At 33.6% G+C, this 230,686-nt stretch carries 214 protein-coding genes, 6 tRNA genes and 1 pseudogene; 105 read left to right on the forward strand and 116 right to left on the reverse strand.

The features are described from left to right. Window positions 1-178: 178 nt before the first annotated feature. The 9 genes from BM238_RS10250 to BM238_RS10295 all read right to left on the reverse strand — a co-directional run bounded on the left by BM238_RS10250 (window position 179) and on the right by BM238_RS10295 (window position 10,131). The gene (locus BM238_RS10250) at window positions 179-1,006 is read right to left on the reverse strand and encodes a DUF1963 domain-containing protein (protein WP_090080507.1); all 828 of its coding nucleotides are present in this window, start codon (window positions 1,004-1,006) and stop codon (window positions 179-181) included. 3 nt (window positions 1,007-1,009) lie between these two features. Beyond that, a complete protein-coding gene (locus BM238_RS10255) occupies window positions 1,010-2,869 on the reverse strand; it encodes an AHH domain-containing protein (RefSeq protein ID WP_143093377.1) in 1,860 nt (619 codons plus the stop codon). Window positions 2,870-3,081: 212 nt separating this feature from the next. Beyond that, window positions 3,082-4,020, reverse strand: coding sequence for a CBASS system CD-NTase-associated NAD(+) hydrolase Cap12 (gene cap12, locus BM238_RS10260; protein ID WP_090080510.1), 939 nt, complete (start codon window positions 4,018-4,020; stop codon window positions 3,082-3,084). Continuing rightward, a complete protein-coding gene (locus tag BM238_RS10265; RefSeq protein ID WP_090081540.1) occupies window positions 4,017-5,072 on the reverse strand; it encodes a nucleotidyltransferase-like protein in 1,056 nt (351 codons plus the stop codon). Before BM238_RS10265 ends, cap12 begins: the two co-directional genes overlap by 4 nt. Before the next feature lie 487 nt (window positions 5,073-5,559). Continuing rightward, complete coding sequence (locus BM238_RS10275) at window positions 5,560-5,919, reverse strand: DoxX family protein (RefSeq protein ID WP_090080514.1); 360 nt, start codon at window positions 5,917-5,919, stop codon at window positions 5,560-5,562. Between the two features lies 1 nt (window position 5,920). Next, window positions 5,921-6,265, reverse strand: a complete 345-nt coding sequence (locus tag BM238_RS10280; protein WP_090080516.1) for a DoxX family protein — start codon at window positions 6,263-6,265, stop codon at window positions 5,921-5,923. A 254-nt stretch (window positions 6,266-6,519) separates the two neighbouring features. Further along, the gene (gene gdhA / locus BM238_RS10285; protein ID WP_090080518.1) at window positions 6,520-7,878 is read right to left on the reverse strand and encodes an NADP-specific glutamate dehydrogenase; all 1,359 of its coding nucleotides are present in this window, start codon (window positions 7,876-7,878) and stop codon (window positions 6,520-6,522) included. 185 nt (window positions 7,879-8,063) lie between these two features. Further along, window positions 8,064-9,173, reverse strand: a complete 1,110-nt coding sequence (gene dprA / locus BM238_RS10290) for a DNA-processing protein DprA (RefSeq protein WP_090080520.1) — start codon at window positions 9,171-9,173, stop codon at window positions 8,064-8,066. A gap of 175 nt (window positions 9,174-9,348) precedes the next feature. Continuing rightward, window positions 9,349-10,131, reverse strand: a complete 783-nt coding sequence (locus BM238_RS10295; protein WP_090080522.1) for a rhomboid family intramembrane serine protease — start codon at window positions 10,129-10,131, stop codon at window positions 9,349-9,351. Window positions 10,132-10,299: 168 nt separating this feature from the next. Here BM238_RS10295 and BM238_RS10300 point away from each other — a divergent pair, with 168 nt between their 5' ends. Further along, window positions 10,300-11,406 (forward strand): DUF3078 domain-containing protein, encoded by a 1,107-nt coding sequence (locus BM238_RS10300; protein WP_090080524.1) that lies wholly within the window; start codon window positions 10,300-10,302, stop codon window positions 11,404-11,406. 4 nt (window positions 11,407-11,410) lie between these two features. Here the strand turns inward: BM238_RS10300 and BM238_RS14665 are convergent, their stop codons facing one another. The 9 genes from BM238_RS14665 to BM238_RS10345 form a co-directional block, all read right to left on the reverse strand. Further along, complete coding sequence (locus tag BM238_RS14665; protein ID WP_317040690.1) at window positions 11,411-11,485, reverse strand: hypothetical protein; 75 nt, start codon at window positions 11,483-11,485, stop codon at window positions 11,411-11,413. 4 nt (window positions 11,486-11,489) lie between these two features. Further along, the gene (locus BM238_RS14670) at window positions 11,490-11,648 is read right to left on the reverse strand and encodes a DUF6804 family protein (RefSeq protein WP_317040686.1); all 159 of its coding nucleotides are present in this window, start codon (window positions 11,646-11,648) and stop codon (window positions 11,490-11,492) included. A gap of 2 nt (window positions 11,649-11,650) precedes the next feature. Continuing rightward, entirely contained in the window at window positions 11,651-12,145 is a 495-nt protein-coding gene (locus tag BM238_RS10310) for a thermonuclease family protein (RefSeq protein ID WP_090080526.1), read from the reverse strand. A gap of 13 nt (window positions 12,146-12,158) precedes the next feature. Next, the gene (locus tag BM238_RS10315) at window positions 12,159-12,656 is read right to left on the reverse strand and encodes a hypothetical protein (protein ID WP_090080527.1); all 498 of its coding nucleotides are present in this window, start codon (window positions 12,654-12,656) and stop codon (window positions 12,159-12,161) included. Beyond that, window positions 12,643-13,404: a hypothetical protein gene (locus tag BM238_RS10320; protein WP_143093378.1), complete on the reverse strand. Its 762-nt coding sequence runs from the start codon at window positions 13,402-13,404 to the stop codon at window positions 12,643-12,645. Before BM238_RS10320 ends, BM238_RS10315 begins: the two co-directional genes overlap by 14 nt. A 235-nt stretch (window positions 13,405-13,639) precedes the next feature. After that, a complete protein-coding gene (locus BM238_RS10325) occupies window positions 13,640-14,374 on the reverse strand; it encodes a hypothetical protein (RefSeq protein ID WP_177205459.1) in 735 nt (244 codons plus the stop codon). A gap of 54 nt (window positions 14,375-14,428) precedes the next feature. Then, the gene (locus BM238_RS10330) at window positions 14,429-15,802 is read right to left on the reverse strand and encodes a DUF4407 domain-containing protein (protein WP_090080534.1); all 1,374 of its coding nucleotides are present in this window, start codon (window positions 15,800-15,802) and stop codon (window positions 14,429-14,431) included. A 2-nt stretch (window positions 15,803-15,804) separates the two neighbouring features. After that, entirely contained in the window at window positions 15,805-17,040 is a 1,236-nt protein-coding gene (locus BM238_RS10335; RefSeq protein ID WP_090080536.1) for a DUF4407 domain-containing protein, read from the reverse strand. Window positions 17,041-17,629: 589 nt separating this feature from the next. Next, entirely contained in the window at window positions 17,630-17,869 is a 240-nt protein-coding gene (locus tag BM238_RS10345; protein WP_090080540.1) for a hypothetical protein, read from the reverse strand. Between the two features lie 633 nt (window positions 17,870-18,502). Between BM238_RS10345 and BM238_RS10360 the strand changes: the two genes are divergently transcribed. The 3 genes from BM238_RS10360 to BM238_RS10370 are packed head-to-tail and all read left to right on the forward strand — an operon-like array spanning window position 18,503 to window position 20,714. Then, complete coding sequence (locus BM238_RS10360; protein WP_090080543.1) at window positions 18,503-19,081, forward strand: DUF421 domain-containing protein; 579 nt, start codon at window positions 18,503-18,505, stop codon at window positions 19,079-19,081. Next, entirely contained in the window at window positions 19,078-19,443 is a 366-nt protein-coding gene (locus tag BM238_RS10365; protein ID WP_090080545.1) for a S24/S26 family peptidase, read from the forward strand. The genes BM238_RS10360 and BM238_RS10365 overlap by 4 nt, the downstream gene beginning before the upstream one ends. After that, window positions 19,440-20,714: a Y-family DNA polymerase gene (locus BM238_RS10370; RefSeq protein ID WP_090080547.1), complete on the forward strand. Its 1,275-nt coding sequence runs from the start codon at window positions 19,440-19,442 to the stop codon at window positions 20,712-20,714. The genes BM238_RS10365 and BM238_RS10370 overlap by 4 nt, the downstream gene beginning before the upstream one ends. Window positions 20,715-20,738: 24 nt before the next feature. Here BM238_RS10370 and BM238_RS10375 read toward each other — a convergent pair whose 3' ends face one another. From BM238_RS10375 to BM238_RS10405, 7 genes are all read right to left on the reverse strand, one after another. Beyond that, entirely contained in the window at window positions 20,739-21,347 is a 609-nt protein-coding gene (locus BM238_RS10375) for an alpha-ketoglutarate-dependent dioxygenase AlkB family protein (protein ID WP_090080548.1), read from the reverse strand. 137 nt (window positions 21,348-21,484) lie between these two features. Next, window positions 21,485-23,017, reverse strand: coding sequence for a YifB family Mg chelatase-like AAA ATPase (locus BM238_RS10380; protein ID WP_090080550.1), 1,533 nt, complete (start codon window positions 23,015-23,017; stop codon window positions 21,485-21,487). Window positions 23,018-23,131: 114 nt separating this feature from the next. After that, window positions 23,132-24,214, reverse strand: coding sequence for a mannose-1-phosphate guanylyltransferase (locus BM238_RS10385; protein ID WP_090080552.1), 1,083 nt, complete (start codon window positions 24,212-24,214; stop codon window positions 23,132-23,134). 1 nt (window position 24,215) lies between these two features. After that, window positions 24,216-24,812 carry a SprT-like domain-containing protein gene (locus BM238_RS10390; protein ID WP_090080554.1) on the reverse strand — a complete coding sequence of 199 codons (597 nt, stop codon included), beginning with the start codon at window positions 24,810-24,812 and terminating at the stop codon, window positions 24,216-24,218. Beyond that, on the reverse strand, window positions 24,813-26,150 hold the full coding sequence (locus BM238_RS10395) for a TolC family protein (protein ID WP_090080556.1): 1,338 nt from the start codon (window positions 26,148-26,150) through the stop codon (window positions 24,813-24,815). A gap of 70 nt (window positions 26,151-26,220) precedes the next feature. Further along, the gene (locus BM238_RS10400; protein ID WP_090080559.1) at window positions 26,221-28,011 is read right to left on the reverse strand and encodes a MutS-related protein; all 1,791 of its coding nucleotides are present in this window, start codon (window positions 28,009-28,011) and stop codon (window positions 26,221-26,223) included. Window positions 28,012-28,015: 4 nt separating this feature from the next. Then, window positions 28,016-28,402 carry a hypothetical protein gene (locus tag BM238_RS10405; protein WP_090080562.1) on the reverse strand — a complete coding sequence of 129 codons (387 nt, stop codon included), beginning with the start codon at window positions 28,400-28,402 and terminating at the stop codon, window positions 28,016-28,018. A gap of 202 nt (window positions 28,403-28,604) precedes the next feature. On the opposite strand from BM238_RS10405, the gene BM238_RS10410 reads away from it, so the two are divergent. Beyond that, on the forward strand, window positions 28,605-29,060 hold the full coding sequence (locus tag BM238_RS10410; RefSeq protein ID WP_090080564.1) for an SMI1/KNR4 family protein: 456 nt from the start codon (window positions 28,605-28,607) through the stop codon (window positions 29,058-29,060). Window positions 29,061-29,097: 37 nt separating this feature from the next. Here BM238_RS10410 and BM238_RS10415 read toward each other — a convergent pair whose 3' ends face one another. The 5 genes from BM238_RS10415 to fbaA form a co-directional block, all read right to left on the reverse strand. Beyond that, window positions 29,098-30,501 (reverse strand): nucleoside recognition domain-containing protein, encoded by a 1,404-nt coding sequence (locus BM238_RS10415; protein ID WP_090080566.1) that lies wholly within the window; start codon window positions 30,499-30,501, stop codon window positions 29,098-29,100. A 46-nt stretch (window positions 30,502-30,547) separates the two neighbouring features. Then, complete coding sequence (locus tag BM238_RS10420; protein WP_090080568.1) at window positions 30,548-32,263, reverse strand: M14 family metallopeptidase; 1,716 nt, start codon at window positions 32,261-32,263, stop codon at window positions 30,548-30,550. A gap of 49 nt (window positions 32,264-32,312) precedes the next feature. Beyond that, on the reverse strand, window positions 32,313-32,822 hold the full coding sequence (locus BM238_RS10425; protein ID WP_090080571.1) for a DUF6973 domain-containing protein: 510 nt from the start codon (window positions 32,820-32,822) through the stop codon (window positions 32,313-32,315). Window positions 32,823-32,879: 57 nt separating this feature from the next. Next, entirely contained in the window at window positions 32,880-33,731 is an 852-nt protein-coding gene (accD, locus tag BM238_RS10430) for an acetyl-CoA carboxylase, carboxyltransferase subunit beta (protein WP_090080573.1), read from the reverse strand. A 78-nt stretch (window positions 33,732-33,809) separates the two neighbouring features. Further along, complete coding sequence (gene fbaA, locus BM238_RS10435) at window positions 33,810-34,877, reverse strand: class II fructose-bisphosphate aldolase (protein ID WP_090080576.1); 1,068 nt, start codon at window positions 34,875-34,877, stop codon at window positions 33,810-33,812. A gap of 257 nt (window positions 34,878-35,134) precedes the next feature. On the opposite strand from fbaA, the gene BM238_RS10440 reads away from it, so the two are divergent. Continuing rightward, on the forward strand, window positions 35,135-36,589 hold the full coding sequence (locus tag BM238_RS10440) for a glucosamine inositolphosphorylceramide transferase family protein (protein WP_090080578.1): 1,455 nt from the start codon (window positions 35,135-35,137) through the stop codon (window positions 36,587-36,589). 15 nt (window positions 36,590-36,604) lie between these two features. On the opposite strand, the gene BM238_RS10445 is transcribed toward BM238_RS10440, so the two are convergent. From BM238_RS10445 to BM238_RS10465, 5 genes are all read right to left on the reverse strand, one after another. Continuing rightward, window positions 36,605-37,471 carry an NAD kinase gene (locus tag BM238_RS10445; protein ID WP_090080580.1) on the reverse strand — a complete coding sequence of 289 codons (867 nt, stop codon included), beginning with the start codon at window positions 37,469-37,471 and terminating at the stop codon, window positions 36,605-36,607. A gap of 4 nt (window positions 37,472-37,475) precedes the next feature. Then, window positions 37,476-38,129 carry a CBS domain-containing protein gene (locus BM238_RS10450; RefSeq protein ID WP_090080582.1) on the reverse strand — a complete coding sequence of 218 codons (654 nt, stop codon included), beginning with the start codon at window positions 38,127-38,129 and terminating at the stop codon, window positions 37,476-37,478. Between the two features lie 84 nt (window positions 38,130-38,213). After that, entirely contained in the window at window positions 38,214-39,113 is a 900-nt protein-coding gene (locus tag BM238_RS10455) for a DMT family transporter (protein ID WP_090080584.1), read from the reverse strand. After that, window positions 39,103-39,753, reverse strand: a complete 651-nt coding sequence (gene aat, locus BM238_RS10460) for a leucyl/phenylalanyl-tRNA--protein transferase (RefSeq protein WP_090081546.1) — start codon at window positions 39,751-39,753, stop codon at window positions 39,103-39,105. Before aat ends, BM238_RS10455 begins: the two co-directional genes overlap by 11 nt. Window positions 39,754-39,818: 65 nt before the next feature. Further along, a complete protein-coding gene (locus BM238_RS10465; RefSeq protein ID WP_090080586.1) occupies window positions 39,819-40,205 on the reverse strand; it encodes a DUF3127 domain-containing protein in 387 nt (128 codons plus the stop codon). 159 nt (window positions 40,206-40,364) lie between these two features. Between BM238_RS10465 and BM238_RS10470 the strand changes: the two genes are divergently transcribed. From BM238_RS10470 to BM238_RS10545, 16 genes are all read left to right on the forward strand, one after another. Next, window positions 40,365-40,446, forward strand: a tRNA-Leu gene (locus BM238_RS10470). A 33-nt stretch (window positions 40,447-40,479) separates the two neighbouring features. Next, window positions 40,480-40,555, forward strand: a tRNA-Gly gene (locus tag BM238_RS10475). 6 nt (window positions 40,556-40,561) lie between these two features. Then, window positions 40,562-40,645: transfer RNA gene (locus BM238_RS10480), tRNA-Leu, on the forward strand. A 160-nt stretch (window positions 40,646-40,805) separates the two neighbouring features. After that, window positions 40,806-40,985, forward strand: a complete 180-nt coding sequence (locus tag BM238_RS10485) for a histone H1 (RefSeq protein WP_090080588.1) — start codon at window positions 40,806-40,808, stop codon at window positions 40,983-40,985. A 130-nt stretch (window positions 40,986-41,115) separates the two neighbouring features. After that, window positions 41,116-42,345, forward strand: coding sequence for an MFS transporter (locus tag BM238_RS10490; RefSeq protein ID WP_177205460.1), 1,230 nt, complete (start codon window positions 41,116-41,118; stop codon window positions 42,343-42,345). 255 nt (window positions 42,346-42,600) lie between these two features. Next, complete coding sequence (dnaB, locus tag BM238_RS10495; RefSeq protein WP_090080590.1) at window positions 42,601-44,181, forward strand: replicative DNA helicase; 1,581 nt, start codon at window positions 42,601-42,603, stop codon at window positions 44,179-44,181. Window positions 44,182-44,344: 163 nt separating this feature from the next. Next, a complete protein-coding gene (gene rnhA, locus BM238_RS10500) occupies window positions 44,345-44,821 on the forward strand; it encodes a ribonuclease HI (RefSeq protein WP_090080593.1) in 477 nt (158 codons plus the stop codon). Window positions 44,822-44,854: 33 nt separating this feature from the next. Next, the gene (locus tag BM238_RS10505; protein WP_090080595.1) at window positions 44,855-45,421 is read left to right on the forward strand and encodes a hypothetical protein; all 567 of its coding nucleotides are present in this window, start codon (window positions 44,855-44,857) and stop codon (window positions 45,419-45,421) included. 80 nt (window positions 45,422-45,501) lie between these two features. Further along, window positions 45,502-47,073 carry an L-aspartate oxidase gene (gene nadB / locus BM238_RS10510; protein WP_090080597.1) on the forward strand — a complete coding sequence of 524 codons (1,572 nt, stop codon included), beginning with the start codon at window positions 45,502-45,504 and terminating at the stop codon, window positions 47,071-47,073. A 161-nt stretch (window positions 47,074-47,234) separates the two neighbouring features. Further along, on the forward strand, window positions 47,235-47,792 hold the full coding sequence (locus BM238_RS10515; RefSeq protein ID WP_090080599.1) for a hypothetical protein: 558 nt from the start codon (window positions 47,235-47,237) through the stop codon (window positions 47,790-47,792). 1 nt (window position 47,793) lies between these two features. Then, complete coding sequence (locus BM238_RS10520; protein ID WP_090080601.1) at window positions 47,794-48,642, forward strand: sulfurtransferase; 849 nt, start codon at window positions 47,794-47,796, stop codon at window positions 48,640-48,642. A 112-nt stretch (window positions 48,643-48,754) separates the two neighbouring features. After that, a complete protein-coding gene (gene nadC, locus BM238_RS10525) occupies window positions 48,755-49,618 on the forward strand; it encodes a carboxylating nicotinate-nucleotide diphosphorylase (RefSeq protein ID WP_090081551.1) in 864 nt (287 codons plus the stop codon). A 179-nt stretch (window positions 49,619-49,797) separates the two neighbouring features. Next, on the forward strand, window positions 49,798-52,449 hold the full coding sequence (locus tag BM238_RS10530) for a TonB-dependent receptor (RefSeq protein ID WP_090080603.1): 2,652 nt from the start codon (window positions 49,798-49,800) through the stop codon (window positions 52,447-52,449). Between the two features lie 88 nt (window positions 52,450-52,537). Next, window positions 52,538-52,978: a hypothetical protein gene (locus BM238_RS10535; RefSeq protein ID WP_090080605.1), complete on the forward strand. Its 441-nt coding sequence runs from the start codon at window positions 52,538-52,540 to the stop codon at window positions 52,976-52,978. A gap of 183 nt (window positions 52,979-53,161) precedes the next feature. Next, window positions 53,162-54,151, forward strand: a complete 990-nt coding sequence (locus tag BM238_RS10540; protein WP_090080607.1) for an aspartate-semialdehyde dehydrogenase — start codon at window positions 53,162-53,164, stop codon at window positions 54,149-54,151. A 31-nt stretch (window positions 54,152-54,182) separates the two neighbouring features. Beyond that, window positions 54,183-55,184, forward strand: coding sequence for a cation diffusion facilitator family transporter (locus tag BM238_RS10545; RefSeq protein WP_090080609.1), 1,002 nt, complete (start codon window positions 54,183-54,185; stop codon window positions 55,182-55,184). Window positions 55,185-55,189: 5 nt separating this feature from the next. Here the strand turns inward: BM238_RS10545 and BM238_RS10550 are convergent, their stop codons facing one another. Together BM238_RS10550 and xrtF are read right to left on the reverse strand one after the other, a co-directional pair. Beyond that, complete coding sequence (locus BM238_RS10550) at window positions 55,190-55,633, reverse strand: exosortase F system-associated membrane protein (RefSeq protein WP_090080611.1); 444 nt, start codon at window positions 55,631-55,633, stop codon at window positions 55,190-55,192. Beyond that, on the reverse strand, window positions 55,620-56,168 hold the full coding sequence (xrtF, locus tag BM238_RS10555) for an exosortase family protein XrtF (RefSeq protein ID WP_090080613.1): 549 nt from the start codon (window positions 56,166-56,168) through the stop codon (window positions 55,620-55,622). Before xrtF ends, BM238_RS10550 begins: the two co-directional genes overlap by 14 nt. A 47-nt stretch (window positions 56,169-56,215) precedes the next feature. On the opposite strand from xrtF, the gene BM238_RS10560 reads away from it, so the two are divergent. The 5 genes from BM238_RS10560 (at window position 56,216) to BM238_RS10580 (ending at window position 59,640) form a co-directional block, all read left to right on the forward strand. Next, window positions 56,216-57,199 carry an aminoglycoside phosphotransferase family protein gene (locus BM238_RS10560; RefSeq protein ID WP_090080615.1) on the forward strand — a complete coding sequence of 328 codons (984 nt, stop codon included), beginning with the start codon at window positions 56,216-56,218 and terminating at the stop codon, window positions 57,197-57,199. 15 nt (window positions 57,200-57,214) lie between these two features. Next, window positions 57,215-57,634 (forward strand): RapZ C-terminal domain-containing protein, encoded by a 420-nt coding sequence (locus BM238_RS10565; protein WP_090080618.1) that lies wholly within the window; start codon window positions 57,215-57,217, stop codon window positions 57,632-57,634. Window positions 57,635-57,698: 64 nt separating this feature from the next. Then, window positions 57,699-58,412, forward strand: coding sequence for a nucleotidyltransferase family protein (locus BM238_RS10570; RefSeq protein WP_090080620.1), 714 nt, complete (start codon window positions 57,699-57,701; stop codon window positions 58,410-58,412). Then, on the forward strand, window positions 58,409-59,128 hold the full coding sequence (locus tag BM238_RS10575; protein WP_090080622.1) for an LOG family protein: 720 nt from the start codon (window positions 58,409-58,411) through the stop codon (window positions 59,126-59,128). The genes BM238_RS10570 and BM238_RS10575 overlap by 4 nt, the downstream gene beginning before the upstream one ends. 41 nt (window positions 59,129-59,169) lie before the next feature. Then, window positions 59,170-59,640: a DUF6702 family protein gene (locus tag BM238_RS10580; protein WP_090080624.1), complete on the forward strand. Its 471-nt coding sequence runs from the start codon at window positions 59,170-59,172 to the stop codon at window positions 59,638-59,640. Window positions 59,641-59,714: 74 nt separating this feature from the next. Here BM238_RS10580 and BM238_RS10585 read toward each other — a convergent pair whose 3' ends face one another. Together BM238_RS10585 and BM238_RS10590 are read right to left on the reverse strand one after the other, a co-directional pair. Beyond that, the gene (locus BM238_RS10585) at window positions 59,715-60,557 is read right to left on the reverse strand and encodes a DUF5689 domain-containing protein (protein WP_143093379.1); all 843 of its coding nucleotides are present in this window, start codon (window positions 60,555-60,557) and stop codon (window positions 59,715-59,717) included. 24 nt (window positions 60,558-60,581) lie between these two features. Then, window positions 60,582-63,443, reverse strand: coding sequence for a carboxypeptidase-like regulatory domain-containing protein (locus BM238_RS10590; RefSeq protein ID WP_090080628.1), 2,862 nt, complete (start codon window positions 63,441-63,443; stop codon window positions 60,582-60,584). Window positions 63,444-63,629: 186 nt separating this feature from the next. Here BM238_RS10590 and BM238_RS10595 point away from each other — a divergent pair, with 186 nt between their 5' ends. After that, the gene (locus BM238_RS10595) at window positions 63,630-64,826 is read left to right on the forward strand and encodes an endonuclease/exonuclease/phosphatase family protein (RefSeq protein WP_090080630.1); all 1,197 of its coding nucleotides are present in this window, start codon (window positions 63,630-63,632) and stop codon (window positions 64,824-64,826) included. Window positions 64,827-64,882: 56 nt separating this feature from the next. Further along, entirely contained in the window at window positions 64,883-65,296 is a 414-nt protein-coding gene (locus BM238_RS10600; RefSeq protein ID WP_221404933.1) for a DUF6146 family protein, read from the forward strand. Between the two features lie 69 nt (window positions 65,297-65,365). On the opposite strand, the gene BM238_RS10605 is transcribed toward BM238_RS10600, so the two are convergent. Further along, the gene (locus BM238_RS10605) at window positions 65,366-65,962 is read right to left on the reverse strand and encodes a superoxide dismutase (RefSeq protein ID WP_090080632.1); all 597 of its coding nucleotides are present in this window, start codon (window positions 65,960-65,962) and stop codon (window positions 65,366-65,368) included. Between the two features lie 250 nt (window positions 65,963-66,212). Here BM238_RS10605 and BM238_RS10610 point away from each other — a divergent pair, with 250 nt between their 5' ends. Further along, window positions 66,213-67,016 carry a hypothetical protein gene (locus BM238_RS10610; protein WP_090080634.1) on the forward strand — a complete coding sequence of 268 codons (804 nt, stop codon included), beginning with the start codon at window positions 66,213-66,215 and terminating at the stop codon, window positions 67,014-67,016. Between the two features lie 70 nt (window positions 67,017-67,086). On the opposite strand, the gene rho is transcribed toward BM238_RS10610, so the two are convergent. Continuing rightward, a complete protein-coding gene (rho, locus tag BM238_RS10615; protein WP_090080635.1) occupies window positions 67,087-69,051 on the reverse strand; it encodes a transcription termination factor Rho in 1,965 nt (654 codons plus the stop codon). A 162-nt stretch (window positions 69,052-69,213) separates the two neighbouring features. On the opposite strand from rho, the gene BM238_RS10620 reads away from it, so the two are divergent. The 3 genes from BM238_RS10620 (at window position 69,214) to BM238_RS10630 (ending at window position 72,746) form a co-directional block, all read left to right on the forward strand. Beyond that, a complete protein-coding gene (locus BM238_RS10620; RefSeq protein WP_090080636.1) occupies window positions 69,214-69,603 on the forward strand; it encodes a DUF4293 family protein in 390 nt (129 codons plus the stop codon). A 328-nt stretch (window positions 69,604-69,931) separates the two neighbouring features. After that, window positions 69,932-70,852, forward strand: a complete 921-nt coding sequence (locus tag BM238_RS10625) for a M28 family peptidase (RefSeq protein ID WP_090081554.1) — start codon at window positions 69,932-69,934, stop codon at window positions 70,850-70,852. Window positions 70,853-70,907: 55 nt separating this feature from the next. After that, window positions 70,908-72,746, forward strand: coding sequence for an ABC transporter ATP-binding protein (locus BM238_RS10630; protein WP_090080638.1), 1,839 nt, complete (start codon window positions 70,908-70,910; stop codon window positions 72,744-72,746). A gap of 70 nt (window positions 72,747-72,816) precedes the next feature. Here BM238_RS10630 and BM238_RS14425 read toward each other — a convergent pair whose 3' ends face one another. Together BM238_RS14425 and ruvC are read right to left on the reverse strand one after the other, a co-directional pair. After that, entirely contained in the window at window positions 72,817-73,242 is a 426-nt protein-coding gene (locus tag BM238_RS14425) for a DUF6799 domain-containing protein (RefSeq protein ID WP_090080640.1), read from the reverse strand. Window positions 73,243-73,338: 96 nt separating this feature from the next. After that, entirely contained in the window at window positions 73,339-73,893 is a 555-nt protein-coding gene (gene ruvC / locus BM238_RS10640) for a crossover junction endodeoxyribonuclease RuvC (RefSeq protein ID WP_090080642.1), read from the reverse strand. 189 nt (window positions 73,894-74,082) lie between these two features. Here ruvC and BM238_RS10645 point away from each other — a divergent pair, with 189 nt between their 5' ends. The 3 genes from BM238_RS10645 to BM238_RS10655 are packed head-to-tail and all read left to right on the forward strand — an operon-like array spanning window position 74,083 to window position 75,847. Next, window positions 74,083-74,409 (forward strand): PadR family transcriptional regulator, encoded by a 327-nt coding sequence (locus tag BM238_RS10645; protein WP_090081556.1) that lies wholly within the window; start codon window positions 74,083-74,085, stop codon window positions 74,407-74,409. Next, complete coding sequence (locus BM238_RS10650; protein WP_090080644.1) at window positions 74,406-75,125, forward strand: hypothetical protein; 720 nt, start codon at window positions 74,406-74,408, stop codon at window positions 75,123-75,125. The genes BM238_RS10645 and BM238_RS10650 overlap by 4 nt, the downstream gene beginning before the upstream one ends. Continuing rightward, window positions 75,122-75,847 (forward strand): hypothetical protein, encoded by a 726-nt coding sequence (locus tag BM238_RS10655; protein ID WP_090080646.1) that lies wholly within the window; start codon window positions 75,122-75,124, stop codon window positions 75,845-75,847. The genes BM238_RS10650 and BM238_RS10655 overlap by 4 nt, the downstream gene beginning before the upstream one ends. Before the next feature lie 42 nt (window positions 75,848-75,889). On the opposite strand, the gene BM238_RS10660 is transcribed toward BM238_RS10655, so the two are convergent. The 6 genes from BM238_RS10660 to BM238_RS10685 form a co-directional block, all read right to left on the reverse strand. Further along, a complete protein-coding gene (locus tag BM238_RS10660) occupies window positions 75,890-77,107 on the reverse strand; it encodes a hypothetical protein (RefSeq protein ID WP_090080648.1) in 1,218 nt (405 codons plus the stop codon). Continuing rightward, a complete protein-coding gene (locus BM238_RS10665; RefSeq protein WP_090080651.1) occupies window positions 77,108-79,135 on the reverse strand; it encodes a hypothetical protein in 2,028 nt (675 codons plus the stop codon). It abuts the gene before it with no gap. 8 nt (window positions 79,136-79,143) lie between these two features. Beyond that, complete coding sequence (locus BM238_RS10670) at window positions 79,144-79,812, reverse strand: hypothetical protein (RefSeq protein ID WP_090080653.1); 669 nt, start codon at window positions 79,810-79,812, stop codon at window positions 79,144-79,146. Window positions 79,813-79,917: 105 nt separating this feature from the next. After that, the gene (gene uvrB / locus BM238_RS10675) at window positions 79,918-81,909 is read right to left on the reverse strand and encodes an excinuclease ABC subunit UvrB (protein ID WP_090080656.1); all 1,992 of its coding nucleotides are present in this window, start codon (window positions 81,907-81,909) and stop codon (window positions 79,918-79,920) included. A gap of 128 nt (window positions 81,910-82,037) precedes the next feature. After that, the gene (locus BM238_RS10680; RefSeq protein ID WP_090080658.1) at window positions 82,038-83,411 is read right to left on the reverse strand and encodes a M56 family metallopeptidase; all 1,374 of its coding nucleotides are present in this window, start codon (window positions 83,409-83,411) and stop codon (window positions 82,038-82,040) included. Between the two features lie 2 nt (window positions 83,412-83,413). Beyond that, window positions 83,414-83,782 carry a BlaI/MecI/CopY family transcriptional regulator gene (locus BM238_RS10685; RefSeq protein ID WP_090080659.1) on the reverse strand — a complete coding sequence of 123 codons (369 nt, stop codon included), beginning with the start codon at window positions 83,780-83,782 and terminating at the stop codon, window positions 83,414-83,416. Between the two features lie 134 nt (window positions 83,783-83,916). On the opposite strand from BM238_RS10685, the gene BM238_RS10690 reads away from it, so the two are divergent. Together BM238_RS10690 and BM238_RS10695 are read left to right on the forward strand one after the other, a co-directional pair. Continuing rightward, window positions 83,917-85,158, forward strand: coding sequence for a PQQ-dependent sugar dehydrogenase (locus tag BM238_RS10690; RefSeq protein ID WP_090080661.1), 1,242 nt, complete (start codon window positions 83,917-83,919; stop codon window positions 85,156-85,158). 154 nt (window positions 85,159-85,312) lie between these two features. Then, window positions 85,313-85,831: a DUF6646 family protein gene (locus BM238_RS10695; protein ID WP_090080663.1), complete on the forward strand. Its 519-nt coding sequence runs from the start codon at window positions 85,313-85,315 to the stop codon at window positions 85,829-85,831. Between the two features lie 24 nt (window positions 85,832-85,855). On the opposite strand, the gene BM238_RS10700 is transcribed toward BM238_RS10695, so the two are convergent. Together BM238_RS10700 and BM238_RS10710 are read right to left on the reverse strand one after the other, a co-directional pair. Then, entirely contained in the window at window positions 85,856-87,232 is a 1,377-nt protein-coding gene (locus BM238_RS10700) for a tryptophanase TnaA (protein ID WP_090081561.1), read from the reverse strand. Window positions 87,233-87,436: 204 nt separating this feature from the next. Further along, window positions 87,437-88,051: a DUF502 domain-containing protein gene (locus BM238_RS10710; protein WP_090080668.1), complete on the reverse strand. Its 615-nt coding sequence runs from the start codon at window positions 88,049-88,051 to the stop codon at window positions 87,437-87,439. Window positions 88,052-88,195: 144 nt separating this feature from the next. On the opposite strand from BM238_RS10710, the gene BM238_RS10715 reads away from it, so the two are divergent. Next, window positions 88,196-88,420: a hypothetical protein gene (locus BM238_RS10715; RefSeq protein WP_143093380.1), complete on the forward strand. Its 225-nt coding sequence runs from the start codon at window positions 88,196-88,198 to the stop codon at window positions 88,418-88,420. A 19-nt stretch (window positions 88,421-88,439) separates the two neighbouring features. Here BM238_RS10715 and BM238_RS10720 read toward each other — a convergent pair whose 3' ends face one another. Further along, window positions 88,440-89,543, reverse strand: a complete 1,104-nt coding sequence (locus BM238_RS10720) for an acyltransferase family protein (protein ID WP_090080671.1) — start codon at window positions 89,541-89,543, stop codon at window positions 88,440-88,442. Window positions 89,544-89,650: 107 nt separating this feature from the next. Next, window positions 89,651-90,538, reverse strand: a complete 888-nt coding sequence (locus BM238_RS10725) for a neutral zinc metallopeptidase (RefSeq protein ID WP_090080673.1) — start codon at window positions 90,536-90,538, stop codon at window positions 89,651-89,653. Between the two features lie 173 nt (window positions 90,539-90,711). Between BM238_RS10725 and rplU the strand changes: the two genes are divergently transcribed. The 4 genes from rplU to BM238_RS10745 all read left to right on the forward strand — a co-directional run bounded on the left by rplU (window position 90,712) and on the right by BM238_RS10745 (window position 93,910). After that, window positions 90,712-91,140: a 50S ribosomal protein L21 gene (rplU, locus tag BM238_RS10730; protein ID WP_090080675.1), complete on the forward strand. Its 429-nt coding sequence runs from the start codon at window positions 90,712-90,714 to the stop codon at window positions 91,138-91,140. A gap of 26 nt (window positions 91,141-91,166) precedes the next feature. Then, the gene (gene rpmA, locus BM238_RS10735; protein WP_090080677.1) at window positions 91,167-91,424 is read left to right on the forward strand and encodes a 50S ribosomal protein L27; all 258 of its coding nucleotides are present in this window, start codon (window positions 91,167-91,169) and stop codon (window positions 91,422-91,424) included. Window positions 91,425-91,705: 281 nt separating this feature from the next. After that, window positions 91,706-93,502, forward strand: coding sequence for a translation elongation factor 4 (gene lepA, locus BM238_RS10740; RefSeq protein ID WP_090080679.1), 1,797 nt, complete (start codon window positions 91,706-91,708; stop codon window positions 93,500-93,502). A gap of 18 nt (window positions 93,503-93,520) precedes the next feature. Continuing rightward, window positions 93,521-93,910: a DoxX family protein gene (locus BM238_RS10745; RefSeq protein ID WP_090080681.1), complete on the forward strand. Its 390-nt coding sequence runs from the start codon at window positions 93,521-93,523 to the stop codon at window positions 93,908-93,910. Here BM238_RS10745 and BM238_RS10750 read toward each other — a convergent pair whose 3' ends face one another. The 7 genes from BM238_RS10750 to BM238_RS10780 all read right to left on the reverse strand — a co-directional run bounded on the left by BM238_RS10750 (window position 93,911) and on the right by BM238_RS10780 (window position 101,132). After that, window positions 93,911-95,281: a tetratricopeptide repeat protein gene (locus tag BM238_RS10750; protein ID WP_090080682.1), complete on the reverse strand. Its 1,371-nt coding sequence runs from the start codon at window positions 95,279-95,281 to the stop codon at window positions 93,911-93,913. Window positions 95,282-95,451: 170 nt separating this feature from the next. Further along, window positions 95,452-96,834 carry a phosphoglucosamine mutase gene (gene glmM / locus BM238_RS10755; RefSeq protein ID WP_090080684.1) on the reverse strand — a complete coding sequence of 461 codons (1,383 nt, stop codon included), beginning with the start codon at window positions 96,832-96,834 and terminating at the stop codon, window positions 95,452-95,454. Window positions 96,835-96,935: 101 nt separating this feature from the next. After that, a complete protein-coding gene (locus BM238_RS10760; protein ID WP_090081564.1) occupies window positions 96,936-97,517 on the reverse strand; it encodes a Uma2 family endonuclease in 582 nt (193 codons plus the stop codon). 49 nt (window positions 97,518-97,566) lie between these two features. Further along, the gene (locus BM238_RS14430; protein WP_177205461.1) at window positions 97,567-97,716 is read right to left on the reverse strand and encodes a hypothetical protein; all 150 of its coding nucleotides are present in this window, start codon (window positions 97,714-97,716) and stop codon (window positions 97,567-97,569) included. A gap of 28 nt (window positions 97,717-97,744) precedes the next feature. Further along, a complete protein-coding gene (feoB, locus tag BM238_RS10770; protein ID WP_090080687.1) occupies window positions 97,745-99,775 on the reverse strand; it encodes a ferrous iron transport protein B in 2,031 nt (676 codons plus the stop codon). An 84-nt stretch (window positions 99,776-99,859) separates the two neighbouring features. Continuing rightward, on the reverse strand, window positions 99,860-100,114 hold the full coding sequence (locus BM238_RS10775; protein ID WP_090080689.1) for a FeoA family protein: 255 nt from the start codon (window positions 100,112-100,114) through the stop codon (window positions 99,860-99,862). 133 nt (window positions 100,115-100,247) lie between these two features. Next, the gene (locus BM238_RS10780; protein WP_090080690.1) at window positions 100,248-101,132 is read right to left on the reverse strand and encodes a GLPGLI family protein; all 885 of its coding nucleotides are present in this window, start codon (window positions 101,130-101,132) and stop codon (window positions 100,248-100,250) included. Between the two features lie 164 nt (window positions 101,133-101,296). Here BM238_RS10780 and BM238_RS10785 point away from each other — a divergent pair, with 164 nt between their 5' ends. The 5 genes from BM238_RS10785 (at window position 101,297) to BM238_RS10805 (ending at window position 106,957) form a co-directional block, all read left to right on the forward strand. Beyond that, on the forward strand, window positions 101,297-101,977 hold the full coding sequence (locus BM238_RS10785) for a TetR/AcrR family transcriptional regulator (RefSeq protein WP_177205462.1): 681 nt from the start codon (window positions 101,297-101,299) through the stop codon (window positions 101,975-101,977). A gap of 2 nt (window positions 101,978-101,979) precedes the next feature. Further along, a complete protein-coding gene (locus BM238_RS10790) occupies window positions 101,980-103,647 on the forward strand; it encodes a peptidase domain-containing ABC transporter (RefSeq protein WP_090080694.1) in 1,668 nt (555 codons plus the stop codon). 7 nt (window positions 103,648-103,654) lie between these two features. Then, complete coding sequence (locus BM238_RS10795; RefSeq protein ID WP_090080695.1) at window positions 103,655-104,959, forward strand: HlyD family secretion protein; 1,305 nt, start codon at window positions 103,655-103,657, stop codon at window positions 104,957-104,959. Further along, complete coding sequence (locus BM238_RS10800) at window positions 104,943-106,340, forward strand: TolC family protein (RefSeq protein ID WP_090080697.1); 1,398 nt, start codon at window positions 104,943-104,945, stop codon at window positions 106,338-106,340. The genes BM238_RS10795 and BM238_RS10800 overlap by 17 nt, the downstream gene beginning before the upstream one ends. A gap of 122 nt (window positions 106,341-106,462) precedes the next feature. Beyond that, entirely contained in the window at window positions 106,463-106,957 is a 495-nt protein-coding gene (locus tag BM238_RS10805) for a DinB family protein (protein ID WP_090080698.1), read from the forward strand. A gap of 65 nt (window positions 106,958-107,022) precedes the next feature. Here the strand turns inward: BM238_RS10805 and BM238_RS14545 are convergent, their stop codons facing one another. From BM238_RS14545 to BM238_RS10815, 3 genes are read right to left on the reverse strand one after another with little or no spacing between them, the layout of a single operon-like run. Next, window positions 107,023-107,304 carry a hypothetical protein gene (locus BM238_RS14545; RefSeq protein ID WP_233741951.1) on the reverse strand — a complete coding sequence of 94 codons (282 nt, stop codon included), beginning with the start codon at window positions 107,302-107,304 and terminating at the stop codon, window positions 107,023-107,025. A gap of 10 nt (window positions 107,305-107,314) precedes the next feature. Continuing rightward, complete coding sequence (locus tag BM238_RS10810) at window positions 107,315-107,896, reverse strand: GLPGLI family protein (RefSeq protein WP_233741952.1); 582 nt, start codon at window positions 107,894-107,896, stop codon at window positions 107,315-107,317. 1 nt (window position 107,897) lies between these two features. Continuing rightward, window positions 107,898-110,561, reverse strand: coding sequence for a TonB-dependent receptor (locus BM238_RS10815; protein WP_090080700.1), 2,664 nt, complete (start codon window positions 110,559-110,561; stop codon window positions 107,898-107,900). Window positions 110,562-110,743: 182 nt separating this feature from the next. Between BM238_RS10815 and BM238_RS10820 the strand changes: the two genes are divergently transcribed. Further along, a complete protein-coding gene (locus tag BM238_RS10820; protein ID WP_090080701.1) occupies window positions 110,744-111,625 on the forward strand; it encodes a cupin-like domain-containing protein in 882 nt (293 codons plus the stop codon). Between the two features lie 35 nt (window positions 111,626-111,660). Here the strand turns inward: BM238_RS10820 and BM238_RS10825 are convergent, their stop codons facing one another. The 5 genes from BM238_RS10825 to BM238_RS10845 all read right to left on the reverse strand — a co-directional run bounded on the left by BM238_RS10825 (window position 111,661) and on the right by BM238_RS10845 (window position 118,749). Beyond that, complete coding sequence (locus BM238_RS10825; protein WP_090080703.1) at window positions 111,661-112,935, reverse strand: DUF6080 domain-containing protein; 1,275 nt, start codon at window positions 112,933-112,935, stop codon at window positions 111,661-111,663. Window positions 112,936-112,967: 32 nt separating this feature from the next. After that, window positions 112,968-114,506, reverse strand: coding sequence for a protein adenylyltransferase SelO (locus tag BM238_RS10830; protein ID WP_090080704.1), 1,539 nt, complete (start codon window positions 114,504-114,506; stop codon window positions 112,968-112,970). 87 nt (window positions 114,507-114,593) lie between these two features. After that, on the reverse strand, window positions 114,594-116,972 hold the full coding sequence (locus BM238_RS10835; RefSeq protein WP_090080706.1) for a transglycosylase domain-containing protein: 2,379 nt from the start codon (window positions 116,970-116,972) through the stop codon (window positions 114,594-114,596). A 3-nt stretch (window positions 116,973-116,975) separates the two neighbouring features. Next, complete coding sequence (locus BM238_RS10840) at window positions 116,976-117,437, reverse strand: gliding motility lipoprotein GldH (protein ID WP_090080707.1); 462 nt, start codon at window positions 117,435-117,437, stop codon at window positions 116,976-116,978. After that, on the reverse strand, window positions 117,424-118,749 hold the full coding sequence (locus tag BM238_RS10845; RefSeq protein ID WP_090080710.1) for a PSP1 domain-containing protein: 1,326 nt from the start codon (window positions 118,747-118,749) through the stop codon (window positions 117,424-117,426). The genes BM238_RS10840 and BM238_RS10845 overlap by 14 nt, the downstream gene beginning before the upstream one ends. Window positions 118,750-119,084: 335 nt before the next feature. Between BM238_RS10845 and BM238_RS10850 the strand changes: the two genes are divergently transcribed. The 6 genes from BM238_RS10850 (at window position 119,085) to BM238_RS10875 (ending at window position 124,956) form a co-directional block, all read left to right on the forward strand. Next, complete coding sequence (locus BM238_RS10850; protein ID WP_090080712.1) at window positions 119,085-120,326, forward strand: OmpP1/FadL family transporter; 1,242 nt, start codon at window positions 119,085-119,087, stop codon at window positions 120,324-120,326. A 13-nt stretch (window positions 120,327-120,339) separates the two neighbouring features. After that, entirely contained in the window at window positions 120,340-121,782 is a 1,443-nt protein-coding gene (locus tag BM238_RS10855; protein WP_090080714.1) for an SGNH/GDSL hydrolase family protein, read from the forward strand. Between the two features lie 97 nt (window positions 121,783-121,879). Further along, a complete protein-coding gene (locus BM238_RS10860; RefSeq protein WP_090080716.1) occupies window positions 121,880-122,824 on the forward strand; it encodes a ribose-phosphate pyrophosphokinase in 945 nt (314 codons plus the stop codon). Between the two features lie 144 nt (window positions 122,825-122,968). Further along, window positions 122,969-123,619 carry a 50S ribosomal protein L25/general stress protein Ctc gene (locus tag BM238_RS10865; protein WP_090080717.1) on the forward strand — a complete coding sequence of 217 codons (651 nt, stop codon included), beginning with the start codon at window positions 122,969-122,971 and terminating at the stop codon, window positions 123,617-123,619. Between the two features lie 361 nt (window positions 123,620-123,980). Next, window positions 123,981-124,448: a DUF3575 domain-containing protein gene (locus BM238_RS10870; protein WP_177205463.1), complete on the forward strand. Its 468-nt coding sequence runs from the start codon at window positions 123,981-123,983 to the stop codon at window positions 124,446-124,448. 76 nt (window positions 124,449-124,524) lie between these two features. Continuing rightward, entirely contained in the window at window positions 124,525-124,956 is a 432-nt protein-coding gene (locus tag BM238_RS10875) for a nucleoside deaminase (RefSeq protein ID WP_090080721.1), read from the forward strand. Window positions 124,957-124,960: 4 nt separating this feature from the next. Here BM238_RS10875 and BM238_RS10880 read toward each other — a convergent pair whose 3' ends face one another. Beyond that, complete coding sequence (locus tag BM238_RS10880) at window positions 124,961-125,719, reverse strand: type III pantothenate kinase (protein WP_090080722.1); 759 nt, start codon at window positions 125,717-125,719, stop codon at window positions 124,961-124,963. A gap of 104 nt (window positions 125,720-125,823) precedes the next feature. Next, window positions 125,824-127,668: a M1 family metallopeptidase gene (locus tag BM238_RS10885; RefSeq protein ID WP_090080725.1), complete on the reverse strand. Its 1,845-nt coding sequence runs from the start codon at window positions 127,666-127,668 to the stop codon at window positions 125,824-125,826. 68 nt (window positions 127,669-127,736) lie between these two features. Between BM238_RS10885 and BM238_RS10890 the strand changes: the two genes are divergently transcribed. The 3 genes from BM238_RS10890 (at window position 127,737) to BM238_RS10900 (ending at window position 128,811) form a co-directional block, all read left to right on the forward strand. Beyond that, window positions 127,737-127,982 carry an addiction module protein gene (locus BM238_RS10890; RefSeq protein ID WP_090080728.1) on the forward strand — a complete coding sequence of 82 codons (246 nt, stop codon included), beginning with the start codon at window positions 127,737-127,739 and terminating at the stop codon, window positions 127,980-127,982. Next, window positions 127,979-128,272 carry a type II toxin-antitoxin system RelE/ParE family toxin gene (locus BM238_RS10895; protein WP_090080731.1) on the forward strand — a complete coding sequence of 98 codons (294 nt, stop codon included), beginning with the start codon at window positions 127,979-127,981 and terminating at the stop codon, window positions 128,270-128,272. The genes BM238_RS10890 and BM238_RS10895 overlap by 4 nt, the downstream gene beginning before the upstream one ends. A 62-nt stretch (window positions 128,273-128,334) precedes the next feature. Then, the gene (locus BM238_RS10900) at window positions 128,335-128,811 is read left to right on the forward strand and encodes a hypothetical protein (protein WP_090080734.1); all 477 of its coding nucleotides are present in this window, start codon (window positions 128,335-128,337) and stop codon (window positions 128,809-128,811) included. Window positions 128,812-128,859: 48 nt separating this feature from the next. On the opposite strand, the gene BM238_RS10905 is transcribed toward BM238_RS10900, so the two are convergent. The 12 genes from BM238_RS10905 to BM238_RS10955 form a co-directional block, all read right to left on the reverse strand. Beyond that, a complete protein-coding gene (locus tag BM238_RS10905) occupies window positions 128,860-130,527 on the reverse strand; it encodes a DUF6909 family protein (RefSeq protein WP_090080737.1) in 1,668 nt (555 codons plus the stop codon). A 109-nt stretch (window positions 130,528-130,636) separates the two neighbouring features. Beyond that, a complete protein-coding gene (locus tag BM238_RS10910) occupies window positions 130,637-131,749 on the reverse strand; it encodes a hypothetical protein (protein ID WP_090080738.1) in 1,113 nt (370 codons plus the stop codon). A gap of 287 nt (window positions 131,750-132,036) precedes the next feature. After that, window positions 132,037-133,080, reverse strand: coding sequence for a toxin-antitoxin system YwqK family antitoxin (locus BM238_RS10915; protein ID WP_090080741.1), 1,044 nt, complete (start codon window positions 133,078-133,080; stop codon window positions 132,037-132,039). A 102-nt stretch (window positions 133,081-133,182) separates the two neighbouring features. Further along, window positions 133,183-134,916 carry a HAMP domain-containing sensor histidine kinase gene (locus BM238_RS10920; RefSeq protein WP_090080744.1) on the reverse strand — a complete coding sequence of 578 codons (1,734 nt, stop codon included), beginning with the start codon at window positions 134,914-134,916 and terminating at the stop codon, window positions 133,183-133,185. A gap of 136 nt (window positions 134,917-135,052) precedes the next feature. Further along, entirely contained in the window at window positions 135,053-136,165 is a 1,113-nt protein-coding gene (locus tag BM238_RS10925; protein WP_090080747.1) for a histidine kinase, read from the reverse strand. Window positions 136,166-136,322: 157 nt separating this feature from the next. After that, on the reverse strand, window positions 136,323-137,405 hold the full coding sequence (locus BM238_RS10930; protein WP_090080750.1) for a porin: 1,083 nt from the start codon (window positions 137,403-137,405) through the stop codon (window positions 136,323-136,325). 60 nt (window positions 137,406-137,465) lie between these two features. After that, the gene (kdpC, locus tag BM238_RS10935) at window positions 137,466-138,023 is read right to left on the reverse strand and encodes a K(+)-transporting ATPase subunit C (protein WP_090080753.1); all 558 of its coding nucleotides are present in this window, start codon (window positions 138,021-138,023) and stop codon (window positions 137,466-137,468) included. Between the two features lie 21 nt (window positions 138,024-138,044). Continuing rightward, on the reverse strand, window positions 138,045-140,087 hold the full coding sequence (gene kdpB / locus BM238_RS10940; protein ID WP_090080756.1) for a potassium-transporting ATPase subunit KdpB: 2,043 nt from the start codon (window positions 140,085-140,087) through the stop codon (window positions 138,045-138,047). 18 nt (window positions 140,088-140,105) lie between these two features. Beyond that, window positions 140,106-141,800 (reverse strand): potassium-transporting ATPase subunit KdpA, encoded by a 1,695-nt coding sequence (kdpA, locus tag BM238_RS10945; protein WP_090080759.1) that lies wholly within the window; start codon window positions 141,798-141,800, stop codon window positions 140,106-140,108. A gap of 12 nt (window positions 141,801-141,812) precedes the next feature. After that, on the reverse strand, window positions 141,813-141,890 hold the full coding sequence (locus tag BM238_RS14690) for a potassium-transporting ATPase subunit F (RefSeq protein WP_126340520.1): 78 nt from the start codon (window positions 141,888-141,890) through the stop codon (window positions 141,813-141,815). Between the two features lie 374 nt (window positions 141,891-142,264). Next, window positions 142,265-143,605, reverse strand: coding sequence for a sigma-54-dependent transcriptional regulator (locus BM238_RS10950; RefSeq protein ID WP_221404937.1), 1,341 nt, complete (start codon window positions 143,603-143,605; stop codon window positions 142,265-142,267). A 42-nt stretch (window positions 143,606-143,647) separates the two neighbouring features. Next, window positions 143,648-145,075 (reverse strand): mercuric reductase, encoded by a 1,428-nt coding sequence (locus BM238_RS10955; RefSeq protein ID WP_090080763.1) that lies wholly within the window; start codon window positions 145,073-145,075, stop codon window positions 143,648-143,650. A 227-nt stretch (window positions 145,076-145,302) separates the two neighbouring features. On the opposite strand from BM238_RS10955, the gene BM238_RS10960 reads away from it, so the two are divergent. After that, window positions 145,303-147,498, forward strand: a complete 2,196-nt coding sequence (locus tag BM238_RS10960) for a glutamine synthetase III family protein (RefSeq protein ID WP_090080766.1) — start codon at window positions 145,303-145,305, stop codon at window positions 147,496-147,498. Window positions 147,499-147,716: 218 nt separating this feature from the next. On the opposite strand, the gene BM238_RS10965 is transcribed toward BM238_RS10960, so the two are convergent. Further along, entirely contained in the window at window positions 147,717-150,239 is a 2,523-nt protein-coding gene (locus BM238_RS10965; protein ID WP_221404934.1) for a DUF5686 family protein, read from the reverse strand. Between the two features lie 924 nt (window positions 150,240-151,163). Here BM238_RS10965 and BM238_RS10975 point away from each other — a divergent pair. The 4 genes and pseudogenes from BM238_RS10975 to BM238_RS14675 all read left to right on the forward strand — a co-directional run bounded on the left by BM238_RS10975 (window position 151,164) and on the right by BM238_RS14675 (window position 153,986). After that, complete coding sequence (locus tag BM238_RS10975) at window positions 151,164-151,604, forward strand: thioredoxin family protein (protein WP_090080771.1); 441 nt, start codon at window positions 151,164-151,166, stop codon at window positions 151,602-151,604. Between the two features lie 7 nt (window positions 151,605-151,611). Then, window positions 151,612-152,538 (forward strand): FAD:protein FMN transferase, encoded by a 927-nt coding sequence (locus tag BM238_RS10980; protein ID WP_090080774.1) that lies wholly within the window; start codon window positions 151,612-151,614, stop codon window positions 152,536-152,538. Beyond that, window positions 152,535-152,765, forward strand: coding sequence for a DUF4266 domain-containing protein (locus tag BM238_RS10985; RefSeq protein ID WP_090080777.1), 231 nt, complete (start codon window positions 152,535-152,537; stop codon window positions 152,763-152,765). The genes BM238_RS10980 and BM238_RS10985 overlap by 4 nt, the downstream gene beginning before the upstream one ends. A 30-nt stretch (window positions 152,766-152,795) precedes the next feature. Next, window positions 152,796-153,986, forward strand: a pseudogene (locus BM238_RS14675) (DUF3570 domain-containing protein). Between the two features lie 353 nt (window positions 153,987-154,339). Here the strand turns inward: BM238_RS14675 and BM238_RS10995 are convergent. The 3 genes from BM238_RS10995 to BM238_RS11005 all read right to left on the reverse strand — a co-directional run bounded on the left by BM238_RS10995 (window position 154,340) and on the right by BM238_RS11005 (window position 156,351). After that, window positions 154,340-154,413: transfer RNA gene (locus BM238_RS10995), tRNA-Asn, on the reverse strand. A gap of 73 nt (window positions 154,414-154,486) precedes the next feature. Further along, window positions 154,487-155,806: an RIP metalloprotease RseP gene (gene rseP, locus BM238_RS11000; RefSeq protein ID WP_090080780.1), complete on the reverse strand. Its 1,320-nt coding sequence runs from the start codon at window positions 155,804-155,806 to the stop codon at window positions 154,487-154,489. Window positions 155,807-155,907: 101 nt separating this feature from the next. Further along, window positions 155,908-156,351: a DUF6646 family protein gene (locus tag BM238_RS11005; RefSeq protein ID WP_090080783.1), complete on the reverse strand. Its 444-nt coding sequence runs from the start codon at window positions 156,349-156,351 to the stop codon at window positions 155,908-155,910. 111 nt (window positions 156,352-156,462) lie between these two features. Here BM238_RS11005 and BM238_RS11010 point away from each other — a divergent pair, with 111 nt between their 5' ends. Continuing rightward, window positions 156,463-157,227, forward strand: coding sequence for an amidohydrolase (locus BM238_RS11010; RefSeq protein WP_090080786.1), 765 nt, complete (start codon window positions 156,463-156,465; stop codon window positions 157,225-157,227). 156 nt (window positions 157,228-157,383) lie between these two features. On the opposite strand, the gene guaB is transcribed toward BM238_RS11010, so the two are convergent. Beyond that, on the reverse strand, window positions 157,384-158,844 hold the full coding sequence (gene guaB, locus BM238_RS11015; RefSeq protein WP_090080789.1) for an IMP dehydrogenase: 1,461 nt from the start codon (window positions 158,842-158,844) through the stop codon (window positions 157,384-157,386). 121 nt (window positions 158,845-158,965) lie between these two features. After that, entirely contained in the window at window positions 158,966-159,367 is a 402-nt protein-coding gene (locus BM238_RS11020) for a hypothetical protein (protein ID WP_143093381.1), read from the reverse strand. 333 nt (window positions 159,368-159,700) lie between these two features. Between BM238_RS11020 and BM238_RS11025 the strand changes: the two genes are divergently transcribed. Further along, window positions 159,701-160,048 carry a hypothetical protein gene (locus tag BM238_RS11025; RefSeq protein ID WP_090080794.1) on the forward strand — a complete coding sequence of 116 codons (348 nt, stop codon included), beginning with the start codon at window positions 159,701-159,703 and terminating at the stop codon, window positions 160,046-160,048. 58 nt (window positions 160,049-160,106) lie between these two features. On the opposite strand, the gene msrA is transcribed toward BM238_RS11025, so the two are convergent. From msrA to BM238_RS11070, 9 genes are all read right to left on the reverse strand, one after another. Further along, window positions 160,107-160,757, reverse strand: coding sequence for a peptide-methionine (S)-S-oxide reductase MsrA (gene msrA, locus BM238_RS11030; protein ID WP_090080796.1), 651 nt, complete (start codon window positions 160,755-160,757; stop codon window positions 160,107-160,109). Between the two features lie 106 nt (window positions 160,758-160,863). Continuing rightward, the gene (locus BM238_RS11035; protein WP_090080799.1) at window positions 160,864-161,862 is read right to left on the reverse strand and encodes an ROK family protein; all 999 of its coding nucleotides are present in this window, start codon (window positions 161,860-161,862) and stop codon (window positions 160,864-160,866) included. Window positions 161,863-161,946: 84 nt separating this feature from the next. After that, window positions 161,947-163,194: a PepSY-associated TM helix domain-containing protein gene (locus BM238_RS11040; RefSeq protein WP_090080801.1), complete on the reverse strand. Its 1,248-nt coding sequence runs from the start codon at window positions 163,192-163,194 to the stop codon at window positions 161,947-161,949. 309 nt (window positions 163,195-163,503) lie between these two features. After that, a complete protein-coding gene (locus tag BM238_RS11045; protein ID WP_090080804.1) occupies window positions 163,504-165,660 on the reverse strand; it encodes a TonB-dependent siderophore receptor in 2,157 nt (718 codons plus the stop codon). A 137-nt stretch (window positions 165,661-165,797) separates the two neighbouring features. After that, a complete protein-coding gene (gene secA, locus BM238_RS11050; protein ID WP_090080807.1) occupies window positions 165,798-168,869 on the reverse strand; it encodes a preprotein translocase subunit SecA in 3,072 nt (1,023 codons plus the stop codon). Between the two features lie 102 nt (window positions 168,870-168,971). Beyond that, complete coding sequence (locus tag BM238_RS11055; protein ID WP_090080809.1) at window positions 168,972-169,193, reverse strand: DUF2795 domain-containing protein; 222 nt, start codon at window positions 169,191-169,193, stop codon at window positions 168,972-168,974. A 106-nt stretch (window positions 169,194-169,299) separates the two neighbouring features. After that, on the reverse strand, window positions 169,300-170,328 hold the full coding sequence (locus BM238_RS11060) for a GDP-mannose 4,6-dehydratase (protein ID WP_090080812.1): 1,029 nt from the start codon (window positions 170,326-170,328) through the stop codon (window positions 169,300-169,302). Further along, window positions 170,329-170,703 (reverse strand): type II toxin-antitoxin system VapC family toxin, encoded by a 375-nt coding sequence (locus BM238_RS11065; protein ID WP_090080815.1) that lies wholly within the window; start codon window positions 170,701-170,703, stop codon window positions 170,329-170,331. Further along, a complete protein-coding gene (locus BM238_RS11070) occupies window positions 170,700-170,903 on the reverse strand; it encodes a hypothetical protein (RefSeq protein ID WP_090080819.1) in 204 nt (67 codons plus the stop codon). The genes BM238_RS11065 and BM238_RS11070 overlap by 4 nt, the downstream gene beginning before the upstream one ends. A 106-nt stretch (window positions 170,904-171,009) precedes the next feature. Between BM238_RS11070 and BM238_RS11075 the strand changes: the two genes are divergently transcribed. Further along, window positions 171,010-171,804, forward strand: a complete 795-nt coding sequence (locus BM238_RS11075) for a DUF2797 domain-containing protein (protein WP_090080821.1) — start codon at window positions 171,010-171,012, stop codon at window positions 171,802-171,804. A gap of 19 nt (window positions 171,805-171,823) precedes the next feature. Here the strand turns inward: BM238_RS11075 and BM238_RS11080 are convergent, their stop codons facing one another. From BM238_RS11080 to BM238_RS11110, 7 genes are all read right to left on the reverse strand, one after another. Then, window positions 171,824-172,123, reverse strand: coding sequence for a thioredoxin family protein (locus BM238_RS11080; protein ID WP_090080825.1), 300 nt, complete (start codon window positions 172,121-172,123; stop codon window positions 171,824-171,826). Between the two features lie 54 nt (window positions 172,124-172,177). After that, complete coding sequence (locus BM238_RS11085) at window positions 172,178-172,372, reverse strand: hypothetical protein (protein ID WP_090080828.1); 195 nt, start codon at window positions 172,370-172,372, stop codon at window positions 172,178-172,180. A 4-nt stretch (window positions 172,373-172,376) separates the two neighbouring features. Then, window positions 172,377-172,691: a rhodanese-like domain-containing protein gene (locus tag BM238_RS11090; RefSeq protein WP_090080830.1), complete on the reverse strand. Its 315-nt coding sequence runs from the start codon at window positions 172,689-172,691 to the stop codon at window positions 172,377-172,379. 6 nt (window positions 172,692-172,697) lie between these two features. Continuing rightward, window positions 172,698-174,107: an MBL fold metallo-hydrolase gene (locus BM238_RS11095; RefSeq protein WP_090080833.1), complete on the reverse strand. Its 1,410-nt coding sequence runs from the start codon at window positions 174,105-174,107 to the stop codon at window positions 172,698-172,700. A 35-nt stretch (window positions 174,108-174,142) separates the two neighbouring features. After that, window positions 174,143-174,586, reverse strand: coding sequence for a hypothetical protein (locus tag BM238_RS11100; RefSeq protein WP_090080835.1), 444 nt, complete (start codon window positions 174,584-174,586; stop codon window positions 174,143-174,145). Window positions 174,587-174,634: 48 nt separating this feature from the next. Beyond that, entirely contained in the window at window positions 174,635-176,662 is a 2,028-nt protein-coding gene (locus BM238_RS11105) for a TonB-dependent receptor domain-containing protein (RefSeq protein ID WP_090080837.1), read from the reverse strand. 63 nt (window positions 176,663-176,725) lie between these two features. Further along, the gene (locus tag BM238_RS11110) at window positions 176,726-177,085 is read right to left on the reverse strand and encodes a hypothetical protein (protein WP_143093382.1); all 360 of its coding nucleotides are present in this window, start codon (window positions 177,083-177,085) and stop codon (window positions 176,726-176,728) included. Window positions 177,086-177,207: 122 nt separating this feature from the next. Here BM238_RS11110 and BM238_RS11115 point away from each other — a divergent pair, with 122 nt between their 5' ends. From BM238_RS11115 to BM238_RS11160, 10 genes are all read left to right on the forward strand, one after another. Continuing rightward, window positions 177,208-178,743, forward strand: a complete 1,536-nt coding sequence (locus BM238_RS11115; RefSeq protein WP_090080842.1) for a helicase HerA-like domain-containing protein — start codon at window positions 177,208-177,210, stop codon at window positions 178,741-178,743. A gap of 66 nt (window positions 178,744-178,809) precedes the next feature. Then, the gene (locus BM238_RS11120) at window positions 178,810-180,024 is read left to right on the forward strand and encodes a 3'-5' exonuclease (protein WP_090080844.1); all 1,215 of its coding nucleotides are present in this window, start codon (window positions 178,810-178,812) and stop codon (window positions 180,022-180,024) included. A 275-nt stretch (window positions 180,025-180,299) separates the two neighbouring features. Then, complete coding sequence (gene lysA, locus BM238_RS11125; protein WP_090080846.1) at window positions 180,300-181,499, forward strand: diaminopimelate decarboxylase; 1,200 nt, start codon at window positions 180,300-180,302, stop codon at window positions 181,497-181,499. Window positions 181,500-181,535: 36 nt separating this feature from the next. Next, window positions 181,536-181,961, forward strand: coding sequence for an energy transducer TonB (locus BM238_RS11130; RefSeq protein ID WP_090080848.1), 426 nt, complete (start codon window positions 181,536-181,538; stop codon window positions 181,959-181,961). Window positions 181,962-182,003: 42 nt separating this feature from the next. Then, complete coding sequence (locus tag BM238_RS11135; RefSeq protein WP_090080850.1) at window positions 182,004-182,753, forward strand: energy transducer TonB; 750 nt, start codon at window positions 182,004-182,006, stop codon at window positions 182,751-182,753. Between the two features lie 92 nt (window positions 182,754-182,845). Then, window positions 182,846-184,279 (forward strand): tRNA (N6-isopentenyl adenosine(37)-C2)-methylthiotransferase MiaB, encoded by a 1,434-nt coding sequence (miaB, locus tag BM238_RS11140; protein WP_090080853.1) that lies wholly within the window; start codon window positions 182,846-182,848, stop codon window positions 184,277-184,279. Between the two features lie 269 nt (window positions 184,280-184,548). After that, a complete protein-coding gene (locus BM238_RS11145) occupies window positions 184,549-185,754 on the forward strand; it encodes a PDDEXK nuclease domain-containing protein (RefSeq protein ID WP_090080855.1) in 1,206 nt (401 codons plus the stop codon). 39 nt (window positions 185,755-185,793) lie between these two features. Beyond that, complete coding sequence (locus tag BM238_RS11150; RefSeq protein WP_090080858.1) at window positions 185,794-187,077, forward strand: sigma-54 interaction domain-containing protein; 1,284 nt, start codon at window positions 185,794-185,796, stop codon at window positions 187,075-187,077. Beyond that, on the forward strand, window positions 187,074-187,628 hold the full coding sequence (locus BM238_RS11155; RefSeq protein ID WP_090080861.1) for an LptE family protein: 555 nt from the start codon (window positions 187,074-187,076) through the stop codon (window positions 187,626-187,628). Before BM238_RS11150 ends, BM238_RS11155 begins: the two co-directional genes overlap by 4 nt. Beyond that, window positions 187,628-189,307 (forward strand): hypothetical protein, encoded by a 1,680-nt coding sequence (locus tag BM238_RS11160; protein WP_090080865.1) that lies wholly within the window; start codon window positions 187,628-187,630, stop codon window positions 189,305-189,307. The genes BM238_RS11155 and BM238_RS11160 overlap by 1 nt, the downstream gene beginning before the upstream one ends. Here the strand turns inward: BM238_RS11160 and BM238_RS11165 are convergent, their stop codons facing one another. The 4 genes from BM238_RS11165 to BM238_RS11180 are packed head-to-tail and all read right to left on the reverse strand — an operon-like array spanning window position 189,308 to window position 191,686. Beyond that, window positions 189,308-189,916, reverse strand: a complete 609-nt coding sequence (locus BM238_RS11165) for a DUF4126 domain-containing protein (RefSeq protein ID WP_090080868.1) — start codon at window positions 189,914-189,916, stop codon at window positions 189,308-189,310. 38 nt (window positions 189,917-189,954) lie between these two features. After that, window positions 189,955-190,329 carry a ribonuclease P protein component gene (rnpA, locus tag BM238_RS11170; RefSeq protein ID WP_394333978.1) on the reverse strand — a complete coding sequence of 125 codons (375 nt, stop codon included), beginning with the start codon at window positions 190,327-190,329 and terminating at the stop codon, window positions 189,955-189,957. After that, complete coding sequence (locus tag BM238_RS11175) at window positions 190,326-191,054, reverse strand: tRNA threonylcarbamoyladenosine dehydratase (protein ID WP_090080870.1); 729 nt, start codon at window positions 191,052-191,054, stop codon at window positions 190,326-190,328. Before BM238_RS11175 ends, rnpA begins: the two co-directional genes overlap by 4 nt. Window positions 191,055-191,059: 5 nt before the next feature. Next, window positions 191,060-191,686, reverse strand: a complete 627-nt coding sequence (locus tag BM238_RS11180) for a TatD family hydrolase (protein WP_090080873.1) — start codon at window positions 191,684-191,686, stop codon at window positions 191,060-191,062. A gap of 79 nt (window positions 191,687-191,765) precedes the next feature. Here BM238_RS11180 and BM238_RS11185 point away from each other — a divergent pair, with 79 nt between their 5' ends. The 9 genes from BM238_RS11185 to BM238_RS11225 all read left to right on the forward strand — a co-directional run bounded on the left by BM238_RS11185 (window position 191,766) and on the right by BM238_RS11225 (window position 200,775). Further along, window positions 191,766-192,392, forward strand: coding sequence for a TetR/AcrR family transcriptional regulator (locus BM238_RS11185; protein ID WP_090080877.1), 627 nt, complete (start codon window positions 191,766-191,768; stop codon window positions 192,390-192,392). Between the two features lie 101 nt (window positions 192,393-192,493). Continuing rightward, on the forward strand, window positions 192,494-193,489 hold the full coding sequence (locus BM238_RS11190) for an outer membrane protein assembly factor BamD (protein ID WP_090080880.1): 996 nt from the start codon (window positions 192,494-192,496) through the stop codon (window positions 193,487-193,489). 41 nt (window positions 193,490-193,530) lie between these two features. Then, window positions 193,531-193,854: a DNA-directed RNA polymerase subunit omega gene (locus tag BM238_RS11195; RefSeq protein WP_090080882.1), complete on the forward strand. Its 324-nt coding sequence runs from the start codon at window positions 193,531-193,533 to the stop codon at window positions 193,852-193,854. Between the two features lie 112 nt (window positions 193,855-193,966). Beyond that, the gene (gene coaBC / locus BM238_RS11200; RefSeq protein ID WP_090080885.1) at window positions 193,967-195,166 is read left to right on the forward strand and encodes a bifunctional phosphopantothenoylcysteine decarboxylase/phosphopantothenate--cysteine ligase CoaBC; all 1,200 of its coding nucleotides are present in this window, start codon (window positions 193,967-193,969) and stop codon (window positions 195,164-195,166) included. A gap of 37 nt (window positions 195,167-195,203) precedes the next feature. Continuing rightward, the gene (gene porD, locus BM238_RS11205; protein ID WP_090080904.1) at window positions 195,204-196,109 is read left to right on the forward strand and encodes a type IX secretion system protein PorD; all 906 of its coding nucleotides are present in this window, start codon (window positions 195,204-195,206) and stop codon (window positions 196,107-196,109) included. Between the two features lie 45 nt (window positions 196,110-196,154). After that, a complete protein-coding gene (locus tag BM238_RS11210; RefSeq protein WP_090080907.1) occupies window positions 196,155-197,804 on the forward strand; it encodes a DNA repair protein RecN in 1,650 nt (549 codons plus the stop codon). A gap of 49 nt (window positions 197,805-197,853) precedes the next feature. Next, the gene (locus BM238_RS11215; RefSeq protein WP_090080910.1) at window positions 197,854-199,320 is read left to right on the forward strand and encodes a DUF5687 family protein; all 1,467 of its coding nucleotides are present in this window, start codon (window positions 197,854-197,856) and stop codon (window positions 199,318-199,320) included. Window positions 199,321-199,458: 138 nt separating this feature from the next. Beyond that, a complete protein-coding gene (locus tag BM238_RS11220; protein ID WP_090080913.1) occupies window positions 199,459-200,172 on the forward strand; it encodes an ABC transporter ATP-binding protein in 714 nt (237 codons plus the stop codon). A gap of 24 nt (window positions 200,173-200,196) precedes the next feature. Beyond that, complete coding sequence (locus BM238_RS11225; RefSeq protein ID WP_090080916.1) at window positions 200,197-200,775, forward strand: DUF1572 family protein; 579 nt, start codon at window positions 200,197-200,199, stop codon at window positions 200,773-200,775. Window positions 200,776-200,892: 117 nt separating this feature from the next. Here the strand turns inward: BM238_RS11225 and fumC are convergent, their stop codons facing one another. Further along, window positions 200,893-202,287: a class II fumarate hydratase gene (gene fumC, locus BM238_RS11235; protein WP_090080922.1), complete on the reverse strand. Its 1,395-nt coding sequence runs from the start codon at window positions 202,285-202,287 to the stop codon at window positions 200,893-200,895. A 211-nt stretch (window positions 202,288-202,498) separates the two neighbouring features. On the opposite strand from fumC, the gene BM238_RS11240 reads away from it, so the two are divergent. From BM238_RS11240 to BM238_RS11260, 5 genes are all read left to right on the forward strand, one after another. After that, on the forward strand, window positions 202,499-203,644 hold the full coding sequence (locus tag BM238_RS11240; RefSeq protein ID WP_090080925.1) for a helix-turn-helix transcriptional regulator: 1,146 nt from the start codon (window positions 202,499-202,501) through the stop codon (window positions 203,642-203,644). A gap of 237 nt (window positions 203,645-203,881) precedes the next feature. After that, window positions 203,882-204,172: a hypothetical protein gene (locus BM238_RS11245; protein WP_090080928.1), complete on the forward strand. Its 291-nt coding sequence runs from the start codon at window positions 203,882-203,884 to the stop codon at window positions 204,170-204,172. Between the two features lie 129 nt (window positions 204,173-204,301). Next, on the forward strand, window positions 204,302-204,871 hold the full coding sequence (locus BM238_RS11250) for a hypothetical protein (RefSeq protein ID WP_090080932.1): 570 nt from the start codon (window positions 204,302-204,304) through the stop codon (window positions 204,869-204,871). Window positions 204,872-205,573: 702 nt separating this feature from the next. Beyond that, the gene (gene bshB1 / locus BM238_RS11255) at window positions 205,574-206,293 is read left to right on the forward strand and encodes a bacillithiol biosynthesis deacetylase BshB1 (protein WP_090080935.1); all 720 of its coding nucleotides are present in this window, start codon (window positions 205,574-205,576) and stop codon (window positions 206,291-206,293) included. 38 nt (window positions 206,294-206,331) lie between these two features. After that, window positions 206,332-206,405: transfer RNA gene (locus BM238_RS11260), tRNA-His, on the forward strand. Between the two features lie 95 nt (window positions 206,406-206,500). Here the strand turns inward: BM238_RS11260 and BM238_RS11265 are convergent. The 3 genes from BM238_RS11265 to BM238_RS11280 all read right to left on the reverse strand — a co-directional run bounded on the left by BM238_RS11265 (window position 206,501) and on the right by BM238_RS11280 (window position 209,490). Continuing rightward, on the reverse strand, window positions 206,501-207,169 hold the full coding sequence (locus tag BM238_RS11265) for a DUF4919 domain-containing protein (protein ID WP_143093383.1): 669 nt from the start codon (window positions 207,167-207,169) through the stop codon (window positions 206,501-206,503). 222 nt (window positions 207,170-207,391) lie between these two features. Then, window positions 207,392-207,727, reverse strand: a complete 336-nt coding sequence (locus BM238_RS11275) for a DUF3276 family protein (protein ID WP_090080943.1) — start codon at window positions 207,725-207,727, stop codon at window positions 207,392-207,394. Between the two features lie 98 nt (window positions 207,728-207,825). After that, complete coding sequence (locus tag BM238_RS11280; RefSeq protein ID WP_090080947.1) at window positions 207,826-209,490, reverse strand: ABC transporter ATP-binding protein; 1,665 nt, start codon at window positions 209,488-209,490, stop codon at window positions 207,826-207,828. Between the two features lie 57 nt (window positions 209,491-209,547). Between BM238_RS11280 and nusB the strand changes: the two genes are divergently transcribed. From nusB to yajC, 3 genes are all read left to right on the forward strand, one after another. After that, window positions 209,548-210,456 carry a transcription antitermination factor NusB gene (gene nusB / locus BM238_RS11285; protein ID WP_090080950.1) on the forward strand — a complete coding sequence of 303 codons (909 nt, stop codon included), beginning with the start codon at window positions 209,548-209,550 and terminating at the stop codon, window positions 210,454-210,456. An 80-nt stretch (window positions 210,457-210,536) separates the two neighbouring features. Further along, a complete protein-coding gene (locus BM238_RS11290) occupies window positions 210,537-211,010 on the forward strand; it encodes a DUF1573 domain-containing protein (RefSeq protein WP_090080952.1) in 474 nt (157 codons plus the stop codon). A 12-nt stretch (window positions 211,011-211,022) separates the two neighbouring features. After that, window positions 211,023-211,349, forward strand: a complete 327-nt coding sequence (gene yajC / locus BM238_RS11295) for a preprotein translocase subunit YajC (protein ID WP_090080956.1) — start codon at window positions 211,023-211,025, stop codon at window positions 211,347-211,349. Window positions 211,350-211,508: 159 nt separating this feature from the next. Here yajC and BM238_RS11300 read toward each other — a convergent pair whose 3' ends face one another. The 3 genes from BM238_RS11300 to BM238_RS11315 form a co-directional block, all read right to left on the reverse strand. Further along, window positions 211,509-213,785: a GH92 family glycosyl hydrolase gene (locus BM238_RS11300; RefSeq protein ID WP_090080960.1), complete on the reverse strand. Its 2,277-nt coding sequence runs from the start codon at window positions 213,783-213,785 to the stop codon at window positions 211,509-211,511. Between the two features lie 179 nt (window positions 213,786-213,964). Beyond that, window positions 213,965-214,414 (reverse strand): D-aminoacyl-tRNA deacylase, encoded by a 450-nt coding sequence (gene dtd, locus BM238_RS11310; protein WP_090080966.1) that lies wholly within the window; start codon window positions 214,412-214,414, stop codon window positions 213,965-213,967. Window positions 214,415-214,423: 9 nt separating this feature from the next. Then, on the reverse strand, window positions 214,424-214,876 hold the full coding sequence (locus tag BM238_RS11315) for a Rieske (2Fe-2S) protein (protein ID WP_090080969.1): 453 nt from the start codon (window positions 214,874-214,876) through the stop codon (window positions 214,424-214,426). 173 nt (window positions 214,877-215,049) lie between these two features. On the opposite strand from BM238_RS11315, the gene greA reads away from it, so the two are divergent. The 12 genes from greA to BM238_RS11375 all read left to right on the forward strand — a co-directional run bounded on the left by greA (window position 215,050) and on the right by BM238_RS11375 (window position 229,513). Beyond that, window positions 215,050-215,520: a transcription elongation factor GreA gene (greA, locus tag BM238_RS11320; protein WP_090080971.1), complete on the forward strand. Its 471-nt coding sequence runs from the start codon at window positions 215,050-215,052 to the stop codon at window positions 215,518-215,520. Window positions 215,521-215,528: 8 nt separating this feature from the next. Continuing rightward, window positions 215,529-215,918 carry an HIT family protein gene (locus BM238_RS11325; RefSeq protein WP_090080972.1) on the forward strand — a complete coding sequence of 130 codons (390 nt, stop codon included), beginning with the start codon at window positions 215,529-215,531 and terminating at the stop codon, window positions 215,916-215,918. A 40-nt stretch (window positions 215,919-215,958) separates the two neighbouring features. Beyond that, window positions 215,959-217,122: an ATP-dependent Clp protease ATP-binding subunit ClpX gene (clpX, locus tag BM238_RS11330; RefSeq protein WP_090080974.1), complete on the forward strand. Its 1,164-nt coding sequence runs from the start codon at window positions 215,959-215,961 to the stop codon at window positions 217,120-217,122. A 234-nt stretch (window positions 217,123-217,356) separates the two neighbouring features. Further along, window positions 217,357-219,144 carry a T9SS type A sorting domain-containing protein gene (locus BM238_RS11335; protein WP_090080977.1) on the forward strand — a complete coding sequence of 596 codons (1,788 nt, stop codon included), beginning with the start codon at window positions 217,357-217,359 and terminating at the stop codon, window positions 219,142-219,144. A 32-nt stretch (window positions 219,145-219,176) separates the two neighbouring features. After that, entirely contained in the window at window positions 219,177-219,404 is a 228-nt protein-coding gene (locus tag BM238_RS11340) for a hypothetical protein (protein WP_090080980.1), read from the forward strand. Window positions 219,405-219,468: 64 nt separating this feature from the next. After that, window positions 219,469-220,755, forward strand: a complete 1,287-nt coding sequence (locus BM238_RS11345) for a TlpA family protein disulfide reductase (protein WP_090080982.1) — start codon at window positions 219,469-219,471, stop codon at window positions 220,753-220,755. Window positions 220,756-220,806: 51 nt separating this feature from the next. Beyond that, window positions 220,807-220,880 (forward strand) — tRNA-Met (locus tag BM238_RS11350). A gap of 296 nt (window positions 220,881-221,176) precedes the next feature. Beyond that, window positions 221,177-224,260, forward strand: coding sequence for a SusC/RagA family TonB-linked outer membrane protein (locus BM238_RS11355; protein WP_090080987.1), 3,084 nt, complete (start codon window positions 221,177-221,179; stop codon window positions 224,258-224,260). Between the two features lie 9 nt (window positions 224,261-224,269). Continuing rightward, window positions 224,270-225,700, forward strand: coding sequence for a SusD/RagB family nutrient-binding outer membrane lipoprotein (locus BM238_RS11360; protein ID WP_090080989.1), 1,431 nt, complete (start codon window positions 224,270-224,272; stop codon window positions 225,698-225,700). A gap of 17 nt (window positions 225,701-225,717) precedes the next feature. Beyond that, window positions 225,718-227,046: an MFS transporter gene (locus tag BM238_RS11365; protein WP_221404935.1), complete on the forward strand. Its 1,329-nt coding sequence runs from the start codon at window positions 225,718-225,720 to the stop codon at window positions 227,044-227,046. Window positions 227,047-227,368: 322 nt separating this feature from the next. Continuing rightward, on the forward strand, window positions 227,369-228,373 hold the full coding sequence (locus BM238_RS11370) for an aldo/keto reductase (protein ID WP_090080995.1): 1,005 nt from the start codon (window positions 227,369-227,371) through the stop codon (window positions 228,371-228,373). Between the two features lie 6 nt (window positions 228,374-228,379). Further along, window positions 228,380-229,513 (forward strand): L-dopachrome tautomerase-related protein, encoded by a 1,134-nt coding sequence (locus BM238_RS11375; RefSeq protein ID WP_090080997.1) that lies wholly within the window; start codon window positions 228,380-228,382, stop codon window positions 229,511-229,513. An 87-nt stretch (window positions 229,514-229,600) separates the two neighbouring features. Here BM238_RS11375 and BM238_RS11380 read toward each other — a convergent pair whose 3' ends face one another. Next, entirely contained in the window at window positions 229,601-230,635 is a 1,035-nt protein-coding gene (locus BM238_RS11380; RefSeq protein WP_090081001.1) for a hypothetical protein, read from the reverse strand. Window positions 230,636-230,686 lie beyond the last annotated feature (51 nt).

A 230,686-nucleotide genomic window follows, 5' to 3' on the forward strand; every position in this document is an offset into this window, starting at 1 on the left:
TCAACGCAGTTTCTAAGTGAGATTTTTTTTTAATTCCAAATAGTTTATCTAAAATCTTCATTTTGTGCGATTGTCTTGTAGTATTACTGCTAACGGTTGGGTATTTGTGAAGAAAGCCCCTGTTCATCAAGTGATTTCGGGGCTTTTTTTACAAATACCATGTTGGCAGACGGTGTTTTTATGTATTTTGCAATACTAAAATTGCATTCTTAAAATTTAAACTTTGTAAATCTTCTTTATGTATACCGAAATATAAAATACTATCTCCAAAACAATCTATTTTTATCTGAGGATTACCAAAATTTAATTGCATCAATAAAACAAAATCTTCCTGAATTTTATTTATTTCTGACATTTCTGATTCTAATATTTTTTTATTAACATTTATATTTAGATATTTTGCCGCCCACCAAAACTTCACTGTTCCTTGTAAAGCATTTGGATGTCCTAAAATATGATTAGGAATTTCAAAATTTTTACTCACAGAATAAAAGATGTTTTCTTCAATCTCGCTTATAATATTCAATTCTTCATCAGTAACATTATAGTTGCTAATAATTGCGTCCTGATATGAAGGAAGTGTAAAGTACTCAAAAAAAGAAATAGGAAGTTCTTCCAGTGAATTATAATTGTATTCAAAATTTTCATTTATTGAAGGTTTATCTTTTACATAAAGCACCTTAAACTCATCATTTTTATCAGGAATTCTGTTATTTAAATCTAAAGTGTTAACAAAAAAATATAGAATACCATTTTTAGGAAATAAATTATTCATGTCACTAATTTCACTTAAATCTATTTGGGCAATGAAAGTAAGTGGGGATTCTCTAAAAAATGGAATTATGTTCTTTTCAATTGTTGGAATACCTCCAATTTTTGAAGTGTAAAAACTTGCCTTTTTTATACCTAATTTAAAACCAATACTTGGAATTAATAAAGACTTTATTAATGCCTTATTTTCACTATCACTTTCGTCGATTAATTTTAAAATATTATTTTTTAGCATTATTTAAAAAACTAAGTTATTAAGATGTGTATTTGGGTTGTTTATTACTGCTTGTTTTGCTTGTGTAATGATTTCCATCAACTTAATATATGCTTGGTCAGCAGTTAAATTACTTGGTAAAGCGTTTAATTTATTTAATATTCTACTATTATAAATATTATGGTTTGGCTGATTTCTCCAAGAGGTAACTGCAATTCCATTTAAAGCCTCATTTAGATGAAATGCATTTGCAGATTTGGATGCTTTTTGAATTATACTATTATTTGCCAAAGCCCATGGAATAAGGTGATGTGCTTGTTTAGCAGCATCGGTGAGTTGTAAAACTTTCGTTAATTGACTGCTATACCCAAATTTAACAACTCCATCAGTTCCAACAATCCATTTAAGTAATTGACGAGAAGCAATATTAGAAGCAGTTTTATTAACTACTTTTATACCTAATTTAGATCCTGCAGCAAACCATCCCGCAATTGGTATTGCTGATGCATAACTTAAACTGGCATTTATACCATCACCTTGAATTGTATAAATTACACCATTCGTAATATCACAAACTTCACCTATAACTGGAACTAAGCCACCTAAATCAAGCATTAATTGTATTGTCTCTCTAGATGACTCCCATAAACATTTGGATTTACTCCATTCTGGGTAAAATTTTCTATTAAATAAATAATTTCTTACAATAAGTTTTGTCTTTTCAACTGCAAATTGAGTTGCAAAAAGTCCTGCGCAACAATTAAGATTTAAAACATTTGTTATCTGTGCATCTGTAAGATTTTCAATATCTGCATTTGCCCCAAAAGCAACAAACGCTTCATTCGTTTCACTTATATATTCTTCATTGAAAAGAGACTTATTGATTTCATTATTTATTGAAAAATAATTTTGAATTTCACTGTAATCTAAATTTGAAAAATTATTTCTAAAATTAATATCAGAAGATAATTTTAATAAAGTCCAATTAGCGAATTCAAGATTTTTAGAATTGCTTGGAACAGTATAATTATCAAGATAATTTTCTAAAAGATTGATATAAATGCTAGGATTTTCAGAAGCCCACTGTTGTTCGTTTAATTGTATCCAAAAAGAGTACGCTCGGCTTGCTCTAACGTAGGCTGGATCTATACTTGGTTGTATGTTTGGATCAAAAACATAACCACTTGGGTCAGAGAGATTGTAGTTGCCAGAACCATCACCAGTCTCATCACCTGTATTTGGAAAACCATCTCCGTCTCCATCGCTTCCACCGCACTCAACAAAAACATGGCTCGTATTTTCATCAACGCAAAGATTGCAACCGTCGCAAATACCACTTGCACAAGAACCTGTTTGTGTACAATGATAAGTGTACGAGGTATATGCAACCTCACACATCCTGCTGGTTGATCTATTTTCAACTAACTTTAAAATTCCAGATCTAGAATCATAAATTGGCTTTGTTTTGCTGTTTTCCAGCAATTCTAAAATGGAAAAATTCCATCTGTCATTTCTATAAAAATAAACTAAATTATATTTTCTGTCAGGATTTTCAAATAAATTATATACTCTAAATGCATAACTATTTAGTTTATTAAAATTTAGTTTATTAATATTTATAGTATCAATTCTAAAAGTATTTAAAAAATCAGTATCAATTTGTGCATTTTTACTTTTAGATGAAATACTTTGCGATAAAAAATTTTTATCAGAATTATTTATTTTGGTTTCGCTTTTAAAAGTTTTAAAAGAGATTTTGTTTTGAAATTGTTTCGTACTCTGCATATTTTCAGATTCAATAAATCCAATTTCATTTCTGCAGGAAATTGCCGAAATTGACATAAGAAAAAGGAAGCACCCATAAAAAAAGAAATTTTTAATCATAATTTTAATTTTAAAGTTAATTATTATTTTTTAACGTCAGATATGCGCAATATTTATTACACTGTCTGCCAACGTTTGGCGGCTTTGCGAGGTTGCGAACTTCGTAACCGAGATCTTTCGGCTAAGATAAAATTTCTTGCGAAAGATAAACTTGAATTTTGCACTTATTTCGCAATCTCGCAAAACCGCTGTTAGTGGCTGGGCTTTGTTTTTTAAAGTTCACTTTCTCTTTTTACATTTACCATTTCATCAAAACCTCCTTTAATAAGAAGCAATTTAAGTGTCGTTATAAATCTACGTAATTCTCTATCTAGTATTGTATTATAGTCTGGACTTTGTCTATTAAAATCGTTTGGTAGTAAATTAGAGATTGCGTGATTTATTCCAGTAATAATGGTTGGAAATTCAATAAATTCCAATGTTTCATTTTTAATTTGAGTATCAATACTTATTTGTCTTGGTCTACCTGAATATTTGAAAGACACATTTTCAGTTGTAAAAGTTGCTTTTAGTTTTTCAAACTGTAAGTTTACATCTTGATTTATTCTGTCAGGAATAATTATGTTTATACGGCATTTTTTATAATGTTTTCCATCTTTTGTATATCCATCATTTTCAATTATATATCGACAAATAGGTATTATTAGGTTTTCATAATAAACAGATGCAAGAGTTGCTGATGGGAAAAAATTAATTTCATCATCAGAACTGTTTTTAAATAAATCACTAATTTGATTAACAGCACTTATTAAAGTAGTTGGATCCTTTTTATCAAATCTAGCTAAAGTTAATCCGATAAAGTCGGATGGAAGTTTAATTTCTTTATCAATTAAGAATGCACATTTTGAAGTTCCCAAACGTCCTGTAAATAAACCAAGCTCAAAAAGTACATTGTCTCGTGGTTGCAACATTTCTTCTCCTCTAAACATTACCTTATCATCGATTGTTCCTAACAATATACCAAAATCAAATTGTAAAGATGCTTTTAATAAGTCCGCTAAAAAGTTTTGATTAATTTTGAATATTGCTGTATCCCAAACATTATCATTCCAAATTGTAATTTCAAAATCATTTTCTAATATTTTTTTAACTTGCTCTGCAAGTTTCAATTCCTCTGACGAGGAACCAATAAAAAGTTTTTTCTTTATCATATTCTTAAAATACTTTTTAAATCAATAAATATGCCTTCAACTTCAGCTAAAAGGTTTTTTAAATTTTCTTTTTTCGCACTGTTGTTTTTAAAAATGTATTCTCTTCCATCAACTGAAACTAAATTATCTGCTTTAAATTCATCTGTCGTAATTTTCTTTAATTGATTATAAATAATGGGAACTAATTCATAAAAGGATAAAGTTTGATATTCATTTACGTTTATATCGTAGCAAATTGCATTAATATCAAAACTACTTAAATCAATATTATGATCTGAATTTGCTTTATTATTTTTAAGAAATCTAATCATTTTTTTTAACCTTCCATTTGTAAGTGAACTTCTTTCATTTATTCTTTTAATGCTCAAAAATGGGTAGTCAGCTTCTTCTCTTGAATTTGTATCTTTATTGTAAACTTGGATTCCTCGATAATCTCCTTTATCGTTAATTACTGATGTAATATCATCATACCAATTTGCAATAACAACATCAACTTCTCTATTTAAACTCAAATTTTTTATTTTTATAGATTTAGGTTTTGTTGTTTCACATATTGAATATATTCCTTTCAAAATATTTTCACTATCAATTCTCAAATTCCTTAAATCTTCCAAAGATTTTCCTTGATATGTCGTTCCTGTAACTTCTTTTTCAAGTTTAGGTATTGAAGAAAAAAACTTTACTCTTTGTTCAGAATTTTCTAATAGTTTTTTAATATTATAACTATCAGGTTGATAGAATTTTTCACAGATTGTTAATAAATCAATATCGCTATATCCTTTAATGTGTGTATCTGTCATAACTGAACCTTGATACTTAAAACTAACATCAGAAAGCCCTTTTAGTAAATGTTCTTTTACTCTTTCTCCTGCATCTTTGCTTTTTTGAGTATATTCTGGTTCTACACCTTTCATCGATAATCTTATATAAGTTAAAACTTCACTATATGAGATTGTTGATAATTCATCTGAAAATGTTTTTTTTAAAGCGAAATGCTCAGGATTTATTCGCCCTTTTACACTTTCAATAAGTTGTCTGTAACTTTTTGCCATCTCTAAAATTTCTAGTTTTAAGTTGTTTTTGTGCGGTTTTTCGGTAGCCTTGCCACTAACTCTCAAATATACGCAAGTTTTATAAATCCTCAAAAAAACCGTTTTTTTGTTAAATACACATTATCAGTCTATTATTTTAGATGTTTTGCGAAACATCTAAAATGCGCAAGTTTATCTATTTAAAATGCGCAAGGTTAATTATACAAAATACGCGCTCGAATTGCACAAACATTTTTCACTTTTTACTTCCCGTAAAACAAAAAAATGCTCTTCAATTTTAGCCGCGGGTGAAGTGGCATCCTTTTTCTTTTTTTTGCAAAAAAAAAGAAAAAGATATAACGGAACACGGGAAGATATTTCAAAAAGAAGCAAACTTGTCTTGCTCCTTGTTCTAAAACAATTGGATTGACCAAAAATCAATTTCTAATCTGGTCGATAATTATTTTAGAAGTTGCGGCGATTTTTTACGAAAGCGGATAAATGATATTTAAAATGCTAAGCCAGATTCATTGATGGCTAAATAAAAAATGTAAGCATTTAAAAGCATGTAAAAAGTGGCGGGTAGAGAAATGAGAAGTCCGTCTTTGGTTTTGATCCTTATGACCAGACCAAGGAACATGAGAAGGGCAAGTCCGCCAGAGGAGAGAAGCAAAATGGGTTTGTAATAGAGGCCAACGAGTAAACCCAATGCGCCTAAGATCTCCAGAATAATGACCAGAAAGCCGGATCTTTCGACATTTAAACGTTTAAATTCGTTTTTCATATTCGGTGAAATAAAATATGAAACTGAATAGCCCAAAAAAGAAAAACTGGAAATCAGGATACAGATAATAAATATATAATTCATTTTAAATGATCTCTAATGATGCTAAAGCTATAAAAGCGCATAAAATTAACAGCACCAAAGAAGGCAAATGTTTGAAGAAGGGATTTTTTATTTTAAAATGAAAATATTGCGCAGCGACCATTAACAATCCCATCAAAATAGCTGGAACGGCAACTAGCGGGGAAAACCAGATTCCGGCGACCAATAAAGTAGCCAGTGCGATTTTTGTAACGCCAACAAAGGTTCTGGTCAAATCGCTCAGTCCAAACTGGCGAAATTCTTTGATAATTACGTCATATCTGAAGATCCAGACGTAAGCGACAGAAGCGGCGACAATGATTTGTGCAATGAGTTGTAAGTTTGACATGGTATTTATTTTAAAGGAAGTTTTTTATTTTGCTTAAAATCTGATCTTAATTTTAAGTGATGTAAATATAGAGCTTTACGGTTTATATTTTGTTTAATTCTGTCTATATTGCCGATTTTTTTGGGAGATTTTTAATTTTACAAAGAGGAGGAAATTCATCGTTTAGAAATCAAAGAATCATTCACAATTTAAAACAAAAAAAGCCCGAAATTTCTTTCGGGCTTTTATATAAGAATCAATTATTTTTTAAAATTCTAAACAACGCCTTGCGCCAACATTGCTTCTGCAACTTTCACGAAACCTGCGATATTCGCACCTTTCACGTAATTAACGTAGCCGTCTTCTTCTTTTCCGTAGTTTCTACAAGCGGTATGTATGCCGATCATAATTTCTTTTAAACGGGCATCAACTTCTTCAGAAGACCAGTTTAAACGGATCGAGTTTTGTGTCATTTCTAAGCCGGAAGTGGCAACACCACCAGCATTTGAGGCTTTCCCTGGAGAAAATAATACTTTTTTATCCACAAAATAATTAATGGCTTCTAAATCACAAGGCATATTTGCAGCCTCAGTAACGCATAAAACACCATTTTCAACGAGTTTTTTAGCATCTTCTACATTCAGTTCGTTTTGCGTGGCTGAAGGAATAGCGACATCACATTTTACTTCCCAAGGATGTTTACCCGCGTGGAATTCTGCGTGAGGATATTTAATTAAATAATCTTCTGCGCGGTTATTTCCCATCGCACGAAGTTCTAATAAATAGTCAATTTTTTCGCCGGAAATTCCGTCTTTATCATAAATATAACCATCCGGACCAGAGATCGTAACCACTTTTCCACCAAGTTCATCTACTTTTTTAATAACACCCCAGGCAACATTTCCGAAACCTGAAACTGCGAAAATTTTGTCTTTAATTGTTTCATTAATGGTTTTTAGCATTTGCTCACAAAAATAAACAACGCCATAACCCGTAGCTTCAGGACGAATTAATGAACCGCCATAAGCAATTCCTTTTCCGGTAAGTACGCCGGTAAATTCATTTCTGATTTTTTTATACTGGCCAAATAAATAACCAATTTCACGTGCTCCAACGCCGATATCTCCCGCAGGAACGTCGGTTTGTGGACCAATATGTTTGCACATTTCCGTCATGAAAGCCTGGCAAAAACGCATAACTTCCATATCAGATTTACCTTGTGGGTCAAAATCTGAACCTCCTTTTCCACCGCCCATTGGCAAAGTAGTTAAAGAGTTTTTGAAAACCTGCTCAAAAGCAAGAAATTTAAGAACTGACAAATTTACGGTTGGGTGAAACCTGATTCCACCTTTATACGGTCCAATGGCAGAATTCATCTGAATTCTAAAACCACGGTTTACCTGAATGATTCCTTTATCATCAACCCATGGAACGCGAAAAATAATGGCACGCTCTGGTTCTGCCATTCTTTCAAGAAGTTTCATGCCCAAATACTCTTTTTTCGTCACAATAAAAGGAATTACAGTGATAGCAACTTCCCGTACAGCCTGTAAAAACTCAGGTTCGTTAGGGTTTTTTGCCTCGATCATTGCGATAAATTCCTCAATTTTTTGATCTAAATCATCATTTTCCATATAGTAGGATTAATTATTGACAACAAATTTAATTTTTTTTTATAATCTTGCAAACCATTTTATTATTTTAGTTAAAATTTGTCTTTATGTAAGTATTATTTTATTAATCTTATAAAATTAAACTTTACGGTGGCAATTTTTAACGATAATATAAATTTCAATAACTTATTAATAAAATAAGAATATCAAATAACAGAAAATTGTTTCCCTGAAAAGGATTTCAAAACTCCTAAAAGTTCTAATTCTAAAATTATACCCGAGATTTTATAAGAAGGCAATTCCATTTTTTGCGCAAGATCATCTAAAGTAATTTTAGGACTGTCTGCGATTATATTGTAAATATTTTGCTGCGATTCTGTCAGCATTTTTTTGATCTCGGAAGTGGGAAAAAGTTCGGCAGTTTTTTCTTTTGGCTCCGTAAAACGCAGTTGTTCTAAAAGAGAATCTATCGTAGATATAATTTGTGCTTTATTGTTTAAAATCAAGTGGTTGCAACCCTGACTGTATTTGTCAGAAATTTTTCCGGGTAAGGCAAAAACATCACGGTTGTAGGAATTTGCAAAAGTTGCTGTGCTTATAGAACCACCACCAAAAGCGGATTCTACTACAATTGTTGCAGGGGAAAGCCCGGCAATTAAACGGTTTCTTTGTATGAAATTTTCACGGTCGGGTTTTTGTGAGGAATTAAATTCAGTAAAAAGACAGCCGCCAAGATCGATCATTTCGGTCGATAATTTTTTATTTTTTGAAGGGTAAAAGGTGTGAAAACCATGTGCTAAAACACCAGCCGTTTCTATTTTATTTTTTAGGGAAAACTGATGAACTTCTGTGTCGGCGCCCAAAGCCAGACCACTTATCGTGATGCAGTTTTGATTTTTTAAAGCGTCGGTAAAATCTTCTATGAATTGTTTGCCATAAGCTGTGATATTTCTTGTCCCAACAATACTAACTTTCTTTTTTAATTCATTGAAAATCCCTTTTTTGTAGAGAATTGCCGGTGCGTCTTCACATTCATTTAATAATGCAGGCAATTGATTTTTGTGACGAAGCAGAATATCGATGTTATTTTTTTCACAGAATTTAAGCTCATTTTCTGCAAACTTTAAGCTTTCAGAATTTCCTATTTCTTTTGAAATTTTAGAACCGATGCCCGTTATTTCCTTTAAACCAGATTTTGATATTTCCCAGACTTCTTTAGCAGAACCAACGGCTTCAACTAATTTTTGAAAATTGATATCACCGATTAGATTTGTACGTCTGAGCGCAATGGAATAAAGATGTTCTTCTGAAAACATAAAAAATTACTTAAAATCAAAACTACGTAATTTTAGTTGTTTTTTACTTATTGTTTTTGCTAAAGTATTGAAAATCATTTACCACGCATCCACGAAAAGTATCAAATATATTTTTAAAAAATCATTTAATTTGATATTATTTCAAAACAGGGAAATCGAACATTAGTGGCAAATTTTAATCTGATGTTTGTCCATTTTTCCTGATATCATCTAATCTTTCCCATACGTCATCTTTCTTTTTAAAAGGTAATTCGTTAAAATGTTCCGGATTTTGTTCTTTATAGATCTGCCAAAGTTTGTCGTCTTTTTCGCTATAATAATTGGGAAACTGCCAAATAAATATTTTCTTTTTCTCGCCGACCTTTTTTAGCATATAAGCCATAATACTTCCGACCAAAGCTCCGGCAAGATGCGTTTGCCAGGAAATTTTGCTCGGCTCAGAAAGTTGAGAAAAAAGCTCTTCGGGTAACATTCCCCAGATTAAACCACCGTAATATAAAGCCACAACCATGGAAATGGCCAAAAGTTTCATATCCCAGCGAAAAAGTCCACTAAAAAACAGAAAAAATGCCATTAAATATACCAATCCGCTTGCCCCGATAACACAGGTGTAAGAATATTGTCCGCTAAAAATATCAACGGGAGGAAGCATCCACACCAGTAAACCTGTTAAGATCCAGCCAAAAAAGAAAACAATATTCGCCACTTTTGGATAAAACTGATAAAGAAGAAACATCAAAATGGCAATGGGAAAAGAATTCCCGATTATATGCTCGAAGCCACCGTGTAATAAAGGCGCAAAAAAAATACCTTTTAAACCTTCCGGAGTTAAAGGAATAATCGCTCCGCTGCAATTTTCAAACAAACCGTGCACCTGTAATGTGAAGATAAACCACATGGCAACCAACATTAAAAATGGGTACAGAATTGCACGAAAGGATATAAATTTTTTGAACATTGTGATTTTTTGGGCTCAAAACTAAAGCCATCGAAATTTGTAAGTAAATTTGGCAAAAAAATTTAAAAAAACTGATTTTTTCAGCCACTTTGGTATTTTTTCGCTGTTGTCTTTTAGGTAAAATTGTATTTAATTAATACTTTTGCACTTATTTAAAAAAGAAAATTAATGAAGTGGATATTAGCATTTACCGTTTTTTTTGGTTTATTAAAGGCGCAGCAAACGCCCTATCTAAAGACAATTGATTCTATAAACCAATTAAGTTGGGAGAAGAATTCTATACAGTTAGACAGTCTTTCTAATGTTAAGATTGCAAGGATATTTTTAAAACCAGTTGATACATTGGCTATAAATCTGGATCTTCTCACAGGTCGTTTTGCTCAAGAAGTGCCATTAACGCCATATAATCTTTTAAGAACAAAGGATCCAAAAAGATGGTTTTACTTTGGACAAAATACTTTAATTTTTAACCAGTCTTCTTTCTCTAACTGGAATTCTGGCGGTAATAATAATATTGGCATTATCGGAAAAGTAAACTATCAGATCAATTATAAAAAAAACCGTCATTTTTTAGATTATAATGTAAAAATGGGATATGGTTTGGTTTCTGCGGCGGGACAATCTACCAGAAAAACCGATGATTACATCGATCTAAGCAGCAATTATGGCTATGATTTAGGTAAAAATTATTACCTCTCAACAGGTTTTCAGTTTTTGTCGCAGTTTACACCAGGTTATAATTACAGCGCTACGCCAAACCCAACTAATAATGATAAAATTTCAGATTTTCTTGCGCCAGCTTACGTTAACGTTGGTTTAGGAGTTTCATATAATCCCAAGGAAAATTTTCAAATTGTTTTCAGGCCAATAAATGGAAAATTCACTATCGTGGGTGATTCTCTCTTGCAAAAAGCCGGAAACTTTGGTTTGGAACGCGATGGGCAAAGTTTAAGAAGCGAGTTGGGAGCGATGCTGAATGTTCAGTACAGATTGAATATTTATAAAGATATTACGTACACAAACAGCCTGAATTTATTTACAAACTATCTTTTCCATTCTGAGCGTGTAGATATTGGTTACAGCGGCGCGCTGAGTTTAAAATTTAATAAATTTATTACTACTACTGTAAATGTAGATTTGTTATACGATCATGACCAGGTGCAGAAATTGCAGATCAAACAGACATTGGGTCTGGGCGTTTCGTATAGTTTTGGTTTTGTTGATGACGATAATATTTACAAAAAAAGAGGCGCAAAACCATTTATCGGCTTATAACTTCTTACCTGGAATTCTTAAATTTAAAAAGAGAAATCAGTAAAAAAAGCGCTGCGAAAACGTCAATGATATTCCACAAAGTTCTACCTAAAGCAATTTTTAAAAAAAGGCTGAAAAAGTAATGCTAATGGGATAAAGACAAACACCAACGTTTCTTTTTTTGCTTTATTTGCCTCAAAAGCGAGGTAGGCAAAACCGATAAAACTTATAAAACGCACCAGTTGGTAAAAACCGTAAGGCATTTTTAAAAGGCAGCCGAGAAGGAGTGCTGCGAGCGCAATTTTCGTAATTTCCGCCATTCCCAAGGTGCTATCGGGTTTTTGCCTATCCATAATCCTGATTTTTTTCTTCTTGCATAAATTTCCAAAGCCGCATAATTTTGGTCTTTAGAATATTTTTTAAAATGCCAGGCTAGACCATTTTTCAAGAGTTCTTTGTTAACATTGGTTCCGTTTTGCAGGATAACTTCCGCAAGAATTCTTTTATACCGATCTTTTTTTCCATCCCATTTGATATTCACAAACTGTCCAAAACAAAGATCAGAAACAAAAATTTTAGCATTATTTCCAAAAGGCTGTTTTTTCTCCGGGCAGTCGATGTGTGATAATCTTACGGTTTCGGGTTTACCATCTATGAGCAAAACTACGGTGTCGCCGTCTTTTACACCGATGACTTTGTAGGTTTGGGCGGAAATTACATTTAAAAAGATGAAAAATATTACAGTTAAAAAGAGTCTCATGAGTGACAATGATTTAATTATACAACCCAACTTCTAATTTTGGTGAAAATAATATAAGAAACTCATGGTAAAGTGGAATACTTATTAAACTTAGCATTATTATTAAAAAAGTAAAAACCAAAAAATAACCAAACTGGTCTGAAGCATATTGATTCTTAATTTTTACTTTTTCAAATATAATTTTCAATAAGATAAAAGACAGATAATAAGCGATAGAATTCATTATAATTCCTGAAATCGCAAATACTGATGCGGTTCTATAAAAATCTGATAGTCCCGAATTATTTTTCTGAATTATTGAAAATGTATCATTTAAAACACCGAACAATTCTTTACCAAATAAACCCGAACTTAAGATGAGTCCAGACAAAATTATAGCGTAATAATTATAATTATCATCTTGAAATGCAGATTTTCTAAAATGTTTTGTGATCGTTTTTATCACAAATATTGACAGTAAAGCGTATATCACTACACTCACTGTTATAAATAAAATTTTATTGGTTTCCATTATTGTTAGATTTTAAAGTAATTTTCCATTTATTTTGATCTGATATTTCTACAGGTATTATTCCTGGTGGCAAAAAACTTGTGGTTTCCCAAACAGTATAATTTACGCCAAAAAAGTTGAATTTTTGTCCATTTACCGGAAGATTTACTGCTAATATAGAATGACTGTAAAATTGGCTCGTAAGAAGTAAGACATCATATCCGTAGTGATCCAAAATTGTATAAAGCAACAGCGTTCTAGTATCACAATCTCCTTTTAAATTTCCTAAAAATTCGACAGGCGAATTGATACCGTACCGTTGATAAGGATCACAACTTGCATTTTTAGTTTTAAAATAATCTTTTATGTAATTTTCCTGATAAAGATCTGGGTTACAGGATTTATCTAAAACAATAGAATAAGGAATATCCTGCGCAAAACTTACGATCATTTCAGAAAACTTAACGGGATTAAGCTTCTTTTCGTTTTTAATATGATCAAAAAGATAATAGACTCCGGATAAAGTATTTTTATCATTTTCTTTCAGCTCGTGTACAAAATAATTGTAATCACTTTGTTCAGGTAATTGGTTTTTAAAATTATGCGCTTTTCTGATATCGCACGCCTTTATACTATAACTTCCCTGATAATTATTTTGGGAATAATCTTTCCATTTTCTAAAATGTGTCACTACAGAATCTTTAATTTGAGGGTTTTCTTCGTTATCAACATTTTGAATGGTTCGGGTTTCTGCAGGTTCGTCCTTCATCTCTGGAATTTTAACCGTCGACCTCGAAGTGTTGAAAGAACTGAAAAGGCCTGAAATAAAATTAATTAAAAATAGAATACCGACAATCCAGATGAAATATTTTAGAATTGGACGGCAAAAATGGATAAGCAAACCTATAATTAAAAAGGGCAAAAAATAGATGAGGTACGGAAAAAAAGCAATCAGCAAAATTGCCCAAATTAAAAAACTGAAAATACTGCCACATCCTATATTTTCATGGGTATTCGTGTCCCGGTATTTCCAGTCGCCCCAATAAGTTTTTTCCTTTGCACCAATATTCTTCTCTAAACCATTTTTCTCGATATTCTTTTTTCCCTGTTCTTACATTTGACTGAATACAATCATTGATATTTGTTTTAGATTTTACTTCATTGATATTTGATTTAGGATTCCCACTTAATGTTTTACTAATATCAGATGAAATAAAAGTTAGATTATGAACATCAGGTTCTGGTAAATAAACTTTTTCCTCCTTTTCAACATCTACTTCATCTTTTATATAGCCGAAAATTTCACCCTCGATAACCCCAAAAGATTTGTCGCCATCAGTTTGCTGTAATTTTTGAGAAATATTTCTACTATCTGTAAATTGTGGATGAAAAATATTAATGTGGTAAAAGTCTGAACCTTTTTTAATACAGGTAGAGATTTTTTCCGGCAAACTTTCTTTCGGGAATTTTTTTATTTCGTCGTAAGGTGGAACTTCGTCAAGTTTCTCTACTTTTAGAAGTTCGGATTCATAAATGTTAATATTATAAAATTTTCCGCTGCCGTCCTCCCAATTAAAAGTTCCGCGGTATTTTCCTTTTAAAACACCTTTTATGTGCGTTTTTCGCTCTTCTTTGCCCCAATATTTTATAATTTTATATTTTCCTGTTTCGTCTTCTAAAACTTCTGAAACATAATGTGGCTCAGTAGATTTTTTAACTTCTTCTGAAATGATTTCCACGTCGGAAATATTAGCCTTATTTTTATTAAAAAAATTAAACAAATTCTTTAATCTTTAGGATTCTGAATGGTGAATAAAATCTAAAAAGTCTTTCTCAGATTTATGAACAATAATACTTTCTGTTTTTTTCGTGCGAAAAGGTGGGTTTTTCCAAAACTGGTATTTTTCCGCAAAAATATCGGCTACTTCTTTTTCATTTTCCGTTCGAACCCTTTCATATTTTAAAACATCATATTTTTCTAACTTTTTCATTTCTTCAGAAAGATTATTTACTAAATCCTGGTTAAGTTTTTCAAGTCTTTTTTGTAGAGTAATACCGTATTTTTTAACGTGTTCATTGTAATTATTCTGCACAAAATTCATTTCAATTTCCTGTTTCATTTTAAAGAAACTTTTCTTTTTCCCAACGCTGTATTTCTGGTAAACAGGAAATATAAATGTAAAAACAGCAAACGAAATAACCGCCCAAGACAAAGGATTTTCTTTTAAAATAATGCGCATCGTGGTAATATAAAAATTACTTTTATCAACCAGTTTTGCTAATTTTTCGTAATGCTCTTTTTTTTCCTGAATTACCGAAACTACATTATTCTTATATTCTTGAAAATCTTTTTCTAAATATTGATTATTGAATTTAATTTCTTTAATGTTTTCCAAAAATTTTTGATCTTCAGTCGTTTCGTCGAAAAGCAAATTCTCAATATTAGAATAGATATCATCAAATTTTTGCTGATTTTTTCCGCTAAAGGGGAGTCTTTTTAATTTTTCAAGATCTTTTTTGAAAAAAAGTCCATTAATTAAAGAAATATTATCGTTTTCAATTTTCTGACTAATAACGCTGTAAGATTTTTTTAAATTGACGGAATCTTGTAAACTCAAAATCTTAAACCTTTCCTCAAATTTACTTCGGTATTCCATTTCTTTTTTCACGAAAGATGAATCTGCAGAGAGAACTTCATTCAGTTTATACTCTATTTTATAGCGGTCAACGGATCTTTGTGAAGAATTTTTTAGTAACAAAACATTTAAAGGTTGTGATACAATTACTGCAAGAAAAATAATAAAACCTAACCTAAAAAAAAACGAGATGTTGTAATTAAAAACCAGCATTTTTACTTCTCCAATAATCTTATTGTTTTTTTTAATAGGTGTGGGTAAAAGTGTCGGTGTAATGGTGTAATTGAGAAAAACATAAATGACTGCGACTAATAATCCCCAAAAAATCCCAATGGGAACAGACAAAAAAATATTTCCCTGAAATGCATTATATAAAAATGAAAATCCACTCACGCAACACAAAATGAAAATCATAAATACAAATACGCCAATTCCTACAAAAACATTAGATGTTCCGCTTCTATTAATTATCTGAAAATCTTCACCGGAAAATTTCAGGAAAAAATTTCGCAAGGAATTCTTTTCTTTCATTTTTATGCTTCCTGAATGTACATTTCCGGGTCTTCGTCTATTTTCTGCTTTTCTCTTTCTTTGTATTTTTCTACTGCATAATACGTAAGTTCTTTTTGGATTTCAGCAATTTTCACTTTTTCAAACTTTAGTTTATCCGCTTCGTGATTGATGATTAAATGTTTTTCTACACCTTCTTTATCTTTATAAAAATCATAGCGAACTTCAATTCCATTTTCCGCCAGTTTCATTTCGTTTCTGTTTTCGTAGAGATAATCATACGGCGATTTTATAAGCATCATTTTGAAAAAAATCGGAGTCAATTCTATCGCCAAAAATAAAAGGGTAATAAAAATTGAAATAGTACTTCCTGCAACTTCATGGGCTTTTTTTAAACGTATTAATAAACCGTCTAAACTTGCGGCTTTTCTTCCGGCGTCATCTATTGTTTTTTTCTTTTTTTCTTGTAATTCTGCTTTATCGTTTTCTGCTTTTATAAAATTTGGCGACTTTTTGAGTACATCAACCTGTGCTTGTAATTCGCCTATTATTGTTTTCATTGCTTCGGCTCTTGGTTCATAACCAGGTCTTTTTCCAGTAATTTCTGTAACTAAAATTTGTTTATTTGCAATAATTGATTTTTCCTTTTCATCAATTTCACTTTGTATTTTTCCTAAATTTTGTTCAGTTTCCGAAATTGATTTTTTAAAATTAATTTCAGCAAGATTAATAAGATTTGTTTTTTCTTTTTCCTGCTCTTTCTGGATTTCTAAATCAATCTCAGTTTTAAACATCCTGATTTCTACAGGTTTAGAAATTGAGATTGCAATAATACATCCCATAATCAATCTCGGTAACGCACTTTTTAATTCATTTAAAGTAATTGCTTCCGTACCATCGCCTTTTCCGGTACTTGTAACAATAAACCGGTCTATATTATAAATCATCAATCCCCAGATAATTCCAAAAATTACTGAAAAAATTACCGTCGGAGTATCGATCGGAATTTCTGTAGCACTTTTGGCAACCTGCATTTTATCCAAAACATTTGCAGTTTTTGGTGAAAAAATGGTATAAAATGCATAACCGCCAGAAAGTGATGCCATTACGCCAGTTGCAAGAACAATTCCGCCCATGCAGAAATATTTTACCTGATCAGAATAAGTTGCTCTTTCCAATAGGAATGCGTCGCCACCTGCACAGTTCCACATCATTTTCATTATTGAGCTGGGTTTCGGGGTTGTGTAGTTTTCCATCATATAAAATCTTTTGAGTTAAAAGGAGTTGGGTTATATTTTAAGTTTTTTGTTTTTATTGAAATTTGAGGTATAGAAGTCTGAATTGGAACTTTTATAAAATTGAAATGATTATTTTTAGTAACTAATTTCAGATTAATTTTTTCAATGTTAAAAGATTTCAAAAATTTAGCCTCAAACTTTTCAGAGTGAATGATTTCAGTGATTTTATGATTAAAAATAAAAGTTTCTTTTTTTCTAAAACCATGAACAATAAATTCTAACTTTTTTGGCAGTTGATTGTTATAAATTTCAATTGATTGTCCGTTTAGTGATTTATGGAATCCTTTAAGATCGTATTATAGCGCATTTTCAAAATCGTAAGTCAACGTAAAAATGGACTTGTCAAAAACAATTTTATCGGAAAAATAAAGTGTATTTTTTTTAAGTTTTCTATTTTTTTTAAATAAAATTTTAACAAACCTCCACAGAATCTTTCCGCGAAAAATTATTTTCTGCTGACATACCCTAATTTGTTTAGTGTAAGTAAAATATTTCAAAAAGAAATTCATTTTAATAAAATTTTAGTGTTATTTCAATGTCTATAAAATTTTTAGATGTAAGTTTTATTTCCATTTCTATTAATGTAATATCTTCCGCCCCTTGGACCGGTATGAATGGTGCGCCCATTATAAGTATCACTGCTTGTAGAAGTTGCGCGAGATTTTACTTTTTTATGGACTTTGTGGGTTTTTGCCTTCTTCCTTGATTTTGTCTGCGCAAATAATGGCGTAGTTCCAATTGTTGCGAATATTACTATTAAAAGTAGAATTCTGTTTAAGTTTTTTTTCATATTTATTACATTTAAATGTTAAAAAAATAATATTATTAAAAGTGTAAATAAAAACAGGATTGGGGTAAAATATAAAAGACATCCGCGAGAAGTTTTGTTATACACTTTGTTATAGGCATACTTTTTAGGATTTGTAATCCAGCCATAACCTTTGGGTGCTTTAAATCCAAGATTATGACTTATAAATCTTTTAGGCGATGTTCTTGCAGAAATTCTCTTTTTCAGCGAAGGCTTTCTATATCCAAATTTCATTTTTAATATTTGTTGCAATTAGAGGAACAATAATAACATCCATCAGATTTAGAATATTTCTTTTTTGCTGCATCTACTGCATCTTTACAATTGTAAAAAGTTCCCAAGTATTCTCGGTTATTTACATCCGGAAGACGGGTGCAGGTTTCCTCATGAACTTCATGATACCCATTACTTTGTGCATTTTTGTTTACATAATAATTTTTCATCATTTTATTTTATAATCATTAATTATCAAAACTACAACGTCCATCCCAAACTTCCTTACGGTTTCCCGTAAAGCAAATTAATTTTTAAAATTAAACACATGAAATTTTAGAAATTGTTTGATATTATTTACATTTGATAGTATAAAATCAGTAATTTAAAAGAAAAAAAATAATGGTAGACGCAAGTGAGTATTCATTCGATTTTCTAAAAATGCTGTTCGGCGATTTTGGTCCGCTTATTTATCTTGAAATTTTTATCCGTGTTTTTATCATTATGGCTTATACTATATTAATAATCAGATGGATAGGGAAGCGCGCTGTTGGCGGTTTGGGAAGTGCTGATATTTTGATTATCGTTGCAATGGGAAGCGCCGTTGGAGATGCTACTTTTTACCCTTCTGTGCCACTTTCAGTAGCATTATTAGTTATTACGCTGATTGCTGCCTTTCAGAAATTATATATTTACATCGGTATCAGACATGAAAAAGTAAGAAAAATAACCCATCCAAAAGTGCTGAAACTTGTAGAAAACGGAAAGCTTTTAAATGAAAACTTTACGATTGACGAGATTGATAAAAATGAAGTCTATATGCTTCTTCGGGAAGCCGGGATCAAATATTTATCTGAAGTCGAACATGCTTATTATGAGCAATCCGGGCAGTTGAGCGTTTTTAAATATGAAAATCCAATGAAAGAACATTCTATTTTACCGGAACATTTGGATCAACTTAAAGAAAAATCTGAGAAATGAGTTTTGAAGATCCACAACAAATAAAAAAGTCTGAGGAAAACCACAGAGTGGCGAGACCGACACAGACTGGATTTTCCAGTCCGGCAACTCATTACAATGAACCGAGAATTGATCTAAACAATGTTTTAGCACAGAATTCTGAATCTACTTTTTACATTCGTGTGATTGATGAAGCTTCATCTGAATTAAATATCAATATAAACGATGTTTTAATTGTTGATAAATCTTTGACTCCAAAACAAAATCAGTTGGCAGTTGTAATTAAAGAAGGAAATTTTGAAATTTTGAGAATGGGGGAGATTTTAATGGAAGAAATTAAAATTTGGGGCGTCATTACTTATATCATAAAATCAACTTTATGATCGCGTTGGTCGATTGCAATAGTTTTTACGCTTCCTGTGAACAGGTTTTCCGGCCGGATCTCCAAAACCGTCCGGTGATTGTGTTGAGTAATAATGATGGTTGTGTGATCGCGGCCAACAAACACGCAAAAGCATTAACGGAAATCCCGATGTTTCAGCCTATTTTTAAAATTAAAAAATTGCTGGATGATAATAATGTCGCTTATTTTTCTTCTAATTACACGCTTTACAGCGATATGTCGCGCCGCGTGATGGATACTTTAAAAGAATTTTCACCCTTGGTAGAAGAATACAGTATCGATGAAAGTTTCGTGGATCTTTCATATTCTCGGGACGAAGATTATGAAAATCTTGGAAGAATTATAAAAAATACGGTTCAGAAAAACACCGGTATTCCGGTTGGTGTTGGAATTGCAAAAACAAAATCTCTATCAAAATTAGCCAATAAATTCGCAAAAAAAATTCCTGAAAATAATGATGTCTTTGTTGTGGATTCTGAAGAGAAACGACAGCTTTTACTTCGAAGCTTGACGGTAAAAGATGTCTGGGGAATTGGTAGAAAAAATGCCGAAAAACTGACCAAAAACAACATCAATACTGCTTTGGAATTTGCAGAAATGCCAATGGCTTGGGTGCGGAAAGAAATGACGGTGATCGGCGAAAGGCTTTATCGCGAACTAAATAATGAACCTTGTCTCGAGTTGAACGCTTTACCTGAGGCAAAACAAGGCATCGGAACAGCAAAATCTTTTGGCAAAAAACTGACGGATTACGGTTTGATAGAAGAAGCCTGCAGTTATTATGTTTCGGAAGTTGCGGATCTTCTGCGCCAGCAAAAAAGTTCTGCAACACAAATCGAAGTGTCTTTGCAGACCAACGCTAACAGCGCGACAGACATGCAGTATAAAAATAAGATTACTATAACCTTAGAAAGTCCGACGAACAGTACTGTGAAATTAACCAAAGAAGCCTTAAAAGGTTTACGGCAAATTTTCAAACCCGGTTATCGCTATAAAAAAGTAGCAGTTAATTTATTGCATTTCGTTCCTGATGATCAGATTCAGTTGGGTTTATTTGAGGAAAAAACTAAAATTGAAAGTGCTGAAATCACTGAAGTAATGGATGCTTTAAATAATAAATTTGGGAAAAATAAAGTTAAATTAGGCAGTGTAGGTGTGAGGGAAAAAGAATGGGCATTGATAAAAGAACACCGAAGTCCGAGATATACAACGCAGTGGGATGAATTATTGACAATCGGTAAGAAAGAGTGAAATTAGTAAAAAGATTGATTTTTCTTAAATTTCAATCGTCCGGAAAGTCAAATTAATTCTTGGTGTAAAAACTTTTTTTGTCGGCGGCAATCTGTGAAGCCAGTTTTTTTGCGTCTCGCCTTTCATGACTAGTAAACTTCCGGGCTGCAGCTGAAAATCGACGCGTTCTTTGGTAGTTTTATGTTTAAACGAAAACTTTCGTTCTGCGCCAAAACTTAAAGATGCAATTGCGCCGTTCATTTTAAGATCTTTTTCGCCGTCGCTGTGATAAGCCATGCCTTCTTCGCCGGAATGGTAAAGATTTAAAAGACAGGAATTAAAAGTTTCACCGGTTTTTTCTTCCACCAATTTTTTGAGTTTTAAAAGATCTTCGGTAAATTTTAAGGCTTTTTTTGTTCGGTTAGAATAAGTGTATTCAAAAGCATCTTCTGCATACCAGGCGACTTTTCTTTTGGTGTAAATGAGTTTCCCGAAAATTACAGCTTCGTCATTTTTCCATTCTATGTCGTTTAATAGATTAAAATAAAATTTTTCTGCGTCAATTTCTGCTACTACTTTGCCATAATAATTGACTGTTCCGTCATAAGGCAAATAATTTTTTTCTGAGGTAAATTCCGGGGGAAATAATTCCATTTTTAAATTATAATTAACATTTTATTCTATTCGAAAATCTGCAGCCCGACTTGAACGGAGCTCTTTTTGAGAAACGAAGTGGAGCAAAAAAGCGGGAGTGGAAGGCGGATAAAGCTGCCCAAAAAATCATTTTAAATTTAAGCATTCCAAAATTCACGATCCAGACTTCTGTATTGAATGGCTTCGCCAATGTGAGAGGAATTGATGGTTTCACTTTGCTCAATATCTGCGATGGTTCTCGCCACTTTTAAAATTCTATCGTAAGCGCGGGCAGATAAACCCAGTTTTTCCATAGCCACTTTGATGAGGTTCTGAGAAACTTCATCCAACTGACAATATTTCTCAATTTCTTTCGGTCCCATTTGTGCGTTATAATTGATTTCCAGATCTTTATAGCGTTCGGTTTGTGCTTCGCGTGCTTTTAAAACGCGTTCCCGAATCGTTAAACTTGTCTCGCCTTTTCGCTTGTCAGTTAACAGATCAAATTCTACTTTTTGAACTTCAACATGAATATCAATACGGTCTAAAAGAGGCCCTGAAAGTTTATTCATGTAACGCTGCATTTCAAAAACCGACGACGTATTATTGGGATCATCGGGAAAATAACCGCTCGGACTTGGGTTCATAGAAGCCACCAACATAAAACTTGCGGGATAATTGACGGAAAATCTGGCGCGGGAAATTGTGACTTCGCGGTCTTCCAGAGGTTGACGCATCACTTCTAAAACGGTTCTTTTGAATTCCGGCATTTCGTCTAAAAATAAAACGCCATTATGTGCCAAAGAAATTTCTCCGGGTTGCGGATAACTTCCTCCGCCAACCAAAGCGACATCCGAAATCGTGTGATGTGGCGCGCGAAATGGGCGAACTGTTAATAAACTGGTATTTGTTCCCATTTTTCCGGCAACAGAATGAATTTTTGTGGTTTCTAAAGCTTCCTTTAAAGTCAAGGGTGGCAAAATACTTGGAAGTCTTTTCGCGAGCATCGTTTTCCCACTTCCGGGTGGTCCGATAATGATGATATTATGTCCGCCTGCTGCGGCGACTTCCATAGCGCGTTTTGCGTTTTCCTGACCTTTTACCTCAGAAAAATCAAAAGGGAAAAAATTAATCTTATCCTGAAATTCTTTTCTGGTATCAATTACAGTTCGCTCCAGAGGTTTTCCTTCATTAAAAAAATCGATAACTTCTTTAATATTATCAACACCATAAACTTCCAAACTATCAACAATTGCCGCTTCTTTGGTGTTTTGTTTTGGTAAAATAATGCCTTTAAAACCTTCTTCCCGGGCTTTTATTGCAATTGGTAAAATTCCTTTCAACGGTTGCAATCCGCCATCAAGAGAAAGTTCTCCCATAATAATATAGTCTCCAAGATTTTCTGCTTTAATCTGATCCGATGCAGCGAGAATTCCGATAGCGATACTTAAATCGTAAGCTGAACCTTCTTTTCGAAGATCAGCAGGCGCCATATTAATGGTGATTTTCTTGCCCGGAAGTTTATATCCAACATTTTTTAAAGCTGCAGATATTCTAAAACTACTTTCTTTAATGGCAATATCAGCCAAGCCAACCAAATGATAACCAACGCCTTGGTCAACATTAACTTCTATCGTGATGGTTTGTGCAGAAACTCCATGAATAGCGCTACCAAAAATTTTTACAAGCATTTAAAATATTTAATTATTAAAATTAGGTAAAAATTACGGTTTAAAATATAAAACCCTCATCTTTAAAATAAGGGTTTTATAGAATTTATAAGAAAAAGATCTGAATTTAAAAAATTACATAAATTTTTCACCTTTTTTAAAGTTTTTTAACTCTAAAACGTAATCTTTTATAAGTTGGTCATTATCTTTTGGACATATTAAAAGTGCCTTTTCGGTATCGATCACGATATAATCTTCCAAACCGTCGATAATTGCAGCTTTATTATTATTTTTCAATTTAATGATTGTGCCAGTAGAATTGTAAGTTAGAATATGTTTAGATTTAAATGCGTTTTGATTATCATCTTTTGCTGCATTTTCATAAACGGAAGTCCAGGTTCCAAGATCGCTCCATCCAAGATCGGCGGGAATTACATAAACATTTTTTGCTTTCTCTAAAATACCATTGTCAATGGAAATTTTATTTACTTTAGGATATATTTTTTCAATGCATTCATTCTCAGCATCACTGTTGTATTCACATTCAGAAAACTGCTGTGTCATTTCAGGTAATAATTCTTCAAAAGCTTTTTTTATACTTTTCACATTCCAGATAAAAATACCGGCGTTCCAAAGAAAATCTCCTGATTCTAAAAAGGTTTTTGCAATTTCAAGATCGGGTTTTTCGGTAAATGTTTTTACTTTAAAATAAGTTTCATTTTTTTTATCCATAAACTGGATGTAGCCGTAGCCAGTATCCGGACGCGTTGGCTTAATACCCAAAGTGATCAAATAATCATTTTCTTTGGTGATTTCAAAAGCGCTCTCTACCTTTTTTAGAAAAATATCTTCCTTTAAAATAAGATGATCTGCAGGTAAAATAATAATATTGGCAGCAGGATTTTTTTGCTCAATTTTATTTAACATATAAAGATTACACGCAGCTGTGTTTTTCATTACAGGTTCACCAACAATGTTTTCTAAAGGAACCTGAGGTAATTGCTGATGAGAAATATCAATATATTCTTTATTAGTAATCACGAAAATATTTTCTGCAGGAATAAGTTTACTGATCCTGTCAAACGTTTGCTGAATCATCGTTCTTCCTGTTCCCAAAATATCCTGAAATTGCTTTGGATTTTTCTGTGTGCTCATCGGCCAAAAACGACTTCCGATTCCACCAGCCATTATCACACAATATTGATTTTTATTCTCCATGTTAATTTTTAAGTTGTTCTACTTTTGCCAAAGGTTTAAAAATATATTTCTTGCCGTTTTGTAGATTTTCACAAAGATAATTCTTTTTAAGTTTCTCTAAAATTTTATAGTTTTGTTTTTTATAAAGAAAAATTTCTTCCTTCGACAGATACTCTATAAAAACTTCATTATCAGATAGATCGTCTTTATAAAAAAATTTTACGATTGGACCACTTGCCATAAAATTGGCTTTTGGGTTTCTGGAAAAACGAAAAATTTCTGGTTTCAATTCTTCAGAATAAACAGCTAGACTTTCATGAAGCATCTCACGAAATGTCTGTTTCCATTCCAAACCGTGAGGCGAAATTCTTTTATTTTTAAAATTATGAAAAGCTATCAAATGCGCAAGCTCATGCGTTAAAACAAAGAAAAATAATTCTGGCTGTAAATTGTGGTTGATCGTGATTTTATGCGAACCATCCCTTAATCTTTGATAATCTCCCAGTTTGCTGTTTCTCGCACGTGATATATGCAAATGAATTTGGTGAGAAGAAAACCAGATTTTTAAATAACCAAAAGCGGTTTCCGGCAAATATTTTTGAAGAATTTCGGTGGACATTTATAAGCTTAAAGGAATGCCTGCGTAGAAATTTAGCAATTTTAAACTAAAAAGGTAGTTGTATTTAGCTTGTGCAACAGAACCTTGCGCATTCGCAAGATTATTTCTTGCTACGCTGATGTCATAAATTGTAGTTCTTCCGGCATTATAACTTTTTTCTGCAAAATCAAGAGCCAAAGCGGTGCTTTTTTCTGCTTGAATAGACGAGATATAAATTTCATAATTACTTTCAGCGTCAAACTGTGCTTTTTGAACGTTCTCTTTTACGCTTTGCTTTTGAATCTGTAAGTTATTATTGGCAATATCTTCATTTATCTTAGATTGTTCTACCTGAAGACGCGTAATTCCTTTGTTAAAAATTGGAATATTTGCTGAAATACCAACTTGCTGTCCGAAATTATCTTTGCCCTGATTGAAGAAATTCACTTGCGGAATTTGATTTCCGTTTATAGATCTTGTACTCAATAATCTGAAATAAGACGTTCCAAATCCTGCATTAGCCGAAATTGTTGGCCAAAATGAAGTTCTGACTATTTCTGTTTGTGCAGCTGCAGCTAAAATTCTGCTTTCCGCTGCTTTCACGACAGGCTGATTTTGAGTAGCTTTTTCCAAAACACTTTCCGCTGAATATAAAGGTGCATCCAATTTATCATCAACAGAAACATTGACTACCTCAAAATTTTTGTAATCCGGCAGTTGCAAAAGTTGTGCAAGTGCAAATAAACTTCTACTAACATTGATTTCAGAAGTTTTTACGTTCTGCTTTTCTCTCGCCAAAGATGCGTCTGCTTCGGCAAAAATTGTCTTTGCGGTTGTTCCCACATCAGTTGTGATCTTTGCACGGTCATAAACTTTTTGAGCATTTTCTAAACTGCTTTGAGAAATTTTTACAATTTCCTTGTTCAGTAGAATAGTTAAATATTGCTGCGCAATTTGTAGAGAAATATCGTTTTTAGTGCTTTCGGTATCGAACATACTTGCTTCAACATCATAATTGGATTTTCGGATTTGTTTTGCAAGTCTGCTGTGATTAAAAAGCAAAAGATCTGCACCTACATTGACGCTATTATTGAAATTGTCATTTCTATTTGTAACCCCAAAAATATCTCTTCCTTGACCGAAACTTGAACCAATTGCTGCAGTTCCTGAAACTGAAGGCAGATATTGGCGTTTTGCAATTGTTAGATTAACATTTTCATTTTTACTGTTGAGATCACGTTGTAAAACCTGCAGATTATTTTGCATAGCATAATTTACACATTCCTGCAAAGTCCACTGTTTTTGCGCAAATGCAAAAGCAGAGGAACAAATTAAAGAAAATATAATTATTTTTTTCATGGTTGGTTTTAGAGAATAAGTTGAGTTTTTTAACGAAATGTTACATTTAAAATAAAATTTCGATTTTATCTCAAACGTCGATAATCCCAAACTTCTTCATCAAGTAAATAGCGTTCATGCTTTTTGTAACGCCATTGTTGAGTTTGTAATCCGTTAACAATTCACCGTTTTCATTTTGAAGTTCGAAGCAGTAATTTTTAATTTTTAATGGAAATTTCTCTTCAATTTTTGTTAATTCTAAATCGTGAGTGGCAATTAAGCAGGAAAAAAGAGTAGAAGATTTCATTAATTTTTCTAAAAATAATTCTGAACCCGTCAATTTATCCTGAGAATTTGTTCCCTTTAAAATCTCATCTAAAATGATAAATTGTGGCGTACCTTTTTCTAAATTTTCTACCAAACTTCTCAATCTTAAAATTTCTGCATTAAAATAAGAAGTGCCGTCATTTAAAGAATCGCTTGTTCGCATCGAAGTAAATAAATTCATCGGAATAAATGAAAATTCTTCCGCAGCAACCGGACAACCGTTCATTGCTAGAACCAAATTAATGCCGACAGTTCGTAAAAAGGTACTTTTCCCCGTCATATTTGCGCCGGTAATAATTGAAATTTCAGTTTCAGAATTAATTCTAAAATCATTAGAAACTACATTTTCATTAAATAAAAGCGGATGAACTAATTTTTCTGCTTTCAATTTTTCACCGGAAATTTCAACTTCTGGAAAAATATAACGTGGATTTTTATATCTAAAAATTCCCAAAGAAATTAAGGCTTCAAATTCTGAAAAAGCATCAAACCATTGCGGTAAATACTGCTCGATATTTTTAATTTGCTTCTCAATTTTCATGGCGAAATTGAGTTTCCACAAGAAAAAGTTATTTAAAATTAAACCAATATTGCTGTGCGCGCTTTCGTAATTTCTTAAAAGTCTTCCGAGTTTTTCAATTTCTTTTCGGGAAGATTTACTTTTACCAGAAATAAATTTACTTTGAAGTTGAACGTTTAATTTCTGCTCAAAATTTTCATTTTCAATATGTGAAAAAATAGATAGAAACTGTTCATATTGCGAAGAATTAAATTCTAATGTGGAAGAAATATTGTCGATTTTTTTGCCATAATGATTTAAAGTAAATCTTGAAATTACTAAAATTCCAGCAAAGATCAGACTTAAATAAAGTCCGGAAATAGTGATAAATATTAACGAAATCAAAACGCCAATAGTAAGAATCGGAACAAGAATTACCGCAACATCTGCAAGTGGTTCTTTTTCAAATTCCTGTTGAATGGTTTCCGGATGATCTATTCTTCCATTAATTTCAAGTGATTTTGCTAAAGTCAAAAAATGAATATTCCATTTTATTTTTTTGGAAAGTTCCTGAATGGATTTCTGTTTTTGAATGATTTTTTCTTTTTCTAAACTTAAGTTTAGAAGAAAACTTCTCAATTTATTTTTGCCTAAAACCGTTTCGCAATAATTGAGATAACTAAAAAGAGAGTTTTTCCCTAAGACGTCCAGATCTTTTGCAAAGGAATGATCATCAACGTTTTCTTCGAAATTTAAACCTGTTTCGAATTCAGTTTTTGTAATTATTTGATTTCCGACATGCAGATAATTTTTGATGAATAATAACTGCTGCTTAACATTAACCAAGAAAAAACCCAAAATGAAAAATAAAACAACGAAGAAAATCCCAAGATATAAATGGATTTTTAAAGCACTTTCAAAAATGTAATATTGAAGTAAAAAGTAAGTTAACGCAAGGAAAATTGCAACTCTAAACCAACCTAAAATACTTTGTTTTTTCTTTATTTTTTGTAATTCAATTTTCTTCTCAGAAAGCAATAAATTTAAATCTTCCATTAAATTATACTTTCTTTAATTCACCGATTCTGGTAATTATTGGCAAAGCAAAAACGCCGCTTTTCTGCAAATAATTTTCATAACCCGTAATTGCTTTTTGCTGGAAATTTTCATTTTTGTCGGTTTTCCAATGGAAATAAAATAGATTTCCAATCAATAGAAAATAATCAACGTGATTGCGATCTTCAAGATCTAAAACCATTTGTTTCATTTCATCTGTAGAGATTTCTGCATAAGTTTTGAAATCCATTTTGAAAATATCGCGAAGTGCAACGTCAAAATCAAGGTCTTTTTCCATTAAACTTTCCTCCGGTTTTCCCAAAAGTAATTTTTCCAAAGAAGCGGAAAGTTGGCGCACCAAACGAAGTGTAAAGTCTTTATCTTGAATCATAAATGTAATTTAAATGTAATTGCAAATGTAAAATTTTGAGATTTAATATTGGATTCTATTATTTAAAATTTTAAACACAGAGGTCGCGAAGTTTTTTTAACATTATTGAATTCATTTTAAGGTCGCAGAGGCGTTTCACTTACCAGAGTAAAAAACCGTATATTTAAAATCTAAATATTTTTAGAAATAGTATTGTATTGAAATGAATGCCTACGAGGAACTCTTTAAAAAAGAAATTCATAAAGTTAAAAACTTAGGAATTAAATTTAACAATCCTTTAAATTTAGCGGAAATTAATGCGCTTGAACTAAAGTCAAACTGTAAGTTTCCTTCCGATCTCATTGATTTTTACCAATATTGTGATGGTTTTGAAACCGATGATTATTTATTTAGAATATTACCTTTAAAAGAATTGATTGAATGTAAGGAAGAATTTTCAGAATGCATTTTTCATTTTGCAGAATACATAATAAGAAGTGATGTTTGGCTATTAAATTTAGAAAATTTTAAAAAATATGAAATTTTAAATAACGACCACAATAGTAAAGAATTAACAAAACATAGTAATTCAATTTTAGAATTCGTTAAATCATATTTAAATGGTGGACTTTTTGGTGAAAATGAAATTAATAATTTTTGGAATAGAAAAAAAAATTAGTCTTTTAAAGAAATCCAAAAATATCCATTTCAATTTTTTAAGCAAAAAACAAATATGCCAAAATCACAGAAGTAATCACGCCAACCAAATCTGCCAAAAGCATTGCAGTAACTGCATATCTTGTGTTTTTAATTCCAACTGCGCCAAAATAAACGGCAATTACGTAAAATGTAGTATCTGAACTTCCCTGTAAAATGGCGGATAATTTTCCTTGAAAACTGTCTGGGCCGAAAGTCGTCATTGTATCGACCATCATTCCGCGCGCGCCAGAACCGGAAAGTGGTTTTATTAAAGCAGTTGGAAGTCCGTCAACAAAACGTGTGTCAAGATTTGCCAAATTTGCTAAATATTTCATGCCGTCAATTATTACGTCAAAAACGCCTGAAGTTCTTAACAAAGAAATAGCGATCAACATTCCCACCAAATAAGGAATGATTTTTACCGAAACCCAAAAACCTTCTTTTGCGCCGTCGATAAAAGCATCAAAGACATTAATTTTTTTGTAAAGTGCGCCCAAAACTATTGCGATAAAAATGAGCAAAATAATTCCGCTGCTTAAAACTTTGCTGAAATTATCTAAATCTTCTTTGTTTAATCTTACCAAATAAACGACCAATAGTGCAATTATTGCAGAAATCCCACCGACATAAGCAATCACGACAGGCTGAAATAAATTGATTTTTTGATGAATTGAAACAACAATCATTGCTGCTAAAGTCGCCGCAAAAGTCGCCATCATGCATGGTAGAAAAATATCAGTTGGCGTCACGGAATGCATTGAAGCACGGATTGCGATAATTGAAACCGGAATTAAAGTCATTCCGCCTGCGTGCAAACAGAGAAACATAATTTGCGAATTGCTCGCGCGTTCTTTGTCGGGATTTAAAGTTTGCAAACTTTCCATGGCTTTTAAACCAAAAGGCGTCGCAGCATTATCTAAACCTAATAAATTAGCGGAAAAGTTTAAAAGCATGTGTCCAAAAGCAGGATGGTTTTTAGGTATTTCAGGAAATAATTTTGAGAAAAATGGCTGAATCATTCGGCTTAAAAGGCTGATTCCGCCGGCTCTTTCTGCAATTGCCATGAAACCCATAAACAAGGTCATTATTCCGATTAAACCGATACAAATATTGACGGCAGTTTGGCTCGTTCCAATCACACCGTCGGTTTCCTGAATTCTGTAAACTGTTGCTTCGGTTTTATCTTTATTTAATTTATACTGAATTCTGCCGTCTGCAAAATTTGGATTTTTGTTTAAATTATTTAAAATTATTGGCGAAAGTTGGGTAGATTTTTTAGTGGCAATTTGAATGGTATCGCCACCTTTTCCTACGACCATATCGTTGAAAATAGTGCCGTAATTATTGGATGAAATATATTTTATTCCCGCAATCGAAATTGCAATAATGATAAATGCTGACCAAATTCTGCTTAAAACCATTCAATAAAATTTAGGTAAAAATAAGTTATTTTTTTAAGTAAATAAATTAGGGAATTCTATAAATCGGATATTGATTCAATGATTTTTCAAAATATTTTGAATTGCGGTAAATCCAATCCAATTGTGCGCTTCCGTTTTTTGCAAAGGCGGAATCTTCGGTTTTTTTCTTTTCGAAATTTTGCTTTAAAGTTGGGTTTTCCTTTAAAAGTTTTTCTGCGGTATCTTCAAAAACATAAGCCGAAAAGTATTCTTTTTGACCTAAAAATGAATCAAAATAATTCCAATTGAAGAAAGAATCTACTGCTGCTGGTTCCAATGTTTCGAGCAAATATTTCACGCCATTTTGTTTTAAAGGAATTAAATAATCTCCTTTTTTAAATTGAACTTTTTCGTTGGTTGTTGAAACATCAGTATTAGAATGCAAATAATGACCTTCGTAAGGTTTCGAAACTGTTTTAAAATCTTTAATTTTATAAGATTGAACGGTAATTAAACTGTCACTTTTTAAAACTGAAAATTGAATATTATTTCTTTTTAAATTATTTAAAACCTGCCATTCAGATTGCGGAACAATGTAATAACTTGGAATTATAATTTCTTTCGTCGATTTGTACGTATCGTAATATTTAATTTTTTTCGTGTAAGGTTTTGTGCGATCGTAGAATAATCTTGGGAATCCAGAAATTGCGCTTGGCCTCATACCATCTTCAAAACCTTTAAAATCAATTGTTTTAAATTTTGTAGAATCTATTGCAAACTGAATTGAATAAGATTTTTCTGGCAAATATTGTTCTAAGTTTTTTTGCCTTAGTTCTTTGATTTTTAAATAGTTGTGATCAGTATAATTGATGTAACTTAACATGTTTTCATAAGTTACTTTCACGCGATCCTTGTAGGGTTTCAGCATGTGTGTTTCGGGAATTGTTCCGATCGTATTAAACAAAGATGTGTAACCTGTGGAATATCTCGGTGAATCCATAAACTGCGTGAAACCTTTTAGCGGCGATTCGCCTTCAACTTCAACATAAGGAATTGGGTCAATATTTTTCTTTCTTAAATCTTTTACGATCCAATCAGTCATTTCGCCGTGGTAAAAATTTCCAAGAATATTTCCCAAACGTTCTTTATTAGTCAAAATATAGGTTAAAGTATATTGATAATCAGCACCATCGCTTACATGATTATCAATAAGAACGTCAGGATTTAAGATGTGAAATATCTCTTGAAAACTCGCAGAATTTTTAGAATCAGTTTTAATAAAATCTCTATTTAAATCTAAATTTCTTGCATTCCCACGGAAACCATATTCTTCTGGCCCATTTTGATTGGCTCTGGAAAAACTGCCACGGTTCAACATTCCGCCAATATTGTAAACTTCTATGGCTGCAATAATTGTATTTTTTGGCGCTTTCAGTTTTCCTGTGGCGTAATCGCGCATCATCATCATTGTGGCGTCAATTCCGTCTGGTTCGCCCGGATGAATGCCATTATTAATTAATATTACTGCTTTGTTTTTAAAATCTGTTGGATTGAAGTTTTTATCTGGATTAAAAATGACCAATCTTAAAGGTTCATTAGAATCAGTTAAACCAAATTGCAAAACTTTAATTTTATCAAAATTCTGGGCTAAATTATCATAATAATTGACCGTTTCCTGATAAGTCGCAGATTGATTGCCGTTGCCTTTTTCAAACAGTGTAAGGTATTGGTTTTGAAAAAACAAACCGATTGAAAGAAATAGAAATAAGTATTTTAATTTCATGGAATTATATTTTTTTTAATAAATTTTAGGATAATTTATTGGTGATAATTTAATTTTCTAAATAAACCAAACTTCCCTCAAAATTATCATTTACATCTTTTAAAACTTTAGCATCTTTTGTCTTCTCTTTTAATTTTCCAATAAAAAAAGAAGTTTCAAAAAACTGACGGTGAATTCCCGGCAGCATCACCATGAAAAAATCCATCCCAAATTTATTGTTATGAAGATCCATTTTCTTTTGCAAAGGCTTATTTGGAAAGAGTTCTTCGTGAAGATCGGTCATTTTTTTTGTGAAATTTAATGACTTTTCTGGCGAAGAAATTTTGCAGCAATACATCATAATTAAGCAACACCAAAGCGCGTGGCGAAAAGCATTGCCATCACCGTCGTTCGAGTTTGTTTTTGGATATTCTTTCTTTGCAATATTAAAAGTTTTAATAGTTGCATAAAAAGAAATTAAAGTAAACAAAGGATGTTTTAAAAACAAAAGAATGAGTTTCCACAGTTTTTCAAAAGTGAGTGAGCGTAATGAATTATATATTATTTTAAAAATTTTCATAAAAGAAATCTCTCCGGTAAAAGAGAGATTGTCAATAAGTTAAGTAATAAATTTGCTTTATGCGTTCGTTAAAAGTCTCACAGTTTGCGACACTTTTTCTTTAATTTCTGTTCGCTTAACAATAAAATCTACAAAGCCTTTTTCCTGTAAAAATTCCGAGGTTTGAAAGCCTTCGGGCAAGTCTTTACCAATTGTTTCACGAATTACACGTGGACCAGCAAATCCGATCAAAGCGCCTGGTTCAGCCATTATAATATCGGCTGTCATCGCGAAAGAAGCGGTAATTCCACCAAATGTTGGATCACACAAATAAGCGATATAAAGTATACCTTCTTCTGATAACTGCGCTAGTTTTGACTGAACTTTTGCGAGCTGCATTAATGAATATGTCGCTTCCTGCATTCTTGCGCCACCGGATTGAGAAATGATCATGTAAGGCAATTTCTTGTCAATACAGTAATCAACTGCTCTTCGAATTTTTTCACCCATAACAGAACCTAAAGATCCGCCGATAAATGAAAAATCCATACAGGAAATTACCATTTTAACGCCATTTACTTCACCAACTGCATTTCTTATTGAATCTGTCAGTTTTGTTTTGGCTTTTACTTCCTTTAAACGGTCTGTGTAAGATTTTGTGTCTACAAATTTCAACATATCAATACTTTCAACATCAGCATTTAATTCTTTGAATTTTGCGCCGTCGAAAAGCATATCAAAATATTCACGGCTTCCAATTCTCACATGAAAATCATCTTCCGGGGAAACATAATTATTTCTTTTAAGTTCCTCGTATTCAATCGTTTTGCCGGTTGGTGTTTTATGCCACAAACCTTTCGGAACGTCCTTTTTATCTTCCGTAGAAGTGGTGATATTTTTCGTCTTTCTCTTGAACCAGTCGAATGCCATCTTTTAAATTTTAGATTTTAGATTTTGAATTTTAGATTTTAAATAATTTAAAATTTACAATCCATAATTTATAATTTCTTAAAGTGTGTCTATATTATTTAAATCCTGAAATGCTTCAGTTAATCTTGTGATGAAGGTTTCTTCGCCTTTTCTTACCCAAACTCTTGGATCGTAATATTTTTTATTAGGAACATCTGCACCATCCGGATTTCCGATCTGCGTTTTTAAATAATCCTGTTTTCCAATCATATAATCTCTTATTCCTTCAGTATAACCAAATTGAAGATCCGTATCAATGTTCATTTTAATAACACCATATCCAATTGCTTCTTTAATTTCTTCTTGTGTAGAACCAGAACCGCCGTGGAAAACAAAATTGATTGGATTATGTTCTGTTCCAAATTTTTCCTGAACGTATTTCTGAGAATTATCTAAAATTTTAGGTGTTAATTTTACATTTCCTGGTTTGTAAACGCCGTGAACATTTCCAAAAGCCGCGGCAATTGTAAAGTTTGGTGAAACCTGTTTTAGTCTTTCGTAGCAATAAGAAACTTCATCAGGCTGGGTGTAAAGTTTAGAAGAATCAACGTCAGAATTATCTACGCCGTCTTCTTCACCGCCGGTAATTCCCAATTCTATTTCTAAAGTCATCCCGATTTTAGCCATTTTCTCGAAATATTTCACTGAAATATCCATGTTTTCTTCCAAAGATTCTTCAGAAAGATCCAGCATGTGAGAAGAATAAAGCGATTTTCCGTATTGTTTGAAATAAGTTTCATTCGCATCCATCAAACCATCAATCCATGGCAATAATTTTTTTGCACAATGATCTGTATGTAAAATAACGGTTGCGCCATAAGCTTCCGCTAAAGTATGAATGTGTTTTGCGCCAGCAACTGCGCCCAAAACTGCGGCCTTTTGATTATCATTATTTAAACCTTTTCCGGCATTAAAAACAGATCCGCCGTTTGAAAATTGAATGATCAAAGGTGCGTTTAATTTTGCTGCGGTTTCCATTGCCGCATTTATATTACTGGATCCGATGACGTTACACGCGGGTAAAGCAAATTTATTTTCTTTTGCGTATTGAAAAATGTCTGAAACTAATTCACCTGTGGCAACTCCGGCCGGAAACTTTCTGCTCATATTTAGGTTTTTAAAATTTTTGTTTAAAAAGTGTGGTAAAGTTAATGATTTATTTAAACTTACTGTAATTGAGATTCATTTTTAAAGGATAAAAATTTGGAACTGAATTATAAAATTAAATTAATGTAAATCTGGACATAATTTTAAATAGTATGTTCCAAATAATAATTTATTATTGCTGTTTATAATTTATATTCGCTTTATCTTAATGAGCGTTTGTTTTTAACAAAAAAATTGAAAATTTTCTATTCTTCAGAATGAATAAAATTATTTGGGTCGTAAAAAGTAATAAGATTGAAAACTATTTATTTCAGTCGATAATAAATATTTGCGAGCAGTTTCCAAACGAAATTTTTGAAATTTTTATTGATAGTAATTTAAAAGATAGCAATATAGATTATTTTAAAATTTTTAAAAGGGTTGATGTTCATTTTAAATCTTTTAAAGATGATCCTTTTTCTTTAAAAAATCTTTCCCAACTCAATTTTCCTGGTTTAAAAATTATCGATAAAACTGTTGATCTTTCGGTTTCAGAATGGGTGATTTTTGAAAATGAATTGAATTCAGATTATTCAGATTATACCAAATTGTCACAAAAAGGTTTGATCATTTTTAATCATGATTCAAATGAGATTAAACCTTCGATTTTAAATAAAAATAAGAAATTAACGGTTGATTTTAAAATAAAAAGATCTGGTAAAAATGTGTGGAAGAATATTTCTAATATGTCTTTTATACCGGAAAAAGGTCTTTTAAATTCACTCGAGAAGAAATATTGGCTTTTAAATCTTTCTTTAGCGAAGTTTTTAAAAAATGAAAATGATTTTACCGAAATCTTTAGAGGTAAATCTGTAAAAATTTCGAAGTTTAAAATTGGAACTTATTATTTTAACCTTATTTCCTCAATTTTACAGAGGAAAATCAGCAAAAAAGAATACAACTGGAAAATTGGTTTTAAGCAAAACGGCGGAAAGACAATCATGTTGAAACAACCGCAGGGAACTTTTTGGGCAGATCCGTTTTTAGTTAAAGAAAATGATGAACTTTATCTTTTTATTGAAGAATTAAATTTAAATAAGATTGGAGAAATCGCTTGTTTAAAATTAGATCAGAATTTTGAAATTGTTGAAAAAAGAACGGTTTTAAGTGATCAAAGCCATTTTTCTTTTCCAAATGTTTTCTATAAAAATGGGAATTATTATATGTTGCCTGAAAATTCAGAGAAAGATAATCTCACACTTTATAAAGCAACCAGTTTTCCTTTTGAATGGACGTTTGAGAGAAATTTAATGGAAAATATTAAATTGCTTGATGCGGTTTGGATCTTTCATAACAATTTGTACTGGCTATTTGCCAATAAAATAAACGATCACGAATTTGATAATAATGATAATCTTTACCTTTATTATTCTGATGATTTATTAAATGGCGAGTGGAAATTTCACGCACAAAACCCGATAATAACAGACTCTGGAAAAGCAAGAAACGCAGGGCAAATTTTTGTTAAAAACGGTAAAATGTTTCGTCCGTCGCAAAACTGCTCGGAAACTTACGGCGCGAATCTCGTGATGAATGAAATTTTAGAATTAACAACAACAAATTACTCTGAAACTATATCAGAAGAAATTTTTCCACCGAAACCTTTCGTTGGACTTCACACTTTTAATTCAGTGGAAGGAATTGAAGTTTATGATTTTCTGAAAGAAGAGTGATTTTTAGATCAAATTTTAGTTTCTTTTATCATTTCCCCAAAGTAATTTTTGACGAATTGTTTCATAAAAACTGATATTGTTTGGCTGTACCAAAGCAATCTGAAATCGTGCTTTTCGCAAAATAATCTCAATATTTGTACTCATATGGCATAATCTGGAATCCATGGAAAGCGTGTATTGAGGAACGCGGCTTTCAATTTTTAGCTTAATTTCCACATTATCATTCACAACCAAAGGTCTTACATTTAAATTATGCGGGGCAATTGGCGTGATCACAAAAACATTATTTTCGGGCGAAATTATTGGTCCGCCGCAACTCAAATTGTACGCCGTAGAGCCGGTTGGTGTAGAAATTATTAGACCATCGCCCCAAAAAACATTAAGAAATTCATCATTTAAATAAGATTCTACAGTGATCATCGCCGTAGTTTCTTTCCGCGAAATACTGATATCATTAATGGCGTAAGGGAAAAATATACCGGAGTTTGGCGCGACAATTTCGATGACAGATCTTCTGCTGATGACATATTTTTGTGCTAAAATAGAATCCAGTTCGTTGAAAACTTCTTCTTTTGTAAAGCTTGAAAGAAAACCAAGTCTGCCAGTATTTACGCCAACAATTGGAATCTCAAGATCTTCAATGAAAATTAAAGCATTTAAGATCGTTCCGTCTCCACCAAAACTGAAAAAAAGGTCAACATCTTGGTCGCTGAGATTTTTTTTATTTGAATAAGTCTGAAAATCACGCGAAAAATTGAGATTTTCCACCATTACGTCGTGAAGTGTGACAGCGACGTTTTTCTTTGTAAGTTCTGATATAAATTTACTTAAGTAAAGAAAAGTATCAAGGTCTCTTTTTTGGGAATAAATGGCTGCCTTCATCTTTTTAAATTTCTAAATATTTTTGAAAAAAGCCAAATCGATTTTTTAATAATTCTTCTTTTTCATCATCATAATGTTTTATAATGACTTCGTAACCGTATCTTTCAAAGGTTTCGTCTATTGAGCTCAGGTTTTCACTTCTGATTTTCAAAGTGATCTGAACGTCATCGCCGTTAATTTCGTTGATAAAACTGCCAAAAATTTTAGCATTATTTTCTTCAACGATTTTTGAAATTTCGGTGAAAGAATAATCTCTTGCATTTTTTTGAACAATAATTACCGCGCCGTTTTCTGAAAATAATGGATATTTTGAAAATTCACTAAAGACATCTTCACATGAAATGTAGCCTAAATAACGCTCTTCTCTGTCTATCACCGGAACGAGATTAGAATTAAAAATATGAAAAAGTTTTATGGTATCTAAAATATGCCCATCTTCCAAAACGCCAAATCTTTCAAAATGAATTTCTAAGGTTTGTAAACTGCCTTCCGGACTTTCATCTAAAAAAGCCTGACTTACTGCGCCTAAAAAAACATTATTTCTAGTGACAAATACATGAGAATAAGAAAATTCCCTCGCTATTTCTGCAGCTTCTTCAATAGAATCATTAATGTCAAACGCCGGAAAATCTTTAGAAATGTAATCGTGTATAAACATGATGCTAATTTATGAAATAATTATACAGTACAAAGTAAGGTTTTGGACAATATTTCCACTTTAAAAATGGCTGATTTAAATAATCTACTGATTTTTAACCGGTCCAGTTTTTATTTTTTTTGCCCGTAAAAATATCAAACCGCTGATTATAATGAGACCTCCAAAAAATTGAAATCCTGTCAGTTTTTCACCGTCTAAAATGCCCCACATTACTGCAACGATCGGCATTAGCAAAGTAACTGTTGAAGCAAATAATGGTGTGGAAATATTCATCAAACGGTAATTGAGCATCATTGCCAAACCTGTACCAAATATCGACAAAAGTGAAACATAACCTAAACCTTCAAAATGGCTTTTATCAAAGGAAAAGTCTTTAAAAAATCCTGCGAAAATTAATGCGATAAATGAAGGTAAAATCAGAACAATTGAAAAGACAAAAGCTGACAAAACCTTTGCAGGAATAATCTGAAGTTTTGCTTTCACTGTTGTTAAACTTATAGCGTAGCACAAAGTCGCGATTAGTAGAAGTAAAATAGGCCATAATTTAAAACCGCCGGTTTCGCCCGTTGCAAAAGTCAAAATGCAGGTTCCGGTGAAACTTATGGCAACGCCAATTAATTGTCTTTTTGTAGTTTCAAATTTCCAGATCAAACCGCCAATTATGATGATAAAAATGGGCATCATAGAATTTATAATACCTGCAATACTGCTTGACACTTTTGTTTCGGCAATTGGAAAAAGAAACATTGGGATAAAATTTCCCGTAACAGCTGCTAAAATCAGCCACTTTAATAATTTTTTTGGAAAAAGTTTTAATTTGGAAATGGCGTAAGGTAAAAGTACAATTCCGGCTATTAAAACCCGCAAAGCACCGACTTCGAAAGGATTGTAGTGTTCTAAAGATTTTTTAATTAAAATAAAAGATGAACCCCAAATTAAAGAAAGCACAACCAGTAAAATCCATTTTTCTTTCTCAGGCTTCATTTTGTTTATTTAAAATTTTTAAATACGCTTTCTTTGAGATCATTTCTGCGCCCAGACTTTCGAGATGTTCAGAATGGATCTGGCAATCGATCAAATCAAAATTATTTTTATTATTTGAAACAAAATTTATGAAACCCGCTTTTGAAGCATTTGAAACTTCAGAAAACATACTTTCGCCACAAAAAACTTTGCCGATTTGTAATCCATAAAAACCACCAACCAGTTTTTCATCTTGCCAGACTTCAATACTTTGTGCGATATTTTGCTGATTTAATTTTTCTAAAGAATCTATCAATTCATCTGAAAGCCAGGTTCCGTCTTGTCCAGTTCTTTCAATTTTCTGACATTTGGTTAAAACTTCCCGGAAGCATTTATTTTCTGTAAATTGAAAATCTTCTTTATTTAAAACTCTGCGCATTGATTTTGAAATTTTCAACTTATCTGGAAATAAAACAAATCTCGGATCCGGACACCACCAAAGAATTTCTTCACCTTCATTAAACCAGGGGAAAAGTCCGATTTCATAGGCATGCTGTAATCTTTCTGGCGAAAGATCGCCACCAATGGCAAATAACCCATCTTCAGAATCATAAAATTCTGGATTAGGAAAAGAAATTTCTTTGGAATTTAGTAGAAACATAAGGCTGTAAAAATTAAATCCTGCACCGAAAGCACAGGATTTAAAAATCAATTATTTAAAAATTTTTAGAAAGGCAGATCATCTTCATCTTCCGCAAAAACATCCGTAGCATTCGATGCAGAAGGTGTTGATGAAGTGTTTTGTGGCGCAGAAGTTGGCTCTGCAGAAGCAACATTACCATCTAATTTTTCCACTCTCCAACCGGTTATAGAATTGAAATATTTAACTTCTCCTTGTGGTGAAGTCCATTCTCTACCACCAATATTGATTGAGACTTTTACTCTGTCACCTTCGTTAAACGAATTTAATAAATCGCCTTTATCTTTCAAAAATTCGATATTTATCGGCTGTGGATATTGCTCTTCAGTAACAATTACCAGTTCTCTTTTCGTAAAACCGCTCGCAAACGTCTGTACCTCACCTAGTTTTTTTACACTTCCTTGTAATTCCATTTTCTTATATTATATGTTGTAAAAGTAATAAAAATGATTTTAAATAAATAAAATTGCCGGCAGAAATTATTTTTTTATTTTTTCTTTAAAAAAGCTTGGTGCGAAAAATAAAACGCTTTATATTTGCACTCACAAAAAAAGAAGAGAAGTTCATTTTTAGCGGATGTGGTGGAATTGGTAGACACGCCAGACTTAGGATCTGGTGCCGTGAGGTGTGTGGGTTCGAGTCCCTTCATCCGCACAATTTTCTGAGATATTTTTTTGAAAATAAAACGCGAAAATAGCTCAGCTGGTAGAGCACGACCTTGCCAAGGTCGGGGTCGCGGGTTCGAGTCCCGTTTTTCGCTCCACTTTTTGCCTTGGTGGTGGAATTGGTAGACACGCAGGACTTAAAATCCTGTGTCCGTAAGGATGTACGGGTTCAAGTCCCGTCCGAGGTACTTTAAACGCTGTTAATCGTGAGATTAGCAGCGTTTTTGTTTTTAAAAACACTCTGCACCTTAACTTTAGGCAAAAAAAAACAAAAAAAAATTGTTTTCTTTATAGTAAATCCCACTAAAATCTTATATTTGCTTCTATATATAACAATTAAAATTTATTATGAAAGATCTTATCGAAAAAATCAACGCAGAATTTGAAGCTTTTACAAGCGAATCTTCTCAACAATCTGAAAAAGGAAATAAAGCAGCTGGTACAAGAGCTAGAAAATCTGCTTTAGAATTAAGCAAAATGTTTAAAGAATTCAGAAAAGTATCTGTTGAAGCTTCTAAAGCTAAATAATATTTTCACTTTGAAAAATAGGAACCACACTGTTACAGTGTGGTTTTTTTATTTTTACAACTGTCATTTATATGTTTAAATAAATATAAAAAAGTTCAGTTTTTTTTACCATTAAGTTTATTTTTGCAAAATGATTTCACTGGAACCACTTCGCATCCTCAAGAATATTGAATTTAGAAACCTGCTTTCAGGTCGATTTGTGCTTATTTTCGCTTTCAGAATGCTGGCAACATTGTTAGGTTGGTGGGTTTATCAGTTGACAAAAGATCCGCTTTCGATCGGTTTGATCGGACTTTCAGAGGTTATTCCTGCGGTTTCAACAGCACTTTACGCCGGACACGTGATCGATATGAATGAGAAAAAAAGACTGTTGCTTATTTGCAATTATCTCTATGTTATCTTGATTGCGTTGCTTTTGATTCCGGCCTTCATGAATTTAGGATTTACTGGGCACCAAACAACTTATTATATTTACGGCGTTATTTTTTTCACGGGTATTGCGCGCGCTTTTATTGGTCCAATAGTGCCTTCCATGATTCCGACGATCGTAAAAAAAGAAAATCTTCCAAGCGCAATTACTTTAAACCAGGCCACATTTCTTACCGCTTCAGTTTGCGGACACGCCGTTGGTGGACTTTTGATCAGTGTTATTACAATAAAATGGACCATTGTTGTAATTGTTGCGCTCGTTACTTTCGCCAGTTTTTTCTTCTGGAAAGTGAAACCTCAAGAATCCGAACACAACAAAAGTGAGGTAAAAGTTTGGGAAAGTATGCGCGAAGGCATCAGTTATATTTTTAAAACAAAAGAAATTCTGGGCGCCATTTCTCTCGATATGTTTGCCGTTTTATTTGGCGGCGCCGTCGCGATGATCCCAGTTTTTGCCAGCGATATTTTAAAAGTCGGTGCAGAAGGTTTTGGTTTGTTGAATGCCGCTTCCGACATTGGTTCCATGTGCATCATCGTCTTTTTGGCGCTCGTTCCTTTACGCAAAAATCAGGGCAAAATATTGTTGGTTGCCGTTGCCGCTTTCGGTTTGTGTATCATTGGTTTCGGACTTTCAACCTGGTATTTTTTATCGTTTGCTTTTTTAATGTTAAGTGGAATGGTCGATGGAATTTCCGTCGTTATCCGTGGCACAATTGTACAGTTAAAAACACCGGATCATATTCGTGGCCGCGTTTTAAGCGTCAATTCAATTTTCATTATGTCATCCAACGAGATGGGTCAATTTGAAAGTGGTGTCGCCGCAAAACTGCTCGGCGTCGTGCGTTCCGTAGTTTTCGGTGGTATTATGACGGTCGCAATTTCACTTTTCGTCGCCGGCACTATTCCAAAACTTCGCAAAATGGAATATTAAATTTTTAGGAACAGGAAGGTTTTTGCTTCTTTCGAAAACGCGTCCCGCTTTCCACTATATCTTTTTTAGCGCTCGCTTCGCTCGTGCCAAAAAAGGATGCCGTTCCAATCGGGGCTAAAAATTTTAAGTTTGCTTTTTTTCAACTTACTAACATTTAGATATTTTACAAAAATCTAATAATCAATATTTTAAAAAAAAATCACTTCTTTTTACACAATATGATTATAATTTTTTAGGAAAATTTACCTTTGTACTATGGCTCAGAAAGAAACTTTATCATCCTTAATTCATGGCAATTTCGCAAAAGAACTCTCAATATCAGACGGCAAAATGCCGCCAAACGCCGTAGAATTTGAAAAATTAGTTCTCGGTTCTTTTTTAATAGACAGAAAAGGTCTCGATTATGGAATCGACCTTTTAAAAGCCGATATTTTCTACGATCCGCGCCACCAGGAAATTTTCACCGTCATTACATCTTTATTTGAAGCCAATGCGCCGGTAGATTTAATGACCGTAATCCAGGAATTAAAAAAAACTGAACGCTTAAGTTCCGCCGGCGGCGATAACTATATTATTGACTTGACATTATCCGTAAGTTCTTCTGCGCATATTGAATACCACATCAGGATCGTTTTAGAAAAATACATTTTGCGTTCATTAATAAATGTGTCCGCAAATGTGATCGATTCTTCCTACAAAGAAACCACCGACGTTTTTGAACTTTTAGACAACGCTGAAAAATCTTTCTTCGATATCACAAACGGAACCATTAAAAAAGGTTTTGACACCGCAAATTCTTTGGTAAAAGAAGCGATAGAAAAAATAAAATCATTAAAAGACAAAGAAGGAATTTCCGGAATTCCCTCAGGTTTTTCGGGAATTGACAAGGAAACCGGCGGCTGGCAAAATTCAGATTTAATAATTATTGCCGCGCGTCCCGCAATGGGAAAAACTGCTTTTTTATTGTCAATGGCAAGAAATATTGCGGTTGAACATAAAGTTCCATTGGCTTTATTTTCTTTGGAAATGGCATCAGTTCAGTTAATTACCAGAATGATCGCCTCTGAAACTGGAATTTCTTCAGAAAAATTAAGAAAAGGTCAAATGTCTGACGAAGAATGGGAAATTCTCTTTAGAAATGTTTCCGAGTTAGAAAACGCACCACTTTTCATCGATGAAACACCTTCACTTTCTGTCTTTGATTTTCGCGCGAAATGCCGAAGATTAGTCATGCAACACGGCGTAAAAATTATCATGGTCGATTATTTACAATTAATGACCGCCAATTCCGGAAAAGGCGGTGGCGGCGGAAACCGTGAACAGGAAATTGCCTTGATTTCACGTTCTTTAAAAGCCATTGCAAAAGAATTAAATGTTCCGGTAATTGCACTTTCGCAACTTTCCCGAAGTGTGGAAACGCGTCCGGGAAAAAGACCACAATTGTCCGATCTTCGGGAATCCGGTGCAATTGAACAGGATGCAGATATTGTTTCTTTTATTTTTCGCCCGGAATATTATAAAATTGGCGTTTGGGATAATGATCCTGAAGGCGAGCAGGGAAGTACGGATAATCAGGCAGAATTAATTATCGCAAAACACAGAAATGGTGCAACGGCAGACGTCCGAATGTCATTTTATAAAAATATCGCCAAGTTTGCTGATCTCAATTTATACGGCGGCGCAAATGATTATCAAACTCCGGATAAAAATAAAGAAATGTCTGGTTTTGAAAAATTGAGAACAACGATCGATCCGGGCGCAGCGTTTGATTTACCTAAAAAACCAAATGTTTCTGGTTCTGCGATGAATTCTGAAGATGATGGGATGCCGTTTTAAAAGTCCTTGAAAATAACTTGATTTTTAACTCTCGCAGATTTTTCAGATGCCGCAGATTTAATGCAAAAATTTTCTTTCTAAAATAATGCTGGTTTTTCAATTGTTTTAAAAAAAATCTGCGTCATGTGCAAAATCTGCGAGACAAAACATTTAAATTAAAAACTTGACAATCAACATTTACACAGACGGCGCATGCAGTGGAAATCCCGGAAAAGGCGGTTTTGGCATTGTGATGGAAGTTCCCGAAAAAAATTATGCTAAAAATTTTGCGCAGGGTTTTCGTTTAACGACTAACAACCGGATGGAACTTTTGGCGGTAATTGTTGGTTTAGAACAATTAAAAAACGCCGAAGATGACGTTCATATTTTCACAGACAGCAAATATGTTTCAGAAGCAATCAATAAAAAATGGCTTCAAAACTGGGTTAAAATTGGTTTTAAAAACAAAAAAAATCCAGATTTGTGGCAAAGATTATTACCTTTAATAAAAAAACACACCGTTACATTTCACTGGATAAAAGGCCACGCGGGACATCCACAAAACGAAATTTGCGATCAAATCGCCGTAAAAGCCTCAAAATCTGAAAATCTTGAAACCGATGATTATTTTGAAAAACAAAAAGATGGTGGATTATTTTAGTGGAAAATTTATTTAAATAAGTTTTAAAATAAAATGAGCCGAAAAAGTATCTTTCTTTTCTCAATATTAATTTTCTTTATTAATTGCAAAACAAACCATTTTAAGAAATTAGGTTTAGTAAAACCGGCAATAGATATTTCTTATTTGCCACCCGAATTTGAGGAATCTGATTTATTTTCGTACAATTTATTTGAATTAAATGAACCTAAAATATTTGGAATAAAGAATAAGGATCTTGAAATTTATAGACTTTCAAGCATTGCTTTTGGAGGAGGTAATTCATTTATAACATTAATAAAAAATAATGATGAAAATTCAATATTTAAATATGAAATAGGGTATAAAAAAAGAAGACTTTTCATAAAGAATATTAAAATAAGCGAGGTAGATTTCAAAAGATTTACAACAAGTGTAAATTCATTTGACCTTCATAATTTCCCCAAAAACAATTCCAATAATGTTGATGACGGCATTCAACATCTATTAGAAGTTTACAAAAATGGACAATATTCTGCATTTGTCAGAAATAATCCTCAAACTGGAAGAAGCCCGGATTTAAAGTTTTTAGAATTAACAAAATTATTCTACGATCTGAAGTAAATCAATTTCAGAGTCATTTTTTTAAAGTCAATTTTCTTTAAAATAAGCAAAAATCATTACTTTTATACTTTAATAAAATTATGATCAAAGCAGACGTCCTCGTAATTGGTTCCGGAATTTCCGGGCTTTCTTACGCTATAAAAATTTCCGAAAAAATGCCCGAAGCAAAAATCATCATCGTCACAAAAGCCGATGAAGATGAAAGCAACACCAAATATGCGCAAGGCGGTTTGGCGGTAGTCACGGATCTGGATCACGACACTTTTCAAAGTCATATTGATGACACGATGCGCGCCGGCGATGGAGAAAATAATCTTGCTGTCGTAAAAATGGTCGTTGAAGAAGGTCCAAAACGTTTTAAAGAACTGGTTGATTGGGGAACAAGATTCGACGAGAAAGACGGTGAATTGATGCTCGGCAGAGAAGGTGGACATACCATAAACCGCATCGTGCATCACAAAGATATCACAGGCGCTGAAATCGAACGCGCACTTTTGGAAACCGTCAATAATTCGCAAAATATCGAAATGTTGCCGTATCATTATGTGATTGATTTAATTACGCAACACCACGTTCCTGGAAAAGAATTAAACGAAGACAACATCAGTTGTTACGGCGCCTATATTTTAGATGAAAAATCTAAGAAAATCAAAAAAATAACCGCGAAAATCACTTTGGTTGCGACCGGCGGCGCAGGTCATGTTTATAAAAATACGACAAACCCAATTATTGCAACGGGCGATGGAATTGCTTTTGTGGCGCGTGCGAAAGGTAAGGTTTCAAATATGCAGTATTATCAGTTTCATCCGACGGCGCTTTACAGCAAGATCGACGGTATGTTATTTTTAATTTCTGAAGCACTTCGTGGTGATGGCGCAAAATTACGCACCAAAAACGGCGAGCCTTTTATGGCAAAATATGATGAGCGCGAAGAATTAGCCTCGCGTGATATTGTTGCAAGAGCGATTGACAATGAAATGAAAATCACTGGCGACGAATTTGTCGGTTTGGATTGCCGGAAAATGAATAAAGAAAAATTTCTGGAACATTTCCCGAATATTTATCAAAAATGTTTGGACGAAGGCGTTGATCCTTTCAAAGATCTTATTCCGGTCGTTCCCGCGTGTCATTATCTTTGCGGAGGTATTGAAACCGATATGGACGGACAGTCTTCCATACAAAATTTATTTGCGGTGGGTGAATGTACCAATTCCGGATTGCACGGCGCAAATCGTCTGGCTTCAAATTCTTTGCTGGAAGGTTTGGTTTTTGGGCATAACGCAGCGGTGAAAACCATCGAACTTTTAGATAAAAACCAGTTTAATTTTGAAGATCTAAAAGCAATTCCGGAATGGAATGAAGAAGGCATGAAACTGCTTGATGAAATGGTTTTGGTAAGTTATCTGCGCAAACAATTGCAGGAAATGATGAGCGATCTGGTAAGTATTGTTCGCAGCAATGAACGGTTGGAAATGGCTTTAAAAAAACAAAAAGAAATTTCTGATGCCGTTCAGGAACTTTATAATTACGCTTTGCTTTCGCCGAAATTATCAGAATTAAGAAATTTAGTTAATATCGCAGAATTGATTATCGTTCAGTCTATTGCGATGAAGGTCAATAAAGGGGCGTTTTATAATAAGGATTTGGTTTAAATTATTAATTGTGATTTTTTGGGCAGCAATTTCCGCCTTCCGTTCCCAATCTTTTTTTCAAATGCAAAAAAAGGATTTCCACTCAAGTCGGGCTGCAAGAGATTCTATAAAAACAAAATTTTTAATGATAATAAATAGAGAATGCTTCTAAAGAAATTTATATGGTGAAGAGAAATTTACTTTTTTTAGGAATACTTTTATGTGTGAATTGTTGCTCTTCAAAACAATATTTTGAAGTTCGGCAACCATTTAAAAATTACACGTATAATCAAAGTTATCTTTTGCCTTTAAATACAATAAAATCAGATTATATTTTTAGAATTTGGTTTTTCGACTCAACATCAGTTGATAAAGTTTTAGTTGTTTTTAAAAATGAAAAAAATGAGTTTGAGTCTCAATTAATTAGTTTTGGAAAAGTTCACGATGGCAAAAAATTCAAAGAAGTTTATACTGTTGTAGATGTAAAGCCGAAAAATGGTTTTGGAAATTTAATTGAACATTTACAAAACGATTCTCTCGCAAAATATGAAGACAGGACTGATAATGAATTGGTTAATGACGAGTCAGTTTATCAGTATTTTTTTGAACTAAAATTCCCAAATGAGCAGAATTCTTTTAAATATGTGACTTCTAAATCGCAATTTGGAAATGAAAACAAATATTCCTATTTAATTAAATATTTAAAGTCTGAATTTAATTTAAATTTTACTAAAAAATAAAATGAAACTTCCACCAATAATTTCCGCTAAAGAATTACAAAAAATTTTATACAAAGAAAATTTAATAATTGTCGATGCTGGTAGTGGCGGAAATTCTTACGACGATTATTTAGAGAAACATTTAGAAAACGCACTTTACGTTGATTTAAATAAAGATTTAGCAGAAGTTTCTGATGATGCAAAAAACGGCGGAAGACATCCTTTGCCGAGTTTAGAAAAATTTGCTGAGGTTCTGCAAAACATAGGAATTGACGAAAATTCTCACGTAATAATTTACGATAATAAAAATTCTACCAACGCTACGCCACGGTTTTGGTGGATGTTAAATAGTGTCGGATTCACTAAAATTCAGGTTTTGGACGGTGGTTTACAGATTGCTGAAAAAGAAGGTTTAAAAATTACGAATATTGTAACTGAACCAAAAAGCAGCAGAGAAAAATTAGAATTTAAAAACTGGCAATTGCCTTTGGTTGAAATTGATTTTATAGAAAAAAATTCAGAAAATCCTGATTTTAAGATAATTGATGTTCGCTCCGAGGAAAGATATGATGGGAAAGAAGAACCGATCGATCTGATTGCGGGTCATATTCCGGGTGCGATAAATATTCCTTTTACAGAAAACATGAATGAAGATGGCACTTTAAAGAATGCGGAAATTTTAAAAGAAAAATACCAAGAATTGTTTAAAAATATTCAGGAAGAGAACATAGCAATTCACTGCGGATCAGGCGTTACAGCGTGTAATACTTTACTCGCATTAGATTATGCAGGCCTGGAAATTCCAAATCTTTACGTTGGTTCCTGGAGCGAATGGAGTAGAAATGATAAAAAAATAGCGACAAATATTTAAGTAAACATTCAAAATATTTTTCTTTCCCCAATCCTAAAGGGTGGAAAAATGTTTAGGAGAATTAATTTCTTATAAAATAATAAAGATTCTTGAATTCAAATAAAAAAAGATGATAAAAAAACCAAAATACCTCACCGATAAAAATTTAAAAACATTCATTAAAAATTCCTTAGAAGAAGACATTCAGGGTGGAGATCATTCCACTTTATCGACCATCCCAAAGGAATTGATTCAAAGCGCCAAACTTTTAGTCAAGGAAAACTGCATTTTGGCGGGTGTCGAAATGGCGCAGATTATTTTTAAAACATTTGACAAAAATTTAGAAATCGAAACTTTTATCAATGATGGCGAAACTGCAAAAGTTGGTGACATTGCTTTTATTGTGAAAGGAAGCGCACGTTCCATACTTTCTACGGAACGTTTGGTTTTAAATTGTATGCAAAGAATGAGCGGCATTGCGACTTTAACTCATGATTGGGATTCAAGATTAATAGGCACAAAAACAAAACTTTTAGACACAAGAAAAACGACGCCAAATTTCAGGATTTGCGAAAAATGGGCCGTTGCAATTGGTGGTGGAACCAATCACAGATACGGACTTTATGATATGATCATGCTGAAAGACAACCACATCGATTATAACGGAAGCATTACAAAGGCCGTAAAAATGGCGAAAGATTATGTTCAGGAAAAGAAATTAAAATTGAAAATTGAGGTTGAAAGCAGAAATCTGGAGGAAGTTGAGGAAGCCATAAAATCTGGTGCAGATAGAATTATGCTTGATAACATGAATGTGGAAATGATGACCAAGGCAGTAAAAATGGTCAATGGTAAATGCGAGACCGAAGCGTCCGGCGGAATTTTGCGAGAAGACTTAAAAGATATTGCAAAAACGGGTGTCACTTACATTTCTGCCGGAGCGCTCACCCATTCGGCAAAAAATATTGATTTAAGTTTAAAAGCGGTAAAAAAATAAAAATATCGCATTGTAAAAAAAAGTGATATTTATCAGAAGCACTCTCATAACTGACTGACAGCCAATTTTATAATAAATAAGTTAAGGAAATACTAAAATTTAACATTTCGTTAATGATAGTTCCAAAAAAAAAAGCGATTTTTGCACAAAACTTAAAGATACTAATAAACAATTTAATTATGAATTTAGTTCAAAAATCAATGTTTACGGCATTAATAACGCTTTCTACGGCAAGTGTTTATTATGCGCAAAGTGTGAAAGATACACTAAGCAATGAAAAATCTATTGATGAGGTGGTGATCAGCGGTGTTGCAGATATCGCAAAGGACAGAAAAACGCCGGTTGCTGTTTCTACTATTAAGGAAGCACAAATTATTGAAAAATTAGGAAATCAGGAATTTCCTGAGATCTTAAACAGTACACCATCTGTATACGCTACTAAAGGTGGCGGTGGATTTGGTGATGCAAAATTAAACATTAGAGGTTTTGCTCAGGAAAATATTGCTGTTTTAATTAATGGGGTTCCTGTTAATGATATGGAAAACGGTGCTGTGTTCTGGAGTAACTGGGCTGGTTTGTCTGATGTAACTACTGCAATGCAGGTTCAAAGAGGTTTAGGTTCATCTAAATTAGCAATTGCATCAGTTGGTGGAACTGTTAATATTTTAACTAGAGCAGCAGACAGAAAAGAAGGCGGAAAGTTTTCGTTTGGATTTGGAAATGACGGTTATAACAAACAATTGTTTGCCTACAATACAGGAAAAAGTGCTAAAGGATGGTCTTCTTCTTTTTTATTAAGCCGTACTGGTGGTTCTACTTATGCTAGCGGAACTAACTTTGAAGGTTATAACTACTACTTTGCTTTAGGTTATCAACCAAATGCAAAACATGATCTACAGTTCACAATTACAGGAGCACCACAGTATCATAATCAGCGTGCTTTTGAAATAACTTTGCAAAAATTAATTGACAAAGGTTCTTACGAAAATCCAGATAGAAAATATAACGAACAAGAAGGTGTTTTAAACGGACAGGAATATACATTTAGAAGAAATTATTACCACAAGCCAGTTATCTCTTTAAACTGGGACTGGAAAATGTCTGATAAATCAAAACTTGCGACTGTAGCTTACGCTTCTTTTGGTAGAGGTGCAGGAACAAGCAATACAGGGACTTCAAACGGTAAATCTGTAAGCGCATTTCAGCCAGTTGGTGGTTTGGTAAATTTTGATGCTATAATTGCTTCAAATGCAGCTTCTACACCGGATAAAGGTGTTTTAATTAGAAACGCGTCAGTTAACTCTCATAACTGGTTTGGTTTAATTTCTACATTTAATCATAAAATAAATGACAATATTAATTTCTCTGTAGGTTTTGATGGTAGATATTATTATGGTTTCCATTATCAGGTCGTAAGTGATCTTTTAGGAGCTTCTGCATACAGAGATGGTGGAGGTGTTGGCAGTAATAAAAATCTTTATGTGCCAAATGCACAGAATGTTTTTGTACCAGGATACAACTACGTTTCCAATTCTTTCAGAGCGAATCCAAGTTTTAACCCTTTTGGCGCTAAAATAAATGACATAAAAGACAGAATAGGTTTCAGTAATGATGGTGAGGTTCTTTACTATGGTGGTTTTGCACAGGCAGAATATACCAATGAAAATCTATCAGCATTTGTACAGGGTTCTGTTTCACAACAAGGTTACCAAAGAATTGATAATTTTCTTCTTGATGGAAAATCTTTATTAAATGGTCAGGTAGCGGGTTATGCAATCTCAGCAACAAACCCAACACTTATTCAGGCAACTGCAGCAAATCCAGCTTTAAACACTAAAACAGGATTTAAAAATATCATTGGATATAACGCAAAAGCTGGTGCTAATTACAATATTGATGAAAGAAACAATGTTTTTGTAAATGCAGGTTATTATTCTAAACAACCATTTTTAAATGCAGTTTATCCTAATAATAAAAATTTCCAAAATCCAAATTTAACTAATGAAAAAATATTTGGTTTAGAAGCTGGTTACGGTTTCAGAGCTTCTTGGTTAAATGCAAACATCAATGCTTACAGAACTAACTGGAAAGATAGATTTTTAAGAAAAACGCAGCAAATAAACCCAGGAGGTGGAGCACCGATTATCAATGCTTACGCAAATATTCAGGGAATCACGGAAATTCACCAGGGTATAGAATTTGAAGCTTTTTCAAAAATCAGTCAATTAATTACTGTTAACGCAATGCTATCTGTTGCAGACTGGCATTATGAAGGTAACGCATCTGGTAACTTGTTTAATGAAACGAATGATCCAATTGACAACTTAGGTAATATTAACTCAAATGGTGTGTCAACGCCTCAAACGTTATTTTTAGATAAAGTAAAAGTTGGTAATGCAGCTCAGACAACGGCATCTTTAGGTTTCACATTATCTCCAACCAGAGATTTTAAATTAGATGCAGCTTATAGATATGTTGACAGATTATACGGAAATTTAAATGTTATCGATTTTTCTACACAAGCGAAAGCAGACAGTGGCGCGCTACAATTACCGGCTTACGGTACAGTAGAAGCGGGTGCTTCATATAAATTTCATTTAGCAAAAGCAAAACAGGATTTAACGGTAAGATTAAATGTTTATAATTTATTAGACACCATCTTCATCCAAAATTCATTTACTAATGTTTTGGCAACTGATAAAGTAAGTGCAGCAGCAAATGCTCAGACTTTTGAAGAAGCAGGTAGAACTTATCACGGTGTAGCAACTACAAACCAGGTATTCTTTGGTTTCGGTAGAACTTATTCAGCTACAATTTCTTACAATTTCTAAAAAATTAAGTTTTTTATAAATATTAAATCCCGGTCTTATCACCGGGATTTTTTATATTTGTAATTCTCAAAAAATAAAAAAATAAAATATGGACTTTTACAACGTTTTTCTCAATGCACACAAAGGTATTGGCTATTTAGTATTGCTTTTAGTAGCAGTTTTTACCATCTCACTATTAGTTTGCATGTTCGGTTACTCCGGTAAAATTTCAAAATTACTGAAGAAATCAACGCTTTTCACCATGATCGCTTTTCACACGCAGGTTTTGGTAGGGATTCCCTTACTGTTTATATTTTCTCCGGGTTTTAAAGCAGCATTAGACGGCGGTATTTTAATGAAAGACGCATACAGCAGACACACTTTCGTAGAACATCCGGTATCAATGTTGATCGCGGCAATTTTATTGACCATTATTTACAGATACATGAAAACTCACGACAGAATAGCCATGAAGATCGTTATATTTGGCGTGATCGCAGTGGCACTTTTCGCTTATGTGTTTCCGTGGATGCGGGTTTTTGGTGCTTAGTGAAAAAGTAATCCAATAATTAAATATTTTTTTTGGGCAGCTTTATCCGCCTTCCGTTCCCGCTCTTTTATCTGGCTGGCGCCAGACAAAAGGAGCTCCACTCAAGTCGGGCTGCAAGTTTTGTGATCAATAAAATGTCACATAATAAGATCATTCAATCACATAAAATAACATTAAAATACAATGAAAGTAGCCGTAGTTGGCGCCACCGGAATGGTTGGTCAGGTCATGTTAAAAGTTCTTGAAGAAAGAAATTTCCCCGTTACAGCATTATTTCCTGTAGCTTCAGAAAAATCTGTCGGAAATATTGTTAATTTTAAAGGAAAGGAATTCACCATTCTTTCTATGGAAGACGCCATTTCCAAAAAGCCGGATATCGCACTTTTTTCTGCTGGTGGAGACATTTCTTTAAAATTTGCCCCAAAATTTGCCGCTGTCGGAACAACCGTCATAGACAACTCCTCAGCATTCAGAATGAACCCTGAAAATCAGTTGATCGTCCCGGAAATTAATGCAGGAATTTTAACAAAAGAAGATAAAGTAATAGCCAATCCAAACTGTTCTACAATTCAGTTGGTGATGGTTCTTCATCCTTTAAATCAAAAATATGGCTTAAAAAGGGTCGTAGTTTCCACCTATCAATCAGTAACCGGAACCGGAAAAAATGCTGTAGATCAATTAAATGCCGAAATTTCTGGTGATAAATCGGAGAAAGTTTATCCGTACGAGATTTTTAAAAATGCCTTGCCGCAATGTGATGTTTTTTCCGAAGATGATTACACCAAAGAAGAAATAAAACTGATGACAGAACCTAAGAAAATTTTAGGTGATGATTCTTTTAATTTAACGGCGACTGCTGTTCGTGTTCCTGTACAAGGCGGTCATTCGGAAAGTGTAAATATTGAGTTTGAGAACGAATATGACATTGAAGAAGTAAAAACCCTACTTTCTAATACGCCGGGAATAATACTGCAGGATGACGTAAAAAATAATATTTACCCAATGCCTCTTTATTCTGAAGGTAAGGATGAGGTTTTTGTAGGAAGAATTCGCCGTGACAGATCGCAGATAAATACGCTTAATATGTGGATCGTTGCAGATAATCTGAGAAAAGGTGCCGCGACTAATGCGGTGCAGATCGCAGAATATTTAGTTCAGAATAATTTAGTTTAAAAAAATCAACGCTCAAAATGGGCGTTTTTTTATGGATAAAACGAAAGAAATATCAAAAAATAATTTCGCCTTTCAAAGAAATGTGGCTATCATCGGCGTTGTGCTTTTTATTGGAAAACTGATTGCCTGGCGACTGACAAATTCGGATGCTATATTTTCTGAAGCAATGGAAAGTATCGTGAATATTGTAGCCGCATTTTTAGGTTTATATTCACTTTATTTAGCCTCAAAACCGCGAGATGAAGATCATCCTTACGGTCATGGAAAAGTAGAATTTATCACTTCCGGCATAGAAGGTGCGCTGATTATTTTTGCAGGTTTTATGATAATAGGGCAGGCAATTGCTTCGTTATTAAATAAAAACACACTTGATAAAGTTGATTTCGGTATTTACATTATCGCCGCGACGGCAATTGTAAATTACCTTATCGGTTACATTAGTTTAGAAAAAGGAAAAAAAGAAAATTCTTTCGTTCTTCAAAGTTCAGGTAAACATTTGATGGCAGATACGATCACTACGGTGGGCGTAATCGCCAGTTTGATCGTCGTTTACATCACCAAAATATTTTGGATCGATGCAGTTGTGGCATTGCTTTTTGGCGGTTATATTATTTCGGTAGGTTATAAAATTGCGCGCAAATCTTTAAGCGGAATTATGGATGCTGCCGATCCTGAAATGCTGCAGAAACTTTCTTCTTTTTTAAATGGAAACAGAAAGAAAACGTGGATAGATGTTCACAACATGAAGATACAACAACACGGAAGCCGTCTTCATATTGATGCTCATCTCACTTTGCCTTGGTATTTTGAGTTGCGCGATGCGCATAATGAAATGGAAGAACTGGTTGTTTTAATTGCTAAAAATTCTGACCGAAAAATTGAATTTAATTTCCATATGGATGATTGCAAAGAGTTCAGCTGCAAAATTTGTCAGATTGAAAACTGTCCTGTCCGTCAACACGCATTTGAAAAACTGGTGATTTGGGATGAAAAAAATATTTCTCAGATCCAGAAACATTTTGTAGAAAATTAATTTTTTTAGATTTCTAAACCTTTCTCAAGTTGCGCTTTTCGGTAATAAAACAAAGGCACGATTAGAAGTAGTATTAAAGGCTGAATGACAAATCTTCGCATGTAAAAGGAAAATAGATAACCAATTTCAAATTTTGTGGAAATACAGATCAGATAAAGAGAAAATGTAATAGAAAATACGATAGAAATCAACACAAGAGCCTGCAAAGTCCATTTCTTATTTTGAAATAAAGCCTGAATAATCACCAAAGAAAATACAAGATTAAGCCCAAATCTGAAAAGATAGTTCAAAACTAAAGGCCACCAATTGAAAGCAGGAAATTTTGCATTAACGTCTGCGCTTTTAAAAAAATCTAAAAAAGGATCATAAAACAGGCGGTCTTCCACAGTTCGCACAGCAATTAATCCTGCTAAAGCTAAAAGCACAAAAATCCACTTAAAACTTTTCATTAGTTAACTTTTTTTCCGGTTTTAAAACAAAATACTTTACCCAAACCAACCACAAAACTACAATGGTTCCATAAATAATGGCCGGGAAAAGATAGTCGTGAGCCATATGATCATATTCCGGAAATTTCACCAGAATGATATTGAGTAAAGCAATCCTGAAAACATTCATAAGATGAATAATTACTAAACCAATACCCGTGAAAATAAAAGTTTTAGTGCCTTTATAAAAAACAAAAATAAAAGCAACAAAAAGAATCATGATCGAAATGCCGTTACAGCCTTCCACCATTCGGGAAATGTAATTTTCATTAACATAAAACCATGTGGTATGGAATTTAGCCTGATCCACCAGTTCAGTTTTGAAGCCCAATATATTTTGGCAATAACTGCTTTGCGAAGCGACCCATTTTGAAAACGGATCAATCGGAGAATTCTCAAAATAATTCAAATAAAATTGATACGCGAAAAGTAAAAAAAGGTAAATAAAGATAAACCTTAAAATTACTTTTAAAATGGGTAAAAAATCTTTGAACATAAAGCAAATATACTAAAATCTTCAATTTTCACTATATTTGTTTTCTAATGACAGAAGCAGATATTATTACATTCTTCAATGATTTTTTTCCAGAAAAAGCGCAAAAATCTGTGGCTTTACCTCAAAGTGGTTCATCTCGCAAAAATTTTATAGTAGAAAATTCTGAGGGTAAATTTGTTATCACCAGCAACAATAATTTAGCGGAAAATCAGGCGTTTTTTTACTTCAGTAAAATTTTTTCTGATTTAAATTTAAATACACCGACTATTTTTACGATCAACGCAGAAGAAAATTTATATATTCAAACTTTTTTAGGTGGCGAAACATTATCAGAAATCATTGCGAAAGAAGGAGAGTCTGAAAATGTAACAGATCTTGTCCAAAAAGCATTGCACGCTTTGTTTATTCTACAGAAGAAAACGGCCGGCCTAATTGATTTTAAAAAGACATTTGAATATGAAAGTTATAATGAACTTCCGGTTTTAAATGATCTTTTTTATTTTAAAAACTTCTTTGCCGATGTTTTGGAGCTTCCTTATCAAAAATCAAAAATAATTTCAGAGTTTTTACAACTTACTAAAATGTTGGGAGATCTTTCACCAAGATGTCTTATGCTGCGGGATTTTCAGGCGAGAAATATCATGGTAAAGGAAAATAATGTTTTTTTCATAGATTATCAGGCGGCGATGGAAGGGCCTTTAATGTATGACGTAATTTCGTTTCTGTTTCAGGCAAAAGCCAATTTCACTGAAAATTTTAAAAATAAAATGTTACAGTATTATTTTGGTTTATGGCAGAATGAAGACATTGAAAATCAGTTGAAAAATTCTGTAAAACCTTTACAGCTTATAAGATTTTTGCAGGTTTTGGGCGCTTACGGATTTCGCGGTTTGGTGCAGAAAAAATCCCACTTTATCGCTAGTATTCCAAAAGGTATTGAAAACATTCAAAATTTCGCAAATTCCTGGGATCAAATGGAGGAATTCCCTGAATTAAAAAAATTAATACAAACATTAAAATTGAAATCCTGAAAAGGTAAATATTATATGAGTTTAACGATAGAAATTCACAGTTTTTCTTATAAAAAAGGCGGTATTCCCCAAGATCATTCCGGCAACGGCGGTGGTTTTTGCTTTGACTGTCGCGGTATTTTAAACCCGGGAAGAATTGAAGAATTTAAAATTCAGACGGGTCAGGAAATTGGCGTTCAGGAATTCCTGGAACAAAAAACAAAAATGCCGGAATTTTTAGAAGGTGTAAAAAATATAATTTCGATCACGATCGAAGATTATATCGCGAGAAATTTTGAGCATCTCCAAATCAATTTTGGCTGCACAGGCGGTCAACACCGTTCAGTTTATTCCGCAGAAAAAATAGCTGATTTTGTTAAAAATAAATTTCCGGAAGTTGAAGTAAAATTATTTCATGATGAGCAACCACAACTAAAAGTGCAAAATCGAATATAGTAATTTTGAGAACAGACAATTTTATTTACACAAAGCTAAAATTTAAGAAAATAAAAAATTTTATATGAAAGCGCTAATTTTTGCTGCTGGAAAAGGTACGCGTTTAAAACCTTTCACAGACAGTCATCCAAAGGCTTTAATACAGGTAAACGGCGTTCCGCTTTTGGAAAGAAATATTAAATATCTACAAAGTTTTGGCATCAACGATTTTGTAATTAATATTCACCATTTTGGTGAGCAAATTGTAAAATTTTTAGAAAAAAATGATAATTTTCAGGCCAATATTTCTATTTCAGACGAGAAGGAAACACTTTTGGAAACAGGTGGCGGTTTACTTTTTGCACAAAAATTTTTAGAAAATGAAGAAAATTTTTTAATAATGAACGCCGATATTTTAACGGATCTAAAAATTGACGAGCTGATCAACGAACATGAAACCGGAAGAAATTTTGTTACATTAGCAGTCTCAGATCGTAAAAGCTCCAGAAAACTATTATTTAATGATGATAAAATTTTACGTGGCTGGTTAAATGTAGATACCGGTGAGCAAAAATTAGCTGAGTTTAATAAAGCTTTTAAACCAATGGCTTTCAGCGGCATACATTGTTTAAATCATTCAATTTTTAATAAAATAAAGCGTCGCGGAAAGTTTTCTATAATGGAAGAATATCTGGATCTGATGAAAACAGACCTAATAAAAGGATTTTATCATGATGCCAATTTGATAGATGTAGGTAAACCGGAAGCAGTTGCAACAGCAGAAAAAATATTTAAATGACAGACGATAATAATTTAGAGGATCACAGAATAAAAGATAGTTTTCGCCAAAAAACCTGGGATGAAACTGTGACAAAAGACAGTTGGATGGTTTTTAAGGTAATGGCAGAATTTGTAGATGGCTATGAAAAACTGGCGAAAATAGGTCCGTGCGTTTCCATTTTTGGTTCTGCACGATTAAAAGAAGACCACGTTTATTATAAAATGGCAACAGAGATTGCTAAAAAAATTACAGATTTAGGTTTTGGTGTAATCACTGGAGGTGGACCAGGAATAATGGAAGCCGGAAATAGAGGTGCGAATGAAGGCGGCGGAAAATCCATTGGCTTAAATATAGAATTGCCTTTCGAGCAGCATTTTAATCCATATATTGATAAAGGTTATTCGCTTGATTACGATTATTTTTTCGTGAGAAAAGTGATGTTTGTAAAATATTCTCAGGGTTTTATCGTGCTTCCCGGCGGTTTTGGAACTTTAGATGAATTAATGGAAGCCTTAACTTTAATACAGACCAACAAGATCGGAAGATTTCCTATTGTTTTGGTAGGATCAGAATTTTGGGGCGGACTTTTAGACTGGTTTAGAAACACACTTCTTAAGAACGGAACTATTGGCGAAGATAATTTCAATCTTTTCAGGGTGGTAGATTCTGCAGATGAGGCGGTGGCGCACATAAAAGCTTTTTACGATAAATATTCTATAAATGTCAACTTTTAATTGGCATACAAATTGACCAATGCCTCAATAAAATAAATAAAATGAAAAAAGTTCTATATATAACCGGCGTCTTAATGGCGTTTACACTGATGAGCTTTGCTGCGGCAGAGTTCTTCTCATCGATGACGAAAGTGGATTACGTCGAAGGAAGTAAAACTTTAAAATTCACTACTAAAATGAATGCACAACATGTTTCTTCTGCAATTAATATTGATGCAAATACCGCAGGTTTTGAAGCAGAAGTAAAAAAGTATGTGAATAATAGATTTTCGGTTTCTGCTAATGGAACGCCTTTAAAACTGACGTTCACAGGAAGTCAGGTGAATGGGGAATCAGTTTGGGTATATTTTGAAGCGGGTGGCGTTTCATCATTAAGCTCCTTAAAAATTAACAATTCTATCTTATTGGAGACTTTTCCTAAACAAGTAAATATTGTGAATATCGCTTACAAAGGCAATCAAAAAACAATGACTTTCCAAAGGGGAAAAGAAAGTAATGAAGTAAGTTTTTAGATAAAATTCACTTTAAAAAAATAAAGCTGTTTTCGATATGAAAGCAGCTTTTTTTGTTTGAAATTTAAAAAATGTTAATTTGTGATTTTTACATCTTCTAAACTTCTGATAATATTTTGCCAGGTAAAATTATAGCGACTCACCACAAAAATAATGGAACCAGATCCGGCAGGAATTGATTTTTTACCACCAATGAAAAATGCGGAATTTCTTATAATTGATTTATTGCTAAAAGCATCTAAAATATTTCTGTCTGTGTCAGTTCCTTCGCCGGAAACATAATCTAAATAAGTTTTTCCAAGATCGGTTGGGGCAAATTTGAGGTTGTTTACCACAACTAAAGTATTTAAATATTTGGTATTTTTTGCGACTGATAAACTTGACACAACTGTGGGAACGATCGGTACTATTTCCATATTTGAACCATTGCAAACTCCTGAAATATAACGGGAAAAAAGCGACGCGGGAATTCTTCCTATTGCGTAAACCGGATCTACAGAGCCAATTTTTATGGTGCCGTGATCTGTTCCCAAAACCAATCCGTTTGCTTTAATTCTAATGTGGCTTCCTACGGGAAAATCAGCATAATTGCTTGCTCGATCAACTTCCATCTGTAAACCGACAGTTGGATTTTCGGGTCTATCCTGTATAGAAATTGTTTTATAAAAATTCCCGTTTTCGTCAGAAGAAATGACGTAAGCATCAAAAATAACGGGCGTTCCCGTTGCAGGAATTGTAATTGTCGCGTTTGCAGGTGCGGTAGCTACAAACGCTGCCATTGTTGTGGTAGAAGCATCAAACCTATTGTTACAAATTAAAGGTGGAGTCTGAAAATCATTATTTCTCACACAGGAGTTGAGAGTGGGTATTGCAAATATGAAAATGAGAAAAGATTTAAAGTAGATTTTTATTTTCATTGCTAATATTTTTCAGGTTAATTTTTAGAATCTAAACTGCATATTTATAAAATAAGAACGGCTTTGCGTGTAAAATAATTTCGGTCCAAAAAGAGGATAATTTCTGTCATTATCTTGTACAAATTTTGGAAAGCTCACATTTCGGGTTTGCTCAAAACCGCCGGTCACATATTTTGTATTGTTAAAAATATTATTTACAGAAGCCGTTAAAAGCACATAATATTTCCCCAGTCTCCAGGATTTTCCCGCATTGGCATTGATGAAATTAGCATTAGGAAGTTGGGTTGGCTGAAGTCTGTTACGAAGATCTGCTTCAGATATTCCGGCATAAGGCGTTCCGGAAACAGGATTCTGTACAAAGCGCTCTGTCCGAATGATGGCGGATGGATCTAAATAATTTTCACCTAAATAACTCCAGTTTGCCCCGATCCAGTAATATTTTGCAGAATTATATCTAAAACCCAGAGAATATCCCTGTTGCGGAGTTCCGCCTTGTTTATAATTTTTTAGATAAGCTTTTCCCAAATCGATGTACGATTTACCGTCTGGAAAAGTGCCCGCAGCGTCTGAAGCAAAATAGGTTTCGGGATCATTTCTGTAAGTGAACTGCCCAAAACTCGCAGCGCCCTGAATTGATAAAGTAGGGGTAATTTTTAAATCCAAACCTATTTCTGCGCCAAGGTTTCTTTTATCTACATTAGACATTACCTGCGTTACAAAAGCACTTTGAACCTGTGTGAAATCACCATCAGTGTTTTGAGAGTTAAGCTGAATGCCATCTGCAAAGAAACGCTGCACATTTGTTTCATTCTGTGTGTCTATTAAATAACCTGTCAGCCTAAGTTTTATAAAAGGTGAAGAAAGTACGTAACTAAGATCATTTGCATTGATAATAGTGCTTTTTAAATTTGGAGCTACTGAGGAATTAACTCTTGGATTTATAAAAATGTCTTCTAAATAAGGCGCTTGTGTTAAATACGCGCCATTATAAACGAGAAAATTTCTGCCGTTAAATTTATAGATTGCTTTTCCTTTAATTCCGTAATTCCAGAAATCATAATTATTGCTTTTTCCGAAACTGTCAGCATACAAATAATGATTAAATAAACCTTCCCGATTTGAGGTGGAATAACCGACCAAGCCCGAAATAAAAATATCAAATTTACCTGTGGAAAAATTAACTGCAGGATTTAACTTAACATCATCACGACTGAAATTAAAATTGTAATTAATTTTATCATCTTTTCTTTTTGTGTAATCAACTTCTCCGTGATTGTAAAAGCCACTTGTTCCAGGATTATTTGTCGCAGCAAAAGGATCTTTATTTAAAGTAAAATCTCCACCTAAAAGATCAGAAACCTCTCTGTATAATTCTGAGCGGTAATTTTGATAGGAAATATTTAATAAAAATTTAGTTGTATCGTTAAAATTGTGAACAAAATGCGTCGTTGCATTAAAAATTTTATCATCATTGACATCATTTACCAAAAAATAAAGCGAACGTTTTCCGGAAGTGCCGTAGAGATTAGTAACAGGCTGTGACAGATTTTGTGTATAAAGTTTCCCCCAGTTGATCTGTGTAACATTAGGATCGCCATTTTGCCAGGCAGACAAAGACGTATTATAAGCGTCTCGTAGATTGTCAACATTTGCAGCTGGATCTGATAGAAGCGCCTGATCAATTTGATCCTGATAGTAGCTTGGAAGATTTCTGTAATATTGAGATGAAGGATTTTGCACATTTTGCCAGTCTAATCTTGAAGATTTTTCTTTACCAAACTGATAGGAAAGATTCGTCCACAAACTATTTTTCTTGTTGATCTGCCAATAATGTGATAGTTGAAAAAGAGGTTCAAAACTGGTTTTTATACGTTCGCTTCTTTTTTCACCATCCTGAAAGCCCCAATATGAATTGTAATGAACGCCGCGATAATAATACACTTCCTGAGTACTTGGACTCGCTGTAGATCTTCTGTAAGGTGATCCAAAGAAATTGAAAACTAAAGTATGTTTGTCATTTATTTTTTTCTCAACACCGAGATAAGTGCCGAAAGCATCATAGAAAGTTCCTTCCTGAAGCCCTTCCTTCGCCCATCTTCTCGCACCCATAATTGTATAAGCCCATCCGTTTTTATTCATACCGGAAGAATATCTCAAAGAAGCGCGGTTTCTGTAATTTCTGTTAGTAAGAGAATAAGTGGCCTGCAGACCTTTTTTATTTTCGCTGGGTTTTGTATTTTTATAGATCACGGAACTTGCAGCGCCAAAAGCGTATTCGGAAGGTGAGTGATTAGTAGCAATTTCGGGATATCTCGTTATTTCATTTAAACCGCCCCAATTTCCAAAATCTACATTCCCATTATCCGGACGTGTCATCGTCACTCCATTTAGCATAAATTCGCCGGTTCTGTTATCAATCCCTCGGGGTCGAAACCAGTAAGCGCCTAAATCGTATGCTGCAATTCTGCTAAAAACATCCTGTGAAGCCGTTAAAAGTCCAACTGTAGAAGTCTGACTGCTGTTTTCCTCATCACCACTATTTTCTAAAATCGTTATTCCCTGATCCGCTGTCGTAAAAGTGGGACTTAAAGTAATTACTCCTAAGTCTTTTCTTCTTTCGGTTTTAATGTCAAACTCAATAACCTGATCTTCAAGATCTGCCTTGGAAACAACGATCTGATAATGTCCCGCAGTAAGATCTACAAACTGAAAATAACCAATTTTATCAGCAGTTACTTTTTTATTATTTGTTTTTAACTCAACTTCAGCACGTTCTATAGCTTTTCCCTCGGCATCTTTAATGTAAGCGTAAACAGTGGTTTGGGCAAAATAAAAATTGCAGGAAATAAATATAAATAAAAATGTCGTCAGCAGTTTTCTAAACATATCTCATTAAATTGAATGATAAAGGCGTACTATTTTAAAACTGCCTTTAAGAATCAAATTTAACAAAAATATTCTATAAAAAATTTTGTTTTAACATAATGAATCTCATATCTTTAGTAAAGTAAATTTTCTCTGAAGCAGGAAAAAATATTAAATTTTGAAGTGTTATTTTATATTAAGTCTAAAATGAAAAAAATTTATCTTTTAATTTTCATATTAATATTTAGTTCTTACTTCTCTCAAAATGGGCCGGTAAGAAAAGTGGCTACGATTGCCTTCCTGAATGTCGAAAATATGTGGGATACGATAAAATCTGCAGATTATATTGACGGAACAAAAGATTTCAGCAATCCAGCTTTTCACCGCAGCATTTCTTTCGATTCTATAAAATTTTTGCAACGTGAAGATTACAGTGGACCTTGGAACGATTTTGCTTTAAAGGGTAAAAAAGTCATTAGATATCAAACGACACCCGAGGAATTTACGCCCGAAAGTCCTAAAAATTATGGCAAAAAAATTTATGAGGCAAAACTTCATAATATTGCAGAAGTGATCTCACAAATCGGCGCGCAATACACAAAAACTGCGCCTGTGATTGTTGGATTAATTGAAGTTGAAAACCGCCAGGTCGTTAGCGATATCGCCAATTATCCGACTTTGGCAAAGTACGGTTACGGCATTGTTCATTTTAATTCATATGATGCGAGAGGAATCGATGTTGCTTTGCTTTATCAGAAAAAAAGATTTACACCGACCAATAGTTTAAAAAAAGAAATAAAAATTTTTTATGATGATGGAAGTCAGCAATATACACGCGATATTTTAATTTTATCCGGAATTTTAGATGGTGAAAAAGTTACTTTCTTTATGAACCACTGGCCTTCAAGATTAGGTGGTGAGGCGGCTTCTCTGCCAAAAAGAAATATTGCGGGTGATATTTTAAAAAAAGAAATGGACAGCGTGAGAAAGTTGGATATTTCCGTAAAATTATTTGCGATGGGTGATTTCAACGATGATCCTGTGAGCCCGAGTATTAAAAATCATTTGGGTGCGGTGGGAAATGTCAAAGATTTAAGTGAAGAAAAACCTTATATCGATTTGATGTATCCACTTTATAAAAACGGAGTTGCATCACTGGCGTATCGCGATTCTCCAAATTTGTTTGATCAAATCATAGTATCAAAAAATTTAATGAACGAAAAAGTTGGTAAAGGCTATTCCGTCTTTAAAGCTGAAATTTTTGCACCCTCATTTTTAATAAATAAAAGTGGTAATTTTAAAGGCTATCCTTTTCGTTCGTGGAATGGAGATCAATTCACCGGCGGCTATTCCGATCATTTTCCGGCATTTGTTATTTTGCAAAAAGAATATGATAAAAATTAAATAATTAGAACCAATGAATTTTTAAATTCAAATCACAGATAAAAAATAAAATTAAGATGAAAAAAGTACTTTTTCTTTTACTAATGTTTGGCTTTACGCTAAGTTGTGTGCCAAAAACGAAATTACCTGCCGATGGGCAAACTGCCATGAAACCGGAAAAAAATGAAGAAGGCGAGTGGGATCTGCAAGTTATTGATACGCAATATGACTATTTTCTGACCGCCATAGCAAAACCAATGAACTTTTACACCGAATCTTATTTAAAAAACCGAAACTCATTTTTAGTTCCTGAGTGGAATTCTTTATATTATTCTGGGAGGTATAGAAACATCATAGAATCTTCTATCGATTATGATCCAAATGAAAAGTACGGCTTAAAATTCGAGTACAAACTTTACCAGGTTTTTGCTTATGTTCAATGGAACTACCGCCTGAAATTAAATGGTTTGAGCCAAACCGATGTTCGGTAGACATTAGAATAAAAACACAAAAAAGGTTCAGAGTATTCTGAACCTTTTACTTTTGTATTACTTTGAAGATTATTTGTTAAAATTTTCCTCTACTTGATCCCAATTGATCAGATCGAAAAAATTTATAACATAATCTGGTCTTTTATTTTGGTAGTTTAAGTAATAAGCGTGTTCCCAAACGTCAAGTCCTAAAAGCGGAGTTCCGTGGCATTCTGCAACCGGCATCAAAGGATTATCTTGATTTGGAGTAGAGCAAATGGCTACAGAACCATCATCTTTTTTGCATAACCAGGCCCAGCCTGAGCCAAATCTTGTTTTTGCAGCTTCAGTAAAATCTGTTTTAAATTTATCGTAACCGCCCATTGTTTCAATAGCTGCTTTTACGTTTCCAACTGGTTCTTTGCTTCCACCTGGAGTTAGAATTTTCCAAAAAAGACTGTGGTTAAAATGTCCACCGCCGTTATTTCTTACGGCTGTTTTATCTGATCCTGTTTTGCAAACTTCTTCAATAGTCTTTCCTTCCATATCATTTCCTTCAATTGCTTTGTTTAAATTATCAATGTACGCTTGATGGTGTTTCGTGTGGTGAATTTCCATTGTTTTTGCGTCGATATGTGGTTCTAAAGCGTCGTACGCAAATCCTAATTCCGGTAATGTAAATGACATAATATTTATTGTTTTAAATGTTCTTCTCAAATTTAAGCAAAAATTATGCAGAAGCATAGAAGTTAAATGGACTTTATAAAATCTTTAACATTGATAATTAAAATGGAAATTATACGATTCACTTAATTCAGATGATTGATGATCACATTTTAAATTAATTAAATAAAAAAGAATATCTCTAAATAAAAATAAGTTTTCATCAAAATTGAATCATCTAAGTGGATTTTTATATCTTTCTTTGCAAAAAAAAATGAAAAAAATTTTACTGCTTATTACGGCTTCTTTTATATTAATGAATTGTGGTAGTGGCGACAATCGGGATGAAATTACAAGTCCAATTAGTAAAAAGCTGTTGCTAAGTAAAATAACAACTGTTTATTATGATTCTCCGGGTATTCCACAAACTACAGTTGATATAATTTCATATGACGATAAAGGCGAGATTCTAAAATCCGTTAGCGATGACGGAAATTCTTCTGTTTTTGAATATATTAACGGAAAACCTTCAAGAGCACTTTATTATAATCCCAATAATACTTTAGAATACACCTCTAATTATAAATATAATGGAGATATTCTTGTCGGAGTAAAGTCTTTCTACTCAGATCCTACTTCAAATAGAGACGTGAGTTACACATATAATGGTGCTGGCAAATTGATCTCTGCAAAATTATGCCAATCAACAAATTGCAACAATCCCTACACCACAACTTTACAGTACAATGGGGAAAATGTTTCTGTAGAAATATTAGAATCTGGATCGTCTTTCGGATTATCTACCAAGAGAGAATTCACTTACGATGATAAATTTAGTCCATACACGAATTTTAATCCTTACATCAGAACATCTATTGAAAGTGCTTTTTCTATAAGTAAGAATAATTACCTTACCGAAAAAATCAGTGTTAAAAATAGCAGTGGTGTTTACGTTGCAAATCAATCCAACACTTATTCAGTCGTTTATAATGCTGAAAATTTCCCTACTGAAGTCATCGGAAAGGATAAAAATGGAAATACCGAAATCCAGTATAAATATGAGTACATTTTAAAATAAGGTTTACTACTTTATAAAAAAGCCAATCAAATTATTTTGATTGGCTTTTTGTTGTCTTAAATATTAAAATCTATCGGTTCATAGACATTAAAAATTCTTCGTTATTTAATGTATTTTTCATTTGCTTGTGTACAAAATCCATTGCTTCCAAAGGATTCATATCAGACAAATATTTCCGTAAGATCCACATTCTTTGCATTGTCGCTTCATCTAAAAGCAGATCATCACGTCGTGTACTTGAAGAAACCAGATCAACTGCCGGATAAATTCTTTTATTCGAAATTTTTCTGTCTAATTGAAGTTCCATATTTCCAGTTCCTTTAAATTCTTCGAAAATTACTTCGTCCATTTTAGAACCTGTGTCAATTAAAGCTGTTGCAATTATTGTTAAAGAACCACCGTTTTCAATTTTTCTTGCCGCACCAAAAAAACGTTTTGGTTTATGAAGTGCATTTGCATCTACACCACCTGAAAGTATTTTTCCGGACGCCGGAGTTACTGTGTTATAAGCTCTTGCCAAACGTGTAATTGAATCTAACAAAATCACAACATCATGACCGCATTCTACCATTCTTTGCGCTTTTGCAAGAACTAAATTTGCCACTTTTACGTGCTTTTCAGCCGATTCATCAAATGTAGAAGCAATCACTTCCGCATTCACGCTGCGTTCCATATCCGTAACTTCTTCCGGTCTTTCATCAATTAAAAGAACCATCATATACGCTTCCGGATGATTTGAAGAAATGGCGTTTGCAATATCTTTCAGCAACATTGTTTTCCCGGTTTTCGGCTGAGCAACGATCATAGCACGCTGTCCTTTTCCGATAGGTGCAAAAAGATCAACAATTCTGGTAGAAAGTGTTGAACCTTTTCCTGCTAAATTAAATTTCTCTTGAGGGAAAAGTGGCGTCAAATATTCAAAAGCAACGCGGTCTTTAATAAAATCTAAATCTCTGCCGTTAACTTCTGTTGGTTTTAAAAGTGAAAAATATTTTTCGCCTTCTTTTGGTAATCTTACGATTCCACGAACAGTATCGCCGGTTTTTAAACCATAATTTCTAATCTGATTTGTTGAAACATAAACATCATCTGCCGAAGAAATATAACTAAAATCCGAAGATCTTAAAAAGCCATAATTGTCTGGTAAAATCTCTAAAACACCTTCTATGGTTACAATGCCGTCAAAATTAAATTCCTTTTTCTTTTCCTGCTCTTCGTTTTGATCGGCGTTTTTTGAATTAGGATTGTTTTTGTTTTGATTAGGATTTGGCTTCCGGTTTTGATTCGGATTTGTATTATTTTGGTTCGGATTAGAATTCCCCTGATTCGTATTGCTCTGATTCGGGTTATTCTGATTCTGATTTGGTTGATTAGAATTTCCCTGAGTAGAATTATTCTGGTTTGGGTTATTCTGATTAGCCTTTTGGTTCGGATTATTTATATTGGAATTATGATCCGCGTTCTGCTTATTTTTATTTTGCTGATTCGGATGCTGAGGTTTTTGCTGAACTTTTTGTACCGCTTTTGGAGTTGGAGAAATTGCTTCTTCAGAAGTATTTTCTTCTACTTTCCCCTCAGATTTTTCTTCTACAGCCTCATTTTCAACAGGTTTCTTCTCAACTCTTTTTCGCGTTTTAGAAGGTTCTGGAGATTTTTGTGCAGAAGTGTTTTCTGCTTTTGGCTCAGAATTATTTTCAACTGCTTGTTCAGAAGTGTTTTCAGCTGTTTCTTCAGTTGGCGCTGCCAAAGGCAATTCCGGCGTTTCTGCCACCACCTTCTTTACCGGTCGTTTCTTTGGCGCAGGTTTTTTAACAGGTTTTACTTCTTCAGAAGTCGTTGGTGAAGTGCTTTCTACAGGCTTTTCAGTCGTATTATAGTAATCTTTAGCCACTTTAGTGTTAGAGGCTTGAAAGTCTAAAATTCCAAAAATTTTGTCGTTTTCGCTGCTGTTCTTTGGATTTTTTAGACCTAAATCATTGGAGATTTTGGCTAATTCTTCTTCAGATTTAGACCGTAAGGTTTCGAGGTTAAACATAAAATATGTTAGATATGTAAATTATAAGTGTGTGCAAATAAGAGTTTTAAGCCAGGTGACTTATGTCTTTAATTGTGAATTGTATTGCAAATCTACACTATTTTTTGAATTGTGCAAAAAAAATTCTACTTTTGTGAAACCAAATTACGGAAATAAACCTTTATGATACAGCGCATTCAAAGTATATGGATATTTATTGCCGTTTTAGGCGCCGTGTTTTTATACATTACTTCTACTGATCTGGATGTAGAATTAAAAGCACCAATAATGATTATTTCCTGCGGTGTATTGGTTATTTTGGGAGGTTTAAGTTTATTTGGGTTTAAAAATAGAAAAAGACAGATTTTGCTGAATAACATCGGCATTTTTATAAACGCTTTGTTGCTAGGTTTGTTGTCTTACTGGTTGCTAAAATTATCCGGAGGAATTAATTTTCCTGAGAAGGGTATTGAGCCTCTTTTTCCGGTGATATCTATTATCTGTCTGCAGTTTGCAAACATTTATATCCGGAGAGATGAAAGGATCGTAAAATCTGTAGACCGTTTGCGATAAACTCACAATGATTTTTTTTTGAGTTAAGCAGTTTCTTCGGAAGCTGCTTTTTTTTGACAAAATTCTAATTTTTTGGGCAATCCCCCATTTTTTTTTCAATTTTCAGAGCGCACAAAAAAATGGCGGCCGGGCTATCCATTCCAATCTTTTTTTAAATTGGTAAGCTGAAAAGAAAAAAAAGGATTTCCATTTCTATCCCTATTGCAGCGTTCACCAAAAATAAACCTTATCTTAAAATAAGAAAATCTGCAACATCTTCAGCACCTGCGAGAAAGTTTTTGAATTCATTTTAAATAAAAAAATGTATTTTTATTTAAAATTATCTCCAATGAAAATCATCTTAACATCCTTCTTACTACTAATATCAATATCTGCGTTTTCTCAAAAAATTCCCTTAGAAAACATAAAAGAAATATTGTCAACATTAGCCTCAGATAAAATGAAAGGTCGCGAAATCGGAACCCCGGAAAATGATTCCGCCGCAGTTTACATCGCAAAAAATTTTAAAGAAAATAGTTTAGATTTCTGCTTTGGTGATTCTTATTTAATACCTTTTCAATATAAAGGGAAAACCGTGTATAATGTTTGCGGTCTCAAAAAAGGGAAATCTGAAAAATCTTTAGGCTTTTCCGCACATTTTGATCATCTTGGTTACACCAATAAATCCGGAGATAATATTTACAATGGCGCAGATGACGATGCAAGTGGCGTAACAGCAGTTATCGGAATGGCAGAATATTTTAGAGACAAAAAGCCAGATTTTTCAATGCTTTTTATGGCTTTTAATGGCGAAGAAAAAGGAATGAAAGGTTCAACTGCTATTTCTTCCGACGCAGATCTGGAACCGGTTTATAAAAATCTTACAGCGCTTTTTAATTTTGAAATGATTGCTACAGAATCCCAATTCGGTCCAAATGCTTTATTTATGACCGGCGACGAATTTTCTGACCTTGAAGATCTTTTTAACACAAAGGCAGCAAACAGTTTGAAAATTTATCCAGATCCTTACAAAGGCGAGCAATTATTTTACCGTTCTGACAATGTAAATTTTGTGAAGAAAAAAATTATTGCGCACTCATTTTCGACCGTTGATATGACAAAAGCAGCGCATTATCATCAGTTAACGGACGATGTTACCGTTGTAGATTTTAAAAATCTCACCAACATTATCAATAATTTCGGGGAAACTTTAGAAAAACTAAATCCTGAAAATTTCTCCCCAAAATACAATGATAAAGTAGAATTTTAATATTTTTTAACGCAAAATAATTTTCTGTAATTTTGCGCAGAAATTTATCCCAAAAATGAAGCCTTTTCAACGAATATTATATTTCGCAAAACCCCATAAAAAATACCTTTTTTTAAGTATTTTCTTTAATATTATGTACTCAATCTTGAGTATTTTTTCTATCATTACGATGCTTCCTATTCTTCGCATTGTTTTTAAACTGGATAAAGGCATCGACACTTCAAAAGTCCCGGTTTATGTGGGAAATGTGGGTAATTATTTTGGGTATTTAAAAGATCTTGCTTATTATAAAATTCAGCTGAATATTGATCATTATGGTGGCGTAAAGGTTTTGGCAACACTTTGCATCATCACTGCTTTTTCATTTTTTCTTCGAAACTTATTTCGTTATTTGGGTGCTTATTTTTTGGTTAATTACAGAGTTGGAATTACCAAAGATCTGCGAACTTCGATGTACGATAAATTCTTAAAACTTCCCGTTTCATTTTTTACGGAACAAAGAAAAGGCGACATGATGAGTCGTATTTCCAATGATATTGGCGCTGTAGAAGGGGGAATAATGGGTGCTTTGGTAGATTTAATTAATGCGCCATTTATGATCATCGGGACGTTATTTACATTATTTGCCTTAGATTCTAACCTCACACTTTTTTCTTTAATTATTTTCCCGATCATGGGTTTATTAATTTCATGGGTCGGGAAAAGTCTTAAAAAACAAGCCACTTCTGCGCAGCAGGAATTAGGCAATATGTTTTCTTTGGTAGATGAAACTTTAAAATCATCCAAAGTCATCAAAATTTTTAACGCGGATATTATTTTAAATAATCGTTTTAATGCAACCACAAATCTTTGGCAAAAATTTGCCATAGGAATGAGCCGCAGAAGGGAACTGGCGTCGCCAATGAGCGAATTTCTTGGTTCAGTCACTATTCTTTTAATAACCTGGTTTGCAGGTTTAAATATTATCAACGGGACAAATGACGATCCTGTTACTTTTTTAGCATTTATTGCCTTATTTTTTCAAATCCTGGATCCGGCAAAAAAGCTCGCGAACTCTATTTCATCTATTCAAGGTGGAATGGCAAGTTTAGATCGTGTTTCTGAAGTTCTGGATTATGATCTGAAAGTTGAAGAAATAGCAAATCCTGTTTCCATTTCAGATTTAAATAAAACGATTGAATTTAAAAATATTGGTTTTTATTACGATGTTGACAATGTTATTTTAAAGAACTTTTCTTTAACCTTGCCAAAAGGAAAAACCGTCGCTTTGGTCGGACAGTCGGGAAGCGGAAAAACCACGATCGCCAATTTATTAGCGCGTTTTTATGATGTTTCTGAAGGTGAAATTTTAATTGACGGTATAAACATTAAGAATTTAAATTTAAAAGAATACCGCCATCTTTTAGGAATGGTTACTCAGGAATCTGTTTTATTTAATGATTCGGTTTTCAATAATATTTTAATGGGAAAACCTTCAGCGCCTGAAGCAGAAGTTATCTCAGCGGCAAAAATTGCCAATGCAGATCAGTTTATCACTCAGCTTCCGGATTCTTACAACACCAATATCGGTGATGATGGAAATAAATTATCCGGTGGACAGAAACAAAGACTTTCCATCGCTCGCGCCGTTCTAAAAAACCCACCGATCATGATTTTGGACGAAGCAACTTCTGCTTTAGACACAGAATCTGAAAAATTTGTACAAGATGCATTAGATAAAATGATGGAAAACAGAACCTCATTAATTATTGCGCACAGACTTTCTACCATTCAAAAAGCCGACTGGATCGTCGTTATGGAACGCGGCGAAATTGTAGAGCAGGGAACACATCAGGAATTGATGGATAAAAAAGCAACTTACTACAAATTGGTAGAGTTGCAGAATTTTAAATAAAAAAAATTCATATAAAAATAAAGCCGGCATCTGGAAAAGATGCCGGCTTTTAAATAAAAAAAAAGACAGACTATTTATTGTCCATCATTTTACCGTCTTTGTCCATTGCTGTTCCAGCAGAATTCATCATCATACCATCACTCATCATCATTTTAGAACCATCTTTCATCATAACGTTTCCGTCTTTCATTACTTTAGTTCCGTTTGACATGGTCATATCCTGATCCATCATCATCATCTTGTCGTCTTTCATGGTCATCATTTTGCCATCTTTCATCATCACGTCGCCATTTTTCATAGATGTGCTGTTGTCCATCATAGCGCCACCAGCAGGAGCCATAGCAGAAGTAGAATCTGCCATTGGAGCTGTCGCCATTGTGGTGTCATTCATCATTGCAGCACTGTCAGAGTTTGCCATTGTGTCGGTCGTTTCTGTTTTTTTACTGCAAGATGCTAATAAAACACCTGCGGTCATAAGTAACATTACTTTTTTCATAATATTTATTTTTTGATTATCATGCTAATGTAATAAAAATAGATATACAAAATAATTTAAAAAAAAACAGATTATATTTTACACACAATGTGCGATTTACTGACGTCTTTCGGGGTTTTGCTTTAAAAAAGCGTCCCATCCTGTGTAAGATTTTTCCGCAGAAATGCTCCCTGAATTAAAATGATGGCAGACTGCAACAGCCAAACCATCGGACGCATCAAGCGATTTTAAAGGCAATTCTTTTAAATTAAATAGATTTTTCAGCATTCCCGCAACTTGTTCTTTACTCGCATTTCCATTTCCGGTTATTGCCATTTTGACTTTTTTTGGCGAATATTCACAAATTGGAACGTCGCGGTGCAAACTTGCCGCCATTGCGACACCTTGCGCTCTTCCCAACTTCAACATCGATTGCACATTTTTCCCAAAAAATGGTGCCTCCAAAGCCACTTCGTCCGGATGAAATTCATCAATTAAGGCCAAAGTTTTATCAAAAATAACTTTCAGTTTCGTCTCGTGATTTGGATATTTTTTTAAAATAAGTTCGTGAATGGAAATGAGTTCCATTTTATTATTCTTAATGGAAATTAAACCAAAACCCATTATCGCCGTTCCAGGATCAATTCCTAAAATTATTTTTTCGCTTTGCATTAAGGCAAATTTAGAGTTTTTATTTAAAATTAATGTTTAATATTTTTTGCTTTTTGTCATAATGAACGCAGCAAAGAGAAGAATCTTGTTTTTTGAGATTCTTCCTGCGTCAGAATGACAAAAAGATAAAAATAATTTTTATACATAAGAAAATTATGTATAACTTTGTTATGTATTAAAACAAAAATTGTGGCTAAAAAAAACGCATTATATAAAGGAACACTTCAAAATATTATTTTGAAATTGCTTTCAACCGAAGTAAAAATGTACGGTTATCAACTCACGCAACGTGCAAAAGAATTGACGAAAGGCGAACTGGAAATGACTGAAGGCGCACTTTATCCGTTGTTACACAAATTAGAAAACGAAGGTTTAATTTTTGCGGAACTGCAAAATGTAAACGGACGAGATCGAAAATATTATTTCCTGACCAACAAAGGAAAACGCCAACAAGCGGAACATGAAGTAGAAATGAAAAGTTATTTGTTTAATCTCAATGCCATTTTCAACGTATGATCACTTCCGAAGAAAACATAGAAATTGGCGAATTTTTAAAGGAAAAAAATTTACCATTAGATTTAAGAGTTGAGATTTTAGATCACATTCGTGAGCAATTAAGCCACAAAATGGAAGTTGAATCCAAAGATTTTTATTTGGCTTTTTCTGAAATTAAAGAATCTTGGAAGGAAGATTTGGTGATGAAAAAAACTTTTTTTATTAGAGAATCCAGAACAAATATTCATCGTAAAACAAACCGAAAAGCAGATTTAGAAATATTAAAAAAATCGGGATTATATTTTGCAATCTATTTTTTATTGAGTTCTTCATTTCTTTATTTTAATAAAACACTTGCGCACAACTTTATTTTGGGAATATATTCTTTAATGACTTTCATGTACTTATGGTTACTTCTATTTAATTATAAAATGCTGAAAATTACAGCAAAATCTAAAAGAAGAAAGATAAGTTATTTGCAACAAGGAACTGCAGTCTTTACAATGGTGGGAATTTTTATTCCAGTTTATGTTTTATTTGATTTCGAAAATAAATTTGATCGATATTATTTATCAATTTTTAATTTGATAAATCATGGTGAAATCACAGTCATATTGTTTGCTACATTATTTACATTAAATATTTATGCTTATGGCTGGTTGTATGGTTTCATAAATTTTTTGGAATACAAAAAATCTTTAAAAATCTTGGAACAAAAAATAAATTTTAAGTTATGATTTCTAAAATTGAAGAAAACAAAATCCGAGATTATTTATTAGATAAAAAACTTCCAATTGATATTTTATTGGAAGTAAATGATCACTTTATTATTCAAATAAAAACTTTAGAATTTGAGAAAGATTTATCATTTGACGACGCATTTAAAAATGTAAAAGAAAATTGGCGAAAAGATTTGACTTTATCCTGGGCGGGAGGAATGGATATAAACGATTCTAATCTTTTAATGCGAAGGATTTCTAAAAATATTGTAAAAGATAATATTTATTTTGCTTTAAAAGTGACTTTATTTGGAATGCTTTTCACGATTTTAATGAGTAAGTTTTTGCCACAGAATTTATTTCAATATTTAATTTGTATTCTTGTTTCCGCGATATTTATCTACCCATTAATTATTTTTATAATTAATTTTAAAAAGTTTAATTTGACAAGAAAATATGATAATTACACTTTAAGTCTTCACCAGCATAACACGGCTTTGGTTTTAAGTTTGGCAGTTCTTCCCGTGAATTTAATTCAACAAGTTTTAAATCACCCTGAAAATTTTAATTCGTTTGGTAATTTTAAAGGGTTTAATCTAGATTTCTGGAATCATGCTTTTCCTTATTTACTTTTAATAGTTATTTTTTCATTAGCTTCATTAACAATCATTTCACAAATTAAATTTTTAAAACAATTAGAAATCGTAAAACCTTTTTTAAAATATCTAAAACCAAGTTGAAAATTAAATATCAGCAAAGTTTAAATTTAGAAAGATTTGCAATCAAAAATAAGCTTCTTTACTTTTTTTAAATTTTATCAGGATATAATAATTTTCATCTTTATTGCCGAAAAAAACATAATCTAGTTTTGAAATAATTCTTTTTTGTGGCGCATTTAAAGAAGAAAAAAAAGTTAAAAAAAGTGGATCATTTTTAAGAAAAATATAGTTGTTCTTTGACCAATTTCCTGTTTTGGTAATTTTTTCTTGCGAATTTACGATGATTTGTTTTCCGTATTTATTGATGAAATTAGGTTGAAACGGTATCGCCGTAAACTGATTTCCACTATTTATCCATTTTTTATTTTTAAAAAATTCCCATGTTTTATCGGGATTAGAAGTTTGGAAAGCAATAAAATAATTAGGTTTTATGATTTTTTGAAAACTTCTTTTTTCCACTTCATTAAAGTTGTCATCATAGCCAAACGTTATGATCGTATCCTGAACCTGTTTTAATGCGACCGTTGATTTTACTGCCAAAACCCCGGAAGGATATTGAAAATTATTCCGAAAAAATTGAGAAAAAGTTTGAATATTTGAAGCGTCAAGTTCAAGATCTAAAAATTGGTTTTTTGCCTCGGCACTTTTTAGAACGCTCTTGAACAGTTTTGTATTCGATGAGTTTTTTATCTCAATTTCATTCTCGCTACACTCGATTTCAAAGTTGGTGATTTTTTGATTTGACAAAAAAGATAAACTTCCCGTAGAAATTCCTATAAATTCATCGGCTTCAAAAAACTTGTTATTCGCGGCTTTTTTTAAATAATTAAAGTTAGAATTTGAAGTCGAAATCAAACATTTTTCATCTTCTATTTTGAGAAAAATACCGTCTTTTTGGTAGGTATTGTTGTCGGATTTATTGAATTTGCATTCTTTTAAAAAAAGCAAAAAGGCATTTAAATCTGCAATTTCAACAACCGTATTCCAGTCGGAAATTTTGCCATTTTTTAAATGAAATAGTTGTAGATAATCAGGTAATTCAATGCCGGATTTTCGAAATAAACTATATAGATCTGACTTTTTAGAACTTTTAAACCAACCTGATGGATGCATTAAAAAGCTGAAAACTGCCTGTCGTTTTATTTTTTTTACATTAATTAAGATAACTGCATCAGCATTTTTTGGTATAAATTTTAAAGTTTTGTCCTCATGAAAAAACACAAAATAGCTCAAAATAGCGATCACTAAAAAAATGACCGGCGCAATTTTTCTTTTTAGCATTTACAGTGTATTTGAAATCTCCTCCGGCTTTATCGCGTCACTGATATCATCAAAAAGATCAAAAAAGTACATCAGACTATTTTCTGAAGTGCTGTTAATATTATAATTGACCTCCGTTTGAATACTTTCTGCTTTTACATCAGTTTTATAAATGATTTCACCAGCATTTTTACGTAGTAAATTGTATAAATTTTGTTCTTTTTTCTCCGAAAATTCAGCGCCAAGTAAGCCAATTAGTTTTTGAATGTTTAAATAACCTGCGATGGAATGTTTTGAAGATTCTTTTGCATTTTTTTTAGTGACAGCAGATTGCATTTTTTCGCCAATATTATCTGCCGAAGTGCTGATATAGACGATTCCATCTCTTACTGCGAAAACCATATTGTCCATTTCGCTGCTGTCTGTCTTTTTGTAAAGATACAGATCGCCATTTTTTACGAAATTTTCTGCGGTGGTTTTATTCGTTGTGAGAAGATCAAATATTTTTTTCCAGTAAGTGTCATTTTCCGTTACAAAAGCAACTGTAAAATCGGGCGTCGCAACCTGTTTGGTTTTTTTAATCTCTTTTTCATTGTAGTCATCATCGTATTCAAAATCCTTATATTCGATATTTCTATAAGTCACATCGTTTAAAATAAAGATCGCATTTCCCGGAATGATTTTCGAAATGGCTTTTTCGTCCAGCACAATTTTGATTGTTTCTACCATTAAAGAAATTTCCTTTTGGAATTTCTGGTTTTCAGAGATTTTATTGATCAGATCATAAGTTGCGTCAAAACTTTTGTAACCGTTAATGTTGAGTGCAAAGTATCCTATGCTCTTATCTGAAATTAATTTTGACAATTTTTTATTGAAATTTCCGCTGTAGAAATCACCTATCGTTTTCTGAATTGCAGGATCCTGATTGCTATAATTGCTGATCAGTTTTACCTTGTCTTTATCAAAGTACAGGTTATAATATGAATCTGAATTAGAAACTTTAGTCATATAATTCTGGATCATCGCGTAAGATGGCAAACCCGGGATCATTTGATTATTTCTGTACATAGAACTGAAATTGGAGTAAGCAAAAAGATCAGATTTATCATCTTTAAATTTCATTTTATTAGCCGGAATATCAATTATAAAATTTGAACTAAAGATTTCGTCGAAAGATTTTTCTGATAAATTCTTAACGATCTTAAATTCGGCAATGTTGATCGAATCCATTCTTTTTTGATAATTTTTTTCCTCTTCTTCTGCATTATAATTTTCCTCATTCTCTGGCGTTGGCATTTCAGATGCTTCATCGTCTTCGTTTTCACGCGTCGGAATCTCCTTGATTTTCGGATATTTATGAAATTTCTTTAGATAAGCAATATCTTTTCGAATCCTGATATTATCTTCCTGCGACTCTCTTATATATATTTCGTTGTCAACAATTTCTTCTTCTAAATATTTGATTTCTTCTTTATAATCAAAAGACTTATCCACCGTTTGATCTTCCGGAATATTTGTGATAATGCTGTCGGAGGCTATTTCCGTACTGTCAGTTTCAATAAGACTATCATATTTAAAAGGTTTGCTGTAAGTTATAAATTTTAAAACAGCACGTTTTTCATTCCAGGCGACAAAAGTTTTTTCATCTAAGCTGACGTAGGAATAATTGCTTTTTTTGGTGATTTCTAAACCTTCTTTTTTCGTCGTGTTAATGAAATTTCTAAACCTTTCTACATCATCCAAAATAAAATGTGTGGAATAAGATTTTACAGAATCATTAGACGTGAAATAGTGGAATTGAGTGTCATCATATTTTATTCCCGTTTTAGAATAGTCATTCCAGATCGCCACTTTTTTATCTTTCTCCAGTATTTTTTTAAAGATCGGGTTGAATTTTGCCCAGTTCACTTTACCATTGAGTTGCTTGCCGTTCATTTCCATATAAAAAACGGTGTTTTCCGGCAGTTTAAATTTGTTTTGTGCTGAAAATCCTAAAAATGATAAAAGCAGAACTAATGTGGAAAATTTATAGAGTAGAAAATATTTCATAAATGAATTTATTTAAATAAAATAGTATTGTTTATTTGTTTTTTCTGAAGAATAAAATCTAAAATATTCCCTTCAAGTTTAAGTGCTTTTCGATCAGTCGAAATTGCAAAAGCTGAATTAGACTGGGATTTTATCACGTTTTGAAACTGAAGAATAGAAATATATTTGGCAGTATTGAAAATCTCTTTGTCTGCCACGCCAAGTTTATCGTAATCACTTTTGTAGGAATTAATTTTATTTTTGGTAAAAGATTTTTGGACGATGTCGTTCGTGTACAAAAGCGACGGAAACATTTTCCCGATAATTTTTTTGGTCTTTAAAAGCTTTATACCTTCGTTTATATTTTCAATTTTTTTAAAACTGCAACTGAGTTTTATGATATAATTCTCCAGATCTGCGCTTGTTTTCACATTGCTGATGCCGGGAATACTTGTGAAAGTTGCAGCCGCTGCATTGATTTTGGTCTGAATTTCTGCTTTTGTGGGAAATTTTTTTCCGTTTACCGTCTGCATTTTTGAGAGTGACGCAATTCTCGTTTTGCTCTTACTTGCATTTAAAATAAGAGAATATTCTCCGCTTCCATCGGATTTTAATGTTACTTTATCAAGAATATCAAAACAGCTTGTTAAGGATATTAGCAGTAATAAAGAGATAACTATTTTAACGAATAATTTCATATATATTTCAACGTCTTTTACAAAGATAAATTTTTTCTTAATAAAACGTTAAAATCTATTGATCAACTTAAATTTTTACTTAAATCTGATTCAGAAATTTAAAATTTAATCTGTTTTTAACATCGCAATTTCGTCTCTAAGTTTCGCAGCTTCTATAAAATCCAGATTTTTCGCCGCTTTTTCCATTGCCGCTTTTTTCGCTGCAATTAAAAGATCGGTATTTTCTCCGTAAGACGCTTTTTCTTCGGCAACTTTTTGGATCAATTCTTTCTGAGTGTATTTTGAATCGGGGAAATCTTTACTTCTTCCCACCATGTTTTCGCTGATTTTTTTATTTAAAGCCGTCGGAACTTTGCCATGTTGCTCATTATATTCCATTTGTCTTGCGCGTCTGTAATTGGTCTCGTCGATCGCATTTTGCATGGAACCTGTAATTTTATCGGCGTAAAGAATGGCTTTTCCGTTAATATTTCTCGCAGCACGACCAATTGTTTGTACCAAAGAACGTCGGGAACGAAGCATTCCTTCTTTGTCAGCGTCCAAAATAGCAACTAACGAAACTTCGGGTAAATCAAGACCTTCACGTAATAAATTGACACCAACCAACACATCAAAAACGCCTAATCGCAAATCCTGCATAATTTGAATTCTTTCCAACGTTTCAACATCTGAGTGTATGTAACGCGTTCTAATTCCAAATTTTACGAAATATTTTGTCAGTTCTTCTGCCATTTTCTTGGTTAAAGTCGTAACCAAAGTGCGTTCATCAATTTCAACTCTTTTTTGAATTTCTTCAATTAAGTTATCAATTTGGTTTAAAGAAGGTTTTATCTCAATCACCGGATCTAAAAGCCCTGTTGGACGTATAATTTGTTCAATATAAGTACCGCCGGATTTTTCTAATTCATAATCTGCAGGCGTCGCGGAAACATAAATTACCTGATTTTGCATATCTTCAAACTCGGGAAATTTCAACGGACGATTATCCATCGCTGCGGGAAGTCTGAAACCGTGTTCGACTAAGACCTCTTTTCGGCTTCTGTCACCGCCATACATCGCGTGAACTTGTGGAATTGTAGCGTGACTTTCATCAATTACCATTAAAAAATCTTTCGGGAAATAATCTAAGAGGCAAAATGGTCGTGTTCCTGGCAATCTTCCATCTAAATAACGGGAATAATTTTCAATTCCGCTGCAGTAGCCGAGTTCTTTGATCATTTCAAGATCAAATTCCGTTCTTTCTTCTAAACGTTTGGCCTCAAAAGGTTTTTCAATTTCTCTAAAAAAATCAACCTGCTTAACCAGATCATCCTGAATCGCACGAATTGCGCCGACCATTGTATCTTTTGACGTTACAAATAAATTGGCGGGATAAATTCTGATGTTTTCAAAATCTGACAACACATTTCCGGAAACGGGATCAAAACTTTGAATCGTATCGATTTTATCACCAAAAAACTGAATTCGCACCGCGCTGTCTGCATAAGCCGGATAAATATCGACAACATCACCTTTCACACGGAACGTACCGCGCTGGAACTCGTTCAAAGTTCTGGAATAGAGCGCACTAACTAAAGCATGCAATAGTTTTGTACGAGAAAGTTTTTCATTTTTTTCAACCTCAATTAAAGATTTATTGAATTCTGCCGGATTTCCAATACCATAAATACAGGAAACTGACGCCACAATTAGAACATCCCTTCTGCCCGAAAGTAAGCTTGCAGACGCAGAAAGTCTTAGCTTTTCTACTTCTTCATTTATGGAAAGATCTTTTTCTATGTAAGTATTTGAGGATGCGATAAAAGCTTCCGGTTGGTAATAATCGTAATAACTCACAAAGTATTCCACGGCATTATTTGGGAAAAATTCCTTGAATTCCATGAAAAGTTGCGCTGCTAAAGTTTTATTATGCGCCAAAACCAAAGTGGGCTTTTGAACTTCATTTACAACATTGGCAATCGTAAAAGTTTTTCCGGAACCGGTAACACCTAAAAGCGTCTGGTATTTTTCGCCAAGATTAAGACCGTCTACCAGTCCTTTTATTGCAGTTGGCTGATCTCCAGTTGGTTTATATTCGGATTCTAATTGAAATTTCATAAATTTTAAAGAATAATAAGAAAAGAAAAAAGAACAAAAATTTAGTTTTGTTCTTTACAAATTTACGAAAAAAAGAAAGGAAAATTAATTTCTACATTATTAACAGCTCAATTTCTGAGACCTTTTTTTTATTTTTCAAATTTCATTGTCATAGGCATTCTATACACAGAAGAAACTGCTTTCCCATCATGAAGTGCCGGTTTCCACATTACACCATCATTCGCTTTTTTCAAAGAGTTTATCGCTTCAGCATTAAATTTTTCATTATTACCGTCGCTTTTAAAATATTCCGTGACTTTTCCTGTTTCGTCAATTCTAAAAAAGATTGTAGTTTTCATCAGGCTTTCATCACCATTGAAAATAGATGCGTCAAAAAATTTTGCAGCAGAACTTCTCAAAGCATTTAATCCGCCTGGAAATTCTGCAGGTATCTGTTGAGTTACACTTGGCGGCGGTGGCGGTGGCGGTGGCGCCATTTCAGTTTCTGCAACTAAAGTACCTTTGTTTACTTTTTGTTTTTGTACTTTTATTGGTTTTTTAATCGTGTCACTCTTTATTTTTAAAATTTCACTTTTTAACGGTGAAAATTCAGGGTTGCTTTTACTGATTTTTACTGAGGTTATTTTATTCTCAGGTTGTTTTTCTGTATTTCTGGAATACACTTTTTTCGCAAAAAGACAAGCTGAAATTCCAAAAATGAATATTGCAAAAATCTTTTTGATCACCGCAAATTTTGAGTTGGGTTTTGTCATCATAATAAATCGTTTTTTGGTATTGTTAAAATTAAATTGATTGGTAAATGTTCGGTTTTGGTAAGTTGAAATTTCTTCTAAAATTAGTTGCTGATAAGGTTTAATTTCAAATTTTTTTGCTAAAACATTTTCGTCTGCTAAAAATTCGTGGTTGGTGATAATTGCTTTTTTGTAAAAATAAAGCGCTGGATTAAACCAGGTAAAGATTTTTAAAATCTCAATAAAAAGCAAGTCCAGACTATGTTTTTGATCAATATGATTTTTCTCGTGAAGATAAATTCGGTCATCAATTTTACCGTTTTTAAAATACTTTTTGCCCAAATAAAGTGTTCCGAAAAAACTGAAAGGCGAAAGGTTTTCTTCTAAAATTTTGATTTTCTGATTTTCTATTTTGATCAATTTTCCTTTTAATTTTAAAATTTTAATAACAGAAAAAACGCTTTTTACTAAAAGAAAAATTGTGATCAAACCATAAACTGAAATTACCATTAAAGTCCAATTAAAAGTAGATTCCACCGGAATTTTTGAAATTATAATCTCAGAACCTGCGTCTTGAAAAATTAAAGCCGTTTGTGTTTTTTGCGTTTGAGGAAATTTTAAACTTAAAAAAGGAATTAAATAAGAAAAAGCCAAAGCAAATATTAAATAAAACCTGTTAAACTTAAAAGTTCTTTCTTTTTCTAAAAACAAATAATACAGGCAAATGAGAAGCGAAGAACATAGGATTATTTTAAAAATGTAAGTTTCCATAATTAATCTTTTATTTGTTTGTCAATCATATCGCGAAGTTCTTTCAATTCTTTCTGAGAAAGTTTTGCGTTTGCAGTAAAATAGGAGGCAAACTGCGTCACGGAATTATTAAAAAACTGATTTATCAAACCTTTCATTTCTCCGGTGAAATATTTTCCTTTTTCAATTTTTGGGAAATACTCACGGGAATTTCCGAAGGTTTTATAACCAACGAGATTTTTATTTTGCATTCTTTTTAATAGAGTTGCGACGGTTGTTGGTGCTGGTTTTGGCTCAGGAAAAGCTTCTAAAAGATCTTTCATAAAAGCAGTTTCTTTTTCCCAAAGAAGATCCATCAGGATTTTTTCCGTTTCTGTTAATTTTTGGTTCATTTCTACAAACTATAATATTGTTCTACAAATGTAGAATAAAAATTTAATTAATTGTATATTTTTTTAATTATTTTTAAAAAAAAGAGTAATTTTTACGAAGGAATAATTTTTGCAATTCTTTTAAAAAATTGATTATGACACATTTACTCTTAAGATCAGCGACGCTTGCTGTTTTTTCTCTTTTAATATCCTGTTCCGGAAATTCTCAAAATCAAAAAATTAATTCGACAGAAACAAACATCAGTGGCGATTTACAAAACCCTGAAACCGTGGAAAAAAACTCTCCAGAATATAAGTCCGCCTTTGAAAATCAAACCAGAGTTAAAGGTTTAAAGACAAAAACGGCATACGAGGTTCAGGTGATTAATTCAAATCTTGGCAGACCTTGGGGAATTACAAATCTTCCGGACGGACAATTTTTGATCACAGAGAAATCGGGTTATCTGAACGTGCTTTCAGCTGATGGAAAAACCGTTACAAAAATTGAAGGTTTGCCAAAAGTGAATGATAAAGGACAAGGCGGTCTACTGGATGTGGTGATCGATCCGATGTACGAAAATAATAAAATGATTTATTTTACTTTTTCTGAACCGGCAAATGGTGGAAATCACACCGCAGTAGGAAAAGGTGAACTTTCTTTAGATCAAAAAAAAATATTAAATCCGGTGGTGATTTTTCGCGCGACTCCAACTTATGATGGTGATAAACATTTTGGCAGTCGCCTGGCTTTTGATAAATCAGGTAATCTTTACGCAAGTTTTGGGGAGCGTTCTGATTTAGAAACCAGACCTTTAGCTCAGAATACGATGGCTTATTTGGGAAAAATTGTAAAAATTGATCGTGACGGAAAACCAGCAGAAAGCAATCCTTTTCTTAAAAATATTAAATTTAAACCTGAAATTTATTCGTACGGTCATAGAAATCCGCAAGGTTTGGCAATGGACGAAAACGGCCAACTTTGGGAAGCGGAAATGGGTCCAAAAGGTGGCGATGAGATCAATTTAATATTAGCCGGAAAAAATTATGGCTGGGGAAATGTAACTTACGGAACAGAGTACAGCGGCAAAAAAATAAAAGGTGGCACTACGCAAAAATCCGGGACGGAGCAACCTGTTTATTATTGGGATCCATCGGTTTCTATGAGCGGCATTACCTTTTATACGGGGAATATTGAAGAATGGAAAAATAATTTATTTTTAGGTTGTTTGGGTGGTCAAAAAATCATTCGTTTAAAAATTGAAAACAATAAAGTTATTGCTGAAGAGTGGCTATTGTCTGATAAAAATGAACGTTTCCGTGATGTTCTAAATGGAAAAGACGGCAATCTCTATGCAATAACTGATAGTGGAAAATTGTATAAAATTTCTAAAAAATAATTTAGATTTTTAATATAAAATAAATAATTTGTAATTATAATTAGTTATTGCGGTACTTATTTCATTTTTAATATTGTTTGGTAAATTATAAAATATAGAATTAATTTTATTATTAAAATCTATTCTTATATTTACTCCATAAAACTAGATCACCATGAAAACTTTTTTGGCAGGAATATTCCTGCTTATTATTGGTTTTGCAAATTCACAAACCACGGCTTATACTGGAGAAAATGATTTGAAAGCGCAACTGGGCGCAGATCTTCAGCGAAAAAACGCTTTAGGTGCTGTCGCAACTATCGATTACGGTTTGAGCGAATATTTTTCTGTAGGTCTTCAGTCCGCATATATTTTTAAAGCAAAAGAAATTGATGGAACCCCGCTGCAGTTTAAGGACAGGTTTGATGCAAAGATCCGTCTAAGTGCAAGTTTAGGAGACACTTTTAGATTTCCGGAAAATATGGATTTTTATCCCGGAATTAACGTTGGTTTACGTGATGTTGGTGGACATATTGGATTCAGATATTACTTTAATAATGGCATCGGATTATTTACCGAAGGTCAATTTGTAATTGAAAAATACACCAATACCATTGAGAGTAATAATCGTTTAAACAATCAGTTTGCAGTGCTAGCCGGTTTAACTTTTGACCTTCACCACGAGCCTAATTAATCATTTTCCAAAATATTTTTTGCTTTAAACTTCTGCCAGCTTAACCGTAAAATGACGTAATATAGCCGGTTCCCAGGTTATTTTGTAGCCTGTTTTTATATCATTTCTACGGTCGAAAACATTTCTTAGAGCAGCGGCAATATAATCCATGTGGTTATTTGTGTAAGTTCTTCTTGGAATTGCAAGACGTAAAAGTTCTAGTTTTGGATAGCGATTTTCTCGTGTTTCCGGATCACGGTCTGCGAGTAAAGTTCCGATTTCTACCGCGCGAATTCCAGCTTCTTTAAATAGTTCCAGACCCAATGTTTGCGCCGGAAATTCTTCTCTTTTCAGATGAGGTAAAAACTTCAAAGCATCAATAAAAATCGCGTGTCCGCCAATTGGCTTTTGAATGGGAACGCCATATTCAATTAGTTTTTTGCCTAAATATTCTACTTGAGAAATCCGGCTTTCTAAATAATCGAATTCTGTAGCTTCATTTAAACCAACTGCCAAAGCCGCCATATCTCGTCCCGCCATTCCGCCATAAGTAATAAATCCTTCAAAAATGATGGTAAAATTTGAGGCTTCCTGAAATACTTTTTCATTATTTAAAGCGATAAAACCGCCTATATTTACCAAACCATCTTTTTTTGAACTCATTGTCATTCCGTCGCCGTAAGAAAAAACTTCTTTTGCGATTTCTTTTATGGTTTTATTTTCCTGTCCGGCTTCTCTGGTTTTAATAAAGTAGGCGTTTTCAGCAAATCTTGCAGCATCAAAATAAACCGGAATTCCATATTGATCAGATAATTTTTTTACAGCTTTAATATTTTCCAAAGAGACCGGTTGGCCGCCCGAAGAATTACAGGTAATTGTTATTAAACAAAATGGAATTTCTTCTTTTGGATGATTGAGATAAACGTTTTCTAATTTTGCTAAATCAATATTTCCTTTAAATGGATGAAGATCGTCAACATTAAATGCTTTGTCGATTGTGCAATCAATTGCGTGCGCTTTTCTCATTTCTATATGGCCTTTTGTCGTGTCAAAATGAGAATTTCCGGGAACGACATTTCCTTCTTTTACGAGGACTGAAAATAAAATGTTTTCTGCGGCTCTTCCCTGATGCGTTGGTAATAAATAAGGAAATCCTGTTAAATTTTTTACAGTTTCGTGAAGTGCTTCAAAGGATCTGGAACCTGCGTAGCTTTCGTCGCCGGACATTAATGCAGACCATTGATTGTCAGACATTGCGCCGGTTCCGGAATCTGTTAATAAATCGATGTAAACGTGGGAACTTCTGAGATTAAATAAATTAAAATGGGCGTTTTTCAGCAACTGGATTCTCTGTTCTTTTGTTGATTGATGGATTTCTTCAATCATTTTTATTCTGTACGGTTCTGCGTAAGGTAATTTCATAATTTTAAAGTAAAAAGTAAAACGTGGAAAAATGCGGGAAAGTGGATTTTCAAACAAAAATTGAAAATTGCGAAAATCTGCAGCCCGACTTGAATGGAGCTCTTTTTGCGTGGAAAATAAAGTTCGAATTATTTACTAAATTACTTAGCAAAAAAGCGGGAATGGAAGGCGGAAAAAGCTGCCCTAAAAAAGATATGAGAAAATTTACTCAGGTGCTTTGAAAACGGCAACGTCTGAATGGAAACCTGCAACGCCGCCACTTACGGCAAATTTCATTGCATTTGCGGCATCGACGTTCGTTAAGATCTTGATATTAGAGGCCAAAACGAAAACAACCCAACCTGAAACGGCGTAAGATTGCGGCATATAAACCGAAACATAATTTGGAAAACCAACGGAAGATAAGTCACTTTGAGTAAGAAAACCAACGCGCCACATTTCCGGGTTTTCAGAAGTCTGGACTAATACAGGTACGTTAAATTTCTTTTTATCGCCTACAAATGAAGACATTACATCTTTAAATGAGGTGTAAATGAATTTTATGCCGGGCGTGTGTTCTAAAACATAATCGAAACTGTCGACAACTACTTTTCCGATGATAAATTTATTACCAATAAAACCCACGAAAGCGGTTGTCAGAATGACAATGACGAAAACCAACCCGGGAAATTGCTCCGAAATTGAAGGAATAAGATTATCAACACCAGAAATAAAATACCAAATGATGCCTACTGTTGCTGCAATTGGTCCAATAATCACCAAACCCTGCAAAAATGATCGCAGAAAAAGTCTCAGGGAATGATTGAAGTTTTTACTCATTCTTGTTTTTGGATAATTGGTATAATTTTTAAGATATTTTTAAGGAATTAGCATTTAAGTGTTAAAATATTTGGCATAAGTTTTGGTTAACAGATTTCAACAAACAAATAAATAATTAAACTTATGCAAACTAAAAACATTTTTATGAAACAAACTGAAAAAATCTCAATTTTTTTAATGACATTTTTTTTAAGCGCTTTTGCATTTGCCCAGGATAAAGCGGCAGATTTAACGGTTGACGTCAACAGTACAAAAAGTACCACATCTACAGAATGGTATGGCAATCCTATATACTGGGTAGTTGGTGCAGTAGCCTTAATTATTATTATCGCTCTTATTACAAGAGGAAATAATAATAACAGTAACTAAGAATTTTTTTAAGATTTCATCAAACAGCTTCTATTTTGGAAGCTGTTTTTTTACGTAAAAATTCTAAAATTTTCCAACCAAATGCATCCATTTTTTTTAAACCAAATGCGATAGAGATGGCAAGTGTAACATTTATCAAATAAATAATAACCATTAAAACAACCCAATTAATATTTTCTTTAAATGGAACTACGATAAAATAGACCAGTGAAGAACTTATTCCTTGCGCAAAATAAAAGAAGATAGCATTTCTGCCGATGTAGTTTATAAAAGTGTCTTTGGTGATTTTTAAACGGTTGTAAAAGATCAAAACGGTTATAAGAGAAAATATCGACCACAAAATATAACCTGTTTTTGGTGGAAATTTTTGTTTATTCATTAAATAAAATGCCTCTTTTCCGAAAATGTAAAATAAAATACCAAGCGCAATTCCTAAAGTGCCATATAAAACCGGAATCCATTTTGTTGGTATTTTTTTGTTTTTTAATTGATGTGCGATCAGAAAAACGGCTAAATAGTAAGCGACGTACCCGACTTGACCAGTTGGATAAAACCACGGAAAAATATTAAATAATAAAGTTGAACCCAAGCAAATGGCAACAAACCACCAAATATGTCTTGGAAAAAATTTTAAAATCAAAACGCCAAAAACCGTCAAAATATAATAGACTTTTAAATACCAAAAACTGCCCATTACGACCGGAAAAGTGTCTGCATTTGTATATTGATGCAAATACCAGTTTCCCAGATTTTGCCATTGTGGAATTGATGAAATATTTTGAGGAACATATTTCGTCCCAAAGGTTGAGTAGAAATCCTGCAATTTTGATAATCCGAAAAAATTTAAACCAAAAACCTTGAAAAAATAATCAGCGAAAAAGAGAAAAGTCACAAAGATCATGTAAGTGATTTGCAGCTTCAACAAGCGGTAGAAAGTTTTCTCGATATTGTTTCCGGAAGTTAAGCCGCTCAATGCGAAGAAAATCGGGACGTCAAAAACCAGGGATAAAACTCTGATTTCGGTAGAAATATAATATTGTCCAGACCAAAAAGCGGTGTGAATAAAAATAATGGAGAGCGTCGCAAGTCCTTTGGCAAAATCAATATAGAGATCTCTTTTCATTTTTCAAATTTCGATAAAAGTAAATAAAGTTTTGGTAATAAGACCTTTTACAACACAAAAAAAGGTGAAGCATTATACTTCACCTTTATAATTGTCTTTAAAGAAGTTTATTTCAAAGATTTAAATTCTTCAGCAGAAATTTCGTTCGTCTGAATTTGTTTTAATTCTTCGGTATAATTACTCATATAAGCATCCAGTTCAGGAAAGCGCGTATTTTTCGCGGTTCTATAAGTTTCGTTTAAAACTCCTGTATAATAATAGAAGAAATTGTAATCAAAATCTGCCGCTGTAAGATCATATTGTGCTAATAAAAAACCTAATCTAACTGCAGATCTCCTTTGTGGCGGCGTTCCGTGATGACCCGCGCTCGTAGTTTGATAATCGCCAATGCTTTGTGCAAATTCATAAGCAGCAGCAATTTTTGCAAAAGTATCTTGGTTGTATCCTGTTGGTCTTCTTAAATAATACCCTGCAAAGCCATCAGCTTCAAGTTCATTTGGTCGTGCAGTATTTTCTTTTACACTTGGCAAACTATACGCATACTGAAGTTGATGCCCATATTCATGAGCTAAAATCATCGCATTTACAATATTTCCACCTTTTGCTTTCGCATCAGCAAAAATGGCATAACCGTAATATATTTTTCCTGTACTGTAGGAAATCGCATTATAAGTTGAGTTTTGGTTTGCAGCATCGCTCACAAAACTTAAGGCAGGTTTAGTTCTTTTCCAATAGGCTGCTATTTTTGTCATTTGTCCGGTCATAAAATTAGAATCCGTAGCGAGAGGCAATCCCGTTTTTAAAACCGCAGTACTTGCCCAGTTGACGTCAACATAAGAACAGTCTAAAAGATCGCTGTTTAAATTTTCGGCATTTGCCTGCACTGCAACTTCTTCCGGACTTACAATTTCGTCTCGGTTTTCACTTGTACATGAGGTAATAGTAAGGCTTAAAATAGCGGCGGCAAAAATACCTTTGGTGAAGCTTTGTTTCATAAAAATGTAAATTGTTTGGTTAATGGGGCTAAGCTATAAAAATTATTTATACATATTCAGTTATTTTTACATTTATCCTAAAATTTAGTTTTAAAACAAATTGTCTTATCTGAGTTCTTATTCTAAAAATAATTTATATCTTTGCACCCTGAATTAATTAAAAATTATAAACAATGTTTGCAATTGTAGAAATAGCAGGGCTCCAATATAAAGTTGGACAAGACCAAAAGCTGTTTGTAAACCGTTTGAAAGGAGACATAGGATCAAAAGTATCTTTTGATAAAGTTCTTCTTACAGTAAACGGAGCAACAACTATCGGCGCCCCGGCTGTAAGCGGTATTACCGTAGATGCTGAAATCATCAACCATCTAAAAGCTGATAAAGTAATTATCTTCAAAAAGAAAAGAAGAAAAGGTTACGAAAAGAAAAACGGCCACAGACAATCTCTTACTCAAATTCAAATCACTGGTATCACCGGTTTTGATAATGACAAAAAAGAAGAGAAAAAAGCAGCGCCGAAAGCTAAAAAAGAAACTGCAGCGGAAGAAAAACCAGCAGTGAAAAAAGCAACTAAAAAAGCTGACAGCGAAGCTGCAGAATAACATTAACCCAAAAACCTTAAAATAAAATGGCACATAAGAAAGGAGTTGGTAGTTCCAAAAATGGTAGAGAATCACATTCCAAAAGATTGGGTGTAAAGATTTTCGGTGGACAAGCTGCAATCGCTGGTAACATCATCGTAAGACAAAGAGGTACAACTCATCACCCAGGCGAAAACGTGGGAATGGGTAAAGATCACACTTTACATGCATTAGTTGATGGAACTGTAGTTTTCAGAAAAAAAGCAAACGACAGATCTTACGTATCTATCGCACCAAACGCATAAGAAATTATCGTTTTATAAAATTAAAATCCCGATTCTTTCGGGATTTTTTTTGTGTAATATTTTTTTTATTATTTGGGCAGCTTTATCCGCCTTCCGTTCCCGCTTTTTTGCTCGTCGTTCCTCCTCGCAAAAAGAGCTCCACTCAAGTCGGGCTGCGAGAAATTGTGTGATTAACAGTTTATTAAAAAAAAGTTAGAGATCTTTTAGAACAGTATTTAATCAAAATCCTAATCACAGAGATTACCTAAAAAAGTAGTAAATTTGCCCACGATAAAATTGTCATGAAAAACATCAGAAATTTCTGCATCATTGCACATATAGACCACGGTAAATCTACTTTGGCAGACCGACTTTTAGAATATACAAACACCGTTACAAAAAGAGAATTGCAGGCGCAGACTCTTGATGATATGGATATTGAAAAAGAACGGGGTATCACCATAAAATCCCACGCCATCCAAATGGATTATGAGTACAAGGGTGAAAAATTTATTTTAAACTTAATTGATACGCCCGGACACGTTGATTTTTCTTACGAGGTTTCGCGTTCTATTGCTGCGTGTGAAGGTGCTCTTCTTATCGTAGACGCGGCGCAAAGTATTCAGGCACAGACAATAAGCAATTTATACTTAGCTTTAGAAAACGATTTAACAATCATTCCGGTTTTAAATAAAATCGATCTTCCTTCCGCAAATCCAGAAGAAGTTACCGATGAAATCATGAATTTAATTGGTTGCGACTATGAAGATGTTTTGCGCGTTTCAGGAAAAACCGGTGAAGGTGTTTTAGATCTTTTAGAACATATCGTAAATAGAATTCCGGCACCGGTTGGAGATCCTGATGCACCTTTGCAAGCCTTGATTTTTGACTCAGTTTATAATCCTTTCAGAGGAATTGAAGCTTATTTCAAAGTAGTAAACGGCAGTATTAAGAAAGGTCAGAGAATTAAATTCATGGCGACTGAAAAAATGTATGAAGCCGATGAGGTAGGAACTTTAAAACTAAAACAATTGCCAAAAAAAGAAATTCTTTGCGGCGATGTTGGTTATATAATTTCCGGGATTAAAGATGCACGTGAAGTAAAAGTAGGCGATACAATTACCACTTTTGAAAAGGGTGCTACAGAAGCAATCGATGGTTTTGAGGAAGTGAAACCAATGGTTTTTGCCGGAATTTATCCCATAGAATCAGAAGATTTTGAAGAATTAAGATTTTCTCTTGAAAAATTAAGATTAAATGACGCGTCTCTGGTTTTCGAGCCGGAAAGTTCAGCCGCACTTGGTTTCGGTTTTCGTTGTGGATTTCTTGGAATGCTTCACATGGAAATTGTACAGGAAAGATTAGATCGTGAATTTAATATGGACGTTATTACAACCGTTCCCAATGTTTCGTATCATGGTTATTCCAAAAGAGAACCGGAGAAAACTATTTTGATCAATAATCCGTCCGAAATGATGGACCCAAATACTTTAGATCGCGTTGAAGAGCCTTTTATTAAGGCCTCAATTATTACAAAATCAGATTTTGTTGGTTCCGTAATGACCTTATGTATTGAAAAGCGTGGCGAAATTGTTACCCAAAATTATTTAACAGCAGATCGCGTCGAAATGGTTTTTAATATGCCATTGGCCGAAGTTGTTTTCGATTTTTATGACCGTTTAAAATCCATTTCCAAAGGTTACGCGTCTTTTGATTACCATCCAATTGGTATGCGTTCTTCAAAATTGGTAAAAATGGATATTTTGATAAATGGTGATATGGTTGATGCACTTTCATCATTGATCCATGATAGTAATGCGTATCATATTGGTAAAAAAATGTGTGAGAAATTACGCCAATTGATTCCAAGACAGCAGTTTGACATTGCTGTTCAGGCGGCTTTAGGTGCAAAAGTGATCGCCCGTGAAACCATAAAAGCTCTAAGAAAAGACGTTACCGCAAAATGTTACGGTGGCGATATTTCTAGAAAAAGAAAATTACTGGAAAAGCAGAAAGAAGGTAAAAAGAAAATGAAACAAATCGGTCGTGTTGAGGTTCCACAATCTGCATTTATGGCAGTTTTGAAATTGAATGATTAATTTTTAACAAAAATTACTATGAAAAATTTTATAAGAATCGCCATGGGCTTAGCAATGATCTTTGCTGGAATCGGACATTTAACATTTCTTAGGGATACTTTTCAAGTACAGGTGCCTGATTTTGTTCCTTTTTCGAAAGATTTCGTAGTAATTGCTTCTGGCATTGTTGAAATATTGTTCGGTCTGGCGATGGTTTTTTTAACAAAACAAAAAGAATATGTCGGTTTAATTTTAGCAATATTTTATGTACTGATTTTCCCGGGAAATATTCACCAATATCAACAGCATTTAGATGGATTTGGTTTAGATACAGATGCTAAAAGATTAGGAAGATTATTTTTCCAACCGGTTTTAATCTTTCTAACTCTTTATTCTACAGATGGTTGGAAATTATTAAAGAAAAAATAATTACTTCTTTTTCGCCCGCACTTTTTTAACCTGGTCTTTTATGAAGGGATATTTTTGCTGCATATCTTCTGCGATATCTTCGTCTAAACTCAGTGCAATTTTTAAACTTTCCCGTCCTTTTTTATCTTCTTTCAAATGAAAATAACAATTGCTTTGCTGGTAGAATAATTCTGCTCGGTTATGAACTTTAATTGCTTTTTCAAGTGATTCTAACGCTTGAGAATATTCACCTAAAAGCATTAAAACTTCCGTGAAAGCATACCAGTTATAAAATCTGTCCGGTTCGTGATCAAGTAAAATTTTGATGCATACAAGACTTTCCTCAAAATCACCAGCATCAATATATAAAAAGGCAAGTCTTTTTTGATATTCGAGATTAAAAACATTGAGTAAACTTGCTTCTTTAGCAAAATGCAGCGCCTCTTTCATCGAACCCATTTCCTCGTAAATATAGGATTGTTCAAGCATCGAAAGATAAAACTGCGGATCTTCACGCAGTGATTTCTGGAAAAAATTAAGTGCTTGTATTGGCAATTTGGCTTCTTTATAACACAACCCGATTTTATAAAGTGTGAAAGCTTTGGTGTATTCCAGATCAAGCATTTCCTCGTAAACCTCAATCGCTTTATGCCATTCTTTCATCGCTTCATAGCACGCAGCTTTGTTGGCATAAACCCCGACAGATTGAGAATTTATAGCTAAAAGATAGTCAAAACCTTTAATGGCTTCTTCGTAATTTTTTTTGTTAAAATAAAACTGGCCGTACTCAAACCAGGCAGTTTCTGCAAAAGGAAATTCATCTAAATAAGTGTTCAGAAAATCAATCGCTTCATCACCACGATTCATTTCATTAAAACAAACCATTGCATTTTCTAAAGAATAATCATCTTGAGAATCAAGTTTTAAGGCAATTTTATAATGTTTTAAAGCACTGAACGGATCGCCAAGATTGTGATATTCATCCGCAATAAAGTTGTGTAGAAAATTTTCTTCTTCTTTTAAAGCCAATGCTTTTTCGCAATAATCAATCGATTTTTTTGGATTGCCTAAGTTGCTGTAATATTTCGCGCAACATATTAAGAAATCAGTATTCTCCTGTCCGGATTCTTTTAATTCTAAAAGTAAGGTTTTTGCTTTTGTATATTCTTCAAGATCAAGAAAAACCTCAAGCTGTTTTATCTTAATTTCAAGTGAATTTGGATGCAGTTTTAAGGCAAAATTAGTTGCCGTTTCTGCATAAATAATATCACCCATTTCCAGATAATAAATAATGATTTCCTCATATTCTTCGGTATCGAAGTAGAGTTCTTCATTATTTTCTACCATGTCTTCGAACTTTTTTACAAGCTCATTTTCAAAAAATTCTTCCAATATATTTTTTTCGGTTTTTCACAATGTTTAAAATTTACTTTAAAAACTTTGTAAAAAACTATTTTTATTATACAATACTAAATTAAAGATTTATCTTTTTAAATCAAAATAAACTTTGTCAATTTTATAATCCCAGTCCTGCGCTTGCCAATGCACAGAATTGATCAATTCTATATAAAGCTCTTGATTTTTTCAATCATTTTATCACCCAAATCGTCCGCTTCTTCTTGTGAAAAAGCTTCTGTATAAATTCTGATGATCGGTTCCGTATTTGATTTTCTTAAATGAACCCAATTATTTTCAAAATCAATTTTCACACCATCAACAGTGGATACCTCTTCATTTTGATACTCTTTTTCCATTTTAGTTAAAAGTGAATCAACATCAATTTCCGGCGTTAACTGTATTTTTTTCTTACCCATAAAATAAGCTGGATAAGTTGCTCTTAATTCTGAAACTGTTTTATTTTCCTTCGATAAATGAGTCAAAAATAAAGCCACGCCAACTAAAGAATCTCTTCCGTAATGCAATTCTGGATAAATTATGCCGCCGTTTCCTTCACCGCCAATTACTGCGTTTTTTTCTTTCATTAAATTAACGACATTCACTTCGCCAACCGCACTTGCAAAATATTCGGAATCGTGTTTTTTTGCAACATCGCGTAAAGCACGGCTTGAACTTAAATTTGAAACAGCAACGCCTTTTTTATTTTTTAATAAATAATCTGCAACAGCAACCAAAGTGTATTCTTCGCCGAACAAATCACCGTTCTCATCAACCAAAGCCAGACGATCAACATCTGGATCAACAACAATTCCAACATCTGCTTTTTCGCTTTTTAACAGTTCGCAGATATCTCCCAAATGTTCTTTCAAAGGCTCCGGATTGTGTGGAAATTGTCCGTTTGGTTCGCAATAAAGTTTAATGGTTTCGCAACCTAATTTTTCTAAAAGCATCGGAATTGCAATTCCACCCGTAGAATTTACAGCGTCTAAAACTATTTTATAATTTTTTGCTTTAATGGCTTGTGCATCAACCATGGGCAAATCCAAGATTTGCTGAATGTGAATATCGAAAGCATCATTTCTTTCTTCATAAGTTCCCAAATCATCAACTTGCGCGAAATCAAAACTTTCATCTTCGGCTAATTTTAAAACATCTGCGCCATTTTCAGAATTGATGAATTCGCCTTTTTCATTCAGTAATTTTAAAGCATTCCACTCTTTTGGATTGTGCGATGCTGTTAAAATTATGCCTCCGTCAGCGTTTAATTCAGGAATCATGATTTCAACAGTTGGTGTTGTGGAAAGTCCCAAATCGATGACATTTATTCCTAAACCTTGAAGCGTAGCACAAACCAAAGAATTCACCATTTTACCAGAAATTCTGGCGTCACGACCGACAACAATTGTGAGGTTTTTTTTATTTTTATTATTTTGGAGCCAGGTTCCGAACGCGGCTGAAAATTTCACCACATCTAATGGCGTTAAGTTTTCGTCAACTTTTCCACCGATTGTTCCGCGAATTCCGGATATACTTTTTATTAAGGACATAGAATTTTTATTAAATGTTTGCTTTTGCAAAAATAGGGAAATTAGGACTGGAACTTTTCTTAAAAAAAGTTAAGAAATGAAAATATCTTCGTCGATATAAATTAAAGATCCGTGAAAATATCGGTTGTTGAAAAATTTAATTCCGGGAAAGTTGTAGAAGTTATGATATCACCTTCAATCATTGGTCGTAATCCGATATAAATACCATCTTTTAAAACAAAAACCTGAATATATTTATCTGTGGGATGCACTAACCAGTATTCTGTAACACCAGATTCTTCGTAGATACTGTATTTATGCTTCATTTCTTTTTTAGTATTTCCTGGTGATAAAATCTCTACTATTAAATCCGGCGCACCAAGGCAACCTTTATCATCGAGTTTAGTTAAATCACAAATGACACATAAATCTGGCTGTACTACCGTAAAAATATCTCCATTTTTATTTGGAAGACGTACATCGAATGGCGCGAAATAAACTTTACAAGGTTGATTTTGAAAATAATTGTAAAATTTTATATTAAGATTTTGCAAAATTTCCTGATGAATTCTTGCTGGTGCAGGACTCATTTTGAAAATTTTACCTTTAAATAATTCCACTCGTTCCTTTAATCTCCAAAGAAAATAATCGGCGTAAGTGTAGGTTTTATTTTCATCGAGTTGATCCAAACTTGTAATTATCATTGCATTATTTTTATCAAAGTTAATTAAAATCAATTATAATTATTTAAATTCAAGAACATCCACAATCCTGATCACAACCTGGTTTCCCTTTTTTAAATTTTTTAGCGGAAAAATTTTTAGCAATAATTTTGAATAAATAAAATCCTGCTACAAGGAAAACGATAGCAATAATGATATATTGAAATACTAAAGCGTTCATAATTTTAAATTTAATAAAAATTAAAATTTTACTTAAAAACCTGATAAACAATCAGTGACGCGAAATAGGCGAGCCCAGACATTCCCAAAAGTTGAACCAAAGTCCAGCGCCAGGATTTTGTCTCTTTATACACGACGGCAATTGTAGAAACGCACTGCATCGCAAAAGCATAAAAAATTAAGATAGAAAGTCCGGTGGCAAAATTGAAGACTTTATCACCGTTTGGTTTCGTGTCATTTCGCATTTTATCAACAATTCTTGTATCTGCAGAATCATCGTCTAAGGAATATAAAGTCGACATTGTACCGACAAAAACTTCGCGAGCCACGAAACTTGTTAAAATTCCAACGCCCATTTTCCAGTCGTAACCAAGTGGCGCAATCACAGGTTCTATGGATTTTCCCATTTTAGCCAGATAAGAATTTTCTAATTTCACATCTGTTGATACATAATCTTTAGTTTGAGTTGATGGTCCGAAATAACTAAAAACCCAGATGATGATACTTACAATAAAAATTATTTTTCCTGCACCGGTGATAAATTCCCAAACTTTACCTAAAGTTAATTTAAAATTATAGCGCCAAAGAGGCATTTTATAAGCGGGCAGATCCATTACAAGAAAACTTCTGGAAGTATCTTTAATAATTTTTTTTAAAATTAATGAACCCAAAAGTGCCATGAAAAATCCCAGAAAATACATCAACATCAGCATCAACGCCTTGTATTGAATACCCAAAAATGTTTTATCTGAAATAACCAGAGCAATGATAATACTGTAAACCGGCAATCTCGCAGAACACGTCATGAAAGGAGTTACCAAAATTGTGATCAATCTTTCCTTCACGTTTTCGATGTTTCTGGTGGACATAATTGCTGGAATTGCGCACGCCGTTCCGGAAACTAATGGAACAATACTTTTTCCGTGCAACCCAAAAGGTTTTAAAAAACGATCCATCAGGAAAATCACCCTTGCCATGTAACCGGAATCTTCCAGTAAATAAAGGAAATATAATAAAATACCGATTTGAGGTGCAAAAACCATTATTCCGCCAATTCCCGGAATTATTCCATTGGAAATCAGAGAATTTATTGGTCCTGACGGTAAGTTTGTAGAAGTAAAATCAGATAAAACAATAAAGAATTCTTCAATCCATTTCATAGGATATTCTGCCAAAAAGAAAACACTTTGAAAAATAACCAATAACACGATGGCAAAAATTAAATAGCCAAAAACTGGATGAACCAGCAATTTGTCTAATTTCTCCGTTAAAAGTTCTTTAAACTGAGGTTTTTTAGTTAAAACCTGAGAAACTGTTTTGTCGATTTTTTGATAGCGCCGAACTGTCTCTTGTGCTTGTAACCTTTTTGGAACGAGGCATTTAACATCATTTTGCATCAACCGGTCATTTACCGTTTCGATTTTCCCGAGATAAGTATCAGATGCTAAAAGTGTCCAAACTTTATATTGATTGCTTTCGTGAGTGGTTTGTAAAATATTAAAAACCAAACCTTTTTGCTCCATTGGAATTTCAAAAGAAGCTTCGGATGACACTGAAAATTGTTTTTTAAAAACCGCTTCTCTTAAATCTTCAATACCAACATTAGCTTTCGCATTGGTTTTAATAATTGTGACGTTCAAAAGTTTGGATAGCAGGTCTAAATCTAAATTAATACCGCGTCTTTCGGCCTGATCAATTTGATTTACGACTAAAAGAATAGGAATTCCCAAATCCTGAATTTGCTGAAATAATAAAAGTCCGCGTTTTATGCTTAAAGCTTCTAAAACGTAGACGACACCGGCGTAATTTTGCTGTTCTTCAATTAAAAATTTAGTAAAAATTGCCTCGTCTTCAGAACCCGGATAGACAGAATAAGATCCTGGTAGATCCACAACTTCAGTTTCCTGATTTTTATAACTATAACTTCCGGAATGACTTGCAACAGTTACACCGGCGTAATTTCCGGTTTTTTGTTTTTTATTACAAAGCCAGTTAAAAATAGTGGATTTCCCGACGTTTGGGTTTCCTACTAAAATTATTTCCTGTTTGTTGTTGGGCATTTAATTAGAAATTAGATTTTAGACATTAGATGTTGAACTAAATCTAAATTTGATCAGAAATCTTAAGTGATTTTATTTAATAAATTAAATAATTGATTTAACAAAAATATACTGTGCTTCCTCTTCACGCAAAGCTATCCTGCTTTTTTCTTCTCCAAATTCAATGTAAAGAGGACCTTTAAACGGCGCCTGGTAAAGAATTTTAAAAACAGTTTCCGGTAGAAGACCCATCTCAATAATTTTCGTCGGCATTTTTAGGTTATCATTGTCATAACCTTCTATTTTTCCGATCTTATTTTTCGGAAAACAACACAATTTATTTGACAGATCTGCTTTCAATGCTTTAATTTGTAGTGCAAATATAGTTATTTAAATTTAATCTAAATAAGCATTTTGCTAAAGTTGGTGTTTTATCATAAAAAAAACCGAAAGCAATTTACTTCCGGTTTTTAAAAAAAATTAATTCTCTAATCTATTTTTTTGAAGGCGAGTACATTTCTATAGGATTATTATTTGCGTCATAAAAATCGCGCGTCATTTTTTCCTGTTTTTTTAGCATATCGCCAATTGTTCCGTCCATTCCCGGCATTTTTCTGTCCATCATTTCTTTTGTAAGCATCGGTCTCATCGTCGCAAACGGATCTTTTTTGTATTCTGCTAAAGTTTTTTCAAATTTATCACGTGGGATCACTGTTAGTTTTCCGGCGCCGCCAGGTGTGATTGTTTCAGCGTAAGATAATTCCTGAAAATTTTCTACTTTTTTATTTCCTCGTAATAACCAGGAATAATTTTTAGCAGAATCTTCTACTTTAACGATCAATCCAGGAAGACCTGCGAATTTATATGGACCATCCTGAAACGGAAGATCTGTACTAAACCACGCTGTCCATTGTCTTCCGCCATATTCTGTAGTGGCTTTTTGCGTATTATAATCACCGATTTTTTCTTTATCATTGCTGATTTTCCAGTTGAATTTCGGTTCTTCTGTGTAAGCAATTTGCATAGGCGTAAAACCGCTGGAAATTCTATCGCTGTATGTTTCTTTCATTGCTGGATATTCTTTTTCAACTTTATATCCAAATTTTGGCATCGTGATCGTTTTTGAAAGATCCTTAAACGCGCCAGATTTCTGCATTTCTTCTACTGCAATTTTCATGATTGAATCCTGCGCTACCAAGGTATAATCGCGGTAAAGGGATTTGTCTTTCGTAATATCCAAAATTGTCATCACTTTTTCCACTTTCGTAGAATCCTGTTTAGGCTTAAAAGTTAATTCATAGAAAAAGCGATTTGCTGTAACCTGCGCATTCAGAACGATTGTCGCTGCTAATAATGCTATTGATAAGTATTTTTTCATAATGTTATTATTTGCTCTAATTAGTAGTAGTTTTAAAAATTTGTTACAATTAACCAGAAAAATTTTTTAGTAGTAATGCTATTATATAATATTATAAAACTATTATAGAAAGTTTCAATTGGATTACTGACAAAATTAATACTATTTTTGGAAAAAATTTAAAAGTGGAATTCCAGTTAAAGTTTAAAGTAAATCATTCTTTATATCTTAAAGATCCTGAGGAAAGTACAATTGGTAAAGCCATTATTTCTGAGGCCATTAATCTTATATTCGATATAGGATTTGAACAGTTTAATTTTAAAAAATTATCTCAGGAAATTAAAACAACTGAGGCAACTGTTTACAGATATTTTGCAAGTAAGCAGAAACTATTGTTATACATAATGAGTTGGTACTGGCAATATTTAGAATTTCAAACAAAGATGAGCGTTTTAAATAAAAATAATGCAAAGGAAAAATTAGAGCTGATTCTGGAAGTAATTACCCATAATTTTTCTTCCGATGACAGTTTACTTAATATTGATCTGGATAAATTAAACTCAATTGTGATCAGCGAAAGCAGCAAAGTTTATCTGGTAAAAGAAGTTGATGAAATTAATAGTGAAATGGCTTATCATCCATTAAAAAATTACTGTCTCTATATTTCTCAGATCATAAAAGAATTTCGACCGGATTATGAATTCCCAAATTCTTTGGCAAGTACAATTTTGGAAACGTCTCATGATCAGCAGTTTTTCAGTGAACATTTAAATAAACTAACGGATAATTTTGAGAAAAAAGACCATAAACTATACGTTTTAAAATATTTGAATCATCTACTTTTTGACGTCTTAAAAAATAACTGAAAATGGCAGATAAAAATTATAAAGAACAAGGTTTAAAACTTTTCAAATATATTACTAAAGAAAGAAAAGATGTAGCAAATATATATTTCTACGCTATTTTTAGCGGTTTAGTACAGTTGAGTTTACCACTTGGTATTCAGGCAATTGTGAGTTACGCAATGGGTGCAACGATGGTTACTTCCATCTATTTACTTATAGCGCTGGTTGTCGCAGGAACTTGGCTTGTTGGTTTTTTTAGGCTAAAAGTAATGCAGATCATTGAGAAAATTCAGCAAAAAATCTTTGTGGAATATTCGATTGCTTTTGCCGAAAAACTTCCCAAACTTAATCTAACAAAAATCAATAAATATTTTTTACCGGAATTGGTAAATCGGTTCTTTGACACACAAAATCTTCAAAAAGGTATTTCTAAAATCTTACTTGAAATTCCTACAGCCATCATTCAAATAATTTTTGGAATTATTCTGCTGTCCTTATACAATCCCTATTTTTTAATTTTTGGTTTAATTGTTTTGCTTGGTGTATTTTTTATTTTTAGAATTACAATGGAACAGGGCATTGCGTCAAGTTTAGATGAAAGTGACAGAAAATATGAAGTTGCATCGTGGCTGGAGGATATCGCCAGTTCTGTAAAAACCTTTAAAAATGATTCTACAACTAAGATGCATCTTCACGAAACAGATCATTTGGTAGGAAAATATTTAGAAGACAGAACGTCGCATTTTAAAGTGCTCTACTTTCAATATAAAACAATTGTTTTTTTTAAAGTTGTGATTATCCTTACGATGCTTGCGATAGCGACTTATTTATTGATAAATCAACAGTTAAACATTGGTGCTTTTATCGCTACAGAGATTGTAGTAATTATGATAATGTCGGCTGTGGAAATTCTGATCAAAAACTTAGAAAGTTATTACGATATGATCACAGCGATGGTAAAACTTTCGAAAGTGCTGGATCTTCAGGAGGAAAGCACCGGCGAAATGACTCTAAAAGATACAGATCAAGGTTTCGAGATTGAATTTAAAAATGTAAGTGTTTCTATAAATGACTCAATGCCAATTTTGGAAGATGTTAATTTTAAAATTTTACAGAATAGTATCACCGCTATCTCAGGTAATTTAGGAACCGGTAAAAGTATTTTGATGAATATTTTTGCAGGATTTTATGAACCAACTGCAGGTAAAATTTTTTATGATAAAACACCTTTCAATAATATCAATAAAAATATATTTAGAAACCAAATTGGTATTTTTCTGGAAGACGTCGGTATAATTAAAGGTAATATTTTTCAAAATATACAGATAGGAAATCCTGAAATTACACCAGAAGATATCACGAAAGCAGCAATAGAATTAGGTTTGGATAATTTCACGGAATATTTTTCGAACGGTTATTTTACAGAAATCAGTGAAACGGACAGCCAGCTTTCGTTTAGCTTCAGAAAAATGATTCTGCTGCTAAGAGCAGTTCTTGGAAATACTAGATTACTTCTTTTAGAAGATCCATTTGAGGGTTTTGACGAAACTATAAAAGATAAAATCTGGGATTATCTTCAAAACAAATCTTTGCATAAAAATATTATTTTGGCCACCAAAGAAGAGCGTTTTATTGCAAAAGCTGACCACCATTTATTTTTAGCCAAAGGCACGGTTCAATCTTTAAAATAGTATCAAAATGAAATATCAATCAGAAGATAAAATTTATTTGATCCATAAAAAAACCAATGTAAAAAAATGGTTTTGGATTTCTATTGCAGTAATTATCATTGGTTTATTTTTACCATGGACACAGAATATAAGAATTAGCGGCAACGTCACATCGCTTTATCAGGGACAACGTCCGCAACAATTAAACTCACCAATTCCCGGAAAAATTGTGAAATGGTTTGTAAAAAATGGCGATGTTGTGAAAAAAGGCGATACAATTCTGCAGATTTCCGAAGTTAAAGATGAATATTTTGATCCACTTTTGGTAGATAGAACCGAGCAGCAAATGTCTGCTAAAAAAGGCGTTGGTAATTATTATTCTGCAAAAGTTCAGACTACCAATTCGCAGCTTCAAGCGCTCGATAATTCTTTGAGTTTAAAAATCAGCCAGTTAAAAAATAAAATTTCGCAGCTAAACAATAAATTGACTGCCGAAGAAGCAGAATTTGTCGCAGTAAAAAATGAATTAAGATTAAGCGAAGATCAATTTAACAGACAAAAAAAAATGTTTGATGATGGATTGGTTTCTCTCACGCAGTTTCAGCAGAGAAGCGCTTCTTTTCAAAATACTTTGGCTAAAGAAACGGCTACCGAAAATAAAATTGCACAAACCAGACAGGAAATCAACAATACACAAATTGATCAAAATGCGGCGGTACAGGAATACAGCGAAAAGATCAGTAAAATAGAAGGCGATCGTTTTCAGGCGTTGGGTCAAATAGAAGGAAATTCTGGGGATATTGCTAAACTCGAAAACCAGATTACGAATTATAAAACCCGAAAAGGCTTATATTTTATCATTGCATCTCAAGACGGACAAATTACGCAACTTAATAAAGCGGGAATCGGAGAAATTCTTAAAGATGGAGAAAGTATCGGCATGATAGTTCCCACAACTGTGGATTATGCCGTAGAATTTTACGTGAAGCCTGTTGATTTGCCTTTGATAAAAGAAGGACAGTCTGTTACCTGTATTTTCGACGGTTTTCCAGCGATCGTTTTTTCTGCTTATCCTGAAAATACTTATGGTACTTTTCAGGGCAAAGTGCTTGTAGTGGAAAATAATATCAGCGAAAACGGAATGTTCAAAGCAATTATAATTCAGGATAAAAATGATAAAAAGTGGCCGCAAAAAATAAAAATGGGAACAGGCGCGCAGGGAATTGCAATTTTAAATGACGTCCCTATCTGGTATGAGATCTGGAGAAATGTAAATGGTTTCCCACCAGATTATTATCAAATAAAAAGTAAAGAAGGTGAGAAGAAAAAATAAAATAGTATTCGCATTTTTATTACTGGTTTCCTCTCTTTTTCAGGCGCAGGATTCTTTGCTGATGTCAAAAAATGAGTTTTTAAATATTGTTAAAAATTATCATCCGCTTCTTAAAAAATATCAGCTGCAGAACAAAATCGCGCAGGCTGAAATTACTAAAGCGAGAGGCAATTTTGATCCTGTTTTAAGTGCAAAAACAGCCCAGAAAAATATTGATAATGCCCTTTATTACGATCAAAAAAATATAGAATTGGGAATTCCCACCTGGTATGGCGTCGAAATAAATGGCGCGTATAATTATCTCACCGGTGATAAATTAAATCCTAGCGAGACCAAAGGCGGTCTCTATAATTATGGTTTAACGGTACCATTAGCAAAAAATCTTTTATATGATAAAAGACGGGCAGCGCTTGAACAGGCGAAAGCAGCGGAAAAAATGACGCGTGCCGAGCAAATTATTTTAAGCAATGAACTTCTTTTGGAAGCAGAAAACAGTTATTGGGAATGGGTAAAAAACTACGAAGTTTTAAAAATTCAAAAGAAAAATGTTACACTTAATAAAAAGCGGTTTGCTTTAATTAAAAAAACTTTTTCTTACGGTGAAATTGCCGCAATCGATACTGTGGAGGCAGAATCTCAACTTCAAAATTTTCAGATTCAGGAGAAAGATGCATCGCTTAATTTTATAAAAAGCACGCAAGATCTTCAGGTTTTCCTCTGGCAGGATAATCTGGAATTTTATCAAATCAAAGTGCCCATTTTTCCCTCCGAAAAGATGAATCTTGAATTCACGGATGATTACCTTTTTTTAGCACAAAAATTAAGTAAAGATAATCTGGTCAATTCTCAGTTTTTAAAATATTATGCTTTTAAAAATAACATTCTGGAAAGCGAAAGAAAATTGAAATGGCAAAGTTTTCTTCCCAAAATTGATTTCACTTATCAGTTTTACAACAAGCAAAACGAAAATCCACAATATTTACCCTTTTTTGAGGATAATTTTCAATATGGATTAAAACTGGAAATCCCAATATTTTTAAGAGGTGCAAGAGCAGATTACCAAATGGCTAAAATTAAACTGCTTCAAAATGAGCAGGATATTAAATTAAAAGAAAACGAATTGCTTGTAAAAACCCAAACTTATGAGCAGGAAGTAGAAAATTATAATTCGCAAATATTTTTAGCAGAAAGAAATCTTAAAAATTTTCAGCTACTTTTAAAAGCAGAAGAAACAAAATTTGAAAACGGCGAAAGTTCCATATTTTTAATAAATTCCCGGGAAAATAAAGCGATTGAATCTCAGGAAAAATTGATCAATCTGAAATCAAAAGTGATCAAAAGTTATATTAAACTAAAATGGCTAAGTGAAAATTTAGAGTAAAAACTGGTTTTATTTAAATCTGATTTTAATAGTATTTTTTAAAAATTTATTACATAACTTCGAAAATATTTCCTGAAAAAAATAAAATAAATCAAGATATTTTAACCAAAAACTGACATAATATGGAAACATTAGAAAATTTAAAAAAAGAATTAAACAACGAATACGAAACCACAAGAAGTTTCATTGCCAACTTTCCGTCGGATAAAAATAATTTTAAACCGCACGATAAAAGTATGCAGATCATGCCGCTCGCCACGCATATTGTAGAAATTTTTTCCTGGCCGGAAATGATCTTTAAAACTGACAAACTGGATTTTGCCGCCGGCGATTATAAACCCACATTTTTAGATACAAAAAAAGAGCTTGTCGAAAAAATGGAAAGCGATTTTATAAAAGGTAAAAATGCATTAGAAAATGCGACTGAAGAAGACCTTGATAAGCGCTGGACAATGAATAACGGCGATGTTGTTTTAATGGATTTTAATAAATATGAAGCGATCCGTCACGCTTTAAATCAAATTACGCATCACCGCGCGCAACTTGGCGTTTATTACCGAATGAACGATATTCCGTTGCCGGGAAGCTACGGACCGAGCGCGGACACAGGTTTTTAGCAAAAATATAATTGGTAATTATCAATATTTAAAATAAAATTTCCGCTTTATAAGAGCGGAAATTTTTATTTTATGTTCAGTTCGATATGGTTATTATCTTCTGCCATTTCCTGTTTGGCCGCTTTATCCATTTCTCTTAAAACATCTTTTGGGTCCGAAAATTCCTGTCCGTTAATGTTTACTTTTATCTGAGAATTTGGCATTTTAAGCATTTCGCGCAATCCTTGAAAGGGATCTTTTTTGTACTTTTCAAGTTGAACCAAGTATTGCTTTCTGCTTACATCCAGGGCTTTTCTTTTGTAAAAATCTGGTAATTTATCGCTTTTAACAGCGGTATTTTCTGTCATTTGGAATTTCTTAATTCCTTTCCATAATCATTGAATGACTTTTTGTGTCGTCTTCAATTTTTAAAATTAAACCCGGAAGTCCAAAAAATTTATAGGGACCATCCTGAATCGGAATTTCAGATGTAAAAAATGCCGTCCAATGTCTTCCCGCAAAATTTGTAGTTGCTTTTTGCACATTATAACCTTCAACTTTATCAACATCTTTTAATATCGTCCATTGAAATTTTCTGTCTTCTGAAACTTTGTAATTATCATTATCAACTGAAGTGAATAAGTACGTCTGATAATCCGGATATTTTTTTTCTACAGAATACAAAACATCGCCAGACGAATGTCCCTGTGAAATTGAAATATGTCCGCCGCCCAGAGAAAGTTGTTTTTTAATGATTTCAAGTTGAATAGAGTCACTGTCAAATTTCTTTTTGCTGTAATATTTTGACCCATCTTTGTCAATATCAAGATACATCCATTCTTTTTTTAGACTGTCAATTTTGGTAGAATCTGATCTAAATTTATACTCATAAATAACCCTCGTATTCTGAGAATGTGCCGCAAAAGATATTAGTAGAAAGATAAAAATCAGTTTTCTCATCTTATTTAAAGTTAAATTTAACGGTAAACATTACCTGAGTTGGTCTTAATTGAATTCTTGTAAAAGAAGGTAATGTTGGATTGTTGTCAAATCTTTCAAAAACTTTTCGGTTGGCGATATTTAGCCATTTTACTTCAAAATCGATTTTCTTTTTTGCCCAGGTGTACTGATAAGCAATATCATAAAAAGGATTTTTGTAATTGATATTTCCCTGGCCGGAGTTGATTTGATCCCAGTTGAAGGTAATAATATTATTTTCTAAGGGGTAAAAAGCGGTTGTCAAATTATGATTATAACCGGTGCTTTTAATATTTCCACCTAATATAGTATTTTGATCCGTCCAGGATTTTGTAAAGTTAAAATCTACACTTACCCAGGAAAAATAGGCATTGTTAAATTTAAAACCTACGTTCTGAGAATTTCTTTCGCTTTTATAAAAAAGATTATTTTGAAACTGATCCGAAAGTGATTTATTGTTGGAAGCATTTATAGAAGCGTTGGTTTTAAACTTTGGGAAATATTTACCAACTTCAACGCTCTCATTGTTTGAGGTAGAAGAATTATCCTGCTCGATATAATTAGTAATTATACGACCTATAGCGTCAACTAAAGGCGTAGCAATCACATTACTTTTATTTGTACTGTAATTATAACGGATATTGAAAAACAAATTATTAAGTGGATTTCTGTATTCAATTCTTGGTCCTGCGCTTTTAGATATACTTTCAGATATCGGCGTATTGGCAGCCACAGCATTTATAAAATTAGGATTTGTAAGTAAATAGCCGGCATAAGTATCTTGGATAGAACCAAAATTATAATTTAAATTCCCAAAAAAGCTGGCTTTCCAGAAAGAGGCAAAAGAATACTGTGCAAATGCGTTTGGTTCAAAAGTTACTTTATTAAGATCTTTTGACACATTTGTACGTGGATCATCCGCTTTTATACTGTTAAAATTTACCGGAAAATTTGAATAAAGTTGCCAAGAATCACTTTTATAATTCACGCCTAACTGTGCGTATGGTTTGGCTGTTGTAAATTTAAGATCATTTGTATAAGTTGACGGAAAACCAAATAATCCTTTGTTATTATAACCAAGAAGTTGGGTATTTAAAAGATTATAATTGTAATCGAAACCAACTTCCGGCGTAAAAGTCCAGTTTTTTGCGCTAAATCCTAAATTAACGGAATGGTTTGCTTCAAAAGTTTTTAGTTTAAAATCCTGCTGAAGTTTATCTGCATTGGTCGGGAAAACATTGGCATAACTGGCGGGCGTAAATTCTAAGCTTTGCGCATCATCCTGGTAATTAATGTAAGACATCAAATTGACCATTTTCTCTTTCCATGGAATGATCGTACTTAAAGAGTTTTGAAAAGATGAGGTTGGCGAGTTTACACTTTCAGATGCCGCCTGCAAACCAACTCTCTGACTGTTTCTGCTAACTTCAGCGCGGTCGCCGTTCCAGAATTGAGAAAAAGTAGTGGTGTTTTTAAAGAACCCTTTTTTAGCATTTTTAGTGAAAATTAATTCACCTTTCAGTTTATCTGTGTATAATTTATTTGAAATCGTGGTTGCAAAAGCCGTATTCGTTTGCAAATTGGTGGTTTGCTCCAGATAATCTCTGCTGATAGCGTTGTTTGTATAGCTTGCATTCCCTTTAAGCTCCCACTGTTTGTCCTTATCGATGTTGGTTAAAAAGTTGGCCGCTAAATAATGCACATTATTAAATAAATATCTTTTTTCCGGTAAATTTGGGGTGTCGGCTTTTTCCACGCCGATCCAGTTGTTTTGGGAAACATTTCCTCGTCTGCCTTCAAAACGGTTTCCGAAGGATAATAAGTTGCCATCATTTTCTACAGATTCTCCATTATTATTGGTTTTATAATTGACAACATATTGTACTTTTTGCCCAAAAAACATAGGCGTCAATTTTACATTATAAGCAAACGGATCTGCAAAACCCGCCCCAACTTCGCCGCGACCTGTCATCGTAACGGATTTTTTTAAAACCACATTTAATGCGGCATTTTGAGAAGGCACTTTGTCCTGAAGAATTTTTACGGGCTGGTGATTTTCTAAAACTTCTACTTTTTGCACGGCATCTTTTGGCAAAGCATTATTGATGCTTCCGTAAGCGCCTTCCATTAAATCTTTTCCGTTGACATAAAATTTATTGATCGGCTCACCCTGGTATAAAACAGAGCCGTCAGGATTTACTTCGATTCCCGGGATTTTCTTTAAAACATCGGCTAAAGAACGGTCACTTTTATTTTCAAAAGCTTTAAGATCATAAGAAATAGTATCGCCTTTTTTGGTGATCATTCTTGTTTTTATTTTGACCTCTTTAATTTCTGTAGCCTGAGATTCTAAGCTAAAATTAGACGTTTGGGTAGAGTTTGAAACTGATTTTAAAAAAGGTTTTTGGTTAAAAGCTTTTATTTTTAAATCTAAATTCGGAACTGCTGTGGTGAAAGTCACTTTATATTCACCTTTAGAATTAGTAATTGAGTAGGCGATGATCGCATCTTTTCCGGCCTCTTCTACAGTGACGGAAGCACTTGGAATTGGCTGTCCGTCTGAATCTGTGATCTTCCCGGAAATCGTGTTTTGAGCGAATAGAATTCCTGAAAAAGACAGGAATAAAAAGAGTAAAAGGTTTTTCATGGTTGTTATTTCTGTGAAATTAGTAAGCAAAGCGACGGTCTTGTTACAAATTTTTAAACAATTATTTAAAAGCGTCTGCAACAATTATAGACAATAAGATGATTAAGCTATAGATTGGTTAAACGAAGATTAAAAAAAATTCTATTAATTTTTTCTCTAAATTTGCTGATTAACTCAAAATTATGCCGCTTCATTTAAAACCAATAGACATTGTAGACGATATTTCAAAAGAAGATTTTTTTGAAAAATATCTAAAACCGCGTAAACCTGTTGTCATAAAAAATATGGCAAAAAAATGGCCCGCTTACCACAAGTGGACGATGGAATACATGAAAGAAGCCGTTGGCGATGTTGAAGTGCCACTTTATGACAGCGCAAAAGCAGATCCTGCTGCGCCGATAAATGCATCTTCTGCTAAAATGAAATTTTCAGATTATATTGATTTAATTAAATCTACACCAACGGATTTACGGATTTTTCTTTTTGATCCGATAAAACACGCGCCAAAATTACTCGATGATTATATTTCACCGAAAGAATTAATGGGTGGTTTTTTAGATAAATATCCAAATATGTTTTTTGGCGGACAAGGTTCAGAGACATTTTTGCATTTTGATATTGATATGGCGCATATTTTCCACACGCATTTTAATGGGAGAAAACACGTGCTTTTATTTGATTATAAATGGAAAGACCGCCTTTATAAAATTCCGTTCGCCACTTATGCATTGGAAGATTATGATATTTCAAATCCTGATTTTAAAAATTTTCCGGCTTTAGATGGTGTAGAAGGCGTAGAATGTTTTCTGGAACACGGCGACACTTTATTTATGCCAACAGGTTTCTGGCATTACATGAAATATTTGGATGGCAGTTTTTCAATTTCTTTAAGAGCCTGGGACAAATCCTGGGGCGTAAAAGCACACTCACTTTGGAATTTGACGGTTCGAAGAAAGTTTGATGACATCATGAAGAAAAATTACAAGACCAAATATATGAGCTGGAAAGAAAAACAAGCTGTTAAAATTGCCAATAAGGCTTTGGCTAAAGGTTTACCTAAATAAATTTAAAGCGCTTTCACATTTATGAAAGCGTTTTTTTATTGGTAATATTTATTTAAAAAATCAAAAAATTCTTCCATTCTGATAATATTATTTAAACCTAAATAAATAATCAAAATTCCAAGCGAACAGTATAAAAAAGTTTGAATTTTAGGTGAATTTTTATAGGCAAAAAATAACCAACCTATCAAAAGTGGATAGACGAAAACAAAGTGTCCGCCGTAAATATAAGCCGTGTGCAAACCAAATTTTAAAAAACAATGAATGATAACATCTATTAATAAAGATATCGTTAAAACCTGAACAAGTTTATTTTTAAAATTTTTAGCGTAACTCCAAAAGATCAGGCCAAAAACTACCGCTACAAAAATATACGGGATCCAACTGCTGTAAACATCCATGAATAAAGCCTTATATTTAAAACCAACCTTACTGTGGTAATCACGGATCGCAAAATTTGAAAACAACATATTTCCGCCAAAAAACCAGGATGTAATCATGTCCCAAAGCGGCGTGATCTTCGGCTTTGAAAATTTCTCGTACTGTTCGCCGGTTTTTGCAAATATTCTGGTGTAATCAAAATTAACACGGTTAAGATAAAGCAGGATGAAGATGATAATTGAGATTGCAGATCTTAAAATAACATTTAGCACTTTCTTCCAGTTCCAGAATAATTTTTTTTCAAATAAGACAGGAATAAAAACTTTAACCGCATTAGTTATAGTCAAGCCCCCAATAAAAATGGTCGAAAGAACCATTGCCGATCCTGAAATTTTTTCGTCTTTTCTTAATTTTAAAGCTGAATAATAATTAAATAAAACCAGAAAAAATAGAGTGTAAGTGTAAGTTTCCGGCGTAAAGGAAAGAAGAATATTTGTGGCAAAAAGTGAGAAAAAAACCACAATTAAAAGTGAAATTTTTAACGGAAGTCTGATGATATTTTTTAAATATTTAAAGATCTGCACCAGACTTAAACTTATTGCAAAATTGCTCAAAAATGCTAAAACCAGGCGAAAAGTGAAATCCATTTTTCCGCCGGAAATCAGTAATGCAAAATTTCTTATAAAGTCAAAAAAATAGTTGGAAAGCGGATGTCTTTCAAAACCGCCGCCTGTCATTACAATGGCGCGGTTGTCAAAACTAAAATAAGCATCCCACGGAATTCTGTTGTCGAAAATGATCCGGTAATTTAGCGCCAAAAAACTACCAAGAACGCCATAAACTGTGAAAAAAAATATAAATAAAAACAATTCATTCCTTTGGCTTGGGAAAGTTGTTTTTAAAAGATCTGTTGATTTTTGTTTAAAATTCAAGATTAAAAAGTTTTGCGCAAAAATACACTTTTTTACGAACTGCAGGATAGACTAGAACTGCCAACAACGCCTTCATATTTTGCCGGTCTTTTAACGGAAAATTCGGGATAAAGTTCGTCGTAAGGTTGTTTTAAAGCTAGTTGTAGTTTTTCGAAAAGTTCAGTTTTGTCATTTTTTAATTCTTCGATACATTCAAACAAAAGGTAATTTCGCAGAATAAATTTTGGATTGTTTTTAGACATTAAAATTTTCGATTCTTCACGTGAAATTTTATTTAAATTTAATCGTTCGCGGTAAGTATTTAGAAAATTATTGAATGAAGTTTTGGATTCCTCCTTTAAATCTTCGTAAAAAGAATCTTTAAAATAAAAATAATCTGAATCTTTTGAAACCGTTTCCAGTTTAGTAAAAAACAAGGTGTAATCAATTTTAAGATCCTGAATCATGCTTTGCCATTGGCTAAAAAATTCCAGATCCTGATCCAAAAGTTCATCAAAACCAAACTTTTTTGCAAGTATTTCGTCGTGCTTTTTCCAGAAATAAAGTCCAAAATCATTGAGAATTTCTTCCATTATTTTTTGGTCATTGATGAGCGGAAAGAGCGCATTTGCGAGTTGCCAAAGATTCCATTGCGCAACTTTTCCCTGATTTCCGAAAGAGTAACGTCTTCCTGGTAAATCTGTAGTATTTGGTGTAAAATTTAAATCATATTCATCTACAAAAGAAAATGGCCCGTAATCTATTGTTAAACCTAAAATTGACATATTATCCGTATTCATCACGCCATGAACAAATCCTACGCGAAACCAGTCGACGATGAGGTCTGCAGTTTTTTCAGAAATTTGCTGAAACCATTTTGCATATTTGTTTTCATTATTTAAATCTATATCCGGGAAATAATTTTCGATGGTAAAATCTGCTAAATTTTTTAATGTTTCCGTTTCTTTTTGGGCTGACAATAATTCAAAATGACCAAAACGCAGAAAAGATTCGGCGGTTCTGATAATAACGGCGCCGTCTTCATACCGCGCATTTCCGTTGTATTGTTCATCTCGTAAAACATCTTCACCGGTTTTCACTAAACTTAGGGCGCGTGTGGTTTTTATTCCTAAAAAATGCATCGCTTCACTCATTAGATATTCCCGCACCGACGAGCGTAAAACTGCACGTCCATCTGCCGTTCTTGAGTACGGTGTTGCGCCTGCGCCTTTGTATTGCAATTCAGTTTTTTGGTTTAAATTATTTTCAATTTCACCGATGTAGATGGCGCGACCGTCGCCCAATTGTCCTGCCCAGTTTCCAAACTGATGTCCGGCATAAGCGGTGGCATAAGTATTTATGTTTTCAGGTAAATTTTTTCCGGCAAAAAAATCGACGGTTTTTTCTGGATTTTCTCCCAGCCCAATTTCTGCTGAAAGTTTTTCATTAAAGGCGATTAAAGTTGGATTTTTAAATTCTTCGGGTTTTATGGTACAGTATATTATGCCGGGAGTTTGTCTTTGCTGTGGATTTCCGGAAATGTCGCCAGGAAATTTAGATAAAAATGGCGATGATATTTTAGATAAATTCATAATTGAAATTTAGAGAATTTTTTAAATAAATTAAAACAAAAAGCCTTCCATTGCTGAAAGGCTTTTACTTAATTTACAAGCTTTTTGTTATTTATTAAAATCAACATCATCCGTAGAATTGATTTTTTCATTGACATTATCTTCTTTTTTAGCAGGCGATTTTTTAGGTTCTGCCTGTGTTGGATTCTTGATTTGATCAATGGTCTGCAAACCGCCTTCATCACCGTATCCACTGCCTAAACCACGAAGGTCATCGCAATTCCCGGTCCAGTTTGAAGGTTTTAAAAATTTATCTTCCTCTGTAATATTCAGGGTTTTGTCTGCCCACACTTTTTTCATGAAAATTGCCCAAATAGGAAGCGCCATTCTTGCACCTTGTCCTTCACCCGTGCCCGCAAAGTGCGTTGCTCTGTCTTCCCAACCAACCCAGACTCCAGTTGACAATTTTGGTGTGATTCCCATAAACCAACCGTCAGAGTTATTCTGCGTAGTTCCGGTTTTAGCTGCTATGTCTATTGACTGAGAAATGCCGCGCCTGTTAAGTTCGCCAAACGCTGTACCGCCCGGTTCAGTTACACCTTTCATCATGTCGATCATCGTATAGGCATACAATTCATTCATTACTTCTTTGATTACAGGTTTTACTTCTTTTACAAGTTGCCCATTCGGTGTAGCTATACGCCACACCATTTCCGGTTTTATGTAATTTCCATAATTTGCAAATGTGTTATAAGCTCCAAGCATTTCGTAGATTGTAATATCTGACGAACCCAAAGCAGTAGTTAAATTGCTTTGCATATCACTTGTAACTCCCATGTCGCGAGCGAGTTTTATTACATTATCAGGACCAACTTCATCCATCGTTCGTACGGCTGGTGGATTTTGCGATCTTGATAAAGCCTCTTTTAAAGTCATAGAACTTGGTCCGCGTTCGGATACCGTATAATTTCCTCTTGTAAAAGGTGCATTTGAAACTTGTGTACAAGGTGTTTTACCTAAATTTATAATTGCAGCTGCGTAAACAAATGGTTTAAATGTAGAACCAACCTGTCTTTTTCCCTGTTTTACGTGATCATATTGGTAATGTTGCCAGTTGATACCACCAACCCAAGCTTTTATATCACCTGTAGCAGGATCCATGGACATTAAACCTGCCTGTGCAATTTGTTTACTGTATCTAATGGAATCATAAGGTGTCATTTCTACTTCTTCTTCGCCGTTCCAGGTAAATCGCGACATTTTTGTTGGCGTTTTGAAATCCATCATAATGGAATCTTCCGGTACTTTTGCCGCTAATAACTGCTGATAGCGACCTGTTCTCTTCATGGCCGACATCATTAAACCATCAATTTCTTTCTGATTTAAGAAATAAAATGGGGCTAGTTTTCTCCCGCGCTGCTCATTATCGAATCTTTTTTGCAGATCCGTAAGGTGTTCTTTTATAGCTTCTTCCGCATAAACCTGCATTTTTGAATCTAAAGTCACGAAAATTTTAAGTCCGTCTTTAAATAAATTTAATTCTTTACCAGTTTTCTTTTCGTAATCTTTTAAATAGCCGTCAATTTCTTTTCTTAAATAAAATTTATAATATGCAGAATAACCTTCCTCTATAGATTTTATAGGATGAAAATCTACTTTTATAGGTTCAGATACTGCTTTGTTATAGGTGGCGTCATCAATATAACCCGTTTCCATCATTTGTTTTAAAACAACATCTCTCCTAAGTTTTGCTGTTTCAGGATGCCTGTAAGGGTTATTTTTTACAGGATTTTCCAACATTGCCACAAAAACTGCCGCTTCGGGAAGTGTTAACTGATTTGTTTTTTTGTTAAAATAAACCTGAGATGCCATTTCAACACCATTTGCGTTAAAAAGGAAATCAAATTTATTAAAATATAGGGTAATGATCTCGTCTTTGGTATAAATACGCTCGAGACTTACAGCAACGCTCCATTCTTTTAATTTCTGAACTGCTCTTAAAACAGGATTCTGGGACGCTTTTTTAGTAAAAAGTAATTTCGCCAGTTGCTGGGTAATCGTAGAACCACCGCCTCGCTTTCCTCCAAATGAGATCGCACGCGCAATAGATTTTAAATCAATTCCTGAATGTTCTTTAAAACGTTCATCTTCTTTTGCCTGCAACGCATAAATTAGAAAAGGAGGAAGATCTTTATAAACAACCGGTTTGGTTTTTTCTTTTTCAAATTTACCAAGCATCACGCCGTCTGACGACCATATTTCTGAAGCAACATAAATATCCGGGTTTTCAAGTTCCTGCACATCTGGCATTTCACCTAAAAATCCCTGGGAAACTGCAAAAAATAGTGCTGAAACGCCTAAAACGACAGCAATAAGAATTACCCAAATAAATCTGACATATTTTCTATAGCCCGTTTTCTTGTTTTTTTTCGGAGGTAAAGGAAATGTTGCAGATGTTTTTTTACCTGTTCCTGTGTTATTTTCCATTTTTTATGGCTTTGCAGATTCTATTTTGACGCCTAAATCTTCTATCCCGGGAAGAATATCTTTCCTCATGGCTTGTGTTACGCTAATATTATAAACGCCTTTTTCCGGGAATTTATAATTTAATTTATACTGAAATAATGTTTCTTTTGTTTCCCCAAAACCTGTCCCGATCCATTCGCCATTTGGCTTTGCTAGAATATAATTCAGCGTATCGGTTTTAATTTCTTTTTTGGGCGATTCAAAATTTACTATTAACCTTAGATTGCTGTAAGGATAATCGTTGTTATTTCTTATTACAAATATAATATTTTTTGCTTTTTCTGTGTCGTCCGCCGTCAACTTAAATGCTAATTTCTGGTTTTTATTCCACTTGCTGTTCACGTTCTTTATATCAGTAGTTGTCCCTTTGTCAGAGCAGGACAGACACACGATCATCAGTAATAAAAAGCTGCTAACTTTGTGCATTATTATTTGGTTTTGGCGGGTATTTTTTCTTAAACTTCTTTTTTGGTTTATTAGTATTCGGTTCGGTAGAAATTTCTTTATTTTCCGCAGAGTTATTTGGCGCAACCTTATTTTGAGGTGAATTATTTTGTTGAGGTTTCGCGCTCTGCTGAGAATTGTTTTGAGGATTATTATTTTGTGGTTTAGAATTTTTATTGCGGTTATTTCTGTTTTTTGAAGGATTTTTCTTCTCAAAACGGTCCATATTATTTTCCTGAATAATATCTACTGCTTTTTCTTTAACCTCCGTCATCACACGAACTTCCTCCAAAGGTGTTGCTTTTTTACCCGCTTTATTCATCGCCATCAATTCCTTCACATCATCAATGTGTAGATCGTACCAGGCCATCGCTTTATCGGAATAGGCAAACCACATTTTTCTTTTAAAAACATCGATTTTTATACAAAATGCTTTTCCGTTTTCGGTATCTAATGTTGTATTTGAAGATGGAAAATGACTTAGCGTATCTAAATAAGAATCGAGTTCATAATTTAAACAGCATTTTAATTTTCCACATTGTCCCGCTAATTTTTGAGGATTTATGCTAAGTTGCTGATAACGTGCGGCGTTTGTGTTAACCGAACGGAAATCCGTCAACCATGTTGAGCAGCATAATTCTCTACCGCAAGACCCAATTCCACCTAATTTAGCAGCTTCCTGGCGATAGCCAATTTGCTTCATATCGATTTTAGTGCGAAAAGTACCGGCAAATTCTTTGATAAGAACCCTAAAATCCACACGGTTATCTGCAGTATAATAAAAAGTCAGTTTAGCACCATCTCCCTGAAATTCAACATCAGAAATTTTCATTTCCAGTTGTAAAGAATAAGAGATTTTCCGTGCTTTTATCTTAATTTCTTCTTCTTTTTCGCGTAAGCCCTGCCAGATCTCGATGTCTCTTTGGGTCGCTAAGCGGTATATTTTTAAAATTTCATTTTCAGGATGGTGCTTCTTCTTCATTTGAATATTCACCAGTTCTCCCGTAAGACTTACTACGCCTACATCATGCCCCGGACTAGATTCTACTGTGACAACGCTTCCTATATGTAATGGTAAACTGTTAACATTTTTAAAAAAACACTTTCTTTCATTTTTAAATCTTACTTCTACCCAATCATTATTAGACATGGAAGGAGATCGTATATCAGAAAGCCAATCAAAAACACTTAATTTATAACTATTACCGCAGGTATCTACACTATCACACCCATTTGAGCTTTTTGTGCCACAAGAATGGGAAGAATCGCCGGATGTTTTGCATCCACAACTCATATTTTTTTATTTTATATTAGTTGCAAATCTAGCATAATTTTAAATTATAAATTTTAAAATAAATATTGGGGGATTTAAAGCTTTCAAAAACACTTCTTTTTTTGGTAAAATCTTGCTTTAAAGGTTGATTGCTATGGAATACATTATTTTGTTTAATATTAAACGAATTTTTAATAATGTGTAATTTAAAATGTAAAATAATGTAAATCAGTTAATTAAAGTTAATCATGAAATTAAACAAAGTTAAAAAATTAACGTTAGTTTAAAATTATTTAAGATAAGTTAACATTCGTACTCAAATATATTTTATATTTGAAACATTAATAATCATTTCTATGAAAAAAATCTTAATATCAGCAGTTTTACTGTCCAGTTTCATGGCTTACGCCGGAGGCTTCAGGGTTTCCCTGCAAGGTGTAAAACAGTTGGCAATGGCGCACACTAGTGCTCATGCAGAGGATGCAAGTGTTGCATTTTTTAATCCGGCTGGTATGTCATTTATACCCGCAAAATTTAGTGTAGCTGCAGGCGGTTTCGGTATAAAATCTGAAATAACTTATCAGAATCTTTCTACTCTAAAATCTTACAGTACTGATAATCCTTTGGGAACACCGGTTTACGCAGCTGTGGCTTATAAAGTGATACCAAATGTTTCTTTAGGATTTAGTTTTACAACCCCTTTTGGAAGTACAGTTGAATGGCCAAATGATTTCTCCGGTAAAGAATTGGTACAAAAAATTGAGTTAAAAGCTTTCTTTTTTCAACCGATGGTTTCGGTAAAACTTGCACCATGGGTTTCCTTTGGAGGTAGTTTTATTTACGCTAAAGGAACTGTTGATCAAACTAAAGCAGTTACGCAATTGGGCGGAACTTTAAATATTTTAGACGATAAAGCACACGGAACTGGCTTTGGTTTTGGATTTTATTTTCAGCCAAACAGCAAACTGGATGTAAGTGTTGCTTATAGATCACCAGTTGATATGAAAGCAGACGATGGTGTAGCAACATTTAATATTTCTCCCGCTTTATTTAGCAATCCAACTTTAAATCTGGATGCGAACGGACAGGATAAATTTAAAGCAGTATTGCCTTTGGTAGACGAATTTACTATTGGTGCAACTTATAAATTGACAACCAAATGGCAGGTTTCAGGAGATTTTAATTACTCCGGATGGGATCGCTACCAAAATTTAACTTTAGATTTTGAAAAAGCGAAAGTAGGAAATGTCGCTTCTGATCCTACAATTTTAAGATCACCAAGAAACTGGCACAACACAAAAACTTTCAGAGTTGGAACTCAGTATATGTTGACTGAAAATCTTGCTGGAAGATTGGGTTATTACCATGATGAGTCGCCTTATGATGACAAAAACTTTATCCCTGATTCCCCATCTTTTGACGCAAATGTAATCACGGGTGGTTTTGGTTATAAATATAAATCTTTTGGAATCGATCTTGCCGGCGGTTATAATTTTCAAAAATCAAGAAAAGTAAATAATGTTAACTCTGATTTTTATGGCCAGGCGAAAGCGAAAGCCTACTACTTTGGTTTAGGTCTTTCTTTTAACGCATTTTAATTTTTAAATAATTATGAAAAAAATATTAATATCAAGTTTAGCGGTTTCGGCCTTACTTTTCACAGTAAGCTGTAAAACGGACTTTGATCAGGATGTAAGCGATGTTGTCGTTTCCAAAGGAACTGCAGATTTCAGCAAATATGTTGCTTTAGGAAATTCTTTAACCTCAGGTTACCGTGATAATGCATTATATATTGACGGACAAAATGAATCTTATCCTTCAATGATTGCTGCACAAATGCAACTTGCTGGTGGTGGCGCTTTTAAGCAGCCTTTAATTCCAAATAACAGTGGTGGATTTACAAATCTTCCGGGTTTTCCAGGAAAATTGGTTTTAAGTCCTACAGTTTCACCTGTTGCAACAGCGGCTGGTGGGCCTTTAGATAATGTTTCGACAGGAGCACCTTACCAAAATCTCGGTGTACCCGGTGCAAAATCTTTTCATCTAGGTTTAGCTGGTTATGGAAGTGCTGCCGGTTTACAAACAGGTACAGCAAATCCTTATTACGTTAGATTCGCAACAAGTGCTACTTCTTCTGTTATTCAGGATGCAGTGGCTCAGAAACCAACATTTTTCTCTCTTTGGATAGGAAATAATGACGTTCTTTCTTATGCTTCAAGTGGTGGAATTGGTGTTGACAGAACAGGAAACCTAAATCCTGCAACTTATGGCCCAAATGATATTACAGATCCCGGCGTTGTCGCTTCAGTAATCTCCGGCTATGTAAATGCTTTAACAGTTGGTGGCGCGAAAGGTGTTTTGGTAAATATTCCAAATGTGACTTCTATACCTTATTTCACAACGGTACCTGCACAACCAATAGCTAATTTAACAGCTACTCAGGTAACACAATTGAATTCGGCTTATGCACAATACAATGGTGGATTAGCGCAGGCAAAAGCGGGAGGTCTTATCAATGACGCAGAATACCAGTCAAGATTAATAAAATTCAATGCAACAGTTGCAAATGGTGCAGTCATCAGCGATAAAGATCTTACTAATCTTGCTGCTTTGGGTTTACCTTCTTACAGACAAACAACGGCAAAAGATTTTATTCTTTTAACTGCTGCAGGCGTTTTGCCAACAGGTGGTGGAACTTCAACACCTTTAGCTGATCAGTTTGTACTTACGGAAAAAGAAACAGCCAAAGTTTTAACAGCAACTGCAGCTTACAATACTTCAATTACTTCTATCGCTGCTTCTAAAGGGTTAGCTTTAGTAGATGCTAATGCAAAATTACTTCAGTTATCTGCTACATCAGGTTTGCAGTATGATGGTGTAAGATATACAGCGAAATTTGTGACAGGAGGTTCATTCTCACTTGATGGCGTGCATCTTACTGGAAGAGGTTACGCAATTATTGCCAACGAATTTATTAAGCAGATTAATGCTAAATATGGTTCAACACTACCAACCGTAGAGGTTAATAAATATTCCGGCGTTAAGTTTCCGTAACAATTATTTAAAATTAAATAAATATAAAACCACTTGAATGATTTCAGGTGGTTTTATTTTTTTAAATTTGCACCAGTAAAAAATCAATACTACCAAGATGAGCGATAATCACCAAGCCAGTTATTTATTTTCTACAAGAACCAGTAAGGTTTTAGCCGAAAAAATTGCAGAATTCTACGGGCAAAATTTAGGAAAAATAAATTTCCAAACTTTTTCAGACGGAGAATTTGAACCAATTTTAGACGAGTCCGTTCGTGGTGGACGCGTTTTTTTAATAGGTTCCACATTTCCACCAGCAGACAATCTATTAGAATTATTACTAATGATCGACGCCTCAAAAAGGGCTTCTGCGAAAAATATTACTGTCGTTTTACCTTATTATGGTTTAGCAAGACAGGACAGAAAAGACCAGCCAAGGGCGCCAATTGGTGCAAAATTAGTGGCTAATCTACTTACAGCAGCCGGCGCAACCAGAGTAATGACCATGGATTTGCACGCTGATCAAATTCAGGGCTTTTTTGAGATTCCTGTTGATCATCTTTATGCTTCCACTATTTTTATTGATTATGTTTTAAAAAACAACATTCAGGATCTTTGTATTGCTTCACCGGATATGGGCGGCGCAAAAAGAGCTAAAAATTACGCCGGGCATCTCGGTGCGGATGTCGTAATAGCCTACAAAGAACGAAAAAAGGCGAATGTAATTGAAGATATGTTTTTAATTGGTGATGTCACTGATAAAAATGTGATTCTCATCGATGATATGATCGACACGGCGGGAACACTTTGTAAGGCCGCGGAAATAATCATGGAAAAAGGGGCAAAATCTGTTCGCGCGATGGCAACACATCCGGTGCTTTCTGGTGATGCTTACAAAAATATTGAAAATTCCAAATTGTTGGAAGTGATTGTAACTGACTCAATTCCAATAAAAAATAACTTGTCAAGTAAAATAAAAGTGCTATCTTGCGCCCCATTATTTGCTGATGTTATGAAGCTGGTACACGAGCACAAATCAATCAGTGACAAGTTCATTATTTAACTGATTGTCAATACATTAAGCGATAATTTAACAAAATAAAATATTTTAAATTTTTATATGAAATCGCCTTTAAAAATTTAAATAATTAATTCATATAAGTTTGGCGATAACATTTAACCGATAAAAAATAATAAATAATTATAAATGAAATCAATTACAATTCAAGGTACAAAAAGAGAAAACGTGGGCAAAAAGTCGACAAAAGCTTTACGTGATGCTGAATTAGTTCCTTGTGTTGTTTATGGAGGTAAAGAAACACTAAATTTTTCTACGGAAGAGAAATCTTTCAAAGATTTAGTTTACACTCCGGAAGCACACACGGTATCTTTAGAGGTAGATGGACAAACAGTTGCAGCAGTTTTGCAAGACATCCAGTTTCACCCTTTAACGGATAAAATTCTTCACGCAGATTTCTATCAACTAAGCGATGATAAGCCAGTGATGATGGAAGTGCCAGTAAGACTTACAGGTCGCTCAAAAGGTGTAGTAGCCGGTGGTGCTTTAAGAAATCCATTCCGTAAACTAAAAGTGAAAGCTTTACCAGGAAATCTTCCAGATGAGATCGTGGTAGATATTACTTCTTTAAAAATCGGTATGAAACTTTACGTAGGAGATATTAAAACTACTAATTTTTCATTCGTACATCCAGATAACGCCGTTGTTGTTGCCGTGAGAATGGCGAGAACTGCTGTAAAAGGTGCAGATTCTGATGACGAAGAAGAAACAGTTGAAGGAGGAGCAGAAGGCGCAACATCAGAAGGTGGTGAAGCAGCTGCAGAAAATACTGAAGCATAAAATTCTCTCAAAATTCACAAATTCCCATACATTAAGTTGTATGGGAATTTTTTTTGGAAGAAGTAGTTAATTTCTCTGTGCGAAAAGTCTTCCCGCTATCCACTATATCTTTTTCGCCTGTCGCTTTCGCGCAGTCAAAAAAGGATGCCGTTCCTATCGGGTCTATTTTGAAATGCTCTTTTTCTTTTAAAATGTCTACAAAATAAATACTTATTAAAGATATCTCAGTTTTAAAATTTATATTTGAAAACTTAAAATATTATCCATGAAAAAATTATTACTCTGTTTATCTCTTTTTTCCGCTTTTTCTGCCTCAGCTCAGGAAGTAGAAAATGCAACATCCAATAGAAAAAATGACATTATGCTCAGTCCGATAGAATTAATAACTGTTCCCCTGTTGAATATATCTTATGAAAGGCTTCTGAATGACAAATCCGGGATTGGTATCAACGGGATTTTCTATCTGGGTAATAATTCAAACAATAACGATAACTATGACAATAATAATTTAACCCAAATATCTCCCTATTATCGCATGTATTTTGGGAGAAAATACGCCGCAGGTTTTTTTGTTGAGGCATTCACGCCTATTACGACAACTAATCAGTCCACCTATAACTTTCAATATAACCAATCGGGTTACAGCCAATCGTTTTATACTTATGAAAAAAAGACGACCATCGGCGCCGGTATTGGTTTCGGAGGTAAATGGTTGGTGCGTAGTAATATCCTTTTTGAAGCCAGTGCCGGTGTCGCAAGAAGATTTGGAGAAGGCAATTACGATCAAGTTACAGGAAAAGGAATGCTCGGGATCGGTTATAGATTTTAGAATTTTTTAAGATATTTAGATAAAAGGTTTAGTTTTGCACTGAACCTTTTTTATTTTAAAAAACCAATAAAATTCTATGTTTACTGATGAATACTTTATGAAAATGGCTCTTCAGGAAGCACAAAATGCTTTCGATGAAGACGAAATTCCTGTTGGCTGTGTCATCGTTTCTAACGACAGAATTATCGCAAAAGCCCATAATCTCACAGAAACTTTAAATGATGTAACGGCACATGCAGAAATGCAAGCAATTACTTCCGCTGCCAATTTTCTTGGAGGTAAATATTTGATCAACTGCACACTTTACGTTACTTTAGAACCTTGCGTGATGTGTTGCGGCGCTCTAAACTGGGCGCAAATTTCTAAAGTAGTAATTGGTGCAAGAGATGAGAAACGTGGATTTATTTCTAAAAATCTCACACTTCATCCGAAAACAGAGATTGTAACAGGCATTTTAGAAAATGAATGTGGAGAAATTGTGAAGGAATTTTTTAAGAATAAACGATAATTAACTAAAGATCTTTTCCTAAAAAATACAATCCTTTCAAAGTATGCAGCCGATCTGCAACCTGAATTTTCTCTGTTAAAGGTTTGTAAACGTGTGAAACGCCACCTGTTGCGATCACAAAACAATCGTCTTTTACTTCTGCATTAATTCTATCAATAAATCCTTCTACCATTCCTAAATAGCCGTAGACCATGCCGCTTTGCATGCAGGAAACAGTATCTAAACCAAGAACAGATTTTGGTTTGATCAACTCAATTTCTGGTAGTTGCGCGGTGTCGTGAATTAAAGAATTCAAAGCGGTAATTATCCCTGGCGCAATAATCACGCCTAAAGTTTCGCCGTTTTCATCCACGCAACTCGCAGTAAGCGCTGTCCCAAAATCAAAGATAATTTTCTTTTTTTTTGGGTAAAGATGATGCGCTGCTACCAAATTGGCGTAGATATCCGTTCCCATTTGTTTGGATTTTGCCTCCACTTCTGAAGGTGTATTTCTGTCGACAATAACTGGTTTTTTACCATGAATTCTTGAAATAGCGCGCGAAATGTCATAAGTCAGTTGCGGGACTACAGAACCGATAATTACTTTTTCAATCGTTTTTACATCAACATGGTATGCCTGATAAATATTTAAAAACTGAATATATAATTCGTCTTGTGAACGATAAGGTTTGGTATTGATCACCCAACTTACATCGCAGTTTTCACCTTCAAAGATGCCGAAACGAATGTTGGTATTGCCGATGTTTATTACAATTGAATTCATTTAATTAAAATAAATTATGCTTTCTAATTTTAAAGCGACCTATTAGTATTTACCACGAATACACAATTTTTAAATTTTTGAATTCGTCGCGAAAGTATTTTAAATTATTTTACTTCTACAATATTATCGGCTTGATTTACATCTGCCAGTCTTTGAGAAAAATCGATTCCTAAAACTGCCAGTTGATCTTTTGTGTAAGGAATTGTAAAAGTATATTCCCTTTGCGTCCACTGCCAGATGGCTAAACTTTTGAAATCACCATTGATATCTTTTGTCTTAAAGGTGCGGGTTAAGTTTAAGGGAATTTGATAATTGACAATCGTTTTATCTTTTAATAAAACATTAAAATCTATCGGCATCGGAACCTGACTGTTATTAGCTAAAGTGATTGTGGTAGAAGTCATATCGTACTGCACGTTTTTTATACCGTAATCTATAGTTTTAGTAGTATTGATCCAATAATGGTGAAACCATTTTAGATCCATCCCGGATACTTTTTGTGCAATATGAATGAAATCACGATCCGTTGGGTGCTTTTGATGCCATTGGTTGTAATATTCTTTCATGGTTTTTTGTAGATTTTCTTCGCCCATAATATAGCCGAGTTCCACTAAAAAAGTTTCACCTTTTACGTATGTCGAGTAGGTGTAAGCCGTTCCGTTATCATGGTGATCACCAAGCCAGACTGCGGGCTCTTCCAAACCTGATTTCGTAAATTTTTCGTAAGCATGTAACGAATTAATAAATGGATTTGGCTTCGCCTCTTTCGGCGGAAAGATCTGATACATCACATAATCTTCTGCATAACTTGTAAAACCCTCGTCCATCCACGGATACATTGGTTCATTTGTAGCCATCATTTGCTGAAACCAGGAATGAGAACCTTCGTGAAACATCAAGCCACAAAGACTTTCTACAGATTTTGCTTCACCTAAAACCATAGTGCACATCCCGTATTCCATGCCGCCATCACCACCCTGAATAAAAGCATAAGATGGATAAACATAATCCCCAAAAGCAGCATTCATCAACTGGTAATATTTTGTGATGTAAGGTTTTAATTCACTCCAGGCTTTTGTTTTTTCACTTTTTTGATAAACTAAATAAACCTTTGGGCCATTAAGAACAGAAAAAGATTCGACGCTGTAATCTCTGTCAGCAGCCCAGGCAAAATCAAGCATGTTTTTCGCCGTCCAGTGCCAGTTGACTTTATCATTTTTATCGGCTTTAATGCTTGGCGAATCTGTATAACCTTTTACATCAGATGGATTTTCTAAGGTTCCGCCAGCACCGATCACGTAGTTTTTATCAATTTTAATATTTACATCAAAATCTGCAAAAGGCGCATGAAATTCTCTTCCCACATAATCAAACGCTGCCCAACCGTCATAATCATATTCTGCAATTTTTGGGTACCATTGTGTTACTGTCATATCAATTCCTTCGCGGTTATTTCTACCGCTTCTTCTTATTTGCATTGGAATATTTGCGTCCCATTCCATCGTAAATTTTGTGGAGGAATTAGATTTCATCGGTTGATCCAGATAAACTTTCATGATTGTTTCCTGAATTTCAAACTTCAATAATTTTCCATTTTGTTTGATCCAATGAATATTTTGCGCACCTTCCTGATCTTTTGGAATTGATGCCAGGCGGGAAATTCCGTTGACATTTAACCTTGAATCTCCGGTTTTTCCTTGAAACTGAACCCGTTGATCCATCATAGAACCCGGTTTAAAAGCATTCCAATAAAGATTAAAATAAACAACATTCAATTCATCAGGCGAATTATTAGTGTAATCAATAGATTGTTTTCCCTGAAAAGTATAATTTGCAGCATCGACATCGATGTCCATTTTGTATTTCGCAAACTGCTGGTAATAAGCGTTTTGTTGTGCTGAAAATAATCCGCAAATTAGAGTGATGAATAAAAGAAAGTGTTTGGTCATTTTTTTAAATTTTGAAATGGAAAGATAAGAAAATTGGCTAACTTTGATTTAATAATTAGTTTTAAAAAATGACTTTACAATATATACTTGATACAAAAGGAAATAAAACCGGTGTTTTTATTCCAATAGACGAATGGGAATCTTTGACAGAGAAATACAATGTTTCCTTTGAAGATGAAATCCTGGATTTCAAAATTCCCGAATGGCATAAAAGAATCCTTGACGAACGTTTGGAAGATTATTACAAGAATCCTCAGAATGTGAAAAAGTTTGATGATTTGCTAAAAAGCAAGGGAGAAAAATATAAATTATGATTTATGAATTTTTCTATGAAGATCGTGTAGATTATGATATTGATGAAGCATTAGATTATTATTCACCGATAAATCCTGACCTTGCTGATGAATTTTTAATTAGATTAGAAGAAGCGAAAACCCATATATTAAACTCTCCAAAAGGTTTTGAAGTCAGGCAAAAAACTATCAGAACTTTTCTTCTTAAACAATTTCCATATCATATTCACTACATTATTGATAATCACAGAATTATTATTTTAGCAATTCTTCATGCTGAAAGCGGACCAGAAAAAATCGGTAAAGTTTAACTAAATATGTTGTTAAAATAATCGTATAATGCTTTGAAATTATTTAATTTACAACTTCACTTATGGAAAAACTTAAACTAGAGCGAAAACTTAAAAAGAAGCTAAAAAAAGGATTTTGGCTCTATTCGCCAGATGAAAAGGGAAATAGTCTAATGGCGAGACCACACCAGAATGAAAAAGATTATGAAGCGTATAAAAATGGGGAAGTAAGAGATTTATTTTCGGAAGAATCTAGAAAAGAAAGGCACGCCAGTAAGCAAAAATTAGATGTACCAATTGAAGTTTCAGATGAAGTTTTGAAGGAATATGTAAACAAAATTTTTTCAAAAGAATATAGAAATTCTTCTTACCAATTTTTATTAGATGCGAAGAAATTCAGAGATACAAAAGTGGCTTATTATCATTTTCTAAATGCTTACAAAGTTCAAGAAAATGGCGATGATTCAATGTCAAACGTTTGCTGCTTAGCTGCAGATTATGCTAGAGATTTGCTAAAAATTAGAAAAAAAAGAAGAAAGAATAACAAAAAAAGAAAGTAAAAAACCCTCGAAATTTTTAATGTTTCGAGGGTTGATTTTTTAAAATATTTATTTCGTCTTAAAAATATGTTCTAAAATTCTCAGCGTAATCAAATAAGTTGGCTTCACGCCAGTCAATCCCAAACCGCCGGAAGATAGGGTAGAACCCGTTTCGAGAGGATTATCTGAAGCGTAATAGGCGTAAGAAACTGTCACATCTTCAGAAATGTGTTTCCTGATTTTACTTGCCACCTGTATCGCTTTTTGATAATGCGCGCCTTCCATTTCCAGACCGATCGCTTTCCAGGAAGTAGTCATAAAGTACGTCAGAATATCTTTGTTTTGAAGCGAAGTTCCTAAAACCGTGATCATCGGACCTTCAAAAGCCTTCAAATCTTCATCAACAAAATCTTCAAGTTTTAAGGCATTGTCGAAAATATAGTTGTCGGCAGTTCCTTCAAAAATATGGGAAGTTGGGATCATAATATCACCTTTTCCGCCCGTTAAAATGCCGGCTTTCCCCATAATGTGAATGGATTTCACTTTCATGGTGTAAACTTCAGAGTTGTAATTATAAGGACGCAAAAGTTCATCCATTACTTCAAAAGCCTGTTCACCAAAAGCGTAATCAAACACTAAAATAACATCTTCGCCGGTATAATTTGTATTGGCAAAAGGTGAATTTTTTAAATCAATTTTAGATAAATCTATGATCTGAACGTCAATATTACTTCCACTTTGATCGTCGATATAAATAAGACCTTGTTGTTGAGAATGTTCTAAAATTTTATCCTGAAGCGATTTTTTGTTGCTGATTTCCTCATATAATTTGTAATCAACTTCGCCTTTTTGTTTTTTTAAAAGTGCATCATTAGCAAAAAGCATATTTTTAACGGAATGCATATTTGCGGAAATAATGTGCAACGGTCGCATGTGTAAGTCGTTTTGTGCTAAAACTTCTTTTACTTTGTGCGCCCATTTTTCTCCAAAATAATGGTGACCAACTCTTTCGCGTAAAATTGCTGAAAAGTGAATTTCACGTTCTCTTTTTTCCTGAACGTCATCCAGACTTCCTTTACCTAAATAATAAATAATTTTAAATAAACGATCCGGATTTTCATCAGAACCAAAATCATTATAAGCGTTCAAAGTTTCGTCAAAAGTTCTTCCTATTAAAGAAGACAAATGAATTAATGCGACTTCTTTTTCCTTACGGCTAAATTTTTTCTCGCCTAAAGCCACTTCTTCAATAATTCTCCAGGTGCGTTTTGGTCGTGCGCCGTCGTCCATTAAGAAAGCAAGATTCCTGATTTTATCTGCTTCTATATATAAAAAGGTTAAATGCGTTAAAATATCGTAGATCTCAGAACGACCGAGAAGAACTTCAATATTCATCTGATGTTCATCAATTCTGTAACAAACGCGGCGTCTTTTTTTGGGGATAATTGGCTCAAAACTACCTTTGTCAAAACCTTCATCTGAGGTTAAATGTACAAACGCCGTTTCTTCAATACCTTCCGGAAGCCGATCTAAAACATAAAGTAATCCATCGAGTTCAATTTTGTTGGAAACGCCCATCGTTCCGTAGATTTCCGGGTTAATGTTTAAAAGTAAACTTCTGAGAGATTCGCCGGAAACACCGCTTGGTTTATAAAAACCTCTGTAAAATAAATGTCGTAAAGTGACATACAAACGTTCGATAGATTCCGTCGTTTCTCTTGCTCTGGATTTTGCCATAAATAAAATTTCACGCAAAGATAAGCATATTAAAAAAATTAAAAAATAATTCTCGTGTTAACGAATATTTAATTAACTATGTTTAATGTAATCATCTTTTAAATAAATTTTAATACAGTTTTTCTAAATTTCTTACTTCTTTTTCTATTTCTTTTAAATCAATTTTTTCGAGACTTTTTATCAGTTTTCCGTTTTTGTAGAGCTGTAATTTATAATTATTATCTGGTAAATTATCGATCAAAACACCGTCAGTTGGTTTGCCGGAAGAATTAATTCTTACTGCGCTTAAAACATTTCTGTCGTTCTCATCATCCAACAAATTTTTGTTGCTGATATTTTGTGCCAATTTTACGAATATTTCCTGAGTTGTTATAAAATCAGCGTTTATGGAGGCATAAACCTTATATATTAAATCAGAAATACCATCAATGTCCATTTGTTGATCGGGTAAATCCATAGTTTTAGCAATTATTTTTTCATCTTCTATTGAGTAGAGAATAACTTTTCCGGAATTTTCTTTTGTTAAATTTTTGTCTAAAGAGTAAGTTTTTGTGTCAGTAATTTTTCCGTCCATTACTAAGTTTTTTGTCAAAGTGTTATTTGCTGTTATGATTTTAATAACGGCTGTTTTTTTCTCCCGAAGATCATTAATTTCGATAGCATCGTTTTTTAATTCAAAGTGAATTCTGTTAAAATAATTTTCAGCAAATAAATCCCAGTCGAAGTTTTGAAGTTCACCGTTTTTCCAGTATTTTAAAATTAATTGCTTGTTATTATTCACAAATTCTACACCGTCAAAAATTTTTCCGTCTTTAAAAGTTGATTTTATGTTGTAAGATTGATGAGCATAATTATCCATATTCTCCAAATAATCATTTGAATACTGAAATTTTGGAACGCCATTTTCAAAAAAATTGATTACCTTAAATTCGCTGTCTTCATCAGAAACAAAATAGCCAGAATAGGGTTTCCCATGTTTGTAAATTCCCTCGTAAACTGTTTGCGGATTTTCTGCGATTGAAAACGACTGATCTAATATTGTACTGATGATTCCATTTTCATAATTTTTTTTCTTTTTAAAACTATTTTCATCGCGGGTTAAATTTTCACTATAAAACGTTTCTGAAATCAGTTTTCCATTTTTAAAAACACTGGATTCTTTGTCACCGATCAAAATACCGTCGAAAGGTTCATCATTTTTATAATCTAAAGTTCCGAGCAATTTACCATTGTCGTAGAAAGTTGTGGTGCCGTTTAACTGGTCGTTTTTGACGGTGTAAGTTTTTTCAGGATTTTCCAGACTATAACTAAATTCTTTCTGAATACCTGTTTTTTTAAAATCGACAACATTTATTAGTTCATAACCGCGGTCATTTTCTAATTCTCTGATAAAAGTGCCGTTAAATGGTTTGCCGTTTTTATAAAAACCTTTTGCAACTACTTTATTGTCTTTATCTTTTGCAATTGTTTCTCCCTCTTTTTCACCTTTGGTATAGTTTACGGTAATATTTAAATCACAAGCTGTTTCATCAAAATTTCCTTCAAATGCTTCATTTTTTTAAAAATTCTTTTCGCTGTGATAGTTCCATTTTTAGCAAATAAAATTTCTTCCCCATCTTTTAATCCATTTTTATAAGGCGTTTCAGAAAAAACTTCACCTGAAGGAAAATAAGAAATTGATTTTCCCTCCATTTCTCCATTTAAAAAAGTGGTGACAGACTTAATTTCCGTTGCAAAATTATTGTGAAGGTAATATTGAAATTCTTTGCCGTTAATAATATTTTTGCTGTATTCCTGAAACTGATTTTCAGAAATTGTCTGGATCAATTTTCCCGTTTTATCATAATTTTTTTGCTCAACCGGAAAATTGGTATAGACGTCGATTCTGTACACAGTTTCCTGCGCTGGTTTATTGGTATTTGCCCAAAATATTTTTTGCGAAACTGTTTTTGTGGAAGTCTTTTTAGATGGTTTTGAAGTTAGTGTTGTGATATTTCCATCGGAGGAATCAGTCATTACTTCAGTGGTCTGTGGTGTGTTTTGCAGTTCAGAATAGTTAGTTTCATATTCATCTGACAATGTTTCAAAATCACCACTTACTGGTTTTCCTTTGGCGTAAATTCCTTTCATTAAAACAGCGCCTTTTTTATCAAAAATGGTCGTTTCACCGTCTTTAAAACCGTTTTTATAGTGGACGGCTTTGCGTATTTTTCCGTCGTTTTGATAATAATTTAGGCTAGTAATTTTGGAGTCATTTTTATATTGCCGAAAAGAATCATCATTTCCGTTTTCATCGTACCATATGATGTCGCCAACGTATTTGTTTTCATCATTTTCTAAAGTATAACCTTCAAACTGCGGCTTTCCATCAATGTAAAAATCTTTGATTAAAACTAAATTGCCGACTTTTTTTAAAGGAATTTTTCGGTAAAACGCGGCATTTTCTTTCGTCGTTTCTTTCCATTCTTTATCGTAATAGATAAAATCAGAATTTTGCGAAAATACTGTTTGAAAAAATAGAAACGCAGCGAAAAAGAGTGTTTTTTTGATCACAAAAATTTAGTTATTAATTCAAAATTAATCATTTTAACCTTGATTAAAAACTAAAGTTTGCTTGTTCTTTGAAGTAGATTTTAATATTCTGATAATTTAATATCAAATTTTACCATTATTTAAAACAAATGAAAATTCACTTCCTGCCCCAAACTCACTTTTCACAGTAATGCTTCCGCCCTGCGCTTCAATAAATTCTTTACTGATGCTTAAACCCAAACCATTTCCTTCTTTTTTATTGCCGGGAATACGAAAATAACGGTCAAAAACCCGCTCGGTGTAAGCCGGATCGATACCTTGTCCGGTGTCGATCACGGAAAATTTTATAGAATTATCTTGCTTTTTTATATTTATTTCAATGCTTGAATTTTCGTAAGAATAACGCACCGCATTAGATAAAAGATTATTTAAAACCCACGATGTTTTATCTTTATCGGCATAAACTGAATTTAATTCTGCGTCTTTTTTAACGAAAACCTGAATGTTTTTTTGATCCGCAGCAGATTTATTGGCGTCCATCGCATAATCTATAATATCCTGAATTTCCGTATTTTGCATATTTAATTTCATAGAACCACTTTCAACCTGTGCAATATTGAGTAATTCGCTGGTAATTTTTAAAAGACGGTCTGCGTCGTCCTGAACGCCGGAAATCAGATTTTTTTGTTCTTCATTTAAAGTCCCGATTTTCTCATTTCCTAAAAGTTGAATTCCCATTTTAATGGACGAAATTGGCGTTTTAAATTCGTGAGAAACTGTTCCCATAAAATTGGTTTTTGCCAGGTCAAGTTCCTTAAAAGGCGTGATATTCCGCAACATAATGACCTGGCCAATAAACGAACTTTCTGCTTCGCCGGTTGGGATAACGTTGATATCCACTATTTCCTTTTCAAAATAACTTTCTTTGCCATTCGCAAAGATTTTCATCGGATCTTTCAGGGATTTACTTTCTTGTTTATTGATGATTTCACGAATAATCGTGCGCACCAGATCATTGCTAACTGCAACGTCCTGAATGAGTTGTCCGACAAAATTGCGTCGTTCCAAACCTGTAATTTTTAAGGCTTCATCATTTACAAAAAGCACTTTTTTATTTTCATCAATGCCAATTACGGGATCGTGAAGATTGTCAATTAAAGTTTCCATCCGTTTTTTCCCTTTAATGATCTTGTCGAGTTTACTTTCAGAAAATTCCTGAAGTTTTTCCGCCATCGTATTAAACGATCTTGAAAGTTCTGAAAATTCACTATTTCCCTCAAAATCAATTCTTTGCTTATAATTTTGATTGGCAATTTCCTTAATACTTTGGGTTAAAACTTTGATGGGATTTGCAATATTAGACGGCAAATTCACGAGTAAAATAAAAGCGACCAAAAAACAAAATGTCCCCGCAATTGAGATCACGGTAATTGCGCCACCTGCGGTCGTATTTGCAATACTGCTTTTATGCTCTATCGCGCTCATATTCAGTTGCATAACTTCTGCAATATCTTTCCGTATTGAAGATTGTAGTTCGGTATTTTTCGGGTCTGATTTTAAGGCATTAAAGTGAACTGCAATTTTTTCCGTGGCTTCGCCTTCGCCCGGTTCGGTGACGTTCGCCCGCTGTTTTTCTAAATGTTTTGAAAATAAATCAAATGCTAAAGGATCAGTTTGCATATCTTCCAGCGCCAAAAGCATATTTCTGGAATACTGCAACGTGTTATAATTAGCCGCCAAAATATTGTTGGTGTCTTTTTTAAGCAGATTAATATACCAGCCGCTTAAAACGGAAAGGCCTATGATCATTATAAAAAGCAGACCAACGCCCGCGTTAAGTTTCGTTTTTATTTTCACTTTTAAGTTTAATTTTCTAAAGTGTTTTTTTTAATTTTAGAGTGTTTTAAAAAATTTATAAAAATTATTCCCCCGACCCTAAAGGGAGTAATTTTAACAAATTATTAATTTGTAAAATTAAGACAAGTTGCAGGATTTAACTCAAAATCACAAGATCAATATTTTCTTTCGCTAATTTATTGAGTAATGACCGCAACGTATTTGTTCCCGTTAAAAATTTCCACAAATTGAGATGCGGTTTTCCGATGCAAACTGTCGTTATTTTTCGCTCTTCACATTGTGCGATGATGGCTTCTGTAACACTATTACTTTGAATTTTAATAATTTCCGCGCCTAATTCTGTGGCTAATTTAAAATTATTAATGAGAAATCTTTGCTTGTCTAAAGCAATTTTATCCGCGCTTTCTTTCGGGATCTGAACGTATAATAAATACCACGAACTATTGTAATAATTTGCCAGACGCGCTGCCTTTCGGATGACTTTTTTCGCAGTCATTTCGTTTGAACTGATGCACGCGAGTATTTTTTCTTTTCTTAAATTTTTAATAACTGAAACTTCAGTTTCCACTTTCCGTTGGACTTGCGAGGCAACTTCTTTTAAAGCCAGTTCCCGCAACTGAAGGATTTGTTCGCTTTTAAAAAAATTATTTAAAGCCGTTTGAATTTTAGATTGATCATAAATTTTTCCTGCTTTTAAACGATCAATTAATTCTTCCGCCGTTAAATCAATATTCACCACCTCATCGGCTCTTTTCAAAACGCTGTCCGGAATTCTTTCCTGAACTTCAATGCCGGTAATGCTTTTTACGGCTTCGTTTAAACTTTCAATATGCTGAATATTCACCGCGCTGATAACGTTGATTCCAGCGTCCAAAATATCCAAAACATCCTGCCAGCGTTTTTGATTTTTACTCCCTTCAATATTGGTATGCGCCAATTCATCCACGATAACAACTTCCGGACGCAGATTGATGACCGCCTGAAAATCCAGTTCTTCCAATTCTTTTCCTTTGTAAAATAATTTCCGCCGTGGAATAAGTGGCAAACCATCAAGCAACGCAACGGTTTCCTTTCTGTTGTGCGTCTCGATATAGCCAATTTTTACATCAATGCCGTTGCTCAAAAGCGAATGGGCTTCCTGCAACATTCTGTAAGATTTCCCCACACCAGCGCTCATACCAATGTAAATTTTAAATTTACCGCGTTTTGAACGTTGGATAAGATCAAGAAAATGTTCTGGTGAAGACATGAATTTTTAAGTTTAATTACGAGAGAATTTTTAACCACAAAGTCATAAGGTTTTATTTAAATCTGATACACAGAGGACACAAAGTTTTAAAAGCAAATTAATTCCAAGATCATTCTTCGTGAAATTTCTTTGTGCCTTTGTGGTTTGTATTCCAGTTTCAAAACCAAGCAGAAAGACTAGTTGTAATAGAAAAATTGGTACTTTGTGGCAAATTATCTTTAGTAAAAATAGCATCTTTTGCAGAAAATCCACGCACTTCTGTTCGCCACGAAAGATTTTTTTGTATCTGATGATCGAAATTTAAAGAATAACCAAAAGTTTGAAAACCGTTTGGTGTGGCAGACCTAATAATCACGCCGTTTTTATCATTGTAATACTCAACTCTTCCGCCAATTTTATCTTTATCTGTAATTGCATAACTCAACAATAAATTCGGAGAATACCACGCACTATATTGCTCGCTACCTTTTGCTTTTTGCTCGGCACCAATATCAAAACCGGCAATTCCTGACCATTTTTCACCAAGATTAAAATTGGCATAAAGATCATGAAAGTAGCGCATTCTTTTGTCTTCCGTCGGCTTATCATTACCAACAAATGAACTGCTGTTTACGCTAAAATTATCGGAAAATTTATAAGTTAATTGATGTCCAAAAGCCAAAGTTTGGTTGCCTTCCGGACGTGCAATCCTTTGCCAGCCATTTAAAACCAAGCCACTCAAAAAGAATTTCCCGTTATCTGAAGTGTAAGAAATTTTTGCGCCCGTTTCAAAATAAGGTGAATTTTCTGCGGCTAAACTTCTTGTTAAAGTTAAATTATCTTTTCCAACCGCACTTTCCCAGCCGATGTGTGACGGCAAAATTCCCGCGTCGATCCAGAGATTTTTATTTTTTGAGATCTTAAAACCAATATTTGCTTCATTCACATATTTTAAAGAGTTTTGTTCCGCTGCTAAATTATCCTGCACGTAAGTTCCCGCCATTAAAGCAAGATTTGCGCGGATATTTTCAGAAGAATAATTGGCTTTTACCAAACCTAAATTAAGATTAACCTCGTTGTGACGGTTGTATGTGTAAAGAAAAGGCTGTCTGATGTGATTTCCCGGCTGATTAAAATCGTAGGAATAAAAGAGTTCCAGATTACCGGAAAATGTTAGTTTTGGTGGCACTACTTCAGTGTTTTCCTGAGCGCTAAATATTCCAAAAACCAATACTGAGATTGATAAGACTAATTTTTTCATTTTTGAAAAAGGCTATAATTTATTTTAATATTCTGTAAAAATTTCACTTGAAATTTTTGACTATTTAAGATTGTCTAAAGCGATATTTAATTTCAACACATTTACTTTTTGTGGTGCGAAGACGATCACGTTTTCTTCTTCGCAATTTTTCGCGATCAGATCCTGTATTTGTCCTTCAGTGATATTTCTGACTTTTGCAATTCTTTTGATCTGATATTCCGCAGATTGTACAGAAATATTTGGATCCAAACCACTACCACTCGCCGTAATTAGATCGACCGGGATTTCTACATTTTTCATTGCCGGATTTTCTGTTCTTAAAGTGTCAATTCTTTTTTGAACGTCCGCTAAATACTCCGGATTGTTCGGTCCTTTATTACTTGCGCCACTTCCCGCCGCGTTGTAATTAACGGCCGATGGACGACCGTGGAAATATTGTGGCAGTTTAAATTCCTGACCGATATTTGCGTATTGTCTTTTTCCGTTAATGGTAATTTGATCTCCCAATCCTCTATTTGGAACTACTTTTCCGATCCCAAAAACTATTGTTGTGTAAACTATGACTAATGCAGCGATTCCCAAGGTGAGAACGAGTGCAGGTCTGATATAATTTTTCATTTTTCTAAATTTTAATATTATTTACATAAAAAGCGTCACTGCCAAATCGATCACTTTAATACCTAGAAATGGAATGATAATCCCGCCTAGCCCATAGATCAAAAGATTTCTTCGTAATAAAGCACTTGCCCCGATTGGTTTATATTCCACACCTTTTAATGCTAAAGGAATTAAAAAAGGAATCACGATCGCGTTAAAAATAACCGCTGATAAAATCGCACTTTGCGGACTGTGCAAATTCATAATATTTAAAGATTGCAGCGCCGGAATAAACGTGATAAATAAGGCTGGAATGATGGCAAAATACTTCGCGACGTCGTTGGCAATTGAGAAAGTAGTCAAAGTTCCGCGCGTCATTAATAATTGTTTCCCAATCTCTACGATCTCGATCAATTTGGTTGGATCATTATCCAGATCCACCATATTTCCGGCTTCTTTTGCGGCTTGAGTTCCGCTGTTCATTGCAACACCAACATCGGCTTGAGCCAATGCAGGCGCGTCATTTGTTCCGTCGCCCATCATCGCGACTAATTTCCCGGCTTCCTGTTCGCGTTTGATGTAATTCATTTTATCTTCCGGTTTTGCTTCCGCAATAAAATCATCAACACCTGCTTTTTCTGCAATAAATTTTGCCGTTAAAGGATTATCGCCGGTAACCATTACGGTTTTAATTCCCATTTTTCGCAAACGTTCAAAACGTTCCTGAATGCCGGTTTTAATGATATCCTGCAATTCTACAACGCCCAGAATTTTCTCATTTTGAGAAACGACCAAAGGTGTTCCACCGTTTTGAGAAATTGCTCGCACATTTTCTTGTGCATCAGCAGGGAAAATATTTCCGGCAGTTTCTGCAATATTTTTTATCGCATCAGATGCACCTTTTCGGATTCTTGTGGTTCCAAAATTAATCCCTGAACTTCTGGTTTCAGCAGAAAAATTAATGAAAGTCGGCTCTTCAATGTGATAATTTAAAGGATCAACGCCCGCCAGATCGATAATTGATTTTCCTTCCGGCGTTTCATCAGCCATAGAACTCAACACAACTGCTTTAATAAAATCACTTTCTTCAACTCCTGCTACTGGATAAAATTTGGTTGCTTTTCTATTTCCAATGGTGATTGTTCCGGTTTTATCTAAAAGTAAAACGTCAACGTCGCCCGCAGTTTCTACGGCTTTTCCACTTTTGGTAATAACATTTGCTCGCAATGCTCTGTCCATTCCCGCAATTCCGATGGCTGAAAGTAATCCGCCAATTGTGGTTGGAATTAAACAAACAAAAAGAGAAATAAAAGCCGCGATTGTGATCGGTGTTTTAGAATAATCTGCGAAGGGTTTTAAAGTCACCGTTACGATGATGAAAACCAAAGTAAAACCTGCCAGTAAAATCGTTAAAGCAATTTCATTTGGTGTTTTTTGTCTGGAAGCACCTTCTACCAAAGCGATCATTTTATCTAAAAAACTTTCGCCGGGTTTGGTATTTACTTTTACTTTAATTCTGTCAGAAAGGACTTTCGTACCGCCAGTTACAGAAGATTTATCACCACCAGATTCACGAATTACAGGCGCGCTTTCACCAGTGATCGCGCTTTCATCGATGGTTGCTAAACCTTCGATAATCTCACCATCCATCGGGATTTGATCGCCTGCAATACATAAAAAAATGTCACCCAATTGCATTTGCGCAGACATTTTTAGTTCCGTTTCTACATCAAACCCAATTTTATTGTTTTTAATTAATTTAGCCGGCGTTTCTTCTCTCGTTTTTCTTAAAGAATCGGCTTGCGCTTTTCCACGTGCTTCTGCGATTGCCTCAGCGAAATTGGCGAACAAAACCGTAAGAAAAAGTGTGAAGAAAATCGTGAAATTATAGCCGAAACTTCCCTGGCTTTTTTCGCCCATTAATGTCCAAAGAGAAACAACAAGCATAACTACCGTTCCAACTTCTACCAAAAACATGATCGGATTTTTTATCATCACGCGTGGATCCAGTTTTATAAAAGACTGTTTTAGCGCTTCATTTACTAAATCTTTTTGAAAAAGACTTTGTGTATTATTTGTATTCATTGTTTAATTTTCAAAAAATTATTTGGTGATTGAAGTAAGATATTCCGCAATCGGACCTAATGTTAAAGCGGGAAAGAATGCTAACGCAGCGATCAATAAGATCACGCCTAATGTCATTAAACCAAAAGTTGGCGTGTCTGTTTTTAAAGTTCCGGCACTTTCAGGAATGTATTTTTTCTGGGCTAAAAATCCTGCAATTGCAACTGGACCGATGATCGGTAGAAATCTTGAAAGTATCAAAACAATTCCCGTAGAAATATTCCACCAAGGTGTATTATCGCCCAAACCTTCGAAACCTGAACCGTTATTTGCCGAGGCAGAAGTGAATTCATAAAGCATTTCACTAAAACCATGGAAGGAAGGATTATTTAAAGTGGCCGTTCCAAACTGTGGCAAATACGCCGTCAAAGCCGTTCCAGCCAAAATCAACAGCGGATGAAAAAGTGCGACCATCATGGCAATTTTCATTTCTTTGGCTTCAATTTTTTTACCTAAAAATTCCGGCGTTCTTCCCACCATTAAACCACTTATAAAAACAGCGAGAATTATAAAAATTAAATAATTTAAAATCCCAACGCCAACGCCGCCGTAAAAACAGTTAATCATCATTGCAAGTAAATGATTCATCCCCGAAAGCGGCATAAAACTATCGTGCATAGAATTAACAGAACCCGTTGAAATCACAGTCGTAGCAACACTCCAGTAAGCGGAAGCGGACGACCCAAAACGGATTTCTTTTCCTTCCATATTTCCGAGAGAAATGTTGGCGCCCATTTGGTGAATTGCAGGATTTCCGGCATTTTCAAATGCCACATTCATGACCATTAATGAAAGAAAACCGATCGACATGACGGCAAAAATGGTCCAACTTAGTTTTCTTCTTTTAATAAAATAACCAAACGCAAAAACGAGTGCGAAAGGAATTAACATTTGTGATACAATTTCAACAAAATTTGAAACGTAACTTGGATTTTCCAAAGGATGTGCGGAATTAGTTCCGAAAAAACCACCGCCATTAGTTCCTAAATGTTTAATTGCCACAAAAGCAGCAACCGAACCTGTCGCAACAGAAACCGTTTTTCCTTCCATTGTCGTGATGTTATCTTTACCGTGAAAAGTCATCGGACTTCCGGTAAACAATAGCATAACGCCCATTACAACGCAAAGCGGCATTAATATTCTGGTAATTGATTTTATTAAAAAGACAAAAAAGTTACCTAAATTTTCGGTTGTTTTTTCTTTAAACGCTACGAAAACGTGCGCAACAGCAGCCATTCCGGTTGCAGCAGAAACAAATTGAAGGAACATTAAATACATTTGCCCAAAATAACTCAACCCAGTTTCGCCGGAATAATGCTGTAAATTACAATTGACGATAAACGAAATACTTGTATTAAAAGCAAGATCTGCGCTCATTCCAGGATTATTATCCGGATTTAATGGCAACCAACCCTGGTTCATTAAAATAAACATTCCGAGTAAAAACCAGACAAAATTGATAGCAATTAAAGCCGTCATATTTTGTTTCCAGTTCCACCCGATTTTTGGGTCAATGCCAGAAATTTTAAAAAATAAGCGTTCTATTGGATCAAAAATAAAATCCAAAAATGTTTTTTCATGCCCGTAAACTTTTGCAATATATTTCCCAAGCGGGATCGCCAAAAGTAAAGTGACCACGAACATGAGGACGAGTCCCAGTAATTCTATATTCATTTTAGTTTAATTTTAAAATTTTTCCGGTTTGATTAAAACGTAGCAGATGTAGCCAAATGCCGCGAGAGAAAGGATAAATAAAGTCCACATAGGTTTAAATTTTATCAAAAAAGTTAATAGATTTAGCCAAAACGAAGAATATTAAAATCCCAAGGGCTACTAAGATAATTGTCATCATAATTAAAGTATTATTAGTCTGTATGTTGTCCCTATTATAGAAATCAAGGCGAAAAAGGCGGCAAGCAAATGCCAGGATTTCAGGTTTTTTTCTATTTTGATTTTGAGGTGTGCCATGAATTTATTTTTAAGTTGTGCCACGACTTACTCAATTTCAGAACCGAAGAATTGATATTAGTCGTAAAGTCTTAATTGAAGGAGCTTTACATAGATTTTGAAAAAACGCCACAAAAAAAACCCTATCGTTTTGAAAGGGTTTTTTACTTAATTACTATCGTTTTGAAAGTCTAACTAATTTTATATTCGTCGATTTTCCGATAAAGTGTCGTCAATGCAATATTTAAAAGTTTGGCAGTTTCGGTTTTATTGCCGTTTGTATAATTTAAAACACGCTGAATATGAATTTTTTCAGCACTTGACAATTCAAAAGCCGACATTATTTTTACCTCAGAATTTTGAATTTTAAAATCCGAAGGCAAAGTGTTGGTGTTTAATGTTTCGCCGTCCGCCAAAATCACACTTCTTTCGATCACATTTCGCAGTTCACGGATATTGCCTTTCCAGGAATGTTGTTTTAAAGAATTAAGATAATCTTCCGAAAATGAAGTGATCTTTCGTGAAGATTTAGCACTGAAAAATCTCAAAAAATAATCTGCCAAAATCTCAATATCGGAAATCCGATCGCGTAAAGCAGGTAAAATAATATTAAAAATATTGATTCTGTAATACAAATCTTCTCTAAAATTTCCTGCTTTAATTTCACTTGGCAAATCACGATTTGTAGCGGCAATAATTCTGACGTCCACTTTTGTAGGCTTGCTGTCACCTACTTTTAAAAACTCGCCAGATTCTAAAACCCGTAATAATTTAGCCTGTAAATCGAGCGGCATTTCACCCAATTCATCCAGAAAAACAGTACCATTATTGGCTTCCTCAAAAATACCTTTTGAATCTTTCACTGCGCCCGTAAATGCGCCCGCTTTGTGACCAAACAATTCATTTTCTAATAATTCTTTGCTAAAAGCGGAACAGTTTATGGCGATAAAATTTTGTTTAGACCTTGAACTTGAGTTATGAATTGCTTGTGCAAAAACCTCTTTTCCCGTCCCTGTTTCGCCCGTTAAAAGAACAGTTGCATCAGTATTTGCGACTTTTTCAGCATCTTCAATTGCGGCTTTTAAAATCTTTGATTTTCCAATAATAGAATCGAACGAAAATCGATTTCCCAATTGTTTTTCTAAATTAAAAATGCGCTTATTAAGTTTTACTTTTTCAAGTGCTTTATAAATTAGCGGAATGATTTTATTATTGTCATCACCTTTCGTGATATAATCAAAAGCGCCGTTTTTAATGGCTTGTACGCCATCGGGAATATTTCCAAACGCCGTGAGCATAATGGTTTCTGTGGCTGGATGCTTTTCTTTTAATATTTTAGAAAAATCAACGCCGCTTCCGTCCGGTAATTTTACATCGCAAACGATCACGTCAATTTCCGTGCGCTCTAATTTCTTTAAAGCACTTTTCAAATCTCCCACTTGAAAAACTTCAAAGCCTTCCAAACTTAAAATTCTTGAAAGCAGACCGCGGATTTTTTCCTCGTCGTCGATGATTAAAATGGTGTTCAAAATAATAGTTTAGCCTACAAATTTAAAATTTTTCCTGAGCTTCACTTATTTAAAAGTCTTTTTTAAAAAATTTTTATTTTTATTCAAAGTGTAGATTTGCGAAAAAAGAGTGTTTAGCGATTCTGAATAAGTTGGATGTGCGAAAATACCTGTCGGAAAATAATCTGCCGGGATTTTTCCTAACATTGCCATTTGCAGAACGGTCGCAATCTCGCCACCTTCCGTACAAACGATCGAAGCGCCTAAAATCTGACCGGATTTATTGTCAATAACAGCTTTCCAGGGACCTTGTGTTTGCGCTGTTTCTTTACCTCGTGTAATTCTTTCGCCTGCGATTTTTATCACAGAATAATCCAGTTTTTGCTTTTTTGCCTGATTTTCAGAAAGTCCAACGCGACCAACTTGTGGATCTGTAAACATTGTGTAAGGAACAATTCTGCCTTTTGTAGTGCGTTTTCCTTTATGTAAAATATTTTCCGTCATGATCACAAAATCGTTGTAGGAAATATGCGTAAACTGCGGTCCGCCGTTAATATCGCCCATCGCAAAAATATTTTTTACATTGGTTTCCAGTTTTGAATTCACTTTTATAAAGCCTTTTTCATCCAGTTTAATTCCGGCTGCTTTTGTATTTAAAGTGTCGGCATTTGAAATTCTTCCTGTCACAACTAATAAATGTGAACCGGTAATTGAATGTTCTTTTCCTTTAATTTTATAAGTTACGCTTACATTTTTGCCATTTTCTGACACTTTTTCAACGAATGAATTTAAAATAAAATTCATTCCTTCTTTTTCCAAAATTTCCTGCAACGGTTTGGTTACGTCTTCATCTTCGTGCGACATTATTGTTGATGAATTATCTAAAATTGTTACTTTGCTGCCAAATCTGCTATACATTTGTCCAAGTTCCAAACCAATATATCCGCCGCCGACCACGATCAGTTTCTTTGGAATTTCCTTTAATTCAAGGATTCCAGTTGAATCGTAATATTTTATTTTATCTAAATTTTTGATTTTTGGAATGGCCGGTCTTGCGCCTGCGTCAATGAAAATATACGGCGCCGAAAATTCTTTTTCTTTTCCGTTTTCCATTTTTACGATGACTGTATTTTTATCTTTAAAGGAACCTTTTCCGTAAACAATTTCTAAATTTTTTACTTCGCCCATTCTTTTGATCATGCCTTTTTTTCCTTCTTCAACAATAGCATCTTTTCGTTGTTGTGTTTTTTTAAAGTTAATGTCCAGATCAGAAACTGAGATACCGTGTTTTCCGGCAACTTTTATATCATGCATTACTTTTGCAGAAGCGATAAGCGTTTTTGTTGGTGTACATCCGACATTTAAACAAACGCCGCCTAATTTTTCCACTGATTTTTCTATCATAACTATTTTCCATCCTGCTTCTGATAATTTTTTTGCAAAGGGAACATTGGCTTGTCCGGAACCTATTAAAATGGCGTCTTTTTTTATCATTTGTAATTTTTTGGTTTAAATTTTAAATATCAAATTTCATGTGCAACATTAAGACCATTGAGAATTATTAAAAATGTTGAAAATCGTAATTTTATTTAATAACATAAAATATAAATTAGTTATTAAAATATTTTTCGAATGATTTAATATTAACCCCTTAAAAAAATGGGGGTAAAATAAATTTCTAACTAAAAAAAACATAAATTTGCAAAAAAAATCAAATCAAAATGTCAACACTAAGATTTAAAGCTTTAGAAACGCTTGCATTTAAAAGTTACAGAAATGATAATGCGGTAGAAATTCCGTCAAAACTTTCTGAGTTATTTTGCAAAAATGTCTTTTCCGAAGATACAATGCGCGAATATTTAACGAAAGAAGCCTTCACGTCTATTATGGATGCGATAAAAAAAGGCAGTAAAATGCCGCGTCCAATTGCAGATCAGGTTGCTGTGGCGATGAAAGACTGGGCAATGGCTAAAGGCGTGACGCATTACACGCACTGGTTTCAGCCATTAACAGGCGCAACTGCTGAAAAGCATGATTCTTTTTTTACGCCTATCGAAAATGGAAAAGCAATTGAGAGATTCTCCGGAAATTTATTAATTCAGCAGGAACCGGACGCTTCATCTTTTCCAAATGGTGGCATTAGAAATACTTTTGAAGCTAGAGGTTACACGGCTTGGGATCCAACTTCGCCGGCTTTTATTATGGGAACTACGCTTTGTATTCCTTCGATTTTTATTTCCTATACTGGCGAAACTTTAGATTATAAAGCACCACTTTTAAGATCACTTCAATCTGTGGATAAAGCGGCAACGGATGTGATGCAGTATTTTGATAAAAATGTGACGAAAGTAACACCAACTTTGGGTTGGGAACAGGAATATTTTTTAGTTGATTCAGCACTTTATCAATCAAGACCTGATTTGGTTTTAACAGGAAAAACTTTGCTTGGACATTCACCAGCGAAAGGTCAACAGCTTGATGATCACTATTTTGGCTCAATCCCGACAAGGGTGATGAACTTCATGAAAGAGCTGGAAATTGAATGTATGAAACTGGGAATTCCTGTAACTACACGTCATAATGAAGTGGCGCCAAATCAGTTTGAAATGGCACCAATGTTTGAAGAAGCGAATGTTGCCGTTGATCACAATTCGCTTTTGATGGATGTAATGGCGAGAATTGCGCACAAACATCATTTCCATGTTTTGCTTCACGAAAAACCTTTCGCAGGCGTGAACGGAAGTGGCAAACACAATAACTGGTCTTTAAGCACAGATACTGGCGAAAATCTTTTAAGTCCAGGGAAAAATCCAAAGAAAAATTTACAGTTTTTGACGTTTTTCATTAACACGATAAAAGCAGTAAATGAATATGCTGATCTTTTGAGAGCAGGAATTGCGTCGGCAAATAATGACCACAGATTGGGCGCCAATGAAGCGCCGCCGGCAATTATTTCGGTTTTTATTGGTTCGCAATTATATTCAGTATTGTCTGAACTTGAAAAAGTAACGGAAGGAAAATTATCACCGGATGAAAAAACAGATTTGAAATTAAACGTTGTTGGTAAAATTCCTGAGATTTTACTTGATAATACGGATAGAAACAGAACGTCGCCTTTTGCTTTTACCGGAAATAAATTTGAGATCCGCGCGGTTGGTTCTTCCGCAAATTGTGCAGAAACAATGACGATCATGAACGCAATTGCTGCGAAACAGTTACGTGATTTTAAAGCTGAAGTTGATGCTTTGGTTGAAACTGGTCTTAAAAAAGATGAAGCGATATTTAATGTTTTAAGAGAATACATTAAACAGTCGAAAAATATTATGTTTGAAGGCGATGGTTATTCTGAGGACTGGGCAATAGAAGCTGAAAAAAGAGGTTTAAGTAATCTTAAAACAACTCCGGAAGCTTTAAAACGTGAAATGGATAAAAAATTCACAGATCTATATGAAGAGCTTGAAATTTTCACGCATAGAGAAATTGAAGCTAGAAATGAGATTAAACTGGAAAAATATTCTACGACAATTGATATTGAAGCAAGAGTTTTAGCGGATATTGCAAGAAATCACATTATTCCAAGTGCGTTGAATTATCAAAACAGATTGATAGAAAATGTAAAAGGCTTGAAGGAAATTTTTGGTGAAACTGAATTTAAAGAACTTGCAAAAGAGCAAATGCATTTGATAAAGAATATTTCCGGGAATGTTTCTGCTATTAAATTGGGTGTTGAAGCCTTATTAGAAGCGAGAGAAACCGCACATGCGATTGAAAACGGTCAGGAACGCGCGACTTATTTCTGTGAGAAAGTTAAAACTTTATTTGAAGTAATTCGTACACCTTCCGACGATTTGGAAATGATGGTTGATGATGAACTTTGGCCTTTGACAAAATACAGAGAATTGCTTTTCACGAGATAATTTAAATCTAATATCAGCAAAATAAAAAACCGTCCTGAAATAATTTCAGGACGGTTTTCTTTTGGAATTTAGTTAAAACGGGTCTGTTTTTTTGTGAAATTTAAATAGCCCAGATAGGAACGGCATCCTTTTTTTGCGGCTGGAAATTACGCGGAATGAATATAAGAAAGGGCAAAAAAAAAGATATAGTGGATAGCTGGAAATAGCTCCTGAAAAAATTAAAAATTGACTTGAAAACCTGCTTTTATGCCGAATTTTGAAATATTTGGACGGTCAAGATAATTGCCGCGCCAGTTAAAATCTACACGAAGAATTCTCAAATTACCAAAACCGATATTTTCTATACCGAAACCATATTCATAATAAACGTGATCTGATGGCGCAGAATATTGGACGGCGCTTCGATTAATTCCTTTTGAAGCATCACTCAAAGTTCCATATGCAGCACGAAATAGTGCCACTTCACGGAGTTTTAGTTTTTTAATTAAAGGAATATACGACAGAATTTTGCCATTAAAATGATGTTCAATATTTAAAGTTGTATAATTATCTGCGACAAATTCATAGTAATTTAATAGCGCAAAAGTATTGGGAATTAAGCTATAAGACTGATTTCCTGGAATTACATTTTGTAAGGCCAAAGGAAGTGTTTCGAAGGTTTTACCGGCTTCAAAATTAAGAATAGATTTGCCCCAAACGCCCGTTAATATCGGCTGAGTGTAGAGAAACTGAAGTTTGTTGTAATTAAAATCTGCATTAAAAAGACCTTTTACGCCTCGTGTGTATTTTAAAACAAAGCTTGGTGCTAAAGTCGTGTGTGAATAACGATCGATGCCTGTTTCAGAAAATTTTGCGCCGGGATTTGCGATTAAACTTAGTACAAAATGAGAATCATTAACGGTTTTTCTGATCTCGTTGCCATAGTTGTAAGTCAAGTCAAAAAGTTCATTATTTCCCGATTTAATGCTGCGTAAAGTCCCGTCTAATCTGATCTGAAAGTTTTTAATTGGCTCGATGGAAGTGTAGATGCTTTCCTGTGTGCTTGAACTCAAGGAAGTATTATCGCCACTTGCAAAAACGGTGGAAGAGGCGAAAGATCTTGACATAATGCCGTCATCACCGGTTAAAGCAACGCCTAATTGTAAAATATCGCGTCGCGCGCCTGCACCAATTTGAAAACGGTTTGTTTTATTGAACATGTATTTTCCTTCGATGCCGTATTTAAACTGTTTGTCTTTAAAACCATAAGCGCCGTAACCCTGAATTCTCCAGTCGTCATTCGGCGAAAAATAAGTTTTTCCGCCTAATCTAATGCGGTCACCTTCAATAACGTTGCTGCCATAGACTGAATAAATATCTCCAATATCAAAAGCGTGACCCACGTTGAAATAGCCTGAGGAAGCGGTTTCATAAATCTTTATAAATCTTTTGAATTTTGGAATCTGCTGAAGTTGAGAAAGCATTTTATAAACGCCAGCTTCTTCTACATTTAAAGAATCTGAACGGTTTTGTTCCCAAAAATCGTCAGTTTTAGTTATTTCCTGTGTTGTTTTTGGAGTTTCATTTTGGAAAACAGTCGGGTTGATTTCTTTGTTAAATTCATAATCGCTGTAATCGACTGTGCGTCTTGCCAACATGCCGTTCGAGTCTTTATTTTTACTTATTAAAGAAAGGTCGAATTCTGTGGTATTTTTTAAAGGAATAAAAGTTTTTTCGTCCGGATTATCAAATTCAAGTTCGGTGAAAACGCCATTGACGAAATTGACGTTCATATTTTTAGAAGATTTTAAAGACACTTTTACGACAGCATATGCATCTTTTGAAATATAAAGATCACCTATGAAAGCTAAAACATCTGTTCTTCTGGGGAAATATTTGATGTGGTAACAATCTTCTCCGCGAACTGAAATTGTATCAATTAAATTATAATCATAAGTACTAAAACCGTCTGTAGAAACCGGACTTTGAAAACCAATATTAAAAAAGTTAAGCGTGTTGTCGTAGATATTAATTTCTTTATATAAATTTTTAACCGTCGTAGCCATAATTTGGTTGTCCTGAAAACCGGACGTTTTCTGCGCTACAAGATCTTTCTTTTCTTTTTTAGCGGGTTGATTTTCCCCATAAATATTATACACCGATTCATTCAAAAACATAGGAAGCGACAACTTTCCATTTGCAGCAGAATCAGCATATTTAAAGATAAAATCAACTTTATTAAATATCTTGCGCTTCATAAAAGCACTGTCGATGTTGCTTAAGTTGAACTGGATCTTCTCATATTCTTTGTACTGATAACTTTTATAATTATCTAAACCATTTTTCCTTTTATTTGCCCAAACTCGCTGCATAATTGCATAAGCGGGATTATCCTTCTTGTTTTTGTATTTTATTGCAGTTCCCTGTATCACGACACCTTCAATATTTTCCACAGAATCCTGGCTTAAAATAACTTTTAAAACCACCGGACTTTTCTGCGTAATATTTACAGTTTTTAGATCAAAACCTTTCTTCTGAAAACGCAGTTTATAAATGATGGAATCAGATGAGATCTTAAAACTGCCAGTTGAAACCAGAGTTGCTGAGACATTATCGTTTATAAAAATAGAAACGCCGGAAAGAGGTTTTTTCTGTAAAGAATCTGCAACTGTGCCACTTACCAGAAACTGGCAGTGAAAAAAGGAAATTGAGAATAAAAATATTAGGCTATATAAAGACTTCGTCTGAAGATTTTGAGGCATTTTCCGGTACTATTTTGCAAATTTAATGGAAATAGTTAGCTATGCGTTACTTTTAGCAAAGATTAACTATATTTTCATACTTCAATATAAAATAATGCCATAAAATATGTTTAAGTAATTTTTTGAAATTTTTTATGATTTTTAAATCTCCTTTAATTTAACTTTAGCAAGATATTATTTTATAAGTAGAATCAAAAATAGCAGGAAATTGACCAAATTTAAAAAAGTAAATTTTTAATAAATTTTTAAATGTGGTTGTAGTTCTTTTAAAAATAATTATTTTTAAGAATATGCTTTTTATATTATGACGATTTTGAATAAATATTTTAACTAAAAATTAACTAAAATGCGAGTTTTAAGTAATAATATTTTAATTTATAAAGCGTTTTTATATTAATTCAGAATTTTAATTTGTGAAAAATTTCGTGTTTTATATGATTTTTGGGTTCATCTTTATTTCTAGTAATAAAGAGGGTAGTTCTGTGAATATTTTTAATTCACCGACTTGTTTTAATATGGTTAAAAATGAGATCTGTGGACAAACGCAAAATCACTTTTCAAAAAACGACCTTCAAAATAAAAAAGGTAGATCAGATCATAAAACACATCGAAAAAGCCATCCTGTTATTCATATGAATCACATTGGTTTTAATATAATTTTAAATTCCGCATATCATTTTAAAAAAATAAACCATGTATTTTTTGTAAAATCTGATATCATTAAGAATAGAAGAAATTTATATTCCAATTGCCTTTTAGGCTCAATATGGCATCCGCCTAAAATTTTATCTTAAAGAAATTTACTTCTTTAAAACGATTTTAAATATCGGAATTTTAAAGAATTTTCAAAAAATCGACTTCTTTAATTATTGATTTTCAGATATATATTATCTGAAAAACTATTACAATTACATTTTACCTTAAATGAAAACAATCTTCACAGCCATTTTTCTGGCTTTATTCTCTGTTTCTATAAGTGCACAGAACTCTTTTGATATGGCAAAAAAAAATGCCGCAGAAAAAAATGAATTAATTGTCTTAAATTTTTCCGGCTCAGACTGGTGTATTCCGTGTATCAAACTGCACAAAAATATTATTGAATCAGAAGATTTTAAAAAACTTTCGACGGATAATGTACTTATTTATTTAAATGCAGATTTTCCAAGAAGTAAAAAAAATCAACCGTCGGCAGAAATTAAAAAAGAAAATGCGCTTTTGGCGGATAAATACAATCCAAATGGTTTATTTCCATTGACGCTACTTCTTAATTGCGAGGGTAAAATCTTGAAAACCTGGGAAGGTTTGCCGTCTGAAAATTCGAAAAATTTTTCTGAAGAAATTTTGGCTTTTTACCAAAAGAAGTAAGTTGAAAATGCTAAAAGAATTTCGAAAAGCCCAGAAATTAATGGGTAATATTTTTGAGATCACCGTCGTAAATGATGATGAAAACTTGGCTTTTAGACAAATTGAATCGGCAATTTCGGAAATTCAAAGGATTGAGAAACTATTGACGACTTATAACGAAGAAAGTCAGACGAATTTGATCAATCAAAATGCGGGAATTAAACCTGTAAAAGTTGATCCAGAAGTTTTTGAACTCATCGAAAGAAGTTTAAGGATCAGCGAAATTACAGACGGCTATTTTGATATTTCTTATGGCGGAATTGATAAAACCTTCTGGAACTTTGACAAAGAAATGATTCGACTTCCTGATCCTGAAATCATTAAAGAACATTTAAAACTCGTCAATTATAAACACATTCTTTTAGATAAAGAAAATAAAACAGTGTTTTTAGAAGAAGCGGGAATGAGAATCGGTTTTGGCGGTATTGGTAAAGGTTATGCAGCAGAAATGGCTAAAAAAGTTTTAATCCAAAATGGAATTTCTTGCGGCGTTGTTAATGCTGCCGGGGATTTAACAACCTGGGGAACTCAAGCCGATGGAAAACCCTGGACGATCGGAATTGCCGATCCTGATAATGCAAAACTTCCTTTTTCTTACATGAATATTACAAATACTTCCGTCGCGACATCCGGTAATTATGAAAAGTTTGTAATAATTGACGGTAAAAAATATTCTCATACGATCAACCCAAAAACGGGAATGCCGGTTTCCGGAATTAAAAGCGTCACCATGATTTGTCCCAATGCAGAAATTGCCGATGCAATGGCGACGCCGGTTGGAATTATGGAAATTCCTGACGCGCTCAATCTCGTTAATCAAATTCATCAATTAGAATGCATCATCATTGATGATAACAACAAAATTTATTCTTCACAAAACATAAATTTCAAATGAAAAAAACAACAATAAAAGCAGTATTATTTTTTTCTGCGCTGATTTCTTTTAGCACAATGCATTCCTGCACGGTTGTAAAAGAATACGATAAAAATAAATTGAATGATGCCGAAATGGTTCTCGGAAACCGAACAATAGAAAAGACGGAACTCAATTTTCAATCTTATCGCGAAGGTTCCTCCGGCGCAAATGCGGGTAAAGTTGGTGGTGGTTGTGGTTGCAATTAATTAAGGATACCTAATTTTTAAATTAATAAAATGAAAAAAATAATCATTAGTATTCTCTCACTTTTTGCAATTTTTAGTGCTCAGGCACAGGAAACTTCGGCAAGTGAACCTTCAAAAAAACTGAAACTGGATGAGATCAATCTGGTTTCCAGTTACTATAAACAGGATGGGAATAATTCAGCCGTAACTGGTGGAATTGGATCGGAAAAACTGGATGATATTTCAAATTCCATCAATGTTACGTTGGTTAATTATGATAAAAAATTACGAAAAAATAAATATACTTTGGATGTTGCGGTAGATCATTACAGTTCCGCGTCGTCTGATCAAATCGATTTAAAAGCGAATTCTTCTGCATCCAGCGCAGATACAAGATTTTATCCAAGTCTTGAATGGAGTAGAGAAAATGAGAAAACAGGAACTACGCTTTTCGGCGGTGTTTCTTTTTCCACAGAATTTGATTACCAGTCGATTGGTGCAAATGTCGGAATTTCCCAAAAGACAAAGAATAAAATGGGCGAATTGACTGCGAAATTTCAGGCTTATGTCGATCAGGTTACTTTAATTAAACCCATAGAATTGCGAACTGGAAATTCTGGTGGTGGAGATCACGAAAACTACGGAACAAGCGGCAGAAATACTTACGCTGTCTCTTTGTCGTATTCTTAAATCATTAATAAAAACTTTCAGATAGAATTAATTGGCGATGCAGTGCAGCAGACCGGATATTTAAGTTTGCCATTTCACCGTGTTTATTTTAATGATAATTCTGTGCATCAGGAAAATTTACCAGACAAAAGATTTAAAATTCCTTTGGGAATCAGAGCCAATTATTTTTTTGGTGATAAATTTATTTTAAGAAGTTATTATCGTTATTACACCGACAGTTGGGGTTTAAGATCAAATACTTTTAATATAGAAACGCCGGTAAAAATTTCGCCTTTTGTATCTGTGGCGCCTTTTTACAGATTTTATTCTCAAACAGGAACGAAATATTTTGCGCCTTATCAGCAACATACGGCTTTTGATGATTTTTACACCAGCAATTATGATGTTTCTACTTTTAACAGTAATTTTTACGGCGCAGGAATTCGCATCAGTCCAAAAAATGGATTATTTGGAGTTGAACGTTTGAATATGCTTGAAGTGAGATACGGCCATTACACGAAATCTATCGGGATGAAATCGGATATTATTTCATTGAATTTAAGATTTAAGTAAAATTATTAATTAGTTGGAAGTTAGGATTTACTCAAGTATTTAAATTTAATCTTATTCTAACGCATTAAATTCACATTTTTTAAAGACTTACTTCACTTCTCTTTATTAGAAATTAAAAATATAGATTTTAAGATTTAAAAAAGTTTAAAAATGAAAATTTAGAAATTGGGATATTTGTAGTTTGAGATTTCTGCTTTATAACGGAACTTTTAAAAAAAATAAATACCGGAAACGATTAAATTTTTAAAAAGCAATCAATTAAATTGATTGCTTTTTAGTTTTTTCTTGAAGATTTATTAGCTATTAAACACAAAAAAACCACCTACAAAAATGTAAGTGGTTGATTACCTTCGCTCCTCTTCTTGGGCTCGAACCAAGGACCCTCTGATTAACAGTCAGATGCTCTAACCAACTGAGCTAAAGAGGAAGGTTACGTCGTTTTTAACGTGGTGCAAATATAAAACGTTTTATAATAAACACCAAATATTTTTAAAATATTTTTAAAATTTTCCTGTGATCCATTTTACGATGTCACTTCCGAAGATCAGCGCCATTAAAGCGATCAAAAATATCACGCCGATCATTTGGGCATTTTCCAAAACTTTCTGCGGTACAGGCTTTCCTGTGATCATTTCCCAAAGCGTAAAAACAACATGTCCACCATCTAAACCAGGAATAGGAATTAAATTAAGAAATGCGAGCCAAACGGAGAACATTGCCGTAAAACTCCAAAAACGTACCCAATCAAACTTCGTAGGCATCATCTTGATTATGCCAATCGGACCAGAAACTTTTTTATAACCCTGTACTTTTTTGTTAAAAATGAGTTTAAACTGTTTCACCTGATAAGTTAAACTTTCAATACTTCTATTAAAACCTCTTCCGACGGCTTGTGGAATGGTAAAATGTTTAGTTTCTACAAAATTTTGTAGAAATTTGTATGATGCAATACCTAATGTTCCATCTTTTGACACAGGCAATATAAGTTGAATTGGTCGTCCATTTCTCAGAACTTCGGCATTCACGTTTTTTCCTGCATTTTTTGAAATATTATTTTGAAGCTGATCGTAAAATTCTATTTTTTCATTATTAAAAGAAATGAATTGGTCGTTTACTCTTAAACCAGAAGCACTTGCTTTAGGATTTATAATAGTATCTACAATTGCAGGTTGTCTCGGTGAAAGAAAACCTCGCGGATTTTCTTCTGCTAATGCCAAAGCTTTTCCATCATCATTGGTATTAAATGTGAAATTTTGTCCAGATCTCAAAACAGTAATCTTATCACTTAATAAAATATCCAAAGAGAGTTTATCCAAATCAGTTTGAGATTTTCCGTCAACAGCTATTATTTTATCACCATCTTTAAATCCCATAGCTTTTGCAGATGCAGAATAATTCATCGGGGCTTTTATCTTGGTGGTATCAAATGATGTTTCACCATTAAAATAACTTAGTGAGCCATAAATAGTCCAAGCCAATAAAAAATTGATAGTAACACCACCAAGCATAATAATCAATCTCTGCCACGCCGGTTTACTGCGAAATTCCCATGGCTGCGGTGGAAGTGCAAGTTGCTCTTTATCCATACTTTCATCTACCATTCCGGCAATTTTTACATAGCCACCAAGAGGTAGCCAGCCGATGCCATATTCAGTTTCGCCAATTTTCTTTTTTAAAATTGAAAAACCAGGATCAAAAAAGAGATAAAATTTTTCTACTTTACATTTAAACCATTTGGCAGGCAGAAAATGCCCTAATTCGTGTAAAATAACAAGTATTGAAATACTGAGAATAAACTGAAAAAGTTGTATTAAAGTCATTGATTTTTATAATAAGATTGCAAATATAAGCATTCTGCGAAGGTTGCCAAACAAAAAAAGACCTTCAAAATGAAGGTCTTTAATATTTTGATTTTTAAATCTTACAGGTTGAAAGAAACACCAATGCTTCCGTTATTTCCTGCTTCAAGATAAATACCGATGTTTTGGTTGAAGTAATATCTTGCACCAATGTGAGCACCGATATATGTACCGTTTTTACCTAAAACTCCTAAATCGATACCAGGATAAATGTCCCATTTAGACGGCAAGCCTAATGGTTGCTGCAAGTGAAAATTTAAACGTCCAAAAACTGCGAAATCGTCATCTTGGTATTTATTATTATTATGATCAAAGAAAATGTTTGCACCAACACCAAGTGAAATGATTTTCGACAAGCCGTAATCGTAAGTCCCAACAACCCCTGTTCCGTAGCCTAAACCACTTAAACCAACCTGGATTTTTTGATCTCCCTTACCGCTCCACGCTTGAGCATTTGCCATTGATGCTGCAAAGAAAAGTGTGCAGACTAAAATTAATTTTTTCATAATTAAAACTTTTATAAATGTTATTATTTTTCATCATTAGCAAAAATTAGTCCAAAGACTAATAATTTGTTAAAATTGTTAATATTTTATTAACTTTAATTATATTTACAGATGAATAATTTGAAAATAAAAGCATTGGAATTTGACATTAGCTGGAAGGATAAAGAAGCAAATTTTCATCAAATAGAAAAACTTTTAGAAAATGAAAATGCAGATCTTTTTCTTTTACCAGAGATGTTTTCCACGGGGTTTTGTATGGACGCTGAAGAAATTGCAGATCAAAGTGACCAATCCTTAAATTGGTTAAAAAACATCGCCAATAAGAAGGAGGCAGCATTTTCTGGCAGTGCTTCCGTTCAAGAAAATGGGAAATTTTATAATAGAATGTACTTTGTAAAACCAAACGGCGAAGTTGATTTTTATGATAAAAGACATTTATTTTCTTATTCTGGTGAGGATAAAATTTACTCAAAAGGTGATTCCCGAAAAATTATAAATTTTAAGGGTTTCAGGATTTTACTTCAGGTTTGTTACGATTTAAGATTTCCTGTTTTTTCCCGAAATAAGAATGATTTTGATTTAATTTTATATGTGTCAAACTGGCCGGAATCCAGAATTTCTGCTTGGGAAACTTTACTAAAAGCACGCGCTATTGAAAACCAATCTTTTGTTTTTGGCTTAAACAGAATTGGAATAGATGGAAATAATTTAAAATATCCCGAAAGTTCTTCTTATTGTTTTGATGCAGAAGGTAAAATAATTTCTAATGTTTTAAATCAAATTATTTCTGTTGATTTAGATTTAAATGATCTTCAGAATTTTAGACAAAAATTTCCATTTTTAAAAGATGGTGATGATTTTGAGCTTAAGTTTTAATTTTTTTTACTTTTAATCAAATATTTAAATAATCTAAAACAAAAATAGATTGCTGTAATAAGAATAAGAAAGGAAATAGTTTGAATTACAAATAGACCAGGAGAGAAAGCTTCAGTTGATTCCATATTTTTAAGTTAGTTAAGGTTATTCAATTTTTTACAAAGAATAGTTCGGCGCTTCTTGAGTGATAATTACATCATGCGGATGAGATTCTTTCAAACCATTTCCGGTTATTTGTACCATTTTAGAATCATTTTGTAAACTTTCAATATTTTTTGTTCCGCAATAACCCATTCCTGCACGCAAACCGCCGGTTAATTGAAAGATAACTTCCTGTAATTTGCCTTTGTGCGGCACGCGTCCTTCGATACCTTCAGGTACAAATTTTTTGGCTTCACTTTGAAAATAGCGTTCTTTTCCGCCTCGTTTCATTGCTGCCAAACTTCCCATTCCCTGGTAAGATTTGAATTTTCTCCCTTGTAATAAAATCTCTTCACCCGGTGCTTCGTCAGTTCCGGCTAATAGCGAACCGAGCATCACAGCATTTGCGCCACTTGCAATAGCTTTTACAATATCACCCGATAATTTTATTCCGCCATCTGCAATTACTGCAACGTTATATTCTTTGGCTTTTTCATAAACATTGTAAATAGCAGAAAGTTGTGGAACTCCAACTCCGGCAACAACTCTAGTCGTGCAAATAGAGCCCGGACCAACGCCTACTTTTAAAATATTTGCCCCTGCTTTTATTAAATCTTCTGCGGCTTCTGCAGTCACGATATTACCACCGACAATATCTAAATCTGGGAAAGTAGCGCGAATTTCTTTTACTTTATTTAAAACTCCAATTGAATGTCCATGAGCAGAATCTACCGCGATAATATCAACACCAACATTAACTAATGCCTGAACTCTTTCAATGGTATCGTCACCAATTCCCACGCCTGCGCCGACAATCAATCTTCCTTTTTCATCTTTATTCGCATCAGGATACTCTAATTGGTTATCAATATCTTTTATGGTAATTAAACCAACTAATTTATTTTCAGCATCTACAATTGGTAATTTTTCTATTCTGTTTTCCAGTAAAATTTGTTTGGCAGTTTCTAAAGTAGCATGTTTATCAGAAGTAATAATATGATCTTTCGTCATTAACTCTTCTACTTTCATACCGAGGTTTTCCTGATATTTAACATCTCGGTTGGTAATGATGCCAATTAATTTATTGTCAGAATCCACGACAGGTAAACCGGAAATTTTAAAATTTTCCATTAATTCCTTCGCATCTTTCAAGGTATGGTCTTTTGATAAAGTAACTGGATCGGAAATCATTCCGTTTTCAGATCGCTTCACGCGGTTTACTTCCGCCGCCTGTTCCTCGATGGTCATGTTTTTATGAATAAATCCCAAACCACCAACTCTTGCCAAAGCAATTGCCATTTCTGCTTCGGTGACTGTGTCCATTGCTGCGGAAACTATGGGCACATTAAGCGTAATTTTATCGGAAAGTCGTGATTTTAAGGAAACTTGTGAAGGTAAAACTTCAGAAAATGATGGAATAAGAAGGACGTCATCAAAAGTGATGGCTGTCTCTACGATTTTGCTGTGAATAGACATCTTTACTTTCTGACAAAATTAAAGTATTTTAAAAGAATACGAAAATGTTTTTTCAAATAATGTTTTTTTACCCTTATTTCAGGTAGTTAAAAGCAATAAATAATTTAATTTAAATTTTATACTAATTTGTCCAAAACGTTTCGAGCGTTTGGTTTAATTTTTCGATTTTTTTAAAATTTTCTTTATCCTGATCGCCGTTGATAATAGAATCAGACGTGTTTGCTGTTGTTATTTTAATTTTTGTGTCGGTGCCGTCAAATGCCATATTGCTGCTTCCACTTTTTACTTTTTTAAAATCTTCTAAGCGAAAAGAGTTGCTGATATTCTGCCAGTCTCCTTTTGAAATTTTTTTGCCTGTTTTTGTTACTTTATCACTTTTCGTTCCGACTAAAACAGTTTGAATAATACTGTCTTTTGTAAATTTTAAAGTACCGAAATATCCCAATTGTCCACCATATCTGGAAAGTTCGATTGCAGTTATTTCTTCTTTTTTTGGCGAAGTTTGTTGTTTGTTTGATGACATTTTTTGGCAACTGATCATTAGACAGGTTATGAAGGCTGCGAGATAAAGTTTTTTTAAAATCATTGTTTTTTAAATTTTTGTTAGTGTTGAAGATTCAAATGTGAAATCGGAATTTTAAATTTAAAAAATAAATTTCAATTTTGAGACCCTTTTTAAAAATAGCCCTGATAGAAGCGGCATCCTTTTTTTGCTAGGGGGAAATTTCTAATTACTGTTCTAAGCGTCGGCAAAAAAAGATATAGCGGATAGCAGGAAATAGCTTCAAAAAACTTTAAAATAAATTATCTTCTTGCTTGGAATAGACTTTGCTCTTTCAAAAAAAATATAACTATTATGGAAAAGCCAAAACCGATGTTGACACTGAGTCAGGTGATGAATAAATTAGCGCAAAAAGGCGTGGTGAAAGAGTACAGAATGAATGATGAAGGTGAAATGCGCCTGACGAATTCTGATAAAAATTATGAACCTTCTGAACTTACGATCTTAAGAAGTTACCGTTTCGAAGGAGACAGTAATCCAGATGATAATGCAGTATTGTATGTTGCTGTAGATCATGAAGATAACCGCGGAATGATCATTGATTCTTATGGCGCAGAAAGCAATTATCCAGGAGATAAATTTGATGAATTTCTAAGGAATATTTCAATAAATGAAAGTGATGAATATAATTTTCAAGAGTAAAATTTTTTTAAATTTTAGATAAAAAAAGAGACTTCAAAATGAAGTCTCTTTTTCGTTTTTAAGAATTAGGTTTTAGCCAGCCTAATTTTCCGTAATGTTCTTTAAATCTTGCGATTTCCGGTCCAACAACTGCGCTGCAATAAGGTTGAGTTGGATTTTGATTGTAATAATCCTGGTGATAAGTTTCTGCCGGCCAGAATTTTTCAAAAGGAACAACCTGAGTTACATATTTACCTTTCCATCTTCCGGAAGCTTCGGAAACTTTTTCTGCCGCCAAGGTTTCTTTTTTCTGAGCTTCATCTTTGTAAAAAACCACAGATCTGTATTGGGTTCCGACATCATTTCCTTGACGGTTAAGTTGGGTAGGATCATGAAGGAAGAAAAATACGTCCATTAATTTTTGATAAGAAATAATTTTTGGATCGAAACCAATTCTCACTGTTTCGGCGTGACCTGTATCGCCGCTGGAAACTTCTTCATAAGTTGGATTAGCTTTAAAACCTCCGGAATAACCAGAAACCACTGAATCCACGCCTTTTAGCATTTGAAAAGTTGTTTGCACGCACCAGAAGCAACCGCCGCCGATTGTAACATATTCTAAATTAGATTTGTCTATTTTTTCTACCGCCATCTTAGAAGCGGCTTCTTTTCCCTGACCGTTGCAGGATACCAGGAGAAAAGCCATTACGATCGTAAGGAATTTTTTCATCTTAAATTTTAATTATTAATACTGTTATTTACGACTTTTTAGAGTAAAAAGTTTGAGCTTAGTCGTTAAACAAGTATTGTGCTAATAGAAATTTAAGTGTTAAAAATCAGGTATTTATTTTTGACATTTGTACAGAACTGTTTTCCCATACCAAAGCACTCGCGCCTAAGATGGCAGCATCAGCTTCGTCAAGTTCACTGAAAACAAGTTTTACTTTTCCGCGGAAAATAGGCAGAAGATTGTGTTCCATGTGGCGCTTCGTTGGTTTTAAAATAAAATCACCAGCCTTTATCACGCCGCCAAAAAGTAAAATAGCTTCCGGTGAAGAAAACATCACGAAATTTGCCAAAGCTTCACCTAATTTTTGTCCAGTATATCTAAAAACCTCGATTGCAGTTGGGTCACCTTTTATCGCACATTCATGAACTGTTTTAGAATTTATTTTTTCTTCAGGATATTCGTTAAGCATAGAATCCGGAAATTCTGCACGAAATTTTTTCGCCGTGATTGCGATTCCGGTTGCAGATGCGTAAGCTTCCAAAGAGCCTTCTGAGCCAGTGCTCCAATGTTTTCTGCCGTTTGGTTTGATGATAGTATGTCCCAATTCGCCAGCAAAGCCATCATGACCATAGATTAAATTACCACCACAGACAATGCCGCTACCTACGCCGGTTCCCAAAGTCATCATGATAAAATCTTTCATACCGCGTGCTGCGCCATACATCATTTCACCGAGTGCCGCGGCATTTGCATCATTGGTGATTTTACATTGAACACCGAATTTTTTTGACATGATTTCTGAGAAAGGAACAACGCCTTTCCACCGTAAATTAGGTGCCTGCTCAATCGTACCTTTATAATAATTAGCATTTGGTGCGCCGACACCAATTCCGTAAAATTCCCCGTCTAAGCAATATTTATCTAAATGGGGTTTCACAATTTTGTGCAGTTCCTCAATAAAATCTTCTACATGTTCAAATTTATCTGTTTTAAGATAACCGCGTTCGAGAATTTCACCACGGTGATTGACAAGACCAAATTTAGTATTGGTGCCGCCAATATCAATTCCCAAAGCGATCTGTTTAGATAAGTTTACTAATGACATGTGTTTATTTTAAAGAGCTAAATTTAATGAAAATTTAATATTAAAATAATAATACCACAGATTTTTTTAAATTTTATATTCTTCTTAACAATCTTTTTCTAAAAATGATTTTCTGTGATAATGGAGAACGTTTTTATTTTTAGATTTTTTTCTTTTCCCACACCAAATTAGAAATCCTGTGACGGGCAAAGATGCGATCATCAAGCTTCCTATAAATGCTATAATTTTTGTTGGTAAACCTAAAATTGCGCCGACGTGAATATCGTAATTTGCGGCAACCGTTTTTTCACCAAAATTTTTATCAATGTCATCATATTTGTGTAAAAGTTTTCCGGAATTTTCGTCGAAAATTAAACTGCTGTTTTTATGGTAAGAGTAGGAAAGGTGCTGCACAAATACGGAATAATTTGGATGTTCGTGATCATCAATATGCGGATGTCCGAGATCTAAACTGTAGGCGTAGGAATTGGGATAAAGTTTTTGAATTGTATTTGAAATTTTATCAATTGTAAATGGTGTTTTCTCTGTAATGCGCGCTGTCGTGGTGATTTTAGAAAAATCCGGATAAACAGTTTTTCCTCCGGAAAACGTAAAATAGATGAAAGCCTGAATGACGAAAAATGCGTAAAACAAACCTGTAATGCTCATTATTAAACCAAAAATTGATGCGTAAAACCCTAAAATATTATGAAGATCGTAGTTTTTTCTTTTCCACGATGTTACATTTTTCCAGTTGAATTTGAAGCGCTGTTTTCGGGCGGCTTTGTTTTTTGGCCACCAAAGAATTATTCCTGAAATTGACATGAAAATAAAAATTATTACCGGAATTCCTGTGAGATATTTTCCCCAACTTTCCTTTAAAAGATAACTCCAGTGGATCATTTTAACGATATTAAAAAAGCCATTTTTAATATCATATGTTCCTAAAACTTTTCCCGTGTAAGGATTGACGTAAGCAGATTTGTAAACAGGGTATTCCTGAAAATAATTCCAGGCTTTTTCATTGTGTTCGTACCAAAAAAACTGGTAAGATCTGGTTTTGTCTAAAGGAACATTTACCCAGTGAATTGGATACTTTTCGTTGGTTTGACCGTTAATTTTCTTTTCTAAAACACTTAAAGGCAATACTTTTTTCTGATTAATATTTTGCTCATGGTGGTAAATTATTTCCTTTAAAGTATAGTTTTCTATCTCATCTTTAAAAACATAAAGCGAACCGGTAATTGAAATAATAAAAATAAGAAAACCGATCCCAAGACCAAACCAAAGATGTAGTTTTCCGATCCATTTTTTGAATTCTGATTTTTTAGTAATTTTCTTTATTTTGGTCATTATTTATACTTTTATTGATGAATAATATTTTATGATATGCAAACTTTCGCAGCCCGACTTGAGTGGAACTCCTTTTTTTTGCATTTAAAAAAAAAAATTGATTCTATTTTTTTATTTATTTTTATTTGAATCATCGAAACTCGTTCCTCGTTTTGGGAACGGAAGGCGGAAATGTCTGCCATAAAAAAATAATAGTTTAATATTCGACGAAGTCAAATTGCTGCCCAGATAAAATAATTATTTTAATTTTAAAAAGTTGGCAAGTGTAAAACCGACCAACTTTAATGAAAAATCTAATATCAATTATCTCTAAAATTTATAAGCAAAAGTTCCGGTTACGTTTATTAATTGTTGCGGATTTGCCGTTGTAAAGCCCGTCCAGTAATGTTCATTGGTGAAATTGTCAACCTTTGCGCCGATTCTGAATTTTTTGGAATCATAAAAAGCATTGGCGTTTAAAACCACAAATTTTGGAAGGAAAAAATCTCCGGTCACATTATTTTCACTCGCTGTATTTCCGCCAACGCCAAAACCTAAACCTTTTAAACTGCCATCAAGAAACTGGTAACTTGCATTAAAATTGGTCAGCCATTTTGAGCCGGAATTCACAGGTCTTAGTCCTGTGCTTAAATCTTTTGAATCGTTATAAGCGATGCCGCCAATTACTGAAAATCCTTTTACTAAATAAGCATTGACTTCCAGTTCTACACCTTTACTTTCAATTTTTCCCGCCTGTGTTTGAACTGATTGAAAAGATGAGGTGAATTGGCCTGTTCCCTGTAAACTGTTTTTTACTTTAATATCGTAATAACTTACCGTTGCGTTTACTTTTCCGTTAATTAAATTTGTTTTAAAACCACCTTCAAACTGATTTGCTCTTTCGGGATCTGACAACGCGATGTTTCCCGCAACATTTGTCGTGTAATAACCGTTGCTTTTAAAACTATTTTGATAATTTCCGAAAACTGAAAACTTATCTTTTACGATCTCATAAACGATTCCTGCTTTTGGGGAAAATGCAGATTGATTGTAAGGTTTTGTTTCCTGAAAAAATACGGAGCCACCTTTAAAATCATTGCTTTCGTAACGCGCACCAAGAACTAAATTTAAACCTGCAACCGGCGTGAAAACATTAGAAATATAACCGCTGTAAGTATTTGTGTCTGCGTCAACATTATAAATCCCCGTATTTCCCGGGATATTATAAGCAGCAGCCAGAGTTGTTCCGTTAAAATTTGAGTAGTTATCACCACGAACTGCGGGCGAAACCAATTCAAAAGGATTATTTAAGTAAACGTAACGCTGTCTTAATTGTGTCTGAAGAAAATCAAAACCGGCAACAGTTCTGTTTCTCATGCCGTTCGCGAAATTGTAATCAAAATTAAAATTCTGCTGAACCTGAAAATAGGAACTTTTACTTCCTCTCGTGCTTTGATCAAATCTTGAAACTCTGTATAAATGACTTGCATTATTATAATTAACGGAAAAATAAGGACTTGCGCCGTCAGAATAACTTTTAGAATTATTAATATTAGTTGAAGATTTTATATGATCGTTTATTTTGTAATTGATTTGACCGAAAATATTATTAACTCTTGCAGTCGTGTATAAATTGTTGCCGGTGTAAGATTCTTTATAATTTAAACCTGCTTTTTCCAGATCTCTCATATTATTGATCCCGTTTAAAGTCGTTGGAGAAAGATAAAAGAAAAACTGTTCACCAATTGCTCGCGTATCATATCTTTCATATTCTAAATTGAACTGAAGTTTATCGCTCGCGTTATAAGTTAAAGATGGCGTAAAAGCAGTGTACGTATTTTTAGAATTTGTTTTTTGAAACGTTCCAGTGTTTGTGTAAGCGGTGTTTACTCTAAAAAGAAGTTTTTTATCTTTAGTAATTGGTGCATTTACATCAGCTTGAACTCTGTAGAAATTATAACTTCCACCAATTAGACTTGCTTCTCCGGCAAAACTTTGGAAAGGTTTTTTTGTGATCCTGTTGATAATTCCGCCATACGAAGCGACATTACTTCCGTAAAGTGTTCCGGAAGGTCCTTTTAAAACTTCAAGTTTTTCTATGTTGATCGCATCAATAGTAGTTGTCACCGGTGAAACCAAACCGTTTCGTAAAGAATTATTAGAACTGAATCCTCTCAAAACAACAAATGAACCACCGTCGCCCGCTCTGCTTGTAGCTGTCCACATTTTTTGCAAGCCAGTTACATTTCTATAAGCATCATCAACTGTGAAAATAGATTGATTTTGCAAAACCGTTTTACTTACGGAAGATAGAACCTGCGGATCTTCAATGGTTTTTAAAGGCATTTTATTGGAATAATCGCTGTCTTTTTTTATGACAGAATTGATGATTACTTCATCTATGTTACTTGATTTTAATGTATCAGTTTTTTGTGCGTAGATTAAAATTCCCGCTAAAAGAGCGATTGAGATTGATGTCTTCTTCATGTTTAGTTTAATTATTCAACAAAAGTATGTTATTTTTAATTATTCTAAATAAGAATATGATAAATTTCATAGAATTTTCACATAAAAAAAAACCGGCTAAAGAAAGCCGGTTTATTATTTAAATCAAGTGTAATCTTTTACGCAGGAATTTCACCTTTATATAAGAAAGAAATAATTTCCTTATTCACATTTTCTACCATTTCGCTGAAAAGATGGAAAGATTCCTGTTTGTAAATTACCAAAGGATCTTTTTGCTCGTAAACCGCGCCCTGAGCAGAACGACGAAGATCATCCATTTCTCTTAAATGCAATTTCCAGTTTTCATCGATAATGGAAAGTGAGATGTTTTTCTCAAAATCATTAATCAAAGTATCACAGTTTGTATCGTGTGCTTCTTTAAGATCCGTCACAATGGTCATCGTTTTAATACCATCCGTAAAAGGAACCTGAATCATTTTAAACATTGAACCTTGTGTTTTAAACACATTTTCAATAATCGGGAATGATTTTTCCTTCAAAAGCTGAAGCCTTTGATCGTAATCTTTTTGTGCTGCATCAAATAAAATATTTGTCAATTCCGGGATTTGTTTTCCTTTAAATTCATCCTCAGAAACAGGCGATTCCATCGTGAAATATTTAATTATTTCAAACTCAAAATCTTTGAAGTTATTTGTATTTTTCCCTTTTGTAACAATACTTTGAGACACGTCAAAGATCATATTTGAAATATCATACTTTAAGTGATCACCAAACAAGGCGTTTTTACGACGTTTGTAAATAACGTCACGTTGTTTGTTCATGACATCATCGTATTCCAGCAATCTTTTACGGATACCGAAATTGTTTTCCTCAACTTTTTTCTGCGCTCTTTCAATAGATTTTGAGATCATTGAATGTTGAATCACTTCACCTTCTTTATGACCCATTCTGTCCATCATTTTGGCGATTCTTTCCGAACCAAAAAGACGCATCAAGTTATCTTCCAAAGACACGTAAAACTGGGAACTTCCCGGATCACCTTGTCTTCCGGCACGACCACGAAGTTGTCTGTCAACACGACGGGAATCGTGACGCTCAGTTCCAACAATTGCCAAACCGCCGTTTGCTTTCACTTCGCCTTGTAATTTAATGTCAGTTCCACGTCCTGCCATATTTGTCGCAATCGTCACAACACCAGGTCCACCTGCCATTGCTACGATTTCCGCTTCTCTAGCGTGAAGTTTTGCATTTAAAACATTGTGTTGAATTTTTCTTAATTGCAATGCTTTTGACAATAACTGCGAAATTTCAACAGAAGTTGTTCCCACCAAAATTGGTCTTCCAGCAGAACTTAATCTTTCTATTTCTTCAATAACTGCTGCATATTTCTCACGGTTGGTTTTGTAAACGAGATCTTGTCTGTCATCACGAACAATTGGTCTGTTAGTAGGAATTACAACCACATCCAATTTATAAATTTCCCAAAGTTCGCCGGCCTCAGTTTCCGCCGTTCCAGTCATTCCCGCCAGTTTATTATACATACGGAAATAATTCTGTAGTGTAACTGTAGCGAAAGTTTGGGTTGCTGCTTCAATTTTTACATTTTCTTTAGCCTCGATCGCCTGGTGAAGTCCGTCAGAATAACGTCTTCCTTCCATGATACGGCCTGTAGATTCATCTACAATTTTCACTTCGCCGTCAATTACAACATATTCATCATCTTTTTCAAATAATGTGTAGGCTTTTAATAATTGGTTTAAAGTATGGATTCTTTCAGATTTAATTCCAAATTCACGGAACAATTCTTCTTTGGCTTCGAATTCTTCGTCTTTGCTTAAATTTTTATTTTCAAGATCTGCTAATTCAGTTGCAATATCATTTAAAACGAAGAAATTATGATCTTCATTTCCAGCAGACATATATTCTACACCTTTATCGGTTAGATCGATCTGGTTATTTTTTTCGTCGATTACGAAATATAAATCCTGGTCAACAATCGGCATATCGCGATTGTTATCCTGCATATATTGTGCTTCAGTTTTTTGTAAAAGTGCTCTATGACCACTTTCTGAAAGATATTTAATTAAAGGACGTGTTTTAGGTAAACCTCTGTATGCCTGTAATAATTTGAAACCGCCTTCTTTAGTTTTACCGTTGTCAATTAATTTTTTCGCTTCTGCAAATAACGCTGAAACTGTTTTCTTCTGAATGCCAACAATTCTATCAACACTCGGTTTTAGCATATCAAATTCCTGGCGATCACCTTGTGGAACCGGTCCGGAGATTATTAACGGCGTTCTTGCATCATCAACTAAAACGGAATCAACCTCATCCACAATTGCAAAATTTAATTCACCTTGAACCAATTCTCCTGGTGAAGTCACCATATTATCTCTCAAATAATCAAAACCAAATTCGTTATTTGTACCATACGTAATGCTGGAACCATAAGCTTTTCTGCGCGAATCTGAATTTGGCTGATGATTATCAATACAATCGATTGACATACCGTGGAATTCATAAATTGGACCCATCCACGCGCTGTCACGTCTTGCCAAATAATCATTGACCGTCACAACGTGAACACCTCTTTCAGTAAGGGCATTTAAATAAATAGGTAAAGTTCCAACTAAAGTTTTTCCTTCACCAGTTGCCATTTCAGCAATTTTTCCGGAGTGCAGAACAATACCACCTATAAATTGTACATCGTAATGCACCATATCCCATTTAATCGGCGTTCCCGCAGCGTCCCATTCGTTTAACCAAACCGCTTGATCGCCTTCAATTCGAACGAAATCTTTTATTGCTGCCAATTCTTTATCACGGTCATTTGCCGTCACGCGTATTTCGCTGTTTTGAGCTAATCTTCGTGATGTTTCTTTTATAACTACAAAAGCTTCAGGTAAAATCTCTCCTAAAACTTTTTCTTCTACTTCGTAAGATTCTTTTTTAAGATTTTCAATTTTGGTGTAAAAAGCTTCTTTTTCATCTACATTCGTAGTACTTTTTATAAGTTCTTTTGTAGCATCTATCTGGGAAGTAAACTGCGCTGTCGCCGCTTTAATTTTTTCTTTAAACTCAGCTGTTTTTGCACGAATACCATCATCAGAGAGTTCCTGAATTTCCGGCTCAACCGATTTTATTTTCTTTAAAACTTTTCTTACTTCCTTAAGATCTTTGGCATTTTTATCGCCCAAAAAACTTTTCAGAACCTTACTTAAAACATCCATATTTTATAAATCTTGAAACCAAAAAAATAATTTTAATTGGTTATTAATTGCTTTTAAAGTAAAACGCAAAAGCAGAAAGCAGGCTGCAGAATGCGTCTGATCTTAGTACTCGTCTTCGTTCCAGAGAAAATCATCGTCTGTTGGGTAATCTGCCCAAACTTCTTCGATACTTTCGTAGATCTCACCTTCGTCTTCGATAGCCTGAAGGTTTTCTACAACTTCCATAGGCGCTCCGGTGCGGATCGCGTAATCTATCAGTTCAGCTTTGGTCATCGGCCAAGGAGCGTCGCTTAAATATGAGGCCAATTCTAATGTCCAATACATAATATATAATTTTTTGCAAAAATAGAAAATTAGACGACATAAAAAAGTTTTTTGTGCCTGATTTTCAATAAACTTTGAGTTTAAAATCAAATTATTTCCTTTAAAATCAAGAGCGATTTCTCAAAAACCATTCCACGAAGATTTTTATGCCATTTTGGAAGTTAGTCTGTGGCTCGTACCCCAAAAGTTTCCTGGCTTTGGCTATATCAGCATTTGTTCTTTGTACATCGCCCTGCTGCATAGGAAGTTTATTTATTTTTGCTTTTAAATTTAAAGCATTTTCTAAAGTGGCGATCATTTCCTCTAATGTAATGACTTCACTTTCACCTAGATTGATAATTTCGTAAACGTTTTCATTTACCTCTAAATATTGAATTGATTTTAAAACGCCGTCAATAATATCGTCAATAAAAGTATAATCTCTCGCCGTAGAACCATCGCCAAAAAAAGGAATTTCCTCATTATTTGCCATCAATTTACAAAACTTATGAATCGCCAGATCTGGTCTTTGTCGCGGTCCGTAAACCGTGAAAAACCGCAACTGAATCATATCAATATTGTACAAAGAATGATAAGCGTGACCGATTATTTCACCGCATTTTTTCGTTGCCGCGTAAGGTGAAATCGGATTATCTACATTATCAGTTTCTGAGAAAGGAATTTTCTTATTATTTCCGTAAACACTGGAAGAGGAAGCGCAGACGAACTTTTTAATATTATATTTATTACAAAGTTCAAAAAGATTTTGCGTTCCTTTAATATTAACTTCCTGGTATTCTAAAGGCTTTTCAATTGAAGGTCGAACGCCAGCTAAAGCGGCAAGGTGTATGATAAAATCAATTTTATTTGATTTAAATATTTTTTCCAAACCTTCATAATCTCTAATATCCTGAAAATGAAGTTGATATTTATCGGAATTTACTTCAGATTGAAGTTTTTGAATATCAGAAAGTTTATCGGAAAAATCGAAATCTACAGATTTACCGACCGATTCTAAAGTATTTTTTACTTTAATTTGATAGTTATAAAAATCATCAAAATTGTCAATGTTAATGACATAATGTCCTTTTTTAAGTAGGTTTTCTATTAAATGAGAACCGATAAAACCGCTGCCGCCTGTTACGAGATAATTCATTTAAAAATTAAATAATTTTAAATTTTCGATATATTTGAAATCTTTTTTATTCAAAGTAAATAATTCAAAATCAAAATGCAGAGTTGTTGCAGCGATATAAGAATCACCTAGTGAAAGTTTATGAGAAAGTGAAAATTTATGAGCTAAATCGACCGCTTTTTTAGGAATTTGTTCATTTACTGAATAGTGTTGAAATTTCTGTAAATCTTTTTGAATAAAATTGAGTTCTTTAGAATTTCTTGCGCCAAAATATAACTCGGATACTGTAATGTCTGAAATACAAATACGATCAAAATCTAATTTTTCTACAGTTGAAATAATTTCTTCATTCCGTTTATAAATCTCAATAATTATATTGGTGTCAATGATTATCATTTTCTCGTCCACGACTTTTCTCTTAATTCTTTTCCGGTAATGTCATAATCTTCCCAAATTCCTATTGTGAAAGGAAATTTTTTGATATTCTTTTTTTTACTTTCTTTAATTTCTACCGTAACATCAAATGTTTTTAAGAAATTCAAAAGCGCGTCAAGTTTACTTTTTGGCAGATTACTCTTTAAAATTATTTCTGTCATTTTACGAATATTTACACAAATATAGCGCTTTTCATTAGATATTTACAAAGACTTGATTTGCTTTCAAAGCAATAAATTATTCCTTATTTTTACAAAAATTATTCAAATGCAATTCTCCGGGCAAATCTTAAAAATGATCACTGAAAATGGAAAACCCATTCAATATTACCTCAATCTTTCTGGCGATATAATTCACATGAATCAGTTATTTAATAAAAAAATCAGCCTGAAACATATTGGATATTCCTGCGTGAATTGTGGGAAGAATCAAAAAGTTTACCGCATGGGATTTTGCAAAAACTGTTTTTTTGAATCACCATTTGCAAGTGACACAATTATCCGTCCAGAACTTTCCACTGCACATTTAGGAATTGGCGAACGTGATTTAGCCGTTGAAGAAAGCATTCAATTAAAACCGCACGTTGTTTATCTGGCTTACACGGGCGATGTAAAAGTGGGGGTTACGCGGGAATCTCAAATCCCGACAAGATGGATCGATCAGGGCGCCACTTTCGCTTTGGAAATTGCACGTACAGAAAACCGTTACGAAGCCGGAATGATAGAAGTCGCGATGAAGGAACATTTTGCAGATAAAACCAACTGGCGAAAAATGCTGCAGGACGATTTTGAAGACGACTTGGATTTAAAAGATTTCAGAGAAAGAGTAAAGGAATATTTCCCTGAAGATTTTAAAAATTTTTATTTTGACGAAGGCCACGTTGAGCGCTTGGATTTCCCTTACGAAGCGCCGGAAAAAATCACATCATTTACTTTAGATAAAAACCCGGAATTTGAAGGGGTTTTAAAAGGCATAAAAGGGCAATATCTTTATTTTGAGGGTGGAAATTTTATCAATGTGAGAGGACATGAAGGTTATGTTGTGGAAATGGAGGTGGAGTAATAAAATTAAATTTTAATAGTTACATAAACTTCTCTAAAACTCCCGTCAACCGATTCACATCATGCACGCCACTTTCTTTATACAATAATTCCCCATTTTTAAAAACCGCTAAAGTCGGAACACCACGAACGCCATATTGCGCGGCAATAGAGGGATATTGATCAATATCAATCTTTATTATTCTGGCTTTTTCGCCAATATTTTCTTTCACAGTATTTAAAACTGAAGACTGCACTTTGCACGGACCGCACCAAACGGCGAAAAAGTCAATTAAAACCGGACGTTCAGATTGTATAAGTTCTTGAAATTTTGCTGACATTTTGATATATATTTTAGATAATAGACGAATAGAGGATAGATTTTCTGGAAACAATTATTTCTTTGCAGATAATGGAATCGCACAGTTTCCCGAAGCGCAACCGAGTTTGAAAACTGCCATTCCGGCGTAATATAAACCGATTAAACCCATCCACCAAACCTGATCTTTCACGGCTAAAAGAATGAAAAATAAACCGCCAACAAAGTAAACGATCCGGCGCAGATCCCAAGAAATTAAATATTTTTTCATCTTTTTATTGAAATATTTTCTGTTCCAAACTTTTCCAGCCACCGCCATTATGAACATCCATAAAACCGTTTTTCTCAAGTATCGATTTTGCAGAAGCACTTCGCATGCCGCTTGCACAACAAGTGATAATTGTTTTGCTTTTATTTAGTTTATTCAAATTTTGAGATAAATTCTGAAGCGGAATATTTGTAGAGTTCTTTATATGTCCACCACTAAATTCGGCTTCTGTACGAACATCAATAATTTGCGCGCCGCTTTTCATTAAATCCGAAAAGATGACTTTATTATTGCCAAAAAGATTTTCAAAAAAGTCTAACATAGTTTTTTAGTTTAGAGTTTTTGACTGGCAAACAAAATCACTTTGCGGAATTGAAGTCTCCACTATTTTACCGAAACCGCCTTCAATTTCTGAAAAATTTCGAATGCCGTGAGATTGCAAAATACTCGCCGCGATCATACTTCTGTAGCCGCCCGCGCAATGGATAAAAAAATGCTCGTCTTTGTCTACGTTATTGATCCAGTCGCTGATCTCAGCAAGCGGTCTGCTGAATGCTTCCGCAACGTGTGACGCTTGATATTCACCCGGTTTTCTGACATCAATTACTTTTGAATTTTCATTAAATTTTTCGTGAAAATCTTCAGCAGAAATTCTATTCACTTCGTCTGTTTCTTTCCCTGAATTTTTCCAGGCTTCAAAACCGCCTTTTAAATAGCCGATCACATTATCAAAACCAACTCTTGATAATCTTGTAATCACTTCTTCTTCAGAATTTTCATCAGAAATTAATAAAATTGGTTGCTTTACATCAACGATCATTGAACCAACCCACGGCGCAAAATCACCTTTAATACCAATAATAATGGCGTTTGGAACAAATCCTTTTGAAAAATCTTCCGCAGTTCTTGTATCTAAAATCAAAGCGCCGGTTTCTTCTGCAACCAATTCAAAATCTTCAACAGAAATTGGATTTTTACCTTTTTTCATGACGCTTTCAAAACTTTCATAACCGCCTTTGTTCATTGCGACATTCATACCGAAATATTTCGGTGGCGCAGATAAACCGTCTAAAACTTCCGCAATAAAACTTTCTTTATTGGGTTGATTTAAAGCATAATTGGTTCTTTTTTGATTTCCTAAAGTATCCACAGTTTCCTTCTGCATGTTTTTTCCACACGCCGAGCCTGCACCATGAGCAGGATAAACGATAATGTCGTCAGCTAAAGGTTTTATCTTGGTTTCCAAACTATCATAAAGCATTCCCGCCAGATCTTCAGAAGTCATACTTCCAATTTTCTGCGCTAAATCTGGACGTCCAACATCACCTAAAAATAAAGTATCGCCTGAAAAAATAGCCGATTCTTTTCCTTTTTCATCAATCACTAAATAAGTGCAACTTTCCAAGGTGTGACCCGGCGTATGAAGCACTTTTATTTTAATTTTTCCAATGTTAAAAATCTGTTCGTCTTCTGCCACAATTACTTCAAAATCAGGTTTTGCAGTTGGCCCATAAACGATTTGTGCGCCAGTTGCTTTTGCCAGATCAACGTGACCGGAAACGAAGTCAGCATGGAAATGCGTTTCAAAAATATATTTTAAAGTCACCTTGTCTTTTTTCAGTCTATCTAAATAGGGTTGAATTTCCCGTAAAGGATCTACAATTGCGGCTTCATTTTCAGAAACTATATAATAAGCACCTTGCGCGAGACATCCAGTGTAAATTTGTTCTATTGTCATTTTTAAAATTAATTCAACAGTTTAATAAAAAACTATTATTTAATATCTAAAATCTTATAATCGGTGTCACCCATTTTAAATTCATCGCCTGCTTTTTTACCTTGCATTTCTTTAAAAATTGGCGCTTCTTCTGAAACAGAAATGACTTGTTTACCATTGAGATCAAATGAAGGCACAGAGATTCCGACAAAGAAAAAGAAGTTTTCTGTTTCTATCAAACTTCCATTTTCAATCTCTTCATAACTATTTTCTTTTTCTGACTCTAAAAGATTTAAGTTATTTTTTGCTTCAGAATGCAACTGTTCAAATCTCAACTGCATATCTTTCGCTTCAGTTTGATGGGAAAGTTCATCCGGATCAGACGCGCTGTTTTCCTCAAGATCAGATGCTGTTTTGTAACGGTCTACAGATTCCTGAAGGTTTTCAATAACAGATTGCTGCTCTTTTATGATGCTTTCTAAAACTTCTTTTTTATTCATTTTAATATTTTGATGTACAAAAATACGGAAATTTTAAACGTGTTTTTTTTAAAACTGATAAGAGAAATTAACGACAAAATTTCTTCCCGGATTTAAAATCCTCTGCATTTTATCTAATGACAATGTTCTGTTGAGATATTCTGCATAAGCGCGGTTAAAAACATTATTTACCTCAAAATTAATTTGAGCATTTTTAAAAATATCCATTTTCGCCGAAACATCCATAAGTGAAAAATCCGGTGTTTTAAATTCGCCAAACTCAGGGTTAATGCGGTTTTGAGTATTTACAAATCTATATTTTGCAGCAAAAACAAAAGGCGCAATGTCGTACTGAATCTTCCATCTTAAATCTAAAGGCGCAATTTCCGGCAAAGGATTTTTAGTTGAAATTTCTTCCGCGTAAGTGTAAGCGATTGCCATTTCTGAAGTTAATTTCGGTAAAAAATTCCAGTTTATACGGCTTTCAAATCCTGTTTTGTACGCGTCACCGAGATTTTGAAGTTGTCGCGTTCCTGGCGACATCATATTTAAAGGTTTTAAAGGAATAATTTTACCGGAAATAGAATTTTGCAAATAGGAATAAAAAACATCGGCCTGGAAAAATAGTTTTTCTGTTTTAAAAGTGTAAATTAAATCGGTTTGATTGTTCGTTTCTGCTTTTAAATTAGGATTTCCGACCAATTCATAAGCGTCAATTCCACCAGGATATCGGTTTATAAATCGCTCGGTTAAACTTCCGCTTCGTTGCGCACGACCAATTAATAGAGACAATTTATTTTTCGCATTTAATTCCTGGGAATAAGCCAGACTCAAACTGTTGTTAATTTGATTGGTATTCGCTGTTCCGTACAAAGTTTGAAATAATTTAGACAAATCTTTTGCATCGGCCTGATTGTAATCTAACCGGTAAGAAGCGGTCAATTTTCCATTTCCAAAATCGTGGTTAAATTCATTAAACCAGCCAATTTGATTGTCATAAGAATTTTGCCAACTCGTTCCGTCCTGAATCATCGGCATCATCATTCCGCCCATCATCATCATTGACATTTTTGAACTGATATTTTTTGCTTCCTCGTGTTTAAAATCTAAACCAGAATAAAATACATTATTTCCCCAAGCCAGTTTTGCTTCACCTCTTTCGCCATAAGTATTGGTTCCGACGTTTGAAATCATACTTTTATCCGGCGTTCCCATAGAATGTTTTACAAACGAAGCGTACGAATTGAAATCCAGATTTTTTACGATAGAATTATCAATTTTTACGGTGTGTCGCGCTTGCAACATCCAGGTTTTATCATACAATAAATCCATTGAAAGCGCTGCAAATTCTACGTTTCGCGCTTGGTTTGTATTTAAATGAAAAGTCGTGACATTATTTTCGTTCCATCTATAACTCGCTTTTGTGCCTAAATTGTAACGCAGAAAAGACGATGGTACTTTATTGCCGTTTCCATCTTTATAATCATCACCTTTTTGGTACGAACCATACAAATCCCAAACGATTTTTTTTGAAGAAAGACTGGTGAAAAGTTCGTCTCTTAAAACGTTGCCGTTGCTTTCGTAACCCGTTGTTAATCTTCCTTTAAGTGAAAGCGAATCCGTAAAAGTTGGCTGGATTGTGACGAAATTAATCGTTCCGCCAAAAGACGCACCTTGCCGAAAATGATAAGGACCTTTATAAATTTCCGCTTCTTTCACAATATTCATCGGAACCTGGCTCGTTGCAGGATCCATTCTACTTGGACAGGCATTTATAGCGCTTGCAACGCCGTCAATAATGATATTAAGTTGCTCATATTTAAAACCTCGTAAAACAGGATCAGTTGCGTAATTTCCAGCTTTTTTAATTCCTGAAAATTCCGGTAAAACTTCTAAAAATTTCCCCGCATCGTGGTTTATTAAATCAGAATTATTGGTTTCTAAATTTTTTTTATTGTTTAAGAATTGTCTTGTGATTTTTACGACTTCGATGTCTTTTGAAAGACTGTCTTTTGCGGTTTGCGCGTTTAAAATTTGTGGCAAAGAAAAACCAAAGCACACCGAAATATAGGTTAAACCTTTAAAGTTTAATTTCATTTTTTTATTTATTTAAAATTGGACGTAATTATTTCTCTGAATCTCAGAAAAGGTCAGTTTTATTTAAATAAATGTTTGGGGCGGGTAAGGTTTTAAAGTTAAATAGCCAGTTTGCAGATCTGCATTCCAGTGGGAAAAAGCCCGGTTTTTTTCTTGAAACAGACTTTGTGTTTTAAAGACGAAACGTTCTACCTTTTGAAAAGTTAAAGTGAAATCAAAACCAGTTTTAAAAGTTTTTTGATTAGAATTTGATTGATTTGCTTCTTTTCGCATTTCACATTTTCCGTTGCAAAGCATTTCGGGTTTATCTTTATTTACGCAAAGCGCTTCGTAATAATCCTGATTAATATTATAATCTATCACAAAAAACAAACTTTGAAAACTTGCTAAAGTAATCATAAGCGTCAACAGATATGAAATCAAAATTTTCACTTCGCCAAAGTTAATTAGAAAATCACCGCACATAAAATGACTTTACTCATAAATCAAATTAATCGGGGATTTATTTGAATTTTGTTTAAATTTAAACTTTTAAAACTCACAAAATGGCAGACAAAGGAAAATTCATCTCGGAACTTCAGGCAAAATATACATCAAAAGGTGAATTTATCACTTTAGGAAAAGGAATGTTTAACGGCGAAGTGGTGCAGGAAGTTGATGTCAATATTCCTTTAAAAACCATTAACAGACACGGTTTGATCGCCGGCGCAACTGGAACGGGAAAAACAAAAACGTTGCAGGTTTTCGCTGAACAACTTTCTCATAAAGGAATTCCAAGTTTGGTTTTGGACGTAAAAGGTGATTTTTCCGGGATTGCAGAAGCTGGAACGGACAACGCCATTATTAAAGATAGATATTCAAAAACAGGTTTAAATTATCAGGCGCAAAGTTTTCCGGTAGAATTAATGACGATTTCCGGGGAAAAAGGTGTGAAACTTCGCGCAACCGTGACGGAATTTGGGCCGTTGCTTTTAAGTAAAATTTTGGACTTAAATGACACGCAAAGCAGCATTATGTCAATCGTTTTTAAATATTCTGACGATAAAGGTTTACCTTTAATAGATTTAGAGGATTTAAAAAAATTACTGCAATACCTTACAGATGACGACGGTGGAAAAGCAGATTTAAAAGCGAATTATGGTGCAATTTCACCGGCTTCTTTGGGTGCAATTTTACGGTCAATCGTTTCTTTGGAACAGCAGGGCGCGACCAAATTTTTTGGTGAACCAAGTTTTGATGTCCACGATCTACTTCAAACCCGCGACGGAAAAGGCGTTGTCAATATTTTAAGGGTTCAAAATATTCAAAGTCAGCCACAACTTTTTTCAACTTTTATGTTGTCATTATTTGCAGAAATTTACATGACTTTTCCAGAAGAAGGCGATTCCGGGAAACCAAAATTTGTTTTATTTATTGATGAAGCGCATTTAATTTTTAATGAAGCCTCAAAAACTTTATTGGCGCAAATTGAAAATATGGTAAAATTAATTCGCTCAAAAGGCGTGGGAATTTATTTTATAACACAAGTTCCGGGCGATGTTCCTGAAAATGTTTTAAGCCAATTAGGAATGAAAATCCAGCATGCTTTGCGTGGTTTTACGGCAAACGATAGAAAAGAAATTAATAAAGCGGTAGAAAATTATCCAATTACGGAATATTATGATGCAGGACAATTAATTCAAAATTTAGGAATTGGTGAAGCATTTATAACGGCATTAGATGAAAAAGGAATTCCAACACCTTTGGTTCAGACTTATTTAATTTCGCCGGAAAGCAGAATGGATATTTTATCTGACGCAGAAGTTTCAGAATTGACTGGTAAATCTGCTTTAGTTCAAAAATATGAGCAATCTGTGAACAAAGATTCTGCGTACGAAATGCTCACGACAAGAATGGAACAAGCTGTGCAGGCCGCTGCGCCCGAAGTTAAAGCAAAAATTTCAAAAACTGCGGTACCAAAAGAGCAACCAAGCGTTTTTCAGGAAGTTATTGGAAGTCGCGCAGGTCAAAATTTTATGTCAACTTTAGCAAGAGAAGGCGCAAAATTTGTTTTGGGAATGTTGACAGGAAAAAGAAGATAAAATTTAAACAAAAAATAGTTTACCTGAATTAGATTCTAACATTTTCAGGTTTTTTTAAAGATATTAATGTATTCAATTATAGACATAGAGAGCAATGGCGCAGCTTTTCGGGAAGAACAGATTACCGAGATCGCCATTTATAAATTCGATGGACATCAGATTTTAGATCAGTTTATTTCGATGGTAAATCCTCTAAGTGAGATTACGCCTTTCGTTCAAAAACTCACAGGAATTACTCCCAACATGGTGCGAACGGCGCCGAAATTCTTTGAAATTGCAAAGAGAATTGTAGAAATCACTGAAAATACGACCGTTGTTGGTCATAATGTTGATTTTGATTACAGAATGTTGCGCCAGTCATTTGGAGCCTTAGGTTTTGAATTTGAGCGCGAAACAATCGATACAATTCCATTGGCACGTAAATTAATTCCTGACGAAAAAAGTTATTCTTTAAGCAAACTTTGCAAATCAATCGGCATTCCTTTAACGGAAAAACACCGCGCAGGCGGCGATGCGAGAGCCACTTTAGACTTGTTTAAATTATTAATGCTAAAAGACCAATCCGCAGAAATTATCCAGAAACAACAGGAAGAAGCGCGATCAAAAACGTTTTTAAATAAGATAAGAAAATTGACGGAAAATCTGCCTTCAAAAAAAGGTTTGGTGTATTTTCAAGACGAAAATGGAAAATTGCTTTATCTGGATTTCGTTACAGACTTATACAGAATTTCTAAAAACGTTCTAAATTCCAAAGCCAAAAAATGGTATCATATTCAGCAATTAACAGAGCAAATAAATTACGAATTGGTTGGAAACGAAGTTCTTGCGAGAATTATGATGCTTAATAAAAAAATCACGAAAGATGAACGTGCGCTTTTTGGTTTGTTTTTTATTAATGAAAAATTTAGCATAAAGAGGTTGACCTCCGTAAAAAAGATAAAACCTTTAGTAAAATTAAAAACATTTTCTCAGTCTTCAAAAGTGTTAAAATACGCGGAAGAATTTAGTGATTTTGAAACTTTTAATTCTATAATTAATTTAGAAGACAGAAATGAACTTTGGATTTCTGAAGGCAGAACTTTAGGCGAAAAATCTTTTATCATAATTGAAAACGGAATTTTAAGCGGTTTTGGTTTTTACGAATTATACCATCAAATAAAATCGTGGGAAATGATAAAGAAATTAAAAATTGATATTTCTTTTGAACCAAAATTGTTAGAGAATTATTTGAAATTAGCACTTCTAAAAAACTATTTTGAAATAATTTCAATTCCGAAATAACCGAAAATCTTTAAAGATTTACAAAATCCTTTAACAAAAAAGAAACAATTCAGCAATTAAATTCAATACAAAAATTGCGAGATTTACAGATAAATTCTAATTTTGCCGAAAATTTAAAACAAGCAATGCAAATTATTAAACAAAATAAAATCGGTAAAAAGGGAGCTGTAAAGTTCTCTAAGGTTTGGAATGTCTAATGAGTTGTATGCATAAAATATTAATCCGCGGCAGACTCTTTTCGAAGAATCTGCCTTTTTATTTAAAAAAATATAAAAATGACCGATAAAAATTTACTAAAAATCGCACAGGAATTTGGAACGCCAACCTACGTTTACGAAGCAGAATCCATCAAAACTCAGTATCAAAAACTGACGGATTCTTTTACGAAAAACACCCGTTTTTTCTATGCTGCAAAGTCTTTAACGAACATTAATATTTTAAAATATATAAAAAGTTTAGGCGCGTCCTTAGATTGCGTTTCTATAAATGAAGTGAAATTAGGTTTGAGAGCCGGTTTTACTGTAGATCGTATTTTATTCACTCCAAACTGCGTAGATTTTTCTGAAATTGAAGAAGCTGTCGCGCTAAAAGTTCATGTGAATATTGATAATATTTCCATTTTGGAGCAATTTGGGACAAAATATGGCAATTCTTATCCAATTTTTGTTCGTATTAATCCGCACATTTTTGCGGGTGGAAATTATAAAATCTCAACCGGACATATTGATTCTAAATTTGGGATTTCCATTCATCAACTTCGTCATATCGAACGTGTAATGAAATCTACAAACCTTTGCGTGAACGGCCTTCATATGCACACGGGAAGTGAAATAAAAGATGTTGATGTTTTCGTGCAGGGTTTAGAAATTTTATTTGAAATATCAGAACATTTTCCATATTTAAAATATTTAGACATGGGAAGTGGTTTTAAAGTGCCTTATCAAGACGGCGATCTGGAAACGGACGTGAAATCTTTAGGTAAAAAAGTAGAAAAAGTATTGTCTGATTTCGAAAAAGAATCTGGCAGAAATCTCGAACTTTGGTTTGAACCGGGTAAGTTTTTGGTAAGTGAAAGTGGTCATTTTATTGTGAATTCAAATGTCATTAAACCAACAACTGCAACAACATTTGTCGGAATAAATTCTGGTTTCAATCATTTAATTCGTCCCATGTTTTACGATTCTTACCATAAAATCGAAAACTTATCAAATCCAAAAGGTGCGGAAAGAATTTATACTGTCGTAGGAAATATCTGTGAAACCGATACTTTTGCCTGGGACAGAAAATTAAATGAAGTACGCGAAGGTGATGTTTTGGTTTTTCGAAATGCAGGCGCTTATGGATTTGAAATGAGTTCAAATTTTAATTCACGCCTAAAACCGGCGGAAGTTCTTTGGCTAGACGGAAAAGCGCATTTAATTAGAAGAAGAGATGAGTTTGAGGATTTGCTGAGAAATCAGATAGAGGTTTTATAGAATTATTGTAGATTTACTTGAATTAAATTAAAAACAATGAAAAAGATATTTGTAATTATTTTTTCTTTTGCTTTAACAATTGTTTTTGCACAAGAAAATAAAACAACAGTAAGTTATGAAGGCGGAAATGAAAAAATGGCCAAGGATTTAAGAGGTAATTTTGAAAGCGTTCTGAAACAATATAATTTTAACGGAAATGTAAATATTAGTTTTGTTATCGATGAAAATGGTAAAATTAAAGGTGAGGTCTTAGAACCAAAGAGTGAGGATAACGAATTCAAAGTAGAAATATTTCGGGCTTTGGAAAGAACAGGAAAAAACTGGATCGCTGCAACAAAAGACGGTAAAAATGTTGCGACGAAAGTTACAATTCCTTTGAACTACAATGTGGACGTAAGGCCGACAGATGAGCGAACGCGTTTCTCATCAGATAATTTAAATAATCGAGCTTTGTCAAGATAAAAAAATCAAGAAAAACTTTGTAAGAAATTGCAAAGTTTTTTTATGAAAATTAATGATTTTATGAAGATAAATATGAGAAAATGGATTTTGGTGATACTCTTTTTTCCTTTGATTTTTAAAGCTCAAATTTTAGATCAATATCCACGCGGACAGAATTTCTATGAAGGCGGAATTACGAAAGTTTACAACGATCTCCATCAAATAATTGTTGATCAAAAACTTAAAAAATGTGCTGATCCAAAGGAATTATACCGGTTAAATTTACTTTTAACTAAAGAAGGCGATATAAAATTTGTGAAAGATTTTGATACTTTGAATATTGCTAAAAATCAATGCGCTTATGATTTGTCTAAAACTTTGGCAATTAATTTAAAGGGTAAAAAATGGCTTCCTGCTGAAGTAAAAGGTCAAAAATTTTCTTCTTTGGTTTACTTAATGATTTTCCCTAATGATTTGTTTGAAAAGTACCAATCAGATTATAACCCATCAAGATATTTCAAAGGTTCTGTTTTTAAAGACGGCCAAGAAAATTTAACTAAAGAAATCCGAAATACATTTAAAAGTTTATTTTCTGATTACAATGTGAGAGGAAAATTTTATCTGGATTTTTATGTTGATGCAAACGGTGAAATTGTCTCGCCAAGCGTAAAGCCGGAAATTGAAAATCAAGATTTTAAAAGAGAAGTTTTTAGAACACTTCAAAGGATGAACCAAAAATGGATTCCGGCAACTTTTCATGAAATTCCGGTAAAAAGTAAATTTTCGGTTCCACTTATTTTCACGCAAGAATAATCTCGTAATTTCTGCCATTCTGTCCTAATTTTTCTATCTTTGCACCTTGAATTTCATTTAAAATCTAAAATTCAAAATCTAAAATTTACAAAGTGCAGGAAAAATATATAGACGAAACAAAACAAGGCGAAGCCTACGCAATTGCAGAAAAACCAACTAATTCTAAAAAATTATTTTTGGAAAGCTACGGTTGTCAGATGAATTTCTCAGATTCAGAAATTGTCGCTTCCATTTTAAATGAACAAGGGTACAACACCACTTTAGATGTTAATGAGGCAGATTTAATTTTATTAAATACCTGTTCGATCCGAGAAAAAGCCGAGCAAACCGTGAGAATGCGTTTAGCGCAATTCAAAAATTTAAAAAAGGAAAAACCGAGCATCACCGTTGGCGTTTTGGGTTGTATGGCAGAACGCTTGAAAACCAAGTTTCTAGAAGAAGAACAATTGGTAGATCTGGTCGTCGGTCCCGATGCTTACAGAGATTTGCCGAATTTATTAAAGGAGACTGAAGACGGAAGAGACGCGATAAACGTGATTCTTTCCAAAGAGGAAACTTACGCAGATATCAATCCCGTTCGTTTGGGCGGAAATGGCGTGACTTCATTTGTAACGATCACACGAGGTTGCGATAATATGTGTACTTTTTGTGTCGTTCCTTTTACCAGAGGTCGCGAGAGAAGTCGTGATCCGCATTCTATTTTGGAAGAATGTAAAAATTTGGCCGAAAATGGTTATAAGGAGATAACGCTTTTAGGTCAGAATGTAGATTCCTATTTATGGTTTGGCGGAGGTCCGAAAAAAGATTTCCTTAAAGCCAGTGAAATGCAGCAATTAACAGCCGTTAATTTCGCGCAATTGCTTGGAATGGTTGCACTTGCAGTTCCAAATTTACGTATTAGATTTTCCACTTCCAATCCGCACGATATGTCGGAAGACGTTTTTCACACGATCGCAAAACACGATAATATTTGCAATTACGTTCACCTTCCCGTTCAAAGTGGAAGTGACCGAATTCTTCAGTTGATGAACCGTCAACACACTCGCGAACAATATTTACATTTAATAAAAAGAGCGAAAGAAATTATTCCGGATGTCTCTTTTTCACAAGATATGATGGTTGGTTTTTGCACGGAAACTGAAGAGGATCACCAGGAAACTTTAAGTTTGATGCGCGAAGTAGAATTCGATTACGGTTATATGTTTTCCTATTCAGAACGTCCCGGAACGCCGGCTCACAAAAAAATGGAAGATGATATTCCTGCACTTGAAAAACAGCGAAGACTCGCCGAAGTGATTGCTTTACAAGGCGAATTATCCCGAAAAAGAATGGAAGGTTATTCCGGGAAAGTGCATCAGGTTTTAATTGAAGGGATTTCCAAGAAAAATAAAAACCAATGGAAAGGCCGTATTTCTCAAAATGCCGTTTGCGTTTTTGATATGCTGGAAGGTCAGAAATTAGGTGATTTCGTAGACGTTTTTGTCCACGGAAATACGCAGGGAACGCTTTTAGGGGAAACGGTTTAAGTTATTGCGAGGAACGAAGCAATCTAAAGTTTGGGCAGACATTTGACTTTGTCGAATATCAACTTATTATTTTTTTATGGCAGACATTTCCGCCTTCCGTTCTCAAAACGAGGAACGAGTTTCGATGAAACAAATTAAAAAAATATAAAATTTGAATCAATCTTTTTGCTTCGAAATTCGTTTTTCGATAGAAAATGTTTCGCAAGCAAAAAGGATTTCCACTCAAGTCGGGCTGCAATTTTCGCCAGAAATTTAGTTAGTTTTTTAAAATGAAAGATTTACAAAACACACAACTCATCAATAGTATTTCCGCATTATTAGAAAATGCCCGGAAAAAAGTGGTTGTTGCGGTAAATCAAACCATCGTTCTCACCTATTTTGAAATCGGTAGAATGATCGTTGAAGACGAACAAAACGGGGAAAACCGTGCAGAATATGGAAAAAATGTATTGAAAGATTTGTCTGTTCATTTGACAGCGCGGTTTGGAAAGGGTTTTTCTATTTCAAACTTAAAGCAGATTCGACAGTTTTATATGATTTATTCAATTGGACAAACACCGTCTGTCCAATTCAAAATAAGCCAAACACCGTCTGTCCAATTGGAAGATAACATTTTTGCGACATTTTCTGAGAATTTGCAAAAACGAATTTCACAGACATTGTCTGTGAAATCTGAAAATGACATTTCAGAGACAGCGTTTAGGAAACCTGAAAAAGGACAGACAGTATCTGCCGAATTAGAAAATTCGTCAACGTCGATGACTAAATCTCAAAAAACTTTCACTTTAAGTTGGTCCCATTATTTAAAATTAATGCGGATAAAAGACATCAACGAAAGAAATTTCTACGAAATAGAAAGTTTCAAAAACAACTGGAGTTTACGGGAATTGCAAAGACAATATGACTCTGCACTTTACAACAGATTAACTTTAAGTAAAAGCCCGGAAGAAATTTTACAATTAGCAGAAAAAGGACAAATCATTGAAACTGCAAAAGATGCTATAAAAGACCCTTATATTTTAGAGTTTTTAGGTTTGCAGGAAAATTCTAATTATTCCGAAAGCGATTTAGAACAGATTTTAATAGATAAATTAGAACACTTTTTACTTGAATTGGGAACAGGTTTTACCTTCGTTTCCCGCCAGCAAAGAATTAGTTTTGATGAAAAACATTTTCGTGTAGATCTGGTTTTTTACAATAGAATTTTGAAAAGTTTTGTATTAATTGATTTAAAAATCGGTGAACTAAAACATCAAGACATTGGTCAAATGCAGATGTATGTCAATTATTACGACAGAGAAGTAAAATTAAATGAAGAGAATAAAACCGTCGGTATTATTCTTTGTCAGGACAAAAATGAATCTTTGGTAAAATATACTTTACCGGAAGATAACGAACAGATTTTCGCCAGTAAATATTTAACAATTCTTCCTTCAAAAGAGGATTTTAAAAAATTACTGGAGGAAAATATTTAAAAATTACATTGTACTTTTTACATTATACAAATTAAAAAAATGACAGATTTACAATCCATAAAAACGCGTTTCGGCATAATCGGGAATTTTCCTGCGCTCAATCGTGCCTTAGAAAAAGCCGTGCAAGTTGCGCCCACAGATATTTCTGTTTTAGTAATGGGAGAATCTGGCGTTGGAAAAGAATTTATTCCAAAAATTATTCATGGAGAATCTCGCAGAAAACACCAACCTTACATCGTCGTAAATTGTGGTGCAATTCCCGAAGGAACGATTGATTCTGAACTTTTTGGTCATGAAAAAGGCGCTTTTACGGGTGCAACTTCCACCAGAAAAGGCTATTTCGAAGTCGCAGATGGCGGAACAATTTTTCTCGATGAGGTTGGGGAATTGCCTTTGCAAACGCAAGTTCGTCTTTTGAGAGTTTTGGAAAGTGGCGAATTTTTTAAAGTAGGTTCTTCATTGGTTCAAAAAACGAATGTGAGAATTGTTGCTGCAACAAACGTGAATATGATGAGCGCGATTCAAAATAATCGTTTTCGTGAGGATCTTTATTACCGTTTAAATACCGTTCAAATTGACATGCCTGCTTTGCGCGAAAGAAAAGGCGATATTCATCTACTTTTTAGAAAATTCGCTATTGATTTTGCGGAAAAATACAGAATGCCGGAATTAAAATTGACAGACGACGCAGTCAATTATCTTGAAAATTATCCATTTCCGGGAAATATTCGTCAACTGAGAAATTTAGTGGAACAAGTAACTGTTGTAGAACAAAATAGAGAAATAAACGCCGTTAAATTAGCAGAATATATTCCTGTTCAAAATCAACTTCCGGCGGTAATTCAAAAAAATAATTCGGGAAACGCTTCTTCCTCTTCTGAGTTTAATAATGAGAGGGATATTATGTATAAGATCTTGTTTGATATGCGATCAGATTTAAATGATTTAAAATCTTTAACTTCGGAACTCATTAAAAATAAAGACCAAACAGATTTTAGCAACCATGAAAAAAACTTAATTAATAGAATTTATACCTCGGAAGCGCCGTCACAAAGCTCTAATTCTTTGCTTTATTTTGAAAATAATAATCAAAATTTTAAAAAACAAAGTGTGCAGGAAGATGATGAAGATTATCACGAAGTGGAAGATATCGAAATTGAAGAACCAAAAACAGATTCACTTTCTTTGCAAAATAATGAACGCGAACTGATTGTAAAAGCTTTAGAAAAACACAAAGGAAGACGAAATAAAGCAGCAAATGAACTTGGAATTTCACAGCGAACTTTGTACAGAAAAATAAAACAGTATAATTTAGAAGAATGATAATTAAAAATTTAAAAAATGCAGGAAAAAGCAGGCTGAAAATCTTTTGCCTTTTGCCTTTTTACTTGTTACTTCAAAGTTGTTATTCATTCACAGGTTCTTCTTTAAGTCCTGAAACGAAAACAGTTCAGATCAATACTTTTCCTAATAATGCGCCTTTGGTCAATCCAAATTTATCGCAGCAGTTTTCTATTGATCTGCAAAACAGATTTTTACAGAGAACAACTTTAAAGGGAACAAAGACCAGTCCTGATATTTTAATTGAAGGTTCTATCACCAATTACAGTATTTCGCCAACCACAATCTCTACTTCCGTGGATGCGCCGGGTGGGATTTTACAGGCGGCACAAAATAAGCTTACAATAACTGTTCAGGTTCACTATGAAAATCATGTGAAAGATGAAGAGACAAAAAGTTTTGACCGTCAATATTCCGATGAAGCCGTTTTTAGCAGTGATCTGGATATTAATCAGATAGAAACTACACAGGTAAAGCTTGTGAATGAGAGAATTATCAATAAAATTTTTAACGACATTGTAGCCAATTGGTAATGAATAACAGAATTTTAGAAATTGTAAAAAACACAGAACTGTTAAACGTGGATGATATTGAAATTTTAGAAAAAGAAATTTCAAAATATCCTTTCATACAGAGCTTTCGCGCGGTTCAGCTTCTTGCAACGCATCGTTTTCAGGATCAAAATTATACAGGTAAATTATCTCAAACTGCAGCTTTTACGACAGATAAAAAGATTTTATACCAACTGATTCATCAGAAAGAAATTAAAAAAGAAAAGGTTGCAATTAGTGAAGAAGTTAAAAATAAGACGATTACAGAGGAAATTTCTCCCGTTTCAAAAGTTGAAAAGCTAAACGAGACATCTAAGTCAAAATATCAGGAAATTGAAATAGAGCAGGTTGATTTCCCAAAACAGGTTTTTATCGATGGTGAACTTAACAGAATTTTATTTGAAGGAGAAGAAAACTTTTTAAATGAAGAAACTGAGGTTATCGATCTTGAAGCCACTCAAGAATCAGGGGAAATTGTTACTTTTTCTAAAGATGGAAGTTCTGGAGAGTTTAAAAGTGAAAAGATAGAAATTCTTTCAATACCAATTGATTCTGAACCATTAAATAGATTAGCTGAGGAAAACACAGAGTCTTTACCTGAAAATTTAATTAGTATAGAAAATAGTTTTCAGGAGATTGACGAAAAAAATAATTTTACCAAGGAAAATTCAAAAGAAAATACGGATAATAATAAGAACGATTTGTCAGATTCAACAGCAAAATTTACCGCTGAAACAATCATTAATGAAGATCAAATAAAATCTGAAGAAGAAATTGTGGAAAGTGGTTCTGAATTGAGTTTTCATGGAGAAACTGAGTTTTTACCAAATATAAAAATTGAAATTAAAAAAGAGGTGACGCCCTATTTAAGGCCAGAAAATAAAATCAGCAAACATGAAGCAGAAATGCAAAAATTAATTGCTGAGGTTGAAGCCAAAATGAAAAAAGAACCGTCCAAAAAAACGGAAATAGACGATTATTCAATAAATAATGATTTAAATTTCACGGGAATTTCGCATGATGAATCACCAGAAATTTTAGCTAAAAATGAAGATTCTCCTGATATTTCTGACAAACAAATTTCAGCTGAACAGCCTAAACCTGAATGGAAACCGCTTGATCTTTCTTCGAAAAAAAGCACTTTTAGAAATAATGAAATTCTAAAAAGTGATAAATCAGAATTACCGGAAGAAATTGAACAGAACTATTCAGAAGAATCTCACTCAGATGTTGAAGATTTGGCAAATTCAAAAGTTTTTGAATCAACACCTGAAAATATTGTAGAAGAGCCAAAAGAAATTAGCGCTGTAATCGAAGAAAGTAATGTGCCTGTTTTTTTTAATACGTGGCAAAACTGGCTTAAATTAAAACCTGAACCTCCTGTTTTAAAAGAAGATAGCAAACTAAAAGCAATCGAAAATTTTATTGAAAGAGAACCTAGAATTTCAAAGTTAAAAGATGAAAATTCGTTTGTTGTAAAAGAAAGAGGCGATAATATTTCGCATTTAATGACAGAAACTTTAGCAAATTTATATCTGGATCAAAAACTTTACACCAAAGCTCAAAAAGCTTTCGAACTCTTAATTGAAAAAGATCCTGCAAAAGCTGATAGATTTAGAGAAAAAATTCAGAATATAAAATCATTGAAAAATCAAAAGTAATTAGTTTACAGTAAGCTTATTATTTTTAGTCCGGAATTTGCGCCAAAGCTTTTTCCCGAAATAGAAGACTGCAAAAATTATTAAAACAGCGATCACAAAGGCAATCACCGGAAGTGCCAATGCCAAATAAGACATCAAACCTGCGCCGAAAGTTTCAGTTGTTGCAACGACGGAATTTCCCAAACCTGCCGTTGTAGCCGTAGAAGCAGCGCGTGTTCCGGCAAAACCAGAACTTATTGCGGCTGCAGTTCCGCCACCCGCAATAATCGCCAAACCCCAATGTGGAAAAGCGCCCAAATCAGCGAATTGACTTGCAAACATTATAGAACCCGCAATAGTCGCTAACGGGATAGAAATAGTGTCTAAAAGATGATCAATAAAGGGAATATAATATGCAATAATTTCTACAACCGTCGCTATGCCAGTTGTGATCAACGCAGGTAAACCGGAAAGCCATTGAAAATTTTCACCAGTGGAAATCCATCCAAAATGAAGCGCTAAACTAACGGCAAACATCGGCAAAAAAACTCGGAAACCACTTGCTGCAGCCAAACCGATACCGATAAAAGCACTCATTAAATAGGGCAAAAAAGTAAAATGTTCGGTCATTTTTCATTGTTTAGAAAAATAAATTTACAACAAAACAACTATACTTTCTTCTTTTTTAATTCACATAGTTTTAGAAAGTTGGATTCAATTTCCTCAAAATGTTTTGGTTTTACAGGGGAAATATAAAATAACATAGCCGAAGAATTATCGCCAAATGTATCTTTAAATTCAGTTTTATTTAAACGAAATGCTTCCCGCAAAAGTCTTTTTATCCGGTTTCTGTCGACTGCTTTTTTATAAAATCTTTTAGAAACAGAAACGCCAAACTGTAAATTTTCGGCCAAATTTTCTTTTAAAAAAATAATTCTCAAATTACCACAGGTTTGCCATTTTCCTTTTTCAAATAGAAGGGAAATTTCTTTCTTTTGCTTTAATTTTTCTTCCTTTGAATAGCCAAATTCTTTCAAAATCAATTTTCTTTTTCTATTAAATAATTAATGACTTCTGACGCAGCAAACAGGCCGAAAAGTGCGGGAATATAGCTGATGGTGCCATAAAACGACTTTTTATAATTTTTGCCATCGGTTAAATGTAAACTTTCTTCTTCCTGAATTTCCGTAGAAAAAACACAGCGAATTCCTTTGTCAATTTTTTCTTTTTTCAAACGTTTTCTCACTTGTTTTGCCAAAAAACAATGGTTAGTTTTACTGATATCACGTACCAAAATTTTACTTGGATCAAGCTTTCCACCAGCGCCCATGGAACTCACCACTTTTATCCTGTTTCGTTTTGCTAATTTCAGTAATTCAATTTTCGGGCTTAAACTGTCGATGCAATCTACGATGTAATCAAAGTTTTGATTTTCAATTAAATCCGACATTTCTTCCGGATTCAGAAAATTGTTAATTTTTTTGATTTTTATTTCAGGATTAATATCCAGCAACCGCGATTCCATCACATCAGCTTTATCCAAACCAAGCGTCGAATGAAGAGCCGGAAGTTGGCGGTTTATGTTTGTTAAATCAACCGTATCGCCATCTACGATTGATAAAACACCAATTCCTGAACGTGCTAAAAATTCTGCAGCAAAAGAACCGACGCCGCCTAAACCGACTACTAAAACATTGGCATTTTTTAAATTTTCAATGCCTTTTTTATTGATTAAAAGTTCGGTGCGCTCAAGCCAGTTTTTATCCATAAAATCTAAATATTAATACCAATTGTCTGTAAATTTTTGTCAATTATTTCATTTAAATCTTCAATTTTTAAATCTTTTATTTCTGCTGCTTTTTGATAAATTATATCAATGTCAATTTCTGCTGCATCAGTTTCTAAAAAGAATTTTTCTAAAGGAACATATTTAAAAAATAATTGCAAATCTACGTTTTGAAGCAGCGATCTTCCAAAACTAAAATAAAAACCTTTTTCTGAAAGTTGATTTCCAAGCGTTGATTTTTTATTAAAACCGTGAAATACCATGGGAATATCTGCAAATTGTTTCATACGTAAAACTTCCTGAAACTGTCTAACGCAATGAATGATCACCGGTTTTTGTAATTCATTAGCCAAATAAATCTGCTTTAAAAAAGCTTCTTTTTGTAAATCTAAATTTATTTCAACCAAACTATCCAAGCCGCATTCACCTATGGCGACGCAGTTTTTATTTTCGGCAATCTTCTTTAACCACAAAAGCTGAGATTTAAAATCCGGTAAAATATCTTTTGGGTGAATGCCAGCGGAAAAAATAGAATCAGGAATATTCTCTTTAAAATTTAAATTATAAATCCCGGTTTTTGCCAGAAAATGATGGTGAAAATTAAAATGTCCCATTATTCAAAGATAAAAAAACTAAAACCATTTAAACACGTGTTTATTTTTTGTAAATTTAAAGATTAGAAAATAGTTTTAGATGAAGAAAAAATTTACTGATAAACAAATTCATATTCTGGATGTTGCGGAAGAATTAATTGCAAAAAAGGGTTTTGAAGGAACCTCCGTACGCGATATTTCGACTAAGGCGCAGATCAATGTGGCAATGATCTCCTACTATTTTGGCTCGAAGGAAAAAATGATGTCTTATCTTTATCAATACCGCGTTCAGCGCACCAAAGAAGGTTTTTCAGAATTTTCTGAAACCATTAAAGAAGGCCGCCCGGAAATGCAGATGAAGGAAATTATAAAGTTCTTAATTCATCAGTTATTTAAATATAATTATTTTCATGGTTTTGTAACGCAGGAATTAAGGCACACAGAACATTTAAAGGATGATCTTTTGGCTTTTTATCAGATCTGTGCGAATAAAATTGATGATGTTGTGAAGAAGGGTTTGGTGAGTGGTGCTTTTACAAATATTCCGAAATCTGAGGACATTCTTACCTTAATTTTAGGCTCAACTTTGTTTGTTATCAGAAATAAAAATTTTTACGAATTGTATGTGCGGGAAGGTGATGAAAATTACTTATTAGCGGCTGAAAAAAAAGTGCAGGAAAATCTTTTGACCAGTATTTTTGCGCTTTTAGGTTATACCTTACAATAAAAATAGTTAAAATATCTTAAATATAAAGGGATTGGGAAAAAAATTCTATTTTTGCAAATCGAAAAGTTCAGTGAAGAAAAATATGCGCTGAAATATACCTTATGAAAAAATACATCATCATAGTTTTAGCGTTTTTTGTGGTAAGTTCTTGTAACAGACAACAGGATCAGGCGATGAAAAGTGCAGACAAAGATTTTATTTTAAAAGTAGCAAATGAGAATTTCGCTAATAAAAAATGGAAAGATGCGCTTGCGCTTTATGACCGTTTACCGAAATTAGTAGCCGGAACTGATGATGCGCCAAATGTCGTTTTCAACTCTGCATATGCGAATTATTACGATGAAAATTACATCCTTGCAGGTCAGCAATTTAAAAATTTCTCCTTAAATTTTGTTGATGACAGCCGTAAAGAAGAGGCAGCTTATATGTCCGCTTTGTGCTATTATCAAGGTTCTATGCAATATAATTTAGATCAAAAAAGTACAGAATCAGCAATCAATCAATTACAGGAATTCTTAAATGGCTATCCAAATTCTGAGCGTTCTAAAAACATTTCTCAGTTAATTGATGAATTGTCTTACAAATTAGAATTCAAAGCTTACGAAAATGCACGTCAGTATTATAAAATGGCAGATTATAAAGCGGCAAACGTAACTTTTGAAAATGTTTTAAATGATTTCCCAGCCACGAAATTGCGTCCGAAAATTGTAGATTTTATTTTAAAATCAAGATACGAACTGGCGATGAATTCTGTTTATGATTTAAAATCAGACAGAATTGATAACGCATTGTCTTACACTTATACTGTTGAAAAAGATTTACCAAACAGTGAATATTCTTCAACAGCAGTAAAATACAGACAAAATCTGGAAGCTGAAAAAGTGAAATTTAACAAAGTAAAAATCGAAGTTGATGCCCGGAAAGCAGAACTTTCTCAAAAACAAAAAATAGCTCTTGAAAAAGTTACTGCTGACGAAACGCAGAAAGCTCAGGCAAAAGACCAGGTGAGAGCTGAAAACAAGGCAAACCAAACTTTAAGAGATAGTGCGAAATTAGTAACACCACCGCCAGCTGCTACTTTTAAAATTAGAAGATAAGTTGTATCTTTGCGCACTTCAAATAAAATAAATACCTCAAAATGAGCATAAAAGATTCTAAAGCCGAGCTAAGTACAGTAACGTACGACAAAGATAAAATCGAGAAAAAAGTAGGTTCTATCTACGAAGCGATCGTTATTATGGGTAAAAGAGCAGAGCAGGTAAATGCAGAGATCCGTGCAGAACTTCATGGTAAATTAGACGAATTTGCGGTTCACAATGCAACTTTAGAAGAAGTATTTGAAAACCGTGAGCAGATCGAAATTTCAAAGCATTACGAAAAATTAGCTAAACCTACATCTATCGCTATTAAAGAGTGGTTGGATGATGAAATTTATTTCAGAAAAACGGACGATAAACAATAAGTTTTTCTCCACAACAATATCAAAATCACAAAAGTTTTTCTTTTGTGATTTTTGTTTTTTTAAAGAATTGTTTTATTTAAATTTAAGTAATTTCGTAAAATAGTTTTAAAATATGACGTCACTTCAAGGTAAGAAAATATTACTCGGTATTTCCGGCGGAATCGCCGCTTACAAAATGAATTACCTGGTTCGTGATTTCATAAAAGCAGGTGCAGAAGTTCAGGTAATTTTATCACCTTCGGCAGAAAATTTCGTCTCAAAACTGACCCTTTCCACTTTATCAAAAAAACCGGTTTATTCTGAATTTTATTCACAAAATGGTGAATGGAATAATCACGTAGAGTTAGCACTTTGGGCTGATATCATATTAATGGCGCCTTGCACAGCGAACACTTTATCTAAAATGGTAAATGGCGCCTGTGATAATTTGTTGCTTGCAGTTTATATGTCTGCAAAATCACCCGTTTTTATCGCACCGGCAATGGATCTGGATATGTATAAACATCCATCAACGCTACAAAATTTAGAAAAAGCAGAAGATTTCGGACATTTCATAATTCCGGCAGAATTTGGTGAATTGGCAAGCGGACTTGAAGGACAGGGAAGATTGGCGGAAAATGAAACTATTTTAGAAACCATAAATTCTTTTTTTGACATTAAAGAAACTTTAGCTGGAAAAACAGTTTTAATTACAGCAGGACCAACTTATGAAGCAATTGATCCAGTGAGATTTATAGGTAATCATTCATCCGGAAAAATGGGGTTTTCTTTGGCGGAAGAAGCGGCAAAACGCGGCGCAAAAGTGATCCTGATTTCGGGTCCGTCAGCTTTAAATATTGAAAATGAAAATATTACTTTGATTCGTGTGACTTCTTCCAAAGAAATGTTTACAAAGGTTTTTGAATTTTATGAAACGGTTGATATCGCGATTGCGAGCGCAGCCGTAGCGGATTATGCACCAAAAGAAATTGCTGCGCAAAAAATTAAAAAATCGGATAATTCTATGTTTTTAGAACTGGTGAAAAATCCGGATATTTTAAAAACGATGGGTGAAAAAAAATCGCATCAGTTTTTGGTTGGTTTTGCATTGGAAACGAATAATGAGGAAGAAAACGCAAAAGAAAAATTAACAAAGAAAAATTTAGATGCGATCGTTTTAAACTCACTTCAGGATGAAGGTGCTGGTTTTAAAAAAGATACTAATCAAATAAAAATAATTACAAAAAGTGAAATTTTAGATTTTACTTTAAAATCAAAAAAAGCGGTTGCAAAGGATATTTTAGACTTCGTGGAATCTAAAATTTTGAAATAATTTAATTATATTTCCGTTTTAAAATTTAAATAAATAAATGAAAAAATTTCTCATATTTTTCCTTTTAATTTTTCTTTCAAATTCCTTTTCTGCGCAGGAATTATTGGCAAATGTACAGGTCAATTACAGCCAAATTGGTGGTAGTAATACGCAGGTTTTTAAAACTTTAGAAAAAAGCTTGCGTGATTTTATTAATAATACGAGCTGGACGGGGAAAAAACTTCAGAATTTTGAAAAAATAAAATGTAATTTTTCAATTATTGTTTCAGAGCGACCGGCAAATAATTCTTTTAAAGGAAGTATCGTTGTGCAGGCAGTTCGTCCAACGTTTGATTCCACTTATGAAAGTCCGCTTTTAAATCTGAATGACACTAATTTTTCTTTTACTTACACAGAAAATGAAAATTTAATTTTCAATGAAAGACAGTTTTCAGGTAAAAATTTAATTGATGTTATCAGTTATTATGCTTATATGGTTTTGGGTTATGACGGCGACAGTTTTAAATTAAAAGGTGGCGAAGATTATTTTCAAAAAGCACAAAAAATATCACAAAATTCGCAAAATCAATCGTTTGCAGGTTGGTCAATTGTTGAAGGTCCGAAGACAAGAGCTGGTTTGATAGAAGGCCTTTTAAATGAAAACAGTAATGTTTTAAGAAATACGTACTACGTTTACCACCGTTCCGGGATGGATAATCTAAGCAAACAGGATCAGAGCGCAGCCAAGCAAAACATCGCAAATTCATTGATGCAGTTGAAAACTTATGAGAATAATTTTCAATTAAATTATCCTTTTAATCTGTTTATTGACAGTAAAAAAGATGAAATATTTAATATTTTCAATACCACAAACAACGGTTCTGTGAATATGAATGAACTTAAAACGCTGATGTCAACTTTCGATCCGAAAGACATTGAAAGCAAATGGAATGTTTGGAAATAAGATTTCCAACTAATTTCTAAAATCATAAATCTACGACTTAAATAAATGCTTACTAGAATTTTCATTAAAAATTTTGCCTTAATAGACCATCTTGAAATTAATTTGCACGAAGGTTTACAAGTAATCACAGGTGAAACCGGTGCAGGAAAATCTATTATTCTTGGTGCGTTACGTTTAATTTTAGGCGAAAGAGCGGATGTAAAATCCATTTCAAATTCTGACTCGAAAAGTATCGTAGAAGCAGAATTTAAATTGAATGATAACTTCAAAAATTATTTTGATAGTCAAGATTTAGATTACGATTCCCATACGATAATTCGTCGGGAAATTCTACCAACCGGGAAATCCCGTGCTTTTATAAATGACGTTCCTGTGACGCTTGAAGTTTTAAAAAATCTTTCTCAAAGGTTGATCGATATTCATTCTCAGTTTGAAACTTCCAATATTTTTAATGAAGATTATCAGTTTAAAATAATCGACGGACTTTCTGAAAACAAAAATTTACTTCCCAATTATCAAAGGGAATTTTCAGAATATTTAAAGTTAAAAAATCATTTAGAAAAACTTAAAACGCAACTTTCTGAAGGTAATAAAGAAGCAGATTACAAAGATTTTTTGCTTAATGAATTGCTAGATTCAGATTTGGATACTCTGGATTTTGATGAACTCCAAAATCAGTTAAGCACGCAAGAAAATGCGGAACAAATTTCTGAAAATTTAGCGCAAATAATTCAGAATTTTGGTGAAGAAAATTTAGGAATTTTTTCTCAACTTAACGATGCTCGTATTAAATTAAATAAAATCGCACAACTTTCTAATCATTTTGAAAATCCACAACAAAGATTAGAAGAAGTTTGGCTGGAACTGAAAGATCTACTTTTAGAACTGGAAAATGAAGCCGAGAACATTGACATTAATGGCGAACTTTTACAAGAATTAAATCTTAAAACAAATAAAATAAATTCTTTATTTCTAAAACACAATGTCAATTCTGTGGTAGAATTAATTAACATAAGAAATGAAATTTCAGAGAATCAATCTCAGTTTTTAGATTTGGAAAATGAGATTGACAAGACGGAAAAAAGTCTTGAAAGTTCAAGAAAAAATCTTGAAAAATCTGTAAAAATTTTAAGCGAAAACAGACGAAAAATTATTCCTGTATTTACTAAAAAAATTGAAGCAATTATCAAACAATTAGGTTTAGAAAAAGCTAAAATTGAAGTAGATTTAAAAGAATCAGGAAAATTGTCAACTTTTGGTAAAGAAAATATCCAGATTTTATTCCAGGCGAATTCTGGTTTTCCTTTAAAGCCAATTCAGGACGCAATTTCCGGTGGAGAAAGAAGTCGCGTAATGCTTTCTATCAAAAAAATAATGGCAGAAAATTCCGAATTGCCAAGTTTGATTTTAGATGAAATTGACACTGGCGTTTCTGGAAAAATCGCTGAAGAAATGGGAAATGTGATGCAGGAAATGGCGAAGGATCTGCAATTAATTGTCATTACACATTTGGCGCAGGTTGCAGCAAAAGGAAATAACAATTACAAAGTAGTAAAACAAGATATTTCCGGGAAAACCCAATCGAATATTATTCCTTTAAACGAAGCAGAAAAACTTCAGGAAATCGCGCAACTGCTTTCTGGCAGTAAGATCACGGAAGCGGCAGTTTTGCAGGCGAAAGAATTAATTGGTTAAAATGTAACATTCTTTAACATTTCTTAACTAATTATTTAAACTATCTGCTATGTTTAAAAAATTAATTAATCTTGAAATCAAAAGTTTTTTTCGCAGTCCTCGTTTTGCGGCGGGAATTGCATTAAAAATCGGCACCATTTTTTTATTACTTTATTTCTCCGCAATCATTATCGGTGCTGCATTTGGACTTTATTTTGGTTCTTTGGCAGCTAAAGAAGATCCAATTGTAATGTTTTCTAAATATTTTATTGCTTATTGGGCGCTGGATCTGGTGCTAAAATTTATCTGGCAACAATTGCCGACAAATAATATAAAACCATTATTAACGCAGAATATCAGTAAAAATATCATCACGCGTTACACGATGGTGAAAATATTGACTTCATTCTTTAGTTGGGCATTTTTATTGTTTTTTATTCCATTTGTAGCGCTATTAATTCATAACGGCTCTTTTCCCCTAATTTCCATTTTTAGTTTGGTTTTAGCTTCCGTTTCTTTTATCGTCATCAATACTTTTATTAACGTGATGATCAATAAAATTGATGGTTTGATGTATGGGCTTTTCGCCGTGTTGATTGGCGTTGCAGCCTTGCATTATTTAAAAATTATCGATGTTTTTGCGTTTTCACAGCTTTTCTTTTTCACATTTTATAAAAACCATTTGTTGTTTTTGATTCCTTTATTTTTAGCGATATCGTTCAGCGTTTTAGTTTTTAGATTTATCAAAAGCAATCTGTATTTAGATAAAGGTTTGGAAGTTAAAAAAGCAGTTGGTAAAACTGAGAATATCGCTTTTTTAAATCAATTTGGTGCGGTTGGAACGTTTTTAAACAATGATCTTAAATTAATAAAACGCAGTAAAGCCGCAAGAGGCGCAGCAATCAGCGGAATTTTCTTCCTATTTTATGGCTTCTTCTTCATGACTGGTAATAGTTTCAAATTTCCACCAATTTTTCCGGGCATATTTATAACAGGAGGTTTTATGATTGTTTTTGGACAAAAAGTTCCCGCGTGGGACAGTTCGTATTATTCTTTAATGATGACCCAAAATGTGCCTTACAAAGAATATTTAAAAGCAAAATGGTGGCTGGTTGTCATTGCAACTTTAATTTCTATGGTTCTTGCAACCGGTTATGGTTTCTTAAAAGGTTGGGAATATTACTCTGCCATTTTCGCTGCCGGACTTTACAATTTAGGTGTAAACGCTTATGTTACTTTGTTTGCAGGTGCTTTTAACAAAAGACCGGTCGATTTGAACTCTGCTGCAAAAGGTTTTTCAAACGGGCAAAATAATTTTAGCATTAAAAATTTCATCTTATTGATTCCCCAATTTATAGTTCCGATCGGTGTTTTTATGGGCGTTAAATATTTCTTTGGTTTAACTGCCGCTGTTCTTGCAATCGCGTTTCTAGGTTTTATTGGATTTTTATTAAGAGATAAAATTTTCGACATCATTGTAAAAACCTACAAAACTGAAAAATATTCCACTTTGTCTGCCTTTAAAAAATTAGATTAAAAAAGTAAAAAGTAAAAAGTAAAAAGTAAAAAGTAAAAAGTAAAAAGTAAAAAGATTTATTTAGAGACCATTAAAAATCTTGGCCCTCTTTGCGAAAATCTTTGCGCCTTTGCGTGAAAAAAATAAAAAATTAAAACCATGATTACAATAAATAATATTTCAAAAGTTTACGGCGATAAAAAAGTTTTAAACATTCAAAACCTGGAAATTCCAAAAGGCGAAAGTTTCGGTTTGGTCGGAAATAACGGCGCGGGAAAAACAACGCTTTTTTCTGTGCTTTTAGATTTAATTCAGGCAAGTTCCGGGGAGATTTTAATTGACAATGAAAACGTTGCTAAATCTGAAAACTGGAAAACCAAAGTTTCTGCGTTCGTAGATGAATCATTTTTAATTGGTTATCTCACGCCGGAAGAATATTTTTATTTCATCGGCGAACTTCGCGGACAAAACAAAGCCTCGGTTGATGATTTTTTAAAGCAATTTTCAGATTTTTTTAATGGTGAAATCATCAACGCCGGAAAATACGTTCGTGATCTTTCCAAAGGAAATCAGAAAAAAGTAGGTGTTGTTGGCGCATTAATTGGCAAACCGGAAATCATAATTTTAGATGAACCTTTCGCCAACCTCGATCCTTCCACACAAATTAAACTTAAAAATTTAATTAGAAAATGGTCACAAGATTCACAAGTTACGTTTCTAATTTCCAGCCACGATTTGGCGCACACAACGGAAGTGAGCAACAGAATTGTCGTTTTAAACAAAGGCGAAATTGTAAAAGACATCAAAACAAACCCGGAAACTTTGAAAGAACTTGAAGATTTCTTTGCGGAATCTGTGGTAGAAATAAATTAAGACGATAATTAATAACTTTTAAAAATGATTAAAAATTTTTTAGAAAGTTCTATTAAGCAATTTGAATATTATAAAATGCTTGGTGATAAAACGTTTTCCCAATTGTCGGAAGAACATTTGTTTTTAGAATTAAATAAGGAAACCAATAGTATTGCAATAATTGTAAATCATCTTAATGGAAATATGCTTTCTCGCTGGTCAGATTTTTTAACAACAGACGGAGAAAAAGATTGGCGAAATAGAGATAATGAATTTGAAAATAGAATACAAAATGAAACTGATCTTTTAAAAAAATGGAATGAAGGTTGGGATTGTTTATTGAATGCGATTACGCCTTTAACTGTCACAGATTTTGAAACTGAAATATTTATTAGAAATCAAGGTCACACCGTAATTGAGGCAATAAATCGTCAGTTGGCTCATTATTCTTATCATGTTGGGCAAATTGTTTTACTTGGCAAGATTTTCTTAGATGAAAAATGGATATCACTTTCTATTCCAAAAGGAAATTCACAAACATATAATTCTGAAAAATTTTCCAAGCCAAAAATCAAGAAACATTTTACGGATGAATATTTAAATGAAAATAAAAAAGCGGATTAAAAATTTTTAATCCGCTTTTCATTTTTATAATTTCCGACAACCGACAACCGACAACCGACAACCGACAACCGACAACCGACAACCGACAACCGACAACCGACAACTGACAACCAAATCCTACTTCAATCCACCCACCATATCTTCCGGTTTCACCCATTCATCAAATTGTTCCGCCGTTAAAAGTCCAAGATTTACGGCTTCTTCTTTTAAAGTCGTTCCGTTTTTATGCGCTGTTTTTGCGATTTTTGCGGCATTTTCGTAACCGATATGCGTATTTAAAGCAGTTACGAGCATCAAAGACTTATCAACCAATTCTTTAATTCTCGGTAAATTTGGTTCAATTCCAACGGCGCAATGGTCGTTAAAAGAAATACACGCATCGCCCAAAAGTTGCGCCGACTGTAAAAAATTTGCAGCCATCACGGGTTTAAAAACATTCAGTTCGTAATTTCCCTGCGTCCCTGCAAAAGAAATCGTCACATCATTTCCTAAAACCTGCGCGCAAACCATTGTCAAAGCCTCATTCTGCGTCGGATTTACTTTTCCGGGCATAATTGAAGAACCCGGTTCATTTTCCGGAATATGAATTTCACCAATTCCAGAACGTGGTCCGGAAGCAAGTAAACGAATATCCTGCGCAATTTTATACAAAGAAACCGCTAATTGTTTTAGCGCGCCGTGCGTTTCCACAATTGCGTCGTGCGCTGCAAGCGCTTCGTATTTATTCGGCGCAGTGACGAAAGGCAAATTGGTAAATTCTGCGATATATTTCGCCACCAAAACATCGTAACCTTTTGGTGTGTTTAAGCCAGTTCCTACAGCAGTTCCGCCCAAAGCGAGTTCCTGCAAATGTTCCAAAGTATTTTTTATCGCTTTCAAAGCATAATTTAATTGCGCCACGTAACCGGAAAATTCCTGTCCCAAAGTAATTGGCGTCGCATCCATTAGATGCGTTCTTCCGATTTTCACGATGGTAGAAAATTCTTCAGATTTACTTTTTAAAGTATCTCTCAGTTTTTCAACCGCAGGAATCGTGGTTTCAACCACTTTTTTGTACGCTGCAATATGCATCGCCGTGGGAAAAGTATCGTTAGAAGATTGCGATTTATTCACATCATCATTCGGATGAACTTCCGCTTTTTCACCTAATTTTCCACCAGAATTAACGTGAGATCTGTTAGAGATCACTTCATTCACATTCATGTTAGATTGAGTTCCAGAACCAGTTTGCCAAATCACAAGTGGAAATTGATCCGCCAATTTTCCTTCCAAAATTTCATCACAAACTTTAGAAATCGCATCACGTTTTTCACTTGATAAAACTCCTAATTCTGCATTCGTAAAAGCCGCTGCTTTTTTCAAATACGCAAAGGCTTCGATAATTTCTTTTGGCATAGACGCTTCAGGTCCAATTTTGAAATTGTTTCTGGAACGCTCGGTTTGCGCGCCCCAAAATTTGTCCGCAGGCACTTGTACGTCGCCCATCGTGTCTTTTTCTATTCTGAAATCCATAGTTTTTTATTTTATTTTTTTAGGAGCAAGAAGATTTTTGTTTCTTTTTAAATCTGTCCTGCTTTCCGCTATATCTTTTTATCCGCCGCAGCGGACAAAAAGGATGTCGCTTCAATCAGGGCTAAATTTCAGATTTATTTCTATTTTTCAACCAATAAAAGTGCTGAAAAATTTCAATTACGAATTTACGCTTTTCTAAAATTATGTCAAAATGATAAAACTCAACAGTTTTAGCAAAATCTTAAGTATTTTGCCGTATTTTAAGACAGTTAATTTTTATTTATCTATTTTTGACCAAATGTCACAAAGATCCCAACGTTTACTTAAAATTTACAGTTTATTGAAAACCGGTCCGGTTTCAATTGACACGATGACTCAGTTGGCTGAAAAGAATGATTTTAATATTTCCCGGCGCACACTTTACAGAGATCTGAATGAACTTGAAAACGCATTGACTCTTCAAAACGAAAGATTAGTTGTAAAAACCGGGGAAAAGAACAAAAAGATCTGGAAGATTGAGTATAATACGAGCGATGATTCTTTAAATGAATTTGATATTTACAGCTACCTTCTATTTAAAAACTTTATGACTTTACCGGTTTTGACTTCCCGCAAAACCACAATGGACAAAATTGAAAAATTACTTTATGAAACCCATAGTAAGAGTCGTTTTGAAGATTTCTCTGGACATGCTGAAAGACAAATTGTAAGCAGTCATTTTTATGAGGTTAATTTCAAGGATATTTACCTTAAAATTTTAGACCAGTGCATTTGGTGTATTCAAAACAATCGCGAGCTTGAGATTTGCGAATTTGAATTTGATTACACCTCACTTGGTGATGATATAGTTTTTCCGTGTACCATTCTGCCCCTTCAGATCATGTATCACCGCGGAGTTGTGCATTTGGTGGGCTTTATAAAATACAATCATAAATTCGTGATCGTAGGTTTAGAGCAGATCAAAGATTACAAACTCACCAATAATATGTTTGACCGCAATACGCTTTTAAATCAAATGGATGATCATCTTATGCGGCGTTTCGGTGTGACGGAAAATATGACAAACGATATTTACAATATTGAAATAGAATTTACCGTCAAAACCGGTACTTTCATCAAAAATTTATTTTGGCATCCAACTCAAAAATTTAAAACATTAGAAAGTAGAAACCTTTTATTTTCCATGACATGTGGTATCAATAGGGAACTTGTAGGATGGATTTTTCAGTGGATGAGCAATGCAAAAGTAATAAAACCGGAAATTTTAAGAACAATGGTTACAAATAAGTTTAAAGAGGTTCTGGAAATCTACTCTGAAGATAAAATATTGGTTTCCAACAATTCATTCAGAATATAAAATCTGGTTGACAAAAGATGTCAATCTATATTATTAGATTTGTCGTTCCTAAATTTTAGGAGAACACAAATGATGAAAAAGGCGGGAGATTTATTTCCCGTCTTTATTTTTAAAGATTTTTACTCTTTATTTAGTTATTAAAGATAATCTAATAATTTAACTTTAAGCGGGAAAAATCAACCTCAAAATCTTTGCTTTAAGAAAAAAATAGTTTATTTTTGCCTAAAATCTATTACGATGATTATGTTATCTGCTTTTTGGCCTTTTTACCAGTTCCTTGGTTTTTGTTTCTTTTTAGGAATGATGCTTGTGGGGTTTTGGTGCATATTTATGTTCTTTGGTTTTGTTCTTCCACTTTGGTTGACACAAGGTCTTTGGGAATATTTTGGAAAATCAAAAGCGTTTGATCCGGAAGAAGTACGATTCAAAAAACTTTATGAAAAAGAAGGTTATGAAGTAATTTATAATAATCCGAAAGGTCATGGTCCGTATTTGCACCACGACTCTGATTCTCACGCAGCACATTAATTTTGCAATTCTTCGCTCTGCAGGAATTGCCACAAGCGAAACATTATATATTTAAATCCATTCAATATTTTGAGTGGATTTTTTTTAAATATAAATAAATTTTAGCAAAACCTTTTTTAAAAAAATTCAATGAAAACAAATTATATTATTCTATTATTTTTAGTACTCTCTCTTTTTTCGTGCTCAAATCGCGATAATATTGTCGGTGAAGAAGTTCCAAAAAAAAAAGAATTTAACCTAAAAATAAAAGTAGACAAAAGCCAGGCAAACATATTTGAAAACGTACAATTTTCTATTGGCGTAAAAACAGACGAGCCAGATTTAGTAAATTATCTAAGGAATAATTTTGATTCTATCATATTTAAAATTCCAGGCGAGATGGGCAGTCTAAGAGTATTTGAAAAGACAGAAAATGGAAATAGTTTGAAATTATCCTGGGCTCATAATTTTTATAATGCAGGAAATCAACAAACAAAATTTTTTGGTTATGAAGATGGAAAAGTGATTTTTGAAGATAAAGTAGATATCAATATAACTGATAACAACGATTTTCTAAATATAAATTGGAATGATTTTAAAAAATCTGAAACTGCAATTGGCTATGCAAATTCGTTAAATTATAATACTTTAGGAACTTATAATGGTCTGCAGAACAAGATTGGTTTTGTAGAACTTTTTAATTTATTGGGAAAATATTAATTATAACAATTCAGCAAATACCAATACTATAAATGAAAATGATAAGGTTTATTTATATAATTACACAGTAAATAAATTTGGAAGTCCAAAATTTTCACCCGTTAATACTGCAAATATTTCCGAGATATATTCAAATACTTTCGATAAATCGGTTTACAATGATTTACCAATCTATATTTGGATTGGAGAAAAAAATAAAATCGCATTAATGAAAGAATATTCCAAAACAGATTCTACTTTATTTATGGGTTATTATATACTTGCTGAACAAAAATAAAGAATTGAATTCTTCGTCTTTGCATCCATTTAATCTTTTTGAGTGGATTTTTTTTAAAAATATCATAAAAAAACAATGAATTATCTATTATTAAAAATTAAGAGTACAAAAATACTGGCGCTCATTTTTATATTTTTATCAATTATACTGTTATTTTTTTCCTATTTAAAACTTGCTGGGATTTTTTATAATTTTTATCTTTTTGCGATGCTCTTGTTCTTACAGTTTGTGACTTTCATTCTTATTGTGAAAAGTCTTATTTCTAAAATGCGACAGATAAATTCAGAAGATTAAGGATTTTCACGTTTTATTTTTATCTTAAATGAATACTAATTTTATCTAAAGTCAATTCATAAACTATTTTACTTTACCTATTTTTGCACTAATCAATCTGTGAAATTTTTCACAGTTTTTAATTTTAAAAAATGAAAGTAGATTTTTTAGCCATCGGCGCACATCCGGATGATGTAGAATTAGGTTGTGGCGGAACGCTTGCCAAATTAATTTCTGAAGGAAAAAAAGTCGCAATTGTAGATTTGACGCGTGGCGAACTCGGAACTAGAGGCACGGACGAAACTCGCGCCGAAGAAGCCAAAAATGCAAGTGAAATTTTAGGAATTTCTTACCGCGAAAATCTTGGAATGAATGATGGTTTTCTTAATAATTCTCAGGAATATCAAATGCAGATCGTAAAAATGATCCGGAAATACCAACCGGAAATTTTATTTGCAAATGCAATTCTTGACCGTCATCCGGATCATGCAAAAGCAGCAAAACTGGTTTCTGATGCGTGTTTTCTTGCAGGTTTAAAAAAGATCGAAACAGAATTAGACGGAAATTCTCAGGAAGTTTGGCGCCCAAAACAGATCTTTCATTACATTCAGTGGAAAGATATCACGCCGGATTTTGTTTATGATATTTCGGCTTTTATGGATAAAAAAATTGAAGCCTGTTTGGCTTATAAAACTCAGTTTTACGATCCGAAAAGTACAGAACCAGTTACGCCAATTGCGACCAAAGATTTCCTCGAAAGTTTGACTTACCGTGCGCAGGATTTGGGAAGACTTTCTGGGGTAGAATTCGCTGAGGGCTTCACAACGGAAAAGTTATTGGCTTTCAAAAATTTTGACGGAATTGTTTGTTAATTTTAGAGAAAGTCTTATATTTGCACTTCTGAAAAACGGTGGTTGTAGTTCAGTTGGTTAGAATGTCGGTTTGTGGTACCGAAGGTCGCCGGTTCGAACCCGGTCATCCACCCAAAGAAAAAGTGTTCCGATATTTCGGGACACTTTTTTTGTTTTTATTTAAAATTTTTGGTAAGTAATTATAAATCCACGAAATGGGAAAATTTATTATTCAAACATTTTTTTAACTGCATGTTGGATTATAAAATAAAAAGTTTGAACAGTTCCATTTTCAAATTTTGCTTCAAGAATATCTGTAAAATTTTCATCTTTGTCTCTTCCTGAACCCATTGTACCAAGATTTCCGCTCAAAGATTTTAAAATAAAATCCTGTCCATCTGAAGGATTTAACGTAAACATTGGATTTTCGATTGTTAAACCATCTCCGCTATAGCTCATCGCCTTAAAGATTTGAATTCCTTTGAGCATATAATTGTCAGCCTGTTTTTGCTTACCTAATTTATGATAAGAATATGCTACTTCAAAGTTTGTTTTTAAATCAAAAGGATGCTTAATTAAAAATGTTTGTCCGGATTTTATGACTTCGTCGTATTTTTTATCTTCATTCAACTTATAAAGATTTCTACCAAAGTCTATATCTTTATAAGGCTTATAATTTTTATCAGCAGTAAAAGCGATTAGCATCGATAATATTTCTTTTCCCGTTAAAGTGGAATCTACTTTGTTATATCTATCTAATAAATTTGGATAATATAATTCTGATTTTTTATCCTTAGTTTCTTTGAGAATTTTATTAAAATCCGTTTTATACTCGAAATTTTTTTGACTAAAAAATAGTGAAGGAATTATTAATAATAAAAGTAAAATTTTTCTCATTGGTTTTTTTTTAAAGTTTCTGCTAACTTTCAAATGTAAGTAAAGTTTGTATGGAAATTTTTCAATCAAAAAAAAACTTTTCAATCAGCGAAAATCTGCGGCCGTGATAGAAGCGGCATCCTTTTTTGGCGCGAGCGCAGCGAGCGCCAAAAAAGATACAGCGGATAGCGCGAATTGTCCGCCCATAAAAAAAGCATCTAATAAATTAAATGCTTTTGTTTTCTAAAGTTCGTCTTCCGAATCTATGGTGAAGGTTTTTGCCTTGAAATCTTTGTCGTGGCGCTCTGAGATGACATCTTCGCCTTTGTTGTCGATTATGAAATCTGAGGCCTCAGTGAACATTTCTCCAAACTGCTTGAAATCTTCTTTGTAAAGGTAAATTTTGTGTTTTTCAAAACTTGCTTCGCCATTGTCGTGAAAACTTTTTTTGCTTTCTGTGATGGTAAGATAATAATCTCCCGCTTTTGTTTCGCGAACATCAAAAAAATAGGTTCTGCGGCCGGCTTTTAAAACTTTGGTGAAAATCTCATTTTCGTTTCTCTCCTTATAATCACTCATTTTACACTTTATTTGAAATGTTGTTGTAACAAATATAAAAGAATTCTTTTAATTTTAAATTATTTTCTTAAAATTTGTTAATTAAAATGTTGATAAGCTTATTTAGCGAGTTCAAGCTCATTTAAAGGCGTTAGGTGTAATACTTTATCGGCTCTTATTGCACTGCTTTCTCTATGCGTAATGATTATATTGGTGGTATTGTTGATCTTTTCGTCAATATTTTTCAGGATATTTTCTTCAGTTTCTGTATCCAAAGCAGAAAGCGAGTCATCAAAAATTAAAATTTTGGGTTGTTTTATTAATGCTCGTGCGATACAAATCCGCTGTTTTTGCCCTCCTGAAAGCATGACGCCACGTTCGCCGACCATTGTTTCGTATTTATTTTTAAAACCCTGAATATTATTATGAACGTCAGCAATTTTTGCAGCTTCCTCAACCAGTTTGTGAGAAGGTTTTTCAAGTGCAAAACCAATATTATTCTCGATAGTGTCCGAAAATAAATAACTTTCCTGCGGAATAATGCCAATATAATTTCTATAGTTTTTTAGATTATGGTCTTTCAGGTTTTTGCCGTCGATCAGTATTTCACCTTCGTCGGGATCCAGCAAGCGGCTTAAAAGTAAGGCAATTGTTGATTTTCCACTTCCGGTTTTTCCCATAATGGCGAGGGATTTTCCGGCTTCTATTTTAAATGAAAGATTGTCCAAAGCTTTAATGCCTGTGTTTGGATAAGTGTAGGAAACATTTTTAAATTCAATATCACCTGTGATCATAGAGATTTCAGAACTTTTATTGACGATTTCAGATTTCATATCTAAAAATTCATTGACCCGAGACATGGATGCGTCGGCTCTCTGATTGATTGAAGTGACCCAACCGAGCATTGAGAAAGGAAATATTAAAATATTAATATAAGTAAAAAACTCTGCAATTGTGCCGACATTCATTTGTCCCGAAATGTATTTTTGTCCTCCAATGAAAAGAATGGCGACATTTAGCAAACCGATAACGAAAGTAATAATTGTAAAAAAATAGGCTTCGGTTTTTGCAAGATCTAGTGATTTATCCTGATAATCGCGGACTTTATCGCTGTAATTTTTCTCTATAAATTTTTCTTTTGCGAAAAACTTCACAACCCGAATTCCGGAGAAACTGTCCGTCACAAAAGTTGAGATCGCCGACTGGCTTTTTTGCGTAATTTTTGATTTTCTACTGATAACGGAACTTACGCGATAAATTAAAAAAGATAAAATTGGCAACGGAATTAATGTCCACAAAGTCATGCAAACATCCGTTTTCAACATATAAAATGTTGTGATGGAAACCAATACAATTAAATTAGCCACGTACATTACGCCCGGACCAAGATACATTCTGATCGCGACAACATCTTCGCTGAGACGATTTAGAAGATCTCCGATTGTCGTTTTTTTATAATCTGTGATGGAAATTTCCTGGTAATGGCTGTAAATTTTATTTTTCAGTTCGTACTCAATTCTACGCGAAGCGACGATAATCGTTTGGCGCATCATAAAAGTGAAAAATCCTGTCAGAAGTGAAGACCCGATAATAATTCCTACATTAACTAAGATTTTAGGATTGAAACCAGAGCCTTTGTATTCTGCAATTTGGTTAACAGAATCGCCGATAAACGGAACCTTATAAATATTAAAAAAATTACTTAAAATAATAAATATAAAGCCGTAGAAAAGCAGAAGCTTGTGTTTCCAGAAGTAGGGATTGAGTGTTTTTAGCGCTTTCATTGAAGGGCAAAATTACAAATTTTATTATTACCTTTGCGCCACAAAAAAGTTCTTTGAATGTTAGGCAGAAGACAAATTCGCGAAAAAGTAGTGGAAACACTCTATTCTTATTATCAAAATCCGATAGGAGCTGATATTCTTGAGAAAAATATGATTTCACAAATAGATAAAATTTATCATTTGTACATTTATGAGCTTAATTTTTTAGTTGGTTTAAAACATGTTGCAGAACAGCAAATTGAGATCAGCAAAAATAAATTCATTAAAACGGAATCTACGATCAACCCGAACCAAAAATTTATTAACAATAAAGTTTTGCTTCAGTTAGAAGAAAATACCGAACGTTTATCATTCACTTCCAAGCATTTAGAATTAAAATGGGATCTTTATGACAGTTTGCTGGTTCACACTTTCCAAAGGATAAAAGCAGGAAAACGGTATCAGGATTTTATGCTGGAAGAAGACACCTATTCTTTCGAAGATGATCAAAAATTTATAGGAAAATTATTTTTGAGATATATTGCTGAAAATCAGGATTTCCATGACCATTTAGAGGAAAAAGAATTGAGCTGGGCAGATGATCTTCACATCGCCAATTCAATGATCCAAAAAACGGTTGGATTTTTAAAACCTGATGTTAGCAGTCATACTTTAATTAAAATGTTTAAAAATGATGAAGATATAGATTTCGCGAGAAATTTATTGAAATATGCTGTAAATCATTTAAAGGAAAGTGAGGAAAAAGTGAAGGAACGCTTGCAAAACTGGGACTTGGAAAGGATTTCTTTAATTGACAAAATAATTATTATCGCAGCGATTACTGAGATGGATTATTTCCCGTTCACGCCTTCTGCCGTGATAATGAATGAATATATTGAGATTTCAAAGGTGTTTTCTACAGAAAAATCCAATATATTCGTAAATGGAATCTTAGATAAATATATTAAAGATAAAAACAGAGTTTAGTTAAGAAATCGCCACTAAAAACTTTGTAAAATAACAAGGCTTGAGAGGCGAAAGCATTTAACCTAAAAAAATATATATAAATGAATACAACTTTTAAATTATTAGCAATTAGCAGTTTAGCATTATTTTCATTTCAATCATGTAATAAAAAAAGTGAGCCTGCCGATCAAATTAAAATTGACACCATGACAGCCGGACCTGTGAATCCGAACGAAACTTCTATAAAAGAAGCACAGTCTAAGCCGCTGACAACCGTTGCGATTTCTGAAGACAATTTCGATTTTGGTGTTATAAAAAAGGGTGATGTGAAAAGTCATACTTATGAAATTACAAATACAGGCACGAATCCGCTGATCATCTCTGAAGTAAAACCAGGTTGTGGTTGCACAATACCGGAATTCACAAAAGACCCGATCTTACCAGGACAAAAAGGAAATATTACTTTAAAATTTGAATCAGAAGCTTTTGACGGTGTGGTTCATAAAACGGCAGATGTTTTTGCAAATACAGCAAAAGCGCCTATTACTTTGAATTTCACGGCAGATATTAAATAAAAAATTAAAAAAATGATAGCAACAATATTGCAATTTGGCGGTGGCGAAGGTTCTATGACACCAACTTTACTAATGATGGGCGTGATGTTCGTGGGATTTTATTTCCTGATGATCCGTCCGCAAATGAAGAAACAAAAAAGTGAAAAAACTTTTCAGGAAACTATAAAAGTAGGTTCCCGAGTGGTAATGACTTCCGGAATTCAGGGAAGAATTGCGCAGGTAATGGAAGACGGCGTTGTGATAGAGACAATGGCGGGAAAAATTAAATTTGAAAAAGCAGCGATCTCAAGAGAATTTACGCAGCAAAGATTTCCGGATACTACGGAAGTTAAAAAGTAGAATTTTTACAATTTATTTAAAATCCATCGCAGTTTTGTGATGGATTTTTTGTGTGTAATTGTGTGATTGTCATTCTGAGGAAGGAAGAATCTCGGAAAAAAATTAGAGACTCTTCACTTCACTTTGTTTCTTTTAGAATGACAGTAAAAACATTTAAAACTAATTATGCTTTTTACTCATATAAAAAACCAAAGTTCCGCCGTCAATAATATCCTGGTAATGCAAAGTATGGTCTTTAATTTCTTTTCCATTTAAAGTTACTTTTTTCACAAAGACATTTTCTGCTGATTGATTTTCAGTTTTAATGGTAAATTTCTTTCCATTTTCTAAATTAATAACCGCAGATTTCACAAGCGGACTTCCCAAAGCATAATCATTTGAGCCCGGCAAAACAGAATAAAATCCCATCGCTGAGAAAATGTACCAAGCGCTCATTTGTCCGGCATCGTCATTTCCGCAAAGTCCTGCTGGTCCATCGTGGTACATTTTATTTAAAATTAAACGTACTTTTTCCTGTGTTTTCCACGGGTCGTTTGTCCAGTTATAGAGGTACGGAATATGATGTCCGGGTTCATTTCCGTGAATATAATTTCCGATAATACCGTCGCGCGTGATGTCTTCATTTCTTTCAATATATTTATCCGGAATTGGCGTCGTGAAAATACTGTCTAAATGCTTGGAAAATTTATCTTTTCCGCCCATTATTTCAATCATTTTTGGCACATTTTGGGGAACGTAAAGTCCGTAATTAAAAGCATTTCCTTCAATAAAACCTTGTCCTTCACTATCCATCGGATCAAATTCTTTTTTAAAAGTGCCGTCGGATAATTTTGGTCGCATGTAGCCACTTGTAGAATCGTAAACGTTTTTATAATTTTCGCTGCGTTTTAAATATTCATTTTCTATCGCAGTATTTTCGGCTTTCTTAGCAACTTGAGCAATCGTCCAATCGTCGTAAGCATATTCTAAAGTCTTTGAAACTGAAGCGTTGCTTAAATCTTCCGGAACAAAACCGTATTTTAAATAAGAATCAATGCCGTCATAATATTTTAAATTTGAAGAAGATTGCATCGCTGTCAAGGCTTCATTAATATTAATATCTGTATTTCCTTTCATGATCGCATCTGCAATTACGGAAACTGAATGGTAGCCTGTCATGCACCAATCTTCATTTGCATATAAACTCCAGATCGGCAGCGCGTGATGCACACTTTGCTCATAATGCGCCATCATAGAATGCACAAAATCATTATTTCTTTTTGGCTGAAAAATATTGTAAAGCGGATGCAGCGCGCGATAAGTGTCCCAAAGTGAAAAAATGGTGTAATTCGTGAAACCGTCTGATTGATGAATATTTTGATCTAAACCCAAATATTTCCCATCGACATCTTCGTAAATAGACGGCGACATCATTGTGTGATACATCGACGTATAAAATACTTTTTTGTCGTTTTCATTTAAACTTTCAACCTGAATTCTTGACAATTCTTTTTCCCATTTATCCTGCGTTTGTTTTTTAATTTGGTCAAAATTCCAGTTTGGAACTTCTGCTTGAAGGTTTTTCATAGCACCATCAGTCGAAGTGTTTGATAAAGCAAATTTTACTTCAATGCTTTCATTTTCTTTGGTATCAAAATTAAAATAGGCGCGAATTTGACGTCCAGCAATTTCAGGGAAATTTTCGTTTTCGTTAAATTTTCTGTAAAAGCCATTGTAGTCTACTTTTTCATAGCGTTTCCTGCCGTAAGATTTAAATGGTTTTGAAAATTTCATGGCGAAAAATACTTTTTTAGTTCTTGCCCAGCCAGTCGTTTCGCGATAACCAACAACCGTTGAATCATTTTCCACACGGACAAAAGTCCAGACATTTTTGCCGTCGTAATTGTAAATATTAGACATTAAATCTAAAATGATATGTGAATCTGTTGATTTTGGAAAAGTGTATTTGTGAAAACCAACGCGTTCTGTAGCGGTTAATTCTGCTTTAATATTATAATCATCGAGCATAACGCTGTAAAATCCAGGTTCTGCTTTTTCTGTAGAATGAGAAAACTGGGAATGAAAACCACTTTTTGGGATTTTTTTGTCGCCTGGTTCTAAATTTAATTTTCCGACGGTCGGCATTATTAAAAAATCCCCAAGATCTGAATGTCCGGTTCCACTTAGATGTGTGTGAGAAAATCCAAAAATTGTGGAATCTTCATATTGATAACCTGCGCAATAATGGTATGTTTCGGGATTGTATTTTCCATCTTTTACATAAGGTTGCTGATCGGTTTCCGGGGAAAGTTGAACCATTCCGAAAGGTGCGGTTGCGCCGGGAAAAGTGTGCCCCATATTTTTCGTTCCCGTCATCGGATTGGCGTAGGAAATTATTTTTTGGGAAAAATAATTTGAAGAAATGAGAAAAGAAAAGAAAAGAATAGAATATTTCATTTATAAATTTTGCACTAATTTAAAGAAAAAAATTAACCACAAAGTCACAAAGGTTTTTTACTGCATTTATTGCAAAACTTCACAAAGGGCACAAATTTTTAGAAATATATTTTTTAACACTTTATGTCCTTCGTGTTTAAAATTTAAAATAAATCTTTGTGACTTTGTGGTGAATAATTTTAATTCTTCGTTTTACTATCAAAAACCAATGTAACAGGTCCATCATTTACAAGAAAAACTTTCATATCTGCAGCGAAAATTCCACTTTCAATTTTTAAAGTAGATTTTGCAATTTCGGTTTTAAAATAATTAAATAAATCTAAAGCCAATTCGGGTTTTGCGGCTTTTATAAACGAAGGACGATTTCCTTTTTTATAATCTGCAATTAAAGTAAACTGGCTGATGCAAAGAATTTCACCGGAAATATCTTTTACCGACAGGTTCATTTTCCCGTCTTCATCACTAAAAATTCTGAGGTCTAAAACTTTTTTTATTAGCCAATCTGCATCTTCTTTTGAATCATTTTCATCGACACCAATTAATAAAAGCAATCCTTTGGAAATTTCACCAACAATTTTATGATCAACTTCAACTTTCGCTGAAGAAACTCTTTGAATAACTATTTTCATTAAACAGATTTAATTATAAATAGTCAAAATATTTGTAGAAGAATCGTAATTCGTGGGATAAGTTTTTGGTGGAACCTGAGAAATAGTAATTGGTTCGCCAGTAATTAAAATCCAGGTCGCGCCATCTTTTGGACAGACAATTTTTGTGGTATTTTGTACTTCCAACGTCGTGTTTGCATCCGGACAAATGTGCGGCGCATTTCTGTCGTAGGCTTTAAAACCATTTGTAGTTCGGACGACGATTATACCGCGCGTTCCGCTGCTTTGCTCATTTACGTAAATAAAACTGCCAGTATTTTGAAGATTTTGGTTTAATGGTAAACTTAAATTTAAAGTGACATTAATTGGAGAATTGGGGAAACAACTAACAGTTTCCTGTCTGTTTCCACAGGAATTTATAACTAAGAAACTGCTGAAAATTAAAATTGTAAAATATAGAAAGTTAGATGTCTTTTTTTTCATTTGTATTTTTTTTATCTAAAATAGGTTAGCGCTGATCTTCCTTTTTATTATCCGACTTTGCTAAAAGCGTTTTCATTAAAATAAATTTATATCTTTGTAAACTACAAATCAAAAGAAGATATTGTCCGGCAAATGTCGGATTATTTTTTTATATAAATTTTAAATAAAATGAAATGGCAAATTATGTAACACAAGAAGGTTTCGACAGAATGAAAACCGAATTGGAACAATTGGAAACCATTGAAAGACCAAAAATCACACAGCAAATTGCAGAAGCGCGCGACAAAGGCGATCTTTCTGAAAATGCCGAATATGATGCAGCGAAAGAAGCGCAAGGAATGCTGGAAATGCGTATTTCTAAGATCAAAAATATTTTAGCAGAAGCAAAAATTATTGATGAGACCAATCTTGATACTTCAAAAGTGTCAATGCTTACGACGGTGACTTTAATGAATCTGGATACTAAAAAAGAACAAAAATTTACTTTAGTTCCCGATAATGAAAGCGATCTTAAAACTGGAAAAATCTCTGTAAGCACGCCAATTGCAAAAGGTTTATTAAATAAAAAAATTGGTGAAACGGCAGAAATTGTTTTACCTAATGGAAATAAATTGTCTTTTGAGATTTTAAATATTACTATTTAAAAAAAGCGATGGAAACGATTTTTACAAAAATCATTAACGGAGAAATTCCTGCATATAAAATTGCTGAGAATGAAAATTTTTTGGCATTTTTAGACGTTTCGCCTTTGGTAGAAGGTCACACTTTGGTCATTCCAAAAAAGGCGATGGATAAAATTTTTGATATCGGAACTGAAGAATTTAAAGACTTGTTTGGTTTTGCTCAAACAGTGGCAAAAAAAATTGAGAAAGTAATTTCCTGTAAAAGAGTAGGGCTCGCCGTTGTCGGTTTAGAAGTGCCTCACGCTCACATTCATTTGATTCCTTTAAATAAAATGGATGATATGAATTTTCAAAATGATCGGTTAAAATTTTCTGACGAAGAATTTAAAGACACACAAAATTTAATTAAAAACTCATAAGAATTAGTCGAAAGGCTAATTTTTTAATTTAGATAAAAATATGAACTCAAACCAATGTTCTTTTTGCGGAAGAAAAAGAAATGAAGTACAAATGCTCATTTCTGGTCAAGAAGGTTATATCTGCGAAAACTGCATCGAACAGGCGCACGTTATCGTAAAAGAAGGCGGAGAAAAAGCAAAATTTTCTGCAGCGGAAAGCATGGAAGAATTAAAAAAGCCGCGGGAAATCGTAAAGTTTTTAGATCAATATGTCATCGGGCAGGAACAGGCAAAAAAGCAAATGTCGATCGCAGTTTATAATCATTATAAAAGGTTGTTGCATGCGAAAGATGAAAATCGGGAAGTTGAGATTGAGAAATCCAACATAATTATGATCGGGGAAACCGGTACGGGGAAAACGCTTTTAGCAAAAACAATTGCGAGAGAATTAAATGTTCCTTTTTGTATCGTTGATGCGACAATTTTAACGGAAGCCGGTTATGTAGGAGAAGATGTGGAAAGTATTTTGTCCAGACTTTTAATGGTTGCGGACTTTGACGTAGAAAAAGCGGAAAAAGGAATTGTCTTTATTGATGAAATTGATAAAATCGCGAGAAAATCTGATAATCCAAGTTTGACACGCGACGTTTCCGGTGAAGGCGTGCAACAGGGTTTATTGAAATTACTGGAAGGAAGTATCGTGAATGTACCGCCACAAGGGGGAAGAAAACATCCTGATCAAAAATATATCCAGGTTAATACGCAGAATATTTTATTTATAGCAGGTGGTGCTTTTGATGGAATTAAGGATATAATCGAACGACGATTAAACAAACAAGTAATTGGTTTTAGTGCAGATAAATTAAATAAAATTGATGAAGAAGAATATATTTTGAGCCAGTTAAATGCGATCGATCTTAAAACCTTTGGTTTAATACCTGAACTTTTAGGGCGTTTTCCGATCATCACTTATTTGGACAAATTGTCTAAAGAAACTATGATGCGCATAATGACGGAGCCTAAAAACTCTATTGTAAATCAGTATGTGGAATTATTTAAAATGGATGGAATAAATCTAAATTTCTCAAAAGACAGTATATCAAAAATAGTTGAAGATACCTTAGAGAAAGGTTTGGGTGCACGCGGACTGCGTGGGACGACTGAAAAATTATTAGAGGATTACATGTTTGATATCGACAGTATTGATAAAAAATTAACAATTTAACAGATATAGGCTATTTTCTAAAAAAATAGGGCGATAATTTTGTAGATTTTAAATTTTTTTTTACTTTTGTACTCTAATAGGTATTTATACTAAAATAATTATTTATTACAAAAACACATATACCGATGAAAAAAAATCTACTAACTGCAGGAGCGATCTTCTTTGGTCTCACTGCCCACGCACAACTTACATATGTCGGAAATGCCGCGATAGTGACGGTCACCGCGAAATACATTGGTTTACAATGGTGGTGGTCTTAAAGTCGATACAGGGGGCACAATTGATAACAGCGGAAACATAATGCTTGTCGCGAATGATGTTACAAATGATAAATTTGAAACAGTAACGCCGGCAAGTTCTAAATTTAATCTTGTTTATACCACTGCCACAAATTATGGACAACTATATATTAATGGCTTTTCACAGGCTAATTTAAATACAGGATTGGTAAGCAAGCAATTTAAAGAAGTAAAACACGGTGCTTACCAACAAATTGGTTTACCTTTTATTGGTAAAACATTATCTGATTTAACTTCAGAGCTTGGAAAAACTTTTAACAATACAAGGTATTCAGGAAACGAGATCCTTTATTGGGACAATCCTAAAGTTTTATCCAGAAATTTAAGTACTGCCACAGTTACAACTGCCGCTGATGCCACGAGATATTATATTTTAGGTGGCACTGGTCTTGATATTACAACTGCTAATAAAACCATCGTCGGAAAACCATTTGCCGATCCTGTCACAGTTACTTTGAACGGCGCTGGAGCTGGAATAAATTTTGGTGTAAATGGAGTAGCAAGAAATATTTATAATGAAAAGTATAACAGTTATGTTTCGGATCCTTTTGTAACACCTGCGTGGAATAATACAACAAGTAACTACGGTAAAGATATGTATCAGTTGGCTAATCCATATTTTACAAATCTAGATTTATCTCAAATTGGTATTAGTGAAGCTAATGGAGACGGCGTAAACATTCCAGGTCTTGTTGGCATTATTATTCAGCCAAGTATTAATAATGTTACTTTTAATACGACAACCGGTTCTGCTGATGTTTCACCAAACTTTGTAACATTTACTTCAGGTTTAGCCCCTTCAGGTGATGTTGATAAACTTGTAATTAAGCCATTACAGTCTTTTACGATAAAACGTTCAAATGGTGCTGCATCTTACGATTTTCCGTTTGCGAATTTACGAAGATTTGCTTTCGCTGCCCGCACATCGTTTACCGGTCCAATTTCGGTAACCGGGGCGAAAAATGCGAACCGCAGCAATAGTGGAAGTACAATAAAACAATTAGGTGTAATTGCTTTGGATGCTGATGGAAATGAAATGGGAAGAACTTACTTTGTGGTTTATCCTAATGGTGTAAGTGGTTTTAATCCGGAAGTTAGTACACAAGCAACTGCTGGAAAAGATAACGTCATAGGAACCTTTGAAGAAAAAGCCGTAGATGGTGGCGTTGATACAAACTATGCAAGTCAATATTGGTTATATATCAATGAAGCAAATGAGCAGGATTTCAAAGGCAAGCCTTTAGAAATGGATTTATACAGTCCTGCAATTAAAAGTCTAAAATTTGAAATAAGAGAAAATGCTCAATTAGTAGATGCTGGTGTTAAGGTATTATCTACTGGAACTGGATTTTACTACAAAGACGCGAGCGGTAATATTTCAGAGGCATCACAGGATTCTGTAATTCCTGTGAATGGAAGTCAATATAATTTGTTTTATGGTAAGCCAGACGCAGTTTTAGCTACAGGTAATGCTGAAGCAAAACCGTCACGAACAGTAATTGTATATAATCAGTCGATTGATAATTATATTGTAAGATTTGATTCTACTTGGAAGAAAGCAGATATCCAAGTTTATGATCTGAGTGGTAAATTAATAATGCTTAAGAAAAATGTCCCTGCAAATCAGGATTTTACTATCCCGCTTAGCAAAGATAACAGAGCATATATTGTGACGGCAGTTTCCGAAAGCGGAGTGAAGGCTGTGGCAAAAATTATCAGATAATAAGTACTATTAATTACACAAAGAAAACTATTATGAAAAAAAATCTAAAACATATAACCGCATCTTTTATATTATTTGTTTTTAGCGCTTTGCTAAATTTGGTTAACGCTCAGCAGTTACCACCACCTGATCCAACTGGAAGAGGTGTAGGTCCGGGAGCACCGGCAACACCAATTGATATGTACCAAATAGCACTGTTCGCCGTTGCTGTTATATTAATAGGATTTTTTTACAAAAAATTGAAACTAAATAAAGCCTAATCTTTATTATATTTTTAACTTATAATCTCGCAATAATTATTGCGGGATTTTTTATATTTGCAACATGAAAAAATTCATTTTATGCCTTGCAATATCAGCGATTTCAGTTGCTCATGCGCAATTCACGGTATCGCTCACTTCTTCTGATTTGAAAAATGGTGACGAAGCTTATCTTTATACATTAAATGGTTCTAAAGATGTACTTTCTTCAAAAGCTGTTAAAAATTCAAGTGGATGGATGTTTAAAGTTCCTGCTTCTTACATGGGAATGATGCGCGTTTACATTCCACAGGGAAATAACTCAATCAATTTAATATCAGAAAATAAAGATGTGAACGTTGGTTTTAAAATGAAAGCTAACAAAATCTCGGACATCGAATACAAAGACGATTCTAATAGAATAATGAATGAAGTACAGGATGTTTTAAGAAAAAAAGAAGTGATTTTACCAGCATTGTATCAAATGAATGAATATTACACAACTGGTTCTCCTTTTAAAACTGCGATGAATCAGGAAATTGAAAGACTTTCTCAAAACATGTCTTATGATGCGGCAAGTCATCCATTCATATCCTATTACAATTCCAACTACAAAAGATTTTTGGTTCAGGATGCAACTTCAAAGGCAAATACTGAAGACGATGTTGTCAATTTTATTTCCGGATCCAGTGAAATGCTTGAGTCTTCTTCTCTGCTAAAACCTATTCTTATTTCATATTTAAACAATGCTCCAAAAGCGACAGTTTCAGGTTCTATTGATAAATTACTAAGTAACCTTAATATCGAGACAGCGCGCGGACAGACCGTTTTGTCAGAATTTATAGAAATTTTTGACACGTATGAGATGGAGGATCTGAAGAAAAAATATCTTGCAGAAGCAACAAGTTTGAAATGTACAATTAATGATCGATTGGCAGGAACAATCTCAACCAATAAAAACGTAGAAATGGGTGCAACATTTCAAAATTATACTTTTACAAATGCTTTCAATACTACTGCAAAATCTATATACGATGTAAAAGCAGATAAAAAAGTTATTTTATTTTGGGCATCAACCTGTTCGCATTGTGAAGAAGAAATTCCTAAAATAATTGAAAAATATGCACAGCTTAAAGCGCAAAATATTCAGGTTATTGGATTATCTACAGACGCCGACAAGGAAAAATATGAGAACCGTATTAAAGATCTACCCTGGATCAATGATGCAGAAATTCGTGGCTGGAACAGTTCTTACGCCGAAAAATATAATGTACACGCCACACCGACCTACTTTGTATTGGATAAAAATAATAAAATCATCGCGAAACCTGAACATGTGGGCGATTTAATTAAATTTTTAAATCTAAAATAAACTGTTTTATAAGTCGCAATTATTTTTTATATTTGCACCACCTTAAAACAAGGCGAGGTAGCTCAGTCGGTTAGAGCGCAGGATTCATAACCCTGAGGTCACGGGTTCAATTCCCGTCTTCGCTACAACGCATTTTGTATTCATTTTGCATTTTACTAAAAAGAACAGAAATTAAATTTCTGTTCTTTTTTTTGTTTCAATCAATTTTTTTTGGAGTATCCGGATGCGAATTTTTAATAACACTTTACTGTAAAATCGACGTTGAATTTAAGCGGATTACTTCCTATTTATTTTTTATTTGTATATTAGCCGACTATTTTAAAAAATATTTTAGTTTTAAAACTATTATAAATTTTTATCTATTTAAGAAAATGACCGCTCTAATTTTACATAAATTAAAAAATTTTTAACAATCGATTTAATGACAAAAAATCAATTAATTATTCCAATCCTTTTTTTCATCTCTTCCGTTCCAGTTTTAGGACAACAAAAAATTACCGCTGATAGCACATCTACTTCAAATATTGATGAAGTGATTATTACTTCGTTGGGTTTAAAAGGAGAACGTGATAAATTTGCGTCTTCTGCAAGTACTGTAAAAGGTTCTGGCATTGCGCAATCTGGCGAAACCAGTGTTCTGACGGGTTTAAGCGCGAAAGCTTCAGGTGTTTTAATCACAAGAAATGGTGGTGATCCCGGTGCCGGCGCTTATATTCAGATTAGAGGTCAGAATACAATTGGCGGAAATGCGCAACCACTTTTTATTATTGATGGAATGCCTGTCAGTAACTCAAGTTCAAAAATCGGCGCATCACTGGCAAATGGCATTGTGCAGCAATCAAGAATTAATGATATTAATCCTGAAGATATTGAGCGCGTTGAGGTTTTAAAAGGTGCTTCAGCTGCAGCACTTTGGGGTTCAAGAGCTGCGAACGGCGTAATTATTATCACCACAAAAAATGGAAAAAATAGCAATGGAAAAATTAATATTTCCTTAAAATCAACAGTTTCCTTCGATGTTGTAAATAAAATGCATCCTTTGCAGACCCGTTATGGACAAGGTTCTGACGGACTTTATCAGCAGGGAAACCGTTTAAGTTTCGGAGATTTAATATCTGACAGGCCAGGCGGTGTTGATAACTTTATCACGAATCCAAATACTCCAGGTTATATGGGTTTTGTAACTTTTCCTGATGGAACGGTGAGATACGCGATCGCACCAGGAACTGCTGCAAACAAAAACGGGGGTAAAAATTCCAGGGACACTTTCAACCATGGAAAAGATGCTTTCCAAACCGGTCATTTTATCGAAAATAATCTTACTTTAAATGGTGGAAACGAAAATTCTAATTTTTTATTAAGTTTTTCTAATTTAAATCAGGAAGGCGTTATAAAATCTTTCAGTGATTATGACAGACAGACAATCAGATTAAATGTTGGTCAAAAATTTAACCAGTATATAAAAGCAAGCGCTAATGTAAACTATATCAAAAGCGCTTCATCCAGAGTTCAGGAAGGCGATAATGTTGACGGACTTTTACTCAGCAGTCTTCGTACGCCTGGTGATTTTGATAATTCCCTTTTTGAAGGAACTTACACCAATGCTGCTGGTTCAATTTTCCCAAAAGCGCATGTTTCTTACAGAAATCCTTTAGGAATTGACAGAAATACAACCTACGCCAATCCTTTTTGGAATATTGAAAATAATAAAAATACCAGCAATATTGACCGGATATTAGGAACTGTTCAGCTTGACATCACGCCATTGAAATGGCTAAGTTTAACCGGAAGAGCTGGCGTTGATAATTTTACCGATAAAAGAGTCGAAAGATTTGCCTCAAATTCTGCTAATTTCACAGATGGTTATTTATCGATCACTTCTATTCAGGAAAAGCAATTTAATACAGATCTTTTTGCTTTAGCTAAAAAAGAGATCAATGAAAATTTTAAAGGTTCATTTTTAGCAGGATTTAATTATAACAGCCGAAGAAGTGAATCCGTTTTTAATGCGATCACGAAATTGATCATTCCAAACGCACCTGATATTTTAGACAATGCTTTGAACACAAATTTACGCGCAAACAACAGCAGTTCACTTATCAGAACTTATGCTTTCTATGGGCAGCTTGATTTTGAAGCTTACAATCAGGTTTTCATAACATTAACGGGTAGAAATGAAAGTGCGTCCACGTTTGGTAGTAAAACCAGCCGAAATTTTTTCTTCCCTTCTGCAGCGGTTGCCTGGCAATTTTCTGACCTTAATTTATTTAATGAAAAAAAGACTTTTAGCTTTGGAAAATTACGTTTTACCTGGGGTCAGGTTGGTATTCAGCCGCAGCCTTATCAAAATTTAACTTTGCTCAATTCTGCCAATTATGGCGATCCTTTTACGAATGGATTATCCGGGGTAAGTAGTTTATATAATGGAGGTTACGTAAGAAATACCACTCAGGGGAATGACTTTTTAAAACCTGAAATTAAAACTGAATATGAATTAGGTGTAGATCTAAGGTTTTTCAGAAATAGGGTGTGTTTTTCAGCAACTGCTTATTCAAACCGTACAAAAGATGTTATTCTGGGTTTAAGTGTTCCCGCGGAAACAGGTTTTACAATTAAAAATACCAATGCGGCCGTTTTAAAAAATAGAGGTTTAGAACTTGATCTAAGCGGTGATGTTTTAAGAATTGGCAATTTTAAATGGAATTTATCCACCAATTTTTCCACAAATAAAAATACGGTGGTATCACTTTCCGGCGTGAAAGCTTATGTTTTGCCTGACAGTTTTATACAAAATGCGTCATTAATTCCGGGACAACCGTTTGGGGTTTTTCTTTCCACAGATTTTTTAAAGGATTCTTTAGGCAATTATATTCTTGATGCAAACGGATTTCCACAACCGGGAACCGGAACAGAAGTTATCGGTGATCCAAACCCAGACTGGCGCGCAGGTATAGGTAGCACATTTTCTTATAAAGATTTTAGTTTGTATGTTCTTTTTGACCGTGTTCAGGGTAATGATGTTTTTAACGGAACAAGAGGTTCTCTTTATGCTTTTGGAACACACGGCGATCAGGGAAATACTATTATTGTCCCAACTGGCGGACTTCGCGACGTTAATGGTAATTTGTTGGCTGCCGGAAGTACTTATCAGGGAGAGATCAGAGATTTTGGCGCAGGTCCGGTTGCATTAAATCAGGCTTGGTATCGCGGTCGCGGAACGGCTTCTACAACGGCTTCTTATAAACAATTTGTTGAAGATGGAAGCGCTTCAAGATTACGTGAGATGACTTTAACATACAGTTTAAGAACAGAAAAATTAAAGAAAAAATTAAAATTATCAAGTATTGATTTTAGTCTCACAGGCAGAAATTTATTCCTTTGGACAAAATACAGCGGCATTGATCCGGAATCAAATGTATCAGGTTCAGGACTTGCGCGCGGTCAGGATTGGTTTACAAACCCAAATACCAGATCTTATCTTGCTTCTATTCTTATTAATTACTAGAAAATCACCATGAAAAATATATTTAAATTAAAATTAATTCCTTTTTTATTGATTGGTTTTATTTTTACAAGTTGCAGTCATCTTTTTGAAGATGATGCGATAACAAGTAATCCAAATTCAGTGACGGACGTAGATGTCAGAACTCTATTATCCGGAACACTTTTAGGAATTTCTATTCTTCACGAAGATACAGATGTTCGGATCGCCTCGATGTGGTCGCGCGAAGTGAATGGTTTGGCGAGAGCGCATCTTGGATTCAGTCAGTATATCGTGGCTTCAACTAATTTTAGTTGGACAACATTATATCCGGTTGGCGGACAGGCAAGATTAATACAGGAAAAAGCAGATCAAATCGGTGATAAGCGGCTTAAAGGTGTTGGTGAAGTTATAGAAGCTTTAGTGATTACAAAAGCGACTTCTTTATATGGCGATGTTCCTTACAGTCAGGCTTTTAATGCTGAAAAATTTCCAAATCCTGTCTTTGATGCGCAGCTTGACGTTTACAAAAAACTGCAAACGACTTTAGATGATGCTATTTTAAATTTATCAGCTACTACTGGATTGTCTTTCGTTACCCAGGATTTTATCTATAAAGGCGATGTTTCAAAATGGAAAAAAGCAGCTTATACTTTAAAAGCAAGGCTGTATTTGCACACTGCCAATTACCAACTTGCTGCAGACGCCGCAAAACTGGGGATTTCTGATACATCCGGCGATGCTTTGGTGCCGCATGGTAAAAGCCAGAATGTAGATACCAATTTAAATTACGATTTTTTTAAGGTAAAATTTACCGGCGATGTTGGCTTTAATGGCGCTTATTTACCGATTTTAATGAATTCCAGAATAAATTCTGCCAATACAAAAACCAATGAAACGGCTTTATTTAAATTTTTTGCGACACCAAATTTGACGGGTTCAGTTACTTTAGATCCAAATACTTTAGACGGCGCCTTTACAAATGACGCACCGCATCCAATTTTGACATATTATGAAAATCAATTGACTTTAGCGGAAGCTCAGGCAAGATTAGGAACGCAAAATGAAGCGATAGCAGCGTTAAACACAGTAAGAGTTGGATTAAATTCCGGATATATGAATGGAAAAATATTTTCAAATGTTGGTCGACAGTACGATGCCTACACTTCGGCAGATTTTTTACAGGCCGGTTTAGCAAATCCGAACAATTTTTCTTCGCCTCAAATGTCTTTACTTTATGAAATTATCAGCCAGCGCTACATTGTTTTTTTAATGCAATATGAATCCTTTAATGACTACCGAAGATTAGCAAGTGCTTTGCCGATTGTTCAATTACCAATACCTTTATCGGTAGGAAGCCAAAAACCACAACGGTTTATTTACCCGGAAACGGAAATTAATACTAACCCAAACACACCGAGTCCAGCACCGAATCAGTTTACGAAAACTACGGTTTTTAAGTAGAATACTATTAAATGAATATGCAGATACCAGCCTTATCCCAAAGCAAATTTTTAAGATATTTTAATTTTATTGCTTTATATTTTGTTGAAGGACTGCCTCAGGGTATGCTTTTTATTGGTATTCCGGCGTGGTTGGCAATTCAGGGAAAAAGTGTTTCAGAAATTGGCGGTTTTGCAGTTGCTTGTTCGCTTCCCTGGACTTTTAAATTTATAGTAGCGCCTTTAATGGACAGATATACTTATCTTCCAATGGGTAGAAAGCGGCCTTGGGTTTTGCTAAGTCATATTGGTTTGATCGCAGCATTGATAGGAATTGCCAACGTTCATGATCCTTTAAATAATTTAAAAACACTTTACGTTGCAGCTTTTATTTTATCATCCTGTGGCGCTATTCAGGATGCAGCGGGAGATGCCATGGCGGTAGATGTAATTCCCGACGATCAGCAGGCAAGAGCAAATGGTTATATGCAGGGTTCAAGAATGCTGGGAAGTTCTTTAGCGTTAGTTTTAGGAACATGGTTTTTAAACAATTATAGTTTTAAAGCGGCAATGCTTTCCATTTGCGTTTTGGTTTGTGTAATAACTTTAGTTCCGCTTTTACTTCGGGAAAAAGAAGGTGAGAAGATTTTGCCATTTTTACCTGGAAAGGCTTCACCTGTTTCTGTACAGATGCAAATGTCAAACTGGTCCATGATCTTAAAAGCACTTTTTGAAGTTTTTAGGCTAAAAAATTCCATTTTGGTGGTTATCTTACTTTTTATAACACAAGGTGCTTATGATTATTTTGAACATCTTTTGCCCATTTTTACGATAAAAAACACAGGTTTTACAAACACAGATTACAGTCACATTTTTGCAACTGCTGATATTATTGGCGGTATTGGCGGTATTTTACTTGGCGGATTATTGATTGAAAAATTTGGTAAAAAAAGGATGATAAATATCTATTTTTTTATCATAATGGGTTTGGCGATGATCTTAGTTTTAGTACAATCGGTTTGGACGAAAACCTATTTCATGGATGGTTTTATTATCACGTACAGATTATTTAATGCTTTTGCTAAAATTGGAGTTTTCGCGATTGCCATGCAGTGTTGTTCCAGAAATGTGTCTGCAAGCCAGTTTACACTTTATATGACTTTCGGTGCTACCGGTTCTATTGCAGGTTCAGCTTTGCTCGCACCAATAAAAAATAATTTTAACTGGGACATTTCTTTCCTCTTTTTTGTGGGTTTCATGACTTTGGCCTGGCTGGTTTTAACATTATTAAATATTGATAAGCAAATAGAAAAGATTAATGAACTTGAGCAAAAACATACAGACAGCGAGCTTTTAAAAGCAGGCTAGGTTTTTTTAAATTTTTCAAAAAATCTAAATATATTTTATAATCTTTACGACAAAGATTCATAAAATTAATAACTCCGAAAATTTTCGGAGTTATTAATTTATAATATTGTGATCGTCAATTTATGAATGGTCACATAAATTCTTATCTATATACTTACAAATTCTCATTTTACTTTTTCAATGTTACTTAATATGAGATTTAAAAAAATGAGGATATTAAATTTCTATAATTCTCATTTAAAGTTAAAATATACATATCGAGATAATTTTTTCTTTCCTGCATAATGTTTGATTGCTTTAAAATGAATATTAAAAAATTTATATGAAAAACAAAATATTAACAGACAAACATCAATTGGGTTTAGGCGGTGTAGCCATCGGAACAGCTTTTGAAAAACTAGAAGATGAAAAAGCGCAATCAATTTTGCAGGAAGCCTGGGATTTAGGCGTAAGATATTACGATACTTCGCCTTGGTATGGTTTAACTAAAAGTGAAACGCGTTTTGGTGAATTTTTAAAAAGCCAAAAAAGAGAAGATTTTATTTTTTCTACTAAGGTGGGACGTTTATTTACAGAAGTTCCAAAAGATGAGGTGCCACGAACAATGTGGAAAGCACCTTTCAATTATGATTTCAAACACATTTATACCGGGGATGCAGTCAAAAGATCCATCGAAGAAAGTTTGAAAAGAACTGGTCTTGATTATATTGACATCATTTATGTTCACGATCTTTCGGAAGATCAGGTTGGTGATAGATATCCTTATTTTCTGGAACAAGCCAAAAAAGGGGCGTTCAAAGTTTTATCCGAACTGAGAAGTGAAGGCGTGATTAAAGGCTGGGGAATGGGCGTAAATAAGATTGAACCTATTCTCGACTGTATCGAAGCGGCTGATCCAAATATTTGTCTTTCTGCGACACAATATTCTATTTTAGAACATGAAGACGCAGTAGACAGATTACTTCCGGCAGCCAAAAAAGCAGGCGTGCAACTGGTTTCCGGGGCAGGTTTTAATTCCGGTTTTATGGCGGGTAGAGAACGTTTCAATTACAAAGATGTAATCCCAAAAGGAATGCACGAGAAAAGAGACCGTATTTCTGAAATTTGCAAAAAATATAATATCTCAATTTTGGACGCGGCACTTCATTTTGTTTTAGCGGCGGATGAATTTGCCTCCATTATTCCCGGTGCCAGTAAACCCTCGCAGGTAAAAGGGAACGTTGATTCTCTAAATAAACAGATCCCTAATGAATTTTGGAAAGAATTAAAAAGCGAAGGTTTGATCTACGAAAAAGCACAAACGCCTTCCAAAAATTTAAAAAATTAGATACAAATGAATTTTATTAAAAATATTCTTCTATTGCTTCCCTTAATGCTTTTTACTAACTGTAAAAAAACTACCTCAGAGGCAACGAGCGAAAAAATCACTGCTGATAGCACAGCCAATGTTAAACCTAAACTGGAAAAAGTTTTCTCCGACAGCACTTATCAATTGACTGGTGTTGCCGTTGCTGGTTATGGCAGATTATTTACCAATTATCCCTATTGGTTGCCCGAGCATGAAAATTCAGTTGTAGAAGTCGTGAACGGAATAGCGATTCCTTATCCAAATGTCGAGTGGAATAGTTTTAAAAAAGGCGAAGACGGACAAAATAAATTTGTTTGCGTTCAAGCCGTTGTGACCGATGATAAAGATTTTCTTTGGGTAGTTGATGCTGCCGGAATTGGCTTGGGAAAAGTCTATCAAAATAGTAATAAAATTTTAAAAATTAATCTTAAAACTAATAAAATAGACCGAATTTACCGTTTTAAAGACAGCGGAATGGGCGATGATCTTTATATAAATGATATTCGGGTGGATAATAAAAATGGGTTTGCTTACATGAGCAATTCCAGCACGGGCGGAATTGTGGTTTTAAATTTAGAATCTGGCGCTTCAAAATTGGTTTTGGCTAATTCTTCTTCTGTAAAATCTGATCCTACTTACATTTTTTCGCCACTTGGAACGGAATTGAAATCTGCCGATGGAAAACCTTTAAAAATTAATTCGGATGGAATTGCATTAACGCCAGATAAAGAATACATTTATTATAAACCACTTTCAGATAATAATCTTTACAGAATTAAAACCAATCTATTACGAGATTTTAAAGCATCTGAAAAAACCCTTGAAAGTGCAGTTGAAAATTTAGGTAAATTTACAACCACAGACGGAATGATCTTCGACAAAAAAGGGAATTTATACCTTGGTGATATTGAGAAAAGCAGCATCGTAAAAATCACGCCGGATCTGAAAATGAAAACTATAATTCAGGATAAAGAAAAATTGATCTGGCCCGACAGTTACAGTATTTCGCCGGACGGTTATTTGTATATTTCAACTTCTCAAATACAGTATAGCCCGATGACTAATGCTGGAGAAGGTAAATTTAAAAGACCTTTCAGTATTTACAGAATTAAAATTTAGTTGATTTTTCCTTTAAAAATAAAAATGACTCCAATATTTTTGGAGTCATTTTTATTGATCATGTTTTGATTTTATTTTGTAAAAACACTATTTTTTTATTTCTTTTACGGGAATGAATCCGCCATTTAAGTAATCTAATTTAGACTCAAAATTAGCAGTTGCGCTTGAAGCCACCAAACCACCAATTATACCAAAAAAAGCAGTTGCCAAAACTACATTTCCCATTTTAGGATTAGATTTTGCCCTTCCGATAAAGTATAAATCGCCATCTTCTCTCTTTGTTAATTTTAGAAAACTGTTTTCCAGTTCCGAATAAATATAAGGTTGAGATTGATAAATTAGTGCATAATAATCCTGTTTTTTAATCTCTTTCTCTTTAGTATCTACCTGATTGTAAATTCTGATTATTTTTTCTTTATCCGGTCCTGTTTTTACGTTAGTTACTAAAATCGTCGAAGGTTTTTGATCTTTGAAACTTTCGAAATCTGTATATAAACCGTCGTTTAATTTTTCGGCATTGTATAAAGGAATTTTAGATTTTTCAATTTTATCATAATTGATCAGATCATTAAAAGAATAGAATTCTTGACTGGAATTTTGTTTGTCAATATTTTTAACAATAAAATCACTTATCATCTCACTGCCTTTTCTCATCGTCGCTTTGGTCACATCCATAGAAGAATGCGTTATTACAGAGTCAATTTTGTTTAAAGGCTGATATCTTCCATCATCCGTTTTATTAAAAAGGAAAGCCTGAAAATAGCAATAGCCTTTTTCGCTGAAAGATCCTGTGATTTCCGCAAAAGACAACTGTTTTAAATACAAAACAAGTTCGCCGTTTCCTGCATCATTTCCATTAATTGTGTTTAATAAAGCCTGAAACTGGTTTTTTAAAGGAATGGTCGGCACTACGCGGGCTTTTGCGTTAAAAGCGCCTTTTTGTACGATTCCTAAATTCGTAGAATCTACGCGGGCATCAATTATAGTTAAAGTTTTGTAAAGACTTTTTTCTGCTTTTTTTTCTGGTAAGGAGATATTAAAATCTTCCGTTCTATTTTGTGAGAAAAATGTTGATGAGAAAAGAATTCCTGCTAAAAAAAGTAATCTGTAAAAATGATTCATATTTTATTTTTTTTAAAGATATGAAATTACTTTAATATTCAATTTTTATAA

This window comes from Halpernia frigidisoli (assembly GCF_900113805.1).
Taxonomy (GTDB): domain Bacteria; phylum Bacteroidota; class Bacteroidia; order Flavobacteriales; family Weeksellaceae; genus Halpernia; species Halpernia frigidisoli.

Bases quoted from the DNA above. Each gene is read 5' to 3' on its own strand.
- BM238_RS11315 (WP_090080969.1), bottom strand. From the start codon at position 214,876: ATGAAAAAAAAGACATCTAACTTTCTATATTTTACAATTTTAATTTTC.
- aat (WP_090081546.1), bottom strand. From the start codon at position 39,753: ATGTTTCTACTAAATTCCAAAGAAATTTCTTTTCCTAATCCAGAATTT.
- BM238_RS10660 (WP_090080648.1), bottom strand. From the start codon at position 77,107: ATGCTAAAAAGAAAAATTGCGCCGGTCATTTTTTTAGTGATCGCTATT.
- BM238_RS10820 (WP_090080701.1), top strand. From the start codon at position 110,744: ATGCCGCTTCATTTAAAACCAATAGACATTGTAGACGATATTTCAAAA.
- BM238_RS11215 (WP_090080910.1), top strand. From the start codon at position 197,854: ATGTTTAAAAAATTAATTAATCTTGAAATCAAAAGTTTTTTTCGCAGT.
- BM238_RS10715 (WP_143093380.1), top strand. From the start codon at position 88,196: ATGAAACAAACTGAAAAAATCTCAATTTTTTTAATGACATTTTTTTTA.
- BM238_RS10250 (WP_090080507.1), bottom strand. From the start codon at position 1,006: ATGCTAAAAAATAATATTTTAAAATTAATCGACGAAAGTGATAGTGAA.
- BM238_RS10840 (WP_090080707.1), bottom strand. From the start codon at position 117,437: ATGCACAAAGTTAGCAGCTTTTTATTACTGATGATCGTGTGTCTGTCC.
- BM238_RS10670 (WP_090080653.1), bottom strand. From the start codon at position 79,812: ATGAAATTATTCGTTAAAATAGTTATCTCTTTATTACTGCTAATATCC.
- BM238_RS10390 (WP_090080554.1), bottom strand. From the start codon at position 24,812: ATGTCCACCGAAATTCTTCAAAAATATTTGCCGGAAACCGCTTTTGGT.
- BM238_RS10605 (WP_090080632.1), bottom strand. From the start codon at position 65,962: ATGTCATTTACATTACCGGAATTAGGATTTGCGTACGACGCTTTAGAA.
- BM238_RS10710 (WP_090080668.1), bottom strand. From the start codon at position 88,051: ATGAGTAAAAACTTCAATCATTCCCTGAGACTTTTTCTGCGATCATTT.
- BM238_RS10255 (WP_143093377.1), bottom strand. From the start codon at position 2,869: ATGATTAAAAATTTCTTTTTTTATGGGTGCTTCCTTTTTCTTATGTCA.
- BM238_RS10360 (WP_090080543.1), top strand. From the start codon at position 18,503: ATGGTAGACGCAAGTGAGTATTCATTCGATTTTCTAAAAATGCTGTTC.
- nadB (WP_090080597.1), top strand. From the start codon at position 45,502: ATGATCAAAGCAGACGTCCTCGTAATTGGTTCCGGAATTTCCGGGCTT.
- BM238_RS11300 (WP_090080960.1), bottom strand. From the start codon at position 213,785: ATGAAATATTCTATTCTTTTCTTTTCTTTTCTCATTTCTTCAAATTAT.
- BM238_RS10300 (WP_090080524.1), top strand. From the start codon at position 10,300: ATGAAGTGGATATTAGCATTTACCGTTTTTTTTGGTTTATTAAAGGCG.
- BM238_RS11180 (WP_090080873.1), bottom strand. From the start codon at position 191,686: ATGGGACATTTTAATTTTCACCATCATTTTCTGGCAAAAACCGGGATT.
- BM238_RS10550 (WP_090080611.1), bottom strand. From the start codon at position 55,633: ATGAAAAGTTTTAAGTGGATTTTTGTGCTTTTAGCTTTAGCAGGATTA.
- BM238_RS10335 (WP_090080536.1), bottom strand. From the start codon at position 17,040: ATGATGGAAAACTACACAACCCCGAAACCCAGCTCAATAATGAAAATG.
- BM238_RS11090 (WP_090080830.1), bottom strand. From the start codon at position 172,691: ATGTTAGACTTTTTTGAAAATCTTTTTGGCAATAATAAAGTCATCTTT.
- BM238_RS14690 (WP_126340520.1), bottom strand. From the start codon at position 141,890: ATGTGGACTTTATTTATCCTTTCTCTCGCGGCATTTGGCTACATCTGC.
- yajC (WP_090080956.1), top strand. From the start codon at position 211,023: ATGATAGCAACAATATTGCAATTTGGCGGTGGCGAAGGTTCTATGACA.
- BM238_RS11250 (WP_090080932.1), top strand. From the start codon at position 204,302: ATGAAAACAAATTATATTATTCTATTATTTTTAGTACTCTCTCTTTTT.
- BM238_RS11240 (WP_090080925.1), top strand. From the start codon at position 202,499: ATGATAAAACTCAACAGTTTTAGCAAAATCTTAAGTATTTTGCCGTAT.
- rplU (WP_090080675.1), top strand. From the start codon at position 90,712: ATGTTTGCAATTGTAGAAATAGCAGGGCTCCAATATAAAGTTGGACAA.
- BM238_RS11220 (WP_090080913.1), top strand. From the start codon at position 199,459: ATGATTACAATAAATAATATTTCAAAAGTTTACGGCGATAAAAAAGTT.
- BM238_RS10320 (WP_143093378.1), bottom strand. From the start codon at position 13,404: ATGAAGGACGAACCTGCAGAAACCCGAACCATTCAAAATGTTGATAAC.
- BM238_RS11380 (WP_090081001.1), bottom strand. From the start codon at position 230,635: ATGAATCATTTTTACAGATTACTTTTTTTAGCAGGAATTCTTTTCTCA.
- BM238_RS10375 (WP_090080548.1), bottom strand. From the start codon at position 21,347: ATGGAATTATTTCCCCCGGAATTTACCTCAGAAAAAAATTATTTGCCT.
- BM238_RS10505 (WP_090080595.1), top strand. From the start codon at position 44,855: ATGAGCCGAAAAAGTATCTTTCTTTTCTCAATATTAATTTTCTTTATT.
- BM238_RS10930 (WP_090080750.1), bottom strand. From the start codon at position 137,405: ATGAAAAAATTAGTCTTATCAATCTCAGTATTGGTTTTTGGAATATTT.
- BM238_RS10450 (WP_090080582.1), bottom strand. From the start codon at position 38,129: ATGTTTATACACGATTACATTTCTAAAGATTTTCCGGCGTTTGACATT.
- BM238_RS10690 (WP_090080661.1), top strand. From the start codon at position 83,917: ATGACACATTTACTCTTAAGATCAGCGACGCTTGCTGTTTTTTCTCTT.
- BM238_RS11120 (WP_090080844.1), top strand. From the start codon at position 178,810: ATGTATTCAATTATAGACATAGAGAGCAATGGCGCAGCTTTTCGGGAA.
- BM238_RS10415 (WP_090080566.1), bottom strand. From the start codon at position 30,501: ATGGTTTTAAGCAGAATTTGGTCAGCATTTATCATTATTGCAATTTCG.
- gdhA (WP_090080518.1), bottom strand. From the start codon at position 7,878: ATGGAAAATGATGATTTAGATCAAAAAATTGAGGAATTTATCGCAATG.
- BM238_RS11070 (WP_090080819.1), bottom strand. From the start codon at position 170,903: ATGACAGAAATAATTTTAAAGAGTAATCTGCCAAAAAGTAAACTTGAC.
- BM238_RS10905 (WP_090080737.1), bottom strand. From the start codon at position 130,527: ATGGCAAAATCCAGAGCAAGAGAAACGACGGAATCTATCGAACGTTTG.
- cap12 (WP_090080510.1), bottom strand. From the start codon at position 4,020: ATGATAAAGAAAAAACTTTTTATTGGTTCCTCGTCAGAGGAATTGAAA.
- glmM (WP_090080684.1), bottom strand. From the start codon at position 96,834: ATGTCCTTAATAAAAAGTATATCCGGAATTCGCGGAACAATCGGTGGA.
- BM238_RS11275 (WP_090080943.1), bottom strand. From the start codon at position 207,727: ATGAGTGATTATAAGGAGAGAAACGAAAATGAGATTTTCACCAAAGTT.
- BM238_RS10400 (WP_090080559.1), bottom strand. From the start codon at position 28,011: ATGGAAGATTTAAATTTATTGCTTTCTGAGAAGAAAATTGAATTACAA.
- BM238_RS11045 (WP_090080804.1), bottom strand. From the start codon at position 165,660: ATGAAGAAGACATCAATCTCAATCGCTCTTTTAGCGGGAATTTTAATC.
- BM238_RS11355 (WP_090080987.1), top strand. From the start codon at position 221,177: ATGACAAAAAATCAATTAATTATTCCAATCCTTTTTTTCATCTCTTCC.
- BM238_RS10850 (WP_090080712.1), top strand. From the start codon at position 119,085: ATGAAAAAAATCTTAATATCAGCAGTTTTACTGTCCAGTTTCATGGCT.
- BM238_RS10405 (WP_090080562.1), bottom strand. From the start codon at position 28,402: ATGATTCAAGATAAAGACTTTACACTTCGTTTGGTGCGCCAACTTTCC.
- BM238_RS10345 (WP_090080540.1), bottom strand. From the start codon at position 17,869: ATGAAAAAAAACTTAAACAGAATTCTACTTTTAATAGTAATATTCGCA.
- porD (WP_090080904.1), top strand. From the start codon at position 195,204: ATGAAAAAATTTCTCATATTTTTCCTTTTAATTTTTCTTTCAAATTCC.
- xrtF (WP_090080613.1), bottom strand. From the start codon at position 56,168: ATGTTCAAAGATTTTTTACCCATTTTAAAAGTAATTTTAAGGTTTATC.
- BM238_RS10565 (WP_090080618.1), top strand. From the start codon at position 57,215: ATGAGTTTAACGATAGAAATTCACAGTTTTTCTTATAAAAAAGGCGGT.
- BM238_RS10625 (WP_090081554.1), top strand. From the start codon at position 69,932: ATGAAAATCATCTTAACATCCTTCTTACTACTAATATCAATATCTGCG.
- BM238_RS10960 (WP_090080766.1), top strand. From the start codon at position 145,303: ATGTCAACACTAAGATTTAAAGCTTTAGAAACGCTTGCATTTAAAAGT.
- BM238_RS10275 (WP_090080514.1), bottom strand. From the start codon at position 5,919: ATGAATTATATATTTATTATCTGTATCCTGATTTCCAGTTTTTCTTTT.
- BM238_RS11150 (WP_090080858.1), top strand. From the start codon at position 185,794: ATGACAGATTTACAATCCATAAAAACGCGTTTCGGCATAATCGGGAAT.
- BM238_RS10425 (WP_090080571.1), bottom strand. From the start codon at position 32,822: ATGAAAATTTTTAAAATAATATATAATTCATTACGCTCACTCACTTTT.
- lysA (WP_090080846.1), top strand. From the start codon at position 180,300: ATGACCGATAAAAATTTACTAAAAATCGCACAGGAATTTGGAACGCCA.
- BM238_RS10600 (WP_221404933.1), top strand. From the start codon at position 64,883: ATGAAAAAAGTACTTTTTCTTTTACTAATGTTTGGCTTTACGCTAAGT.
- BM238_RS10815 (WP_090080700.1), bottom strand. From the start codon at position 110,561: ATGAAAAACCTTTTACTCTTTTTATTCCTGTCTTTTTCAGGAATTCTA.
- BM238_RS11375 (WP_090080997.1), top strand. From the start codon at position 228,380: ATGAATTTTATTAAAAATATTCTTCTATTGCTTCCCTTAATGCTTTTT.
- clpX (WP_090080974.1), top strand. From the start codon at position 215,959: ATGAACTCAAACCAATGTTCTTTTTGCGGAAGAAAAAGAAATGAAGTA.
- BM238_RS10845 (WP_090080710.1), bottom strand. From the start codon at position 118,749: ATGAGTTGTGGATGCAAAACATCCGGCGATTCTTCCCATTCTTGTGGC.
- dtd (WP_090080966.1), bottom strand. From the start codon at position 214,414: ATGAAAATAGTTATTCAAAGAGTTTCTTCAGCGAAAGTTGAAGTTGAT.
- BM238_RS10695 (WP_090080663.1), top strand. From the start codon at position 85,313: ATGAAAACTTTTTTGGCAGGAATATTCCTGCTTATTATTGGTTTTGCA.
- BM238_RS10575 (WP_090080622.1), top strand. From the start codon at position 58,409: ATGACAGACGATAATAATTTAGAGGATCACAGAATAAAAGATAGTTTT.
- BM238_RS10855 (WP_090080714.1), top strand. From the start codon at position 120,340: ATGAAAAAAATATTAATATCAAGTTTAGCGGTTTCGGCCTTACTTTTC.
- BM238_RS10440 (WP_090080578.1), top strand. From the start codon at position 35,135: ATGAATAAAATTATTTGGGTCGTAAAAAGTAATAAGATTGAAAACTAT.
- BM238_RS11155 (WP_090080861.1), top strand. From the start codon at position 187,074: ATGATAATTAAAAATTTAAAAAATGCAGGAAAAAGCAGGCTGAAAATC.
- BM238_RS11370 (WP_090080995.1), top strand. From the start codon at position 227,369: ATGAAAAACAAAATATTAACAGACAAACATCAATTGGGTTTAGGCGGT.
- BM238_RS10980 (WP_090080774.1), top strand. From the start codon at position 151,612: ATGCTAAAAGAATTTCGAAAAGCCCAGAAATTAATGGGTAATATTTTT.
- BM238_RS11325 (WP_090080972.1), top strand. From the start codon at position 215,529: ATGGAAACGATTTTTACAAAAATCATTAACGGAGAAATTCCTGCATAT.
- BM238_RS10365 (WP_090080545.1), top strand. From the start codon at position 19,078: ATGAGTTTTGAAGATCCACAACAAATAAAAAAGTCTGAGGAAAACCAC.
- BM238_RS10860 (WP_090080716.1), top strand. From the start codon at position 121,880: ATGAGCGATAATCACCAAGCCAGTTATTTATTTTCTACAAGAACCAGT.
- BM238_RS10445 (WP_090080580.1), bottom strand. From the start codon at position 37,471: ATGAAGGCAGCCATTTATTCCCAAAAAAGAGACCTTGATACTTTTCTT.
- BM238_RS10830 (WP_090080704.1), bottom strand. From the start codon at position 114,506: ATGAATTTATCTAAAATATCATCGCCATTTTTATCTAAATTTCCTGGC.
- fumC (WP_090080922.1), bottom strand. From the start codon at position 202,287: ATGGATTTCAGAATAGAAAAAGACACGATGGGCGACGTACAAGTGCCT.
- BM238_RS11290 (WP_090080952.1), top strand. From the start codon at position 210,537: ATGAATACAACTTTTAAATTATTAGCAATTAGCAGTTTAGCATTATTT.
- BM238_RS10865 (WP_090080717.1), top strand. From the start codon at position 122,969: ATGAAATCAATTACAATTCAAGGTACAAAAAGAGAAAACGTGGGCAAA.
- BM238_RS10595 (WP_090080630.1), top strand. From the start codon at position 63,630: ATGAAAAAAATTTATCTTTTAATTTTCATATTAATATTTAGTTCTTAC.
- BM238_RS11360 (WP_090080989.1), top strand. From the start codon at position 224,270: ATGAAAAATATATTTAAATTAAAATTAATTCCTTTTTTATTGATTGGT.
- greA (WP_090080971.1), top strand. From the start codon at position 215,050: ATGGCAAATTATGTAACACAAGAAGGTTTCGACAGAATGAAAACCGAA.
- BM238_RS10650 (WP_090080644.1), top strand. From the start codon at position 74,406: ATGATCACTTCCGAAGAAAACATAGAAATTGGCGAATTTTTAAAGGAA.
- BM238_RS10700 (WP_090081561.1), bottom strand. From the start codon at position 87,232: ATGAAATTACCTTACGCAGAACCGTACAGAATAAAAATGATTGAAGAA.
- BM238_RS10385 (WP_090080552.1), bottom strand. From the start codon at position 24,214: ATGGAGAATAAAAATCAATATTGTGTGATAATGGCTGGTGGAATCGGA.
- rpmA (WP_090080677.1), top strand. From the start codon at position 91,167: ATGGCACATAAGAAAGGAGTTGGTAGTTCCAAAAATGGTAGAGAATCA.
- BM238_RS10490 (WP_177205460.1), top strand. From the start codon at position 41,116: ATGATTTCACTGGAACCACTTCGCATCCTCAAGAATATTGAATTTAGA.
- BM238_RS11160 (WP_090080865.1), top strand. From the start codon at position 187,628: ATGAATAACAGAATTTTAGAAATTGTAAAAAACACAGAACTGTTAAAC.
- BM238_RS10370 (WP_090080547.1), top strand. From the start codon at position 19,440: ATGATCGCGTTGGTCGATTGCAATAGTTTTTACGCTTCCTGTGAACAG.
- BM238_RS11010 (WP_090080786.1), top strand. From the start codon at position 156,463: ATGAATAATTTGAAAATAAAAGCATTGGAATTTGACATTAGCTGGAAG.
- BM238_RS10795 (WP_090080695.1), top strand. From the start codon at position 103,655: ATGAAATATCAATCAGAAGATAAAATTTATTTGATCCATAAAAAAACC.
- BM238_RS10985 (WP_090080777.1), top strand. From the start codon at position 152,535: ATGAAAAAAACAACAATAAAAGCAGTATTATTTTTTTCTGCGCTGATT.
- BM238_RS10310 (WP_090080526.1), bottom strand. From the start codon at position 12,145: ATGAGACTCTTTTTAACTGTAATATTTTTCATCTTTTTAAATGTAATT.
- BM238_RS11060 (WP_090080812.1), bottom strand. From the start codon at position 170,328: ATGAATTATCTCGTAACAGGCGGCAGCGGTTTTATCGGTTCTCATTTA.
- BM238_RS10890 (WP_090080728.1), top strand. From the start codon at position 127,737: ATGACTTTACAATATATACTTGATACAAAAGGAAATAAAACCGGTGTT.
- BM238_RS11135 (WP_090080850.1), top strand. From the start codon at position 182,004: ATGAAAATTAATGATTTTATGAAGATAAATATGAGAAAATGGATTTTG.
- BM238_RS11100 (WP_090080835.1), bottom strand. From the start codon at position 174,586: ATGAATAAAAAAGAAGTTTTAGAAAGCATCATAAAAGAGCAGCAATCT.
- guaB (WP_090080789.1), bottom strand. From the start codon at position 158,844: ATGTCTATTCACAGCAAAATCGTAGAGACAGCCATCACTTTTGATGAC.
- BM238_RS10560 (WP_090080615.1), top strand. From the start codon at position 56,216: ATGACAGAAGCAGATATTATTACATTCTTCAATGATTTTTTTCCAGAA.
- BM238_RS11085 (WP_090080828.1), bottom strand. From the start codon at position 172,372: ATGAAAAAATATTTAATTTCTTGGGATCTGCGCCGGATCGTTTACTTT.
- BM238_RS11025 (WP_090080794.1), top strand. From the start codon at position 159,701: ATGGAAAAGCCAAAACCGATGTTGACACTGAGTCAGGTGATGAATAAA.
- lepA (WP_090080679.1), top strand. From the start codon at position 91,706: ATGAAAAACATCAGAAATTTCTGCATCATTGCACATATAGACCACGGT.
- BM238_RS10805 (WP_090080698.1), top strand. From the start codon at position 106,463: ATGGAAACATTAGAAAATTTAAAAAAAGAATTAAACAACGAATACGAA.
- kdpB (WP_090080756.1), bottom strand. From the start codon at position 140,087: ATGAATACAAATAATACACAAAGTCTTTTTCAAAAAGATTTAGTAAAT.
- BM238_RS10630 (WP_090080638.1), top strand. From the start codon at position 70,908: ATGAAGCCTTTTCAACGAATATTATATTTCGCAAAACCCCATAAAAAA.
- BM238_RS11075 (WP_090080821.1), top strand. From the start codon at position 171,010: ATGCAATTCTCCGGGCAAATCTTAAAAATGATCACTGAAAATGGAAAA.
- BM238_RS10760 (WP_090081564.1), bottom strand. From the start codon at position 97,517: ATGATAATTACAAGTTTGGATCAACTCGATGAAAATAAAACCTACACT.
- BM238_RS10780 (WP_090080690.1), bottom strand. From the start codon at position 101,132: ATGAAAAAATACTTATCAATAGCATTATTAGCAGCGACAATCGTTCTG.
- BM238_RS10875 (WP_090080721.1), top strand. From the start codon at position 124,525: ATGTTTACTGATGAATACTTTATGAAAATGGCTCTTCAGGAAGCACAA.
- rseP (WP_090080780.1), bottom strand. From the start codon at position 155,806: ATGACTTTAATACAACTTTTTCAGTTTATTCTCAGTATTTCAATACTT.
- BM238_RS14425 (WP_090080640.1), bottom strand. From the start codon at position 73,242: ATGAAAAAAGTAATGTTACTTATGACCGCAGGTGTTTTATTAGCATCT.
- BM238_RS11165 (WP_090080868.1), bottom strand. From the start codon at position 189,916: ATGACCGAACATTTTACTTTTTTGCCCTATTTAATGAGTGCTTTTATC.
- BM238_RS11035 (WP_090080799.1), bottom strand. From the start codon at position 161,862: ATGTCATTAGTAAACTTATCTAAACAGATCGCTTTGGGAATTGATATT.
- BM238_RS11115 (WP_090080842.1), top strand. From the start codon at position 177,208: ATGGCAGACAAAGGAAAATTCATCTCGGAACTTCAGGCAAAATATACA.
- BM238_RS10485 (WP_090080588.1), top strand. From the start codon at position 40,806: ATGAAAGATCTTATCGAAAAAATCAACGCAGAATTTGAAGCTTTTACA.
- BM238_RS11225 (WP_090080916.1), top strand. From the start codon at position 200,197: ATGATTAAAAATTTTTTAGAAAGTTCTATTAAGCAATTTGAATATTAT.
- BM238_RS10895 (WP_090080731.1), top strand. From the start codon at position 127,979: ATGATTTATGAATTTTTCTATGAAGATCGTGTAGATTATGATATTGAT.
- BM238_RS10540 (WP_090080607.1), top strand. From the start codon at position 53,162: ATGAAAGTAGCCGTAGTTGGCGCCACCGGAATGGTTGGTCAGGTCATG.
- BM238_RS11020 (WP_143093381.1), bottom strand. From the start codon at position 159,367: ATGTCATCAAACAAACAACAAACTTCGCCAAAAAAAGAAGAAATAACT.
- BM238_RS11280 (WP_090080947.1), bottom strand. From the start codon at position 209,490: ATGAAAGCGCTAAAAACACTCAATCCCTACTTCTGGAAACACAAGCTT.
- BM238_RS11195 (WP_090080882.1), top strand. From the start codon at position 193,531: ATGAGCATAAAAGATTCTAAAGCCGAGCTAAGTACAGTAACGTACGAC.
- BM238_RS10680 (WP_090080658.1), bottom strand. From the start codon at position 83,411: ATGGAAACTTACATTTTTAAAATAATCCTATGTTCTTCGCTTCTCATT.
- BM238_RS10530 (WP_090080603.1), top strand. From the start codon at position 49,798: ATGAATTTAGTTCAAAAATCAATGTTTACGGCATTAATAACGCTTTCT.
- BM238_RS11345 (WP_090080982.1), top strand. From the start codon at position 219,469: ATGAAAAAATTCATTTTATGCCTTGCAATATCAGCGATTTCAGTTGCT.
- BM238_RS10380 (WP_090080550.1), bottom strand. From the start codon at position 23,017: ATGCTTGTAAAAATTTTTGGTAGCGCTATTCATGGAGTTTCTGCACAA.
- dprA (WP_090080520.1), bottom strand. From the start codon at position 9,173: ATGTTTTCAGAAGAACATCTTTATTCCATTGCGCTCAGACGTACAAAT.
- BM238_RS10965 (WP_221404934.1), bottom strand. From the start codon at position 150,239: ATGCCTCAAAATCTTCAGACGAAGTCTTTATATAGCCTAATATTTTTA.
- kdpA (WP_090080759.1), bottom strand. From the start codon at position 141,800: ATGAATATAGAATTACTGGGACTCGTCCTCATGTTCGTGGTCACTTTA.
- BM238_RS10455 (WP_090080584.1), bottom strand. From the start codon at position 39,113: ATGAAGCCTGAGAAAGAAAAATGGATTTTACTGGTTGTGCTTTCTTTA.
- BM238_RS10925 (WP_090080747.1), bottom strand. From the start codon at position 136,165: ATGTCTTCACCAGAACATTTTCTTGATCTTATCCAACGTTCAAAACGC.
- ruvC (WP_090080642.1), bottom strand. From the start codon at position 73,893: ATGCAAAGCGAAAAAATAATTTTAGGAATTGATCCTGGAACGGCGATA.
- BM238_RS10395 (WP_090080556.1), bottom strand. From the start codon at position 26,150: ATGAAAAAAATAATTATATTTTCTTTAATTTGTTCCTCTGCTTTTGCA.
- BM238_RS10685 (WP_090080659.1), bottom strand. From the start codon at position 83,782: ATGAACCAAAAATTAACAGAAACGGAAAAAATCCTGATGGATCTTCTT.
- rho (WP_090080635.1), bottom strand. From the start codon at position 69,051: ATGTTTAACCTCGAAACCTTACGGTCTAAATCTGAAGAAGAATTAGCC.
- BM238_RS10280 (WP_090080516.1), bottom strand. From the start codon at position 6,265: ATGTCAAACTTACAACTCATTGCACAAATCATTGTCGCCGCTTCTGTC.
- BM238_RS10610 (WP_090080634.1), top strand. From the start codon at position 66,213: ATGAAAAAAATTTTACTGCTTATTACGGCTTCTTTTATATTAATGAAT.
- nusB (WP_090080950.1), top strand. From the start codon at position 209,548: ATGTTAGGCAGAAGACAAATTCGCGAAAAAGTAGTGGAAACACTCTAT.
- BM238_RS10810 (WP_233741952.1), bottom strand. From the start codon at position 107,896: ATGAGAAAACTGATTTTTATCTTTCTACTAATATCTTTTGCGGCACAT.
- uvrB (WP_090080656.1), bottom strand. From the start codon at position 81,909: ATGAAATTTCAATTAGAATCCGAATATAAACCAACTGGAGATCAGCCA.
- BM238_RS10265 (WP_090081540.1), bottom strand. From the start codon at position 5,072: ATGGCAAAAAGTTACAGACAACTTATTGAAAGTGTAAAAGGGCGAATA.
- BM238_RS10590 (WP_090080628.1), bottom strand. From the start codon at position 63,443: ATGTTTAGAAAACTGCTGACGACATTTTTATTTATATTTATTTCCTGC.
- BM238_RS10745 (WP_090080681.1), top strand. From the start codon at position 93,521: ATGAAAAATTTTATAAGAATCGCCATGGGCTTAGCAATGATCTTTGCT.
- BM238_RS11040 (WP_090080801.1), bottom strand. From the start codon at position 163,194: ATGACCAAAATAAAGAAAATTACTAAAAAATCAGAATTCAAAAAATGG.
- BM238_RS10570 (WP_090080620.1), top strand. From the start codon at position 57,699: ATGAAAGCGCTAATTTTTGCTGCTGGAAAAGGTACGCGTTTAAAACCT.
- dnaB (WP_090080590.1), top strand. From the start codon at position 42,601: ATGGCTCAGAAAGAAACTTTATCATCCTTAATTCATGGCAATTTCGCA.
- BM238_RS10790 (WP_090080694.1), top strand. From the start codon at position 101,980: ATGGCAGATAAAAATTATAAAGAACAAGGTTTAAAACTTTTCAAATAT.
- BM238_RS10580 (WP_090080624.1), top strand. From the start codon at position 59,170: ATGAAAAAAGTTCTATATATAACCGGCGTCTTAATGGCGTTTACACTG.
- BM238_RS10955 (WP_090080763.1), bottom strand. From the start codon at position 145,075: ATGATAAAAAAAGACGCCATTTTAATAGGTTCCGGACAAGCCAATGTT.
- BM238_RS10885 (WP_090080725.1), bottom strand. From the start codon at position 127,668: ATGACCAAACACTTTCTTTTATTCATCACTCTAATTTGCGGATTATTT.
- BM238_RS14545 (WP_233741951.1), bottom strand. From the start codon at position 107,304: ATGACAGAAAATACCGCTGTTAAAAGCGATAAATTACCAGATTTTTAC.
- BM238_RS10725 (WP_090080673.1), bottom strand. From the start codon at position 90,538: ATGAAACAAAGCTTCACCAAAGGTATTTTTGCCGCCGCTATTTTAAGC.
- BM238_RS10880 (WP_090080722.1), bottom strand. From the start codon at position 125,719: ATGAATTCAATTGTAATAAACATCGGCAATACCAACATTCGTTTCGGC.
- msrA (WP_090080796.1), bottom strand. From the start codon at position 160,757: ATGAAAAAATTCCTTACGATCGTAATGGCTTTTCTCCTGGTATCCTGC.
- BM238_RS14430 (WP_177205461.1), bottom strand. From the start codon at position 97,716: ATGAACGCTTTAGTATTTCAATATATCATTATTGCTATCGTTTTCCTT.
- BM238_RS11340 (WP_090080980.1), top strand. From the start codon at position 219,177: ATGAAAAAAAATCTAAAACATATAACCGCATCTTTTATATTATTTGTT.
- accD (WP_090080573.1), bottom strand. From the start codon at position 33,731: ATGGCATTCGACTGGTTCAAGAGAAAGACGAAAAATATCACCACTTCT.
- BM238_RS11265 (WP_143093383.1), bottom strand. From the start codon at position 207,169: ATGAGAAAAATTTTACTTTTATTATTAATAATTCCTTCACTATTTTTT.
- BM238_RS11105 (WP_090080837.1), bottom strand. From the start codon at position 176,662: ATGAAATTAAACTTTAAAGGTTTAACCTATATTTCGGTGTGCTTTGGT.
- secA (WP_090080807.1), bottom strand. From the start codon at position 168,869: ATGGATGTTTTAAGTAAGGTTCTGAAAAGTTTTTTGGGCGATAAAAAT.
- BM238_RS10620 (WP_090080636.1), top strand. From the start codon at position 69,214: ATGATACAGCGCATTCAAAGTATATGGATATTTATTGCCGTTTTAGGC.
- BM238_RS10870 (WP_177205463.1), top strand. From the start codon at position 123,981: ATGCTCAGTCCGATAGAATTAATAACTGTTCCCCTGTTGAATATATCT.
- BM238_RS10465 (WP_090080586.1), bottom strand. From the start codon at position 40,205: ATGGAATTACAAGGAAGTGTAAAAAAACTAGGTGAGGTACAGACGTTT.
- coaBC (WP_090080885.1), top strand. From the start codon at position 193,967: ATGACGTCACTTCAAGGTAAGAAAATATTACTCGGTATTTCCGGCGGA.
- kdpC (WP_090080753.1), bottom strand. From the start codon at position 138,023: ATGAAAAATTATATCAGACCTGCACTCGTTCTCACCTTGGGAATCGCT.
- BM238_RS10420 (WP_090080568.1), bottom strand. From the start codon at position 32,263: ATGAAATTAAAATACTTATTTCTATTTCTTTCAATCGGTTTGTTTTTT.
- BM238_RS10410 (WP_090080564.1), top strand. From the start codon at position 28,605: ATGAATGCCTACGAGGAACTCTTTAAAAAAGAAATTCATAAAGTTAAA.
- BM238_RS10295 (WP_090080522.1), bottom strand. From the start codon at position 10,131: ATGTTCAAAAAATTTATATCCTTTCGTGCAATTCTGTACCCATTTTTA.
- BM238_RS10665 (WP_090080651.1), bottom strand. From the start codon at position 79,135: ATGAAATATTTTCTACTCTATAAATTTTCCACATTAGTTCTGCTTTTA.
- BM238_RS10900 (WP_090080734.1), top strand. From the start codon at position 128,335: ATGGAAAAACTTAAACTAGAGCGAAAACTTAAAAAGAAGCTAAAAAAA.
- BM238_RS10835 (WP_090080706.1), bottom strand. From the start codon at position 116,972: ATGGAAAATAACACAGGAACAGGTAAAAAAACATCTGCAACATTTCCT.
- BM238_RS11245 (WP_090080928.1), top strand. From the start codon at position 203,882: ATGATTATGTTATCTGCTTTTTGGCCTTTTTACCAGTTCCTTGGTTTT.
- BM238_RS14670 (WP_317040686.1), bottom strand. From the start codon at position 11,648: ATGCCTTACGGTTTTTACCAACTGGTGCGTTTTATAAGTTTTATCGGT.
- BM238_RS11065 (WP_090080815.1), bottom strand. From the start codon at position 170,703: ATGATAATCATTGACACCAATATAATTATTGAGATTTATAAACGGAAT.
- BM238_RS11145 (WP_090080855.1), top strand. From the start codon at position 184,549: ATGAAAGATTTACAAAACACACAACTCATCAATAGTATTTCCGCATTA.
- BM238_RS11130 (WP_090080848.1), top strand. From the start codon at position 181,536: ATGAAAAAGATATTTGTAATTATTTTTTCTTTTGCTTTAACAATTGTT.
- BM238_RS11175 (WP_090080870.1), bottom strand. From the start codon at position 191,054: ATGGATAAAAACTGGCTTGAGCGCACCGAACTTTTAATCAATAAAAAA.
- BM238_RS10655 (WP_090080646.1), top strand. From the start codon at position 75,122: ATGATTTCTAAAATTGAAGAAAACAAAATCCGAGATTATTTATTAGAT.
- fbaA (WP_090080576.1), bottom strand. From the start codon at position 34,877: ATGAGCAGAAAGTTTCCGGCCGGAGTTGCCACAGGTGAATTAGTTTCA.
- BM238_RS10585 (WP_143093379.1), bottom strand. From the start codon at position 60,557: ATGAAAATAAAAATCTACTTTAAATCTTTTCTCATTTTCATATTTGCA.
- BM238_RS10545 (WP_090080609.1), top strand. From the start codon at position 54,183: ATGGATAAAACGAAAGAAATATCAAAAAATAATTTCGCCTTTCAAAGA.
- BM238_RS11005 (WP_090080783.1), bottom strand. From the start codon at position 156,351: ATGAAAAAATTAATTTTAGTCTGCACACTTTTCTTTGCAGCATCAATG.
- BM238_RS11190 (WP_090080880.1), top strand. From the start codon at position 192,494: ATGAAAAAATACATCATCATAGTTTTAGCGTTTTTTGTGGTAAGTTCT.
- BM238_RS11365 (WP_221404935.1), top strand. From the start codon at position 225,718: ATGCAGATACCAGCCTTATCCCAAAGCAAATTTTTAAGATATTTTAAT.
- BM238_RS10520 (WP_090080601.1), top strand. From the start codon at position 47,794: ATGAAACTTCCACCAATAATTTCCGCTAAAGAATTACAAAAAATTTTA.
- BM238_RS11055 (WP_090080809.1), bottom strand. From the start codon at position 169,193: ATGTATTGGACATTAGAATTGGCCTCATATTTAAGCGACGCTCCTTGG.
- BM238_RS10315 (WP_090080527.1), bottom strand. From the start codon at position 12,656: ATGGAAACCAATAAAATTTTATTTATAACAGTGAGTGTAGTGATATAC.
- BM238_RS10975 (WP_090080771.1), top strand. From the start codon at position 151,164: ATGAAAACAATCTTCACAGCCATTTTTCTGGCTTTATTCTCTGTTTCT.
- BM238_RS11095 (WP_090080833.1), bottom strand. From the start codon at position 174,107: ATGACAATAGAACAAATTTACACTGGATGTCTCGCGCAAGGTGCTTAT.
- BM238_RS10515 (WP_090080599.1), top strand. From the start codon at position 47,235: ATGGTGAAGAGAAATTTACTTTTTTTAGGAATACTTTTATGTGTGAAT.
- BM238_RS11210 (WP_090080907.1), top strand. From the start codon at position 196,155: ATGCTTACTAGAATTTTCATTAAAAATTTTGCCTTAATAGACCATCTT.
- BM238_RS10535 (WP_090080605.1), top strand. From the start codon at position 52,538: ATGGACTTTTACAACGTTTTTCTCAATGCACACAAAGGTATTGGCTAT.
- feoB (WP_090080687.1), bottom strand. From the start codon at position 99,775: ATGCCCAACAACAAACAGGAAATAATTTTAGTAGGAAACCCAAACGTC.
- BM238_RS11080 (WP_090080825.1), bottom strand. From the start codon at position 172,123: ATGTCAGCAAAATTTCAAGAACTTATACAATCTGAACGTCCGGTTTTA.
- BM238_RS11185 (WP_090080877.1), top strand. From the start codon at position 191,766: ATGAAGAAAAAATTTACTGATAAACAAATTCATATTCTGGATGTTGCG.
- BM238_RS10720 (WP_090080671.1), bottom strand. From the start codon at position 89,543: ATGAAAAGAGATCTCTATATTGATTTTGCCAAAGGACTTGCGACGCTC.
- BM238_RS10330 (WP_090080534.1), bottom strand. From the start codon at position 15,802: ATGAAAGAAAAGAATTCCTTGCGAAATTTTTTCCTGAAATTTTCCGGT.
- bshB1 (WP_090080935.1), top strand. From the start codon at position 205,574: ATGAAAGTAGATTTTTTAGCCATCGGCGCACATCCGGATGATGTAGAA.